The sequence below is a fragment of the Paenibacillus sp. CF095 genome (assembly GCF_900101225.1).
Classification (GTDB): Bacteria; Bacillota; Bacilli; order Paenibacillales; family Paenibacillaceae; genus Paenibacillus.
The window spans coordinates 115,344-346,029 of sequence record NZ_FMZN01000004.1; the positions used below are offsets into that span (position 1 = coordinate 115,344).

211 protein-coding genes, 1 pseudogene, 1 riboswitch and 1 other annotated feature are annotated in these 230,686 nt (G+C 46.7%); of the genes and pseudogenes, 54 read left to right on the forward strand and 158 right to left on the reverse strand.

Annotated features, from left to right (window positions below):
* Positions 1 to 28: 28 nt before the first annotated feature.
* The 21 genes from BLS69_RS25020 to modA all read right to left on the reverse strand — a co-directional run bounded on the left by BLS69_RS25020 (position 29) and on the right by modA (position 17,349).
* Positions 29 to 559 (reverse strand): GNAT family N-acetyltransferase, encoded by a 531-nt coding sequence (locus tag BLS69_RS25020; RefSeq protein WP_091037712.1) that lies wholly within the window; start codon positions 557 to 559, stop codon positions 29 to 31.
* Positions 560 to 808: 249 nt separating this feature from the next.
* Positions 809 to 1,525 (reverse strand): glycosyltransferase, encoded by a 717-nt coding sequence (locus BLS69_RS25025; protein ID WP_091037715.1) that lies wholly within the window; start codon positions 1,523 to 1,525, stop codon positions 809 to 811.
* 96 nt (positions 1,526 to 1,621) lie between these two features.
* A complete protein-coding gene (locus BLS69_RS25030; protein ID WP_036605844.1) occupies positions 1,622 to 2,338 on the reverse strand; it encodes a glycosyltransferase in 717 nt (238 codons plus the stop codon).
* A complete protein-coding gene (locus BLS69_RS25035) occupies positions 2,335 to 3,276 on the reverse strand; it encodes an NAD-dependent epimerase/dehydratase family protein (protein ID WP_091037717.1) in 942 nt (313 codons plus the stop codon). Before BLS69_RS25035 ends, BLS69_RS25030 begins: the two co-directional genes overlap by 4 nt.
* Positions 3,258 to 4,085: a dTDP-4-dehydrorhamnose reductase family protein gene (locus BLS69_RS25040; RefSeq protein WP_036605842.1), complete on the reverse strand. Its 828-nt coding sequence runs from the start codon at positions 4,083 to 4,085 to the stop codon at positions 3,258 to 3,260. Before BLS69_RS25040 ends, BLS69_RS25035 begins: the two co-directional genes overlap by 19 nt.
* The gene (locus tag BLS69_RS25045) at positions 4,082 to 5,068 is read right to left on the reverse strand and encodes a polysaccharide biosynthesis protein (protein ID WP_017692517.1); all 987 of its coding nucleotides are present in this window, start codon (positions 5,066 to 5,068) and stop codon (positions 4,082 to 4,084) included. The genes BLS69_RS25040 and BLS69_RS25045 overlap by 4 nt, the downstream gene beginning before the upstream one ends.
* Positions 5,061 to 6,152 carry a non-hydrolyzing UDP-N-acetylglucosamine 2-epimerase gene (wecB, locus tag BLS69_RS25050; RefSeq protein WP_091037994.1) on the reverse strand — a complete coding sequence of 364 codons (1,092 nt, stop codon included), beginning with the start codon at positions 6,150 to 6,152 and terminating at the stop codon, positions 5,061 to 5,063. The genes BLS69_RS25045 and wecB overlap by 8 nt, the downstream gene beginning before the upstream one ends.
* A 14-nt stretch (positions 6,153 to 6,166) precedes the next feature.
* Complete coding sequence (locus BLS69_RS25055; protein WP_143023629.1) at positions 6,167 to 7,792, reverse strand: glycosyltransferase family 4 protein; 1,626 nt, start codon at positions 7,790 to 7,792, stop codon at positions 6,167 to 6,169.
* Between the two features lie 66 nt (positions 7,793 to 7,858).
* Positions 7,859 to 8,998, reverse strand: a complete 1,140-nt coding sequence (locus BLS69_RS25060; protein ID WP_091020900.1) for a CgeB family protein — start codon at positions 8,996 to 8,998, stop codon at positions 7,859 to 7,861.
* A 60-nt stretch (positions 8,999 to 9,058) separates the two neighbouring features.
* Positions 9,059 to 10,153 (reverse strand): CgeB family protein, encoded by a 1,095-nt coding sequence (locus BLS69_RS25065; protein WP_091020899.1) that lies wholly within the window; start codon positions 10,151 to 10,153, stop codon positions 9,059 to 9,061.
* A gap of 252 nt (positions 10,154 to 10,405) precedes the next feature.
* Positions 10,406 to 10,747 (reverse strand): FliH/SctL family protein, encoded by a 342-nt coding sequence (locus BLS69_RS25070; RefSeq protein ID WP_051446920.1) that lies wholly within the window; start codon positions 10,745 to 10,747, stop codon positions 10,406 to 10,408.
* A gap of 1 nt (position 10,748) precedes the next feature.
* Positions 10,749 to 11,048: a hypothetical protein gene (locus BLS69_RS25075; RefSeq protein WP_017692511.1), complete on the reverse strand. Its 300-nt coding sequence runs from the start codon at positions 11,046 to 11,048 to the stop codon at positions 10,749 to 10,751.
* The gene (locus BLS69_RS25080; RefSeq protein ID WP_017692510.1) at positions 11,045 to 11,386 is read right to left on the reverse strand and encodes an alpha-helical endospore appendage domain-containing protein; all 342 of its coding nucleotides are present in this window, start codon (positions 11,384 to 11,386) and stop codon (positions 11,045 to 11,047) included. Before BLS69_RS25080 ends, BLS69_RS25075 begins: the two co-directional genes overlap by 4 nt.
* Positions 11,387 to 11,409: 23 nt before the next feature.
* The gene (locus tag BLS69_RS25085) at positions 11,410 to 11,697 is read right to left on the reverse strand and encodes a hypothetical protein (RefSeq protein ID WP_017692509.1); all 288 of its coding nucleotides are present in this window, start codon (positions 11,695 to 11,697) and stop codon (positions 11,410 to 11,412) included.
* A gap of 121 nt (positions 11,698 to 11,818) precedes the next feature.
* Positions 11,819 to 12,571, reverse strand: a complete 753-nt coding sequence (locus BLS69_RS25090; RefSeq protein WP_091037721.1) for an amino acid ABC transporter ATP-binding protein — start codon at positions 12,569 to 12,571, stop codon at positions 11,819 to 11,821.
* Positions 12,568 to 13,278 carry an amino acid ABC transporter permease gene (locus tag BLS69_RS25095; protein ID WP_091037724.1) on the reverse strand — a complete coding sequence of 237 codons (711 nt, stop codon included), beginning with the start codon at positions 13,276 to 13,278 and terminating at the stop codon, positions 12,568 to 12,570. The genes BLS69_RS25090 and BLS69_RS25095 overlap by 4 nt, the downstream gene beginning before the upstream one ends.
* A gap of 4 nt (positions 13,279 to 13,282) precedes the next feature.
* The gene (locus BLS69_RS25100) at positions 13,283 to 14,026 is read right to left on the reverse strand and encodes an amino acid ABC transporter permease (protein ID WP_091037728.1); all 744 of its coding nucleotides are present in this window, start codon (positions 14,024 to 14,026) and stop codon (positions 13,283 to 13,285) included.
* Between the two features lie 23 nt (positions 14,027 to 14,049).
* Entirely contained in the window at positions 14,050 to 14,871 is an 822-nt protein-coding gene (locus tag BLS69_RS25105; RefSeq protein WP_371129101.1) for a transporter substrate-binding domain-containing protein, read from the reverse strand.
* A 316-nt stretch (positions 14,872 to 15,187) separates the two neighbouring features.
* A complete protein-coding gene (locus tag BLS69_RS25110; RefSeq protein WP_017692504.1) occupies positions 15,188 to 15,520 on the reverse strand; it encodes a hypothetical protein in 333 nt (110 codons plus the stop codon).
* A 273-nt stretch (positions 15,521 to 15,793) separates the two neighbouring features.
* Entirely contained in the window at positions 15,794 to 16,480 is a 687-nt protein-coding gene (gene modB / locus BLS69_RS25115; protein WP_176873015.1) for a molybdate ABC transporter permease subunit, read from the reverse strand.
* Positions 16,477 to 17,349: a molybdate ABC transporter substrate-binding protein gene (gene modA / locus BLS69_RS25120; RefSeq protein ID WP_091037732.1), complete on the reverse strand. Its 873-nt coding sequence runs from the start codon at positions 17,347 to 17,349 to the stop codon at positions 16,477 to 16,479. The genes modB and modA overlap by 4 nt, the downstream gene beginning before the upstream one ends.
* 237 nt (positions 17,350 to 17,586) lie before the next feature.
* Between modA and BLS69_RS25125 the strand changes: the two genes are divergently transcribed.
* On the forward strand, positions 17,587 to 18,630 hold the full coding sequence (locus tag BLS69_RS25125) for a substrate-binding domain-containing protein (RefSeq protein WP_091037735.1): 1,044 nt from the start codon (positions 17,587 to 17,589) through the stop codon (positions 18,628 to 18,630).
* 131 nt (positions 18,631 to 18,761) lie between these two features.
* Here BLS69_RS25125 and BLS69_RS25130 read toward each other — a convergent pair whose 3' ends face one another.
* Positions 18,762 to 20,834 carry a beta-galactosidase gene (locus BLS69_RS25130; RefSeq protein WP_091037738.1) on the reverse strand — a complete coding sequence of 691 codons (2,073 nt, stop codon included), beginning with the start codon at positions 20,832 to 20,834 and terminating at the stop codon, positions 18,762 to 18,764.
* Positions 20,835 to 21,009: 175 nt separating this feature from the next.
* Here BLS69_RS25130 and BLS69_RS25135 point away from each other — a divergent pair, with 175 nt between their 5' ends.
* Entirely contained in the window at positions 21,010 to 21,867 is an 858-nt protein-coding gene (locus BLS69_RS25135) for a helix-turn-helix transcriptional regulator (RefSeq protein WP_256332425.1), read from the forward strand.
* A 74-nt stretch (positions 21,868 to 21,941) separates the two neighbouring features.
* On the opposite strand, the gene BLS69_RS25140 is transcribed toward BLS69_RS25135, so the two are convergent.
* The 30 genes from BLS69_RS25140 to BLS69_RS25290 form a co-directional block, all read right to left on the reverse strand.
* Complete coding sequence (locus tag BLS69_RS25140) at positions 21,942 to 22,175, reverse strand: helix-turn-helix domain-containing protein (protein WP_076211193.1); 234 nt, start codon at positions 22,173 to 22,175, stop codon at positions 21,942 to 21,944.
* 9 nt (positions 22,176 to 22,184) lie between these two features.
* Complete coding sequence (locus tag BLS69_RS25145) at positions 22,185 to 22,661, reverse strand: DUF2975 domain-containing protein (RefSeq protein WP_091037744.1); 477 nt, start codon at positions 22,659 to 22,661, stop codon at positions 22,185 to 22,187.
* Between the two features lie 208 nt (positions 22,662 to 22,869).
* Complete coding sequence (locus BLS69_RS25155; RefSeq protein ID WP_165980400.1) at positions 22,870 to 23,205, reverse strand: DUF3024 domain-containing protein; 336 nt, start codon at positions 23,203 to 23,205, stop codon at positions 22,870 to 22,872.
* Positions 23,206 to 23,249: 44 nt separating this feature from the next.
* On the reverse strand, positions 23,250 to 23,519 hold the full coding sequence (gene rpsN, locus BLS69_RS25160) for a 30S ribosomal protein S14 (protein ID WP_091037752.1): 270 nt from the start codon (positions 23,517 to 23,519) through the stop codon (positions 23,250 to 23,252).
* 311 nt (positions 23,520 to 23,830) lie between these two features.
* A complete protein-coding gene (locus BLS69_RS25165; RefSeq protein WP_091037758.1) occupies positions 23,831 to 25,027 on the reverse strand; it encodes a GTP-binding protein in 1,197 nt (398 codons plus the stop codon).
* A 513-nt stretch (positions 25,028 to 25,540) separates the two neighbouring features.
* A complete protein-coding gene (locus BLS69_RS25170; RefSeq protein ID WP_371129098.1) occupies positions 25,541 to 26,773 on the reverse strand; it encodes a staphylopine family metallophore export MFS transporter CntE in 1,233 nt (410 codons plus the stop codon).
* A 29-nt stretch (positions 26,774 to 26,802) separates the two neighbouring features.
* Entirely contained in the window at positions 26,803 to 27,996 is a 1,194-nt protein-coding gene (locus BLS69_RS25175; protein WP_091037763.1) for a staphylopine family metallophore export MFS transporter CntE, read from the reverse strand.
* Positions 27,997 to 28,009: 13 nt separating this feature from the next.
* Positions 28,010 to 28,762: an ABC transporter ATP-binding protein gene (locus BLS69_RS25180; protein WP_091037766.1), complete on the reverse strand. Its 753-nt coding sequence runs from the start codon at positions 28,760 to 28,762 to the stop codon at positions 28,010 to 28,012.
* Entirely contained in the window at positions 28,763 to 29,572 is an 810-nt protein-coding gene (locus BLS69_RS25185; RefSeq protein ID WP_091037768.1) for a staphylopine uptake ABC transporter ATP-binding protein CntD, read from the reverse strand.
* A complete protein-coding gene (gene opp1C, locus BLS69_RS25190; RefSeq protein ID WP_091037770.1) occupies positions 29,553 to 30,449 on the reverse strand; it encodes a staphylopine uptake ABC transporter permease subunit CntC in 897 nt (298 codons plus the stop codon). Before opp1C ends, BLS69_RS25185 begins: the two co-directional genes overlap by 20 nt.
* Positions 30,449 to 31,381, reverse strand: a complete 933-nt coding sequence (gene opp1B / locus BLS69_RS25195) for a nickel/cobalt ABC transporter permease (RefSeq protein WP_091037772.1) — start codon at positions 31,379 to 31,381, stop codon at positions 30,449 to 30,451. Before opp1B ends, opp1C begins: the two co-directional genes overlap by 1 nt.
* A gap of 13 nt (positions 31,382 to 31,394) precedes the next feature.
* The gene (gene nikA / locus BLS69_RS25200) at positions 31,395 to 33,026 is read right to left on the reverse strand and encodes a staphylopine-dependent metal ABC transporter substrate-binding lipoprotein (RefSeq protein WP_091037774.1); all 1,632 of its coding nucleotides are present in this window, start codon (positions 33,024 to 33,026) and stop codon (positions 31,395 to 31,397) included.
* Positions 33,027 to 33,308: 282 nt separating this feature from the next.
* Positions 33,309 to 34,595, reverse strand: a complete 1,287-nt coding sequence (locus BLS69_RS25205; protein ID WP_091037776.1) for an opine metallophore biosynthesis dehydrogenase — start codon at positions 34,593 to 34,595, stop codon at positions 33,309 to 33,311.
* 56 nt (positions 34,596 to 34,651) lie between these two features.
* Positions 34,652 to 35,446, reverse strand: a complete 795-nt coding sequence (locus BLS69_RS25210; protein ID WP_091037778.1) for a class I SAM-dependent methyltransferase — start codon at positions 35,444 to 35,446, stop codon at positions 34,652 to 34,654.
* A gap of 41 nt (positions 35,447 to 35,487) precedes the next feature.
* Entirely contained in the window at positions 35,488 to 36,348 is an 861-nt protein-coding gene (locus BLS69_RS25215) for a histidine racemase CntK family protein (RefSeq protein WP_091037780.1), read from the reverse strand.
* A 329-nt stretch (positions 36,349 to 36,677) separates the two neighbouring features.
* Positions 36,678 to 37,904: an amidohydrolase gene (locus BLS69_RS25220; protein WP_256332426.1), complete on the reverse strand. Its 1,227-nt coding sequence runs from the start codon at positions 37,902 to 37,904 to the stop codon at positions 36,678 to 36,680.
* 50 nt (positions 37,905 to 37,954) lie between these two features.
* Entirely contained in the window at positions 37,955 to 39,016 is a 1,062-nt protein-coding gene (locus BLS69_RS25225) for an LLM class flavin-dependent oxidoreductase (protein WP_091037781.1), read from the reverse strand.
* Between the two features lie 54 nt (positions 39,017 to 39,070).
* Positions 39,071 to 39,943: a LysR family transcriptional regulator gene (locus BLS69_RS25230; RefSeq protein ID WP_017692495.1), complete on the reverse strand. Its 873-nt coding sequence runs from the start codon at positions 39,941 to 39,943 to the stop codon at positions 39,071 to 39,073.
* A 69-nt stretch (positions 39,944 to 40,012) separates the two neighbouring features.
* Positions 40,013 to 40,561 carry an NADPH-dependent FMN reductase gene (gene ssuE / locus BLS69_RS25235; RefSeq protein ID WP_091037783.1) on the reverse strand — a complete coding sequence of 183 codons (549 nt, stop codon included), beginning with the start codon at positions 40,559 to 40,561 and terminating at the stop codon, positions 40,013 to 40,015.
* A gap of 25 nt (positions 40,562 to 40,586) precedes the next feature.
* Positions 40,587 to 41,504: an ABC transporter permease gene (locus BLS69_RS25240; protein WP_091037784.1), complete on the reverse strand. Its 918-nt coding sequence runs from the start codon at positions 41,502 to 41,504 to the stop codon at positions 40,587 to 40,589.
* A 60-nt stretch (positions 41,505 to 41,564) separates the two neighbouring features.
* The gene (locus BLS69_RS25245) at positions 41,565 to 42,497 is read right to left on the reverse strand and encodes an ABC transporter permease (RefSeq protein WP_091037785.1); all 933 of its coding nucleotides are present in this window, start codon (positions 42,495 to 42,497) and stop codon (positions 41,565 to 41,567) included.
* A gap of 41 nt (positions 42,498 to 42,538) precedes the next feature.
* Entirely contained in the window at positions 42,539 to 44,182 is a 1,644-nt protein-coding gene (locus tag BLS69_RS25250; RefSeq protein WP_091037786.1) for an ABC transporter substrate-binding protein, read from the reverse strand.
* 170 nt (positions 44,183 to 44,352) lie between these two features.
* Entirely contained in the window at positions 44,353 to 45,696 is a 1,344-nt protein-coding gene (locus BLS69_RS25255) for an LLM class flavin-dependent oxidoreductase (protein ID WP_091037788.1), read from the reverse strand.
* 322 nt (positions 45,697 to 46,018) lie between these two features.
* Positions 46,019 to 46,297, reverse strand: a complete 279-nt coding sequence (locus BLS69_RS25260; RefSeq protein ID WP_091037789.1) for a glutaredoxin family protein — start codon at positions 46,295 to 46,297, stop codon at positions 46,019 to 46,021.
* Between the two features lie 352 nt (positions 46,298 to 46,649).
* The gene (locus tag BLS69_RS25265; protein ID WP_256332428.1) at positions 46,650 to 48,377 is read right to left on the reverse strand and encodes a glycosyltransferase family 2 protein; all 1,728 of its coding nucleotides are present in this window, start codon (positions 48,375 to 48,377) and stop codon (positions 46,650 to 46,652) included.
* 66 nt (positions 48,378 to 48,443) lie between these two features.
* Complete coding sequence (locus BLS69_RS25270) at positions 48,444 to 49,283, reverse strand: GT-D fold domain-containing protein (RefSeq protein ID WP_256332429.1); 840 nt, start codon at positions 49,281 to 49,283, stop codon at positions 48,444 to 48,446.
* A gap of 707 nt (positions 49,284 to 49,990) precedes the next feature.
* Positions 49,991 to 50,722: a sugar phosphate nucleotidyltransferase gene (locus BLS69_RS25275; RefSeq protein WP_036605812.1), complete on the reverse strand. Its 732-nt coding sequence runs from the start codon at positions 50,720 to 50,722 to the stop codon at positions 49,991 to 49,993.
* On the reverse strand, positions 50,719 to 51,492 hold the full coding sequence (locus BLS69_RS25280; protein ID WP_091037791.1) for a glycosyltransferase family 2 protein: 774 nt from the start codon (positions 51,490 to 51,492) through the stop codon (positions 50,719 to 50,721). The genes BLS69_RS25275 and BLS69_RS25280 overlap by 4 nt, the downstream gene beginning before the upstream one ends.
* Positions 51,492 to 52,604: a glycosyltransferase family 2 protein gene (locus BLS69_RS25285; RefSeq protein ID WP_176873017.1), complete on the reverse strand. Its 1,113-nt coding sequence runs from the start codon at positions 52,602 to 52,604 to the stop codon at positions 51,492 to 51,494. The genes BLS69_RS25280 and BLS69_RS25285 overlap by 1 nt, the downstream gene beginning before the upstream one ends.
* 41 nt (positions 52,605 to 52,645) lie before the next feature.
* A complete protein-coding gene (locus BLS69_RS25290) occupies positions 52,646 to 53,602 on the reverse strand; it encodes a glycosyltransferase family 2 protein (RefSeq protein WP_091037795.1) in 957 nt (318 codons plus the stop codon).
* A gap of 405 nt (positions 53,603 to 54,007) precedes the next feature.
* Here BLS69_RS25290 and BLS69_RS31975 point away from each other — a divergent pair, with 405 nt between their 5' ends.
* Together BLS69_RS31975 and BLS69_RS25295 are read left to right on the forward strand one after the other, a co-directional pair.
* Positions 54,008 to 54,325, forward strand: a complete 318-nt coding sequence (locus BLS69_RS31975) for a hypothetical protein (RefSeq protein ID WP_143023630.1) — start codon at positions 54,008 to 54,010, stop codon at positions 54,323 to 54,325.
* A 45-nt stretch (positions 54,326 to 54,370) separates the two neighbouring features.
* Positions 54,371 to 55,936, forward strand: a complete 1,566-nt coding sequence (locus BLS69_RS25295) for a M4 family metallopeptidase (RefSeq protein ID WP_091037797.1) — start codon at positions 54,371 to 54,373, stop codon at positions 55,934 to 55,936.
* A gap of 172 nt (positions 55,937 to 56,108) precedes the next feature.
* Here BLS69_RS25295 and BLS69_RS25300 read toward each other — a convergent pair whose 3' ends face one another.
* Positions 56,109 to 61,322, reverse strand: coding sequence for a WIAG-tail domain (locus BLS69_RS25300; protein WP_091037799.1), 5,214 nt, complete (start codon positions 61,320 to 61,322; stop codon positions 56,109 to 56,111).
* A gap of 515 nt (positions 61,323 to 61,837) precedes the next feature.
* Between BLS69_RS25300 and BLS69_RS25310 the strand changes: the two genes are divergently transcribed.
* Complete coding sequence (locus BLS69_RS25310; RefSeq protein WP_091037803.1) at positions 61,838 to 62,968, forward strand: YheC/YheD family endospore coat-associated protein; 1,131 nt, start codon at positions 61,838 to 61,840, stop codon at positions 62,966 to 62,968.
* Positions 62,969 to 63,053: 85 nt separating this feature from the next.
* Positions 63,054 to 63,845 (forward strand): archaetidylserine decarboxylase, encoded by a 792-nt coding sequence (gene asd, locus BLS69_RS25315; RefSeq protein ID WP_047841263.1) that lies wholly within the window; start codon positions 63,054 to 63,056, stop codon positions 63,843 to 63,845.
* A 347-nt stretch (positions 63,846 to 64,192) separates the two neighbouring features.
* Here asd and BLS69_RS25320 read toward each other — a convergent pair whose 3' ends face one another.
* Both BLS69_RS25320 and BLS69_RS25325 read right to left on the reverse strand, forming a co-directional pair.
* Positions 64,193 to 64,978, reverse strand: coding sequence for a helix-turn-helix domain-containing protein (locus BLS69_RS25320; protein WP_091037805.1), 786 nt, complete (start codon positions 64,976 to 64,978; stop codon positions 64,193 to 64,195).
* A 178-nt stretch (positions 64,979 to 65,156) separates the two neighbouring features.
* Complete coding sequence (locus BLS69_RS25325) at positions 65,157 to 66,617, reverse strand: MocR-like pyridoxine biosynthesis transcription factor PdxR (RefSeq protein WP_371129099.1); 1,461 nt, start codon at positions 66,615 to 66,617, stop codon at positions 65,157 to 65,159.
* 154 nt (positions 66,618 to 66,771) lie between these two features.
* On the opposite strand from BLS69_RS25325, the gene BLS69_RS25330 reads away from it, so the two are divergent.
* The 3 genes from BLS69_RS25330 (at position 66,772) to BLS69_RS32420 (ending at position 69,209) form a co-directional block, all read left to right on the forward strand.
* On the forward strand, positions 66,772 to 67,389 hold the full coding sequence (locus tag BLS69_RS25330) for a pyridoxamine 5'-phosphate oxidase family protein (protein WP_091037808.1): 618 nt from the start codon (positions 66,772 to 66,774) through the stop codon (positions 67,387 to 67,389).
* Between the two features lie 178 nt (positions 67,390 to 67,567).
* Positions 67,568 to 68,866, forward strand: a complete 1,299-nt coding sequence (locus BLS69_RS25335) for an aminotransferase class I/II-fold pyridoxal phosphate-dependent enzyme (protein ID WP_091037809.1) — start codon at positions 67,568 to 67,570, stop codon at positions 68,864 to 68,866.
* 217 nt (positions 68,867 to 69,083) lie between these two features.
* The gene (locus BLS69_RS32420) at positions 69,084 to 69,209 is read left to right on the forward strand and encodes a YjcZ family sporulation protein (RefSeq protein WP_206759599.1); all 126 of its coding nucleotides are present in this window, start codon (positions 69,084 to 69,086) and stop codon (positions 69,207 to 69,209) included.
* Between the two features lie 166 nt (positions 69,210 to 69,375).
* Here BLS69_RS32420 and BLS69_RS25340 read toward each other — a convergent pair whose 3' ends face one another.
* The 5 genes from BLS69_RS25340 to BLS69_RS25360 form a co-directional block, all read right to left on the reverse strand.
* Positions 69,376 to 70,593, reverse strand: a complete 1,218-nt coding sequence (locus BLS69_RS25340) for an ABC transporter permease (protein ID WP_091037811.1) — start codon at positions 70,591 to 70,593, stop codon at positions 69,376 to 69,378.
* Positions 70,594 to 70,595: 2 nt separating this feature from the next.
* Positions 70,596 to 71,348, reverse strand: a complete 753-nt coding sequence (locus tag BLS69_RS25345) for an ABC transporter ATP-binding protein (RefSeq protein ID WP_091037813.1) — start codon at positions 71,346 to 71,348, stop codon at positions 70,596 to 70,598.
* A 27-nt stretch (positions 71,349 to 71,375) separates the two neighbouring features.
* Complete coding sequence (locus BLS69_RS25350; RefSeq protein WP_091037815.1) at positions 71,376 to 72,749, reverse strand: DEAD/DEAH box helicase; 1,374 nt, start codon at positions 72,747 to 72,749, stop codon at positions 71,376 to 71,378.
* 212 nt (positions 72,750 to 72,961) lie between these two features.
* Positions 72,962 to 73,735 carry an SDR family NAD(P)-dependent oxidoreductase gene (locus BLS69_RS25355; RefSeq protein WP_017692466.1) on the reverse strand — a complete coding sequence of 258 codons (774 nt, stop codon included), beginning with the start codon at positions 73,733 to 73,735 and terminating at the stop codon, positions 72,962 to 72,964.
* 56 nt (positions 73,736 to 73,791) lie between these two features.
* Positions 73,792 to 74,250 (reverse strand): chemotaxis protein CheX, encoded by a 459-nt coding sequence (locus BLS69_RS25360; protein ID WP_036605799.1) that lies wholly within the window; start codon positions 74,248 to 74,250, stop codon positions 73,792 to 73,794.
* A 456-nt stretch (positions 74,251 to 74,706) separates the two neighbouring features.
* Here BLS69_RS25360 and BLS69_RS25365 point away from each other — a divergent pair, with 456 nt between their 5' ends.
* Together BLS69_RS25365 and BLS69_RS25370 are read left to right on the forward strand one after the other, a co-directional pair.
* A complete protein-coding gene (locus BLS69_RS25365; RefSeq protein WP_036605798.1) occupies positions 74,707 to 75,609 on the forward strand; it encodes a LysR family transcriptional regulator in 903 nt (300 codons plus the stop codon).
* 30 nt (positions 75,610 to 75,639) lie between these two features.
* Positions 75,640 to 76,449, forward strand: a complete 810-nt coding sequence (locus tag BLS69_RS25370) for a histidinol-phosphatase (protein ID WP_091020855.1) — start codon at positions 75,640 to 75,642, stop codon at positions 76,447 to 76,449.
* A gap of 485 nt (positions 76,450 to 76,934) precedes the next feature.
* Here BLS69_RS25370 and BLS69_RS25375 read toward each other — a convergent pair whose 3' ends face one another.
* The 6 genes from BLS69_RS25375 to BLS69_RS25400 all read right to left on the reverse strand — a co-directional run bounded on the left by BLS69_RS25375 (position 76,935) and on the right by BLS69_RS25400 (position 83,493).
* On the reverse strand, positions 76,935 to 77,567 hold the full coding sequence (locus tag BLS69_RS25375; RefSeq protein WP_091037817.1) for a GNAT family N-acetyltransferase: 633 nt from the start codon (positions 77,565 to 77,567) through the stop codon (positions 76,935 to 76,937).
* Positions 77,568 to 77,736: 169 nt separating this feature from the next.
* On the reverse strand, positions 77,737 to 78,468 hold the full coding sequence (locus tag BLS69_RS25380; protein WP_091037819.1) for a metallophosphoesterase family protein: 732 nt from the start codon (positions 78,466 to 78,468) through the stop codon (positions 77,737 to 77,739).
* Positions 78,469 to 78,525: 57 nt separating this feature from the next.
* Positions 78,526 to 79,500 carry a metallophosphoesterase gene (locus BLS69_RS25385; RefSeq protein ID WP_091037821.1) on the reverse strand — a complete coding sequence of 325 codons (975 nt, stop codon included), beginning with the start codon at positions 79,498 to 79,500 and terminating at the stop codon, positions 78,526 to 78,528.
* A 175-nt stretch (positions 79,501 to 79,675) separates the two neighbouring features.
* Complete coding sequence (gene sdhB, locus BLS69_RS25390; RefSeq protein WP_036605794.1) at positions 79,676 to 80,440, reverse strand: succinate dehydrogenase iron-sulfur subunit; 765 nt, start codon at positions 80,438 to 80,440, stop codon at positions 79,676 to 79,678.
* A 598-nt stretch (positions 80,441 to 81,038) separates the two neighbouring features.
* Positions 81,039 to 82,781 carry a succinate dehydrogenase flavoprotein subunit gene (gene sdhA, locus BLS69_RS25395; RefSeq protein ID WP_036673387.1) on the reverse strand — a complete coding sequence of 581 codons (1,743 nt, stop codon included), beginning with the start codon at positions 82,779 to 82,781 and terminating at the stop codon, positions 81,039 to 81,041.
* Positions 82,782 to 82,824: 43 nt separating this feature from the next.
* Positions 82,825 to 83,493: a succinate dehydrogenase cytochrome b558 subunit gene (locus BLS69_RS25400; RefSeq protein WP_091037822.1), complete on the reverse strand. Its 669-nt coding sequence runs from the start codon at positions 83,491 to 83,493 to the stop codon at positions 82,825 to 82,827.
* Between the two features lie 295 nt (positions 83,494 to 83,788).
* On the opposite strand from BLS69_RS25400, the gene BLS69_RS25405 reads away from it, so the two are divergent.
* Complete coding sequence (locus tag BLS69_RS25405; protein ID WP_091037825.1) at positions 83,789 to 84,712, forward strand: LysR family transcriptional regulator; 924 nt, start codon at positions 83,789 to 83,791, stop codon at positions 84,710 to 84,712.
* A gap of 61 nt (positions 84,713 to 84,773) precedes the next feature.
* Here the strand turns inward: BLS69_RS25405 and BLS69_RS25410 are convergent, their stop codons facing one another.
* Both BLS69_RS25410 and BLS69_RS25415 read right to left on the reverse strand, forming a co-directional pair.
* On the reverse strand, positions 84,774 to 85,445 hold the full coding sequence (locus tag BLS69_RS25410; protein WP_091020848.1) for a potassium channel family protein: 672 nt from the start codon (positions 85,443 to 85,445) through the stop codon (positions 84,774 to 84,776).
* Between the two features lie 54 nt (positions 85,446 to 85,499).
* Positions 85,500 to 86,819, reverse strand: a complete 1,320-nt coding sequence (locus BLS69_RS25415; RefSeq protein WP_371129102.1) for a TrkH family potassium uptake protein — start codon at positions 86,817 to 86,819, stop codon at positions 85,500 to 85,502.
* 521 nt (positions 86,820 to 87,340) lie between these two features.
* Between BLS69_RS25415 and BLS69_RS25420 the strand changes: the two genes are divergently transcribed.
* Positions 87,341 to 89,038 carry a CPBP family intramembrane glutamic endopeptidase gene (locus BLS69_RS25420; protein WP_091037829.1) on the forward strand — a complete coding sequence of 566 codons (1,698 nt, stop codon included), beginning with the start codon at positions 87,341 to 87,343 and terminating at the stop codon, positions 89,036 to 89,038.
* Here BLS69_RS25420 and uvrC read toward each other — a convergent pair.
* Positions 89,007 to 91,094, reverse strand: coding sequence for an excinuclease ABC subunit UvrC (uvrC, locus tag BLS69_RS25425; RefSeq protein WP_091037830.1), 2,088 nt, complete (start codon positions 91,092 to 91,094; stop codon positions 89,007 to 89,009). The genes BLS69_RS25420 and uvrC overlap by 32 nt on opposite strands.
* Positions 91,095 to 91,399: 305 nt before the next feature.
* Positions 91,400 to 91,717 (reverse strand): thioredoxin, encoded by a 318-nt coding sequence (gene trxA, locus BLS69_RS25430; RefSeq protein WP_017692451.1) that lies wholly within the window; start codon positions 91,715 to 91,717, stop codon positions 91,400 to 91,402.
* Between the two features lie 263 nt (positions 91,718 to 91,980).
* On the opposite strand from trxA, the gene BLS69_RS25435 reads away from it, so the two are divergent.
* Positions 91,981 to 92,136: a YqzM family protein gene (locus BLS69_RS25435; RefSeq protein WP_091037832.1), complete on the forward strand. Its 156-nt coding sequence runs from the start codon at positions 91,981 to 91,983 to the stop codon at positions 92,134 to 92,136.
* A 128-nt stretch (positions 92,137 to 92,264) separates the two neighbouring features.
* Here the strand turns inward: BLS69_RS25435 and dnaI are convergent, their stop codons facing one another.
* The 11 genes from dnaI to BLS69_RS25490 form a co-directional block, all read right to left on the reverse strand.
* The gene (dnaI, locus tag BLS69_RS25440) at positions 92,265 to 93,215 is read right to left on the reverse strand and encodes a primosomal protein DnaI (protein ID WP_091037835.1); all 951 of its coding nucleotides are present in this window, start codon (positions 93,213 to 93,215) and stop codon (positions 92,265 to 92,267) included.
* A gap of 262 nt (positions 93,216 to 93,477) precedes the next feature.
* A complete protein-coding gene (locus tag BLS69_RS25445) occupies positions 93,478 to 96,261 on the reverse strand; it encodes an alpha-mannosidase (protein ID WP_091037836.1) in 2,784 nt (927 codons plus the stop codon).
* Entirely contained in the window at positions 96,258 to 99,437 is a 3,180-nt protein-coding gene (locus BLS69_RS25450) for a beta-galactosidase (RefSeq protein ID WP_091037838.1), read from the reverse strand. The genes BLS69_RS25445 and BLS69_RS25450 overlap by 4 nt, the downstream gene beginning before the upstream one ends.
* Positions 99,434 to 100,753 carry a glycoside hydrolase family 125 protein gene (locus BLS69_RS25455; RefSeq protein WP_074096344.1) on the reverse strand — a complete coding sequence of 440 codons (1,320 nt, stop codon included), beginning with the start codon at positions 100,751 to 100,753 and terminating at the stop codon, positions 99,434 to 99,436. The genes BLS69_RS25450 and BLS69_RS25455 overlap by 4 nt, the downstream gene beginning before the upstream one ends.
* Positions 100,754 to 101,048: 295 nt before the next feature.
* Complete coding sequence (locus tag BLS69_RS25460) at positions 101,049 to 104,255, reverse strand: alpha-mannosidase (protein ID WP_091037840.1); 3,207 nt, start codon at positions 104,253 to 104,255, stop codon at positions 101,049 to 101,051.
* Between the two features lie 4 nt (positions 104,256 to 104,259).
* The gene (locus tag BLS69_RS25465) at positions 104,260 to 106,614 is read right to left on the reverse strand and encodes a glycoside hydrolase family 3 N-terminal domain-containing protein (RefSeq protein WP_091037841.1); all 2,355 of its coding nucleotides are present in this window, start codon (positions 106,612 to 106,614) and stop codon (positions 104,260 to 104,262) included.
* Between the two features lie 36 nt (positions 106,615 to 106,650).
* Positions 106,651 to 107,571, reverse strand: coding sequence for a carbohydrate ABC transporter permease (locus tag BLS69_RS25470; RefSeq protein ID WP_091037844.1), 921 nt, complete (start codon positions 107,569 to 107,571; stop codon positions 106,651 to 106,653).
* 24 nt (positions 107,572 to 107,595) lie between these two features.
* Positions 107,596 to 108,525 carry an ABC transporter permease gene (locus BLS69_RS25475; protein ID WP_091037846.1) on the reverse strand — a complete coding sequence of 310 codons (930 nt, stop codon included), beginning with the start codon at positions 108,523 to 108,525 and terminating at the stop codon, positions 107,596 to 107,598.
* A gap of 77 nt (positions 108,526 to 108,602) precedes the next feature.
* Entirely contained in the window at positions 108,603 to 110,075 is a 1,473-nt protein-coding gene (locus BLS69_RS25480; RefSeq protein WP_036673370.1) for an ABC transporter substrate-binding protein, read from the reverse strand.
* A gap of 281 nt (positions 110,076 to 110,356) precedes the next feature.
* Positions 110,357 to 111,871, reverse strand: a complete 1,515-nt coding sequence (locus BLS69_RS25485; RefSeq protein WP_091037848.1) for a response regulator transcription factor — start codon at positions 111,869 to 111,871, stop codon at positions 110,357 to 110,359.
* A 1-nt stretch (position 111,872) separates the two neighbouring features.
* Entirely contained in the window at positions 111,873 to 113,702 is a 1,830-nt protein-coding gene (locus BLS69_RS25490) for a sensor histidine kinase (protein ID WP_091037849.1), read from the reverse strand.
* A gap of 438 nt (positions 113,703 to 114,140) precedes the next feature.
* Between BLS69_RS25490 and BLS69_RS25495 the strand changes: the two genes are divergently transcribed.
* Positions 114,141 to 116,957, forward strand: coding sequence for an endo-beta-N-acetylglucosaminidase (locus BLS69_RS25495; RefSeq protein WP_091037851.1), 2,817 nt, complete (start codon positions 114,141 to 114,143; stop codon positions 116,955 to 116,957).
* Positions 116,958 to 117,100: 143 nt separating this feature from the next.
* On the opposite strand, the gene BLS69_RS25500 is transcribed toward BLS69_RS25495, so the two are convergent.
* On the reverse strand, positions 117,101 to 118,678 hold the full coding sequence (locus BLS69_RS25500) for a class I adenylate-forming enzyme family protein (RefSeq protein ID WP_176873019.1): 1,578 nt from the start codon (positions 118,676 to 118,678) through the stop codon (positions 117,101 to 117,103).
* Between the two features lie 292 nt (positions 118,679 to 118,970).
* On the opposite strand from BLS69_RS25500, the gene BLS69_RS25505 reads away from it, so the two are divergent.
* On the forward strand, positions 118,971 to 119,456 hold the full coding sequence (locus BLS69_RS25505) for a hypothetical protein (RefSeq protein ID WP_091037854.1): 486 nt from the start codon (positions 118,971 to 118,973) through the stop codon (positions 119,454 to 119,456).
* Between the two features lie 579 nt (positions 119,457 to 120,035).
* Entirely contained in the window at positions 120,036 to 121,682 is a 1,647-nt protein-coding gene (locus BLS69_RS25510) for an RNA polymerase sigma factor (RefSeq protein ID WP_176873021.1), read from the forward strand.
* Positions 121,683 to 122,089: 407 nt separating this feature from the next.
* Here BLS69_RS25510 and BLS69_RS25515 read toward each other — a convergent pair whose 3' ends face one another.
* The 3 genes from BLS69_RS25515 to BLS69_RS25525 all read right to left on the reverse strand — a co-directional run bounded on the left by BLS69_RS25515 (position 122,090) and on the right by BLS69_RS25525 (position 125,061).
* Positions 122,090 to 122,578: an NUDIX hydrolase gene (locus BLS69_RS25515; RefSeq protein ID WP_091037857.1), complete on the reverse strand. Its 489-nt coding sequence runs from the start codon at positions 122,576 to 122,578 to the stop codon at positions 122,090 to 122,092.
* Positions 122,579 to 122,998: 420 nt separating this feature from the next.
* Complete coding sequence (locus BLS69_RS25520) at positions 122,999 to 123,664, reverse strand: type 1 glutamine amidotransferase family protein (RefSeq protein ID WP_091037858.1); 666 nt, start codon at positions 123,662 to 123,664, stop codon at positions 122,999 to 123,001.
* A gap of 173 nt (positions 123,665 to 123,837) precedes the next feature.
* The gene (locus tag BLS69_RS25525) at positions 123,838 to 125,061 is read right to left on the reverse strand and encodes an RNA polymerase sigma factor (protein ID WP_091037860.1); all 1,224 of its coding nucleotides are present in this window, start codon (positions 125,059 to 125,061) and stop codon (positions 123,838 to 123,840) included.
* Between the two features lie 262 nt (positions 125,062 to 125,323).
* Between BLS69_RS25525 and BLS69_RS25530 the strand changes: the two genes are divergently transcribed.
* The 3 genes from BLS69_RS25530 to BLS69_RS25540 all read left to right on the forward strand — a co-directional run bounded on the left by BLS69_RS25530 (position 125,324) and on the right by BLS69_RS25540 (position 128,323).
* Positions 125,324 to 126,130, forward strand: a complete 807-nt coding sequence (locus BLS69_RS25530) for a hypothetical protein (RefSeq protein ID WP_091037861.1) — start codon at positions 125,324 to 125,326, stop codon at positions 126,128 to 126,130.
* Between the two features lie 227 nt (positions 126,131 to 126,357).
* Complete coding sequence (locus tag BLS69_RS25535; protein WP_176873023.1) at positions 126,358 to 127,746, forward strand: N-acetylmuramoyl-L-alanine amidase family protein; 1,389 nt, start codon at positions 126,358 to 126,360, stop codon at positions 127,744 to 127,746.
* A gap of 31 nt (positions 127,747 to 127,777) precedes the next feature.
* The gene (locus BLS69_RS25540; protein WP_091037863.1) at positions 127,778 to 128,323 is read left to right on the forward strand and encodes a GerMN domain-containing protein; all 546 of its coding nucleotides are present in this window, start codon (positions 127,778 to 127,780) and stop codon (positions 128,321 to 128,323) included.
* Positions 128,324 to 128,475: 152 nt separating this feature from the next.
* Here the strand turns inward: BLS69_RS25540 and BLS69_RS25545 are convergent, their stop codons facing one another.
* Positions 128,476 to 130,011 carry a replication initiation and membrane attachment family protein gene (locus tag BLS69_RS25545; protein WP_091037865.1) on the reverse strand — a complete coding sequence of 512 codons (1,536 nt, stop codon included), beginning with the start codon at positions 130,009 to 130,011 and terminating at the stop codon, positions 128,476 to 128,478.
* A gap of 384 nt (positions 130,012 to 130,395) precedes the next feature.
* Positions 130,396 to 130,689 (reverse strand): YuiB family protein, encoded by a 294-nt coding sequence (locus BLS69_RS25550; RefSeq protein ID WP_091037866.1) that lies wholly within the window; start codon positions 130,687 to 130,689, stop codon positions 130,396 to 130,398.
* 228 nt (positions 130,690 to 130,917) lie between these two features.
* Here BLS69_RS25550 and hemQ point away from each other — a divergent pair, with 228 nt between their 5' ends.
* Positions 130,918 to 131,664, forward strand: coding sequence for a hydrogen peroxide-dependent heme synthase (gene hemQ, locus BLS69_RS25555; RefSeq protein ID WP_062837936.1), 747 nt, complete (start codon positions 130,918 to 130,920; stop codon positions 131,662 to 131,664).
* Positions 131,665 to 131,967: 303 nt separating this feature from the next.
* Here the strand turns inward: hemQ and BLS69_RS25560 are convergent, their stop codons facing one another.
* Together BLS69_RS25560 and BLS69_RS25565 are read right to left on the reverse strand one after the other, a co-directional pair.
* Positions 131,968 to 132,219 carry a hypothetical protein gene (locus BLS69_RS25560; RefSeq protein WP_091037868.1) on the reverse strand — a complete coding sequence of 84 codons (252 nt, stop codon included), beginning with the start codon at positions 132,217 to 132,219 and terminating at the stop codon, positions 131,968 to 131,970.
* Positions 132,216 to 133,409, reverse strand: coding sequence for an NAD(P)/FAD-dependent oxidoreductase (locus tag BLS69_RS25565; RefSeq protein ID WP_036605766.1), 1,194 nt, complete (start codon positions 133,407 to 133,409; stop codon positions 132,216 to 132,218). The genes BLS69_RS25560 and BLS69_RS25565 overlap by 4 nt, the downstream gene beginning before the upstream one ends.
* A 654-nt stretch (positions 133,410 to 134,063) precedes the next feature.
* On the opposite strand from BLS69_RS25565, the gene BLS69_RS25575 reads away from it, so the two are divergent.
* On the forward strand, positions 134,064 to 135,038 hold the full coding sequence (locus tag BLS69_RS25575) for an NAD(P)/FAD-dependent oxidoreductase (RefSeq protein ID WP_210437008.1): 975 nt from the start codon (positions 134,064 to 134,066) through the stop codon (positions 135,036 to 135,038).
* A 76-nt stretch (positions 135,039 to 135,114) separates the two neighbouring features.
* Positions 135,115 to 135,366, forward strand: coding sequence for a hypothetical protein (locus BLS69_RS31980; protein WP_074096361.1), 252 nt, complete (start codon positions 135,115 to 135,117; stop codon positions 135,364 to 135,366).
* A 21-nt stretch (positions 135,367 to 135,387) separates the two neighbouring features.
* On the opposite strand, the gene BLS69_RS25580 is transcribed toward BLS69_RS31980, so the two are convergent.
* Together BLS69_RS25580 and BLS69_RS25585 are read right to left on the reverse strand one after the other, a co-directional pair.
* Positions 135,388 to 135,531, reverse strand: coding sequence for a sporulation histidine kinase inhibitor Sda (locus tag BLS69_RS25580; RefSeq protein ID WP_017692430.1), 144 nt, complete (start codon positions 135,529 to 135,531; stop codon positions 135,388 to 135,390).
* A 355-nt stretch (positions 135,532 to 135,886) separates the two neighbouring features.
* On the reverse strand, positions 135,887 to 136,546 hold the full coding sequence (locus BLS69_RS25585; protein ID WP_091037871.1) for a YheC/YheD family protein: 660 nt from the start codon (positions 136,544 to 136,546) through the stop codon (positions 135,887 to 135,889).
* 238 nt (positions 136,547 to 136,784) lie between these two features.
* Here BLS69_RS25585 and BLS69_RS25590 point away from each other — a divergent pair, with 238 nt between their 5' ends.
* Both BLS69_RS25590 and BLS69_RS25595 read left to right on the forward strand, forming a co-directional pair.
* Complete coding sequence (locus tag BLS69_RS25590) at positions 136,785 to 137,039, forward strand: hypothetical protein (protein WP_017692428.1); 255 nt, start codon at positions 136,785 to 136,787, stop codon at positions 137,037 to 137,039.
* Between the two features lie 26 nt (positions 137,040 to 137,065).
* The gene (locus BLS69_RS25595) at positions 137,066 to 138,595 is read left to right on the forward strand and encodes a Ppx/GppA phosphatase family protein (RefSeq protein WP_091037872.1); all 1,530 of its coding nucleotides are present in this window, start codon (positions 137,066 to 137,068) and stop codon (positions 138,593 to 138,595) included.
* On the opposite strand, the gene ppk1 is transcribed toward BLS69_RS25595, so the two are convergent.
* Positions 138,555 to 140,636 carry a polyphosphate kinase 1 gene (gene ppk1, locus BLS69_RS25600; protein ID WP_091037874.1) on the reverse strand — a complete coding sequence of 694 codons (2,082 nt, stop codon included), beginning with the start codon at positions 140,634 to 140,636 and terminating at the stop codon, positions 138,555 to 138,557. The two genes, BLS69_RS25595 and ppk1, sit on opposite strands and share 41 nt — an antisense overlap.
* A gap of 248 nt (positions 140,637 to 140,884) precedes the next feature.
* On the opposite strand from ppk1, the gene BLS69_RS25605 reads away from it, so the two are divergent.
* From BLS69_RS25605 to BLS69_RS25615, 3 genes are all read left to right on the forward strand, one after another.
* Positions 140,885 to 141,112 carry a hypothetical protein gene (locus BLS69_RS25605; protein WP_017692425.1) on the forward strand — a complete coding sequence of 76 codons (228 nt, stop codon included), beginning with the start codon at positions 140,885 to 140,887 and terminating at the stop codon, positions 141,110 to 141,112.
* Between the two features lie 347 nt (positions 141,113 to 141,459).
* A complete protein-coding gene (locus tag BLS69_RS25610; protein WP_091037877.1) occupies positions 141,460 to 142,509 on the forward strand; it encodes a glycoside hydrolase family 53 protein in 1,050 nt (349 codons plus the stop codon).
* A 648-nt stretch (positions 142,510 to 143,157) separates the two neighbouring features.
* Positions 143,158 to 143,613 (forward strand): hypothetical protein, encoded by a 456-nt coding sequence (locus BLS69_RS25615; protein ID WP_091037879.1) that lies wholly within the window; start codon positions 143,158 to 143,160, stop codon positions 143,611 to 143,613.
* Positions 143,614 to 144,146: 533 nt separating this feature from the next.
* Here BLS69_RS25615 and rarD read toward each other — a convergent pair.
* The 6 genes from rarD to BLS69_RS25650 form a co-directional block, all read right to left on the reverse strand.
* Positions 144,147 to 145,025 (reverse strand): EamA family transporter RarD, encoded by an 879-nt coding sequence (gene rarD / locus BLS69_RS25625; protein WP_091037882.1) that lies wholly within the window; start codon positions 145,023 to 145,025, stop codon positions 144,147 to 144,149.
* Between the two features lie 132 nt (positions 145,026 to 145,157).
* A complete protein-coding gene (locus tag BLS69_RS25630; RefSeq protein WP_091037884.1) occupies positions 145,158 to 145,745 on the reverse strand; it encodes a hypothetical protein in 588 nt (195 codons plus the stop codon).
* 166 nt (positions 145,746 to 145,911) lie between these two features.
* Positions 145,912 to 146,457 carry a 2'-5' RNA ligase family protein gene (locus BLS69_RS25635; RefSeq protein ID WP_091037886.1) on the reverse strand — a complete coding sequence of 182 codons (546 nt, stop codon included), beginning with the start codon at positions 146,455 to 146,457 and terminating at the stop codon, positions 145,912 to 145,914.
* A gap of 137 nt (positions 146,458 to 146,594) precedes the next feature.
* Complete coding sequence (locus BLS69_RS25640; RefSeq protein ID WP_143023631.1) at positions 146,595 to 146,990, reverse strand: hypothetical protein; 396 nt, start codon at positions 146,988 to 146,990, stop codon at positions 146,595 to 146,597.
* Positions 146,991 to 147,244: 254 nt separating this feature from the next.
* On the reverse strand, positions 147,245 to 147,886 hold the full coding sequence (locus BLS69_RS25645; RefSeq protein ID WP_091037890.1) for an NAD(P)-dependent oxidoreductase: 642 nt from the start codon (positions 147,884 to 147,886) through the stop codon (positions 147,245 to 147,247).
* A gap of 224 nt (positions 147,887 to 148,110) precedes the next feature.
* Positions 148,111 to 148,467 carry a HesB/IscA family protein gene (locus BLS69_RS25650; RefSeq protein WP_062837974.1) on the reverse strand — a complete coding sequence of 119 codons (357 nt, stop codon included), beginning with the start codon at positions 148,465 to 148,467 and terminating at the stop codon, positions 148,111 to 148,113.
* Positions 148,468 to 149,098: 631 nt separating this feature from the next.
* On the opposite strand from BLS69_RS25650, the gene mqnE reads away from it, so the two are divergent.
* Positions 149,099 to 150,205, forward strand: a complete 1,107-nt coding sequence (gene mqnE, locus BLS69_RS25655) for an aminofutalosine synthase MqnE (RefSeq protein WP_091037892.1) — start codon at positions 149,099 to 149,101, stop codon at positions 150,203 to 150,205.
* A 234-nt stretch (positions 150,206 to 150,439) separates the two neighbouring features.
* Positions 150,440 to 151,501 (forward strand): NAD(P)/FAD-dependent oxidoreductase, encoded by a 1,062-nt coding sequence (locus BLS69_RS25660; protein WP_036673332.1) that lies wholly within the window; start codon positions 150,440 to 150,442, stop codon positions 151,499 to 151,501.
* Here the strand turns inward: BLS69_RS25660 and BLS69_RS25665 are convergent.
* A complete protein-coding gene (locus tag BLS69_RS25665; RefSeq protein WP_036605750.1) occupies positions 151,498 to 151,752 on the reverse strand; it encodes a YuzB family protein in 255 nt (84 codons plus the stop codon). The genes BLS69_RS25660 and BLS69_RS25665 overlap by 4 nt on opposite strands.
* 80 nt (positions 151,753 to 151,832) lie before the next feature.
* Between BLS69_RS25665 and BLS69_RS25670 the strand changes: the two genes are divergently transcribed.
* The gene (locus BLS69_RS25670) at positions 151,833 to 152,078 is read left to right on the forward strand and encodes a NifU family protein (protein ID WP_053783253.1); all 246 of its coding nucleotides are present in this window, start codon (positions 151,833 to 151,835) and stop codon (positions 152,076 to 152,078) included.
* A gap of 139 nt (positions 152,079 to 152,217) precedes the next feature.
* Here the strand turns inward: BLS69_RS25670 and BLS69_RS25675 are convergent, their stop codons facing one another.
* The gene (locus BLS69_RS25675; protein ID WP_017692411.1) at positions 152,218 to 152,997 is read right to left on the reverse strand and encodes an SDR family oxidoreductase; all 780 of its coding nucleotides are present in this window, start codon (positions 152,995 to 152,997) and stop codon (positions 152,218 to 152,220) included.
* A 231-nt stretch (positions 152,998 to 153,228) separates the two neighbouring features.
* Between BLS69_RS25675 and BLS69_RS33035 the strand changes: the two are divergent.
* Positions 153,229 to 153,468, forward strand: a pseudogene (locus BLS69_RS33035) (DUF2167 domain-containing protein); the annotation flags it as partial.
* Positions 153,469 to 153,585: 117 nt separating this feature from the next.
* On the opposite strand, the gene BLS69_RS25680 reads toward BLS69_RS33035, so the two are convergent.
* The 6 genes from BLS69_RS25680 to BLS69_RS25705 all read right to left on the reverse strand — a co-directional run bounded on the left by BLS69_RS25680 (position 153,586) and on the right by BLS69_RS25705 (position 159,085).
* The gene (locus BLS69_RS25680) at positions 153,586 to 154,425 is read right to left on the reverse strand and encodes a MetQ/NlpA family ABC transporter substrate-binding protein (protein ID WP_091037894.1); all 840 of its coding nucleotides are present in this window, start codon (positions 154,423 to 154,425) and stop codon (positions 153,586 to 153,588) included.
* Positions 154,426 to 154,500: 75 nt separating this feature from the next.
* Positions 154,501 to 155,160: a methionine ABC transporter permease gene (locus tag BLS69_RS25685; protein ID WP_036673326.1), complete on the reverse strand. Its 660-nt coding sequence runs from the start codon at positions 155,158 to 155,160 to the stop codon at positions 154,501 to 154,503.
* On the reverse strand, positions 155,161 to 156,195 hold the full coding sequence (locus BLS69_RS25690; protein WP_091037896.1) for a methionine ABC transporter ATP-binding protein: 1,035 nt from the start codon (positions 156,193 to 156,195) through the stop codon (positions 155,161 to 155,163).
* 126 nt (positions 156,196 to 156,321) lie between these two features.
* Positions 156,322 to 156,462, reverse strand: a riboswitch (SAM riboswitch).
* Between the two features lie 129 nt (positions 156,463 to 156,591).
* Positions 156,592 to 157,308, reverse strand: a complete 717-nt coding sequence (locus tag BLS69_RS25695; RefSeq protein WP_091037898.1) for a Cthe_2314 family HEPN domain-containing protein — start codon at positions 157,306 to 157,308, stop codon at positions 156,592 to 156,594.
* A 195-nt stretch (positions 157,309 to 157,503) separates the two neighbouring features.
* A complete protein-coding gene (locus BLS69_RS25700; RefSeq protein WP_091037900.1) occupies positions 157,504 to 158,442 on the reverse strand; it encodes a COX15/CtaA family protein in 939 nt (312 codons plus the stop codon).
* Positions 158,443 to 158,740: 298 nt separating this feature from the next.
* Complete coding sequence (locus BLS69_RS25705) at positions 158,741 to 159,085, reverse strand: thioredoxin family protein (protein WP_017692403.1); 345 nt, start codon at positions 159,083 to 159,085, stop codon at positions 158,741 to 158,743.
* A gap of 142 nt (positions 159,086 to 159,227) precedes the next feature.
* Between BLS69_RS25705 and BLS69_RS25710 the strand changes: the two genes are divergently transcribed.
* A complete protein-coding gene (locus tag BLS69_RS25710; protein ID WP_091037901.1) occupies positions 159,228 to 160,514 on the forward strand; it encodes a DUF2515 family protein in 1,287 nt (428 codons plus the stop codon).
* 199 nt (positions 160,515 to 160,713) lie between these two features.
* On the opposite strand, the gene BLS69_RS25715 is transcribed toward BLS69_RS25710, so the two are convergent.
* The 5 genes from BLS69_RS25715 to BLS69_RS32320 form a co-directional block, all read right to left on the reverse strand.
* Complete coding sequence (locus BLS69_RS25715) at positions 160,714 to 162,342, reverse strand: putative polysaccharide biosynthesis protein (protein ID WP_076319823.1); 1,629 nt, start codon at positions 162,340 to 162,342, stop codon at positions 160,714 to 160,716.
* Between the two features lie 61 nt (positions 162,343 to 162,403).
* A complete protein-coding gene (locus BLS69_RS25720; protein ID WP_047841365.1) occupies positions 162,404 to 162,844 on the reverse strand; it encodes a DUF456 domain-containing protein in 441 nt (146 codons plus the stop codon).
* Between the two features lie 54 nt (positions 162,845 to 162,898).
* Positions 162,899 to 163,648, reverse strand: coding sequence for a Cof-type HAD-IIB family hydrolase (locus BLS69_RS25725; protein ID WP_091037903.1), 750 nt, complete (start codon positions 163,646 to 163,648; stop codon positions 162,899 to 162,901).
* 686 nt (positions 163,649 to 164,334) lie between these two features.
* Positions 164,335 to 164,598: a hypothetical protein gene (locus BLS69_RS32315; protein ID WP_176873025.1), complete on the reverse strand. Its 264-nt coding sequence runs from the start codon at positions 164,596 to 164,598 to the stop codon at positions 164,335 to 164,337.
* Positions 164,583 to 164,759, reverse strand: coding sequence for a hypothetical protein (locus BLS69_RS32320; protein ID WP_176873028.1), 177 nt, complete (start codon positions 164,757 to 164,759; stop codon positions 164,583 to 164,585). The genes BLS69_RS32315 and BLS69_RS32320 overlap by 16 nt, the downstream gene beginning before the upstream one ends.
* Before the next feature lie 501 nt (positions 164,760 to 165,260).
* Here BLS69_RS32320 and BLS69_RS25735 point away from each other — a divergent pair.
* A complete protein-coding gene (locus tag BLS69_RS25735; protein ID WP_091037905.1) occupies positions 165,261 to 166,394 on the forward strand; it encodes an SMP-30/gluconolactonase/LRE family protein in 1,134 nt (377 codons plus the stop codon).
* A gap of 150 nt (positions 166,395 to 166,544) precedes the next feature.
* On the opposite strand, the gene BLS69_RS25740 is transcribed toward BLS69_RS25735, so the two are convergent.
* From BLS69_RS25740 to BLS69_RS25775, 8 genes are all read right to left on the reverse strand, one after another.
* Positions 166,545 to 167,417, reverse strand: coding sequence for a metal ABC transporter permease (locus BLS69_RS25740; RefSeq protein ID WP_047841304.1), 873 nt, complete (start codon positions 167,415 to 167,417; stop codon positions 166,545 to 166,547).
* Positions 167,417 to 168,376 (reverse strand): metal ABC transporter permease, encoded by a 960-nt coding sequence (locus BLS69_RS25745; RefSeq protein WP_091037906.1) that lies wholly within the window; start codon positions 168,374 to 168,376, stop codon positions 167,417 to 167,419. The genes BLS69_RS25740 and BLS69_RS25745 overlap by 1 nt, the downstream gene beginning before the upstream one ends.
* A gap of 3 nt (positions 168,377 to 168,379) precedes the next feature.
* Positions 168,380 to 169,201, reverse strand: coding sequence for a metal ABC transporter ATP-binding protein (locus tag BLS69_RS25750; RefSeq protein WP_244898219.1), 822 nt, complete (start codon positions 169,199 to 169,201; stop codon positions 168,380 to 168,382).
* 31 nt (positions 169,202 to 169,232) lie between these two features.
* On the reverse strand, positions 169,233 to 170,177 hold the full coding sequence (locus BLS69_RS25755) for a metal ABC transporter solute-binding protein, Zn/Mn family (protein WP_091037908.1): 945 nt from the start codon (positions 170,175 to 170,177) through the stop codon (positions 169,233 to 169,235).
* A gap of 237 nt (positions 170,178 to 170,414) precedes the next feature.
* Positions 170,415 to 172,364 carry a peptidoglycan D,D-transpeptidase FtsI family protein gene (locus BLS69_RS25760; protein ID WP_176873030.1) on the reverse strand — a complete coding sequence of 650 codons (1,950 nt, stop codon included), beginning with the start codon at positions 172,362 to 172,364 and terminating at the stop codon, positions 170,415 to 170,417.
* A 396-nt stretch (positions 172,365 to 172,760) separates the two neighbouring features.
* Positions 172,761 to 174,797, reverse strand: coding sequence for a peptidoglycan D,D-transpeptidase FtsI family protein (locus BLS69_RS25765; protein WP_091037911.1), 2,037 nt, complete (start codon positions 174,795 to 174,797; stop codon positions 172,761 to 172,763).
* Between the two features lie 105 nt (positions 174,798 to 174,902).
* Positions 174,903 to 176,048, reverse strand: coding sequence for a transglutaminase domain-containing protein (locus tag BLS69_RS25770; protein ID WP_091037912.1), 1,146 nt, complete (start codon positions 176,046 to 176,048; stop codon positions 174,903 to 174,905).
* 18 nt (positions 176,049 to 176,066) lie between these two features.
* Positions 176,067 to 176,549, reverse strand: a complete 483-nt coding sequence (locus BLS69_RS25775; RefSeq protein WP_174806458.1) for an ATPase — start codon at positions 176,547 to 176,549, stop codon at positions 176,067 to 176,069.
* A 190-nt stretch (positions 176,550 to 176,739) separates the two neighbouring features.
* On the opposite strand from BLS69_RS25775, the gene BLS69_RS25780 reads away from it, so the two are divergent.
* Entirely contained in the window at positions 176,740 to 177,915 is a 1,176-nt protein-coding gene (locus BLS69_RS25780; protein ID WP_091037914.1) for an MFS transporter, read from the forward strand.
* 521 nt (positions 177,916 to 178,436) lie between these two features.
* Entirely contained in the window at positions 178,437 to 178,784 is a 348-nt protein-coding gene (locus tag BLS69_RS25785) for a toprim domain-containing protein (RefSeq protein ID WP_062837991.1), read from the forward strand.
* Between the two features lie 75 nt (positions 178,785 to 178,859).
* Here BLS69_RS25785 and BLS69_RS25790 read toward each other — a convergent pair whose 3' ends face one another.
* Complete coding sequence (locus BLS69_RS25790) at positions 178,860 to 179,471, reverse strand: SCO family protein (RefSeq protein ID WP_091037915.1); 612 nt, start codon at positions 179,469 to 179,471, stop codon at positions 178,860 to 178,862.
* A gap of 436 nt (positions 179,472 to 179,907) precedes the next feature.
* Here BLS69_RS25790 and BLS69_RS25795 point away from each other — a divergent pair, with 436 nt between their 5' ends.
* Positions 179,908 to 180,888, forward strand: a complete 981-nt coding sequence (locus BLS69_RS25795) for a metal-dependent hydrolase (protein WP_036605731.1) — start codon at positions 179,908 to 179,910, stop codon at positions 180,886 to 180,888.
* 116 nt (positions 180,889 to 181,004) lie between these two features.
* Here the strand turns inward: BLS69_RS25795 and BLS69_RS25800 are convergent, their stop codons facing one another.
* Positions 181,005 to 181,223 (reverse strand): alpha/beta-type small acid-soluble spore protein, encoded by a 219-nt coding sequence (locus tag BLS69_RS25800; protein ID WP_017692386.1) that lies wholly within the window; start codon positions 181,221 to 181,223, stop codon positions 181,005 to 181,007.
* Between the two features lie 120 nt (positions 181,224 to 181,343).
* Between BLS69_RS25800 and BLS69_RS25805 the strand changes: the two genes are divergently transcribed.
* Positions 181,344 to 181,544, forward strand: coding sequence for a hypothetical protein (locus tag BLS69_RS25805; RefSeq protein ID WP_017692385.1), 201 nt, complete (start codon positions 181,344 to 181,346; stop codon positions 181,542 to 181,544).
* A 115-nt stretch (positions 181,545 to 181,659) separates the two neighbouring features.
* Here BLS69_RS25805 and trpS read toward each other — a convergent pair whose 3' ends face one another.
* On the reverse strand, positions 181,660 to 182,652 hold the full coding sequence (gene trpS, locus BLS69_RS25810; RefSeq protein ID WP_036605729.1) for a tryptophan--tRNA ligase: 993 nt from the start codon (positions 182,650 to 182,652) through the stop codon (positions 181,660 to 181,662).
* Positions 182,653 to 182,727: 75 nt separating this feature from the next.
* Positions 182,728 to 182,994 (reverse strand) — a binding site (T-box leader).
* Between the two features lie 245 nt (positions 182,995 to 183,239).
* Between trpS and BLS69_RS25815 the strand changes: the two genes are divergently transcribed.
* Positions 183,240 to 184,214, forward strand: a complete 975-nt coding sequence (locus tag BLS69_RS25815) for an aldose 1-epimerase (RefSeq protein ID WP_036673298.1) — start codon at positions 183,240 to 183,242, stop codon at positions 184,212 to 184,214.
* A 204-nt stretch (positions 184,215 to 184,418) separates the two neighbouring features.
* Positions 184,419 to 184,652 (forward strand): alpha/beta-type small acid-soluble spore protein, encoded by a 234-nt coding sequence (locus tag BLS69_RS25820; protein ID WP_047841310.1) that lies wholly within the window; start codon positions 184,419 to 184,421, stop codon positions 184,650 to 184,652.
* Between the two features lie 85 nt (positions 184,653 to 184,737).
* Here the strand turns inward: BLS69_RS25820 and BLS69_RS25825 are convergent, their stop codons facing one another.
* Entirely contained in the window at positions 184,738 to 185,148 is a 411-nt protein-coding gene (locus BLS69_RS25825; RefSeq protein WP_091037917.1) for an O-methyltransferase, read from the reverse strand.
* A 275-nt stretch (positions 185,149 to 185,423) separates the two neighbouring features.
* Positions 185,424 to 187,223: a M3 family oligoendopeptidase gene (locus tag BLS69_RS25830; RefSeq protein WP_091037919.1), complete on the reverse strand. Its 1,800-nt coding sequence runs from the start codon at positions 187,221 to 187,223 to the stop codon at positions 185,424 to 185,426.
* Positions 187,224 to 187,562: 339 nt separating this feature from the next.
* Here BLS69_RS25830 and BLS69_RS25835 point away from each other — a divergent pair, with 339 nt between their 5' ends.
* Positions 187,563 to 187,733: a YycC family protein gene (locus BLS69_RS25835; protein ID WP_091037920.1), complete on the forward strand. Its 171-nt coding sequence runs from the start codon at positions 187,563 to 187,565 to the stop codon at positions 187,731 to 187,733.
* Positions 187,730 to 187,963, forward strand: coding sequence for a hypothetical protein (locus BLS69_RS25840; RefSeq protein ID WP_091037922.1), 234 nt, complete (start codon positions 187,730 to 187,732; stop codon positions 187,961 to 187,963). Before BLS69_RS25835 ends, BLS69_RS25840 begins: the two co-directional genes overlap by 4 nt.
* 12 nt (positions 187,964 to 187,975) lie before the next feature.
* On the opposite strand, the gene BLS69_RS25845 is transcribed toward BLS69_RS25840, so the two are convergent.
* The 3 genes from BLS69_RS25845 to BLS69_RS32325 all read right to left on the reverse strand — a co-directional run bounded on the left by BLS69_RS25845 (position 187,976) and on the right by BLS69_RS32325 (position 189,537).
* A complete protein-coding gene (locus tag BLS69_RS25845) occupies positions 187,976 to 188,707 on the reverse strand; it encodes a DUF2225 domain-containing protein (RefSeq protein ID WP_091037923.1) in 732 nt (243 codons plus the stop codon).
* A gap of 43 nt (positions 188,708 to 188,750) precedes the next feature.
* Positions 188,751 to 189,128: a globin domain-containing protein gene (locus BLS69_RS25850; RefSeq protein ID WP_036605723.1), complete on the reverse strand. Its 378-nt coding sequence runs from the start codon at positions 189,126 to 189,128 to the stop codon at positions 188,751 to 188,753.
* Between the two features lie 244 nt (positions 189,129 to 189,372).
* A complete protein-coding gene (locus tag BLS69_RS32325) occupies positions 189,373 to 189,537 on the reverse strand; it encodes a hypothetical protein (protein ID WP_155984997.1) in 165 nt (54 codons plus the stop codon).
* A gap of 153 nt (positions 189,538 to 189,690) precedes the next feature.
* Between BLS69_RS32325 and ylbJ the strand changes: the two genes are divergently transcribed.
* Both ylbJ and BLS69_RS25860 read left to right on the forward strand, forming a co-directional pair.
* Entirely contained in the window at positions 189,691 to 190,947 is a 1,257-nt protein-coding gene (gene ylbJ / locus BLS69_RS25855) for a sporulation integral membrane protein YlbJ (protein ID WP_091037925.1), read from the forward strand.
* Positions 190,948 to 191,047: 100 nt separating this feature from the next.
* Positions 191,048 to 191,851, forward strand: coding sequence for an NAD kinase (locus BLS69_RS25860; RefSeq protein WP_036673293.1), 804 nt, complete (start codon positions 191,048 to 191,050; stop codon positions 191,849 to 191,851).
* A 28-nt stretch (positions 191,852 to 191,879) separates the two neighbouring features.
* Here the strand turns inward: BLS69_RS25860 and BLS69_RS25865 are convergent, their stop codons facing one another.
* Positions 191,880 to 192,299 (reverse strand): YutD family protein, encoded by a 420-nt coding sequence (locus tag BLS69_RS25865; RefSeq protein WP_249912809.1) that lies wholly within the window; start codon positions 192,297 to 192,299, stop codon positions 191,880 to 191,882.
* 14 nt (positions 192,300 to 192,313) lie between these two features.
* Entirely contained in the window at positions 192,314 to 193,213 is a 900-nt protein-coding gene (gene lipA / locus BLS69_RS25870; protein ID WP_017692371.1) for a lipoyl synthase, read from the reverse strand.
* A 240-nt stretch (positions 193,214 to 193,453) separates the two neighbouring features.
* On the opposite strand from lipA, the gene BLS69_RS25875 reads away from it, so the two are divergent.
* Positions 193,454 to 194,524 (forward strand): M23 family metallopeptidase, encoded by a 1,071-nt coding sequence (locus BLS69_RS25875; RefSeq protein ID WP_091037927.1) that lies wholly within the window; start codon positions 193,454 to 193,456, stop codon positions 194,522 to 194,524.
* Positions 194,525 to 194,701: 177 nt separating this feature from the next.
* Here BLS69_RS25875 and yunB read toward each other — a convergent pair whose 3' ends face one another.
* The 4 genes from yunB to zwf (BLS69_RS25895) all read right to left on the reverse strand — a co-directional run bounded on the left by yunB (position 194,702) and on the right by zwf (BLS69_RS25895) (position 199,481).
* The gene (gene yunB, locus BLS69_RS25880) at positions 194,702 to 195,580 is read right to left on the reverse strand and encodes a sporulation protein YunB (protein WP_091037929.1); all 879 of its coding nucleotides are present in this window, start codon (positions 195,578 to 195,580) and stop codon (positions 194,702 to 194,704) included.
* A 272-nt stretch (positions 195,581 to 195,852) separates the two neighbouring features.
* Entirely contained in the window at positions 195,853 to 196,497 is a 645-nt protein-coding gene (fsa, locus tag BLS69_RS25885; RefSeq protein WP_036605718.1) for a fructose-6-phosphate aldolase, read from the reverse strand.
* An 86-nt stretch (positions 196,498 to 196,583) separates the two neighbouring features.
* Positions 196,584 to 197,477 (reverse strand): phosphogluconate dehydrogenase (NAD(+)-dependent, decarboxylating), encoded by an 894-nt coding sequence (gene gnd / locus BLS69_RS25890; RefSeq protein ID WP_062838007.1) that lies wholly within the window; start codon positions 197,475 to 197,477, stop codon positions 196,584 to 196,586.
* A gap of 549 nt (positions 197,478 to 198,026) precedes the next feature.
* Positions 198,027 to 199,481, reverse strand: coding sequence for a glucose-6-phosphate dehydrogenase (zwf, locus tag BLS69_RS25895; RefSeq protein WP_091037931.1), 1,455 nt, complete (start codon positions 199,479 to 199,481; stop codon positions 198,027 to 198,029).
* A 415-nt stretch (positions 199,482 to 199,896) separates the two neighbouring features.
* On the opposite strand from zwf (BLS69_RS25895), the gene BLS69_RS25900 reads away from it, so the two are divergent.
* Positions 199,897 to 200,217 carry a winged helix-turn-helix transcriptional regulator gene (locus BLS69_RS25900; RefSeq protein WP_036605715.1) on the forward strand — a complete coding sequence of 107 codons (321 nt, stop codon included), beginning with the start codon at positions 199,897 to 199,899 and terminating at the stop codon, positions 200,215 to 200,217.
* A 131-nt stretch (positions 200,218 to 200,348) separates the two neighbouring features.
* Here BLS69_RS25900 and BLS69_RS33040 read toward each other — a convergent pair whose 3' ends face one another.
* From BLS69_RS33040 to BLS69_RS25905, 3 genes are all read right to left on the reverse strand, one after another.
* Entirely contained in the window at positions 200,349 to 200,564 is a 216-nt protein-coding gene (locus tag BLS69_RS33040) for an AraC family transcriptional regulator (protein ID WP_240768332.1), read from the reverse strand.
* On the reverse strand, positions 200,539 to 200,706 hold the full coding sequence (locus BLS69_RS31990; RefSeq protein ID WP_143023632.1) for an AraC family transcriptional regulator: 168 nt from the start codon (positions 200,704 to 200,706) through the stop codon (positions 200,539 to 200,541). Before BLS69_RS31990 ends, BLS69_RS33040 begins: the two co-directional genes overlap by 26 nt.
* 242 nt (positions 200,707 to 200,948) lie before the next feature.
* On the reverse strand, positions 200,949 to 202,106 hold the full coding sequence (locus BLS69_RS25905) for a Gfo/Idh/MocA family protein (RefSeq protein ID WP_091037933.1): 1,158 nt from the start codon (positions 202,104 to 202,106) through the stop codon (positions 200,949 to 200,951).
* A 108-nt stretch (positions 202,107 to 202,214) separates the two neighbouring features.
* Between BLS69_RS25905 and BLS69_RS25910 the strand changes: the two genes are divergently transcribed.
* The gene (locus BLS69_RS25910) at positions 202,215 to 203,090 is read left to right on the forward strand and encodes an AraC family transcriptional regulator (protein WP_176873032.1); all 876 of its coding nucleotides are present in this window, start codon (positions 202,215 to 202,217) and stop codon (positions 203,088 to 203,090) included.
* Positions 203,091 to 203,164: 74 nt separating this feature from the next.
* Here the strand turns inward: BLS69_RS25910 and BLS69_RS25915 are convergent, their stop codons facing one another.
* Together BLS69_RS25915 and BLS69_RS25920 are read right to left on the reverse strand one after the other, a co-directional pair.
* A complete protein-coding gene (locus BLS69_RS25915; protein WP_091037936.1) occupies positions 203,165 to 203,917 on the reverse strand; it encodes a DUF3600 domain-containing protein in 753 nt (250 codons plus the stop codon).
* The gene (locus BLS69_RS25920) at positions 203,904 to 204,491 is read right to left on the reverse strand and encodes a sigma-70 family RNA polymerase sigma factor (protein WP_091037938.1); all 588 of its coding nucleotides are present in this window, start codon (positions 204,489 to 204,491) and stop codon (positions 203,904 to 203,906) included. Before BLS69_RS25920 ends, BLS69_RS25915 begins: the two co-directional genes overlap by 14 nt.
* A gap of 865 nt (positions 204,492 to 205,356) precedes the next feature.
* On the opposite strand from BLS69_RS25920, the gene BLS69_RS25925 reads away from it, so the two are divergent.
* The 5 genes from BLS69_RS25925 (at position 205,357) to BLS69_RS25945 (ending at position 208,969) form a co-directional block, all read left to right on the forward strand.
* On the forward strand, positions 205,357 to 205,860 hold the full coding sequence (locus BLS69_RS25925; protein ID WP_091037940.1) for a DedA family protein: 504 nt from the start codon (positions 205,357 to 205,359) through the stop codon (positions 205,858 to 205,860).
* A 45-nt stretch (positions 205,861 to 205,905) separates the two neighbouring features.
* Positions 205,906 to 206,472 carry a class I SAM-dependent methyltransferase gene (locus BLS69_RS25930; RefSeq protein WP_091037942.1) on the forward strand — a complete coding sequence of 189 codons (567 nt, stop codon included), beginning with the start codon at positions 205,906 to 205,908 and terminating at the stop codon, positions 206,470 to 206,472.
* 89 nt (positions 206,473 to 206,561) lie between these two features.
* On the forward strand, positions 206,562 to 207,242 hold the full coding sequence (locus BLS69_RS25935) for a response regulator transcription factor (RefSeq protein WP_091037953.1): 681 nt from the start codon (positions 206,562 to 206,564) through the stop codon (positions 207,240 to 207,242).
* A 49-nt stretch (positions 207,243 to 207,291) separates the two neighbouring features.
* Positions 207,292 to 208,335, forward strand: a complete 1,044-nt coding sequence (locus BLS69_RS25940) for a sensor histidine kinase (RefSeq protein WP_091038002.1) — start codon at positions 207,292 to 207,294, stop codon at positions 208,333 to 208,335.
* A gap of 34 nt (positions 208,336 to 208,369) precedes the next feature.
* A complete protein-coding gene (locus BLS69_RS25945) occupies positions 208,370 to 208,969 on the forward strand; it encodes a class I SAM-dependent methyltransferase (RefSeq protein ID WP_091037955.1) in 600 nt (199 codons plus the stop codon).
* A gap of 18 nt (positions 208,970 to 208,987) precedes the next feature.
* Here BLS69_RS25945 and BLS69_RS25950 read toward each other — a convergent pair whose 3' ends face one another.
* The 8 genes from BLS69_RS25950 to BLS69_RS25985 form a co-directional block, all read right to left on the reverse strand.
* Positions 208,988 to 209,770, reverse strand: a complete 783-nt coding sequence (locus tag BLS69_RS25950) for an SDR family NAD(P)-dependent oxidoreductase (protein WP_091037956.1) — start codon at positions 209,768 to 209,770, stop codon at positions 208,988 to 208,990.
* An 88-nt stretch (positions 209,771 to 209,858) separates the two neighbouring features.
* Positions 209,859 to 210,437, reverse strand: a complete 579-nt coding sequence (locus BLS69_RS25955; RefSeq protein WP_091037958.1) for a TetR/AcrR family transcriptional regulator — start codon at positions 210,435 to 210,437, stop codon at positions 209,859 to 209,861.
* Between the two features lie 61 nt (positions 210,438 to 210,498).
* Positions 210,499 to 211,497, reverse strand: a complete 999-nt coding sequence (locus BLS69_RS25960; protein WP_091037959.1) for an NADP-dependent oxidoreductase — start codon at positions 211,495 to 211,497, stop codon at positions 210,499 to 210,501.
* 177 nt (positions 211,498 to 211,674) lie between these two features.
* The gene (locus tag BLS69_RS25965) at positions 211,675 to 212,760 is read right to left on the reverse strand and encodes an alkene reductase (protein ID WP_091037961.1); all 1,086 of its coding nucleotides are present in this window, start codon (positions 212,758 to 212,760) and stop codon (positions 211,675 to 211,677) included.
* 60 nt (positions 212,761 to 212,820) lie between these two features.
* The gene (locus BLS69_RS25970) at positions 212,821 to 213,579 is read right to left on the reverse strand and encodes an SDR family NAD(P)-dependent oxidoreductase (protein ID WP_091038004.1); all 759 of its coding nucleotides are present in this window, start codon (positions 213,577 to 213,579) and stop codon (positions 212,821 to 212,823) included.
* A gap of 309 nt (positions 213,580 to 213,888) precedes the next feature.
* Positions 213,889 to 214,392, reverse strand: a complete 504-nt coding sequence (locus BLS69_RS25975; RefSeq protein ID WP_091037963.1) for an SMI1/KNR4 family protein — start codon at positions 214,390 to 214,392, stop codon at positions 213,889 to 213,891.
* Positions 214,393 to 214,612: 220 nt separating this feature from the next.
* A complete protein-coding gene (locus BLS69_RS25980) occupies positions 214,613 to 215,404 on the reverse strand; it encodes a TrmH family RNA methyltransferase (RefSeq protein WP_091038005.1) in 792 nt (263 codons plus the stop codon).
* A 26-nt stretch (positions 215,405 to 215,430) separates the two neighbouring features.
* On the reverse strand, positions 215,431 to 216,132 hold the full coding sequence (locus tag BLS69_RS25985) for a potassium channel family protein (RefSeq protein ID WP_076211287.1): 702 nt from the start codon (positions 216,130 to 216,132) through the stop codon (positions 215,431 to 215,433).
* A 128-nt stretch (positions 216,133 to 216,260) separates the two neighbouring features.
* On the opposite strand from BLS69_RS25985, the gene sspI reads away from it, so the two are divergent.
* Positions 216,261 to 216,494, forward strand: a complete 234-nt coding sequence (gene sspI, locus BLS69_RS25990; protein ID WP_091037964.1) for a small acid-soluble spore protein SspI — start codon at positions 216,261 to 216,263, stop codon at positions 216,492 to 216,494.
* Positions 216,495 to 216,723: 229 nt separating this feature from the next.
* On the opposite strand, the gene BLS69_RS25995 is transcribed toward sspI, so the two are convergent.
* The 12 genes from BLS69_RS25995 to BLS69_RS26050 all read right to left on the reverse strand — a co-directional run bounded on the left by BLS69_RS25995 (position 216,724) and on the right by BLS69_RS26050 (position 227,427).
* Complete coding sequence (locus BLS69_RS25995; protein ID WP_091037965.1) at positions 216,724 to 218,307, reverse strand: peptide chain release factor 3; 1,584 nt, start codon at positions 218,305 to 218,307, stop codon at positions 216,724 to 216,726.
* A gap of 352 nt (positions 218,308 to 218,659) precedes the next feature.
* Positions 218,660 to 219,058, reverse strand: a complete 399-nt coding sequence (locus tag BLS69_RS26000; protein ID WP_024634146.1) for a DoxX family protein — start codon at positions 219,056 to 219,058, stop codon at positions 218,660 to 218,662.
* 356 nt (positions 219,059 to 219,414) lie between these two features.
* On the reverse strand, positions 219,415 to 220,965 hold the full coding sequence (zwf, locus tag BLS69_RS26005) for a glucose-6-phosphate dehydrogenase (RefSeq protein WP_091037967.1): 1,551 nt from the start codon (positions 220,963 to 220,965) through the stop codon (positions 219,415 to 219,417).
* A gap of 215 nt (positions 220,966 to 221,180) precedes the next feature.
* Positions 221,181 to 221,933 (reverse strand): YwmB family TATA-box binding protein, encoded by a 753-nt coding sequence (locus BLS69_RS26010; protein ID WP_091037968.1) that lies wholly within the window; start codon positions 221,931 to 221,933, stop codon positions 221,181 to 221,183.
* Positions 221,934 to 222,382: 449 nt separating this feature from the next.
* A complete protein-coding gene (locus tag BLS69_RS26015) occupies positions 222,383 to 223,051 on the reverse strand; it encodes a response regulator transcription factor (protein ID WP_091020933.1) in 669 nt (222 codons plus the stop codon).
* Complete coding sequence (locus BLS69_RS26020) at positions 222,993 to 224,108, reverse strand: sensor histidine kinase (RefSeq protein WP_091037970.1); 1,116 nt, start codon at positions 224,106 to 224,108, stop codon at positions 222,993 to 222,995. The genes BLS69_RS26015 and BLS69_RS26020 overlap by 59 nt, the downstream gene beginning before the upstream one ends.
* A gap of 31 nt (positions 224,109 to 224,139) precedes the next feature.
* Positions 224,140 to 224,787 carry a cell wall-active antibiotics response protein LiaF gene (gene liaF, locus BLS69_RS26025; RefSeq protein ID WP_091037972.1) on the reverse strand — a complete coding sequence of 216 codons (648 nt, stop codon included), beginning with the start codon at positions 224,785 to 224,787 and terminating at the stop codon, positions 224,140 to 224,142.
* A gap of 150 nt (positions 224,788 to 224,937) precedes the next feature.
* Positions 224,938 to 225,645, reverse strand: coding sequence for a PspA/IM30 family protein (locus BLS69_RS26030; protein ID WP_091037974.1), 708 nt, complete (start codon positions 225,643 to 225,645; stop codon positions 224,938 to 224,940).
* Between the two features lies 1 nt (position 225,646).
* Positions 225,647 to 226,156 carry a PspC domain-containing protein gene (locus tag BLS69_RS26035; protein WP_091037976.1) on the reverse strand — a complete coding sequence of 170 codons (510 nt, stop codon included), beginning with the start codon at positions 226,154 to 226,156 and terminating at the stop codon, positions 225,647 to 225,649.
* Between the two features lie 17 nt (positions 226,157 to 226,173).
* Positions 226,174 to 226,407 carry a PspC domain-containing protein gene (locus BLS69_RS26040; protein WP_017692313.1) on the reverse strand — a complete coding sequence of 78 codons (234 nt, stop codon included), beginning with the start codon at positions 226,405 to 226,407 and terminating at the stop codon, positions 226,174 to 226,176.
* 4 nt (positions 226,408 to 226,411) lie between these two features.
* Positions 226,412 to 227,083, reverse strand: coding sequence for a PspA/IM30 family protein (locus BLS69_RS26045; RefSeq protein ID WP_091037978.1), 672 nt, complete (start codon positions 227,081 to 227,083; stop codon positions 226,412 to 226,414).
* Between the two features lie 35 nt (positions 227,084 to 227,118).
* Positions 227,119 to 227,427, reverse strand: a complete 309-nt coding sequence (locus BLS69_RS26050) for a LiaF transmembrane domain-containing protein (protein ID WP_017692311.1) — start codon at positions 227,425 to 227,427, stop codon at positions 227,119 to 227,121.
* 545 nt (positions 227,428 to 227,972) lie between these two features.
* Between BLS69_RS26050 and BLS69_RS26055 the strand changes: the two genes are divergently transcribed.
* On the forward strand, positions 227,973 to 230,363 hold the full coding sequence (locus tag BLS69_RS26055; protein ID WP_091037979.1) for a helix-turn-helix domain-containing protein: 2,391 nt from the start codon (positions 227,973 to 227,975) through the stop codon (positions 230,361 to 230,363).
* The last annotated feature ends 323 nt before the right edge of the window (positions 230,364 to 230,686 follow it).

The following is a 230,686-nucleotide window of genomic DNA, read 5'->3' on the forward strand; positions in this document are numbered from 1 at the left end:
GACCGAGAACACGCTATTACAGATCTTATTAATCTGTCGCCAACTTGGAATACATATTCAGATCACTGAACGTTTCACCTACCCTCTCGTATGCTCTGAGGGTGCCTTCGTATGTGAAATTAAGCTTTTGTAATAGCTTGATAGAATTCACATTATCGGGGTCAACCTTTGCTTCAATTCGATTCAGCTTCATAGTCGAGAATGCGTGAACTAACAAAGAAGAGATCGCTTCCGTAGCATAACCTTTCCCCCAGTGTGATCTGGCAATGTCATATCCAATTTCTGCTTTAAGATTGTCAAAATCCAGTGAATTATAACCACATGAACCTATGATTTCGTTGGACTCTTGCGCAAAGATAGAGAACCGAATGGCCTTATTTTCCTGAGAAAGATCATTCAGAAGATTAATCATGGCTATAGCTTGATTTTCATCTGTAAAATGAGTGATATTCATAAATCTAGTCACATCTGGGTCAGACCAAATTTTAAACAAGCTGGCCGAATCCGCTACGTCCATTTTTCGCAAATATAACCGTTCTGTGTGTAACTCTGTAATCAATACTCTTACCTCCATTAGTTTATTAATACTTGGGTTTAAGATATTGATATCTGCGCATAGTCCAGTCCCTTCCGTGTATGAATCATTTCATTATACAGTGACTTCAGCAATCGTTCACCCTTTCTGTCCACGAATCTGTCCATAGAGCAAAAAAAGAGCTTCCACTTATAACACTTAAAAAGTGCTTCATAAGGGTGCTCTCCTGTCCATTTAACATCTGTTCCATTCAGCCATCATTGCCAAATCCATCTACTTCCAGTACCCGCCAACCTGAAGCAAATTGAGTAAAATAGGTCTATGCTTCTCTTGAACTTTTTCCATCTCGGCAACCAGTGCCTTGAAGTGACGTTTGGTTCCCATTGACTCATGCAATCGGTAGCACATCAGAGGTTCATTGTAGTAGAACAGCTCATACATTGGAAACAGCCTCATCCACATCTCATAGTCATGGGTGTAGCGAAAATCAGTATCGAACAGTCCAAACCGCTCAAATGCTTCCATCTCTAACATGACAGTACAGCCGTTGATCGGACAACCTTCCAGCAGTACCTGCAACATCTCCAGACGACTTCCCACTTCCGGATGCACCGTATCCAACCATTCACTCTTCTCATTCACATAATGGTAGGCACCATGGCAGAATGAAGCCTTGACCTCTCGCATAAACTTCAGTTGTTTCTCCACCCGATCCAGCAGCATCACATCATCCGAGCTGAGCCAGACAAAGTAATCCCCTGTTGCATGTTTGATGCCCTCATTCAATGCTGTCGCGGTTCCACCGTTTTCTTTGTGAATATAGCGGATGGAATCCATGAATGGTTGTAGCTTCTCCACGTACTCGGTTGACCCATCATCCACCACGATGACTTCAATATGTTGATACGTCTGGTGAATGGCACTGTGAACAGCCTGCTCGATATAAGCACAATTGTAAAAAGGAATGACGATCGATACTTTTGGCTCCATTCGGGCCTTCCCCTCCTTTTACTGTCTTAGGTAAAATGCTGCGCAAAGAGGGCGTTAATCAGCCATCTTTTGGCTTTCATAACTGCCCTCCCTACGCTACCCGCCAAGCGTCGCTATTCGCTGCAACAGCGGTTCCCGATATCTGGACCATACCATGGATGCCTCTCTGCCGATGACATCCGCATGACGTACCGATCCCATTCCACCATGCCAACGATAGGCAGTAAGCGGTTCATTCAGGTATGGGAACCGATGACCGTTCAGTACAATACGCATCCAGAGATCCAGATCATGGGTGTAGGGAAGAAGTTCATCGAACAGCCCCACTCCGCTAAAGAGATCCTTGCGGATCATGACCGTGCAGCCATTCACCGGATTGCCGTTAACAAACCGTCGTAGTAAATCCATATCCGACATCGGTTCAGGCCCACCATGCATTCTGGTAACTGCCGAATGCTCGTTGATATAGTGAAAGTTGGTATGTGAGACGAGCACATTCTCACGCTGCATAAACTCCAGCTGATAACGAATTTTATCCGGGTACAGATAATCATCCGAACTTAGCCAGGCTACATAATCACCAGAGGCATGACGGATGCCATGATTAAGTGCCGAAGCCGTCCCGCCATTGCTTTTGCCAAGCACATTAATATAAGGAAGATAGGGTTGAAGCAACTCTGCATGCCGGGTTGAACCGTCATTCACAACAACGATTTCCACATCGGGATACGTCTGGTTCAGCGCACTCTGAATCGCCTGAGGCACATAAGGGCAGTTGTAGAATGGAATGACAATGGATACTCTCGGATTCAACTTGTCGTCCTCCCTTGCTGGACACGAACATCACTCAGGATATCCTGAAGCGATGAGGCAAATGGAATCATCGGCTGCCAGCCAAGCTTGCGCAGCAGTGATAATTCCTCCTGTTTTCCCGAACCATCCGGACCAGAAGATGCCCCATCCCAGCGAACAGGGACTTCCGCTTCTGTCATGGACAACAGCAGATCTGCAATTTCACCAAGACTGCGCTCGACTCCAGACACCACCGGGTATACTGTACCGCTGGACCCGTGTACCAGGAGGGTCGCATATGCTCTGACGGCATCCCGCACATCCAGAAAGTCACGGGTATTGTCCCGTCCGGACAGACGGAATGCCTCGGTTTTGCCCGCCTGCTCACAGGCAACAACATGGCGTGCAAGCAGTGAACAGATGCCTGTGGAAGGACCCGCACCAATCAGATTGCCTGGCTCCGCCAGCATGATCTGTTGTCCAAAGAGCGACATCCACGACAACGACACCATCTCTTCCAGCGCTTTACTGAGGCTGTATGGATGCGGAGGCCGGGGAATCCGGCCAGGTTCCGGCGTATATTTTAACCGCGATCCTACAATAACGGTTCGTGCTGTCGGACAACTACGAAGCGCATCCAGCAAATACAGCACGGCCATCACATTGGTCTCCAGGACCAGTAGCGGATCAGACCACGAATCAGGCACTGAATTTTTGCCAGCGAGATGCAGCACATAGTCGGGCTGCACCTCGCCGATCAGATGACGTACTTGCTGTTTATCGTTCAGATCACAGACATGGACTTGTGCATCTTTACCAAATGAATACACATCCGGCCTCCGGACTACCGCTGCAACCACTGCACCCGCTTCCCGAAAATAAGATACGGCATGTCGCCCGGTAAAACCGGAGGCGCCTGTAATCAGTACGTTCTTGCCTCTCAGCTCTGCTCCATCCATAATGCCAACTCCTTCAGCATTGTAGAATAATCCGGCAGGTCTGTCTTCACATCCTCGCGAGTGGACACCAGCGTACGGTCCTGCACTACACTGTCATCACGCACAATCGTCACATCCTGCTTATCCCAGGTCTGCTTGAACAATACAAGCAGGTCATGCTTGCTGACAGGTGCCGGATGAGCTAGGTGGATCAGACCACTAACCGATGAGGCCAGGTAATGGTCTACCCATTTGGCCAGCTCAAGTGTGGTCACACCGTTCCAGAATACGCGGGTATACCCCCCGACTTCACCTGTGCTGGACATAAACCATTGCATCAGACCAATGCCGCCCTGGCGAATCTCGGGTCCAATGATGGACGTACGGATCGTCAGATGACCTTCATCCTGAACTTCGCCTAGGGCTTTGGTGATGGCGTAAGCTGAAGTCCCATCCGTAACATCATCTTCCCGGTATGCTCCCCGTTCCCCGCTGAACACACAGTCCGTGCTGATATGAATCAGGCGTGCACCAATCGTATCTGCAACCCGCCGCAGACGATGTGGCAGGAAACCGTTAATATGATATGCAGTAATTTTGTCCTCATCTGCGAAGTTGTTCAACACACCTACAGCATTAATAATCACATCCGGGTGCACAGCTTCTACCAATCGATCAACCATGAAGCTGTCGTTCACATCCAGGAGCAGACCATTGGGGTCCGTTACATCCCGAGATGTGTAGAAGACGCTGTGTACACCTTGACGGCGGAAATAGTCGACCAAAATATGGCCGGCCATTCCGTTTCCACCAAGTATCAGCAGTTTCATGACAAGAATCCTCCGCGTTTCAGAATTTCACGAATCTCCTCTTTGGTCATGAGTTGGTGTTCAGAACTGAAACTGTTAAAGGAGACCGGGGGACAATTGGTATAATGTTCACGCAGACCCGGTATACCCAGGGTAGGAAGAATGACCAGGTACTGCTCATCGTAGACAACGGTGGTCATGCTCTCGAATTCACTCATCAATATTTCATGGATTTTCTCCCCTGGACGAATGCCACGTTCCACAATGCTCACATTCTCCACACCGGAATCCTCAATCAGCACTTCTGCGAGATCAACGATTTTGCAGGTAGGCATCGTCATGACAAAGATCTCTCCGCCGACACTTTCCACCGAAGCTTTGAACAGCAAGGTAATTGCATCCTTCAGCGTAAGAAAGAATCGAGTCATACTCATATCCGTGATGGAGACCTGCCCTTTCTGGCGGATCTGATTCTTGAACAGATGTACCACACTTCCGTTTGTTCCCAGTACATTCCCACCCCGTACCGTAACAAACTTGGTATCGCTGTGTAACAAGTTTGCATATACAATTAATTTCTCGCCGATCGCTTTTGTCATGCCATAGAAGTTGGACGGATTGGCAGCCTTGTCAGTCGAGATATAGATTACTTTTTCCACCTTGTTCTCAATAGCAGCCTCAATTACGTTTTGTGTACCAATCACATTGGTTTTGAGTGCTTCGTACGGTTGGTCTTCACACACCGGAACATGCTTGAGCGCTGCCAGATGAAATACATAGTCTACATGCTGGCAAGCCGCCGTCAAGGCATCCTTGTCACGAATATCTCCAATCCGGAAATGAAGACGCGGGTCTTCAAATTCACGACTCATAGCCACTTGGCTGGACTCGTTCCGGGAATATACAATAATTTCTTTGGGCTGCTGGGGCAGTAGTTGAGCCACAAGTTCATAACCCCATGATCCCGTACCGCCAGTCACGAGTATACGCTTATTTTCAAACATGCATTTTCCCTCCAAGCAGAAATTTAACCACTTTACTGGATACATCTGTGGCTTTGTAACCTTGCGGGCAATCCCAGTCGCTAGACATCTTTGTCATGACTCTCACGCAATCAGCGATGCGCGCGGCATCCAGACCGGAGACTACATTGCTGCCGCAATCGACCGTTTCCGGTCGCTCGGTAGTTCGACGCATCGTTACGGTCGGCACGCCCATAATGCAACACTCCTCCTGCACGGTACCGCTATCCGTAAGTGCACAGCGTGCATGACGTTCAAGCATTACAAAGTCGAAGAATCCAAACGGTTCGTGAAACTCCACCAGCGGGTTCATCTCCAGTTGCAGATGCTCCGCAATCCGGATCGCGGTACGCGGATGAATACTGCAGATCACACGCAACCCGTGTTCCTCTGCGACCTGGTTCAGTCCTTTCATAATCTCCAGCAAATGAGGGGCATGATCCACATTCTCGGCTCGATGGGCAGTAACCAAGAAGTATTGCCCGGATTTCAGCTTGAGCTTTTTGAGTATTTTGCTCGAACTTACTTGCGCGTCGTAGTGCTGCATGACTTCATAGATGGGATTGCCCGTTAGCACGATGCGCCTGCTTGGTACCCCTTCGCTGACCAAATGTTTCTTGCTCTGTTCCGTGTAAGGCATATTAACGGTGGAGATGGCATCAATAACCTTACGATTTTTCTCTTCAGGCACATCCAGGTCGAAGCAACGATTGCCTGCTTCCATATGAATAACAGGAACACCCATGCGCTCAGCCAATATTGCACATAATGCGCTATTGGTATCGCCAAGCAGCAGCAATTTATCGGGCTTCTCCTGCAGTATCAGATCTTCCATCTGCGTAAACATCGAGGATAGCTGTCGTCCCAGAGAGGCCGCTTCATCCTGAAGAACGTAATCCGGTGCGCGCAGGCCCATTTCCTTGAAAAAGAGACCGCTGAGACTTTCCGTGAAGTTCTGTCCCGTGTGCACCAGAATATGTTTGGACGCGTACTGGTCCAGCTTGGAGATGATCAGGCTGAGCCGTATGATCTCAGGTCTCGTACCCAGCACCGTCATGATCTTCATCGTAATCCCTGCCTTCATCTTGTATTGGAACCCTTGCGCCCTGCTCGGCTACGTCCTGCCTTGGCAGATTTGCGTCTGCGACTAGCCGATTTCCCCATATGTGGACGCGGTCCCTTCGTTGTACGGGTTCTCCCCTTACGTCTGCCAGTTCCGGAAGTACGTTTCAGCCCCTCACGGTCTCGGCGAGAATGAGGTGCAAGTGGCTTGCGACGACGTTTCCGCGTTTTGCCCCTCTGTTGAATCGGCTTTGCAGCTGTGCCAGTACCTGAGGCAACAGGAGCATCGTGACCCAATGCGATTGGAGGTAATGAGGAATGTGGCAACGCCTGTATGACGGTCAGTGGGAATAACAGTGCCCGAACCGTAGTCGGCTCCAGAACCAGTACAGTGCGTAGTCCTCCCTCCCCATGGGTATACACAGGTCCATTCGGAGGTTGGATATAAGCAAACCATCCGGGAAAACGCAATAACCACTGTGTCACCATCGTATGCAGTTTCGTTCGGTAGGTTTCAACGCCGTAGAGCCTTTCCGCTTCTGTCCGATTGCGCCACCCCGTATTGGAGGCCAGCTCTGCATCATTCAGCAAGGTTGTTGCCAAAGTGACAAGCGCTTCGGTATCGCCCGGCGGGGCCAAAAATGTATCACTGCCTACGGATTCCATTAATTCCTTCAGTCCACCCTGGGCAAAAGCGATGACCGGTTTGGCAAAATAGAGCCCCTCCAGTGCGGTCATGCCAAATCCTTCCTTGACCATGCTTGGGATGACCAGGATATCCATCGCGGTATACGCTAGAGATACGTTCTCTTCAAATGTGGTGAAGGTAAACCGGCGTGAATACCCGGATTTTCTCACCCGTGATACACACTCGTCGTAATACTTTTTATCCGATGGTGCCCCGATGATCCAGAAGCGACAGCGCGAATGCGTTTCACAGATCCTCAAGGCCATATCCACAAAAGGTTTCAACCCTTTGGCATCATATATAAATGAAGAAATATAACCGATACAGGTCTGGGATGATTTGAAACCGAGCTCCTTACGCTTGCGTTCACGCAGATGAACCCAGCGGTCCGGTGCGGGTAGCGCGGGTTCCCAAGTTGGGGAAATGATGGTCACTTTGTCACCCATGCCGGCTTCTTGAAATGGGGCTACCGCTGTCTCGGATATACCGATAATCCAATCCGCGTAACGCCCAATCATCTGGATCGCCTCGGTTGTATGTTCATTCGTATGAATGATCTCGGTAATCTTCCAGATGACCGGAATCTGAAGGGACTTTGCCGCTACAGCCGGCATCACATTAACGCAGGTGTTCGTTAACACCATATCGGGAGCAGTCTCCCGTATGAGGGAGACCGCTTCCTGATACGCTGGTGTATGGCGAAGATGCTCCGCATCATCTGCAATGCCCAGGTAAGGTGTGTACACACCGTGAAGCATCGGCAGAGTGCATATTTTGACCTGAATGCCGAATCTCCGCGCAAGCCCCGCAAGCTTCCCCTCCTGAGGGACTACGAGCACACATTCAAAGATCGCACCGATCTCTCTCATAAAATGAAGCAGCAGCTTCTCGGCGCCTGTAATGCTGCGAGTATTGCACACATGTGAAAATAACATCATCTTTGGTTTCGTTGCCATGGCCGCACGGACCCTGTACACGGGTATCCGATACAGGGTACTGTGCACACCTCCTCCCGGCCAGAATTAAGGGAATATGATAGTTAACATTTCATTAATTCTTTTGCCATACGTGTGGTCTTTCAGTGTACGTTCGAGTCCACGAAGTGCAATCTCACGGCGTTCCTTTTCATGAGTAAGATAATATTCCACTTTGTCGAGTAACTCCTGTGGCGAGGAATATGTCTCAATCTCCACACCCGGTTTGTAGAAACGCGCAATGTCATCCCGGGCGTCGGTCAGCTGCAGCGTCGTGGACGCGGCAATTTCAAACGTTCTCGGGTTCGGTGAGGCTGGAGGGATTTTGAGGTGATTATTATTGACGGAATCATCTTCGTGGGATCGGTGCAGGTTGATGACAATTTTGGTGCCATTGTACACATCATTGGTCTCCGGCGGACTCATCCAGCGCCCGAGCTCAATCTTCTCGCCATAGGCAGTATAGTCAGGCAGACGGTCCCACCAGATTCCGTTAAATACCGTATTGTGTGACATCAACTGAGGCATGATTGGATTGAAGAAGTATACCCGGTTCCAGTAGGCCGAGCCGATAAAGCTGACATCCCGTTTTAACGGAGAAGGAGTTGTAATCGGAAAGTAATGATTAGTGAATGCGGCAAAAGGGAGGTAGTGAACTGACGCGCAGCCGATTTGTCGATATAGATCGATACAGTTCAGTTCCAACGTGAAGACATGGTCAAAATGTGTCACAATATCCAGCGTCATATCTGTATAGTACGGGTCATCCGTGAGCCAGATCGCCGTCTGAATGCCCGCTTGGCGAATCGCATCGATATGTTCGATGGGGATATCCATTCCATCCAGCACAAGCACAAGATCAGGACGCGTCTGCAGCGCAATTTCAGATACCGGTTGACGCGGATCAGAGAGGGTTACTTGAGCTACCATACCCTGTAGCGTGGCCATAATGGCCTCATCCAACGGGGAGTAAGGGAAGCCTTTACCCGAGGATACATATAGCACGTGAAGCTGTCGGAAAGGCAACGGTTCCTGTGCGCAATTCACAATATAGTTGGCCCGACCGCGCAGATATCCTTCTTCCTTACCTGCGTCATATCCGGCATGTTGCCCATTTTTGCGTGCTTGATCAGCCAGGCTCAGTACGGGTGCATGAACCTTTTTGGTTTTACGGTGTTTGAGAGACATACCGCCACTCCTTTATTTTTTGGGATAGGGTTCTCGTTGGTGCTGCACTTCAGATGGGAATTACAAATGTTCCAGCAACTGACCGATGCGGCGAGTGAATGTGTGCTGGTTCATCGTGGTGAGAAGTCCCCGCCACGCCATCGCCTGTCGTTCTTCTTCATGCTTCAGATAATAGTGGATCTTGCGCTGAAGTTCTGCTGCGTTGGTGAACGTCTCGATGTCATATCCCGGCTTATAATAACGGGGTAAATCTGCACGTGCATCCGTAATCTGCATTGTGCCGCAGGCGCTGATCTCATACGTGCGTGGATTAATCGAGTGACCTTCAAGATGATGTGTGTTGCGATTGTCTTCCCCATTCTCGCAAGTCCGGTGAATGTTAATGACAATCTTGGCGCCATTGTAATAATCCACTGTCTCTCCAGGAGCGATCCATCCTTCGTGGATGAAACGGCCTAGTACATCAAAGCGTGCCAACCGATTCCACTGGCTACCCGCAATGAATACCTTTTTGTCCGCCAGAAAAGGGGCCAGCTCGTCGAACAAAGCAATCCGGTTCCAGAATCCGGTACCGATAAAACAAATGTCGTGTTGATGCTGCGGTGCCGCGCGCCGCGGTTGAAACATGCCTGGATTCACCGCGAGTGGCATATAGATGACCTGGTTCGCTCCATGTGCCAGGTAGAAGGGCACCGCGGCCTCTTCATGCGTGAACACGACATCATAGTGCTGGCAAAGGGACGTTGTATCTTCGGTGAAGTACGGATCATCCACAAACCACACGGCAGTTCGGATACCGAGTGCACGTATGCCATTCACCTGCTCCACATGATCTGCGGGAAATACATGCAGACCATTCATGACGAGCACAACATCGGGCCGATGCTGACTGGCTTCCTGCAACATCGCTGCTGGCGATCCAACAACGCATTCACGTACAGATTGCTGCAGAGCCAAGGTGACACCTTCATCGATGGCATCGAATCCTTGCGGGATATATAACACTTTCATATCCCGCAGGGTCGGTTCAAACATCTGCACCCGCTCCATCATGGCTTGACAGCCGCCAAATCTGCGGCCTTCTGCATATCCGCCGCGGTAAGCCGTTTCCGCTTCGGTCAGCGGACGGTGCTTTCGTTTTGCCACATTCTTCACCCTGTCTTCCTTCAGGAGATCTCACTTCCAGACTCTCCCCGAGATTGGTCTTCCCTCTAAAGGATATGCCTCGGGGTCAGATGCATCATGGACGGGTGTCCTGCAAGGCGCAAAATTGGCGCTTGCCCTCCACATCCGCCTGTACGGGCATGTCCGCTTTTGCGGCGATGCAAATAGCCCGGAGGGATCTGTCCCCCCGGGCTAACTGTTATACAGATATCATTCCATGCAGGAATAATCCTGTCTACTCGGTTACTGTGCTTTGTACGCCAGCTGATGTCCGTCCTCGAATCCCTTGGCGAAACCCGCGTTGAATCCCTCGTTGTACGCCTCGTTGTATCCCTGGCTGTACGCACCGTCCGGGTTCGGATCGGTAGGGGTAGCCGGGACGACTGGTTGTACGGGCTTTGGACTCCGGTGCCGCCGTACCGCACGTTTCTTTTTTTTGAGCCACGCACTGCGTCCTTTAAGTGGGCGTTTGTGAAGAACACGTTTGGCTCTGAGCGCACGCAGTTTGCGAATTTTGCGCAGACGGGCTCCACGGATTAACAAAGCTCTTTTGGTTCTCAGTCGTATTTTCTTCTTCTTTAACATGTCAACATTCCTCCTGTATGTCCCGAACGATACGAATTGCACACCCGGGGTCTTTGAGCCACGGCAAGCCAGGCTCCCCATGCTGGATTCGGGCCAGCCTGATTCCCGTAACCATACGAGACATTTCTGCCTGATAGCGACTCAGCAAACGAATGTTCTCGGCCAGACTGCGGGCGGATACTTCCGAATGAGCGGTTACACTGGCTACACTGTCCAGAATGCGTGCCAGCGCCTGCTGACTGTGTGCAATGGATTCAATGAGCGCCAGTTTGGCTTCCTGCTCACGCCGCATCAGACTCATTTTCCCATGTCTCCCAGATCCATGCCGCCAAACATGCCACCGTCCATACCGCCGCCATCTTCGCTATCGTTCTGCACCATCACCGCTTTGAGATTGTTGCACAGTCCGGTCTCCATCCGGGTTAATCCTTCCAGCAATTCCACTAGCTGATCATGCATTTTAAGCGGCTCGCCTACCTGATCCCCATGCGTCAGAAAGGTATCCCCATTCAAATGATTCAGCGTCCAGTTCCGTACCTTCTCGGCCTCAATCGCTTTTGCCTCCAGAATCAGGGCAATATTCCACTGCATTTTGGCTGCTGCGTCCAGCATCAGAATGAGGCTCTGTTCTCTACTCATGTTCCTTCACCCGCCTTCCGGGCTTATTCTTCTTCTTGAACCGCGATCTCCCGCATGACTTGGGTCAGCGTTTCGGCTACAGCCTCTTCCAGATCTGCAAGGCCCCCCAAGTAAGAGATAATGCTTTTGTTGATTTGCCCAGAGCTATCCAGCAGACCGTCAACGCCATCCAACTCCGGTTCGATATCTGGCAAATGATTGATGATTTCAGACATGCGTACAGCGACTTGGCGTTTGGCATCCAGCACACGTGCGATCTGCTGGTGAGAGTGTGCAATATGTGTGATGATTTCATCGATTTTGCTCTGCATGGTCCTCCTCCTTACCGTCACGGCCTGCTTCACCCATAGAAAAACCCGGCCTATCAGCATTTGCCTGTTACAGCATATGCCGGGCCGGGATCGTCAGTTACTACAGCTTGCGCCTATATCGTCAGATGACATAACTCCAGTCGGAAGAATATCGACTGAGGAATTGGCGAGTACGTTCCTGCTTGGGACGTACAAACACCTCCTCCGGGGTTCCTTCCTCCACAACGGAACCTCCATCCATGAAAACAACCCGATTTGCCACCTCACGGGCAAACCCCATTTCATGGGTGACTACAATCATGGTGATCCCCTCCTGAGCAATGGAGCGGATGACAGACAACACCTCACCCACAAGCTCGGGGTCCAGCGCTGATGTCGGTTCATCAAACAAAATCACTTCGGGATTCAGTGCCAGTGCTCTGGCGATGCCCACCCGTTGCTGTTGTCCACCTGACAACATACTTGGATACTCATTGATTTTGGCAGACAGTCCGACTTGTTCAAGCACGCGCAAGGCACGCGTGCGGGCATCGGCTTTGGACATTTTCTGGGCAATAATTAATCCCTCGGTGACGTTATCCAGCACTGTTTTGTGTTTGAACAGATTATAATGCTGGAACACCATCGCCGTTTTTCGTCTCAACTGCACAATGTCATGTTTGCGTGCATACTTGCAATCGACGCTTAATCCACTGATCTGAACCTCGCCCTCATCGGCACGTTCCAGAAAATTGACGCAGCGCAGCAGCGTTGTTTTACCTGATCCGCTCGGTCCAAGGATCGCTACGACATCGCCCTGTTCCACGGTCAGATCAATTCCCTTCAATACTTCCTGCTTGCCAAAAGTTTTGTGTATGTTTGTTAGTGTAATCATGACACGCCTCCTTTGCTGTACACGGCAACCCGACGCTCAAGCAGAGCAGTGATCCGCTCGGCAATGATGGTCAGCCCCCAGTAGATAAACGCTGCGGCGATAAAGGCCTCCAGAAACTTCAGACTGACGGATGCCACAACATCCGCTTTACCGAGTATGTCCATCTGAGACACGGTAAAAGCGAGTGTTGATCCATGCAGGAACCCAACAAACATACTGCACAGGTTAGGCAATACAGCCCCGATCGCTTGAGGGATGATGATACGCCTTAAAGCCTGGAATGTGCTCATGCCTACAGCGTGAGCCGCCTCCATCTGGCCGATATCCACAGCAAGAATGCCTGAACGGATAATCTCGGACATATAAGCGCCCGCAGTGAGCGAGAAAGCAATCAGTACAAATACGAGAATTGGAATCGACGAAGATTGAAAAGCCCAACCGTAACGTTCCGCTAGCTTATCGATAATCATCGGAATGCCGTAATAGATGAGGAATAGATGCATCAGCATCGGTGTTCCACGCAGGAACGAAACGTAGAAGTCAGCAATACGGTGAATCCACCGCACACGATAGATACGGATCAGAGCTGTAGCCAGACCCATTCCGAAGCCTGCAATCAACGGAACAATCGTAATGACAAGTGTCAGTGGCAATGCCTTCAGGATTTGAAAAAAAGATGTATAGATAAACTGGAGATCAATCGACATATGCTCACCCCGCTATTCGTTTCAGGCGTTCGGCTCGAATTGCCGGTTTGCGTACAACTCTCTTGCGTTCATGACGCTGGAGTCTGCGTTCTGCAAAGGCGAATCCTTTTTCAAGCACAAGGACAATGACATAATAGACCACAGACAGACTGATATACACCTCAAGTGCGTGCGATGTAGCCGAAATTAACGTCTGCCCTCTGCCCACCATATCCATGACACCAATGGAGAAGGCCAAAGAAGTATCCTTCAATGAACCGATTAACGTATTGGCCATGTTCGGAAAAGCAACAATCAGTGCCTGTGGAACAACAATCCGCCGAAAAGACTGGAATGTGGTCATACCTGCAGCATAGGCTGCTTCCGTCTGGCCTTTATCCACACTGCGCACCGCTCCGCGAAAGATCTCGGCAAAGGATGCCGCATCACTAAGCGCATAGGTCACAATGACAAATAACAACGGGTCGGTTCTCGACAGGTCGATGCCAATGGGTTTGAGCAGCTCGGGAAGTCCGTAATACACCAGGAACAATTTGATCAGGATCGGTGTGCCCCGCATGAATGAGACGTACAGGGTAGCCAACTGGCTTAGTACCGGAATCCGATACAGCCGGGGAACGGCCAGAAGCACGCCGCCCACCAGTCCGAGCACGATGGAACCACCCAGTACAATCAGTGTTATATGCAAATATCGTAGCAGTTCCGGGATGAAATCCAGAACCAATGACAGATCAAATGATTTTCCCATTACCGCCGCACACCTTTCTCAGACTACTCTTCAACCGTATAGTCAGCTCCAAGCCACTCTGTGCTCAGTTTGCCTAACGTTCCATCTTCTTTGATTGCTTTGAGCGCTTCGTCCACTTTGCTTTTGAGTTCCTGCTCATCTTTGTTCAGAATGAAGTACACTTTGGAGTTGGAGAGGGCATCGCCTACCGTTTTCAACTGAGCATCAACCGCCTTATTCTGATAATCAATGGCAAACTGCGTGCTGATGGTGGCATCCACTCGGCCTGTTTTGATCTGAGTAATGGTATCCTCACCCGCTCCGGAATAAACGATATCAATCCCGTTGCCGTTCGCTGCATTCCATTTCTCAGCAAGTACAGCCGCATTACTTGTAGCACCAACAATCAGTTTTTTCCCTTTGAGATCCTCAATCGATTTTACTTCCTCATTTTTCTGACTTACGACAATTTTATTTGGAAAAATATTATAGGCTTCATCATTAAACAGGAACTTGGCCTGTCTCTCATCATTCACTTCCATCTGGTGAGCGATCAGGTCAATTTTTTTCGTTTCCAGACTCAGCAACAGGTTTTTGAAATCCATGGTGCTGAATTCGAATTCATACTCAGGCAAACGTTTGTCGATCTCCCGGATCAGTTCCACATCATAACCTGTTAACTTGCCATTCTCATCAATGAAGCAGACATTTGGGAACTGTGTACCTGTTCCTACAATGATCTTTTTCACTTTGGTGTCGCCTGCTGCCGAAGCAGATTCTGAATCATTACTTGCAGTTCCTGTGCTGCATCCAGCCAGTACCGCCAGCATTGTAATGAACAGCAGTGCTGTCCGGAATTTTTGAATCCCCCGTTTTTTAACCATTCCCAATCTCCTCCACAGGCTGTTATCACAGCGAATATGATGTGTACTCCCATTCCTCCACCCTATTAACAAACCATTCTTACTTGTATAGTCGGAATTAGGTTGAACAAAGAATATCATTACAAGTCATCTTAGGGCAATAACTAAACTAATAGGACATCCTGATATGGTTATAGGATTTCTCTATAGTACAAGAAAAAGCCATCCCCAATATCGATTGGTGGATGACTTCTTCTTGTATGACTCTCACTGATTATACCATTTTGGCGGTGCATCACTTGGTGTATACACTACTCATCTATCTGCGACTCGCCCATTTAATTTTACGTGCAACTTCCACTCGCTGTAATTGTAAGAGACCGATCCGTTCCTCGAACTTCTTGCGTTCGTCCATGGAATGAGCGGCATGAATCTGGTGGCACAGACCTGTCAGTTTGCTGTTGATGTAATCAAACCGTGTCCATAATTCCTCTTCAGGTGTGCGTTGCTGCTCCGTCGCCGTCTGAAATATTTTGAGTTGGCGGATAAGGGATTGTTGCCATTCCTGATCCTGAATTTGGATGGCAAAATGCAAAAGATCCAGATAGTCATCGATTTGCAACGAAACGCCGCAATCAGATTTAGTGTTCATCGTCGTCTCTCCTTATTTCAGTACTTGGCTGGAATCCATTACTTCTATCTTACAGGAACAAGACCACTGAAAGCGAGTACTGAACGATTAAATTTTGGGAAAATTTTTATTTTTTTATGTTAAAACAGCTTTACATTTCCATTAAGACCAATTTGGCAGGATATTGATATTGGTACATATGAAATTGGTAATAAAAACCCGCGTTAAGGAAAAAAGTTCTTTCCTCAAAACGAGTTTTTCATCATTTTATATATAATATTAACACATATCAAATTAGTCATTTTTTCCATCTCGCTGCTGTCTGGTCATCAGTAACATGATAAACGAGATGATGATAATGGAAATAGTCCATGTCCAGGCCATGGTCTGATTGCCCGAATCCACAGCGACATAGATTGCCGTGGGTACCGTTTGTGTTTTGCCCGGAATATTCCCTGCAATCATCAGTGTGGCTCCGAATTCCCCGAGTGCGCGGGCAAAGCCCAGGATGAAGGCGGTCATCAATGCTCTGCCTGCGAGCGGCAGGGAGATGTAACGAAAAACCTGCCACTCATCCGCCCCAATCGAACGACCCGCATCCTCCAGATCCCGATCCACACCACTGAATCCCGATTTCATCGTCTGATACACAAGTGGAAAAGCAACCACCACCGAAGCAATCACCGCAGCCCACCAGGTGAAAATAACCGGAGTGGAGAATATGGCTTCAATCCATTGTCCAAACAGACTTTTACGCCCCAGTATGACAAGTAACAGAAATCCAACCACCGTTGGGGGAAGGACTAGCGGCAGCATAAATGCCGTTTCCAGCAGGATCTTTCCCCGAAATGAAGAACGTGACATCTTCCAGGCTATCGCAATTCCGAGCACAGTGGCCACCACGCTGGATAACAGCGCAACCTGAAGTGACAAGCGCACCGGTGACCAGAATACGGACCAATCTATGGCATTCACATTCATTCCGGAATTGTGAATCCGTATTTCGCAAAGATATCGAGCACTTCAGGGGTTTGTAAATACGCATAAAATTGTTCGGCCTCTGTACGGTGTTTGGTTCCTTCAATAATGCCTATTGGATAATTGGCGGGTGTGTAACTGTTCTTGTCCACCTCAAACGCAATTTTCACCTGATCCGAAGTAAGAGCATCCGTTTTATATACAAATCCTGCATCAGCGTTACCTGTCTCTACATATTGAAGAACCTGTCTAACGTCTTTCCCCTGCACAAGTTTGCTTTCCAGTTCATCCCACAGCTTGGCATTGGTCAGAGCTTCCTTGGCATAGGTTCCCGCAGGAACACTTTCCGGAATCCCAATGGCTACCGTCTTGATGGAGTCGCTGGTGAGATCCGTTTCACTGGTTACTGTGTGGGTCCCATCTGCTGGCAATATGGCCACCAGTGAATTCTGTAGCAAATTCTTCTGATCGCCCGATGCAATCAGGTTTTCATCCACTAGCGCATTCATATTTTTTGTTGCCGCCGATACAAAAACATCAGCCGGGGCACCCTGTTCAATCTGCTGTTGCAAGGCACCCGAGGCGCCAAAGTTAAAATTAAGTTCTATATAAGGATTAGCTAGCTCATAATTGGTTTCAATCTCTTTCATCGCATCGGTCAGACTGGCCGCCGCAGAGATTGTCAGATCTACCGTTTCCTGCGGATCAGTATTTCCTGCTGACGAACTTTCACCTGATGCCGCTGGCGTTGAGGTCGTTTGTTCTGCACCCGTGGATGTATCCGTAGTGCCCGTGCTTGCGCCACAACCAGCCATTACAAGAGCCAGTCCCAGTGACATACTTCCCAACACATATCCGATTCTCTTTCTCATTCATTTCTCCCCCAACATTATCTTTGGTTATAACTAGTTATAATTGATTATATCTAATTATACACAAGACAAAAAAAATGGGAAGGTGATTAAGATCACATTTGATTTTTGTTATCTGTCCTATGCGTTTATTGCGTGTTCTCAGGTTTATGGCATCCCTCAATTAATGATATAGTACAAGAAACATTCATAACAAAACCATAATTGCTCTATACCTTTGAAGGAGGATCTTCACTTATGACGGAGGAGCAATCCTACACTACCGAAGAAATATCCAAGCTGCTCAAAATATCGAAACTGACGGTCTATGACCTGATCAAAAAGGGAGATCTCGTCGCATACCGTGTGGGTAAACAAATGCGAATTGATGCAACCGATCTGGAGGCATATAAACGTCGCTCCAAACAACTTCAGTCCTCAGGTCAGCGTATCCCGACTCCTCATCAGACCTCGGCATCAGGAACTCATCCAGGTCAGGGTGATTTTCAGGGAACTTCCTTACAATTGACTACACCTGTAGGGTCTGCGCATGCGATTACTCCAGCGAGTTCTGCTCATGCAATGACTGCTGTACCACGGCATCTGGTCATAACAGGTCAGGATGTCAGTCTGGATATCCTAATGCGCCATATGGAAAAACAAACTCGGGACATTCGTCCGCTACGCTCGTTCATGGGTAGTCTGGATGGGCTTATCTCGATGTATCGCGGTGAGTCCGATCTGGTCAGCACCCATCTGCTCGACGGAGATACCGGTGAGTATAATCTGCCGTATATTCGCAAAATTCTGACGGGACGATCTTATGTTGTGGTGAACCTGCTATCACGACCTGCCGGACTGTATGTACAGCGTGGTAATCCGCAGAACTTGCAGAATTGGACCGATCTGAGCAAGCCTGAACTGAGACTAGCTAATCGGGAGATAGGTTCTGGTGCGCGAGTATTGCTGGATGAGCAACTTCGGCTGCATGGAATTCCTGCTGCAGGTCTGATCGGATATGAAACCGAGGAAACCAGTCACATGGGCGTGGCTGCCAAAGTCAGTTCAGGTGAAGCTGATGTCGGAGTTGGCATTGAGAAAGCTGCGCGACTTGTGGGAAAGGTTGATTTTGTCCCGCTCACTCAGGAACGTTATGACCTGGTCATGCTGAGGAAGCAAGGTAATGAAGCCTGGACAGAATCTGTCCTGCAAATTCTCCAATCGCCGGAGTTCAGGCAGGAACTGCAATCATTCGAGGGATATGATGTATCCCGGACAGGTGAAATTTTGTACGAAGCATAGTTATACGAAATAAGTTCATGCTAAACATATGTTACATATCACATATGCATGTACAAAACGCCTTGCAATGGCTGCAAGGCGTTTTTGGTGTTTCTTTCTATATATAACGCATATATGGATGAATGGATTGCTTAATGTGGCAAATCGATCTCAAAAATGAACACACCATACGCGGACATGTTGATTTCATTCTGCATTGTTGTGCCCGATAGTAACTCTTTTGCTTGCTTCTTAAGCTTAATGGGTACTTGTTGATCCGAGTAGTTGAGTAAAAATAAATAAGCTTTATCCTTCCCGGAACGGATACCAAGCTCAACTTCGGACGGTACCTCTACCAGGTCATCCACAGGTGAAGATAGCCCTATTTCATCCAGGAGAGCATCTACGACCGGTTCATTGTAAGCCGCTCCATAATACCATACTTGTCCCTGACCTACTGCACGTTTGCTCAATGCAGGACTACCTGCATAATATTCGGATGCATACTCGGCTACGACCTGTACGTCAGGATGCTCCACATGAAGAACTTCGTTAAATCCGGCCGTTGACGTTCCCTCCTGAAGTCGCTCACTCGCCCCTTTCCATTGCAGCTCAGCTGCGGAAATGGTTCCTTTGATTAAGGTAAAGTCCTCTACGGTTACACCACACAACTCAGCGACAGCCCCAGGGAACGGTCTCATATAACAATGCCCCTTGAGATCCTTATATCCGGTGCGAGCACCGAAAAACAGAGTGCCTCCTTGACTGACATAGGCTTGGAGAAGTTCTGCTGTCTCGTCTGTCATGATGGCCGGGTGAGCATAGATGATCACCTTATATTCGGATAACTCTTCCAGTGTTGTCGTTGGTTGCAGTGTAACCATGTCCGTCGGAATATGACGATACTGGAGCTGCTTATACCAGGAGCGTACACTCTGTTGCTGAAGCGGACCGTGCCACTCGTCCAACTCCCCGTCCCAGATATTATCGTAATCCTGCAGGATGGCAACATCGGCTTGATATGTAGTGCCCGCAATAACACGCCCGATCTTGGCAAACTCTTCCCCTACTTGTGCAACCTCGCGTACCCTTCTGTTGGGCTGATTATGGTAATCATTGATGCCATGCCAGTACATCTCGGTGCCAAATGTTGCCGTCCGCCAGCGGAAGTAGACGAGCAGATCTGTTCCATGAAGAACAGATTGATACGACCATAATCGGATCTGTCCCGGTCTTGGCGTACCCATGCCTATACTGTCGACCCAGCCTCCTGGCCCAGACTGTTGTTCCATGACGCAGAAGTTCGGTGACATATTGCGCACGTTCGACAGTTTCATGCTCCAGGCCCGATCTTGTAATGAGTTATCGTCTGTCCCTGGGAAGATCGTGGCAAACTGCGGATACGAATCATAGGAGAAGAAATCCAACAGGTCTTCTGTCATTTCATGATTATCCAAGTGTCCAAACGTACCGTTCGTTGTGATCCAATGTTTCGGATCCAGTTCCCGAATGATCTCCACCTGAAGTTTGGCAAATGAAATGGTATTTGCTGAGATGAATCTCTTTTCATCTAATGCCAGGTGAGGATTTGGCGATTGGCTGACCATATTTCGGGTAAGGTGAACTTGCTCCCAGTCGGTATAGGTCTGACTCCAGAAAACGGTTCCCCAAGCCTGGTTCAGGTTCTCCAACGATTCATAACGATTCTTAAGCCATTCACGGAAGGCGACATGGTCAGCCTCAGCATAGAAAACATCCATATGACAATTGAATTCGTTATCGATCTGCCATCCAATGAGAGCAGGATGATCTTTATAGGCAATCACCATATTACGCACGATTTTCTCACATTGCTGTCTGTAGATTGGGCTGCTGTAGTTGGTATGGCGTCGCATACCGTGTTGATACAATACCCCGTCCTTATTTGCGTTTAATACTTCAGGATATTTGGATGTTAACCATGCTGGTGGAGTTGCAGTAGGTGTTCCCAAAATAACGCTTAAACCGTATTGATGCGCCAGATCCAGTGCCTTCTGGAAAAAACTAAAATCGAACTGACCTTCTTCCGGTTCAAAGATGGACCATGCAAATTCAGCCATCCGAATAACTGTGATATTCATCTCTTTCATTCTACGGAAATCGTCCTCCCACAACGCTTCCGACCAGTGCTCAGGGTAATAACAGACCCCCATTTTTAATTCATCCAATTGGATTGATTTTGCCACCTTTAATTGCCCCCTTAACCTGCCATATTGCCTCCATTCTATTGGAACCTTCACATATAATAAATGACAAGATTATGCGACTTATAATAAAATATTGTCATTGTCCAATATTCAAATAACAGTGGGCTGAATCTATTTCAGTTCACTACATAAAAATATTGCGTTTAAATGGAGGATGCACGTGAAAGAACACATCTTTCTCCCCAAGCCGGTTTTCCCCAGACATGTATGTTTTCCCGATTTTATTGGAGGGTACAGTGATTTTCCGAAGCATCATGTGAATCGGGAATATCGAACGAAAGATATCAACTTAGATCAATGCTACAATTTGCACCTTGTCCTGGACGGTAAAGGATTCCTGGACACGGGAACGACTCGTTATGAGCTAACACGAGGTCAGGGATTCCTCTATGGCCCCGGTCTCAGACAAACCTACTACTCAGATTTGGATGATCCTTGGAGTATTCGTTGGATTCACTTCTACGGTATTCGTCTCGAAGAGCTGTTAAATGGAAAAGGTGTTGACGAGCCCTGGCTGTTTCAATGTTCCAACTTTCCAGTGGTTACCGCGCTCATGGATCGAATACTGGAGCTCGGAAGAGGCTATCAGGTGGAGGACGAGCACAGTGTGGCAGCTGCTCTATATGAACTTCTGACCCGATTGCAATCCGCAGCGAGCCAAATCAATGTTTCGTTAAATCACACTTCCGAGCGAATTCGTGAAGCAGGGAATTATATTCGTTCCCATAGTAACGAGCACATTACACTAGACCACGCTGCCGGGATTGCCGGATACAGTACAACATACTTTAGCCGAAAGTTCAGTCAGACGTTTGGAATCTCTTTCCCGGAATTCCTCTTGGAATCCAGGCTACTACATGCGAAACAACTGCTCGCGACAACCAACCTTTCCATTAAACAAATTACACTAGAAACGGGGTTCTCTCAGTCAAGCTACTTCATCCGATGTTTTAAAACCCAGGAAAACGTAACACCCATGCAATTTCGAATAATGCACAATCATTCGTTATAGTCAGATGTTCCTTGAACAAGCTGACGCAAAAGAAGACTCTGCATACAACATGCAGAGTCTTCTTCGGTCATTTTTCACAAATGCTCATTTGTATCTTCGTCCTCGTCAGCTTTATATTCCAATATATCTCCAGGCTGACAATCCAGTGCTTTACAGATGGCATCCAGAGTGGATAAACGGATCGCTTTTGCTTTTCCTGTTTTTAATATGGAAATATTGGCGATCGTGATCTCAACTCTCTCTGCAAGCTCGGTAACCGTCATTTTCCGCTTTGCCAACATCACATCAATATTGATTATAATGGCCATATATTCACCTCAGACCACTAGGTCATTTTCTGATTTGATATCAATCGCTTCCTGTAACAATCTTTGGAGCACAGCGGAAAACACTGCGATGACCAATGAAGCAAAAATAGGAACCATCCCCATAAGAATGAGGCCTGGGGCATCATCTTTCTCTGCTACAACATACACAAATGGCAACATCACAAAATAGAGACTACTGATTACAATAGCACAATATTTTATTGTTTTTAAGGATTTCACTGACATTAGAGAGAACGCTTCATTTTTGTCGATGTAGCTCAGCAGACGGAATGCTTGGTACAGTGCAACAATAAACGGAATAACTGACACATACATAATAATCACTATGGGGTATAGTGCACCTGCATAATTCGGATTCACCGGATTGTTTGCTAACCAGGGTATACCGAATATACATAAGGCAAGAACGGGAACACCAATAAGCAACACAGCTAATTTTAAAAATATGGTTGTACCTCGCTTCACAAAAAGCACCTCACTTGTTTTAAGTGATATGAATTTATCATAATATTTATCGTTTTACAATAAATTTTTATTGTTAAACAGATTTTATTTATTCTTTTGCCCATTAAGAAAGGAAGATCAAAAGATCGCATCTCTCTTTGCTTCAGTGATTCTTGGACACAAAAAAAGCCCAAAGATAGCCACTGAATGTGGTTATCTTTGAACTCGCTCATGTACGCCAGAACAGTCCAGCTTCATCCCGTTCCACCTGCTCGAGCACATTCTCAAAATCGGAACAAGGTGTAATATCATCTACCGGATTCCAGCTGCTCTGTTCATCTCTGGCATACACTTTCCACTGATTTTCTTCCCAGTAAAATCGGGCAATATGCATCTTATCCCATTGATACCGTTCCTCGGCGGGTCTTTCTTCGGTCAGGATCAATTCATTGTCATTCATCTCATATGTCAACTTCACCATCGTACGCAGTGGCGCAGGTACCTTCTCGTGAATATATCCGTTCATTACGGACTCAATTCTCCGTAACGTAAACAAGTCCAGCATGAAGATGCACATCCTTTCAGCAAAATACGCAACCCTTGATCATTTTACCAGCTGGATTTAGTTACACCAGGAATCTGACCTTGATGAGCCAATTCACGGAACTTAATTCGAGATACCTTGAATTTGCGTAGATAACCCCGCGGGCGACCCGTCACTTCACAACGGTTCTTCAAACGAGTCGGAGATGCATTCCGCGGCAATTTCTGCAATGCCTCGTAATCCCCTTTTTCCTTCAGTTCCCGGCGCAGGTCCGCATATTTTGCCACGATCGCCTGACGTTGCTGCTCACGTACCACTTTTGATTTTTTAGCCATGAATTACAGCTCCTTTATCCATCGAATTTATGTTTATGACAGAACAACCTTCCGATCGCTGTTATCCCCAGATTTTTTTGATTCCTATTATAAAGGGTAAATCCGGGGATAGCGTATGCTTCCGATGTAGCTTTCTTGCAGAAAGCTTGTAGGCGAAGTGTATGCTTTCGAAGTAGCTTTCCTGCAGAAAGCTTGTAGCTCCGCTTCTTCAGGTCCTTTCTGTCCTCTCCGTTTTGTGTAAATGTTTATTTCAATTTATATAGATGTTCTTATATAGCGTTACTCCAAATACAGCACACGCATCTTCCGACTTATACGGCTTCCACAGGCCATGGCAGGGGATTGTCAAAATGACCCCAGTCGCCCAGCATTTCTTCGTCACTGAGTAGACACTGATCTAGCTCATCTTCAATACTGGCACGTTCCATGTCGATCCCAATCATGACAAGCTCTGTCTGCCGATCTCCCCACTGGGCATCCCATTTCTCCAGAACATCTGGCTCGTTACGCAAAATCTCTTGCTTGTCCGCTTCCGGCAACGCCGCAACCCAATGTCCCGCAGGACCAAATTGAATGGATGGTCCCGCCTGACTCAGGCTTGCCGCAACATCCCCTTCGGCCGCGAGCCATACCAAACCTTTGGCACGTACCACTTCTTCCGGCCAGTAACTCATGAATTCAGCCAGACGGGAAGGATGGAACGGCTTTCTGCGGCGATATACAAAGGAACCAATGCCATATTCCTCGGTTTCCGGTGTATGCGACTCCTTCTCCAGCTCCTGAATCCATCCAGCGGACATGCTCACCTTCTCAAAATCAAAGCGGTCTGTGTTCAGAATCTCAGACGGATTCACCTGTCCGTTCTCAGTCCGAATGATCTTGGCGTTAGGCTGTAACTTGCGGATGACCCCTTCGAGCTTGTTCAGCTCGGTGTCATCGACCAGATCACATTTGTTCAGCAGCAGCACATCACAGGTTTCAATCTGATCAATCAACAAGTCTACAACGTCACGGGTGTCCTCATCTCCGGTCGCCTGGTTACGATCCAGAAGACTCTGTCCTGATCCAAAATCATGCCAGAATCGATTGGCATCCACCACCGTTACCAGACAATCCAATCGGGCCAGACGAGTCAGATCAATACCCGACTCCTCATCGGCGTATGTAAAGGTCTGTGCAACGGGAACAGGTTCACTGATTCCGGTGGATTCGATCAAAATATAGTCATACTTGCCTTCGTTCACCAGCTTCTCAATCTCTTGCATCAGATCATCCCGCAAGGTGCAACAGATACAGCCGTTGGACAACTCCACCAACTTCTCTTCAGTTCGAGACAAGGTTGCCTCCCCCTTAACCAGCGCAGCATCAATATTGACCTCGCTCATGTCGTTAACGATCACGGCAACCTTTAGCCCTTGTCTGTTGTTCAACACATGATTCAAAACCGTCGTTTTCCCTGAACCGAGGTAACCACTCAGTACGGTTACCGGAACTTGCTTTTGTGTCATAGAAATCTACTCCTTATATGTGCAGTCTGTGTAATCCAGACTTTATTAGTAATTATTACGATTAACAACAATGACTATAATCCTGTTGGACGGTCGTTGTCAAACTATTTTTGATTCAACCTGCAAAAAAAGGTTGATGACCGCCCCTTACACTTTCGCATCCTGATGATACGTTTTGGCAAGAAGTGAGTCATAAACCTCCTCTGTAAATATTCGCACTACATGCGGGATAGGCTAGACAGCGGAACTATCAATATAAATTAGAAGTACGCCTGTACCGGGACATATTCAACAAAACTATATAGATTGAACTGAACATTTACACGAAACGGAGAGGACAGAAAAAACCTGAAGAAGCGGAGCTACAAGCTTTCTGCAAGAAAGCTACATCGGAAGCATACGCTATCCCCGGATTTAACCTTATAAAAAGGAATCAAAAAAATCTGGGGATAACAGCGATCGGAAGGTTGTTCTGTCATCGGAGTGATCCGTGTAAATGTTCTTTAGTTCAATTTATATAGTCACCACAGATCTGGCCTTATTGCCCGCTTCCATCCGTTGCCTGAACACCAACACCAGTACCATCGCTGCAATAGACAGCAACGTGCAGATCATAAACATGGTCGAATACGAACTCACCTGTACAATGAATCCCATCGCCAGTCCTCCCAGAGAGAATCCAAGGTCATACGAGGACATGAAAATCCCCATGAGTACATATCTGGAATCGGCAGGCAGCACAAAAGACAGATATGTGGTTAATGTCGGGTACAACAGTGCCAAGGCAAAACCGCTGAACACCGCGGAGAGATACACCAATGGCCCGATGATCTCCATCAGACTGAGCAACTGGGTTCCCAGTGCAGCACACAACATTAAGCCTGCCATCAGCCAGGTATTCCAGCTACCATCGGACGGAATTTTTTTACGTAAAATAAACCTGCACAGGATCACAACCAATCCCTGAATCGTCAGAAATACGCCTGCACTCGCCATTCCGGTGGATACCATATACAGGGGAAGGAAGGTCGCTGTTGCTCCAAAAACGCAGGACGCAAACAACATCACCACACTGCTAATCAGCAGTGGCGTGCTACGCCAGATGCCGCCGAATGAACGAAACATATCACCCAAGGTATACGATTTGTTCTGCACGGTGCTTCGCGGCAGATCCACATTATATCCAATCAGAAGTGGCAGCGCCGCCAGTCCGATCATCAGCAGCGTAAACGCTAGATCACTGGCATTTTCCCAGATTTGTATGGCGAGGATCGGAATGACCAGAGAAGGAACCATCGTAAACAGGGTGTACATGGACAGCCCTTGTGCCCGGTCTTTGTCCTCCAGCTTTTCCACAATGCCTGCCTGCATCGTCATGGAGAAAAAGGCCGTAGCCACCCCTTGCAGGGCTCGCAACCACAGATACGTCTCCACACCAAAAACAACAAACAGCAGCAACGTCCCGGCATGTAAAAGTAATAGCCATTGCATCACACGAAGCGGCCCATGCTTGCCCAGCAGCTGTGCTGCAAAAGGTCTCAAGAGCATACAGGTGAACATGTATGCCCCCATCATCAGACCAATCTCAGCCTGATTCAATCCGGCGGCCTCGCTTCGCAAAGGCAGAATAATCGTCAAAGCAGAATTCGCCGCAAAAAATAAAAAGGCCAGCATATAAAACCGGATAAAGGAAAAGGATACCGGATTTAATTTTCCATTGGATGTTGCCGTCATTGAAGACTTCAAACGTTCGTCACCACTTTCTCTTCTGGCAGTCAACTCACAGATGTACCTGTAACGGGTCTCCGCCGTTCATAGGCAAAAACGATCATTACCGCTCCTAGGATAGCACACATCATGTACATAAATGAATAGGAAGAGAAGTCAGCGACGGGTCCCATAATCACACCACCCAGAGAAATACCCAGATCCGCCATCGCGATAAATAAACCGATCAGAACGTTTCGATTCAGCTTAGGCAACACAAAAGATAAATAGGTCGTGAGTGTCGGATACAGGATCGCCTGACCGATTCCCATAAATACAGCGCCCACATAGAAAAAGACCACTCCGCCTGTCACGGCAAAACTGACACATTGCGCAGCTACGGCGAGCAGACACATGGTGCCCATCATGAAAGGAGAATGCCAACTGCCATCGGAAGGAATCCTTTTTCGAAGCATAATTCGAGCCAGCACCACCGTTCCTGCCTGAAGCATCAGATATACGCCGGCATTCCCGTTTGGTACTTGGCTCGCATACAGCGGAATAAACGTTGTAATCGCGCCAAATACAACCGAGGCAGCGAGCATTAACACACTACAGCGAAATAAATACGGATTCTTCACCAACTGCCCAAAGGATTCCCACATGCTCACATTCTGCTCCGATGGATTCTCAGCAGGTTTCTCCTTGTTTGGTTCCATTTTGGCGGTATATCCGAAGACGCCCGTACAGACGGCAATGCCGATCAGAACCACTGTAAAATAATCCATGCCTCCCGCCTGCCATATCCCCAATGCGAGCACAGGCCCCAAAATCCCTGGTATGTAACTGAACAGCGAATAATACGAAATGCCCTGTGACCGATCTTTCTCCGGAAGGGCATCAATAATGCCAATCTGCAAAGCCATAGAAAAGAACGCTGTCGATACCCCCTGCAAAATACGAGCAACCAAATAACCGCTGAGTCCCGTAAAGGTATATAAAATCAGCGCAAATCCATTGATAATCAGAATCAGACGTAATATTTTGATTGGTCCGTGCTTTTGAATAATCCGACCTGCCCATGGTCTGAAGAACATCGTTGTGAACATATAAGCGCCCATGATCAGTCCAATCGTTGTACCGCTCGCACCCAAGGACTCCCCTTGTAATGGGATGATCACGTTAAGAATGGCATTGGCACTGAAATATAGAAGAACCAATATGTACAAGCGTAGAAAAGGCCAAGACATCGCTCCACTCACAATGGGGCTCCTCCTAAAATGGTATTAAATGCTTCAATAATCGCTTCGCATAATCGGACTGTACGTCCTTAAGTTGCTTGGTCGGAACGATTTCTACAACCTGTCCCTCTCTGAAAATGATTACCCTGTCACAGATATAAGCTGCCGCCTGTATATCATGCGTGATAAAAACATAGCTCAGCTTGTAGATTTCTTTCAGCTCTTTCAACAATTGCAACACCTGAATCTGAACAGATACGTCCAGTGAGCTGATCGCTTCATCAAACACAATGCATTTAGGGGCGGTGGAGATGGCCCTGGCAATGCACACTCTCTGAGCCTCCCCGCCCGATAGTTCATGCGGATATTTGGATCTATAGGAAGGGTCCAGTCCAACTTGGCTCAGCAACAGATCCACCTTCTCTGAATTACCCTGATCCTTTCGCAGCTTTTGCTGTGCTTGCATCGGTTCCATAATGGCAGCTTCCACGGTAAGAAATGGATTGATGGAGGATGTATAATTTTGAAAAACGGCGCTGATGTTACCCATCCGTACACGTCGATCCTGTACGTCTTTACCATCGAGCGAGATCGTTCCACGATCCGGGCGTTCAATGCCCAGAATCAGACGGCCCAACGTAGATTTACCGCTTCCGCTTTCACCGATGATACCGAGACACTCGCCCTGCTGGCATTCAAAGGTAACCTGTTTCAAAACTTGTTGTTTGTGCTTGGAGAACAGTCCGCCTTGGTTATATGATTTTTCGATACCTTCCACCTTTAGCATCTATGAGTCCCCCTGCATCAACGCCTTAAAATGATTGCTTAGCTCCAGCCGGGTAGAGACCAGATACTGCGTATAGGCATGCTTCGGCTCTGTCAAAACAGAATGCATGCTGCCACGCTCAACGATCTTGCCGTCTTTCATAACCATCACGTCATCTGCAATCTTCTGGACGACGCCGAGATCATGGGAGATGAACATCATGGAACAGCCCATGCGTTCACGTAATTGAATCAATTGCTCCACCACTTCATATTGAGAGATCGTATCCAGTGCCGTTGTCGGCTCATCCGCAATAATCAGATCGGGCTCAAGCACCAACGCCAGTGCAATCATGATTCGTTGCAGCATCCCACCAGACAGTTGATATGGATATTGATTCAGAATCTCGCGTGGGTTTCTGAGCATGACGCTTTCCATGGCATGGATGATTTTCTGTTCAATCACGCGGGTGTTCCAGCCAAAATGCTGCTGAAGCGTCTCCCGGATATGCACACCAATGACACAGGAAGGATCAAATGCACTCATGCCATTCTGCAAAATCATACACAGATGCTTGCCCCGCTTACGCCGCATCTCCGGTTCCGAAAGCTGGTTCAGGTCTTCGCCCTGAAATAACATTGTGCCCGATTGGCGAATCCATGGCTTGTTCAGTCGCATGATAGCCCTGCACGTAACGGACTTCCCACTACCACTTTCCCCCACGATGGCCATACAGCTTCCCTGTTTGACTTCAAATGAACTGTCATGAATAATCACTTTGCCTGTATTGCTGTCCCATACTTTCAAATGTTTAACCTCGACTATATTCATAAGCGGCCTTTCTCACCTCACTTTCGTAAGACTTGTCAGACTTACCTTGAGAGGTCATCAATTTGGGGTCCAAAGCCACTTGAAGCGCATCCGATAAAAAATTAAAGGCAGACACCACCACCACAATGGCCATGCCTGGTGCCAACATCAATTCAGGTCTGGAGAACATGACTTCCCTCGCCTCATTGAGCATCATGCCCCACTCCGCATGCGGAGCCTGGATTCCAAGCCCCAGAAAGGAAAGGCCGGAGATCTGCAACATCATCGAACACATGGAACCGCTGGCAATGACAGCAATATCGGCAAATGTAACCGGAACAATATGTTTGGTTATAATTCTCAGATTAGGCGTGCCGGAGGCTTTAGCGAATTTTACATAATCCATATCAGAGAATTGCATCACAGATGTTCGAATAACGCGGGCAAACCAGGCCCATTTCATCCACACAAAGGCAATCAAAATATTCTCCAGTCCTGCACCCAGAATGCCAACCACCGCCAGTGTCATTACGTATCCGGGGAAAGAAAGCATAATGTCACAGACTCTCATGATCCACGCATCCACTTTCCCCTTGAAGTAACCTGCGATGAATCCAACAATGGCCCCGATCAGAACAGAAAGGCTCAGCGCAACCAGAACCCATAACACACTTGGACGGATGCCATAGATAAGCCGAGATAATACACATCTACCCAGATGATCATTGCCTAATAGATAATCCCAGGATGAGGAGGCATACCGAAGCTTCATGTTCACTTGTCCAGGATCATGCGGCGCAATAAGCGGAGCCAGTACGCCCGCCATAATCGTGACCATAATCACTACCAAAGAGGTCATCGCAAGCTTGTCTTTGCTCAGATTTTTCAGTATTCGCATCAGAATTCCTTTCTCAACCGGGGATTCATCGTCGCATTAATGATGTCGGATAACGTATTAAACAAGACAAAGGTTACAGCCAACATCAGAACATACGCCTGAATAATCGGAAAATCCCTGCTTAAAATGGATTTTACACTGAGCCTTCCGAGCCCCGGCCAGGCAAATACATTTTCAATGACCACCGTACTGCCTAGCACGATCGGGATCGCCATGCAAAAGATGGACACAGCCACCTGTAATGAATTTCTCAGAATATGCAGGGTTACTTTCTTTTCGCTCAGACCGCTTGCCCTTGCATATAATACATAGTCCTCATTCATATTGCTCAGCATGGAACTTCGAACCGTTCGGAAATAAATGCCTGTATAACTGACCGTGATCACAATCACCGGAAGAATGTAGCTTCGATATGAGTCCATACCACTGGTAGGTAGCAGATCCAGCTTGACGGAAAAATACCAGATCATCATGGCTGCAAGCCAGTAGGATGGCATGGCGGTAAGGAAAAATGATACGCCTCTGACCGATCGATCCAGCAACTTGCCTTCTCTCATGGCACAGATCACACCCAGCAGAATGGACAGCGCAATAATGAATACCGATGAGACAAGCGTTAACTTCAATGTGTTCATAAAAGCCGGCCCCATCAATGACCATACGGGTTCACCAGATACATAAGAATTGCCAAAGTCCAACTGCACAACAGCCATAATCCAGTTCACATACTGGATCATGAACGGCTGATCGAACCCCAATGCCTTGTTGGTCTGGGCAATTAATTCCTCTGTGATCTGCGGAACTTCCTGTGCCTGTAACACAACAACCGCCGGGTCCAAGGGAGATAGATTAATCAGAACAAACGTTATAAATGAAATGATAATCAGTAAAGGGATGGTTAACAGAATCCTTTTGACGATATAACTTCCCATATCCATCTCCGCTCTATTTAAAATTCATTTTTTCAAAAGGTAGTTCATATTGAGTCTGTTTGAATGAGATTCCATCGAGATTCTCGGGAGCGACAACGGTGACACGTCCGTTGGTAATCGGAATGAACAACGCTTCATCATGGACGATCTTCATAATGTCGGCATAGAGGGATTGGCGTGAAGCCTCATCCGTGGAAACCATGACCGCATCGATTTTCTTGTACAATTCATCTGCTTTGGCAATTCCGCTTGTCGTATGCTTGTATGCCGAATCGGACGTAAATGCCGCAATGGTACTTTGTGGATCATAGGCCAGTCCCCAGGTTTGATTAAAGAGCAAGTCATATTCCCCGGTGGCTCTCCGATTCGCAATGGACGTGGATTCTTCGCCCACAATCTCAAGCTGAACACCCAATTCTTTCATCGAATACTGGATCAATTCAGCCTGTATTTTCTGTGAAGACGAGTTGCTGTCATAGTATAATTTCATGGCTAAAGGCTGACCGTTCTTCGTTCTCACCTCTTTACCATCCGCCAATGTCCAGCCAGCTTGGTCCAAAAGATTTTTAGTCATTTCCGGATCATACTCCCGTTTCTTCAGGTCTACCTTGGCGTAATTGACATTGGCTGAAAATAGCGTGTCCGCTACAGTCTGCGTTCCGTTGAAAATATCCTTACTGATCGTTTCGCGATCAATGGCAACCCATAGCGCTTCTCGCACTGCCGTTTCCTGAACCGGACTATTCTCGCGACTGCTATTGGCTACGATCATATTCGTATTCATCGCTTCACTTCGAACCACTTGATAACCACCGGATTCAGCCAATTGATCCATGGCTTCGACATCGATACTATCTGCTCCCCGGTCATCGGTGAACACAAAGTTGATCTCTCCCTTTTGCAATGCCAGGAATGTTGTTTCACCTGCCGGAAGGACCTTGGACGTGATCTTCTTGATTGAAGGTGCACCACCCCAATAGTCTTCATTGGCTTCAAACGTGGCATTCTCTTCGACTTTATGAGCAGTAAGCTTGTAAGGTCCTGTACCGTGGAAACCACTTACTCCGTCTTTGGTTCCGCCATCCTTGAAATCCTTGGGTGATATGAAGACGTAAGGTCTTGTCATGGACAATTCCACCAGTGCCGGATAATAGGCTTCCGATAGCGTCAGCTCCACCGTGTGCTCATCTAAAACTTTTACACTTGTGATTTTGGTAGACAGCTTGATCCAGGCATGTTTTTCGGCATTCGCCTGTACTGCATCGATATTTTTTTTAACTGCCTCTGCGTTGAACGGCTCTCCATCATGGAATTTCACATCTTGTCGCAGATGAAAAGTATACCTCTTGCCATCCTCGGAAATATCCCATGATTCCGCCAGCAATGGCTTGATTCCGTCAGGTGTGTTTTCCACCAGAGACTCATATACCATCCCTTGTGCAGGCATGGAGCCTGTGTACAGATGGGGGTTCATATCATTAATATCTTTGGCTGAAGCATAGATGAGCTCCGTTTGCACCTGACTATTGGCGGACTCCGTTTGGGCGCCATCTTTCTCTTTTGGGCTCTGCTGTCCGCATCCGACGAGCAGCGCAATGGCAGATACCAGCAATAATAACCATTTAAAAGTACTACCTTTATTCACAACATTTCCTCCTGATGATGAAATTACAAGCAGACCTCGTAGGTTACATCGGGCAACTCCGATTGCAGTACCATCTTCCGATCACTGTTATCCCCAGATTTTTTTGATCTCTTTTCCAAAGAGAAAATCCGGGGATAGCATATGCTTCCGAAGTAGCTTTCTTTCAGAAAGCTTTTAGGCGACCGCTTCGCTTCTTCAGATTGGTTCTGCACTCTTCGTTATGATGTAAACATCAGGTTCAACTTGATTAATTTGAGATGTAATTAACCCAATTACTCAAAGTCAAAGGCCGGTGCAGATCATGCGGATATCCTCGTCAAAGGATTGGATGACAAAGGCATCGGACAAGCGTTGATTCGGGTGTGCGTCAGCTACTTCCTGAATTTTTGCCTCATATCTGGCGATAAATTGATCAATGGTTGGACAGCTCACATCGAGATGTCTGGCAATGCCCTGGATGATTTTAATGCGGTAGTAATCTTCCTTGGGCATACGGGGGATGTCCAGTTCCCCTTCGCGGTTCATGAACGTTTGACGGAATGGGACTGCTGAAAAGTCGAAATATTTCCCTTCCGAATCGGGTTCCGAGAATGGATCAATCAATAATGAAGTGTACCGTATGTATAATAAATACTCTTGATGAATGACCTGCAGCTGATTGAAATTCTCGATATCCTGGCGTGATATACTCTCTAATCGAACCGGATAGTTGTCATCCGTCATGAATTGAAGCAGGTTCACTCCCTGAATATCAAGTCGGTCCGTAATATTCATAATCTCCTGCCACTGTGCCCGCATTTCCCGTATCAAAACTTGTGTAATCGGACCTTCAGGATACATCTTGTATACGTATTTCTGAGTATCTGGAGCTCCAAAGATGGCTTCTAATGAGAAGTCATTCATGAACAAGGGTGGATGCACGTACAACGAGATATTTCTCGTTTCCGCCTCCAGTGGAGATCGCATCACTTCCAGCGCAATACCCAAACGTTCATAAACTTGGCGTAACATACTGACCTGTTCAGACGGGTAACGAGTGGAACCGATATAGACCTTTTTCTTCACCCCTGTAGTAATCACATGATTGGACGGATGTTCGTGCATCCAACGGGTATCTCCAAGGTAGGTAGAGAAACTGATCACTTCCGGCGTTGCATTCCGCTCTCTCATATAATGGGTCACGAGTCGATTCGACCCAAACGTTGGAGAAATCAAAATGATACATTTCAGTTGTTTGATGAATTCATTTTTCATTTTTTCCAATACATCGATATAAGCATCGGTGGTAACCGCCAAAATGAGTGTATCCCATTCCCCCTCGATGGTGTCATATCCCTTGAACACATGATCAACGAAACACTCACCTGCGAGCGATTGATGTTTCTCATTTTGAATGCTGACCTGAATACGTTGATTGCTCTGTTCGAGGGCTGAGAATACGGACGCTGAACGAACCGATTGTCTCCCCGCAATGCCTATTAAGCAGTTGAGATGATCTTTGAGCGTTACCGCAAGCTGAATGGATGCAGGCCCGGTTCCAAGTAACAGAATTCGCTGAAGATTGCTCATATAAGCCTCCTTAATTCAAAGTTCAATCTGTAATCCATTTGGACGCACTTGCATACCTATGCTTTCTGGTACAACGCAATATCGAACACATCATCCGGGCGCAGGATGGTATCCACCAGCTTCCATTTGCTGCTGTCCGTCGCTCTCATCGGATAATTGAACAACGACTTCAATTGATCACCGTATCTCATGGCTACAACCACCTGTGCATTCGTCAGGGCATGCAGTTGATCAAGCAGCTCATATTTAGGGGCCACCGTAGAGCTGAAAATGATATGGGTTGCTTCCCTGGTATAATCCAGATTCTCCAGCAAGGTTGACTCCAAACGAATCTTCAAACCCGTGCCCAGTGTCTCCACCACTTTTCGCCCGAGTGTAATGGACTCTTCATCAATATCGATCCCGACAACCTGTGCACCTGTTCGCTTGGCGATGAGTAATGGTGTCATTGGGAATGAACCTGAGCCTACCAACAACACTCTGGAATCGGAGGTGACATGGAAGCTGCCGAATTCTTTATCGATACACTCTTCTATGTTTTTGAAGTAATCGGCAATCTGCACATCCCCGTTCTCTAACTTTAATGCACGATATTTCTCCATGATCGCCACACACTGGGCGGATTTATTTCTTAACTGCCACACAAGCGAATCAAGCTCTTCCAGCTCGGAATGCTCCAACTGTTCCCAGGCTGCCTTATTCTCCTGATCGGTCACAAAGCGGGAGTAGTCATTGATCACAGCTTCCAGCTCCGAACTATGCTGAATCGTATGATCATACTTGCTCGCGAGCTTATCAAATTTCTCTGCAAATTCACTCAAACATGTCTGAAAATGAACCAATGTGATCATTTCTTTTCCCCCAATACGTTGTCTCGATCATGTCATGTACCTCATGCGTTTATAACGCTCCATTCTGCTGGAGCATCTATGTAGGCTTTGCCCTGTGCCACGATGCCTACCGATCCCTCAATCGTAATGCTCCCAAGTTCTGCGCCATTCCACTCAGCTATCACTTTGATCGCACCACCGGGTTGCTTGATATACTGTGTAATCTCCCTCTGCTGGCTCCATGCAAGATAGGCTCCCACAGAGGCCGTACCCGAACCGCATCCTCTCTCCCACATCAGACTATCCAGCTCTGGAACATAGATGAGTGGGGCCATTTCTTCCAAGTGTGATTGATATAACAAGATACCGATCAGCTTATCTCCCAGGGTTAGTCCCAGTAACCTTGCAAGGGTCTGTGCCCTCTTTTTCATCGTATCGTCGAAGTCATCCACTTCAATCACGATATGGATGAACTCAGCGTACCGGATGATCACCATATCGAGCTCGATGCCTTCATATCGGATTGTTCGTTGTTCAATCTGCTTCGGAACCGGCATGGTTACCTGGCAGTTGTATTCGTTCTGCTGCTTCTTCACATGGCACATGATCAATTGATCGGTTCCGGAAACCTCCAGCATGATATCCATAGACTCCTGTTGTACCAGTACTGCTTCATATGCGAGGTGTGCTGCAAGTGCCATGCAGGCATTGCCACAGAACTCTCCTCCGGCCATTTCCAGACGGGCCACAGCTTCCGGTCTCCTCGTTGGTTCAATGAATCCCACTTGTTCAGCGTAAACGTTATCATACGACATTAGACGAGTTGCAATATGATTGTATTTCTCTGCTGCATGATCCGTTTTAACCAGAATCGTCATGTTTTGAGTGGGACTGAACTTGATAAAATCGATCTCCTGTTTCATCGAAGCGACTACTCCTGTTCTTCTTTTTTTATCTAATAGTAATTATTACGATTAAAGGTCGAGAAAAATATAGCACATCCTTTTGGGGAGCGTCAACAAATATTTCCATTAAAAAAAATAAAATTTAACAATACCTTTAGCTGCCCTTCCTGTAAGAAAACCCAAACAGAGCTGACGCTTTTGCGCCAACCCTAGCCATAACTACACCATATATTAAGATTCAACGACTCGTCGTCCCGAGACCGCTCTTATCAAAAAAATACGAAAAACGGTTGCCGTCGAACGGAACCGTTTCGATCTGGATATGACCCAGAGATTAACAATACTCATCACTCTTGATGTGCTTGCACATTGTGCAGTGCTTTCTCAGCCAGTGCAGCCAGAAGATGTGCTCCGAGCGGCAGTGCCTGTTCATCCACATCAAAGCCAGGGTGATGCCACTCGTGCGGGCCAGAGGTGCCCAGGAAGAGAAACAGGCCGGGAGCTTCTTTTTGATAAAAAGAGAAGTCCTCACCTGCTGGAGAAGGTAGCGGTCTAACACTATTCAATCCAATCTCACTTGCAACTTGCTCCGCCGCAGATACGAGAGACTCATCGTTGACCACGGCAGGTGGTCCCTGAATCCAGCGAACCGTAGCACGTGTGCCATAGGCTGCCGCAACACCCGCTACCACCTGATTGAAACGCTCGCGAATCCGTGCACGCACTTTCTCATCAAAGGTACGCACTGTGCCGTCGAGTATCGCTTCATCCGGAATAACGTTCCAGGCTGTGCCGCTGTGGAGCTTGGTGACGCTGATTACAGCACTCTCTTGTGCTCCCACATTGCGACTCACAATGGCCTGTAATGCCGTAACAATATGTGCGGCAACCACGATTGGATCAATGCCGGCTTCAGGCACGGCTGCATGGGTCCCTACGCCTTCCACTTTGACAACAAAACCGTCTGCTGCTGCCATCAATGCGCCTTCCCGAATGCCCACCGTACCTACCTGGAGATCAGGCTTGTTATGTAATCCAAATACCGCCCGAACATCGGACAATGCGCCGCTCTGGATCACTTGCCGAGCACCCGTTGCTTTTTCCTCCGAAGGCTGGAATATCAACCGTACTTTTCCCGGCAAACTGGACTCGCGCTGTTTCAGTAATCGTGCAGCACCAATCAGAATTGCCGTGTGTGCGTCATGTCCGCAAGCGTGCATCTTTCCATCTACCTGGGAGGCAAATTCCAGCTTAGTCTCTTCCTGAATGGGCAGCGCATCAATATCTGCTCTTAGGGCAACAACAGGTCCGTCCCCTTGGCCTACTTCAGCGACAAGCCCTGTCCTCAGCGCATATTCGTCTGCAATACGGACGCCTTCCTCTTCCAGCCAACTGCGAATGGCTGCTGTCGTCTCCTTTTCCTCGCCGGACAATTCCGGGTTGCGATGCAGATGTCGCCGAATGGTGATTAAACGTTCCGCAAATTCTTCCGCCCGTTCACCGTGAAGTTCATGCTCGGGGCCCTGTACTTGTTGCTCAGCCTGTTGTTTAGGCTGTTCCAGATCACTTTTCATCACATGGCCTCCCATTCATATATATTCACTGCTATATTAACTGCCTACTTCTATCCGATTGCAGCTTCCTGTTCCTTGGATTCCAGTGCAAATTCACTGAGTCCCTGCTCTGCCAGAATCTCACGCAACAATTCGAATGAACGAATTCGCTTGGCAAAGTCCCGTGTAGCTGTAGTCACAATGAACTCTTCCACGGCAAAATCCTGCTGGAACTTCAATAGTGCCTGACCTACGGTTTCTTTTGTACCCCGGGTCACACTTGGCTCCAGAATTTCGATCCGATAGGTTTCGTTTGATTGACGTCCGAATTCTTCCGCCTGCTCCACAGAACCAACGGTCAGCACCTTTCCACTCTCCAGATGAATCTTCACCAGCATATGCTCACTCGCAAGTCCTTCTGCTTCTTCCTCACTCTCGGCCACAATTAACGATATGGCTAATGCAGCGTAAGGCTCCCGTCCCTGGGAACGATCAAATTGTTCACGATATACACGGATCGCTTGAAGCGCTACCTCTATATTACTGTTAATGAACAGTGAAAAGACATATGGGAGTCCCAGTTCCGCAGCCATGCTTGCACTATCAACACTGGCTCCAAGTACGTACAGTTCCGCTGGAATGTCCGACACAGGCGAAGCGCTGAGACCTGCAAGTGGATGTGATGGATCTTCAAGCGGCTCATTGTGGATGTATCGTTTCACCTGAACAATTTTCTCTTGCAGAGATGCAGCTTCCTGAATACCTTCCTGTAACGCCTGTGTTGAACGGGGTAATCCACCTGGTGCACGACCGATTCCCAGGTCAACTCTTCCGGGTCCGAGCGCTGCGAGGATATTGAAATTCTCGGCGACTTTGTATGGACTATAATGCTGGAGCATTACTCCGCCAGACCCCAGCCGAATCCGCTTTGTATGCGCAAGCAAGTGGGAGATGAGTACCTCCGGGGAGGAACCTGCAACATGCCCGGAATCATGGTGCTCCGATACCCAGAACCGATGGAATCCAAGCTGCTCTGCCCGCTGTGCCAGCTCAATTGTATGCCGAAAAGCATCCACTGCCGTTTCCCCTTCATAGATAGGGGTCTGATCCAAAATGCCAACACGAATACTCATATCCTTCTCCTCCTTGATTGTGCTGAACCGCTGTTCTTGAATCTTACAAACAATCTATAACTGCCGCAGCAGTTCCCCGAAGGGCTCTGCCAATGGCGAATATTCTTCCTTTAACGTGACAACGCTGATCTGCAACGATACACCTGCTACCTCATGTACCTGAATGGGGAACAGCTCCTGATTCTGCACTTCCTTCTTCACCGTGAGTCCCGGGAGAAAGGCAATACCTGCCCCTTGCATAACCAGCTTCTTAGCCGTCTCCGAATTATCGACATGATATGTAATATTCGGCGGATGTTCCAGCGAGTCGAAAGCCCGGTGAATGCGAAGCCAGTCCAGTGAACCACATTCAAAAAAGACCAGTTGCTCATTCCGGATGGCTTCCATGCTGACATGCCCGCTCTCAATGAATGGATGCCCTTTGTACACATAGAGCTGGATCGGATCTTCATAAAAAGCAACCGTACGGATCGCAGGATGCATGACCTTGCGCACAAAAGCAAGATCGATCTCTTGACCAAGCAGTTTGGCAATCAGCTGATCCGTCGTTGCTGTCGTCAATTTGATGTTAATTTCGGGGTAAGCTTCCTTGATCTTGGGTAGAAAATCGGGAATAACATAGTTAGATACCGATACTGTACTACCGAGCCGAAGCGCATCCGGTGTTGATCGCCGTTGCTGAATCTTCTGCTTGCCCTTCTGAATCACTTGCAGCACTTGCTGCGCATATGGCAGGAATTTCCGACCTTCCTCTGTCAGCACGATTTGCTTGCCAAGCCGATCAAACAACTTACAGCCCAGCTCCCTTTCCAGTGACTGAATGCGAGCTGTGACCGAAGGTTGGGACAAGAAGAGTACTTCGGCAGCCTTATTGAAGCTTCCATAATGATTGATATATACAAATGCTTCAATATTCTCGATATTCATGAGCGCCTCCGTATCCACGTCCGCAGACGTTTGATCTTATATTGATTTATCCAATACATTTACTTGGTTTTATGATATCGTAATCCCATCCTTTTCCAGTGTCAATATCAATTCATCCAGCGAGCGATCCAGACGTGTAGTAATATCCGCCGAAAGCACAAATTTCCCATCATCCAATCGTTCGATTCCCTGATCCACAGCATACACGCCACCCAAGATATGTCTTCCACCAAGGGCTGCCAGTACAGGCTTCAATGCATAATCAATGGCGAGCAGATGAGCAATGGACCCACCAATAACGAGTGGAAGTGTCAACTTACACCGTAACCCTTCTTGTGGAATCAGATCCAGGAATAGCTTGAGCACTCCCGAGTAAGATGCCTTATATACCGGCGTAGCCACAATAACTGCATCCGCCGCTTCCACGACAGCAAGTGCATCACGAATGAATGAGCTGTCAAACCGGGCTAGCACCAGATCCTCAGCGGGCAGATCCACAACATGAATGACTTCAACGGTGATGCCTGCCTCCGTTAATTTCTGGCTGCTGTAATCCGTCAGACCTGTCAAACGCGAACGTTTGGAAGGTGATCCGGCAATAATGACAACATGTGACATAAAGTATTCCTCCTTGGGGTAGCGGTCAGGCCGCTCCTTTTACTTTGGGGTCCAGCCGATCGCGAATATCGTCTCCAATCAGATTAACCGCCAGTACAAACAAAGTGATCGCCAGACCCGGGAACGTACAGATCCACCAGGCAACCGTCAGATAACCTCTTCCTTGTGAGAGCAATGCGCCCCAATCCGGTATTTCCTTCAACACCCCAAGTCCCAGAAAACTGAGTCCGGAGCCCGTTAGAATTGATGTCCCTACGCCCAGCGTAGCCATGACCAGCAAGGGTGACAACGAATGTGGCAGTACATGTTTCCAGAAAATACGTGTATTGGAACCGCCCAGTGAACGTGTCGCTGTAATGAAAGGCAGACCTTTAACTGATATGACCTGCCCACGCATCACCCGTGCGTAGCCCGGAATGGAGGAAACCGCAACAGCCAGTGCAATATTCATCAGTCCTGGCCCGAGAGCAGCTGCAACAGATAATGCAAGCAGTACGCCGGGTACAGCCATCAGAATATCAACAGCCCGCATGGTGATGGTATCAACAATACCTCCGGCATAACCGGAGATAATACCAAGAGCACTGCCAACAATCCCGCCTACAAGTACCGAGGCGAATCCAATGAGCAATGAATCTCTGCTCCCATGCACAACCACGCTGAAGATATCCCTGCCAAAATAGTCCGTCCCGAACAGGTGCGCAGCAGAGGGAGCCTGCAGGATGGCATCCGTCATCATCTGAGTTGGATCATAGGGCGCAATCCAGCCTGGCACAATCGCACATGCCACGGTAAATACCACCACCAGTAATGCTGCATAAAAGAATAATCGGGATACCGCGAATGAAACGCGATAACGCCAAGGGCGGCGATTCCACAGACGGATACGTCCTACACTGCCCGCCCATGCTTTTTTGTCACCAGCCAAAGGTTTCATGCTCATGAGCACCAACTCCTCCTTTCATACTCCGCGTCAGGACACTTCTGACTGTTCCATCCAATATCATGTGCGGACTGCACGCCGAACCCGAGGATCAATGTACGAATACGAGATATCCACCAGCAAGTTCAAGACGACATAGATAATTGAGGTAAAAAAGACGACACCTTGCACCACTGGCAGATCCTTGGCCATTAGCGCATCTGCAATAATTCGGCCGATTCCTTGTCTGGAGAAAACGGTCTCCACCACCACGGTTCCAGCAAGCAGATCACCGATCAGCATGCCGATTACGGTTACGGCAGGGATCAGTGCATTACGCAGCGCATGGCCATACATGATGGCGCGCTCCGAAATTCCTTTGGCCCGTAAAGCCACGATAAATGGTTCATTGATCACTTCCAGCATGCTGTTCCGCACCATTCGTACGATAAACCCGGCACCAACGAGACCCAGCGTTGCTGCCGGAAGAACCAGTGAGCTGAATCCGTCGGAACCCATCGCAGGGAACCAGCCAAGCTGTACTGAAAATAACAGGATAAGCAGTATCCCCGTCCAGAAGGTTGGCATGGAGATACCGAACAGTCCAACGAGCCTGGCGACGAAATCAATCACGCCATTGCGATGGATCGCAGACAGTACACCAAGTGTAATTCCAATCGTGATGGCAATGATTGAACTGAGTGCGGTCAAAGCCAGTGTCGCTGGAAAATGTTCCAGTATTTTTGGCAAAACCGGATCCGAATTGATCATCGATTTACCGAAATCCCCACGCAGCATATCACCAAAATAGTTCGCAAACTGGATGTAAAACGGCTGATCCAGTCCAAGCTGAACCCGCAGATTCTCGATCATCTCCGGGGTAGCCGAGGACGGGTCCAGCATGAGTAGAACTGGATCACCCGGCAGGAGATACATGATGCAGTACACCAGCACCGAAGCTCCGAAAATAACCAGAAGCGATGTTGCGAGTCGTGACAGTATCGTTTGAACCATACCGGGATATCTCCTTCCTGAATCTGGATTGGTCGTTCCTGTTAGGGCTGAATGCGAACGTCGTTAAAGAGTGGATACCCCAGTGAATCAAACTTGATGCCTTCGACCTTTTTGGATGCTGCGACGGTGTACGGGAATACATAGATCGGCAGAATTACCGCTTGCTCAATCAGATATTGTTGAATCTGATTGTAGATCTCGACACGGTTATCCGCGTCACTCTCCACGGCTCCCTGCTCTAACAGTTCATCGATCTTCGGATCAGACAAACCGGATAAGGTCGGACGCTGGCCCTCTGCGCTCGTATGATAGAAAGCGTACAAGGCATTTGGATCAGAATTGACCTGACTGTTGCCATAGAGATCATAATCCCAGTTCTGATAGATAACCGTTGCCACGTCTTTTGTAATTTCTACTTCAACAGCGATACCAACCTGTTTCAACTGCTGCTGGATAATGGCGGCAATGTCATTACGTTTCTCGCGATTGGGCGAACCATCGACATAACGCAGGGTCAACTTCTGGCCGTCTTTTGCACGAATACCGTCAGCGCCTTTCACCCAGCCTTGTTCGTCCAGCAGCTGATTAGCTTTGTTGATGTCCGGATTGATGCTTCCTTCCAGCGATGCATCATAACCCAGGATTCCAGGAGACAGTGCAGACCACGCTCGTTCGTAGTTGCCCAGATACAATGTTTTGACAATCGATTCCACATCTACAGCGGATTGTACTGCCTGCCTTACTTTCACATCATCCCAAGGCGCTTTGCGCAGATTAAAGAAGAGTGTGTACGGCAGTCCAACCGTATTGGCCTGTAACAATTGCTGGTTCGGATCGTTTTTTAATGCAGCGATATTCTGCGGTGGAACCGTCTCGGCAGCGAGTACCTGATTACTCTGTACACTTCCGATGCGCGTCGCTTCTTCCGGTACAATCTTGAATGTGATCGTATCCACATGGGGCGCGGCTTTATTTTCAACCGTCTCAGGTCCCCAGTTGTAATCCTTGTTTTTGGCAACGACGATATCCGCATTTTCATCCCATTTCACAAAGGTATACGGACCTGTTCCCACCGGATTTTTACCCAGCTGGTCACCATATTTTTGAGCAGCTGTTGGGGATACGATCCCCAGAAGCGCCTGGCTTAAGTTGCCGAGAAAGGCTTGCGATGGTGATTCCAGATTTACCTTGATGGTATATTCATCAATGACTTCGGAGGAGCTATACGGTCTAATCAGGGCCAGAGAATTGGCAGCTTTGGTGGCCGGATCAATCACCCGGTCCAGATTGTATTTCACGGCTTCCGCATTAAAAGGTGTACCATCATGGAACTTCACGCCTTCACGCAGCTTGAACGTATAACTCTTGCCGTCCTCGGATACGCTCCATTCCGTGGCGAGCCAAGGTTTGACGGAACCATCAGGCAGCTGCACGACCAGATTGTCGTAGATCGTTCGGATGGCGCGTACTGTTACGGCAAGCCCACTGCGATGAGGGTCTAGTGTGTCCGGTGAAGTCGCGAGTGCAAAAGTCAGGTTGCCTCCTTCAGCTTGCCCGGCCTGCCCCCCGCCTGATGCTTGTGCCGTACTGTTCGTGCTGCCTCCCGCCGCTCCGCAACCGGATAATACCATCACCAATACTGCTGCCAATGCCATATATTTCATCCATGAGATAGACCTGTTCATATCGCTTCCCCCTCTGTGTATACAGGTGTCATTAAATTGATGTTTATACCAATACTCTATATATCCTATGAGTTAAGTTGGTTTTAAGATAGTGTGAATCGTAGTAATTGCTTTTTTTACGGTTGGAGAAAACAGCAGACAAAATCAGATACTCGTTCGCTCCCTATCCGTCATGCCAAATCAGATACAACTTGCTTCTTCGCAGCCGTATAACGGTTAACCGGAATCTGTACCCCAAGATTCCCCCGCAATGTATCGTGTTCATAGTCCGAACGATACAGACCGCGTTCTTGCAGAATTGGAACAACCAGTTCCACAAAATCAGACAATCCACTTGGCAGCTCAGAAGCAATAATGAAACCATCTGCTGCTTCCGTCTCAAACCATTCCTGAATCTTGTCAGCGACCTGCTCTGGTGTGCCCAGGAATTTGCTGCGTGGTGTTGCTGCCCGCAGAGCCACTTCACGCAAGGTCAATCCCTGCTCTTTGGCATCCTTCTTGATCTTGTCGGTTCCACTGCGGAAACTGTTGCTTCCAATGCCATTCAGCTCCGGGAACGGTTCATCCAGCGGATATTGGGAGAAATCATGGTGTTCGAAGAAACGTCCCAGATAATCCAGCGCTTTATCAATGGTAACCAAGCTCGCAATCTCCTGATATTTCTGTTCCGCTTCCTCTTCGGTCTGTCCAACAATGGGATTGATGCCTGGCAGAATAACAATATCCTGTGCAGAACGTCCATAGGAGGCCGCCCGTGTTTTGACATCCTTATAGAATGCCTGTGCATCTTCAATCGTATCGTGTCCGGTAAAGACAGCATCCGCTTCTTGCGCCGCCAGCGTTTTGCCATCTTCCGATGAACCTGCCTGGAAAATCACCGGCTGTCCTTGCCGTGAACGGGCAATATTGAGCGGCCCTTGTACGGAGAAAAACTCTCCTTCATGATTAAGCGTGTGCAGCTTGGATGGATCGAAGAATACGCCGCTCTCTTTGTCTCTTACAAAGGCATCATCTTCCCAAGAGTCCCACAACCCTTTGGTTACCTGTAAATATTCTGCGGCAATGCGATAACGTTCCGGATGCGAAGGGTGACTGCTCTTACTATAGTTCTTCGCTGTACCTTCCAGCGGAGAAGTCACAACGTTCCAGCCTGCACGGCCATCGCTGATCTGATCGAGGGAACCGAACTGTCTGGCTACGGTGAACGGATCACTATAGGATGTTGAGAGGGTACCCACCAGTCCAATGCGTGAAGTAACGGCAGCCAAAGCGGAGAGGATACTGATTGGTTCGAAGCGATTCAGGAAATGCGGAATGGATTTCTCGGTAATATACAGACCGTCTGCGATAAAGACCAGATCGAACTTGCCTTCCTCCGCTTTCAGTGCCTGACGTTTGTAAAATCCAAAGTTAACGCTGGCATCCGACAGAACCTCCGGGTGTCTCCATGTGGTGTTGCTTCCTCCAACCCCATGAATAATGGCTCCAAATTTCAAACTGCGTTTCGCTGTCATATGCACTCCGCCTTCCTTGGATTAGAATCTTCAAAAGAATGATCAAGGGCCAACTGAACTGATTACGTATGCGAAATAACTTAAAAGTTAACTATTCCTATGAGTTTGGTTTGTTTTAATTTCACAAATCTTATCACTGCCCCGTAAAAGGGTCAACAGCGTGACTAATAGATTTTTTCTATATGAACATTGAAGATGTAAATAAGACCATTTACATCCCAAGTGAGCCATAACTTATGAACGTTCCAGCTGCTGTACAAATGCGATCTTGCATCATGCAACAGCCGGAACGGCTTGCTTCAAAGGTATATATTAACTCCCGTTAGACTGCTGTCGCTTCGTCCGTTCGTGCCAGAAGTTCCGCCAGCTTCTCCAGATCAGGTTCCAGCAAGGCTTCAAATTTGCCGTCCCCTCCCACTTCAATAACGGGTACATGCCGAATGCCATATTTTGCTTCAAGCACATCACGCAACACGTCATTTCCCTGCACTTCAATGTTCTCAAAAGGCTGGTTTCGCTCTGTCAGAAATGCTTTCACTTCCCCGCAGAAATGACAGCCTGTTTTGCTCCACAGCACGACTTTTTTGGTTGATGATGACATCGACATACCTCCTGATTGGTTTTAAGATCAAGGTCTGGGTGATTAACTATGAACGCCCTAGACCTTCAATTCCCATCTGATAAATAAGAATTATGGCTCTAAATGTACTCCTGCGCCCTTCCTGCGTCAATGGATCTGCTAATAGAATAAACCTATAACCAAATAGAAAGATTAAATTATAAATTTGAAAGATGGCTTATTTTACAGGAATGAATCGCTCTGCTTCAGTAGTCTAGCTAACAACTCATATGTAATATTCGGATGCGGAATGAATCAGAGCGATTACACAGGGTACCGCTACATTTTCCATTCCGCATCATACTGCTAATCTGGATAAACAGATCGCCTGACATTACAGATCTGGGTTCAAGAGCTGAGGTGGGGCAATAATGGGCCATCCTTCTTCCATCGAATCCAGTTGGTCTGCAGACACGCTGACAATATGCCCAGAATGTACACCCCAACGTTCTGCCGCATAGACCGAAACAAATCGTCTCCGCTTGTCTCCGCTGATCTGATATCGAATCTCGGGTGCATCCACTGCGGCAACAATACTTCCTTCTGCCCAGCCATTGTGAGAACCATGAACCGCTGTCGTATGCACCTGTTGTGATTCCCTCGGCCATCCTTGCACGTCCCCCGCTGATATCAGTGCTTCTCCGGCAGGAATGGCGAGCAGGTCCGGCTTGGCAACCTGAACAGGTGATATTCCACGCGGTACAGGGATGTTCAGCTTACGTCGCCGACCGCCGGTTAAAGTATAGACATCACCTTTGGCATCGGACAGGAACGAACCTTCCGGGTAGAAGTCATAACTGTGTCTGAACTGTAATGCTGGATCTTGGCTACCCTGCGTTGAGATTCGCTGACGCGGATCCATTGGGTTTGTGTCACCATCCTCTTGTTGACCGGATGGGGTACCAGAGGTTTGTTGTCTAGCCAAGCGGGAGGTTTCGGCAACCAGCGCATGGGGATCTCCCCACTTTTGGCTATAAAACTGCTCGTTATCCTTATTCACTACAGCAAAGTCTTGCTCACCCAAGGCTTTCATACTGACACTTCCGAAGTGGTGGATAAAGGCATCCCCGGCTACCGCAAGCTGGTATCCTGCCAGCTTCACCCGGATGATCCAGTCATCATCTTCGAAATTGCCCACCGCGTACCCTTCGTCCAGATAACCTACCCGTTCCAGCAGCTCCCGTGAGAACAACCAGCAGAACCCGACCAGGCGATCGGTTATTCGATGTTTGTCTGCATCCGGACGATTATGTGTGGCTGCAAAAGACCACATCTCTTCTACCTCACGGTACGGAACCTGAATCTGCTGATCCCCGCCAATATAGTTGGTCACCGGACCCACCACACCAATCTTCGGATCACTGGCAAGACAAGTCATCATGTTATCCAGCCAGCCTGGAGTAACGAGCGTATCGTTGTTCAGCACGATGATATGTCGACCTCTCGCCATCATCAGCCCATGATTGACACCTCCGGCAAACCCCCGGTTCTTATCCAGGGCAGCCACCCTCACCATGCCGCCTTTGCGGAGCATGGCCTCGGCAGTTCCATCCTTGGAGGCATTATCCACGACAATGATTTCGAAAGGGGCAGGGGTATGCTTTTCGATACTGGACACACATTTCAGCACATACTCCCGCTGATTGTACGTGGGGATAATAATGCTAACTCCTTCAAAAACAAGACCAAACGAGCTCTGTCCCTGGCGGACACCTTCGTTGTATCCTCTGGTATACCCCTGTTTGTAGAGCCTCGCGCCTTTGGCTGTGCGCCTGCTTTTGCCTTTACGTCTGGATTTCCGCATTGAGCGACGACCTGCTGCATGCAGGACTGCCATATCAGATCGCGAGACATCGTGCTGTGTGGCACGGCGTGCCGCTTTTTTTTCATTGCTTATGCTGCCATTCCGGTTGTTTTCACTGCGGCTGTTGTCACTGCGAGTGCTGATATTTGGAATGATGTTCAGATGACTGTGACCCTTTCGACGGACGACGTTTCGAGCCTTAACCTTGTTGCTGCGGCTATGACGTTCTTCCCCGCGCTGTTGATCGGGTGTGCTCATGTTGCTCCCTCCATTTCCACTTGTCCGTGAGGCCAACACGCACATAACCAGCCCCCGGACGGTCCACTAGAGTTGAAGCTCTCCTGTTACCAGTTTGTCGGCCAAATGTCCAAAATCCAGAGCGACCTTGCCGAGTTCACCTGCAATTCGCCGACACAGAATGACCGCCGGAATTCCCGCCGCCACCAACGCGATATCAAAAGCATGTTCTGCGGTTTGTTGCATCACCCTCGGTATATCCATAACTCCTGCTACAGAACCAATGATGCCTGTGACATGAATCCCTCGGTTATGCAGCAGTGCCGCAAGCTCTGGTGCCTGGCTGCCTATGAGCAGAACCCGCCGTCCTTGCAGCAAGGGCAACACCAGGCCGGACTGATGCAGACTGTAATTGATCGTGGAACTGGTCAATTTCAGCCGGGACCAGTCGATCCCGAAGTGGCGCAATACCGGGAATAACAGCCCCTGGAATGTCGGCGCCCGCGAGATCGGCACGCCAACCCAGTCGGCGGCCTGTATGGCTTCCGCAAGCATCGCGCGGATGTCGGGGGTTGAGCATGGCACCCCTGCATAGGGCAGAAACGGTGCCAGCTCCTGCACTTCCTGGCCTGGCAGCACCGTATCGGCTGCCAGCGTGAGCAGTTCGCCATCTCCGAGGCGAACGACAGACAAGGGGCGCTGCGCATCCAGCGCCGCCGTGATGTGTCCAGCCATCTCATGCGGGCTGGACAGCCGGGTCAGGCTGGGCGCGTATTGGCGGAATCCCGCCGCGATCAGATCTGCCGCCGCCACGGCAGGCAGAATGTGATCCGGCGGGATGTGCTGCGCCACCAGCGCCTCCCCGCCGGCGAATACGCCGTCGCGGTAGCCCTCGGCGTAGCCGCCGGGCACGGCCTCCGCCTGCACTGCGTGCTCCGCGGGCGGAGGCGGCAAACCCTTCGCGCTGCCCGCATTCGCGCCGGCAGCGCCTCCCCGCCCTGCGGGGGCGACACCCTTCGGGTGTGTCGCCTGGCGCGGGGCGGGGCCAGCACCGCTGGCAGGCATCGCCTGTGGCGTGCTGGCTTGCGGTGCTGGCATGGGCGCACGGCGCATCGCCGTGCGCTGCTTGGCGCGGGCAGCGGCACGCCGGCCCCGCGCTGATGCAGGCCTGCGCCCAGCAGTGGCCTGGCGCAGACCGGCTTTGCCTTTGCCGGTGCGGCTGGCTTTTGCCGCTTTGCTCGCGCTCGCAGAGCCAGCTTTGCCTGCTCTGCCAACAACACTGCCTGTGCTGCTCGCTTTCCTTGCACGGACCTTATGCGATGCGCCGGCAGATGTACCCGCTTTGGTCAGGGTACTACGTTTCCCTGACTTCACACCTCTGACTCCAGCAGACCCTGTATCTGCTGCTGCCGGAGTGCCACTGCCCATAAATACGGCCGGGTGGATGCCCCGGGGTTTACCTGACACGGTGGCCCTAGCAGCCCCGTTGCGTGTCACTACTCTCACGCCATTCCCTCCTTTGGCATGCACGAGGATTGTCGCTGCGCAAAGCGCCGGAGCATCCTTCCAGCTCCGGCGCAGAGTGTTCTGCTCCCATGGGGCACCGCACAGCGGCAGCATCAGTCGCATATATTTTAGGGCAATTGTCCTTTCATACGGACAGCTGCTTCCTGAAGGGATTCAAATGTACCTGCATCACTCCAGTATTTCTGCAAAATGTCGTATTCAAGCCCTCCAGCAGATGCGTAGTGATTATTCACATCCGTAATTTCAAGTTCTCCGCGCGCAGACGGCGCAATGTTGCGAATCAGGTTAAATACATGATCGTCATACATGTATATGCCCGTCACACAATAAGAGGTTTTCGGCTGGCTTGGCTTCTCCTCAATGTACGAGATTCGCTCTGGATGCTTTGGATCAAAAACAGGCACCCCGTAACGTCGTGCATCATCCACCTCTTTGAGCAGAACTCGCGCTGTACCAGCAGGCTGCTGCATGTAACGGTCCACATAAGGCTTCAGATCATCGCTGAAGAGATTATCACCGAGAAGCACTACAAATTTTTCGCCAGGAAGAATAAAGGAAGTTGCCAGGTCCAATGCTTCTGCAATCCCGCCTGCCTTTTCCTGAATGCGATAAGTCAACTTCACCCCATGATCCGCTCCGCCACCAAGATACTCTGTGTATAAGCCGGCGGAATGTTTGTTGATCACAATCAATAGTTCATCAATGCCTGCCTGGCGGAGCCTGTCGATGCCATACATAATCATCGGATGTTTACCGACTGGAAGCAGATGTTTGTTAATGAGCCGGGTCAGCGGATACAGTCTAGTTCCTGTTCCGCCGGCAAGAATTACACCTTTCATTCCACGTTCCCTCCTTCATCGGATATGTCCATATATTCAAGCGGATCGACATGCCATTTGTTCATAAAAATCGAACGATTACGCTCAAGCAGCTGTTTCCACGCTACCGGATCTGTCTTCTGGAAGCTGGCACTTCCCTGATGATGCACGAGAACATCTCCACATACCAGCAGGCGATATCCCTGCAATCTTGCTCTATAACAATAATCGTCATCCTCATAGTGTCCCGGAGAATATGCCTCGTCAAGCAGTCCAACCGATTCCACGACATCTCGTTTCATCAGCATGCACAGACCAACGATCCGGCGTACTTCCCTCCACCTTGAAGAATCCGCAATATTATTGGAATTGGCCAACTCCTGAAAATGTTCCATATCCCGAAACTGCAGTTCAATCTGCTGGATGCCGCTTGCATAATTCGTAACAGGACCCGTGATCCCAATACTTGCGTCACTGTACAGAGCCGTTCGCAGGTTCTCCAACCAACGGGGCGTGACCGTAACATCATTGTTCAACAGCAACAGCTCATCCCCGCAAGCTGCACGAAGTCCAGCGTTACACGCTGCCGGAAACCCCCGATTGTCCGGGAACCTTACAAATCGAATTCGCTCCAGCGCACAATATTCAGCCGTTCCATCCGTCGAACCGTTATCTACCACGATAATTTCATATGACGCAGGATCGCCCGAGTATTGACGTATGGCATCGATGCAGGGCCTGATCAGATCCAGACCATTGTAAGTTGGGATAATCATACTCGTCAGTGTCATTAGGCGTTCCTCCTGTAAGCCACTTCTACGCGGGAGAGTGTATGTGCCTGGGCTGGATTCCAACCTGTACCCAGCAATGTAGCCAGTGCCTCCAGATGATCTCCGATGATCAATTTGGCGACATCATTCCCACTTCCCGTGTTACCAGGACGCAACCGATTGGAACGAATAACATCCACCTGACTTGGTGCCGAGACGTTCATTCCATGCTGAATAGCTAGACTTTGTGCCTTAGGTGGAACGGCCAGTGATGCTGGCTTCACGGTCTGAATCATACGACGAGATAATGCATGAGGCACGGCTGTCATGGAATTGGAACCAAGATCTGCCCTGCCTAATGTTCGGTTCAGATATGCTTTGATCCGGCTCACCTCATCCTGCCCGGCAAACGCAGGAAGCAAAGACGTCAGATTATTCAACGCCACATCCTGTCCCTGATCAACCGCGAACAGAAAGGGTGCAAGTTGTTCAGCCGAGACGACCATATCTCCATCCACAAAAAGTACCGTCTCCGCATCCGTCATCTTGGCTCCAAGTGCCCGGCCCACATCATGTCCTGCCCGATCCGGTTCATAGATTACTGTAAGTCCCGGCTGCCTTAGTACCTGCTTCAAACTGTCATCTGTCGTTCCATTCAGTACCACAATAATATCCGTCAGAGGCAACCGCTTTAGTTGCAATAACACCTGCCCCAGTGTGTGTTCCTCATTACAGGCACAGACAACGGCAGCAGCCGAATGACGAAGAGGTAGCGGCACGATCTGGAATGAATGTCCCGAGGCCTGAGTATAACCCTGCATAAATGCCTTACCTGCCTTCAGAGCTAGCTCGAAGTTGTTTAGCTCCCCAACGTTCGCCGCGTGTGCATTCCACACGAGACGTGCGTGTTTTTCTGATACTGTGTTGTTTGCCTTTGCCTCGCTTCCTGCAACTTGCCCCACTTTCCACATCAAGTGCAGATCTACTTGGCCAGACTTTACTCGGCTTCTTCTTGTTTTTTGAATATCTACATGTTTCTTGTTCCTAAGACGCTTGTTCATTACTGTTCTTCCTGCTGTCGTTTGTCTATTTGCTGTCCGCCTGCGGCGGACAACCCCTGAACGTCCCTTCATTTCCTCACCTCCAGCATGCTGCATCATCCGATGCGACATGCTTACCTCGCCAAGTTGCGAACACGTTTCAGATCGGTATAACCTCCGCGAGGACCGAGCGTATCCGTAATCCACTTAATCGCTGCCATATGATCATTGAGTACCACTTGACTTAGCGGATCAGCTCCGCTTCGCTTTTTGATTCGTACTGCATTCATTCTACCCACAGGTACGTGATGAACAGCGCGTACCCGAAGTCCGCCGATCACTGCCTTGGCTTGTGCGAGTGGCGGAACTTCCAGTGAGGATATCCCTATGACCTCAAGTCCTTTTCGGCTTATTGCATGTGGAATAGCTGTCATAGATGCCCCCCGGAGATCGGATCTTGCGAGTATGCTGTTCAACATGTGTTTGGCCTCCACTACCGGATGAACGGGATGATGAGTGACCGGCCCATGGTAGTCGTTAAGCGCCACATCCGTTCCCTTCAGCACAGCCTTCACGTAAGGTGCGAGGTGCTCTGCGGGAATTGCGATATCGGCATCAGTAAATAACAATACCTGACCGCGCGCCTCCGCTGCGCCTACTTTTCGTCCTCCATCATGCCCCAGCGCTTCTGCATACGTGAGCACTCGTGCTCCAGCCCGTTTGGCTGCTTTAGCCGTACCATCTGTTGAACCATTCACAACGACAAGCACTTCAGCATCACGGCATATCCGCAGCGCTTCACGTACAACTGCACCAATCTTTTTCTCCTCATTCATAGCAGGGATAATGACCGAGAGTATCGGTCGCTGAGAAACATCCCTGTGTGAAGGAGCATCACTCATGCCATTTTCCGCTCCATTCTCTACTCTATCCTCAGCCTGTGACATCAGCTGTTTGGATGGAATAACGAACGTATAGGCCTTTGTACCCTTTTTGTGTCCAGACTTCCATCTTCGTTTCTTCAGCACTGTTTTTCTTCGTGTCACATTGGATCGGGTTGCATAACGTGCTGTGGTACGGGTTTTGCGCAACAGTTTCACCTCCCGCATTCGATCATCGGCATGCCAAGGGAGTACACGTTATTCTATGTATTCGTGGAGCAGTGGAAACGGCGTTTGTCCTTGCACTAAGCAGGTTCTCTCTGTGATCACGAGGGTACAGGCCTTGCTTTTAGACAAAATACGTCAAAATATGTGAAAAACGCTACCTCTCCCCTACTTCAGACACAATTTTAGCAAAAATCTAAATTTGTATCTTTTCCAAAGTTTTACATTGTGATAATATACGTTCCAAGCAGTTTTATTTACAAAAATAACCTTGTGGTGAACATAAGTTCCCATATATTTTTTAAATCAATTTATTGACCTTAGGTTGATTAGATTATGACCTCATTCGCAGAACCTGTAAGCAGATACATTTTACTCTTGAGAGGAGTGATGCCGTTCAGAACACACTGCCTTTGTCATTTACGCAAACCCGGATTGAACACCCCAGTTTTCCGTGAACGTATCTTCTACCTGCGCAATTGGACAACCCCCGGCTTTCTGAAAGAGGAACACAATAGACGATTAAACCTTCGGGCTGAACTGAATAAACGGTTATCCTTTTCGTTTGGTGTCGTGCTTAACACTTCCCGAGCTAAGGCCAAGCCAATTTTGTTCCAATCGTTTCTTGTCTCATTCCACGCTTCAGGTTCAGCCCCACGCTCCGCGCTGCCCAAGTTGCAGACGGAATTCCAACCGAGACTGGCATGAACATTTTCCAACCAAAAAATAAGTTTAAGAATGGGAGAGTTTACTATGAAATTCGCTAAAGTTATGCCAACAATTCTTGGAGGAGCTCTTTTGCTCGCTTCCGTATCCTCTGCTACTGCAGCTCCAGTGTCTGATCAATCCATTCCACTTCAGGCCCCTTATGCCTCTGAGGAGGGTATTCCATTGAACAGTGGAACAGATGACACCATCTTTAATTATCTTGGACAGCAGGAACAATTCCTGAATTCCGATGTGAAATCCCAGCTCAAAATTGTCAAAAGAAACACAGATACATCTGGTGTAAGACACTTCCGCCTGAAACAGTATATTAAAGGTATCCCGGTTTATGGTGCAGAACAGACGGTCCACCTGGACAAAACCGGAGCCGTGAGCTCCGCACTTGGCGATCTTCCACCGATTGAAGAACAGGCCATTCCGAATGATGGTGTAGCCGAGATCAGCGGAGAAGACGCGATCCGTATTGCAACCGAAGAAGCAACCTCCCGGATTGGAGAGCTTGGTGCCGCGGAAATCACACCTCAAGCTGAATTGAACATCTATCATCATGAAGAAGATGGTCAGACGTATCTGGTTTACATTACGGAAGTAAACGTACTGGAACCAGCCCCTCTACGGACCAAATATTTCATTAACGCAGTGGATGGCAGTATCGTATCCCAGTTTGACCTCATTAACTTCGCCACCGGAACAGGTACAGGTGTGCTTGGAGATACCAAAACCCTGACAACCACCCAATCCGGCAGCACCTTCCAACTGAAAGACACCACTCGCGGCAATGGCATCCAAACGTACACGGCGAACAATGGCTCCTCACTGCCTGGTAGCTTGCTCACAGATTCGGATAATGTATGGACCGATCGTGCAGGTGTAGATGCTCACGCTCATGCGGCTGCTACGTATGATTTCTACAAAAACAAATTCAACCGTAACGGTATTAATGGTAACGGATTGTTGATCAGATCAACCGTGCACTACGGCTCCAATTACAATAACGCCTTCTGGAACGGGGCACAGATTGTCTTTGGTGACGGAGATGGAACGACGTTCCGATCCCTGTCTGGTGATCTGGATGTTGTGGGCCATGAATTGACACATGGTGTTATTGAATATACAGCCAATCTGGAATATCGCAATGAACCAGGTGCACTCAACGAAGCCTTTGCCGATATTTTCGGTAATACGATCCAAAACAAAAACTGGCTGCTCGGTGATGATATCTACACACCTAACATTCCAGGAGATGCGCTGCGCTCCCTCTCCAACCCTACATTGTATGGTCAACCTGACAAATACAGCGATCGCTACACAGGCACACAGGACAACGGCGGTGTTCATATCAACAGCGGTATCATCAACAAAGCCTATTACCTTGCTGCTCAAGGCGGAACACATAATGGTGTGACTGTTACCGGAATCGGCCGGGATAAAGCGATTCAAATTTTCTACAGCACACTGGTGAACTACCTGACACCAACGTCCAAATTTGCCGCTGCCAAAACAGCTACCATCCAAGCAGCCAAAGATCTGTACGGAGCGAATTCTGCTGAAGCTACTGCCATTACCAAAGCGTATCAAGCTGTAGGCCTGTAAAATCTTATTTTATTGTGGTTGAACTTATAATGTACTCATCCTAATGGTAACAAAACGTTCAGACACCCCTCACCGTCCGAACGGATTAAGCTTATATCAACCAAAAGCGGTGTCCCGGACAACTCTGGACACCGCTTTTGTCATTTTTGTATTACAGATACAACAACCGGCACTATTCTTGCGAAGGTCCCGCAGCAATCCATGACAACAACCCGTACGTATGCTTGCAATCTGCCGTACGTGACACCTCAAGTACCGCTTCGTCCTCACTCTGCGAGAGCAGGGAGATTTGGAATCCCCGATCATTGCTCATGCCCACAATCACATAATGTTCTGAAGCAAATGATTCTTCAAAAACAACCGTTACCTCTGTGCTTACTTCACTCTCTGGCAGTACAAAAGCTTCCATTCCGAATTGTTGCACAACCGGTTGTTTACTTACGCTGCGAACGGGCTGGAAGGCCAGATGGTTGGCCTGAACTGCCCCCGATTGCAACTGGCTGCTGCCCACGGCATCATCACACAGATGCTCCTGTGTAATCGATTGTTTACTTAACATAAGCTCCGTAATTTCAGCGATCTCCTGTGACCGTTCAAGCTGTGGTTGCTGAGCCTGATCTGCCTGATCCGCCTGATCTGTCTGCTCTGTCGTGAACAAAGCTGCCGGTGGTTCGCCAAGCTGATCTGTTTGGGATATCAGCTCTTGTTGTTGCTCCAGACCAGCACTCGGTAATGCCTCGACGATTACCTGCTGTGATTGCTGTACACCTTCATTTTCTGGTTGAAGCAATCCCTCTTGTCTTTTGATAGCTGCCAGTTGCTCCAGCGTTTCTCCACTGAACTGACGAATCGCATTCCATATCTCTTCGCTCAAATGCGCTGGACCTACAATCCCCGCATTCAAGTGATTAGAGGTAATACTCTGCTCACTCAGTTTGCTGCCGTTCACGCTGCCATCGGCCAATTTGGCACTTGTGACAGACCCATTTTGCAGATGAACCCCGCTTACTGCTTCCTCTTCCAGATGAGTTGTGCGAATACTGCGTTCTTGAATATGATCAGCATGTATGGTTCCATCCTGAATATGACGAGTTTGCACACTTTTGTCTGCTATGTGGACAGCCGATACCGCACCTTCAAGCAATTTATTACCGTTTACACTGCCGTCAGCCATTTTGGCACTTGTTATGGAACCATTGTGCAGGTGAATCGCACTTACCGATTCCGCTTTGAGGTGGGAGATCCCAATGCTTCGCTCTTGAATATGGTCAGCATGTATGGCTTTCTCTTGGATATGACGGGATTGCACACTTCCATTGGCAATATGGATATCCGACACCGCATCTTCAAGCAGTTTGTCGCTGCTCACACTGCCATCCGCCAGTTTGGCACTCGTTACGGACCCATCTTGCAGATGAATCTCACTTATTGCTTCCTCCTCCAGATGGGACGTACCAATGCTATGCTCCTGAATATGATCAGCAAGGATCGCTCCTGCCTGGATATGGCGAGTTTGCACACTTTCCGATGCGATATGGCTCCCCAATACAGCATCTTCGAGCAATTTGCTGCCGCTAATGCTACCATCAGCCAATTTGGCACTTGTGACGGACCCATTTTGCAGATGAACCGCACTTACTGCTTCCTCTTCCAGATGGGCTGTGCCGATGCTTCGCTCCTGAATATGATCAGCTTGAATGGCTCCTGCCTGAATATGCCCGGATTGCACACTTTCCGATGCGATATGAATCCCGGATACCGTACCTTCGAGTAACTTGCTGCCAGTTATACTACCATCCGCCAGTTTGGCACTCGTTACAGATCCATTTTGCAGGTGAATCGCACTTACTGCTTCCTCCTCCAGATGGGTTGTGCCGATGCTCCGCTCCTGAATATGGTCAGCATGAATGGCTCCTGCCTGAATCTTACTGGATTGTACACTATCGTCTGCAATGTGGATCTCTGATACTGCTCCTTCAAGCAACTTGCTGCCGGTTACACTGCCGTCGGCCAACTTGGTACTTGTTACAGATCCATTTTGCAGATGAATGGCAGTTACTGCTTCCTGTTCCAAGTGAAGCATGCCAATACTGTGCTCCTGAATATGGTCAGCAAGGATTACTCCTGCCTGGATATGGCGGGATTGCACACTTTCAGAGGCGATATGGATTCCTGACACCGCATCTTCGATCAACTTACTGCCGGTTACACTGCCGTCGGCCAGTTTGGCACTGATGACAGACCCATTTTGCAGGTGAATCGCACTTACTGCTTCCTCCTCCAGATGGGTTGTGCCGATGCTCCGCTCCTGAATATGGTCAGCATGAATGGCCCCTGCCTGAATATGCCCGGTTTGCACACTTTCGGACGCAATATGAGCACCCGATACGGTTCCTTCAAGCAATTTGCTGCCGTTTATACTGCCATCCGCCAGTTTGGCACTTGTTACAGATCCATTTTGCAAATGAATCGCACTTACAGACTCCTCATCCAGATGAACTGAGCCAATACTGCACTCTTGAATATGATCAGCAAGGATTGCTCCTTCTTGGATATGACGGGTTTGCACACTTTCATTGGCAATGTGATTAGCCGATACGCTTCCTGCGGCTAATTTGCTGCCATCCACACTACCCGTTGCTAGTTTGGAGCGTGTTACAGATTCATCCTGCAAAATAATCGTACTTACCGCTTCTTCTTCCAGATGAGATGTTCCGATGCTGCGTTCATGGATATGATGAGGAAGAATCTCACCATCTTGAATATGACGGGAATGCACAGCTCCTTGCTGCAGGTGAACAGCACTTGTCGACTCTGCCTGAAGATGCAAACCACTGATCAAACCTGGCTGAAGGTGAGCTGCTGTAATGGATAAAGGTGCCAGATGGTCTGTTTCGACAGATCCGGGTGCCAAGTGATGCGATGTGACCACCTGTTCAGCAATATGCTCCTCATGAATGATGTCTGGCTTCAGATGCTGTGAGCTCACTACTTGAGTCCCCAAATGATCAGATTTCACGCTGCCTTCAGCCAGATGGACGGATTGTACAGCGGATGGCTGCAAGTGCTCGCTACCTACAGCAGCCTGTTGCAGTTCTGTTCCGGATACCGAGTCTGCTGTCAAATGGTCCGCACTTATGGAGCCATGCCGAAGTTTGTTGCCGGTAATACTGCCATTAGCAAATAATTCCGGTGAGCGTATCTCTTCCGACAAATGTTCCAGTGAAACGGAATGCTGCTTCAGGTGATACCCACGAATGGTTCCTGCTGGAATATGTTTGGCGTTAATACTCTCTGCCATAATCTTGGAAGAAGTCACGCTACCGTCTGCCAGTTTAGCCGACGTGACAGCAAAATCCGCCAGTTTATCTGTGGCAACACTTTCTGGTGAGAGCTTGGGGGAAGTAACCGCATGATCTGTTAGATGAGGCGGAAAAATGGACCCGCCAGCCAGCTGGGCTGAAGTTACACTATCAAGAGCCAATTTGTCAGTTGTGACCGCGGCCCGTGCAATCGCATCCGTTTCAACACTGCCCGGCTGGAGATGAGGTACACCTACGGCATGTTCTGTCAGATGTTCTGATTTCACTGCATAAGGTCTCAGGGCCTCGGAACCCACGCTGCCTGGAGCCAGATGTGTACCTGTGACTCCACCACTCGCAAGATGCGAGGATATAACACTTCCCGGGGCAAGCGCTCTGCTACTTACCGATGCCGTTCCAAGCTTTTCTGTTGTCACACTTCCATCCGCGAGTTTAACGTCTGTAACGGCAGCATCCTGCAATTCATACGTACCCACGGCCGACTCTGCAAGATGCCGCTCACACACCACGTCGTCTGCGAGAGCATCTCCAGACACACTTCCGGCAGATAGATGAGTTGCCTCGATGCTTCCACTTGCAATGTGAATGGAGTGAATTGCGGAATTGTCCACATGTACCGGTGTGATTCCCCGATTCGCAATGTGTTCCGCACGAATGGACCCCTTGGCAAGATGTTTACCTTGTACGGCTTCATCCGCAATTTTGGAAGAAATGACGCTCTGATCAGAGATCTTGGATGCCGTAATAGACTGCTCCAGCAATTTTGCTGTTCCCACAGACTGGTCTGCCAGTTTGCTGCTGGTTACTGCACCTTCCGTCAAATGCTCATTGCCCACTTCTCCATTGCCAATCTGCTCCTTGCCAACGGAATGAGCACGAATCTGACTTGATCCGATTGAACCGTCCAGTAGATGTCTTCCAGTTAATGAACCCTCAGCTAAATGTCTTGTTTGTATGGATCCATCCTCTATCTGGTCACTTCCAATACTGCCATTTAATAGTTGTGAACGACCGACAGACCCTTCTGCCAGATGTGTCTGTTTAACAGCACCTGCCTGAATATGGTGAGACTCGATGGAGTGTTCTTCGATTTTGCTGCCTGTGACAGCAGCTTCCCGAATTTTGGATGTAGTCACTGCATCGTCAGCCAGTTTGGAGGTATTCACAGCTCCTCCCGTGAGATGCCTTGTATCCACGCCGCTAATCGCGATCTTGTCTCCAGTTACGGCATGATTCTTGATTAATTCTTCCGTTACCAGCATGCGGCTGAGATGTCTTGTGCTGATGGAACCGTCGGCAATTTTGGCCGAATCGATGACCTGGTTGCCAAGCTTCTGAGAAGTAATACTGCCATCTCTGATTTTCTCACCGGCAATAGAAGCATTTCGTATTTTATTACCAGACACAGAGCCGTCAATCAGGTGCTCCTCAGATACAGACGCTTCCGCTAGTTTCGCCGAAACAATGGCCCCGTCTGCAATGTGAATGCTGGTCACCGCATAATCCTGCAATGCTTCACTGCCGACCGCATCCGGTTTCAGCTTGGAAGCATCCACAGAGAAAGGAGCCAACTTGCTCTCCGTAACAGCAAATTCACTCAAGTCGTCCGTGTAGATGTAGTGTCCGGTATGACCCGGCATCTGGTTTTGGTTCAAGATTTGCAGCCGATCCTTGCTTGTTATCTCCTGCTTGTTGATGTCCTGCTCTTCTTCCAGAGCAACCGGAGCCACGCTGCTAACCTGAATCTGCTTTTCCGAGCTATCTTGTGTCTCAACTTCCTTGCGATCAGACTCTACGGGTTCCGACTTGATTTTGGCTTCGATCTCTAGCTCTTCCAGCTCGTTTGTTGAAGCAGGTAGCTCCGTTGATTCGAATAGGAATTCTTCCGACTCCTGAACAGCTCTCGAATCCCTTTTATTCGTATTCAAGCGTTCTTCCCTATTCACAGTGAAACCTGAGTTCATCTTATCTGCCCGGCGATCAGTCAGTTCCAATTCCTTAAATTTCGGGCTCACATGCCGCAGTTTCGGCGTCGGGACCTTCTTTTTGCCATTTTTACTCATGCAGCTTGCTCCTTCCTCTAACGTTCGTCTCCGGCATCATATGCTTCCATATGGGCATCTGCCACTTCATTTATGACTTTTGCGGATTCCAGAGCACGAATGTACAGGCGTCAAGACAGGAACGTTCGATGATCTCCGTGGAAATAGGCGTGTCAGGGCTGCAGAGGAAAGGCGGCTGTCCACGCCCCCGTCCCAGTCATGTCATAGGATATTATGTCTAGGTCGTGTCTGAAAACTCGCTGAAGTGCATCTTTCACCGTCTTTTCGCCCCCTGCTGCGTCACTTTCCCTTAACGTGCCCCGGCATGCCTGCAGAAAACTTCCTTGCTTGGAACGAAAATTCGGCAAAACCTGCTTCCTTCGGAGTCTTAGACACGCCCTGAGCAAGCACTAGTGCTTGGCGATGCATCTTATACACCGGTCTGCGTTATCGCGATGTCTGAGCCATGCGGTGACAGGCCGGCATTCCATGAATGGACGATCCATGGTCGCGATAACATCGAAGGAGGAACGGTCATGCTCCAAGAAACGATCGGCATTATGTTCGATTCACGCATGTACCGGGGGATACCGGCCGGAAGGACCGGTCAGGAATCACTCGCGAATTATGAACAGGCAGCGGCCAGTTATGGATTAACCCCCTGCTTTTTGAGGCTGGAAGATATCGATTCGGATCAAAAAACATGTCTTGCCTATGTTAAAAAAGAAGGCAGATATGTTCGTGAGCGCATGCCACTGCCCTCCGTCATTCATAACCGATCACTCCAGCTTCGCCGGACGGAACAGCATCAGATTACCAAGCTCATGTTGCAGGGTATCCAGGTATTCAACGTTCGCAACCGGTATCGTAAAGATCACATTCATGACATGCTTCATCAGGACCTCGCCTTGCGAGAACACCTACCCCATGCAGTTAAAGCTACGCCAGAGTCTCTGGCCTATATGATGGAACAATATGATGACCTCGTCATCAAACCATGCAGCGGCAGCATCGGTCATGGTATTATGCGAGTCTTTGAGCGAGATGGACAGTGGAAACTAACCTGTGAGACGAAGGCTGCACGCAAAGGGTGGGCTACCTTCCGGTTGAGCAAAGGACAGCTTCCTTCCGCCACCCTAAGGCGGATCTTTCGCCATGCCTACCTCATTGAAGAGCGTATCCCACTGGTACGTTATGAGGGCAGGCCGGTAGATTTGCGGGTATCTGTACAACGTGGCAGCGACGGTCTTTGGGGAATAACAGGCATGTTTGCCAAAGCGGCTCCTGCCCATACATTTGTCAGCAATATCGCCCAGGGCGGTAAAGTCATGAAGCTCGCAGAGGCCCTTGGATTAGGAGAATCTGGCTTCGACCTGGCTCGACTGGAATACAGAATCGGACTCGTTGCACTTCGAATTGCCCAGAACCTGGCGGCCAGTCTGCCACATCTGGCTGATCTGGGCCTTGATCTCGGGATAACGCGCAGCGGTCAGATCTATTTTATTGAATGCAATGGACGGGATCAGCGTTACGGATTTCGCAAGGCGGGAATGTCGGAACACTGGAAGACAACGTACAGCAAACCGATGGCTTATGGGCGTCTGCTGCTGGAACAAAATTCGATGATACCGAGACAACCGCAGACATACGATAGGAGACTATATTGATTTCGTGTGCATTCTGTGTCAATATTATGCAGAACGGCCGGTCTTGCCGGCCTTGAAGTTCGCATTAACCCTAAGGGGGATATTCATGGCAAAAACGCTGTTGCGATTAATGACCGAGCTTTCTTCGCGCAAATGGATCTCCCGGACTGTGGGAGCCTTTTCCAAAAGCCGGGGAAGTAAGGCATTTATCCCTTATTTTGTCCGGACCTACGACATCCCTGTTCAGGAGGCCGAGAAAGACTGGAAGGAATACCGTTCACTGAACGATTTCTTTACCCGCAAATTAAAGCCGGGCATGCGCCCGTTGGAACTTTCAGAGCATGCACTGATCAGCCCGGTAGATGCCAAGATTACGGCAGCCGGTCCAATATCTGCAGGGACACTCCTGAATGTTAAGGGACAAAATTATACACTTGCTGAATTATTAAACCATTCTCCCCATCTGGAGAAGTACAAGCACGGGTACGGGTTCGTCCTCTATCTCAGCCCTCGCGACTATCACCGCATTCATGCACCTGTCAGCGGCCGCAAAATAGAGAGCGAACACATCAAGGGCAAAGTTTATCCCGTGAATGACTTTGGCCTGACCCATATGAGATCCGTGCTTAGTCGAAATGAACGACTCATTACGTATATCGCACACGATTACGGTGAAGTGGCGGTTGTCAAAGTAGGTGCGATGAACGTGAGTAGCATACAGTATGCTGATACGGACACAAGTACCTGGGCACAGGGCGATGATCTGGCCTATTTTGAATTCGGTTCCACCGTTGTTCTGCTGACGCAGAGCGGCACATTCGAACCAAACCCGGGCTTACAGCCAGGCGATTCGGTCAAAATGGGCGCATTGCTTGGTCGTTTGAAACCGAAGAACTAATGAGTCCATACGCAAATAAAGAGGATGGCGCAGCACCTGTAACCAGGTATTGCGCCATCCTCTTTATGCTTTCATATTCATCCATGTATACATGCAATACGAAGCTTCGCTCCGTCGTTATTGGTCTGCTGAGTTCTCCTCAAAACCACACATCTTGCAAGTCCTCTGCCGGTTTGAAGCGACGCAGACGGTTCCGGAAAATATTGCATCCCTTCGTAGAGCATCCCCGGTTGCGGACCCGACGTTTTCCGTTCATCACAAGTTCCCCCTTTTGGTCATCTGGAATGCTAGATAATTACCCTTGCGTTCCAGACTTGAAACGGTTTCTTGTTTTTCTCATCAGAATTTTAACGAATCTCGGACGGGCTTTTGCCGGTATATTGCTTGAACTGACGACTGAAGAAGAAAATATCCCGGTAACCCAGAGCATCCGCCACTTCGGTCACATTCATGCCGGTATGCACCAGCAGATGTTCCGCCCGTTCAATACGCATGCGGATAATATAAGATTGCACCGATGATCCCACCAGTTCCTTGAACTTGATCGAGAAGTATCGGGGCGATAAGCCAGCCCGCGCAGCCAGATCTTCCACCCGATGCGTAATCCCCGGATGCTGACGCACATAATTGGCGACCTCCTGGATGACATCAGACAACTGATTGCTTACCTTTTTCTCCACAGGTTCTTCCGTATCGGCGCGCAGCAAATGAATCATCAATTGCTTCAGAATCAATCGGCTCTCTTCATCACGTCCGTACACATCCGATAAGAACAGTCTTACATAACGTGCCAGCAAATGCTCAAACTCCACCGTTTCCTGTACCTCGCGATAGGACTGGGGAACATCATCAACAGGCACGTCCACATCAAAGTGAATATACGTAAGTACCAACGGTTTTTGCTTATTATGTGTTGCAGTAGGATGATCTCCTGGCCTGAACAGAAAACAACTACCCTTGCCAACTTCATACGACTGGTCATTCAGTACAAGCGTTCCTTCACCACTCCATACATAAAATAAATCATAGTTTTGCATCGGTTTTTCCCGTTTCTGCCACTTCCAGCCCGGTTCACAGACAATTTTGGCGACAGCGGGCAAAATAACAAATGATGACGGCGATGCCTGCAGCATGTCGCCACTCCCCCTTGATAGTTAATCTCTCTGCATATGGCATCATGCTGATCTGAATCTCACTTCTTCAATCAAGGCCATATGTATTTCAGCATCTTGCATGGTTCAATACAACTTGCTCATATATGATCTCTGCTCCTACAGGAGCGAAATGTCTTATCCCATTATACAGCGGAATTCACCGAAACGAAAATGTGCACTTCTCCCAGGCTAGCCGCATTCGCCGGATTCCCTCTGTCATCTCTTCTTTCTCCAGATGTGCAAAAGCAAAACAGGCCGCCGGATGACCTGAAGTCAGCCGATATCGCTCTGCATCACGGAACAATATGCCATCCTCCTCGGCAAGCTTTTTAAATCGCTGATAACTGTCCACATCGCCATTCCAGGTAGCATAGATATGCAGTCCTGCATCACCAAGTTGCATCGTGAATGCTTCAGGCAACTGTAGTTCCATCTCTCGCACAAAAAAATCATGCCGTTCCCCGTATAACCGGGTTAACCGTCGTAAGTGCCTCAGGTAACCTCCTCGGGTCATAAACTTCGCCAGTGCGCGCTGCTCCAGCAGTGCGGGAGGTACCGGTTCATACAACGCCTTGGCGGCAAGGAGAGGTTCTACCAGACCAGGTGGCAGTACGGCATAGCCAAGTCGGAACGAAACAACCATCGTTTGTGAGAATGAACCAACGTAGATGACGCGCTGTTCACGATCAAGCACTTTGAGGGGTTCAATTGGTCTTCCGCCCCATCGGAATTCACTGTCATAATCATCTTCAATAATGACCGCATTACGCTTTGAGGCCCACGCAAGCAAGGCACGTCTTCTGTCCAACCCCAGCACGGCCCCTGTTGGAAACTGCCGGGTAGGGGTGACAAATAACGTCTGTGCCTCCCAAGGCTGAGGAATAATGCCTGCAGCATCCACCTCTGCCGGGATGATATGCCCACCACAGGACTTGACGGCATGGGCGATACCCGGATACCCCGGATTCTCTAATACAACTGCTGTATTCTCCGTTATCAGCAATTGAGATAGCAGGGTGATGCCTTGCATTGAACCACTGAACAATACAATCTGAGAGGGTTCAGCCTGGATACCACGTGTCCATCTGAGATGGGAGGCGATGGCCTCACGCAGCTCCGGATCACCGGCTACACCGCTCGATTCTCGCCAACCACTGCGATGAACCGCAGCGAGTGCACTCTTCCACTCCCCTAACGGGAAATGTTCTGCAGGCATGCGCTGCATTTGAAAATTAATGACGGACGGCTTCGTTGAATACATCTGAGTCCGCAGGACTTCATGTTGCGTATTCAACCGCTGTACTCGTTCGCCCCAGGCAGACAACTTGAGAACGGCTTCCTGTTTTTTATTTTCCTGAGTGGATAATGTTTCGGTTACAAATGTACCTCTTCCCCGATGTGCATGGACATAACCATCTGCAAGCAGCATGTCGTATACCTGAGCTACCGAACCACGTGACATCTCATATTGCCTTGCCAACTCACGGGTGGAAGGAAGCCGCGTGCCTCCTACCAATGTGCCTGCATGAATGGCATCACGTAACGCATGGTACAGTGCCTCATACTTGTATCGATGCTGAAGTTCATAGGTATCCATGGGCAGCCACAATTCCATCATGCACCTCTCTTCATTTTTCTTCATTATGTGATCCCTGACGAATTGGCCTACTAAAGTGAATGTAAATTGGATCTATTTCATTGTCAATGTATGAACTATTGTTATCCATAAGATATGGCGTTCTATTATACATTTCAATGATGGGGGAATACACATGAGACGGAAAGAATTCACAGTAGATGAAGAACAGGAGATTACCGCATTTCTGGATCAGTGCTCCTTCGGGTTTCTGGGAACGGTCAGTCCGGACGGACAACCACGGGTTACACCGCTGAATTTCGTATATATGGACGGTTGCTTTTATTTCCACGGCAGTCTGGCTGGTGAGAAGATGAAACAGATCAAGCAGGATTCGTCGGTCAGTTTCACAGTAGCTGAAGAGTTCTCCCTGATTCCATCCTACTTCAGTGATCCTGAGCTTGCTTGTCCGGCGACTTCTTTCTTCAAAAGTGTCATGGCCTTCGGTGAGGCTGAACCGGTTAAAGATCTGGACATCAAAGGTAAGGTACTGCAACGATTTATGGAGAAACTCCAGCCGCAAGGCGGATATGTACCCATTGACGCTACTGACTCGCGTTACACAGGAAACCTCAAAGCTGTAGCCGTAGTCCGAATTATTCCTGAACGGATTAGTGCCAAATTTAAATTTGGACAAAACCTCTCCAGTGAACGATTTGATCATATCAGTGGTCAGTTAGAACAGCGCAATGAAGGAAGAGATACTGAAACTGCTGAAATGATGCGGAAATACTGTCCTTTTCATCAGCAATAAGTTTCATTTCTTGAGGATTACTCCAAGGTTGAATTCAACGATAACCCACCCAAAAACCTTCTGCAACAACGCGGTAAAGCGATATAACTGTCATATTGCGTAATTTCCGTGACGGGGGCATGTCAAGGTGATATAATGTTAGGCAGTTGAATCACAAAGACTTGGAAGGATGAAAAGAATGAATCCACTGGCTGAACAGTTGAACGAAAGTATTCAGACAGGCAGCAGTCACGTCTACTCCATGCTGTCACAGCTTGGCAAAGAAATTTATTTTCCTAAAGAGGGGATCTTGAGTCAATCTGCTGAAGCAGCAAGCTTGGCCAAGACCCATAATGCCACGATTGGTATCGCCCTGGAGGGTGGTGTGCCGATGCATCTTCAGGTTATTCAGGAGAAGCTGTCTGCATTCCAGCCAAAGGATCTGTATCCTTACGCTCCACCTGCAGGCAAACCTGAATTGCGGACCGTCTGGAGAGACAAGATGCTGAAGGAAACGCCTTCCCTGAAAGGCAAAACGTTTGGCAATCCAATTGTAACCAATGCATTAACCCATGGACTAAGTATCGTAGCCGACCTGTTCGCCGATGAAGGGGACGCTGTCATATATCCAGATAAAAACTGGGAAAATTACGAGCTGACCTTCGGAATTCGTCGTCATGGCCAGTTGGTTCATTATCCCCTGTTCGATGATCAGTTGAACTTCAACAGTGATGGTCTGCTTCAGGCTTTGCTTGATCAAAAGGACAAAGGTAAAGCGATCGTGCTGCTCAACTTCCCGAATAACCCTACAGGTTATACGCCTGGAGCCGAAGAAGCAGATGCAATTGTGAACACGATTCGTCAGGCAGCTGAAGCCGGCGTTAACGTGGTTGCTGTAACAGATGATGCCTACTTCGGACTGTTCTTCGAAGATTCCATTCATGAATCCCTGTTTGGCAAACTTGCCAACATTCATCCACGTGTGTTGACTGTAAAAGTGGATGGTGCAACCAAGGAGGAGTTCGTATGGGGCTTCCGCGTTGGATTCATTACGTATGCCCATGAAGATGCAGCCGTTCTGCACGCATTGGAACAAAAAACACTCGGTATTATCCGGGCAACGATCTCCAGTGGCCCGCATCCTTCCCAGACTTTTGTACTGGATGCGCTCAAAGCACCGGAGTTTGAAGCACAGAAACAGGAGAAGTTCGAGATTATGAAAGGCCGCGCCAATAAGGTAAAAGCCATTCTCGATAGCGGCAAGTATGGAGATGCATGGGACTATTATCCGTTCAACTCCGGTTACTTCATGTGCCTGAAGCTAAAAGAAGTTGGCGCTGAAGAACTTCGAAGCCATTTGCTGCACAAATATGGTGTGGGTACAATCGCGCTGGGTGAATCGGATCTGCGAATCGCCTTCTCCTGTATTGAAGAATCCGGATTGGAAGATCTGTATGAAACCATCTATCGTGGAGTTCAGGATCTGCGGACGACTTAGTTAACACAGACCTGTACCCTGAATGATATAAGAACCCTTTGTATAACGGCGACGCTTCATGTCTCTGGATATACGAAGGGTTCTTTTGTGTTTTATCAGCCCAAAAGCGTCAATTTCTGGCTTTACCGGGCATCGGCCCAATCAGCCTACCCCCAAGGCACATAATATACGATGTACGCAAGGGCGTGCCAAACAACCACTTGAAAGGGGAATGACCATGTCTGGAGTTGAAGATACAAGAGGCGGTTATGGATGCGGCGGTTACGGAGGATTTACTAACACAGGTGCCATTCTCGTTCTGTTCATCTTGCTCGTGATTATCACTAAATCGTTCCTCTGTTAGTACCAATACACACTTGCGCGAGAACCAAGTGATCTGATTACAGCAGTAAGAAGGGTATTCCGGGACACAGCCCGGAATACCCTTCTTTGTTAACTTAAGTAGAAGTCACCCTCCACCTCGAACCACCATCTTGGCTGGCGAGAGGTACGAAGGTACGGTCTCTTGTTTACTCGTCTTCTTCTTCCTTCAACCACTTGTTACCTTGCGAACGCCGCATGATCACAATCACCAGTATACCCAAAATAAGTGCTACTCCGGTGACAGTCAGTCCGCTTGCTCCGGCAGCCAGCATAGGCAACCACATGAGCAACGCAGCCAGTGCATGTAGATGGAATATGAATCCCAACACCTGAGAGCGACGACTCTCACCCGAGATCGGATAGATCATAATCCAGAACGACTCACTATGACTGCGACGCAGCGCACCTAACTGAACACCTGCAAGCAACAGGAAGAACAGATACACACCTACACCAAAGTAGCTGCCTGCTGTCCACCAGGATAGTAACATGCCCAATACAACTAGGCGTAACACGATTGAGAACACTTCGGTTCGAATAAACGTTTTGGTAATCAGATATCGGTAAGCTTTCCCTGCATTCCAAGGAAGACCGCTCCCCCATTTGCTAAGCCAGCGACGCGAACTTACTTTCTGTCCGGATGAAGGTACATCCACAAACCAGCCAAGCGTCCGCATAACCCTGCCAGCCTGACCCTGCTCCACCTGAATCAGTCTTTCCCACGCTACCCGATGTTTCACTGGTATACGCAAGGCGACGATGTAGACGACAGCCAGCAACAACAGGAACCATATGCTCCGCTGCGGTGGCTGCCATAGCCATGCGCCAACCGCCAGCACTGCCAGAGCCCAACGCAAGAGACGATATCCTCTTGCTGCCCCGACCTGTACCATTCTTAGCTCTTGCCATGCTCCATAACTGGACAACCCTTTCCACAGCAGCAGGAATACAATGAACCAGCCAAATGGCCGTGCATCCAGATCTGCTCTAACATAGAGAGGCCACAATGTAACAAACACAAGTAACAGGCCCAGACTTTTATAGATAATGCCCCGGGCAAAGCTGTTCTTCAAATATTCCTGCATCCGGTATTCCTGTGGTCGCAGGAACACGATATCTGCCGGAAGCAGATATGTACGATAACTGCTAAACAGCACCAGTGGTGCCAGCAGCAACAATGCAATCCAGCGAATCGGAAATTCCGCCGGAATGTTCTGGACAAACGATGTATACCAGGCGGAGAACGCAATGACGAGAAATAAAAAAACCATAGCTACACCGCTCTGGATTACATATCCCAGATAAGGAAGAATTCCGTTCCAGAATCCTGTGCGTCTTTGCTTCCATAGCAGCTTGAGATCCATGCTCAATCCCTGCCTTGTACGAGGGAATAGAACATGTGCTCCAGCGTGGCATCCGATTCCCCGAATTGGGAGCGCAGTTCATTCAGCGTCCCTTGAGCAATAACCTGCCCACGGTGCAGAACGATAAAACGGTCACAGTAATTTTCAATCGTGGACAGAATGTGTGAACTGAGCAGGATGGATGATCCCGAAGCTTTCATCTCCAGCATAAAATCAAGCAAAGAGCGAATACCCAGCGGGTCCAGTCCCAGGAAAGGCTCATCAATGATGTACAGTGGTGGTCCTGCCACAAAAGCACACATGATCATGACCTTTTGTCTCATCCCCTTGGACAGGTGAGTCGACAGACTTGTACTTTTCTCATTCATACGGAACAGTTCCAGCAGTTTCTCCGTACGTTGTTTGAAATCAGACTCCGACACATTGTACGCTCTTGCCGTAAACTCCAGATGCTCCATCACCGTCATCTCATCATAAAGTTCGGGTGATTCCGGTACAAATGCCATGGCCGATTGGTAGATCTGCGCATCCTCGTCCCGCTTCTTGCCCATCACTCGTACTTCGCCCTGTTGAGGTGTCATCAAGCCGAGGATATGTTTCATGGTTGTACTTTTGCCAGCACCGTTTAAGCCGATTAGTCCGACCATCTCTCCACGTCCGACTTCCAGATCGATGCCGTGAAGGACCGGCCGTTTGGCACTATAGCCTCCGCTTAAACCGCTGATTTGCAGAACAGGCGTTTGAACATTTTCCATCTATCCCTGCACCCCTTTCGTCAGATTCTATTCTTCGGAGCGTGGCGTTTTGTCTTTACTCCACTTGGGTGCTCCCTTGTTTTTACGATCCTGATCGCGCTCCGTGCGGCCAGTATTGCCAGTTGGTTTGTTACCCGCTGGACGCGAATTGGAGATTGTAGCCCGGGTACCGCCATTGCGGCTGCCCTGACCTAGTTTGCGATCTCTGGATTGTCCTGGTTTTCTGGAGAACGAATGTCCCTCAGGCCGCGTGTCCGGACGCGGATCAGCCTCCAGTACTTTACCACCAAAGAGTACACGTTCTGACAGTTCGATTCCGAGTTCGCGTGCGAATTTACGCATAATAAAGATCTGTGTTTCATCCACAATGGACAAAACGATCCCCGAGCGTCCCATCCGGCCTGTACGACCTGCACGGTGAACATAGTGCTCCGAGTCAAAGGCAGGGTCATAGTTAATGACCATTGGCAAGCCTTCGATATCCAGTCCTCTGGCAGCGACTTCGCTGGCAATCAGCAACTGAAGTTTGCCATTACGGAAGGCAGACAATACGTTACTGCGGGTCACTTTGTCAGCATCCCCATACAGCGCAGCAGCGGACAAGCCCAAATGATTCATTTTTGCTTCAACTTCACCAATATCTTCGGTTGCATTCACAAATACGATCGCCCGATCCGGATTGTACTGTCTGACCAGACGACGCAGCATGTCAATTTTGTTCCGGTTTTCTTCTACAAAATAATAATGCTCCAGGCCCGCAGCCGTAGCTCGATCCGGTTCAATTCCGATCTGAACAGGCTCTTTCATCTCACGCTTCGCGAGTCCGGCCGTATTCTCATCAATTGTTGCTGACAGGAAGATCAACTGACGATCCCGCAATGCGCTCTTGAGTACAAAGTTCACGTCACTTACGCCGCCAAGTTGGAACACTTGGTCCGCTTCATCGATAACAATTGTAGAGACGTTGTGCATTTTCAGTTTTTTGAGTGTAATCAATTCTTTCAGTCGTCCCGGTGTACCCACAACCAATTGTGGATGCTCACGCAGCTTCTCGATCTGACGTTTAGCCGCTGCGCCACCAATCAGACCTAATACGCCGATCTTGCGTTCTTCCCCGTAGCGCTGTGCCTCACGTACAATCTGCATCGCCAGCTCTTGTGTAGGTGCAATAATGAGTTTCTGCGTACCTTTGATATCCATTTTGATGGATTGTAACAGTGGCAGCAGATATGCCAGCGTTTTTCCTGTTCCCGTCTGGGATTTGGATACGACATCTCGACCTTCCAAAATAACCGGGATCGTCTGAGCCTGTACAGGTGAGGGTTCGTTTATGCCATGTTTCGCCAAAACGGCCTCCAGATCCTGTTCCACGCCAATTGAAGCAAATGTTTGATTCGTCATGTATGTCCATCCTTTTAATTTTATTCATTTTGATGCTAGCCCTGCTTGTACTTACTAAAACCGAAGCCTGTCATCACATTACCTTTCATTATATGCGAAAAAAGCCCGTGTACCAAATCTTATTCCAGAATTGTATGTATACACGCCAAAAAAAAGAAAAGCCCCTCGGCGGAGCCTTTCTTTCATTCCGTATATGATGCCTCGTATCACATTTACTTCTGATTCATTACACCGTGCGACAATCGATCTGCAAGACGAGGAAATAGCTGGTACAACCATATGCCAGCAGAAGCAAGTCTTGGCAGATTCACTTCTTCCTTGCGCTTTTTCATCGCCCGAATCATATGACCCGCAACGTCTTCCGGTTTCAACATCATCCAACGTACATTATTCACATAATTGCCAGATGGGTCAGCCCGATGGAAAAATGGTGTATCAATCGGACCAGGATTAATCGTTGTCACCATGACGCCAGTCTTGCGAAGCTCTTGACGCAGCGCATTACTAAATCCGAGTACAGCATGTTTTGTAGCTGTATAGGAAGCGGATTTGGCTGTACCGATTTTGCCAGCCATGGAGGCCACGTTCACAATCTGACCTTTGCCCCGTTCCAACATTTGTGGAAGCACTGCTTTGGTGCAGCGGACAATGCCCATGTAATTAACGTCCATCATCTCATCGAATTCCTGTACAGACATCTCTGTCATCGCTGCGAATTTCCCGTAACCTGCGTTGTTCAGCAAAATGTCAATTCGTCCGTATTTATGCAATATCGCCTCCACAGCTGCCTGAACCTGCTCACTATCCGTAACATCTAGCGTGAGTAATTCATGCGGCCCTTTCAGCGAGGCACCAATCTCTTCCAGCTTGTCCCGTGAACGGGCAGCCAGAATCGGGATGGCTCCTTCTTCTATCAGCATCTGCGCACACAGCGCACCGATACCACTCGATGCACCTGTGATAAACACTACCTGATCTTTCAGCATCCGTGATGTCCTCCCGTATTGAACACATATTGCCTCTTGAGGCGTATGGCTCTATTCTACGAGATCATGACCTGAATATCCATCTCACCAATGCCGTCCATCAGCAAAGGAATGCTAAGTGCTTTCGTTGCACTAAATGTAGTCAGATGTTCGGACTTCATCACTTGTGGAGGTGTAATATCAACCACAACACCCTGGTTTGACAGGATGGTGCTGGCATTACCACTGATCATATTACCCAGTTCCGAAATCGCACTTTTACTCATTTCATCCATTTCTGTAATGACAAAACCACCCATCATCGCAGATACAATTTTCAATGCAACTTGTTCATTGATTCCAAATACAATGTTTCCGCTAAGTTGTCCGGTCATTCCGATCACGATCCAGACATGGTCTGCAATGTACTCTACATTTTTCACGCCAAGACTCCCGGTGGAAGGCGAAACCTGGATGAGCTGTTCAAATACGTTCCGTGCCGATTCCAGGAAAGGATTAATCACTTCCGCTTTCACTGTCTATGTCCCCCTCACACTGGGTTATTGGTCACACACCAAAAGTCCCATATTCATTAAATTTATTATACTTTATCACGTACAAGAATTCATTAAGAATTCGTTAAACCATGTGTACTATAATTTATCGTCATCCGTGGGGCAAATGTTTATAGCTGATTCTAGCGAATAAACAGAGCTTTTTACTTCTTTTGAAGAAAGCTTTTCGTTCATCGTGCGTGGCAAAAGGCATTTAGGACTTTATTACTGCTTCTCACAACTGTTAAAAAAATCAAATTCTTTTATTCGCGTTTTTTTCACAGTCTCTTGAACTACTTTTGATCCTTACAATTGCCTTCATTGCTCTGCTGTCCTGAATCACCTATAATTTAAGATAACGGAACAATAACCAGTTACGGGATTTCATCGCACCAAACACTACATAATCAAGATACTTTGCCTGCAAGGAGGTCACCTATGAACATAAGCCAACTGGAGACACTAATTACCATTTCCAAAACGATGAGCTTCCGCAAAGCGGGAGAACTTCTGAACCTGACCCAGCCTGCCGTCTCGGCCCAGATCAAAAGTCTGGAGGACGAATTCAGCACCGTTCTTGTGGATCGGAATCAACCCGTTACCCTGACAGACCGTGGACAGGTATTTCTGGAGCACGCTGAACGGATGCTCGATATCGTTGATGAGTTGAAACAAAAATTGTCCGATCTCGATGAAACGCCTCAGGGACGTATCGTGTTAGGCACAACAACTTCCATTGCTATTCAGATCTTGCCAAGGGTGTTATCCTATTTCCAAGATCAATTCCCGCTGATCAAAACCAGTATCCAATCCCTTCCGTCATCACAGATCTATACCCAGGTCGAAAATGGTCTGGTTGATATTGGTATCGGTTATCTCACGGAGCGTAATCCCAACCTGAATACATCTGTACTGTACTATGACACATTTGAACTCGTGGTATCTCCTTCCCATCCGCTGGCAAAGAAAAAACATGCTGCAGTCGATGTGCTCCGGAGTACACCATTGATTCTGCTATCCCCTGATACAGTAGGCCGACGGTTTACAGAAACCATCTTCAAGAAACATAATATTGAACCTAATATAGTAATGGAGTTGTCGAGCAGCGAAGAAGTGAAACGGATGGTCGAGATTGATCTCGGGGCAGCTGTCATTTCCAAACAATCTGTTGCGCATGAGTTGCGTCAAGGTACATTGCGAATGATACCCTTAAGTGAGCTGGAGGTCAGTCACCCTGTTGGTGTCATCTATAAGTCCAGTCGATACCTTAACTCAGCAATGCAGCAATTCATAAGTGACCTCAAAGGTATGCCGGAAACCCAATTCATCAGTTCAGAATGACAATGAGCCATGAGAAAGGAAGGATTCCATATGAAATTTGATCTTCATACACATCATTTTCGTTGTGGTCACGCAGACGGCAACATCCGCGATTATATAGAGGCGGGTATTAAAGCAGGACTTCAGGCCATCGGTATCTCGGATCATACGCCATATTTTGGAAGTGAGCTTGAGCAGGCATTTCCACGGATCGCAATGGGCAAGTCTGAATTACAGCATTATGTGGAAGAAGTCCTTGCTCTGAAAGAAGAGTACGCTGGTAAAATCGATGTGCTGCTCGGCATTGAATCCGACTACTTCCCTGCTTATGCAGAATTGTACCGTACCACACTGGGACAGTATCCTTTTGACTATATTATTGGTTCGGTTCATCATACCGAGGATGTGAGTATCTTCAACAAAACCCGGTGGAATGGACTGAGCAATGCTCGCAAAGTTGAAGTGAAAGAGAGTTATTATTCATTAATCCGGGAATCGGCTCGCAGCGGTATGTTCCAGATTCTTGGACACATTGATGCGATGAAAGGAAATTATCCACCTTTCTCCGAAATTATCGCTGATCAGGCCATTGATGAAACTTTGCAGGTCATTGCAGAATCCAACGTAGCGATTGAAATTAACACATCTGGCAAAACCAAACTCAGCGGTGGCTGGTATCCCTCGGATGCCATTCTGGAACGCGCCCATCATTATGGAGTGAAGGTGACATTTGGATCGGACGCTCATAAACCGCAGCGGGTGGCAGACGAGTTGGATGACGTTCGTACACGTCTCAAGGAGATCGGATTCACCGACTGGGTATACTTCAAGCAGAAACAGATGCAGGTTGTACCACTGTAAAAAATATCAGACCACATAGTAACCCCCACAGCGCGCTTGTTCACGTTGTGGGGGTTTAGGTTTAATTCTAAATTAAAAATATTATATAAGTTAAACTACATATTTACACGATAACGGAGAGGACAGAAATAACCAGAAGAAACGAAGCGGTCGCCTAAAAGCTTTCTGAAAGAAAGCTACATCGGAAGCATACGCTATCAACGGATTTTCCCTTTTCAAAAGGGAATCAAAAAATCTGGGGATAACAGCGATCAGAAGGTTATTCTGTCATCGGAGTGGCCAGTGTAAATCCCCCACAGTTAACTTATATGGACAAAAAAAATGAACCCGCTCGCGCGGGTCCCAACAGCATTATCTATTATCAAAAAGGGGGTCATGAGATAAGTTTACCCCCTGTCTGTTAGAGTTCAATTGCAGCTATATTTCAATTGTGTAACAAATGATTGAAGTTCGATTCATTCACGTTTGACTACTCTTACTCTATGTCATTGCGGCTTGTCAGATACCAGGGTTTGCAGGTATTTTTCCTGAAGAGGGCGGGCGTATTGTTCCCGGTACATACTGTACACTTTAACATCCATCAGGGATTCTGATTCCTCGTCATCCTCATCATGCAGTCCGAAGGAGGGAAGACTCCGCTCATAGGACATCCCTATTTTGCTTAACACCCGTTGTGAAGATACATTGGCCTCATAACACCGTGCCTCCACCCTCCACAAATGAAGATCGTCAAATCCAAACTGCAACAGTCGCTGTACCGCCTCGGTAGCCACACCCCTGCCCCAACAGGACCTGTTCAGGATGTAACCAATCTGTGCGGTACCATTCTGATCATTCCAGTGCTGGAATGAGGTGATCCCAATCACTTGTTCCTTGCCTCTCCAGCAGATCCCATAATGTAACGAATCCAGCTTGGCGCTGCTGCTCCGTATCTGGTTCAATAACCGTCTCGCCCTGATTGGCGTGGGCTGGCTTCCCCTATTCACATATCTTATGACTTGAGGATCGGAAAAAAGTTCCGATAATGTGCTGTAATCACTTTGACGTAATGATCGCAGGACAAGACGCTCTGTCCACAAAGCCGGCAGACCTTGAACCAGCATTTTTCGGGTAAGCATGACAATCGCTCCTTTTGCCTAAACGGGCTCTAGTCCGGTAAGACAAGCATGCTCTGATGATGATCCGGCGTAATACCATTTGAACTGATCCACGAACTTTAGTATTCGCATTTTAGTATTAATATATTGCATCATCCCAATTCCTGACGCTATAGAGCCCAGATGCTGACTACTCCTGCAGCCCGCGATAGATACCCGTACGAATCTCACGGATATAGAAATCCAATGCAGGAACATTCGCCGACTGTGCAACCTGCACTTCTCGCTCAATATCATAAGGTACCCGCACAAATTGAACATTGAACGGGGTATTGTTATCGTTGCTGTCTTCACCCTCCAGAATACAGTAGGAAGCCTGGGGAAGATCGAGTGGATTACCAACACTGCCTGCATTAAACAGTAACTTGCCGTTCATATACTGCAAGTATGCGTTATGCACATCCCCATAACCTACAACATCTGCAACACCTTGCTCAGGCTCATCAGCCGGAGGATCAAACATTGCCAACCTCTTTTCTATCGCGTCCCACGGCTGTACACGATGGTATACACTTTGAGGTGAAGCATGGACCAGACGGATGGTGCGACCGCTCAGTTGAAATTGATGGCTGAAGGGTAGGCCCGCCAAGTACGCCAATCGTTCCTCACCCAGCCGTTCTGCTTGCCACGTGAAATTCTCGTTGTCTTGGTTAACCGCAACCAGTTCATCCCAATTGCCACGGATAACAAGTTCGCACGTTGCTCTCACCTGATCCACAACCTTTACCGGTTCTGGCCCCTTGCCCACGAGGTCACCAAGACAAAAGATTCGCACCACGCCACGACTTCGGATATCTTCTAACACTGCTTCCCAGGCAGTCATGTTGCCATGAATGTCGGATACAATCGCAATTCTTTCCATCTGGATAACCTCCATTCATGTTGAATCCTTTATGTTTTATATTCATCTTATATTCTTTTATGTGGTTGATCCTTTAAGCTCAAAAACCGTTAATTCTGGTCTGCACAGAAAACGAATGGGCAGTTGAGTCATGCCAAAACCACGATTCACATACACAGGCATCTGTGTCTGGGTGGTGTAATATACCCCCTGGACATCCGTGTAATACAACCCTTGAACATACTTGTGTGAACCTCGTGGAGTTGTCAGTGCCCCGATCCAGGGAAAACGTACCTGTCCACCATGGCTATGACCGGAAAGTTGTAATCCGAAACCATAGGGAGTGGCAATGTCGGCATAATCCGGTTCATGCATAAGTAACAATTTCCACACATCATGATCCAATCCCTTGATGGCTTGGGCAGGATCAGGCCTGCCTGTAAGTGCGTCATCCAGGCCAGCTATGGCCAGACGTTCGCCCCCTTGTTCAATCACCACATGTTCGTTCCGTAACAAAGTGAATCCGGCTTCACGGAACATGGTTGTCACTTCATTCTGCTGTCCGCCCCGATAATCATGATTCCCCAAAACGGCAAATTTGCCATACTTCGCTTGCATGGAGGCGAGTACCGGAATACATTCACGCATCGGCTCTGCTTCCCTCTCGACGATGTCTCCGGTAAAACAAATCAAGTCCGGTTGCTGCTCCTCAATCGTTGCTGCCAGCTTCTTCAGCTCTTTCACCCCGGTATGAAAACCAAGATGGGCATCGCTGAACTGAACGACACGCAAGCCGTCAAATGCCTTTGGAAACTTCGGAAGTTTCAGCTCCACTTGCTTGATCTCCAGACGACGCGGCTCCCAAAGCCAGGCATAACCTCCTGTGAGCAAACTGGCACCCGCTGTCATCAAAACCATGCGCAATAAGAAACTTCGGCGAGAGGGATCATGATCCTTTTCTTCTCCAGGAAACACAGACTCTTCTGCACCTGGTGCTTTGTGCGAGCGCTGGGACGGCGAGTTGTTGCTGCCCTGACGCGGTGTCTCTGCCATATCTCCCCCTCCTTCTACGCTCTTAATCCATCCCCTTAGTATATCATATTCTGCATGGGTAGCCCGGTTCCTCTGCTTCATTACAAAAAGAAGCCGGGATCTCCGGCATGTTGCTGCACGGGATCACGACTTCTTCTAAGTTGCAGATTACACTTCTGCACATGTTATGACGAGATTATACACCCAACCAGCGTTTGAACATATGCTTGGTCGTTTGTTTGTTCATTTCGGCAATGGAGGTTGTCAGTGGAATGCCTTTTGGACAGGATTGCACGCAGTTCTGTGAGTTACCACAGCCCTCAATGCCTCCATCTTCCATCAACGCTTCCAGACGATCGTCGGCGTTCATCTCCCCTGTCGGGTGAGCGTTGAACAAGCGCACTTGAGACAGTGCTGCTGGACCGATAAAGTCTGTTTTCTCATTGACGTTCGGGCATGCTTCCAAACATACACCACAAGTCATGCATTTGGACAGCTCATATGCCCACTGACGCTTCTTCTCAGGCATCCGTGGACCTGGACCAAGGTCATAGGTACCATCGATCGGAATCCATGCTTTTACGCGTTTCAGGGCGCTAAACATCCGGCTACGGTCGATGACCAAGTCACGAACTACCGGGAATGTCTTCATCGGTTCGATACGAACGGGCTGTTCGAGCTTGTCGATCAGGGCTGCACATGCTTGACGTGGCTTGCCGTTGATGACCATGGAGCAGGCACCACAGACTTCTTCGAGACAGTTGGAATCCCAGCACACGGGAGCAATGGATTTGCCATCTGTATTGACGGGGTTCCGCTGAATCTCCATCAGGGCGCTGATCACATTCATGTTGGGACGGTACGGAAGCTCAAATTCTTCGTTGTACGAAGATGACTCCGGGCTATCCTGACGGGTGATGATAAACTTGACGGTTTTGTTGGCTGTAGCTTGTTCCGCCATATCGTTGTCCCCTCCTCTGTTGACGATGATTGTATTGCTGATGCGCAAAATGCTTTGGTGCACTGGAGACGCTTCGTCAGCGGAATGCCCCTCTGATCGCTGTTATCCCCGGATTTTTTTGATCAACCCTTCCCAGGGTTAAAATCCGGTGATAAAGGCGAGCGCTTCGCTTCTTCTGGGCATTTCCGCTTCCTCCGCTACGTCGTGCACGCAGGGTCACTTTGCTGGAAACTGCACTCCATTCATGCTGGATGGGCAGTATTGAAGTGCTGAAGCATCGCTAAGCGCTTTGCTTCTTCTGGACATTGCTGTTTCCTCCGCTACGTCGTGCACGCAGGGTCACTTTGCTGGAAACTGCACTCCAATTCATTCTGGATTGCGGTAATTTTAGATATGCAAGCTTTGCCAATGCGTTGCTTGCTTATGAACAGGTATTTTGGCTTCCTCTGCTGCTTTGTGCACACAGAGTACCTTTGCTGAGAACCTTCACTCCATCACGTTGATGGCAGTAACTTTGAAGAAGCTTTGCTTCTCCAAAGTTCTCCTGCCTCTCCCTTCAGGTGTCTAACTATTCATTACATGAATAGTGTGGTACTTCTTAATCCTTGGAGTAATCCCGGATACGTGGTGGGATCAGGGATACGTCTACTGGCTCGTACGAGATTTTCGGGCCTTCTTTCGACCAGCTCGCGATAGTCGTTTTCAGGAACTCTTCGTCATTACGTTCCGTGAATTCCGGTTTGTAATGCGCGCCGCGGCTTTCGTTACGCAGCAGTGCGCCCAGTGTCATTGCTTCTGCCAATTCAATCATGTTCCACAGTTGGCGAGTGAAAGCTGCGCTAGGGTTGTTCCAACCGGAGCTGTCGTACATGTTGATTTTGCCATAACGTTCTTTCAATTCCTTGATCTTGCCAATCGTGGCTTCAAGCTTGTCGTTGTAGCGCACAACCGTCATGTTGGCGGTCATCCACTCGCCAAGCTCTTTATGAATGACATAGGCATTTTCCGTGCCCTGCATTTTCAAGATGCCTTCGTATTTATCGCTTTGTTGTTTGGTGTGTTTCTCAAATACGGAAGATGGGATATCAGCGGATGATTTTTTAAGTCCTTTGATATATTCAGCCGCTTTTGGTCCAGCCACCATACCACCATAGATCGCAGATACCAATGAGTTTGCACCCAGACGGTTCGCACCATGGTATTGATATTCACATTCACCAGCTGCGAACAGCCCCGGAATGTTAGTCATTTGGTTATAATCTACCCACATACCGCCCATGGAATAATGGACTGCCGGGAAGATTTTCATTGGGATTTTACGCGGGTCATCGCCCATGAACTTCTCATAGATCTCAATGATTCCGCCCAGTTTAACGTCCAGTTCCTTCGGATCTTTGTGCGACAAATCGAGATAAACCATGTTCTCGCCGTTCACACCCAGACCCATATCTACGCAGACGCTGAAGATTTCACGAGTCGCGATATCACGTGGAACAAGGTTACCGTAAGATGGATACTTTTCTTCAAGGAAGTACCAAGGTTTTCCATCTTTGTACGTCCAGATCCGTCCACCTTCACCACGCGCGGATTCAGACATGAGACGCAGCTTGTCATCCCCTGGAATGGCTGTTGGGTGAATCTGAATGAACTCCCCGTTGGCGTAATTTACACCTTGCTGATACACCGCACTTGCCGCTGTACCTGTGTTAATTACAGAGTTGGTCGTTTTACCGAAAATGATCCCTGGACCACCGCTCGCCAGAATAACCGCTTCTGCCGGGAAGGTCTGTACCTTCATCGTTTTCAGATCCTGAGCTACGATCCCGCGACATACGCCTTCATCATCCAAAACCGCCTGCAGGAATTCCCAGTTCTCATATTTCGTAACCAGGCCCGCTGCTTCCCAGCGACGTACCTGTTCGTCTAATGCATAGAGCAATTGTTGTCCTGTTGTTGCTCCAGCAAACGCCGTACGGTGATGCTTCGTTCCCCCGAAACGACGGAAATCAAGCAAACCTTCCGGTGTCCGGTTGAACATGACGCCCATACGGTCCATCAGGTGAATGATGCCAGGTGCTGCTTCGCACATCGCTTTAACAGGAGGTTGGTTCGCGAGGAAGTCACCGCCGTATACCGTATCGTCAAAGTGTACCCATGGGGAGTCACCCTCACCCTTGGTATTCACCGCTCCGTTGATGCCGCCTTGTGCACATACAGAGTGGGATCGTTTAACAGGAACCAGTGAAAATAAATGAACATGGACTCCGGCTTCAGCCGATTTGATCGCCGCCATCAATCCCGCGAGACCGCCGCCCACAATAATTACATTCGTTGATGCCATTGCTGTTCACTCCCTTATAAGTCAGCATTTATACGCTAAATGCTTAAATTAGAACTGTTTTTACTACATCAACCATCGAAGTTACTGCTTGGAAATCCATGCTCCGGAAAGCGAACAACGAAGCAATAAACATAATGGAAATAATACCAAACAAACTCATGCACACATAAGAGGACACACGCTGCGCACGCGGACCCACGGTAATCCCCCAGCTAACAAGAAACGACCACAGACCGTTGGCAAAGTGATAGGATGCCGCAACCACACTGATCAGATATAGAATAAATGTTACCGGGTTCATCACGATCTCATGAATGACACCACCAAGTTCTTCGTGGGTGACTGTACCCAACGCAACCTGTACCCGAGTCTCCCATACATGCCAGATTACGAATACAAACGTAATGACACCACTGACCCGCTGCAACGTGTAACGCCAGTTGCGCTCATTGCCATAACGACCCACGTTAGGCTTGGCCTGATAAGCAATATACAGACCATATACACCGTGATAGAACAACGGTAACCAGATGAGGAGCGTTTCCAAAACAATAACCAGTGGCAGACTGTTCAAGAATGCAACAGCACCGTCAAAAGCCTCTTTGCCGCCTTCAACTGCCGAGAAGTTCGTCACCAAATGCTCAACAAAAAACAAACTGAGCGGAATGACGCCAAGCAAGGAGTGCAGCTTTCTGGAGTAAAACCCTTTCATAAAATGTCGATCCCCTTTCGCTAAATACAACGTTTTCATAAATGATTTCACTTATCATGACACGAATCCTTTTCCATGAAAAGGTTCGACAAATTGTTCCGTTTTCCCCAGGTGTGAACAACTTGTGTCACGATTCATGTTACTCCTTTTTTTCTTATAAGGGAATTGCAATATAATTATTAAATGTTATACCCTATAGGTATAAGCAGTGAAACATTGGGTTTACAGGCTATACAACATGGAAAACGATTAAGCAAGGGCAAGAATCACACTCATGGAAAAGAGGTTATTGTTCATGTTTGAGGAGTTAAATGCATTTGCAGCGGTCGTGGAGCAGTCCAGCCTGAACCGTGCATCCAAGTTACTGAACTTGTCCCAACCCGCACTCTCACGAAAAATTGCCAAATTGGAGGATGAACTTGGGGTTGCCCTATTTCACCGCCGTGGCAAACGGCTGGAGTTAACCAGTGTGGGCCAGTTCGCCTATACCTTCGCGGTAGAACAGAAGCAGCAGCAGCAGAAGTTCCTCACCATGCTTGCCCAGTATAAAGACGAAGAACAAAGCACCATTACACTCGGAGCCAGTCTGACGACGCTTCAAACTACATTACCACCTCTCGTCAATGCCTTTATGGAGAAACATCCAAATGCCGAACTGAAACTGTTGACGGGTAAAACACATGAGATTGTCTCGTTTGTGCGTGACAAAAAAGCCGATGTGGGCATTGTCGCCTCCTCCATCAGCGAAGTGGGGCTTAACTGTGTGCCGCTCTTTGACGATCACCTGGAGCTGGTTGTGCCGCTCACACACCCCCTGTCCGGTAAGGAAGCCGGGATGGAGCATTTGCAGGATCTGCCGATGATCACGTTCTCCAAAGGCACCTGGTACCGCAAATTAACGGACGACCTCTTCCAGCGCTGTGCCGTGATGCCGGATATTCGCATGGAAATTGACTCCTTTGAAGCGATTATCCGACTTCTGCCTTCCGCCAAAGCTGCTGCTCTATTGCCCAAGTCCTATCTTCGTCCACAATTGCTCGCGGACAATGATCTTGTTTCTGTTCATTTGCCTCAACTACAGCAGACCCGCAGAACAACCTGCATGATCTATGGGGAAAAAGAGGACCTCAGCGAGACCTCCAGACAATGGGTCAAGGAGACGGCTGCGCTCTTTACAGCAAAGGCGCCATTGCCCTCAAGGAGGACTACGACGCCTTAGCTTTGATCTGAATCAGCCAGGCTCTAACGCCTGGCCTCCCATATTTAACTCATCTTAATTATCAGCTCTCTTGGCTGATAACCTCTTCTTCAAATCGGTCGATATCAGCATTATTACCAATAATGACCATGATATCCCCCATCTGAAGCGAGTCCAGTGCTGTCGGAGCAATAATGACCCCGGCTTCTTTCTGTAACGCCACAATGCTGCAACCAAAACGTACACGTGCATTCAGGGTCGAAAGGGTTTTGTTGTGCAGACAGGCGGGAACCTTCATCTCGACAATACTGTAATCATTGGATAATTCAATGTAATCCAGCAAATTCGGGGTAACCAGCTGATGGGCAACCCGAATGCCCATATCCCGCTCAGGATAAACGACACGATCAATCCCCAGTTTATCCAATGCTCGTCCGTGAAGGACGGATATGGCCTTGGCCACGACCGTCTTGACGCCCAGCTCTTTTAACAGAATCGCGGTGAGAATGCTCGTCTGAATATCATCCCCGATGGCTACGATACCACAATCAAAATTGCGAATACCCAGAGAGCGCAACACTTCCTCATCTGTGGCATCAGCTACAACGGCATGGGTGACCAATTCACTCATGTCTTCGACGACTTCTTCATTTTTATCGATCCCGAGCACCTCGTAGCCGAGTTCCATTAATTCCTGTGCCAGACTGGAGCCAAACCGCCCAAGCCCAATCACCGCAAACTGCTGTGTTTTCATTGTTCTTCACGAACCCCTTATCCAAATCATTTTCATAACTCACTAAAAATTGATTTATCCAATAATCATTTTGCCTTCCGGATACCTGTATAACTCTTTACCCTTTTTCTGCCCAAGTGCATACGCTAATGTGATCGGTCCAAGCCTTCCTGCAAACATCGTAAAACAGATCAGGAGCTTGCCCAATGTAGTCAACTTCAGCGTTAGTCCAAGCGATAATCCCACGGTACCAAAGGCTGATGTCGTTTCAAATAAGATCATCATAAAACTGGCGTCTTCTGTGGTACTCAGTGCCATCGTTACAGCTATGATGAACAAGAGCGCCAGCAATGTAATAGTAAGCGCCTTGAAAATCCGTTCCTGTACGAGCCGGTAGCGGAAAAATACGATATCTTCACGTCCACGCATCATGGCGATGACCGCGCCAGCCATAATCATAAATGTCGTTGTTTTGATCCCGCCTCCCGTAGAACCTGGCGAAGCACCAATGAACATCAGAATGATCATAAAGAACTGTGTTGCCTGTCTCAGCCCGGCAATATCTACCGTATTGGCTCCTGCCGTTCGCGGCGTAACGGACTGGAAGAATGAACCGAGAATTTTGCCACCCCAGTTCAGGCCACCCAGTGTCCGCGGATTGCTAAATTCAAATACGAAAATGACAAGTGCACCAAAAACAATCAACAATCCAGTCATTAACAGTACAACTTTGGAGTGCAAAGACAGCTTCCGCGTTTTGCGGTAATCCACCAGGTCTGACAACACCACAAAACCGATACCGCCAGAGACAATCAGGAACATCGCTGTAAAATTAACCAATGGGTCATACACATAACCGGTCAGACTGCGGAAATCGCCAAACATATCAAAGCCCGCATTGTTGAACATGGAGATCGCATGCCAATAGCCATAATAAATCGCCTGTCCGACTGGCATGTCGAACGACCAGCGGATGGCAAACAGTGTGCCACATATGCCTTCGATAATGAGTGAGTAGATCACAACTTTACGAATCAGCCGGACGATTCCCTCCATCGTGCTCTGGTTCATCGCTTCCTGTAGAATCAACCGCTCTCTAAGCGAAATCCGCCGTTTGAACGCAATGGCAACCAATGTGGACATTGTCATGAAGCCCAGTCCGCCAATCTGAATCAGAATTGCAATTACAACCTGACCCAGCACCGAGAAATGAGTCCCTGTATCAACGACAACCAAACCAGTGACACAAACAGCCGAAGTTGCTGTAAAGAGCGCATCAATAAATGCAAGACTGTCTCCGTTACGGCTGGATGCCGGAAGCATTAATAGCAGTGTGCCTACCAATATGATGCCAGCAAACCCTAACACAAGAATACGGGGTGGCGATAATCGCATCCATTGAACATTCAGTTTCACTTGAGTATCTTCCACCTCTTCTAAAATGAAAATAACTCCACACCCGTGGAGCCTTCTTCATTTGAAATGCTGTTGCCAAACGTTAAACAAGTATGATTCAGATTAAAACGACATATATAATGAAGTTGGAATATATTCTATTCGTTCCCTTGTTGGGCGAAAGACATGCGAATCATTGCACATTTGCTTCAAAATTATAAGCGCTGCGACGTTTGTAGACAAAACGTTTTTTGTGTAAATAGCATCGAATTCAGCCAAAAAGGGAAGAACTCAGATATAGCGACGGATAGATCAGATTCTTTCGGTGCTTTTCATTCATTTTCAAGGATTTACACCTGTTTTCGTTACATCATTGGCATTCGGTGCTTGGCCTGTGCTATGTTAACTTTAATATCCATATTAGTGCGTGTTCAAAAAGGACGGTTTTCAGTACCAAGAAGATGGGATGAAGCTAGAAACTTTTTGAACTACCTCTATCAATAAAGGAGGAACACCATTACATGAATCCCTTAGGGCAGCCTTTGCAACTCAAGGCTAACTTCAAGCGGCTAGGGTTGCTTGCTGCGATTGGCCTGATTCTATTTTTTGTATTTCAGATCTTTCCAGCTACCTCATCACAAACGACAGAAATTTCGTCCACGTCCTTCATAACCAAGGAGCAGGCGACACAATCCGCACGATCATTCGCAGCTTCTGTGAATGACTATTCACTGCCAAATGATGATGAAAAAACTCTGGTAACCTACCAGACACATTCCGATATCTACGGGTATATGGCTAAAACCAAACAACTTGATACCTATAACCAGAAATGGGAAACAAGCTATCCTTACGATGTATTCCGCGTTCGTTTGCCTGATCAACACAAAGGCGGTTATCTTAATGTTGACGTACATATGAAAACAGGAAAAGTAGTCGGCTTCAAACGGGAACTGCCTTCCTCCCTCTATACTGCCATTGAGGCGGAGCAAAGCACGGGGAAAGCGACCACATCACAAGTGCTTGCCGAAGGTAATATGTCCCTGGATGAGAAAGAACGGCTGGCGGCTGGCGTTCTGACTGAATTCGGTTATGAAATGCCAACACTTCAATTGGATACTCGCGATGGTGAAGCGGGTCTGAAATATACAGATTCTGCAAAAGCCATCGGAGACTCCAAGCTTGAACTGAATTTTACGTTTGAAGAGGGTGCGGTACGATCGTTCGATCCTGGCTTCTCGGTCCCGGAATCCCATACTGACTATGTGAAAGATCAAACACGTCAGGCCAATTGGATGACCTATGGCGGCTATGCATTCCTGACCTTTGTACTGGGCGTGCTGGCAATCATCTATAGCATCCTGACCCGAGCACATACGTCTTTCAAACGCGGGATCATTCTCTCGCTGGTGTATTTCGCAGCTTCGGTAATTGGTACGCTGAACATGATTCCACTCTTTCAGGCACAAGGGCTCTCCAATTTCATGTTAGCATTCCTGATGTTAATGCAGGCAGGTATTACACTGGTCATGAGTGCAACCATCTATCTGTCCCTCGTTGCCGGTGACGGCATGTGGCGTAAAATAGGTCTGAACCCATGGCCTCGTGCCAAAGAACCCGGATATGGAAAATATGTACTTCACAGTATGTATGCTGGTTACCTGTGGGCATTCATTCTACTGGGTGTGCAATCCATCCTGTTCTTCATTCTGGAGCGAAGCATCGGCACATGGTCAACGACGTCAGCAGATCAATCTACATTTAATATGACCTATGCCTGGCTCTTCCCGATCATGGCCTGGATGGCCGGTATTGGTGAAGAAACTGTCTATCGACTGTTCGGCATTCGCATGATGCAAAAGATTGTGCGTAACACGTTTATTGCCTGTCTGATCCCAACCATCATTTGGGCACTTGGACACACTTTGTATCCGATCTATCCAGTAATCACCCGTCCCATTGAGCTGATGGTGATTGGATTGCTGTTCAGTCTGATCATGCTGCGTCACGGCTTTATTGCCGTTGTATTCGCCCATGTGATCTTCGACAGCTTGCTGATGGGACTCAGCTTGGTCTTTATGGGCGATGCCCTGAATATGGCTGCTGGACTCTTCTGGATTGTACTCCCGGCCATCGTTGGATATGTGGTCTACAAATTCAATCCAAAACAAAAAGAGAAGCCGTATGTTACGACTCCTCATCACGAAGTGCTGCAATAATCTGATTTGCCAGTTTGTCACCAATAGATAGAGGCCGGAAGTCTTCGACGCTGGCCTCTTTTATTTTGCGCAAAGAGCCAAAATGCTTCAACAGCAGCTTACGCCGCTTCTCTCCAATACCCGGAATGGCATCCAAACGTGATGTCACCATCGATTTGCCACGCTGTTCCCGGTGGAACGAGATCGCAAAACGGTGGACCTCTTCCTGTATCCGCTGCAACAGGTAGAATTCCTGACTATCCCGAGGCAGGGAGATGACTTCCGGTGGATTACCGATCATCAACTGTGAAGTCTTATGCTTCGCATCCTTCACCAGACCACATACCGGAATAAACAGCCCCAGCTCATTTTCCAAAATATCGACCGCAGCCGAGATCTGTCCTTTACCACCATCGACCACAATCAGGTCAGGCTGGGTCAGGTTTTCTTTTAATACCCGCTCGTAACGGCGACGGATGACTTCTCGCATGGTTTCATAATCATCGGGTCCTTCAACCGAACGGACCTTGTACTTCCGATATTCCTTCTTATCCGGTTTACCATCCGTAAATACAATCATGGCAGATACCGGGTTCGTACCCTGGATGTTCGAGTTATCAAACGCTTCAATACGGTGAAGCTGATCCAGTCCAATAAAACGTCCCAGTCCTTCAGCAGCTTTGGATGTCCGTTCTTCATTTCGCTCAATCAGGCGGAACTTCTCTTCCAGTGCTACACGTGCATTATCCACAGCCATGGTGATCATCTGGCGTTTCAATCCACGTTGCGGGATGAGCACTTTGATCTCCAACCACTCCTGTAAAGCAGCAGCAACCTGAGTTGGGTCTTCCAGTCCAGCTGGAAGCTTTTCAGTTGAATCAGTTGTATCCATTATTGGAGCATCCTCTTGCATACTGTCAGGTTGTTCACCTTCTGCCTCAGTGGAACCTCCGTAAGCTGCACGAGTCTCAGCAACCAGTGGCTGGGAAGCGTTACTATGCTCCACTTGTCCCGTCTGCTCAAACTCAACCGTAACTGCGGCAGGTACCGATCCATCAGCATCAGAACCCGTATCCAAATTGTCGTTATCCGTTGCAAGATCCTTGGGCATTTCCGGCAACAAAATCTCTTGTGGCAATGCCGGATTATCACTGTAGTACTGTGTTACGTAAGACATGAAATCACTGTACGCCTCACCGTAAAACGGGAAGGTTGATACATGACGTTCAATCATTTTACCCTGACGCATATATAGAATCTGGACACACATCCAGCCTTTATCAATGGCAAAACCAAATACATCACGGTCTCTGGCATCGGCCATCGTAATTTTCTGTTTTTCCATCATCGCATCGATGGCGATTACCTGGTCGCGCAGTTCCTTGGCACGTTCAAAATAAAGATCCTCCGCAGCCTCTTGCATCTTACGCTGCAAATCCTTTTTGATCTCTTCGTGACCACCGCTCAGAAATGAACCAATCTCTTGGGAAATCTGGTCGTACTGCTCCTTCTCCACTTCCTTCACACAAGGGGCAAGACACTGTCCCATGTGATAGTACAGGCACACTTCTTTGGGCATTACACCACATTTGCGCAGTGGATACATGCGGTCGAGCAGTTTTTTTGTTTGATGTGCCGCATATGAGTTCGGATAAGGTCCGAAATATTTGGCTTTATCTTTCAGCACACGCCGGGTTACTTCCAACCGGGGGTGCTTTTCATTGGTAATTTTAAGATACGGGAATGTCTTGTCATCTTTGAGCAACACGTTATAACGCGGCATATGTTTCTTGATCAAGTTACATTCCAGAATGAGTGCTTCCATGTTACTGCCCGTCACAATATATTCGAAATCACGGATTTCGGACACCAGACGCTGGGTCTTTCCGTTATGACTGCCGATAAAATAAGAGCGTACGCGGTTCTTCAGCACTTTGGCCTTACCTACATAGATAATCGTACCTTCACTGTTCTTCATCAGGTAACATCCAGACATGTCTGGCAGCAAAGCGAGCTTGTGGCGAATCTGCTCCAATGCCTTTTCCTGATCCTGCAAATCATTCATGAATTGATCCATAATTCGGTGAATCCTCCTTCCCGAAAAAACTGAAATCCTCACCTTACATGAGTGACTCCGATGACAGAATGATCTTTCGATCGCTGTTATCCCCAGATTTTTTCGATTCCCTTTTTTAAAAGGGAAAATCCGGTGATAAAGGCGAACGCTTCGCTTCTACAGTTCATTTCTGTCTTCTTCGTTAAACATGTAAATTTCCAGTTTCATTTTATAAAAAATATATACTTTATATTGTCCTATATAAAGGTATTCGACGCAAAACGCCCCCGGCATGTAAACCGGAGGCGTATGTGTAAGCCTGTAAATTATTGGTGTTTTGCGATAATTCCTTTGAGCGCATCTTTCGAGTTCAGACCAACCACTTTATCTACCGGTTGACCGTCTTTGAAGAAGATCAAAGTTGGAATGCTCATTACGCCAAAGCGGGAAGCAGATTCCGGATTTTCATCCACGTTAACTTTAGCAATTTTCACTGCATCGCCAACTTCTGTGGACAGCTCTTCCAGGATTGGAGCGAGCATTTTACAAGGACCACACCAAGGCGCCCAGAAATCAACAAGAACCGTTCCTTCGCCTTCTACTTCAGCGTTGAAGGATTGATCGGATACGTTAACAATAGCCATGAAATTGTCCTCCTTATATATACTTACGGTTTATTTTAACCTGTAACGTCGTGAACGACACTTCCAGTATAACACAGGTACGTCAAACTTGTGAATTGAACGCTGCAATGTTCATCTTCCCAACATCAAATCTTCACAATTACAGGATGTGGCATACCAACTTCAAAATCTTTACAAACGCTTTCTTTTCCAAGTATACTAAAATTACTCCGGGTTTCAGCCCCCATACGGGCAAGCTGTATTCCCCATAAGGAGGCAATAACATGGATGCAAATGTGCGGATCAGCGACCCGCGTGAACATGTGAACGAGGAACCCCGCAACGATCTGTTTGATCTGATCGTGGGTGTTGCCGGCATGGCCGGCCTGATGACAGTGATCTTTTTCGGTATGGTTATCTTCAAATTCATCACCGAATAGGATACTCACAGGTCTCACGCAGGACCAGAAAAGCCCGGTTTTCGCGACAATGCGAAAGCCAGGCTTTTTTTGGGACTACTTATTGCTTAAAAAGTATAATTTGTAGATCAGACCCATAAACTAACCGATTAACGTTTGCCGCGCTGATTCTCACCCCGAACGGAGATGACATCCACGAATGGACGAATCCGGTCCATGAGACGCTGGCCTTTATTCGATTCCTCGCCGTCCCGATTGGTGAAGCTCAGATGTTTTTCAAGCCCATCCAGATTGTAATTGGACGTATAGAAGGTTGGTTTGCGATTCATCCGATAGTTCAGAATGGACCCCATCACATGATCCCGAACCCAAGGGTTCAGATTCTCTGCCCCGATATCATCAAAGATGAGCAGATCACAACTTTTCAAAATATCCGTCATTTCCTTCAGCTTCTGCCCTTCACTGATCATGGATTTCAGATCCTCCACAAAGTCAGGCATATAGATAATGACACCCGTGTGGCCTGCAACCGCCAGTTCATGCAGCAGATAACACATCAGGAACGTCTTGCCTGTCCCGAAAGTTCCTTCCAGAAACAGTCCTTGCGGAGATAATCCATTCTCCTTGGTCTCCCTAATATAACGAAGCACCTGATTCACTGCTGGAGCACGCATCCGATCCTTGCCCATAATCTCCACATCGTTGTATCCGGCACTGAGCGCACGCTCGTCCACATAGAAACTACGAATACGTTGCTTAATGATATGTTCATTTTGCCGGGCGATATGTTTGGAACAAGGCGCTTTTATATCTATGATTTCGGGTTTACCGTTAAAATGTTCTACTTCCAGTTTGCAAAAGTGGCCCTGAAAATCGTTAGGACAGTTGTCGAGTCCCGGACAATTCGCACAGTTCTTAGAGTCTTTGGCGTACTGAAACAGCTTGCTCAGATCGGTCATGAGCTGTGCATCTTGCAGTTCAGGATGACCTGCGCGGAATTCGCGTACGTACGGGTTTTCCATCAAATCCGCCGCAATCCGCCGCGATTGCTCACGAAAGGCAGGGTTCAGCTGCTGAAGCAGTCCTCCCAAGGATTCCATGGCTTCAAGCCCCCTTAATGTTTCAATATAGAATGAACAATGAAGTGTACCTGCGACCATCTTGATGGCATAGGTACTTTCGATCATTAGCAATTCTACTGTTCATTCTATAGAAAAACAACCAATAACTCAACAGATACATCTGGTAAATAGCGTAACCCTTCCGCCAACGACGTAGTGCCTAGTTTATAGTACACTTGCAGTCCTGTACCTTTTAGTGTGTGTTCAAAAGTCTGTTTTTCAACTCTTTAAACAACTTTTATCAGCGGCGCAAGCCGACAGTAACGATCTCGCATGAACCTGTCTGTATGTTCCATTCCTTGTTGGCAAATGATAATGTCGATGCCTCTTCTATGCTCCGGGCATGAAGCCTTTCGCCCTCTTCCTCCAGGATGTTGCTTTTGTATGCCGTTTCGAATGGCTGTGGATTCGCTTGTGATGCAGCAAGATTCAACGTGGCAGAGTCAGTGGTCATATTGAACCAGCGTAGCATGACATCGCCGGAATCTTCATTCACCTTGAGTGAGGAAAACGCCAAGCCGTCCCCTTGCCATGCAAACGGTGTGTTACTAGGTGTCAGATAACCCGGGTGTACTTCAGTCTGTGCCAGCGTCCAAGGAACCTGGAACTGATACGCCTCGATATATGCACCTGACGCTGCACCATTTCCATCATGCGGAATGATCTCGATTTTAAACGTATGTTCACCAAGGCATTGTGCTTCAGGTGTCGGGAACAAGCCCCAGTCTCCAAGTTCGCCCACAGCACGAAGCAGCGTTACGGCGATGGTATTGCGGCCATCCTGAAGGACTTCATATTCATTCAGGCCCAGATTGGCAACGACCAATCCTGCGTTTTGTTCACTTACATCTACAAAACTCTGTTGATGCTGTGTATTGCTTGGATTTTGCCACTCCGGTGCAGGCGTGTTATCACGTGTTGCAATTTCGAACATGGAATCCACATGATGAACAGCAGATACAAGATCCGTTGGGAAAAGAGCACGCACCCGATGATCCTTCGCCTGATTGTTGAAGGTTGTTTCCATTTGTACTCCTTTTCCATTACGACTGAGGGATACAACCGTGCGAATCTGGAGCGGAACCATTTTAGTTGAACGCTGGGCTTTGCGATGTGGATAATAAATCAGTTCTCGCTGTTCCTGATCCAGCATCTCATCCGCCGACTCCGGTATTTCCCAATGATGAATCACTTCGAACGAGGCCAAATATGATGTATCCTCAAGGATTCGAATCTCAGCCTGAAGTGCTTCAGTTGTCCGAGCCACTTCGTTCTCTGGCTGCTTGAACATGTATTCATTGCCGATATCACCCGCATTTTCGTACACGCCAAGGTCCTTGTAAGTCCGGCCTGTCCGTTTATCCGTGAGGGTGAATGAACCATTGTCTGCAATCGTGACAATCAAATGTTGATTTTCCATGCCACGTTCACCACGCAACAGCGTAGTCGTTTTCGACGGAGTACCACGCTTAGCATCATCCGCAAAGTTGATTAATGCATAGGTTTTCAGGCCAAATGCAGCTACATTTTCTGTTTCAAAACGAATACGTACTCGCCGACAGCTATACGGCTGACGGAAGCGATCATCTGGCAGATCATAGCCAAATTGCAGACCCAGATCCTCCACCGTACATGGAATGTGGTTACCATCTTCATCTACAAGTATGCGATCTGACAGTTCAACGGCTTTCATCTGTGCCGCCATCTCTTCCAATGTATATCCATCCCGGAAATACAACCGAGCCGCATCCAGTTCCATCTGAACTACACCGCTTCGTTCCCAACCCGTTGTATTAAACACCACAACAGGCCGAGCCCCCTCACCGTAACGCTCAAATATGGAGGTATCCACGGCTGTAGCAATCTGGCTGGTGCTCTCTTCAATTAGAGCCTCTGCTACATGACGGCTCTTATCAAACCGTGTCACCATCTCGCGGTGCACCTCATCCACACTGCATCCACAGATGCTGTCATGCGGATGATTTTGCATCAGCGTTTTCCAGGCATACGTCAGTTGATCATGTGGATAGGCATGTCCAAGCAGATAGGCGTAGGATGCCAGGGGTTCAGCCACTTTTTCCAACATGGTCTGGCCTAGCTGGTTCATCTGTTTCAGATACACACGAGCCGAGGCGGTGTTCACCAGAGTTCCCCAGCCATCGGTACGCTGGCTGCGCAGTTCGCCTTTGACCGTGGACAGTTCATGTTCAGACGATGCTCTCAAAGCTTCCAGATAATCTGGAAAATTCGAGTGAATGAACTCGATATCCGGATATAATTGTTCAGCCATGCGAATCGCTTCTGGCAGGTCTCGCTGAATCGGCTGGTGATCACATCCGTTCATGTACAACAGCTCATTCGTTGATGCATATTTCTCAGCGTCTGCCAGTTTGGTTTCCCAGAACTTACGAGCCGAAGCCTCATCTACAGGAACTTCATTCCCGTTGGAATACCAGTTTGCGAACAATACGCCGAGCACTTTCGATCCGTCTGGCCCTTCCCACAGCAGCTCCGAGAAGCTTGATTCATATCCGGCATCCGATACCGTATTATTGAACCCCGTAGGCTTGACGCCACGTCCAAAGAACACATTATCAATGCCCGATTGCTGCATCAGCTGCGGAGTCTGCCCGACCAATCCAAATGTATCGGGAAAATAACCAATTTTCGAAGGTATGCCGTAACGTTTGGCGTCCTTATGTCCAACCTGCATGTTGCGCACATTGGCTTCTCCGCTCGTCAGAAACGCATCCTGCAAGATGTACCATGGTCCAATCACAATCCGTCCATTGCGGATATGCTTCTCCAGTCGTTCCTTCTGCTCAGGGCGAACCTGAAGATAGTCATCGATGATAATTGTTTGTCCATCCAAATAAAAGCTTTTGTAGTCTGATCCTTCATCCAGCTGATCTAACAGTGAATCGACGAGCTGAATAAGTCGCATATGATGCTTCTCATACGGCAAGTACCATTCCCGATCCCAGTGGGTATGCGAAATAATATGTGCTCTCTTTTTCTTGGTCATCGTGTGATCCCACCTCTTTCCACTTGTTGTACAATCTCAACCTCATCAGGGCGATACACCGCAGTCAGGTTTCCAGAAGCATCCGTGGCAAACAGCACCGAACGATTTTTCTCCAATTGGAACGAGTACGATACACCTGTACGTTGATCTCTCACTTGAACTTCATGGTTAAAGGCAAACTCCGATACAAATACATACAGATTCCCTTTTGGAAAACTCAGCTTCCGGCCATAGATCCCTGCGATATCCCCACCGGATATCCATTCCAACTCCTGTTCGACGCCCGAAATTTCAGTCGCATAACGGTACAATGCAGCAAGTGGTTCATCCCGTCCGTTTAACTCCACCGGCAGTGGTGTCCAGATTAATTTCCCTTTACCCAAAGGCAACACGGTTATTTCATCTGGTATACCATTATCCCCATGAAGCAACGTCTCCTTCGCCACCTCGGCGATCCGACGCCGTCCATAGGTCACCCGGTGATTCACGCCATTAATATTCAGCAGTTCTTCCCGCTGCACGTTACCCAGACTGCGTTTGCCTACGATATGATCTGCCCGGTCACTTGCCTTCCAGTACGCATCCAGCCCCAGTGGTCCAGTAATAAGCAGGCTCGTGCCTTCCTTCTCTGCAAACGTGAGCAATTGATGCAGTGCGTCGCTGTCCATATTATGCGGACTCGGCACGATAATCAGTTTTGGTGGCTGCTGCTCCAACGCTTCCAGATGATATTCAGATAACGCACGGAACGGTAGTTTCAGATCATAGGACATCACTCGAGTAAGCTTTGTTGTGGCATCATAGGCCAGGGCACGGTTAGAGAAGTCATTGGAATACGGGAACACCACCGCAATATCCTCCAGCTCCCGGTCTTCAAAGAGATCACGAATGCCATGCATGAATCGGCCAAAATCATAAGACACATCCGCCTCTGGTTTCTCCGTACCATCTGCACGCAGGGCTCCAATATGAGATTCATTGGCGTTATCCATATAGAAGTTGGTGTTCCAGATCCATTGCACCGCTCCAGCGCCACCTGTCGAGAAAGCATAGGCATACTTGCGTTCAAGAATGCCACGAAGCTCTTCTTCGGTACGTTTGGCTCGTCCATCCGGGGTTTCCACATACATGGTGCCCGTCTCCTGAATGAGATTGGGTTTATGAGGCGTTTTGGCGAAAATGCCGTCCCAGATCAGATCATCGTTCAACCACCAGGAATGCACCGTTGTGTAGTCCACTTCACGTTCATAGAAGAAAGGTGAAGGACGCTGCGCACCAAGGGCTTCATCCTGCCCCACGGTAACCAGATGATTCGGTACCAGATCCTTGATCGTACCTACAAGCTCTCTAGCCCAACCATTGTGCATCTCCATAGAGAAGAGACAGTAATCAAGCCAGCGTGTTCCTTTTTTGGCCTTGTGCATGTCCTGTACATCAAAATTAATCTCTTCCGCCTCCGGGATGACCGCGGCTGCAAAGTTCGGAAGCTGCTTCGGTGACATATTCCATGCCTCCTGCAACGCTTCAATCGTCTGATGACGCTGCTCAAGCCAAACGATATAAGCCTGCTGTTCATACGAATCCCTCGCCGAGCGTGGACCAGCTGAGAAGATACGCACCGGATCAAACATGGATGGCTCGTTAATCAGATCCCAGTCCACATGTGTTGTATGCGTGTGACGACTGACAATGCTTCGGATGAAACGTTTCTGAGCCTCGACACTCTGCGGGTCCAGATACGGATTCGTGCCTTCCCATGTCTCCGGTGTAAAGGAGAAGAAGGTGAACGTGACCTGCAAGCCGTGACGTTTTGCCGTTAAAATAAATGCATCAATGGCACGAAGCACATCCTCTGCCATATGTCCGTCTACCTGCATCATGTTGCGATAGGCGGTCCAGATTCCGGTCCGAATCCAGTTGATGCCGGCTTTTGCCATCTGAGCCATGTCCCGATCCCAGACATCCGCATTCGGTAGAAAGAGAAATTTCCGTGCCACATCGGAGGTCATGTAGGTCATGCCTACAACAGGGAGAGGACGTCCGTCTTTTACAAAATAGTCCCTGCTGCGGGTAATCACTTCCCCTTCTGCCAGCAATGCTGCATCCTGTCCCCAGAAGCCTTGACGCAAGGTTCGAACTTCTCCGTCAGGTGCCTGCGCGTGGCATACGATCCGATACAGCCCACTTTCAATGGAAACCGGGAGAAGTATGCGTTCGAAACGCTGCTCACCGGAAAGTTCCATCTCCAGTTGATGGCTCCATACCTTCTCCGTCGTTCCACTTATGCGATCCTCATGCTCGACCGTTATGTCGAATGTCCACAGCTCAGACGCTGTACGCCTGCTGCCTGCACGCTGTAAAATCTGGCCTTGAAGTGTAAGTACAGCCCGTTCATCTGGCTCATACGAAGCATAATTTGTTTTCAGGGATAACTCCGTTACACCTTGCGCACAGAATTGCGCCCACTTCACAATCTCGTCAGCGCCATCCTGCGTCCAGAATGAGGTGGTCAGCGGCAGATGCACAAACATCCAGCGTGAACCAACAAAAGTCCCGCGGGAGTTTTCCCACAGAACGACCGGAGCGGCGATGCTACGTCCATCCTTGCTCATGCCACGAAGTAACGGATAAATCTGCGTACTCATGGGGCCGGATGAACCCATCTGGTGGGGCAGATCACTTGTTTTGGTTGTATGTGGAACCAGATTCCATGTATCTGGCTTCTCGAACAGCCCCTCTTTCCCAGTGAGAAGCGGGATCTGTTCAGATGACGTGTAGGATTGCACATTGGCAGCAGATACGTTCAACGCCTCATGAATATAGAGTTCCTGATGATACGCGGTCTGCTCGGACTCTACAACCCATGCCCCATTCTCATATCGAACTGGACGTTTAAAGGGTGCGCCCCCCACACTGATCAAGCTTCCGCCCTGATGCAAGTAAGCTGCAATCTCCGTCCAGGCGGATTTTGGGAAATAAGGTGCATGCAGATTCACTAGACATCCTTCACCAGCCGTGGCCTTCAAAATCTCTGCAAGTTCATCGGCGTTTACAACGGTGATCTCTTCTACTGCTTTCCATGTATTCAGAGCCTCATGAGTTGGAGAAGCACCTTCCATTGGAAACGCAGGATCAGCGAAGATAATCAGCTTTTTATCATTAGGTTGGATACTCATAACAGGCCATCCTTCATGGATTTATAGACCAACTGGGAGAACAGGCTGTTGGACCATGCAAACCATTTTCTTGTAAAAATCGTTGGATCATCGGCGTGGAAGCCTTCATGCATATAACCTGTATCTGCATCTGTCGCTTCGAGCATGCGAATAATCTCCAGTTTCTCCTCGGCAGACTGCGCAGTCAGACCTTGCATGGACAATCCCATATGCCAGATGTAATCTGGTGGTGTGTGCGGGCTACCGATCCCTTTGGCAACCTTGCCCTCATAATAGAACGGGTTCTCTTTGCTCAGAGCGAAGCGGCGCGTATTCTGGTAGATCGGATCATCCGCTGTGACGTAACCCAGATATGGAATGGACATGAGTCCCGGTGTACCCGCATCGTCCATGAGACAGTGGTTGCCATAACCGTCCGTCTCGTATGCATAGATCGGTCCAAATTCCGGATGACGATAAATCCCGTACAGCTGAATACCGTGATCCACGTCCTGCTCCAGATCCTTCAATTCCTGCAAAAGTTCCATATCACGGAACACCCACTCGGCAAACTCCTGCATTTGGCGCAGAGCTACAACCGCGAACATGTTGCCAGGGATATTGTAGTGGAAATCACACGCATCATCACTGGAACGGAAACCGGACCAGATCATACCCGTGTAGTTGACTGGCATACCTTTTCCGTGATTGCGCAGGGAATCTGTTGGAATACCGTTATTGCGAGTAAAGCGATATGGAGATTGTTCCATGTGATGCTGTTCGACTTTGAACAGGTCCACGATTTTACGCATCGCTGCTTTGAAGCTTGAATCAAAAATGTCGGTCAGCTCGGTTTCCTTCCAATATAAATAGGCCAGGCGTACAACAAAACATAATGAGTCAATCTCAAATTTGCGTTCCCACACCCAAGGTGACATCTCGGTTTCGTCCGTGGTGTTCCAGTGCCAGTCGTTGGCCGTCTCATTGAAGGCATTGGCATATGGATCGATGTGAACATATTGGATATGACGTTTGATCAGCCCGCCAATAATGCGTTGCAGGTCCTCGTCTTCTTTTGCAAACGGAATGTAATGTACCACCTGCTCCACGGAATCACGCAGCCAGGAAGCCGGAATATCTCCCGTGATGACAAAAGTCGTACCGTCCTCCATCAACTTGGTTGTTGTTTCGATGGTGTTGGGGAAGCAGTTTTTGAATAATTGAAGCAGTTTTGGTCGGTGAGCCAGTTTCTGTTCTGCTTCTTCGAGTACAGCCTGAATGGATTGTGGCAAAGCAACAGGTGGCATTGGTATTTTGGGTAATCTGAACTGTTCCATGGATGAGTGCAACTCCTTAAACAAATTGAATGGTGTAGCTATACAGGATCAAGCTGAGAACATTCACACTAGACCACTACGATGACAGAATAACCTTCCGATCGCTGTTATCCCCAGATTTTTTTGTTTCCCTTTTCTAAAGGGTAAAATCTGGGGATAGCGTATGCTTCCGATGTAGCTTTCTTTCAGAAAGCTTTGAGGCGAACGCTTCGCTTCTTCGAATTCTTTCTGTCCTCTCCGTTATCGTGTAAATGTTTAGTTGAACATGTATAGCTCAAAAATATTTCAAAAAGGTTTACCGCAGTAGCACGGTTTGTATTTGGTAAGGTTTAAAAGATAGTGTAATCTGGCCATGGGTATGGGCCAGTGGTTGGATCGGTTCTTCAAGTGCGTTGGAGTGATAGGCTTGCTCAAACGCATGTGGCCATTGCAATGTGATGTTTTCGCGTTTGCCTGATGATTCATAGAAACGAAGGACTGTTCCGCGCCCATCCTCTGCCATTTTGACCGTATCGAGAATGACATGATTACTATTAAAATTAATCCATGCTCCGGTTGCTGGACGTACAGGTGCCGCATTTGCAGTTGCATCTGTGGTTGAACCGACTTCAGTCCCTCCGCTTTGCTGTACCTGCTCTATCTGCTGCTCTTGTTGTATCTGACCCTTTTGCTGCTCTTGTTGCACCTGCTGTACTGTCACCTCATGATTCAGCTCGGCGGCCTGACGTACGGTGTGTGCAGTTCGCCAGTCTCCGTCGTGTGGGTACAGGGAATAGGTGAATTCATGTTCTCCCAGATCGGCGGTGCGATCAGGCCATTTTGGTGCTCGCAGCAAGGACAAACGAATGGTGCTTCCTTGCACGTCGTACCCATATTTGCAATCATTGAGCAGGCTCACGCCGTATCCATATTCGGATACATCCGCGAAGCGATGTCCACAGACTTCATACTGGGCTTGCTCCCAGCTTGTGTTGCGATGTGTTGGACGTTCCAGTGCGCCAAATGGAATCTCGAATGTGGCCTTGGAAGTCACCACATCAATCGGGAAACCAACTTTCAGAAGTTTGTGATTCTCGTTCCAGTTCACCTGTGTCTGGAAATCAATTCGCCGTGAGTCATGATAAAAGACGATATCTTGTGTAATCACCGATTGATGAAGCTTCCAGTGGAAACGCAGGATATCCTTCGTTGTACCCGCCAGCACCAGCTTTTTCTCCAACAGTTCCACTTCGCCAGCAATCTGTTCTTCATAACGACTGTCGATATCCCATGCATCCCAGAGCGTTGGACGATCGTGGAAGAAGTGAAGTTGATTGCCCCGTTCACCCGGCTTCAACATCTCACGCTCTGCGGTTTTATCCCACAGGCGGATGATCTCCCCACGTTTGTTGAACTGCACATGATAAAAGGCCGTATCCCATGTATCATTAAAGGTTGGTTGTGTGGCAAGGTTCTTCATTTCCCGTACATTCGTTTCCCTTGTATTTTCCGGTACCAGCCAAATCGTTTTATATCCAAACGCCGGAATGTCTGTCACGAGAATAGACATACTGCCATCTTCCCGATCCATCCGCAGGCGCTGACCTTTTTCATCGATGCCGTAGCGATCCAAGCCATCCTGCACAGCCAATTGAACGACTGCACTTCGTTTCCAGCCCAAGCTGTTGAATACAACATAGGCTACTGAACCTTCTGGCCCCTCTGTGTTGATACCCGTTGTTAATGCTGAAACGCCTTGATCCAGTCCGGTTCTGCCCAATTCAAAAACCTGTACATATTCCTCATTCGAAGTCACGTAGGATTCCGTAATCGCCGATCCCGGTATAATATCGTGGAATTGATTCAGCAAAATTAATTTCCAGCCGTCATGCAGTGCTGAACGCACTTGAACTTCGGTATTCGCCTCCATATCTGGCAGAGCGAGTGTATTCCACAGCTCAGCTTCTCGATATAGAACCTCCGCTTTCCGGTTGTTGCGCTTATTGCGCGCATGTGTCGTGTAGGTTCCCCGGTGTAACTCCAGATACAGATCGCCATGCCACTTCGGCAGTACAGGTTGCTCCTTTTCAATTCCGGCAAAGAAAGCTCCAGCTGTGCTATATCGACTGGCGGGCTGACCTACCATTAGGTCTGCGCGATCCACATACTCCAGCATCTCGCGTGTTACGCCACCGCCTCCATCTCCGTGTCCGTACAGAAGCATGTGCTCCGGATGCGCGGCTTTCTCACGGTAGGACTGCCAGTGATCATGAATGTCCTTCGGCAACGTATGCTCGTTAACACCATGATTGAGGTAAGACAGGATCGGTGTGCCGTCAATACCCACCCAGTGGAAGAGATCGTACGGAAACACATTTGTGTCATTCCATCCGAGCTTTGTTGTCATGAAATACTCCACATTGCCATGCTTCAAAATCTGCGGCAGTGAGGCACAGTACCCGAATGTATCCGGCAACCACTCAATCTGTGACGTCTTGCCAAACTCCTCCATATAGAAACGCTGACCATACAACATCTGGCGTATCAGGGACTCTCCGCTCGGGATGTTCAGATCCGGCTCAACCCACATGCCGCCAACCAGTTCCCAACGTCCTTCTGCGATCCGTTGCTTCACTCGTGCATACAACTCAGGATCATGCTCTTTCAGAAATGCATATAATAAGGGCTGACTCTGGGAATAGACATAGTCGGGATATTCATTCATAAGTGCATCCACGGTGGAGAAGGTACGGCTCGTTTTGCGAACCGTCTCACGTACAGGCCACAGCCAGGCAATATCAATATGGGATTGTCCCACCATATGCTCCAGACCTTCTGCGTTGCCGCCAATCTCACGCACATGATGCTTCAGATTATTCTCAATCTGACGAATACCCTCTCCCTGCTCAATCTCTTCTGCAGACATGCCTACAAATTGATCCATCGCACGATACACCAGTTCTAACAGGCGAACCCGCCGAAAGTCACTTTCCGGTAGCAACACAGCCGAATCACGTACAATAATGACGGTATACATCAGACTACGAACCGCTTCATTGGGTCTCACCAGCAAGCTCGTAATTGATGTGATCGGTGGCTGAATAACCGCCTGTTGATTCAACGGGTCTACAGGTTCAGGTACCGGATCAAACATCTCAATCTCAAGTTCCGGAGCGTTTCCGACTTTGGACGGATCAAGCGTGACGTAGGTATGATTGCGGTCAAGGCCCTGATAAGAGTGCCCATTTACCCGAAGCAAACCTTCTCCGCCTGTTTCAAATACAAGCCCATAAGGTGCTTGCTGCCATGTAGCAGGGATCTCCAGACGTGTTCTAAAAAAATAAGTCGTTCCCTGTTTGCTCGGAAAACGATCAAAATCTTGGCCTTCCGGGTACTCACCCTGATCCTCATACTGTCCTGGCACATTATAATAAGCGCGGGTAATGCCCCAGCTGCGCAGCTGCAATTGCTCCAGCCACTGATGTTCGGACAACTCGCGAATAAATCGTCTGATACGTTCCAAAATCTTACGCCTCCCTTACGGTCAGTTCGGCCATTTGCGTATCGTTTACGCTGCTGCCGATATGAATATGGAATTTTCCCGGTTCAACAACAGGCTTCAAGTCACGACCAATATACTGTAACTGCTCGGCTCCGATTTGGAATTCCACGGTCTGTGTCTCTCCAGGCTCCAGGTTCACTTTTGCAAAACCCTTCAGTTCCTTGGCGGGACGAGTCAGTGAGCTGACCACGTCAGCAATGTACATCTGTACAACTTCTGCACCTGCATAACGGCCGGTGTTGGTCACATTCACCGATACCGTAACTGAATCATCAGCTGTCATGGACTCAGCACTCAGCTGCGGTTCACTGTACTCAAATGTGGTATAGCTAAGTCCGTATCCAAATGCATAACGTGGCTCCAGATCCTCTTCGAGGTAACGCTTGCCTCGGGAACGTTTGCCGTTATAATAGATCGGTAATTGGCCGACATGCTTCGGAATGGAGATCGTCAATTTGCCTGACGGATTCACATCACCGAATAAAATATCTGCAATGGCATGCCCTCCCTCTTGACCCGGATACCACGCCTCCAGAATTGCATGTGCATGTTCATCCACCCAAGGTTCAGTGATGGGACGACCGTTAATGTAAACAACGACAAGTTTCTTGCCGAGCTTGTGAATCTCCTGAATGAGTTCCAACTGTACTCCGGCAAGACCCAACGTCATCCTGTCGATCCCTTCGCCGCACTCCATATCATTCCAGGAGTTATCCGATACATTGGAAGCACCCGTCTTAAGATCAATCGTTCCTTCTCCAAAGTCACGTGCACTGGAACCGCCAACCACCATAATGACCGTATCCGCTTGACTGGCAACTTCGATCGCACGCTCGAATCCTTCTTTCGAATCACCTTTGATCCGGCAGCCTGGTACATATAACACCTCATCCATACTACTGTCACCACTCAAAGGACCAACAGAACTCTTCTCCGTTTGCCCTTCCACATGATTAGCCAGCTTACTGCGAATCCCATCCAGTACCGTCGCCACTTTCGACTTCGGTTGCGGAGACGTGTAATCACCCAGTTGATTGTAGGCCTGATCCGCATTGGGACCAATGACGGCAATCCGACCCACATTTGCTATCGATAGAGGTAGCGTTTCAGCCTCATTTTTGAGAAGTACAACGCCTTCCGCAGCCAACTGTCGTGCCAGCTGAACATGCGCTTCACTGCCAATGACTTCTGCTGCACGATCGGCATCCACGTAAGGCTGATCGAATAAGCCCAGTCTGAACTTCAACGCCAGCACGCGAGAGACTGCCTGATCCAGAACCTGCACATCAAGCTTGCCTTCTGTTAACGCCTGCACCAGATATTGCCCAAACATCTCACCGGACATCTCCATATCGATGCCTGCTTCAATCGCCTGTATGGAAGCTTCCATTCCATCTGCTGCGACATCATGCCCACTTGCCAGCATGTTGATCGCACCACAATCCGTAATGACCAGACCGTCAAAGCCCCAATCCTTACGCAAAACATCTTCCAGCAGTTCCGTATTCACGGTGCAAGGCGTGCCATCAATTTCGTTATACGCCGGCATGATCGACGCCGCGCCAGCTTCCACCGCTTTGCGGAATGGATACAGATCCACTTCCAGCAGTTCACGCCAGCCCATATGTACAGGCCCTGCATTACGTCCACCTTCGGAGCTGCCGTAACCAACAAAATGTTTCAGCGTTGCCGCCACTGTATCTCCACGGTCCAGACTTTCACCCTGAAGCCCTTCCACGGAAGCAACTGCCAGTTCTCCAATGAGAAACGGATCTTCACCGAAACATTCCTCGGTACGTCCCCAGCGCGGATCACGCACAACATCCAGTACCGGAGAATAGGTGACCGCACCACCTTGAGCACGTGTCTCCCTTGCTACTGCCTGGCACATCTCCCGATACAGATCCACATTCCAGGTGCTCCCCAGTAAAAGGGGGACAGGATAGACCGTTCCGTCAATGGCCATATGACCATGCGAGCACTCTTCCCCAATCAGGATGGGAATCCCCAGTCTGGAATGCTCTACCGCATAACGTTGAATCAGATTAACCGCCTCAGCGCCTTCTCTGGCGGATAGTCCATTTTCCAGCGTAACGCCAGTCCACGGATCTGCCCGAAGCGCACCGTAAAGGGAGCCGATGCCCCCATTTTCCACTTGCTGCTTAAAGGATTCATTTAACGTAATGTTCCCTTGATCATTCGTATAGGTCTGCCAGCCAAATGGCTGCGTAAGTTGGCCTACCTTTTCTTCCGTAGTCATCAGGCTAAGCAGGTGTTGTACCCGTTCCTCTACGGATTTGCTTTGGTCCTTGTAAGTCATCAATCTGCATCTCTCCAATCCTATAACGTGATCCGGTTATTCTTTGACCGCGCCCACCGTCAGACCCTGTACGAAATAACGCTGGAAGAACGGATAAGCGAATATAATCGGCAACGTAGCAAGCACAACCATCGCCATTCGGGACGTATCCTGCGGAATGGACTGCATGGCTGCCAGACTCATCGAACTGTTAGCAGAGTTCTGCTGGATAAACTGGATACTCGACTCAATCCGCATTAACATGGATTGCAGCGGTACCAGATTCGGATTATCGATGTATAATAGCGCATTGAACCAATCATTCCAGTAACCGAGTGTACTGAACAACCCGATGGTTGCAAGTCCCGGCAAGGAGAGTGGAATCACGATTTTCATAAAGGTATAGAACTCACCGGCGCCATCAATTTTGGCCGATTCAATGACTGCATCCGGCACACTAGTGGAGTAGAATGTACGCAGGATCATAATATAGAAGGCATTCATCGCCAGCGGCAGAATCAGTGCCCATAACGTATCTTTCAACCCAAGCAGCTGGGATACGACCATATAAGTTGGAATCATCCCGCCGTTGAATAACATGGTCAGAATCGCAAAGATGGAGAAAAATCTCCGGTATCTGAAGCTCTTGCGTGAAATCGCATACGCATACAGCGACATGAGAATCAGACTGATGATGGTACCGAGTACCGTCACCAGAATGGTCACTCCATACGCCCGCAGCAGCGTGTCCCCACTCTGCCAGACAAACTGATATGCCGCGAGACTCCATTCTGCCGGAATCAGACGATACCCATCACGGGCCAGTGCTTTCTCGTCCGTAAACGAGATAATGACTACAAATACAAAAGGAAATACACAGATCAGAGCGAATAGACCGGCGATGATGTTCATGATCACGTTCCAGCCGCTGGATACGTGGTGGAAGTCGCGTTTTTTAACGAGCCTTGCTTGAGCCATATTGGTTCACTCCTTTCCCTTGTCCTAGAATAGGCTGCTGTCTTTATCGATTTTGCGGACCACATAGTTGGAGATAATAACAAGCACAAAACCCACCACGGATTGATACAATCCGGCAGCTGTACTCATCCCAATCTCACCACTAGTTTTCAAACCACGATATACATACGTATCAATAACATTTGTCACGGAATAAAGCGTACCCGAATCCCTTGGCACCTGATAGAACAGTCCAAAGTCGGCATAGAAAATGCGGCCTACGGCCAGCAAGGTCATAATCGTGATGATGGGCGACAACAACGGAATCGTAATATTGCGAATCTGCTGCCATTTGCTTGCTCCATCAATCATGGCTGCTTCATACAGTGATTTATCAATCCCCAGTATGGAAGCCAGATAGACAACGCTGCTATAACCGATGGTTTTCCATAACGCTACGAATACCAGAATATACGGCCAATATTTCGCCTCGGAGTACCACTGAATTGGTTCCATCCCAAACCAGCCGATAATCTGATTCAACATCCCGCGGTCCATGCTCAAGAAGCTGAATGCGAAGTAACCAACAATAACCCAGGATAGAAAATACGGCAGAAACATACCAGTTTGATACAGTTTGGCGAGTCGTTTATTCACTAGTTCCGAGAGCAGGATTGCCAATGCCACAGCAAATACCAGTCCCAGGAAGATAATGGCGATGTTATAAAAGAGGGTGTTGCGTGTAATGAGCCATGCGTCACTTGTGCTGAACAGGAATTTGAAATTGTCCCAGCCAACCCATTCACTCTTCATCAGACTTGCCCAGAACCCTTCACGGCTGAATCGATATTCTTTGAAAGCAGCCACTGTGCCCACAAGTGGCAAGTAGGAGAAGAAGAAGAACCAGATGGCGCCTGGCAGCACCATGAGCAGCATGACTCGGTTTCTAATCAGGTTTTTCAAAAATGTAGTCATTGTGGAGATCCTCCTTCAGGCTTGAATGAAAAAGGACCGGACGCGATAAGCAGCCGCCCGATCCTTACGATGTACTGTTACTTGTTTTCCGCTCTCCAGGCATCCAGCTGGCTTTGGGCTTCAGCCATTACTTTCTCCAGTCCGGCTTGATTGAACTTCTCAATCACTTGATCCAGATTGGCTGCCGGGTCCAGTGTACCTGTCATCAGTGCTGCCCAATATTGCTCTTTCACGTTCTGTACCGCCGTTAGTTCGGCAGATACATTGCTTGCATCAAAGTTAAAGCTGAGGATCGGGGAATTGACACCTTCAGCGTTGAACTTCTTGAACTCATCCCATTTGTTATCCGGGTCATTGCTGTTCAGATAGAGCAGCATGTTGTTCCCAAGGGAGTATGAAGGCATATCGTAGTTTTTCGATTCAGGCAGATTTTCCATATGCGTGTCATCCACTTTTTTGTAGTGTGTGCCCTCGATACCGGAATCCACCATATTACGCAGCACAGGATCTGTATTCAGCAGGTTCAGGAACTCCATCGCTTTCTCCGGATATTCCGAGTTGGCAGAGATCGCCATAATGGAGCCTTGTACAGATGTATTCGTTATAATTGCTTCACTTGCAGGTGTTGAAACAACTTGATAACCGTAACTTGCAGACCATTGATTGTCCGCGAGCGGTTGAGTCTGTGCACGATCCAGGAACCAGTTGCCCGATGTTGTCAGGTCGTTCGTGGAACCTGTTGTTGCCGCTTCTGCCGATACATAACCGGCTTTGTAGTACTTGTGCATCGTGGTTAGTGCTTCTTTCATTTCAGGCGTTTCCAGTATGTTTACAAGCTTATAGTCTGTTGTATCCAGCTTGATTGCCATTGGCAGATTCTGAATGACATAATCATATGGCACGTAAGGAACGTAGTTTTTATCCATGGCAAATGGTGTTACACTCGCCTCGTTTTCCTTGATCGTTTTCAGTAAAGGCTCCAGACTGTCTAACGTACGAACGCCAGAGATGTCCAGCTTGTATTTATCAACCAGCATTTGGTTAAAGCGCCATACCTCTTGTTGAGGCAGCTCTTTGTTGGCTGGAATTCCGTAATTGTGTCCGTCTACCTTGGAACCGCTGAGGAATGCAGGATCAATGGTCTTGGTAAGATCCTGACCGTATTCAGCAAGCAGGTCATCCAGTTCAAGGAATGCACCTTTTCTGGCATTTTGTACATAATCAAATCCACCAGAAGAAGTGAACAGAATGTCCATTGGCTCACCGGATGCTACGTTAACCTGCATCTTCTGCGGGTAGTCACCCCAGTCAACCATCTTCATTGTTACCGTGGCATTAATTTTCTCTTTGGTATACTTGCTCACTTCTTCCATCACTTTGTTGACGTCTTTCTGAGGGGTACCGATGGTATACCAGATCAACTCTACCGCGTCATCTCCAGCTCCCCCAGATTCCGAAGCATCTTTGCTTCCTCCACAGGCACTAAGAACAAGTGTAACGGCCATTAACAATGCAAGAACGAGTGAGAAGCGTTTTCTTTGTTTACTCATTTCTTTGATCCTCCCTTTTCGTGTTCCCTTAGGCTCTACTTACTAACTGCTTTAACCTTATCGAATGAAAGCATTTACAAAAAGAAGATAAACTTAAGTTTTCGAGGTACAAATTAAAGAGAAATCATCCTTGGACAACTATTTTGTACCTGTTTAATTAAATCGCTTACATGAAAGAGACATGCCGGGTAACGTATGCCATGATTTTCATCCATGCCATTCCTGTTCCCGATATGTCTCTTGGCTCTCTGTCCGCATAGTTGGATCTACCCGTCACCGAATTAACCAAACACCTTGAAATCAGTCGGTGAAATTCCTACATATTTGCGGAACTGTTTATAAAAATACCCTGTCTCCCAATACCCCACATTTCGGGCGATCTCATGTACCTTCAGATTGGAATTGCGTAGTTGCTCCTTCGCACGTTCAATCCGGTATTTGTTGATATATTCGGCAAACGTCTCCCCGGTCTCCTTATGAAACAATTGTCCCAAATACACCGGATGCAGATGATAGTGGGCACCCAGCAGCTTCAGTGAAAGCTCTTCTGCGTAGTGTTTGTCGATATGCTGAAGCACTTGGTTTACAATCGGATTCTTCAGATCCTGCAATAGGGATTGGATCGTCTGCGACCCAACCTGCTGAAGCGCCCGCACGAGTTCATCAAAAGTACCACTGTCCAGTACAAGTTGAAGCCCTTGTTGGTATATGGCAGACTCATCCGAGTGTTTGATGCTCTCCAGTTCCATTTTGAAGCGAATCACAACTTCCAGTGCGGTATTCTGTAACTCCCCAGGCGTAAGCCCATCGCGATGCTGTTCAAAATCCATACGAATCCGGTCGGCAAGTTGTTCTGTATTGCGGGACAGAATGAGTTTGGCGTATTCCCTCCAATCAATGAAAAAGGTCGCTGTTGAACTTCCGCACCTTTCCAGTATGCCATGGTCGATGACTTTAAGGTCGGGATAGATCATCACATACTGGAGTGCTTTTTTGGCCTCGGCATAACTGGTCGGCGCATGGTACAGCCCTTTCATCATTCTGCCTGCTCCAATGCGCACCGCCGGATGGGTTACGGTTATCTCATCAGATAATGCCTGCAGGCCATCCATCAACTTCTGTTCCTCGTCACTCGTACCCTGAATATTGGCAATAATGACGATGTCTCCATCGATATCATGAAATACGTTCAGATGGCGTCTGTCTCTAAGCATCTCTTCTACACGTTCAAACATGCCGGGTACTTGCCCTTTGTCACGCAGAATGGCCACAGCAACGTCCGGTGCATCCAGCGAAAGGTTCATAAACTGGGCACGTTCTTCAAATTCGGTAGCTGCAATCTGTCCCGTAAGCCATCGATGAAGAATGTTATCTTTCAGAATCTGGATGCCATACGCATCATCGGCTTGAGGTGATACCGTATGATCCAGCTTGGACGCGGTGTTGCTCAGCGTGGATTCCAGTTCCTCCACATTAATCGGTTTGAGCAGATAATTTTCGATCCCCAGCTGCATACCTTCCTTCAGATATTCGAACTCATTGAAACCACTCAGTATAATGACCTTAATCTCAGGTTGTACACGCCTTGCTTCCCGAATCAGATCGAGACCATTCATGAGTGGCATGGATATATCTGTGATCAGAATGTCCACAGGCTGAGAAGAGAGCGCTTGTAAAGCTGCTTGCCCATTACCTGCATGGCTCACAATTTCCATATCAAATGAAGACCAATCCACAATATCGTATAAGCCTTCAATGATGAATGGCTCATCGTCCACAATAAACACCTTGTACATGTTAAACACCTGTCCCTTCTGTATGTGGATAACGCACCCTGATCCGTGTTCCTTCTCCGAGGGTGCTCTCTATGGTGATACCGAACTCTGGCCCATACAGGAAGCGCAATCGACTATGGACACTGCGCAGCCCGAACATCTGACCAGACTCTTCAGGACGTTCCAGTTCTTCAAGGATTTCCGTCAGGCGTGCTGGATCAATGCCTTTGCCATTATCTCTGACTTCCACTTGCACCACATCATCTGTTTCTTCCACAACAATTGATAATCGGTTATCCGAACGTTCTGTCTGAATGCCATGTACGACATAATTCTCAATGATGGGTTGCAGCGAAAGTTTCACCACAGGGTGTTGATAATAAGCAGCATCGATCTGGATCGTATATATGAAAATATCCTTGTAGCGGATTCGGAATAACTCCAGATACAAGCGACAAGCTTCCATCTCATCCTTCAGCGTATAATTTTTCTTCTGCTGTACCAGGCTCTTGAACAATACGGATAAACTATAGATCATCTCGCCAACATCTCTCGCCCCCTGGGATATCGCCCTCATCCGAATCACTTCAAGCGTATTGTAGAGAAAATGCGGGTTGATGCGCGCCTGTAATGCGACCAGCTCGGTCTCCTTCTGTTTGATCTCGGCTTTGTAGACTCGTTCAATATACAGATTCAGCTCATCCAGCATGTCGTTGAAGCTATGGGAGATCTGCCCCAGTTCATCATCTCGCGGATCGTCGATGCGAGCCGTCAAGTTGCCGTATTTCACTTTCTGCGTAAAGCGGATAATTCGACGAGTTCGTTTGGCAAAGTTAATAATGAAAAACGCCGGAACCAGCACAGCAAATAAAATACACACAATACTGATCGAGATGATGGTATTGCGAATGCCCGCATAGGTTTCAGCCATCTCTTCTACCGGAACGGTGCCAATGACCACATAACCCTGATCCGCGGAGACAAACTTGTTCACATACATGTTCTGCTCCTTTTTCATCGAATCCATATCCGTCTGATCAAACAGGGAATCGGCCACATTCACGTAGGGATACTTCTTCCCGTAATAATGATTGTTGGAGTCAAATAACACTGTCCCTTTCGCCGATAACACCACGATTTCTCCCTTGAGATTACTCTCGTAGTTATCCAGCGCGTTACCGATTCCCTCCGAGTCAAAGAAGACAAGAAACTGGCCCAGATTCCGAAGAGTCTGTGTATTGTTAATCGGTACGCGAATGGAGTAGAGCGCAGGGTCCCATTGATTAATCTCTTTGCGAATCCAGTAATTGGGTGCACTGATATTGGGCGTTTCCATCGCCATCACGTCCGGAATATAGGAATGAGCCACATTGGCGTCCAGCTTGCGGAACTGCTTGTGTTGATTAAAGGTAGACAGATCCTGCTGCTCAGCGCTATACAACATGAGTTGGTTAATCTGCGAATTACGATCCATAATGTTCTGAAAATGTTTCAACACATCGGCCGAATAGTCATCCTGATTAGCATAATATCCATTGGTCATGTGCTGAACATATTCAGCGTACGAATGATTCATCAGATAAGTAATGTTGGCGGACAGTGCCTCATTCTGATGCATATCCCTCACCATATTCTGTACCGATTCATACTGCTGATGAATGTATCGATCCACATGTTCCATCGCCGCTTTCTGGATCGCCAGTTCCCGGCGAATCGTGGAGTCGGACACTGACAGGAAGATGATATAAGACAATGTAATGATCGTGACAATGGATATCATCGAGAAAATCAGGAGCATTTTCATAAACATATTATTTTTAAAGAAATTATTGTAAACGCTAACAATTTTCAAGTCGCATGTTCCCTCCGATGCTGTATTCCTGACTATATAAGTAGAACTAAAGATTATTAACACTGACACTACGATGACAGAATAACCTTCCAATCGCTGTTATCCCCAGATTTCTTTGATTCTCTTCTCCCAAGGGAAAATCCGGTGATAGCGTATGCTTCCGATGCAGCTTTCTTTCAGAAAGCTTTTAGGCGAACGCTTCGCTTTTCCAGTTTTTTCTGTCCTCTCCTTTTTCGTGTAAATGATTAGTTTAACTATATAGAATTATATCATCAGGCTTCTGACATTAACTTGTCACCTGGAACTTTTCTTTAGTTTGTACTAGCGATTCTTTAATTTCACCCTATTTAAAAACGCTTTCATCCACTATCGTTAACCATAAGTTTAGCTTTGTGTAAAAGAATACCTTACATTCATTCCACTTGAAGGAGGAACAGCATGACACGCAAACTCAAAGCAAAAGGCATCATTCCCAAGGTAACCGCCATGGTCCTTACTACGGCTCTGCTTGGACAAGTTGTTGCATCATCCGTTTATGCCGGAGACACGCTCCCTTACACCGGTGAAAGTGCCAAAGGGGTGAATCAGCCCTATCAACACGGGTACACCTCGGCCCAGATTCTGAACTGGACACCGGAAAGTGATATCCATGGTGACCTGCTTCGTGCCCATGTTCCCTTGCAGCCCCGTAATGAAGCGTTCGCTGCCACACAGGCATATCCTGAGCTCAGCCCGGACACCCAACTGTTCACAATGAGTGGTGATTACGGCAATGCATTCTTCGATAGCACACCTTATACCAATGAATTCAGCCAGTATCTGTTTAATTATTGGCAATATACAGACTACTACAGCTATTGGCACGGCATGGCCTCTGCGGGAGTACCTGAGGAGCTGTATGACCCGAGTAAAGAGTGGACGGAGAAATACTTTGAGTTTGGTATCTTGAACATTCCGAATCCGGCCTACACCAATGCAGCCCATAAGAATGGCGTTAAGTCCATTGCTAACATCTTTTTCTCGGACAATGACCGTGGGCCTCAAACCTATAAACAAATGCTGATCCAGGATGAAAACGGTAATTTCCCTGTGGCCGAGAAACTGGCCGAGATGGCAGAATACTACAACTACGATGGATATTTCTTCAATCAGGAAGAGGTTGCCCGGGGTGTAGCCCCTGAGGATATCGCTTCCTACAAGAAATTCATGAAATATCTAAGAGATAAAGGCCTGTACGTTCAGTGGTATGATTCCACCATCAATACAACAGGCAAAATTCAATACCAGAACCAATTCAATGGGCTTAACAGCCCCTTTGTACAAGATTCCGTTCTCGGCAGAGTCTCGGATTCCATCTTCCTGAACTATGTATGGAACCACAAGATGCTCCGCGATTCCCGTGATCATGCCCTTAGCTTGGGACTGGATCCACTGGAAACCGTATTTGCTGGTGTCGAAGGTGGACATGACAAATTCGGCCGCTGGAAGCAGTCCTACGACCTGCGTCATAACCTGGATGAGAACGGTCAGCCCATGAATAGTATCGCGACATTGGGTGCCGATTTCACCCACAACGCCCTGGATGAAGAGATGGGCGATGGCAGTACCAATCATCGAGCTGAGGATGAGTACCAATGGATGACCTTTGTACGTGATCGTGCGTGGTGGTCTGGTCCAAATCAGGACCCTACGGATGCACGTCGTAATGCGTCTGCCGATCTGTCCGATGTGTATGCTTCCGGTGCAAATTGGGATGGAATCGCTGCATATCTTACCGAACGTTCCGTCATCAACGGCTCTAATTTTGCGACCAGCTTCAATACGGGCCACGGTCTGAAATATTATGAAGACGGCGCTGTCTCGAACGATAAAGAATGGTCAAATATCAACATTCAGGATATCCCTGTCACTTGGCAATGGTGGATGGATAGCGAAGGCGACAAGCTCAGTGTTGATTTTGACTACGGTCCATCTTATGAGAAAGGCGCAAGGTACAACTATGACTCCATTGGCGCGTTCAATGGCGGTAGCTCTCTCGTGGTGAACGGTACACTGAACTCGGAGAACTTCCTGCGTCTGTACAAAACCGACCTGTCCGTCAACGGACAATCCAAACTGGAGCTCACGTATAACAAACCGTCAACTAGCGATGCTTCTTCCCTGCATGTTGGGCTGATCTTCGAGGATGATCCATCCAACGTGGTCAATGTGGAAGTGCCTCAGTCAGGCCAGCATACTACAGGTTGGAAGACAACTTCGCTGGATTTGAGCGCCTATCAAGGAAAAACCATTGCCGCTATGGGATTATCCTTTGACCCGAATGGCGAGGCAATAGAGAATTACCAGATGAATATTGGCGGGGTCCGCATTTCCGACGGTTCAGCGGCTGTACCGGATGCACCTACCGGATTCCATATTCCCAAAGCACTGACCGACACCAATGAATTGGTTGTCGCATGGGACATGAAGGACTATTCAGAGGTCAAACAATACAATTTATATGAAAATGGCGCCTATGTTGGCGGCGTGTATGATTCTACTTTTTATATCAAATCGCTAAAACAGCCTTCTGGTGAACTGTCCATACGTGCTGTTGGTGCAGATGGTACCGAAAGTGAAGCAACCGTCCTGCCCTACGATCTGAATGCAGCCGTTCAGGATATTGATGTGAAATTCAAAAAGAATGGCGATGCCATCGTAAGCTGGAAAAACCCGAAGAAAGCGAAAGATACGGGCAAAGATAAGAATATGGATAAGGACAAGGATAAAAATAAAGACAAAGGAAAAGGCAACGAGTCTATTCAACTCACACTACAAACCGAATATACAAAAGAACCCTTTACCAAGTCACTTCAGGTCAAAAAAGGAAAACAATCTGCCGTCCTGACCGGACTTCCGATCAACGGTGAACATTATGTGCTGAACATCGCCATTGGCGGGCAGAACCCGGTTACCCATACCGGACAGCTCGCAGATCTTCAGATTACACCATACGCCAAGGAAAAGGTTACGGTAAAAGATGGAAAATATACACTTGCCCTGCCCGATCTGGAAGACTGGTACAAGATCTATGTATATGAAAATGGGGTGCCACGCGAGTTCGGAGTCACTTACGTTTCGCAGAAATTCCCGTATATCATTCGGGGAAGAACAAAGCTGAGTGAACTGACCTTCACACCAGCGTCCAGCAGCAGCTCTTTGAAACTGGTCATTGAGGATTATGCGGGTAATCAGGCCACTACGATTTTGAGGTAACACTACAAGGTATTTTCGCGCCCTCCTGCATACCAGTTGAGATAAAAACGTACAGCCCTTCACTTCCGAAAGGAAGTTGAAGGGCTGTTCTTGTTGATCTAACAATAAATATTCTGCCCAACAGCTATTAAACAGCATTCCCGTTAGCCTAATTCTTCGGATGAAATTGAGGATAGCTGCTTGCGCAACCGCTTTTTGTCTATTTTATCCACAGCTGTTCTAGGCAAGGCATCAACAATGAACAGTTGAGTAGGCCATTTGTACGGAGCAAGGCGTGGCTCACAGAACGCCCGCACCTGTGTCAGATCTAAACTTTCACCGTCCCGTAACACTATGAAAGTGACGAGTTCCTCGCCTTCTTCGGCAAGAGGATGTCCGATTACGGCCGCCTCGCTTACCGCCTCATGAGTCACAATAACATGCTCCACTTCGGCACAAAACACATTGGAACCGCCCACAATAACCATATCCTTCAAGCGATCAAACACATAAAGATAACCTTCGACATCCAGACAACCGACATCCCCAGTTCGAATCCAGCCATCGGGCATGGTCTCGGCAGTAGCCTCCAACTGGCGCCAATACCCCAGCATGGTCTGTGCACCTCGAACAACGATTTCTCCAGCCTCCCCCGTCATTATCTCACATCCGTCCGTATCTAATATCCGAACTTCGAAGGCCTGCTCACCCTGGGCAGCCAGATCAGCAGGACGACCTACAGATCGAAGGCGATGAGGATCCTCCATATGCTGAGCAGGAAAAAGGCGGCTTATGGACATTCCACATTCCGCTTGTGAGTAGTTATTCACAATGATAACTTCAGGAAATTTCGATACGACCTCCTGTAGTGTAACCGGGGAAATGATGGACCCTCCGCAGCCAATAAGCGATAGACTCTTCAAGTTTCTACCTCCTACGGATGCCTCGCGGGTAAGATCACGAAGCAGTTGGCCTACTGTGCTGAGTTGTTTAATCTGATCACGTTCAACGGCTTCCATAATGCGGTGTACATCCGCTGGGTATTCGTCTAGAAATACAAGACAGCCTCCGGCAGCCATGGTCGCCCACAGCTGGAACTGACCCACCAGATGGGATAAGTTGAGCACTAAAACACGACGCTTGAGATCATGACCGAAGCCTGCAGAAGGCGTAAGTTGATTCCAAGCAGCCATTCCGCGATGCGAATGCATGACCCCTTTTGGCCGACCAGTTGTCCCACCCGTATAAATCAGGACTGCCGTATCGTCTACACTTCGTTTGAAATGGTCTTTTGGAGAGAACGCGGGTTCCTGCTGTAAAAGAGCAGCGAGCGAACTGCTCTTCGTCCCTTCTACGTCTGTCGTGAACAATTTTGGATAATACCCAAGAAGCTTTACCGTGGCAATAGCTGCGTCAGCATGTTGGTCATCATGAATAACCATATGTGGTTCTGCATCCTGAAATATCGCAGCGAGTTCAGGCACTGTTAGCAAAGGAGACGGCACGAGTGGTATAGCACCGATTCCAACTGCTGCATAAAACGCAACGACGAGTTGGGGATCTGGATCACCTAAAAGGGCAAATCGATCGCCCGCCCGGAGACCTTCAACATACAGGGCATGACCTAGTCTTTCAACTAAACCGTAAAGCTCCCCATAACTCATCGTTTGGCCATGTCGCATTAACGCAGGTTCCTCAGGGTACAGACTTGCTGCAATCGGCAATCGTTCGGATAGAAGCAAGCAATTACCCCCAATATTTAAATTTCCATTTTTTCCGTTAAGAAAACTATGGAATAAAAAGAGAGTAGCATATATCTGGAATAATAAGTATTCATTATCCCCTATTAAAACCATAAATTCTTCTAATATTACAGTTCCGCCAACAGACGATCCTGCCATTTACCCTACTTGCTAACTTAATTAGGTAGCCCTAATTGGGCTGCTTTGTAAACTGAAATACAACATTTCTTTTATCATTACGTTTATTTAGGTAACGAGTACCAAGGAGGGGTTTGTCATAAAAGTAAAGACAATGTATTTTATTCTCAGTGTTGTAGCGTTATTTTTAATATCAGCTTGCGCAGGTGGTGTTACTGGCTCTAGTCAGCAGAATGAACTAGGTGAACCATATCGTATGGCGTTGGAGGAGTTAATTTCAACAGATACGGCTCTTAATGGAAACATGGAGTATATCTCATTGGATTTTGATAAAGGAATTCCATTAAAGGATTCTGATAAGAAAAGCATTGAGGATTACCTTCACAGCAAATATAACGTAAAAATTTATAGCCTAACCTATGAAGAATTGATTGAAGAAGGACTGTCTGAACAGTCTGAAAACACGCTAAAAGGGATTTTACTGAAAATTGAAAAGCAGGAGAAGCAATCAGATAATAACATTGCCATAGAGGTCAGTAAGTATCGTGCCAATGAGGGGTCGCTCTCTGCAAAAATAACATTAACCTATGAGGAAGGTAAATGGAAAGTTGCTACCCATACTCCTACAAGGGAAAGTTAAAGGATATAATTTTTTTCCAGTGAGAGTGCTAGGAAAAGTTTATTATGACAATTATGGAAGTAGCCCTTTTGGGCTTTTTTTTGCCCGTATTTTCTGGAGTACATCCCCCCCCTAAAGGTATACCAATAAGGATTGTTAGCATTTTTGCAACGATCCCTATTGTCATCCGTTAGTTTAATGAAACTCAATTATGCATTTGAATAATTAATCGAGACCACTCCTGGTAAACTACGGAACGAAGGAGTACCCCAAGTCCCCGAAGAAGAACTTTGGCTCGTGCTCCTAGTTTGTATCCTCCCATAGTTGAACCGAAAAGAAGTATCTTTATATACTAAAAGTGAGGCCTTTACATCTAAAGTAATCTTCAACTTGTTTAATTCTTTTCCAATATACTTAACAAAAAATTCATAACGTCTTTTTAACTATTCAAATAATCTACTCATGATGTTTGTAATAATTATACATATATGAGCGATCCGGTAGGACGTCCAATTTTTTTTTGAAATAATCCCAACCTTTATTTCGCCTGGCACACTATATAATTGTCAGGAATTACAGATGCAACTATGGAGGCAAAAAATGGACTCAATTGGTAAAAACGGAAAAGAAGCGGCGGAAGCGATTCGGAGCTATGTCAAACCGATTTTCGGTTTTGCGTTAAACCGGGTCAAGCAGCGGGCCGAGGCGGAGGATCTGGCTCAGGAGATTATGCTGCAGTTGTTGAAATCCTTCTCTGGGGTGCGGGACATTAGAAGCCTTGACGCTTACGTCTGGACGGTTGCCCGATACACTTGGGTGAATTGGTTGAAAAAGCGTGCGCACGCTCCCCAAGCGATTGAAATCAACGGCATGTCCGAACTGTCTGCCGCCCCTTCCCGGGAGCCGCTTGACCGGCTGCTGGTAACCGAAGCTTACCGCGAACTGCGCCGAGAAGTCGCGTTTCTATCCGACATCCATCGCCGGATCGTGGTCATGCATTACTACGACGAGCTTAAAATCGGCGATATCGCGATTGCTCTGAACATTCCTGTCAACACGGTGAAGTGGCATTTGAGCGAGGCTAAAAAGAAGTTACGGAAAGGGATGAAACGTATGCGTGCAACAGGAACTTTAAGTGTCAATCCGGTCAGCATGGGGGAAATGGGCCATTCCGGTTCGGCCGGCAGTCTGGGCGAAACCAACGATTTTCTTGGACGCGCCTTGGCGCAAAATATCGTTTACGCGGCTTATCACAAGGCGCGTACCGTACATCAAATCGCGGAGGAGCTAGGAATGCCGCCGTCTTTACTGGAAGGCGAAGTCCGGCACCTGGCCGATTACAATTTTCTCACCCAAACCTCTCCCGGCAAATATCAAAGCAATACCATCGTCTGGGACCTCTTCGAGTTGGCTGTAGCCGGTCATCAATTTTGGCAAGATTGCGCCGCCGAAGTGGCCGATGTTCATTTCGACGCGTTAATGGAAGTTCGCCAGCAAGTCGAGGATAGCGGAGTGTACGTTCCGGACGGCGACTATAACTTCCTGCTCTGGACCTTGCTGCCCAAGAACGTCGAGGAGCAATCATGGCGGAGCATGCCGGCGGGCGAAAACTTCGATGCGGTCGCACCAATGCGAAAGGACGGAGGTCAGTATATTGCCTATGCGGCGTTAAACCAGAGCCACAGTTCCGATCCGGGTTTTGATTTGAGTAGTTACGTCACCTTCGGTCCGTCGCTCCGCTACGTCGAAGACACTCCCTTATACTTGTGGCAATTTAATACGTACTGGAGCGACCGCCAGATGGATTGGCGTTTCTTGGAATACCGGAATGTCGAGATTTGTCATGCGTTCCAACAAGGGGAGCTGCCCGACAACGAAGAGAACGCCGAGCAATATTCGTTCCTGCTGGAGAAGGGGTACATCCGCAAGACGGAAGAGGGGTACAAGTTCAATGCGGTTTGGATCGACTCTCCGCAAACGTTGGATCGGTTGAACAAGGCAATGCCTGATTTGTCCGCTCTGTACGCGCCTGCTGTCGGCAAGCTCTACGATAAAATGCTCAACCTGTTCCTGCAAAATCAGCCGAAGCATTTGGAGCCGCAGCTTGCTTATATGGTGAGAGGCAACACCGGCGGAGGCCGGCTGGTCGCTTATATTTTGAAGCATTTGATCGATAACGGGAAGTTGAAACCGCCGTTGCCGCACCAGCAGAAGACGATTTCAACCTGGATGGGGCCGGTCAAGTAAGTCGGTTCGGAAATGTATACGAAGACTGGCCGTTCCCGGACGGTGGCCATTTTTACACAAAACTCTGTCTTTCCACTCTGTCTGTCCAACGAAGTGATTAGGACATCGCTATTTCACCACGGCCCCTCCTGAACGTATGAAAATGATTAAAAACTCCCCATGACGCATGTGCGCCATGGGGAGTTTTTAATCGCAATCGTATCTGCAAGATCTCCCCTTTACCTTACGATTTTTATCTTTCTTGTTTGCAACCAACCGTGAGAGGCCAGATGCTCCACATACTCAGCAGATCTATTCAGCAAAACTGCCCGTTAGTTGAGTAAAAGCAGCCAATCACAATGATCAGCTGCTTTCTTGTTGTTATTGAGCTAACGTTTCCCGATAGCTTCATGAACTATCCTTAACGACTATAATGCTCTTTGAAAATTAAGACTACATTCGTGCGTTGTCGTAGTAACGTAATCCATAAAATTCACAGAACCGTTAAAGTTCAAATAAGCTTCATAACGTAAACGGATTGCAGGTAAAGTAATGAAATCTAGAACATTTTCCTTTGGAACCCACTTGCAATCGCTCGTTTCATCAGAAGTAGTTAGTTCTCCGCCAACAACTCTGCACACGAAATCAAACATGACCTTCGTAGGGACATCAGTCACACCGTCATACCACTTATGGACAGCTGTATTAGATATAACATTAACTAAATGACTCACAGTCGCATCGATGCCACTTTCTTCTTTAATTTCACGCAGCACGCCATCAATTAGGTTTTCTCCAACTTCGGTTATCCCACCAGGATACACCCAACCATCATCATGGGCTTTTACTAAAAGAATATTTCCATTTCCATCTTCTACAATTCCGCCTGCAGAAACGATATGTGTCGGGAACGTCATTTTACAACCTCCAAAAAGATAAATTTGTATATTAATTCCACATAAACATTTATTTACCTTATTTTGTTAATATATTAAATATTCTGTCTACATAATCGAACTATCCTGCCCGTTAGCTTAATGAGGAGCTCATCATCCTAGTATAATTTTCGTGTTCTCTACCGTCCCCAAAGCTATACCAATAAGAATCGTTAGCATTTTTGCAACGATCCCTATTGTCAGTCCGCTAGTTGAAATAAGCAACTGATCACTTCGATACCCTGCCGACTATAAGTCCTAGGGATATTAGATTGCATCTGTTTACCAACAGTATTCCAATCATAGAAAGGAGACCTGAGATGATTCGCCTGTTAGCCTTGATTTTATACATTTTATACATCAAAGGGATTACTTATGTAAGGTCAAAGCCACTCACCCTAATTAGAGCGTCTCAACCAACTTCTGAATCTTTGAGTGGGAAATTAAATATACAGGACCCATTGTTTCTATGTTGCCGTCCTTTACACGTATAGCGCTCTCCTGTTCTGCCGCATAAACATCAATCTCTTCAGACAAGGGGAACAGGTAGCCTTGAACAAACGTGGCGTAGTCGCGTTGAGAATGAGATTCATAGGCAAAATGATCAAAGCCAATACCATCATAAATAGTACTTGTTTCCAGTTCATCAGTGTTATTCAAGCTTAACCATTTTGCTGCCATGTTTAACGCACCGGCGCTGGCCCCCAGGATAACGGCATTGCTATTCTTAATCGCATTCGATAGTTCATAATCCAACAAAAAATCGTTCTGCAGAACAGGATATCCACCACATAAAAAAATGACAGAAGCGTTTCGAATGAATCGCTGAGCATCTTCTTTCTGCATACGGTAATCAATGAAATGATATTCATCAAAAATAATGTTAGCCTGATTCAACCAGGTCCATTCAGAAATATCATCCATGTTAATTTGCTCATCTGTATAACCAGACGGGTCAGCACTAATCATAACAAGCGATTTTCTGTCTTGTATATCCTCTTGCAAACAATGGACCAGCTTCTCAGGAAAAAAATGATTAAACCAACTGAAATAGTAGTGAGTTTTCAAACTTAATTACCTCCATATGTATTATTTACATTCATCCATAGGATTCATAGACAACCTCTTTTTATATGTATTATACAAAATAACCCAATTTATTGATAGTACATTTAACTTAGATATAACCACGTAAAAAAAAGCCCGGTTTATCCCCCGGGCAACATACACTTTTGTCTGGGTTACTTACTTATAAACTCTACCATCTTCTGATGCAATTCCTGCTCGGAACATTGAAAGATACCATTAAAATCCTGAGGGTTACGGATCAATGTGTTTAACTGGTCTATTCCATATTGTTGAACAACAAACTCCACAAATAGGAACGAAAACTGAAAACCCTTCATCGTTTCGAATTCCCAATTATCATTATCTAATTGTTCGAACGTTGGGATCTCTAAATTGTGAATAGCCTCTTCTGTTGTACCATCAATAAAGTCCTGAGTCATCAGCTTGGCTTCATATCCACCAATTCCTTGCCTTATCCATTTCGGAGCCTTCGGATTAATTTCACTTATTAGCCACATGGTGAACAAGTGAACCGTACCTTTAAGAATCGATTGATAGGTATGCTCCGGTCCTGGATTTAATGGAGATACAATTTTGAGAATACTCCCTTCATAGGTACCCATGAACCAATTCGGAGCATCTGCTTCTCCGACCGCTTGGTGAAACGATGGCATATCAGGATATACTTCAATCGTTACTTTTCGCGATGGATGATAATTGTACTTTAGCGAGATTCGTTCAATATGATCACTTAGTTCATTGAACAAATCATGGTGTACTTTATTGGGCTGATTATTCAATCCCTCGTTTTCACCCTTATTAACAATTGAAATCAAATCTTGAATAGACATGATCGTAACGCCTCCCCATTCTTTCAGTTCCTTTTTAAGTTTTTCCAAAGCTCTGTAGAGTCTGTTCTTTACTGCACTTTCACGCATCCCTACGATCTTAGAAATTTCAAGCAGTGTGCAGTCCACAAAAAAGCGTAATGCAATGATTTCCTGGTCGGTTTCATTTAACTTTTTCAGCGCAATTCCGATATCAATTCGAAAATCAACATACTTCGTAAATTCAAGGGAGATCGACTGTGATTCATATCCTGTAAAATCAAACGGCGTTTCTTTTTTTCGCGATAACCTTCGATATTCGTTTTTCACTGTATTCTGAGCAATCTTGAATATCCACGTGAATAAATTTGATTTGCCTTGAAATTGGTGAAGATTCTCGACTGCTTTTAAAAACACCTGTTGAGTCAAATCATCTGCAACCATCGGATTCAATTTCAGGGAAAAGTACTTGCAAATTCTTTGACGATACAACTCATAAGTGTTTTCAAAGTCAGTGATACTTTCCTGTTTATCCGGATAAACAGGTTTTGTGTCATGAGCTCCTGACATGGTAAGAACCTCCTCTTGATTTACAATGAATTAGACACCAGAGAGAGTCAGAAGGCCACATAAATATAAAATAAATATGTATTCAACTTTTTAGGCTTGTTACTTACAGGACCAATGGCTAATCACCCTTTTTGAAATCTGTCTTCAAATCATCTCTATGATTTCATATCTTTACAAATTAACAATGATAAGCAAAGATTGGAGTAGTTCTGGAGGGAATCACATCATGTAAACGCCTTCCCAAAATGAAGGAGAGATAATAATGAAATACACCAATGTTTTATTATCAAGCGTAATTGTCTTAAGCCTGGGCACGTTATCAACTGCATCAGCTTCGTTCCATACTCTTGATAAGTCAGTAGCTCCAATTGCTGCTAAATCAACTTCTGTGAACTCCTCGACATACCAGAGTATACCTAGGTTTGAAAAAACGATAGGCTCAAATAAAATTGTCTGGAAAGGTGACAACATCACGATAACCGCGAACACCTTAAAGCTAGATGCTGCTGCAGATTTTGAGCAAAACATTATTGACACCATTGTAGTTACTCATGGTAAAGAAAAGCACACCTTACAAACGGGAGATTTTGAAGTTAAATTATTGAATATCACTAGTGTTGCTGAATCTCCATCGAATGGATGGATTGCTATTCGAGCAGAAAAAAGTGCCGGCAGCAATCTTATTCTTGTGAACTTTAAAACAGGAAAGTACACGATTGTAAACGTACGTCTTGAAAAAGCAGGTAAACAAGATGTCGAAACCATTTCATCCTATAATTGGTCACCAAAAGAAGACATCATTGCATTTTCTTATGGAAATACGGAGAAAAGCACTCTAGCAATCTACGATACTAAGAGTGACCGCTTTATTTATCTCCCTCGGGCAACCAACTATATTAGCACCAGTTTAATTTTATGGCATAAGAACGGAAAAAATATAGATTACATCAGTGAGTATCCTTCAGATCAATGGATTCTTTTTAGATACAATACAGCCAGCAGCAAAGTTAAACCTGTAAAAAAAATTAGCCGGAAAGAATTTCAACAGTGGTTAAAATTAGATAAATAAAATGATTATTCAACTCTCCTTCCTTTATCCCCTACTGACTGACAACAGTTCTCTCGTCCATGTTTTGTATTAAACAAATTTTCTTTACGACTTTCATGTGGTTTGTAGCGTTCATATTAGTGAGCAGAATATTCTAGTAAATTTGGGTTTTCATAAAAGAAACAGGAGGTGATTGGTTTTTCCCCGTTAGAAGTCTGGTACTACGCAAATTAAAACCGAGGTGTAAAATGAAAAAATCTATAATCCTGTTACTTTTCAGTGCACTGCTACTCATGCTAATTCCCATGCACACCCATGCAGCTACGAATCAAACTAAAATTATTTTAGATGGCCAGGAGCTGGTTTTACCCAATGATGTTGAAGTTGTCAATGTAAGAAACAATATTATGATTCCTATTCGAGTAGTCGCTGAGAATTTAAAATTTAACGTGAAATGGGATCAAAAGACACAAAATGTAACTATCGAACAAGCTTCCAATGCCATTTCTTTGACCGTTGGGAAGGATCAAGCTACAGTCCAAAACAACAACGTCAAACTTAATATCGCTCCACAAATGATCAAGAATACGGTTGTTGTTCCTCTACGTTTTGTTAGTGAAGAGATGGGTCTGAGAGTGGGCTGGAATAACAAAAACAAGATTGTTACACTAACCAGCAATAATGTATCGCAACCAACTTCCCCCTCTAACGGGAATGATACAGCCACTAACCTTGTTCATGATATAACTTATGCCAATAATCAACTCGTCGTCTCATTAGACCGTGAAGTTGCTCCAGTCATATCTACACTAAAAAATCCTGACCGGATTATCGTAGATTTCCCATCCACCAACTTCGGAAATATGGGACAAGTCCCCTCTGGAGGATCCATGGGAAGGTTGGATGTTAACGAATTTCCAAATATTACTGAGATACGTTATTCTCTTTTTAAAAATGATCCGCCTCAGGTTCGAATCGTAATCGAATTAAACAATATAAGTTCGGTGAATTACAAACAACAGACAATCGCCGGTAAATTTATCCTTGATCTAAGTATGACAAATGAACCTGCACCTGCCACTCCTGTTAACAGCGGCAAAAAAATAGTCGTTATTGATCCGGGACATGGAGGAAGTGATCCAGGTACAATAAGTTTTACCAAAAAACATGAGAAGCATTTTGCCCTTGCTTTAGGCCTAAAAGTGCAGGCTCTTTTAGAAAAGGAACCCGACATAGAATTAATTATGACTCGGGAAACGGATATCTACCCTACACGACCGGAACGTGTCAAACTTGCCAACGATCTTAATGCAGATGTGTTTGTATCTATACACGGTAACAGTGTAACCGCTGCTCCTCAGATATCGGGAACTGAAACGTATTATTACCAACGCGAGAGTAGTAAAGCACTGGCGACCCTCATTCATAAAAACCTGATCAATGCCTTGAGATTTAATGATCGTGGCGTAAAGAACGGAAACTACCAGGTCATCCGAGAAACCACGATGCCTGCGGTTCTTCTAGAAATCGGATTCTTAAGTAACCAGATTGAGGAGGAGGCCATGATGTCAGAAACCAATCTAAATAAAGCGGCACAAGCCATTGTGGATGGGATAAAAGAGTATTTGAAGTTATAGGGTAGTGAATAATTTAAGAGGATGTGCTTCTATGAAAAAAAGAATCTATTGGGCTATCACGATTTGTGCCATAAGCATACTAGCGGTAGGCTGTGCTACCAAACCTACTTCTCCTAGTCCAGTGCAGGGTTCCGATCCGGCAAGTACAACACCAGCGCCAATAACTAACCCGAGCGAAGAAAATGAAGAATCTCAAGAAATTGAGGTTTTTTATGCAGATGATCAACTATTACAAGTAGAGCAACGTAAGAAAGAAATTACATTCAAAGATGACTCCGAAAAATATAGTAAGACATATGCGGCCCTTCAAAGTAGCGATCAAACCGAACTTATTCCATTGTGGAGTAATATTGATCTACTTTCTGCTACTTTTGATCAAGGAAAATTAACGCTGGATGTGCATATTCCAGATGAAGCAAGATTAGGGTCTGGCGGCGAGCTTTTAGCGATCGATGCTTTGAAAGGAACTTTTTTTCAGTTTGATGAAGTAACCAGTATTGATTTGCTTGTTGACGGAAATGCCACTGACAGTTTAATGGGTCATGCAGAATTAGAGCATCCACTAACCCGTGAATAAATCCATAGAAAAAATATTCTCTGTTTGAAGTGTAGAAATGCCACAATATAAAAAGCATGATCTAAAAATAAAGATCCATTCGCAAAGTAATTAGGCGAATGGATCTTATTTTTTCGGTTAAAGTGGACTTGCACTTCTTCTATGTCAGGGAGTTAAGAAGTTCCTTTTTGCTTACTCGCCTGCATCTGCTGGGCAAATCTCATCATCTCTTCGAACTCTTCCTCAGATACGGCATCCCCATCGGTGCTTATGTCTTGTACAATCGGAATTTCGGGCTTAGCTTTGGTTCCTTTGCCGTATGTACGGGTACGGGTTCCAGCTGCACCAGCAGCCTGTTTGCCTTTGACCTTGGCCTGATCACGAATATATTGCACAGCTTTCTCATATGAGTTCACCTGTTTAAGCAACATGTTGGAGGCGATCGCCTCAACGAAGTTACGGTTAATTCGCTGCTCTCCGCCGGATACAAGTAATGCCATCAAATAATGAATCAATACATTGATGACTTCACCAGGCAACTTGTAGCTCAGATCAATTTTCTCAAATATATCGATCAGATTGTCCGGTACTGCGCCCGGGAAGAACGTCTGCAACAGACGCGTATACGGCTCATTACGAAGCATCATATTATATTGATGAATATCACACTTGGTCATAAATTGTGGAGGTACTTCGACGTAATATTCCATCTGTACTCCATGCTCAACAGGTGGTTCACCGGAGTCTTCTTTCCGCTCTGGCTCCTCCATATGCTGTCTCAGTGCTACGACCTTCGCGGCCTGTACGGTCTGTTGCTCATGACGCTTCTTCGTCTGTCTGAACTGCATACTTGCTTTATGCTGAAGATCATCCAGAATCAGCTGGCCCTGTGGACTGAAGATATCATCTTCATCCAGCAGACGGCATACATCCTGCACACTGAGGTTGAACTTGTTCACTACATAATTTACAATGCCCAGTTGTTCATGATCGAACCGCAGCTGTTCTACATGACGGCGATTGACCGACTCCCGCGGAAAACGCAAAATAATGTCAGCGTAGTTCAAACTGTTTTCTTCCGCTGCATCATTCGTGCCTGTCCGCTGGGCCGTAGTTGATACTTCCGACAATGCTTGCTCCAACTCGTAATCAATAACATGGGTATTCAATTCAAATATATCGTAAAAGGGAACGGAAATATTCTCTTTATTGGCTGCCGGATAAGGCGCGTCCCCATTTTCCACTGCCGAGAAACCGGAACGCAGGGAAAGCACGGCGAATTTGCCTATCTTGTCACGAAGCAGCAGTGTCAAATGCTGTGTCCGGAAAAACTCTGCCGGAGAGAGCGGCGGTTGCAGCTCATATTCGTAGATGTAGTCATCATTTTCCGGTATATATAGCCGTGAAGTCTGAAGTAGCCCCACCGCTTCAAGCTTGGACGCCTGTTCTACAAGATATTTACGCCCTTTCTCACTTGGCTCTAGCCCAAGCGTCATGAACAGTCTACGTTGCTGTTCAAGCGGCGAATAACCGACCTGTTCACCGGGAAGATGCTGAAACAACAGCCGATACAAGCCAACCGCAAAAGCACCTACCATGGGCTGATATGCTCCTGTAAGCATACGGTCATCCAGGGCGCTAAGTCCAAACTCCCTGTATACGCAGTAGCGATGATGTTCAGTATAATGGTGCAGATTCTTCATGCGCATAGCCTGATCTCCTTTTCCCAAATGTATGTTTATCTATTCTATCATAAATGTCTGATCCTCAAATGTTCAAAAACAGGTAAAAAGACGGCCTGTTCTCGCTCCGTTTCGTCCTAGGTCGACATCATTCACGTTTTCGCCGAATTCAGCAAATTTCTAAAATAAAAATGTCGAGAGCCGCTAGAATACTATAAAAGCTGTAGCCGCAGAATACAAGGGAATATCTAAAGAGAATGTTCTCCAGATGTATATGAAGTACACATGTACAATAATCCTTCTAATATAAATAAACAGCAAAAAAGCCTTCCCTTTGTACTCGTAAGCGTTTACGACAAAGACAAGACTTTCACGCGATTACAGTGGCATGTGTTACCTCGTTCCAACAATCTAAAACATTCTGTACCCACCCAAACGTAACTTCTGGATCGTCCAGCCACTGATTATCGCACCAGCCAGTCCAGCGATGCCCGTCATATAGTCTACAAGCTGGAAAGAACCCAGATGTGACATTAGAGATGACGAATGATCCCATAGAGAGTACACGACGACAGGCAATATCACAATGATGAACAGATAGGAAGGAAACCAGGTGGTCTTCATCAGCATGTTCAGAATGAAACCGATACCAAACATCATAACGAAAAATAATACCATCAATACCAACACAGGTATAAATTGCATCGGGCGACATTCACCTCTTCTTTCACACATTCAGGTTTCACTTCTGGATAGTAGTTAGTGTACCGCAAAAAATGTGGCGAAGCAACGAACTTTCTGGACAAATTTCCCTATATTTATACTCTGTTCATTTGCCCTTCTGCTTCATGTTGGGATACAATGTAAACGATAAAGCAATCACCCGTCCCTTATAGGGATTTGGAAATATACCTTGCAGGAGGAACACAACCAATGAACGAAGCCGCATCAACACTGGAGGGCTGGTATGCCCTGCATGATTTTCGCTCGATTAACTGGGCCGCCTGGAAAGCAGCAGATGATGAAGAACGCGCTGTAGCACTGGACGAGCTTCAGGAATTTTGGAAAGAATGGAAAGAAGTCGAGGATTCATCCAAAGGAAGTACCGTTGTATATACGGTTGTAGGTCAAAAAGCAGACCTCGTCATGATGCACCTGCGTGAAACGCTGGAAGATCTGAAGGCTGTTGAAAACGCGTTTAACAAAACGATGTTTGCTCAATACACAACGAAGTCGTATTCCTACGTTAGTGTAGTGGAACTGAGCAACTACCTTGGCAAAGAAGGCGAAGACCCGATGCAGAATCCGGAGATTATCGCCCGCCTGAAACCTGTTCTGCCACAACGGCAATACATCTGCTTCTATCCGATGAACAAAAAACGTGAGCTGAATGACAACTGGTACATGCTGTCCATGGACGAGCGTCGCACCATGATGCGCAGTCACGGCATGATTGGTCGTAGCTATGCTGGTAAAGTGAAACAGATTATTACCGGCTCTGTCGGTTTCGACGATTGGGAATGGGGCGTTACGCTGTTTGCGGATGATGCACTTCAGTTCAAAAAACTTGTCTATGAGATGCGTTTCGATGAAGTTAGCGCCCGTTATGGCGAATTCGGTTCGTTCTATGTGGGAAGTCTGTTGAACGAAGGAACACTGGAAGACATGCTTAAGCTGTAAAAATAGCACAACGCACAATAAAGCACCGCGACATCTCCTTTTAAGGATATTGTCAGCGGTGCTTTATTATCTATCAATATTCTACTACCTCAAGCTTGATTTAGATCTATATTGTTTGAACTATTTATTTACACAAAAACGGAAAGGACAGAAAAAACCTGAAAAAGCGAAGCGTTCGCCTTTATCACCGGATTTTCCCTTTAACAAAAGGGAATCAAAAAAATCTGGGGATAACAGCGATTGAAAGGTTATTCTGTCATTGAAGTGTATGTGTAAACATCTTTAGTTCAACTTATATCGTCTCTAATCTTGCTCCTCATCTACCGCTTTCAGCGATTCGAGGAACTCGGCTGTGGCCCGATCACGGTCACGCCCCTTCTCTTTAAGCCGCTCAATCGCAGGCATAATGAGAATATCCACTTCTTTCTGCACAATGTAGGCCAGATCATATTGATCCTGTTCCTCGAGATAACCACCGACCTGCATCAGGGCGTTGTATCGATCCAGCTCTTCACGTGTTAATAGTCCCCGGACCTGAACACTACAATGTCTCATCCAAAAAACCGCCCTTTCTTCAGGACTAGCGGAATACCACCAATGATGAACAGATAACGCAGATCAACCAGCTTCTTCAACTGAGCCGCTTTCCAGCCCTTGTATTTCTTGCCGCCTACAACAGCAATGGCTTCACCTTTACCCAATGAAGCAACCGTTCCTTTGCTCGTAAATACAAAAGGTTGCGGCTGTTTCTTGCGAATGGATGCCACGACGTTCTTGGCGCAGTTCACACCCTGCTGCATCGCAATCTGGGCTGTTGGCGGATAAGGCCGTCCTTCCGCGTTGAACACAAGTGAATTATCACCAATGACATAAACATGTTCATGCCCCGGAGCACGCAAGTAGTCATCTACTTTCACACGTCCTCGCATCACTTCAAGACCTGCCTGTTCAAGCAGTGAGTTACCGCGAATACCGCCGGTCCATACAACTGTAGCAGCATCGAGCTTTTCACCCTCACCCACAATAACCCCGTCCGGGAGACATTGCTTGATTGGAACACCAATTTTGAAAGTAACGCCCTTCTTCTTGAGCACATTCATCGCATGTTCTACCAATTCCGGGTCAAATCCAGGCAAGGCCGAAGGCGCCGCCTCTACATTATAGATGTGCACATGTTTCGGATTCACGTCGAACTCCTTGCACAGCTGTGGAATACGATCTGCAAGTTCAGCTACGAATTCTACACCACTGAAACCCGCTCCACCTACGACAAACCGAATACGATTTCGTTTGTTATCGTTTTTGTACATCGCAAATTGATATTCGATGTGTTCTCGAATCAGTCTGACCGAGTTAATGCTGCGGATTGTCATCGCGTGATCGAGCATACCCGGAATCCCGAAGGTCTCGGGTTCTCCGCCTAGTCCAATAATTAGATAATCATAGGATAACGTGCCATCCTCCAGAATAATCTTCCGATCCTGCAGACGAATCTCCTTCACGGAAGACTTGACCAGATCAATCTTGAACTCATCAATCAGCTTCGAAATGGGTACTCTTGCATGCTCAATGGTATCCGTGCCGGCTGCCGGCATATGTAGATGTGTAGTAATATAATGATAATCATGCCGGTTCACCAATGTGACGTCGGCCTCGTTATAGTTCAATTCCTTCTGCAGCCGCTGGGCTGTCAGAATCCCGCCATAGCCCGCGCCGAGGATGACGATTTTGGGAATACTGCTCATGTCTATACCCCTTCCGGTTTCACTTGCATCAGCCCGATCTTGGGTGAGATGCAAAATGCACATACTTACAAATATTGATGAGGTCTTGCCCATTATGACGACAAATGTTAACTTCGCGAATTTATTTAAACGTTTGCATCAATTTCATAACTCACTAAAAATGGATTTTATGAAACTAGATATCGACATATTGAACTTTTTTGATCTATATCTAGACTTGATTGAAGCAACTAAAGGGTTTATGAAATTGATACGTTTGCACGCAAGTTATCGTTTCAAGTTGTGAAATTAACCACAAGATTCTACAAAACACGGGATCTGTCTTCATATTACATATTGACTCTAAATTAGACAAAAAAACACATAGTACAGGTCAAGGATATCTGTATTTCAAGTAAAGATCAAGGTTTTTTTTGTTATTTTTCATAACCTTTCATTTCCAATTTCATCCTATTCTCATCTGATCTTCATCAATTATTCTCTGATTCGTGACACCGCTAACTTTGCAACCCTGAGTACACCGTTTATAATAGGAAAGACAGTTCAGCACCAATGCCAGTTACGATACGTAGCCTGCACATTCTTTCTGTTAACTACCTATTAAAATATGAAAGGTGTTGTTGATTCTTGACTGCACAAAATTCCAGTCATGATATGACTGATTTACTTATTATTGGTGGAGGCCCTGCGGGTCTGTTCGCCGCGTTTTATGGTGGGATGCGTCAGGCATCCGTTACACTGGTTGAAAGTATGCCACAGCTTGGTGGACAGCTTGCCGCTCTTTACCCGGAGAAATACATCTATGATGTAGCCGGATTTCCTAAAGTAACGGCTCAAGAACTGGTGAATAACCTGGTTGAGCAAATGAGCCATTTTAACCCGAACATCCGCCTTGAAGAAAAGGTTGTATCGGTGGAGAAAAAGGATGAACAACATTTCGTCGTGAAGACGGATGAGAATGAATATCATGCCAAAGCCGTCATTATTACAGCTGGCGTAGGTGCATTCGAACCACGTCGCCTGGAGCTTGAAGGTGCTGCCAAGTTCGAGAAGAGCAACCTGCACTACTTCATCAGTGATCTGAATGCCTTCGCTGGCAAAAAAGTACTGATCAGTGGCGGCGGTGACTCCGCGGTAGACTGGGCACTCATGCTGGAGCCTATCGCTGAGCAAGTGACGCTGATCCATCGCCGGGACAAGTTCCGTGCACATGAGCACAGTGTCGAAAACCTGATGAATTCCAAGGTGAACGTTGTTACACCGACCGAAATCACGGAACTTCATGGGGATGACACCATTACCAAGGTAACCCTTTCCCATGTGAAAACCAAAGAAACTCAGGAAATCGAAGTAGATGACGTGATCGTTAACTTCGGATTTGTCTCTTCTCTCGGACCGATTGCCGAGTGGGGTATCGAAATTGACAGCAACTCCATCGTTGTTGATTCCCGCATGGAAACATCTATTCCAGGAATCTTCGCTGCCGGAGATATCACAACCTACCCAGGTAAACTGAAGCTGATCGCTGTCGGATTCGGCGAAGCTCCAACAGCCGTTAACAATGCGAAGGTATACTTCGATCCAGATGCCAAGTTGTCCCCAGGACACAGTAGTAACATGAAACGCTAGTTTTGCGGAAATAACATATATTGATACAAAAAAGGGTATCTTACTCCTGAGTGAATCCATATCAGGAGGGATACCCTTGTCTTATATATGCCCGCTGTGTAACGGTCTGGTTGTACCGGAGCAGGCTTGCCCCCACTGCCTTCAGGGACTGTTAGAATGCGGCAAATTGGATGATTACACCGGACCATACAGCCCCTACGTATTCCAACCTTCCTCTGACACGGCAGACGAAGTCGAAAACGTTTGCAATCATGTGATGTACTGTCACCATTGTCAGACGAGCACGCCATGGCCTGTCTCACTATGGGACTTGTCCGGAAACCTGTAACATTGCCTGCAATGAGGATCTCTAGTGAAGAATGGCAGATACGTCGGTACCCAGTTTGCGCTTATGGATTTCTGCCAACAGCAGTGCGATGAAATCTCGTTCGAGATTCAACTCAATCGCTTTATGGTAGGAATCCAACAACATCTCATCGGATAACATAGCCATTTCCCGCCACAACCTTTCCTTTTTTTTCCTCAAAACTATCATATCAGAGATTCATATAGAGAACAAGCGTTCTTGTTATCCACAACGTTATGTGGAAATCCTGTGCATAGTTTGTTGATAAATGGAAAAAATACAGAGTAATCAACGTGTATAGTGTGGACAATATTTATGCACAGGAAGTTTGTACTACTGTCAGAACGTTTATCAGCGTATTTTTTTTGGAATAAATTCATAGTTTCAAGACTTGTTGCGAGTAAATTACCCAGTAATGTAAAATTTCAAACGGTTTTCATACCGTTTTCTTCTATATATTATCGGTTTTTCTTGAATTTTCTTGAGTTTTCCCATTCATTTTCTATTGAGGTCTGGTATTCACTTCCAAAATCCAGATCTTGCCTGAATAATCCAGTCCATAATCAAATCCAAGCTGACCTACACCAGGGAACTGACTTTCCATAATGTACGTACATGTCAGTGTAAGGGAGCGCATCTCCCGGCGTTTGTGCCGACCGGATATATGTGGCAGGGATAAACCAAGAGCTCGCCTTCCTGATAACATGGTGCCACCCTTGCTCAGATTCGTCACACAGAGTCCGGGACGAGCGAGTCGTCCTACTAAAGAACGGAATACCCAGCCTCGTTCGGTTTTGACAACTTTGACTCTGTAATCAACAGGTCTCCCTTGAATTGTTGCCAGATGAATACCTTGCTGGATCAAGTACTTGCGTCTAGCTTTTACACGCACCAGAGAGCGATACATCTGGCTGAAACTGGCGAAAGAACGGGTCGTTTTCATATGGGTGTATCGATAAGCCCCACCGCTCGCCGATACCCGAATGACACCGTAACCACCGCCTCCTACAATAGGTTTGACATACACCATTCCATAACGACTGAGCATTTGCAGCAGATTACCCGAGTTGAATGCCTTGGTCTGTGGGATATGGACAGCCGCTACCGGGTATTTCATCAGAGCCGCTGTCTTCCGCCATTTGCTTGCAAGTTGTCTCGACATGGGTTGATCTCCTTCCTTGAAACAATAGTCCTTCCTTATACATACTCAACAGAAGCCTTGCTTTCTTGGATGTCTGTCCACGGCAAAGGCCCCTTTTCCATGTAACCTGTCCCAGGGGTGATGGCGGAAACAGGAACAAGCGCCCGGTTTGCTTTTCAAACAAGTCAATCTGTCGTATGCTACTAAGGAATGGCTTGGAAGGGCTTAAATATGAGGATCTAAGGAGCGTTCAGAACAAATGGAAGCATTTTTCAAATCACTTTATGGCGTAGCCTATTTTGCAATGTCGATCGTTCTGGTAGCTGTTACGGTACTTCTTTTTGTCACAGGTATTCGACTGTTTATGCAAAAGCGTAATCGCGGCTTTGCCGTGAGTTGTCTTATATTTGCCTGTTTCATCGTCTTTATCATTGTTGTTATGTTAACTACGCCCTTCTCTGCCACACCGCCAGGTTCACCGGAAGCCATGGCTGCCCTTCTTCACTTCGGGTAGTTGAACCTCTGTAGAAGGAGATGCTTATGACACGTACTAATGAAACCTTAGGAATTATTGATATCGGCTCGAACTCCATTCGTCTAGTTATCTATGAACTGGATCAGGACGCAGCCTATCGCATCATTCATGAAGACAAATACGCCGCTCGTCTGAGCAGCGTTGTTGAGTCCGATGGAACCATTTTGCGCCATTCTCTGGATAAAGCCATTACCATCTTGCGTCAATTCAAAGCGACCTGTGAAGCGTATCAGACCAAGCTGATTCGCGCAGCAGCTACAGCAGCTATTCGTAATGCAAGCAATGTCCTGGAGATTATTGAATGGCTGGAGACAGAGACGGGGCTTACCATTGAATGTGTATCGGGAGATCGGGAAGCCTATTATGGGTTCCTTGGTGTTACTCAATCCATTGATCTGGCAGACGGTTATGTCGTGGATATTGGAGGCGGCAGCACAGAGATCACAGTCTTTCGGGATCGGAAGAGGTTACATAGCATCTCCCTCCCCATTGGTGCAGTGAATTCACATGCCCGTTACGGGGGCGAAGATCAGTGGACCGAGGAAAATGCACATGCATTATGCAACGAAGTCATTGAGGCTCTCCGTGGACAGGATTGGATTCGTGAGCATCCTGGTCTGCCACTCATCGGACTTGGGGGTACAATGCGTACACTCGCCAAAGTGGAACAGAAGCGTACCCAGTATTCTCTGCCTGTCACACATCATTATGAGATCAGTGAGGAAGCGATGGAGAACATTGCTCGCTCCTTGCCACATCTCACCTCAGCACAGCGCAAAAAGGTACCTGGGCTCGCCAAAGATCGCGCAGACATCATTGTGCCCGGCGTACTGATCCTTCGAACTGTATTCCAGTTAATACAGGGAGATCGTTATGTGGTTAGTGGTGCGGGTCTACGAGACGGATTATTACGAGATTACATGGCTGGAGGTCAGCCGGTCGTTCCGGACGCGCTGAAGGACAGTATCCGCAACTTTATCCACTTTGGTCCGCCTATTCCAGAGAAACGTCTGCAACGGATTCATCAGGATACGGTTACCCTGTATACTGCATTACAAGGTACCCCTCCTGATCAAGCAGATGCCCGAATCCTGTATGCATCCTCCATGCTGCACATGGCAGGTAAACAGATTAACTATTTCCGTTATACACAGCACTCGGCCTATTGGATCATGAATGCAAGTATCTATGGACTTTCTCATCGGGAGACCATTCTAAGTGCCAGTGCAGCTGATTATCATCCCAAAAAAAGAACGCCCCAGCTGCTGAATAAGCACCGGGACATTCTGAAAAACTCGGATGAGCGGCATGCTCATCGTATTGGCTCTCTGCTGCGCGTAGCGGAAGCCATCAATCGATCCGAAAGCATCGCTGCGATTGAAGCAACAAAAGAAAACGACTCGCTGCAGGTGCAATTCACCTGTACAGCTGAGCCGTTACTGGAACTTGATGGCCTGGAAGAGGCCGTCAAGGATCTGAAGGAAGCCTGGGGAGTTACGTTAACGCACTCCATTCAGCAGGCTTCCAAGGGATAATACCCATGGCCTCCGTCTGACTTCTCAGCGGGGGCTTTTCATTTTTTACAAATACATAATTGCCACCAGGCATAAGCTCTCTGGCTTTGACATTATCCATAAGGGACAGATTAAGAATATCAACCAGCATCTTCTTCAGCTCTGGATCAAATACGGGACACATCAGTTCAATTCTTCGATTCAGGTTACGTGTCATCCAGTCTGCACTGGAGATGAATACGTCCGGGTTGCCGCTATTCTCAAAATAAAACAACCGTGAATGCTCCAGAAAACGATCCACAATGCTAATGACCCGAATATTCTCACTCAGCCCCTCTACCCCCGGACGCAGGCAGCATACGCCTCGCACAATCAGGTCGATCTGCACGCCGGCTTGAGAAGCCTCGTACAACTCATCAATCATATCCTGATGGGATAAGGAGTTGATCTTGGCAATGATTCTGGAAGGTTTGCCTTTCAGCGCATGCTCCGTTTCTCGACGAATCAGGGCGAACAGTTCATCCTTCATACCATCCGGAGCTACGCGGAATGCCTGCAATGCCTTCGGACCGGAATATCCGGTAATCTCATTGAACAACTCGGATGCGTCTTCCCCAATAATCGGATTGGAGGTGAACAGCCCCACGTCCGTATACACTTTGGCTGTACTCTCATTATAGTTACCGGTTCCTACATGAACATAACGTCTCAGCCCCTGCTGTTCCCTGCGTACGACAAGAATGATTTTGGCATGGGTCTTCAGTCCAACCAGTCCATAAACCACGTGACAACCGGCCTTCTCCAGCTTACGAGCCCAAGCAATGTTACGCTCTTCATCAAATCGGGCTTTCAGTTCCACCACCACCGTGACCTGCTTACCACTCTCAGCCGCAAGTGCAAGTGCCGGAATAAGGCGTGAGTCGCCATTAACCCGATATAATGTCATCTTGATGGCCAGGACTCTTGGATCTTCGGAAGCCTCCAATATAAAATCAGTGACTGGTTCAAACGATTCATACGGATGATGCACCAGTACATCGCGTTTGCGCAGCAGCTCAAAATGACTTTCTCTTGGCAGAAACTCCGGTGGATAGACCGGCTTCACCGGACTGTATTTCAGATGTGAAAAACTTTCCAGACTGTCCACGAATCCCGCCAGAAAACTCAGATCAAGTGGTCCATCAATTTCATATACCGGGTCCTGAATATCAAATTCATCCTGCAATTCCAATAAGGCATCCGGACGAAAATCCTTACAGACTTCCAGTCGTACAGGAGCCCCGCGGCGTCTGCGTCGCAATTCTTTTTCAATGGCCTCAAGCAGATCTTCCGCTTCTTCTTCATTAATAAACAGATCCGCATTGCGGGTCACTCGGAATTCCTGTGCAGCAAGCGAGATATATCCGCTGAAGAGCGTATGGATATGATGTTTGATAAGATCTTCAATCAGTATGAATGTTTTCTTTTTGCTATTCGCCCGAATGGGAGCTTGAACTACTCGCGGCAGATTGGAAGGCACCTGAACAATAGCCATAAACGGCTCGCCCTCTTGCTCCCCTTCCTTCTGAAGCATCACGGACAGATAGACAGACTTGTTGTGTACCAGCGGGAACGGACGGCTCTGGTCAATCGCCATCGGTGTGAGTACCGGAAAAATAATTTCATGAAAGTATTGGTCCATTGCGCGCTGCTGTGTCACATTAAGATCTGTATATTCCTGAATGTTCACGCCTTTTTTGGCTAGTAGACGAATGAGTTCACGATACGTTTTATACTGTTCGGCGACCATGGTCCCGGTTCGTTTGATCAATCTGCGGTACAATCCCGAAGGCGTGTATCCTGTAAAATCTTTTTGCGTGAATCCGGCCTTGATCTTCTCTTTTGTCTCTGCCACCCTTACACTGACGAACTCGTCCAGATTACTAGCGACAATGCCGAGAAATCTCATGCGTTCCAGCAGAGGCGTTGTTGGATCCTGGGCCTCCTGAAGTACGCGCCGATTAAATTCAACCCAACTCAAATCACGATTAACGTAGTTGCCTGTTTTGACGTCTCTATGCATGTATGGCCTCCGAATGTGTTGCATATCTATTCTTGGTTAGAAGTTCTCATATAATTGTACTATTCGTAATCAACATCAAGCGTCAGCGCAGTGTAAACGCTACGTAAAATTTATGTAAATGATACCTCATGGCCGCAACTTTTTCCATCCCTTTACAAAGGTCAATAGACAGAGTAAAGTGAAGTACAGTGTGATTTGGTCCGGTTGCTTGTTCTCATTCCAAATATATTTGATTAAAGGAGTATATAATGAAATCCAACAAACCTAGAACGTTACAAAAAAATATAGAATTTTTCACGGCTGCACTATCCCAATGTATGGTAAGCGCATGGCAGGAAGACCCGGCTGGCGTCTATTGCGAGGTCGGTTGTGGCATTGTGGAGCGGATCAGTGAAGACAGTGTGCGCATCCGAAACAATGACGGAACAAAGAGCCATTATGCACGAGATATCACGATGTTCCAGACTGAAAAATAATTTTGCGTAAAAACGTAAAAAAGACTAGCTTTCCGAAACCAGGTGTTGTATACTCTTGCCACAAGGAAAGGAGGTGCGTCAACATTTCTAATCACATGTTGAACGTGTCCCTTACCCGATCCACTAGCTCAAATTAAAAGAGTCTGGTGGAGGCGCGGGATACGGATCAATGTTTCAAAAAGCGCCACGGGTAGAAAAGCCGTCTTCGGACGGCTTTTTGTTTTCTCATTTTCTGTAGAGAGGTTGAGAAAACACCCAAAATATTGGAAATGGACCCTTTAGTAGAGCAAACCAAGATGGCTATAATTAGGATGCAACTCAACCTAAATCCGAGGAGGCATCTTGTAATGTTCAAAAATGTAAGGGGTTTCAAGACATCCATCATGTTGGCTTTTGTTTTGTTATTCACCTCCATCATGTTGCCCGCAGGTCAGCATGCCAGCGCAGCACCAAGTTTCGCCAAAGGAGCTGACATCAGTTGGGTTCCCGGAATGGAAGCCCAAGGTTACAAATGGAAAGATAAAAACGGGGTACAGCGTGACATCATTGATATTTTGAAAAACGACTATCAAATCAACTCCGTTCGCATTCGGGTCTTTGTTAATCCTTCGAATGATTATGGGAACGGTTACATGAATAAGGATCGTGCGGCTACACTCGTACAACGTGCCAAGAATGCTGGCATGAGTGTAATGCTTACCCTGCACTACAGCGATTCCTGGGCAGACCCTGGTCAACAAACCAAACCTGCTGCCTGGAAAAACTATACGTTCCAACAGCTCATGGATGCGGTATGGAACCACACTCGTGAAGTTATGACAGCGATGCAAAGCAAAGGTGTTACCCCTGACTGGGTACAGATCGGTAATGAAACAAGCAACGGCATGTTATGGGAAGATGGTAAAGCATCCACCAACATGAAAAACTATGCGTGGCTGGTGAATACAGGCCATAACGCAGTGAAATCCCTGAGCAGCGGTACCAAAACCATTGTGCATCTGGCAGGTGGGGATGATAACGCCCTCTATGTATGGAATATTGGTGGTCTGATTAATAACGGAGCTAACTTTGACATGATCGCCATGTCCCTCTATCCTTCAGCTTCCGGCTGGAACACCGCTGTTACAAATACGGTAAACAACGCCAAGGATATGATCAACCGTTATGGTAAAGAGATCATCATCTCCGAAATTGGCATGGACAATAACCAGGCTGCAGCTGGAAAAAGTTTTGTTGCTGCGATGAAAAACCAAATTCGTAATCTGCCAAATGGCAAAGGTAAAGGTGTATTCTACTGGGAGCCTCAGGCTACACCAGGATACAACGGCGGCTACGGCAAAGGCGCATGGCAATCCAATATGATGCCAACGGCTGTCATGGAAGGATTTATTGACTAGAACACGGAGAGGTTAGAAGTTTGGATGGGAGCAGTGGTGGGCGTTCCGGTGGCGGATCGTTCTTATGATCGCTGTTATCCCCAGATTTTCATGAATTCCCCTGATAAGGGGAAAATCCGGGGATAAAGGCGACCGCTCCGCTTCTTCAGAATCGATTCCGCCCCCTCCACTACGTTGCTGCTCTAAGAAGCACTTCTAAAACCGTGGGTAGGCAAATGGATTAGGTAGCAAGGTAAAACAAGGGCTTGAGGCGCTGTTCCCGGTGGGATTAGCGCCTTTTGGCGATGAAGTGCGTTGAGGGGGCCGCGTGGTGGGCGTTCCGGGGTCGGATCGTTCTTATGATCGCTGTTATCCCCAGATTTTTATGAATTCCCCTGATAAGGGGAAAATCCCGGGATAGCCTATGCTTCCGATGTAACTTTCTTGCAGAAAGCTTTCAGGCGAACGCTCCGCTTCTTCAGAATCGATTCCGCCCCCTCCACTACGTTGCTGCTCCTTGAGACACTTCTAAAGCGTGTCGCGATCAATCGAGGAGGGGTGCACCACTCGGGCTGTAGACTGATGTTCTTTTGGCTTATATATGAATATAATAAGTTTATTGAGATATAACACATAGAATCAACTTTTTATTGGAGAGGAGGCATAAGGATGATTTTTTTAAAAGGGCTAGGTCAGTTAGCTGGGGAAGTTACCGGGAAAGTACTCGGCGGCAGCGTGAGGGTTGTTGGTGAAATCGCGGGAAGCCCCTTTATCAAAGAAGTCGGAAACGGCGTAGAGAAAGCTACGATTAATACAGGCAAAACCGTGGGACAACTGGCTAGCGGGACATATGATCTTGCCAGTGGTGCAATTCGAAAAGATGATACCGCCATAGACGCGGGGCTTGCCGATATTGGAGGTGCTGTAACCACTACTGCAAAAGGTGTAGCGATATCAGTCAAGTATGTATATAAGAGCGGTAAAGATGTTGTTGTGGGCATGCAAGAGGAAGATAAGGACAGAGTCAAGCTTGGTGCCAAGAATCTTTTAGCTGCTGCTGCGGTAACAACACTCGCTGTCGGTGTCATTGATGCAGTTGATGGGGCTGAAGGTGTGGATACGTAGGAATTTGGATTAGAACACCAATAACACAATAACTGAAGAAACACAGCCTAGTAGGGCAACAAAAATATGGAGACAACTAAATGAGATTTTTTCAAGTAAAATCCGTTGTCTCTTCTGAATAAAACACGAGTAGATGAACACCGTTATCACAACGGGCAGATATAAATGAAGATCGGGGCCATCCGTGCTCGGGAGCAATTTATTAATAAGCCCACCTATCGTCTCGTTGACGAGCATAACCCCGTATATAACACCAATTATCGCTGAAATAGAAAACTGAAATAATGTCTGAACTACATCATTCTTTGTAAAGAACAGAACACGTTTACGGTACAGGTCATTGACCATCATATATCTGTTGCCTCCTCATTTTCTTATTACTATTTTTGATTAGTACTCCTGTATTTTACCACAAGGTTGATCCAGCTTCCTTTCTGGTTTTGGTCGAGTTTCGTTCCCCTCAAACAAATAGTTGCCCTGTCCACCAAATCGGCAGACAGGGCAACTATGACGATACCAGAATACCTCTAAATTCAGCTTACCTTAGCTAGTCTCGTAGCACGCATTGATGCGGCAGCGTATACGATAAGCGCTGTCCAGATCAGCGCGAAACCAACGAGCAGAACTGGTGAGACCGTTTCCTTGAACACAAACACACTCAGGATCAGCATGATTGTCGGCCCAATATACTGTACAAAGCCGAGTGTGGACAACGACATTCGAGCAGCCGCCCGTGCAAAGAACAGCAGTGGGAATGCCGTCACCACACCGGAAAGCAGCAGTTCGAAGAACATCGGCGCAGGTAGCGTCCATGCCGTTGCTTTTCCTACAACGGCCAAGTAGATCCAGTAGCCAAGTGCGACGGGCAGAACTACAGCTGTCTCTGAAAATAAGCCCACAGAGGCATCTTGCTTGATCTTCTTCTTCGCAAGACCGTACAAGCCAAATGACACGGCCAGCGAGATCGCAACCCATGGGAAACGTCCGTAGTCGATAGCGATGATAAGCACCGCGACACCAGCGATGGCAATCGCGAGCCATTGTCCACGGTTTGGCTTTTCATGAAGGAAGACAACCGCCAGCAACACATTCAGCAAAGGGTTCAAATAATAGCCCAGACTTGTCTCAACGACATGACCATTGTTAACTGCCCAGATGAAGATAAGCCAATTAATAGCAATTAGCAGCCCACTCGCGGTAAGGGACAGCAGGGTCGAACGACTGGTCAGAATACGCTTCATGTCACCCCAACGACGTTGGACGGCAACGAAAATCCCCATAAAGACAAATGACCAGACTACCCGATGCGATAAAATCTCGCCTGCCGGTACATTTTCAAACAACTTCCAATACAGCGGGAGAACCCCCCACATGATATACGCAATGATCGCGTTGATTAACCCATTATTCATAGCTTTTTCCCCTCTTACTTACTCTAATGTCTCAACGGATTATACGCCTCGATCCTTGTTTAAGTAAAGGGGCCATAGGTCATGCTGGACTTTTCTTTGAGCAAAAACTTCGAGTTAGTATAAACTACTAGTTCATTCCCGATCTATAAATCTTGCTTCCCCACCAAATAGTTTATCTGCAACTAAATCTCCATCTTTACTAAAGGCTCTTATTGTCCACGTATCCTCAGAGTACTCATCTAATACAAACAGAACATAATTATCAGTAACCTCTTTCAAATGGTAGCCATCAAGATTTGCTTTGACATTCTCAAGAGATAATTCATAGTTTTCCAAGGGCATAACACTCTCCATGTGATTTCCAAGGGCAACATATTTGATATTTGATTCCCTAGCTGTTTTTACCGCGACTACAAAATAGTTTGAATCACCAATCCCAGCAGCTGTAAATGGTTTGCCCTCCTCAATCCAATAACCATCTGTACTTATACCATAACGATATAGAACCCTGAACTCCTTCTTTAATCCAGCAATCCCAAAAGTCTTATCTTGGTTGTCTTCAAACAACACTGCTTTCCCAAAATCATTAATTTCTTCAGATCGCACAATTTTGACATCACCTGGTATTACATTTATTTCTTTGAAACGTAATCCATCCAGTGACCCAAATAAAAAAATCCCCAGTATCAATAAGCTTACAATAAGTTTTATCTTTTTCATTAACTGTCCCCCTGGGCACAACGATAACGCAACTTCTCAGCGCAAATAGATTGAATTACGAGAAAGGAGATAACGAAAGCATTATATCAGAGAACCAACCATGGTTCACTCAAACTTGATCATCTACTCAACCCTCTACATCAACCTAATGCTCCTGTTATTTGAATCACTTCACTCTTTCAGTTCCCAATTGAATGTCTTCAAATGGTACGTATTTGTTTAGTTCAACTTCTTTATATACGCGTACATAATTGACATCAAAGGTTGGAAAAGGAGCCAATTCCTTAATTGTTAAGAGCTTCATTTCTTCAATGTCACTCTCGTTCAAACCCCAATAGGTTTGCCCCAAGGTTAAATGAGGATGATATTTATCCATTTCAAAGTAACGGTCTAAAAGTTCTTGTGATGGAGAAATCACTTTTACCAAATTTCGATGTAACTTGATGACATTGCTCGTTTCAACACTAAGAAATGTAACAACACTTCCGAACGATCCCGGTTCTGATAATGATAATTGAAAACTTGGCATTAAAGAGCATGTCTGTCTCACACTTTCTAACCAATGAAGATCAACGGTAAGACCACCCTGCGCTTTTACAGTGATATGAGGCTCGACTACATCATTAAGACGATTACTGGACCAACGATCACGAAATGCCACAATTTTTTCTTTATAATCGTCTGGAGGGGTAATTCCAATGAAGTATTTCATATTACCTTCACGTCCTTTAGCAAACTAAATAAGCTTAAAATCAAAAAGCAGCCGACCCTTTTGATCAACTGCCCGAATGGTGGTCATTTCATTAAAGTTTCAAGATAGCGTCATATTTGATCCTAATTTGGTAACTTTCACTTTCCTCCAACATGAAACACACCAATTACGGTTTCACCATCCTTGTCATACAGTGGAATATCCCATCCGTCTGGTGGTCTGCTGTTCTGTATCGCAATAGCTTCTTCAGGTGTTTTTGGTTGCTCGCCATCCATGTCTTTTTTCAGCAGATATCCTTCTGTACCATCCACACCAGTAGCCAGGATTAAATCAGGTTCCGTTTCTGGAGAAGTCGCATATATGGCAGAGCCATATGTTTGTCCATTCTTATTTTTCGGATAAAGAGAAGTGATGTGAATTTGATTCAGCGCATTTTTAACGTTTGTATATTGGGACAACCCTGAACCACTCGATACACTAATCATAAAAACCGCAAAGATCAATAATATAACTCCTTTAGAATACATCTTCACAACTGTTAACTCCCTTGTACATTTGAACTCGCAGAAATTCCAATGAAGAGAAGATGGTTTTCACATAATCACATTTCCTTCCCATCTTTAGAATAATATAACATAGATTCAAAGGAGTAGTTGGAAGTTGAGCGATAATCCTCTAAACTGTCTAACGTTATTGCAGATCATCCCTCTTCGATAACATAAAAAACGGACACCAATCTGTGGAGATCAGCGTCCGTTTGTATGTTCCATATTATAATTTAAAAGTGTTACTTCACTTCACCAACAACGGTAAAGCGCTCGTTTTTGTGTTGTGGATTCTCGATCTCATCAACCAAAGCAATCGCATAGTCTGCATAGCTGATGTAGCTGTTGCCTTCGCTATTCACAAGAATAACGTCGTTGCCTGCTTGATATTTGCCGGTGCGTACACCTTCTGGATTAAAGAAACCAGCCGGGCTCAGGAATGTCCATTGAATACCAGAGGATGCTTGCAGATCCTGCAAGTTTTGACCCTGGTTCGTTGCAGTTGCTTTGTATGCATCAGGGAATCCTGGGGATTCAAAGAGACGCAATGTCTTGGACTCGTCAGTGAACAGGCTTCCTGCTCCACCCACAACGATCAGACGAGTGTTTGGTGCATCTTTCAGGATGTTGATCAACGCTTGTCCTACTTCCACATGCAGGTTTTCTTTACCCGCTGGAGCACCAAATGCATTTACAACCACATCGAATGCTTTAAGATCTTCAGCTGTAAGATCGAATACATCTTTCTCCAGCGTATTCAAGCTTTTATCTTCCAATTTGGATGCATTACGAACGATTGCCGTTACTTTATGACCTCTGTCTGCGGCTTCTTTCAAAATTACACTTCCTGCTTTGCCTGTTGCACCAATGATTGCAATGTTCATCATGATCTCTCCTTTAAATTATCGATATTGTTTATGTTTGAACTTTATATTGTAACTATAGTTGTTACAACTAAGTTTGTCAACCATGCACAATCAGTACACGCAAAAAAGCCCCTGATATCATGCCCGTGCAAAACGGATACAATTCAGAGGCTATCTATTAAAGGGATTGCAAACTGCTTATTTCAAAACAGAATTGGGAAACCGCTGTACAACTCAGTTTCTTAACAATCCTTATCAGGCACACCCGCATCTTCCTTCGTACGGAAAGAAGATCCACAACCACAAGTGGCTACTGCGTTCGGATTATGGATGGTGAACCCACCCGTCATACCGGACTCTTCAAAATCAATTTCAAGTCCATTCAGATATTTCAGGTTTTCCTTCTCGACTACAACCTTCATGTTCTGAATATCCATATACAGGTCCTCATCGGACTCTTTATCGTCAAAGCCCATGGCGTACGAAAATCCGGTGCAACCGCCCGGTGCTACGCCAAGACGCAGGAACATACCAGGTGTCTCTTGCTGTGCAAGCATCTCTTTCAATCTGTCAGCAGCCGTTTCGCTGATGTTAATCATGCCAGGTCACTCTCCTTTTTCATATAAAATCATGTTCAAAAAGGGCGCTTTTCAGTACCAAGAAGATGGGATGAAGATAGAAATGGAGTAGCGGAGCGTAGGCAAAACTACGTGAGCAACGGACATTTCGGCTGAATCCCATATTCGACGCTGAGATGCCGCTAGGCATCCTTCGTAATCAAAAGCGTACTTTTGAACAACCTTTCATTAACTCTTCTTCAAATTATACTCCACCCCGTCAAGGGTCTCAAGTCATGTTTGCCTCTTTCCGCGTTCCCCCTGAACTCCTTTTTCTTCCCAGTGTATTGAACCCCCGCGATACGAGGTTTATAATGAATAGGTGGTCGCACTGAAATGTCGATATTTTGTCATGACTTATTCAGACGATGGTCATAATTGGAGTTGTAATTTTTTTCACATTTCGAGACTGCAACGCAGTCCCCAATGCATATATGAGTCAACAGACTCCATTTTTTGAAAAAATTTAGCTTTCATATGCAGCACACGCTGCACCGGGTAAATAAGAGTTAGTCCTTATAAGGAAGCGGCAGATGACCGCATCTTTGCTATGTAGTTCTGTATACAGATCCTACACACAACTCAAATCCGGTTAAGAACAGGAGGAAACAGTATGTCTACATTGGTAACACCGTTCACAGACAAAAGAATGGCTGAAATCGTTGAGAAAGTGCAGAACGGCGTAAGGCTGAGCGTAGAAGACGGCGTATATCTGTATGAAACAGATGATCTGCTGACTTTGGGCCAGTTGGCCAATGAGGCCAACTTGCGGAAAAATGGCAAGAAAGTATATTTCATCGAAAACATGAGTCTTTATTTTACGAACGTATGCGAAGCCCGCTGCGCTTTTTGTAATTTCCGTAAAGACCAGGGTGAAGAAGGCTCTTATACATTATCCGGTCAGGAAATGATCGATTATGTGGAACAGCATATTCATCCGGGCGTACGTGAGTTCCATATCGTAGGCGGACATAACAACCATGTTCCTTTTCAGTATTATGTCGATTCCCTGCGTGCTTTAAACGAGAAATATCCAGATGTTACACTGAAAGCTTACACGGCAGCCGAGATTGATTTCTTCACCCGGATTAGCGGACTCAGTATCAGGGAAGTTCTGCAAGAGCTGCAAAAAGCAGGTCTGAAAACATTGACTGGTGGCGGCGCTGAGATTCTCTCGGATGAATATCGCAAAAAAATGCGTGTAGACAAAGCCAACGTGGATCGTTATCTTGAGGTGCACCGTACAGCTCATGATCTCGGCATGCGTACACATACTACGATGTTGTATGGATCGATCGAATCCTATGAGGACCGCGTCAACCATATGGTGCAGATCCGTGAATTGCAAGATGAGACCAACGGATTCATGGTCTTTATCCCGCTTTCCATGCAGCCAAAAAGTAAAAACGCGAGCATTATGCGTCGTAACTCGGCTTATGAGGATCTCAAAACAATTGCGATCAGCCGTCTGATGCTGGATAACATCGATCATATCAAAGCATACTTCATTAACATCGGTCCACAGCTAGCTCAAGTTGCCCTTGGATTTGGTGCTTCAGATGCACACGGCACGATCGTTCGCGAACGGATTAGTCATGCGGCAGGTGCACTCACACCTGAAGGCCTTACACGTAAAGAGCTCATATGGCTCATTAAAGGTGCAGGACGTATTCCGGTAGAACGTGATACGTTCTACAATGAAATTCAAGTGTACGAATAGGACATAACTCCATCCACAACCAATATTGCACCAGCACCACTCCAGAACGAAGCTTTCATTATAGGGAGACGTTTGAATTCGAGTGGTGCAAACTGCTGAATAATATCTTCAATTTTCAACGTCTACTTTTTAATTATTCAAATCATAACAAAAGGAGCAGCTATGTTATTGCATAGCTGCTCCACAGTTTACAGCCCCATTTCAGTGGGACTGATGCAGAAAGGAAGCCGAGTCATGAAAAATTTCGTCATTCTTGGAGGCGGCTATGGCGGCCTCACAATCATCAAGGAACTTCTGGAGGGTAAAATTCCATCCGATACACAAATTATTTTGGTGGACCGTAGCCCCTTTCAGGGATTAAAGACAGAATATTACGCACTCGCAGCAGGAACCGTATCTGATTATGACCTGCGTATCCAATTTCCAGTGAGCGATAAAGTCACTTACCGTTATGGAGAAGTTACTTCGATTGACCTGGAACAGCGTCAGATTGAATTTGAAGGCCAAGACCCGCTCGTGTACGACAAGCTTGTCATCGGACTTGGTTGTACAGACCGTTTCCACAACACGCCTGGCGCCGAAGACTACAGCTGTACCATTCAGAGCTTTAGCAAAACACGCGAGACCTACCTGCGCCTTAATGAGGTCAAAGCCTATGGCAATGTGCATATCGTAGGCGGAGGATTAAGTGGTGTCGAGATGGCAGCTGAACTTCGTGAGAGCAGACCCGATCTAAACATCAGCATTTTGGATCGTGGTGAACGTGTATTATCCGCTTTCCCACAACGTCTGTCTGTGTATGTGCATGAATGGTTCAACGAACATCAGGTAGAGACACGCGGGCATATCGCCATTTCACGTGTTGAACCGAACGCCATCTATAACCGGGATGAACAGATCCTAACCGATGCTGTCGTGTGGACTGCAGGCATTCAGCCCGTAAAAGTGGTACAGGATCTGGACGTAACCAAAGACCCTCAAGGACGTGTCGTCCTGAATGAATACTACCAAATCCCGGAATATACCGATGTGTATGTCGTTGGTGACTGTGCCAGTGTCCCTTATGCACCTAGCGGTCAAGCTGCGGAAGTGCAGGGTGAGCAGATCGCCCATATTCAGCATGCCCTCTGGAAAGGCGAAAAGCCCAATCCACATCCACTCAAGCTTCGTGGCACACTCGGCGCACTCGGCAAGAAGTCTGGGTTTGGGCTGATGGGCAAAACGTCCATGATGGGACGTGTACCTCGTATTTTGAAAAGTGGTGTGCTCTGGATGTCCAAGCGCCATCTCGGTTAGTCGAGATCGAGCTCGTCCCAGACATCGGCTTCGGCAATTTTGGCCAAAATGGCGTTATATAGATCTTCCACTTTGTCCGTGATGACAACTTCGCCATTCACCAGTGCAAATGGAGTCATAGAACATTGGCCGCAGTTGGTTAGGCAGCCGTATTCAATCACGTCATAGTCTGGATTTTCTTCCAGTTGATCCATGACTTCATCTGTGCCAAAATGCATATTATTGGCACAAAATTCAATAATCGGTCTCATTTAAGTTCACCTGCTTTGTTTGACCATTTTAATTTGTGGCCATTTGTAATATAATATAGGAAGGAAAGGAGTTGAACAATATGAGCGAAAACGCACAAAGCACCATGTATGATGAGGTATCTGATGTGCTTGATAAACTTCGTCCGTTCCTGCAGCGCGATGGCGGTGACGTGGAACTGGTCGACGTGGAGGACGGCATCATTAAGCTGAAACTGGTCGGTGCCTGCGGCAGTTGCCCAAGCTCCACCATTACCTTAAAAGCCGGGATTGAACGTGCCCTTCTCGAAGAAGTTGAGGGTGTACAAGAAGTCGTACAAGTATTCTAATCAATCCTTCACGAAATAAACCTCAAGAGCCTTTCGCTTCGCATGAAGCGGAGGGCTCTTTTTTTTGTGTGCATATGCAGAGAGTCCATTTCATCTGTCCCTTTGACCCGTTTCCACGTACAATCCTTCAATTCACCTTTTAAGTATCCTCGCGCTGTATGGTTGGACGAATCGGATCAAGTCCTCCAGATACATCCATAATGTTACCTGTTATAAAATCGGAATGATCAAGGCACAGATACGTAATCACTCGTGCAATATCTTCACCGCTGCCTGGTCGCCCTCTTGGCGTTTCCTCGTCGGTGATGCCTGCCATTTCATCAATCGTTTTCTCTTTGTTCGCACCACGAATGTCACCTGGACATACCATGTTAACCGTAATTCCATACGGGGCTTCTTCAACCGCGAGTGTCTTTGTAAAAGATACCAGACCCACCTTGGCAGCTGCATATACGGCGCGATGAGGCCAAGATCTCGCTTCTCCAGCATGACTGAAGCCAAAATGGATAATGCGTCCCCATTGCTTGCGTCTCATCTCTGGCAATACACGCTGATCCAGTAACATCGGTCCCAACAGATTTCCCTGCACAAGCATCTGGACCTCAGCTTCAGAATAATCCGCAAATAATCGTCGTTCACGGACAAATGGACCTGCGTTATTCACCAAAATATCAATGCTGCCCAGGTTGCCTTCCACCTGCTCAACCAATGAAGAGATATCTTCCACCTTGGATATATCAGCCTGGATGGCAATGCACCGCACACCCTTGGCTATAATCTGAGCCTTTAAAGCCTCAGCTTCTGTTCTGCTGTGTACATAGTTGAGGGCAATATGACACCCTTGATCTGCCAGACTGAGGGCCGTCATTTTACCAAGACCTTTGGCACTTCCCGTTATGAGGGCAATCTTTCCCTTCACGTTCATCCCCCTCTTCAAAGAGCAGTCACTATCCAGTATAAAAGATTTATCGTCCTCCTACAACTCGCTTATCCACAAGGGATTATCCACCTTTAATTCCAAATATATTTTGATTGAAATCGGAAGCCTAACCAGCAATAGTGAATTCGGCTCGTGGTATGTTGTGTTTGAGTACGTGAAGACAGGTCATATCCATGATGACGATCAAAATTTGAGTGCACTGTCCTTAATCAACTTAGCAGCAATGCAGGATATACCTACGAAGAGTACAATGCTTCGACTGACAAAACATCCACCATAGGGCTCAACAGTCTTCTGATGGGCGTGATCGGGTACACGGCTTCCCAGAAATTCAGTGCTCTTCTTTTGCTCAAAAAAGGATTGGCCTTGATCCTGGTTGTCGTTCTCGGGCTAATCGGTTGGATCAGATACAAAATCAAAAGCTTAAATGGAGAAGAAGAAAAACTCTGACTTATGTTGATCCCCACCTCAGCACAGATTAGTAATATAAAATAAGCCGTATATCTCTTCTGGAGAGATATACGGCTTATTTTATATAGCTTCACATCATGTCATGCATATCGTGAATTATTCAGTTGCAGGTTCAACTGCACCTTTATAACGTTCTTTGATGAATGCTTTCACTTCTTCGGAGTGCAAGGCAGCAGCCAGTTTCTGAATTGCATCTGCATCCTTGTTGTCCTCACGGGAAACGAGGATGTTTGCGTATGGGTTACCTTGCAGATCTTCGATCAACAAAGCATCATTCGCTGGATTTAGGTTTGCTTCAAGGGCATAGTTGGCGTTGATGAATACCAGATCCGCTTCATCCAATTGACGAGGCATCATGGCTGCATCAAGCTCGATGATATCCAGATTTTTCGGATTTGCTGTGATATCTTGAATCGTAGAAGTAATATTTGTGTTGTCTTTCAGCGTAATGATACCTTCCTTCGCGAGCAACAACAGAGCACGTCCACCATTGGATGGGTCATTTGGAATTGCTACTTTTGCGCCGTCAGCCAATTCATCCAAAGACTTAATCTTTTTGGAGTATCCACCAAAAGGTTCAACATGAACAGGTGTTACAGAAACGAGGTTGAATCCACGTTCTTTATTCTCTGTGTCCAGATAAGGTTGGTGCTGGAAGAAGTTTGCATCCAATTTTTTATCAGCAAGTTGCTGGTTGGGTTGTACATAGTCATTAAACGTAACAACTTGCAAACGAATACCTTGTGCTTCCAGTTCAGGCTTGATGCTTTCCAGGATCTCTGCGTGTGGTGTAGGTGAAGCTCCAACTTTCAATTCAACTGTGCGTGGTGCGCCTGCTGAATTGTCTGCGCCGCTATCGGCGTCCTTATTGTTCCCGCAAGCTGCAAGAACCGCAATCAGCATAAGGCTAAGTAGAGCGAAAGACCATTTTTTCATGTGTAAAACCCCTTCTCTAATCATTTTTTTCATGTGGCGTCCGCATAAATGCATATCCATCATGTTATCTATGTGTTATTTCCTGGTGAAAAATGTAACCAAGCGATCCCCAGCCATCTGGAGAATTTGCACAAGAATGATCATCGACACTACAGATATAATCATGATTTCATTTTGATAACGGAAGTATCCATAGTTAATTGCCAGTGTTCCAAGACCTCCACCACCAACCATGCCCGCCATCGCCGTATAAGAGACAAGCGTAACGATCGTGATTGTTATACCAGCAAGCAGACCAGGCAGTGCCTCAGGCAGTAACACCCGTCTTACAATCTGTCCGGTTGATGCACCCATCGACTGCGCCGCTTCAATGACACCCCGATCAACTTCTCGCAACGTCGTCTCCACCAAGCGAGCAAAGTAAGGAGCTGCTGAAATAACTAAAGGTGGTATAACACCTAACACTCCTGTAGCTGTACCGACGAGTATACGAGTGAATGGAATAAGAGCAACAATCAATATGATAAATGGGACTGAGCGCAAAATATTAACAATCAGAGATAGTATCGTGTACACTGCCCGTGACTTGATCGAAGCAGATCTAGCCGTCATGAACAGCAGAACTCCGAGCGGTAAACCTAAGATAACGGTAAACAAGCCTGATACACCCAAAATTTGCAGTGTCTCAATGGAGGCTTTACCAACCTCTTCCCAGCGAACTGTTGAAAAATCCATCTAACGAAGCACCTCCACATCAAGTCCCTCTGCGGTCAATTCTGATATCGTCCGATCAATCGCAATTGAATCACCCTCGAACCGAACGGTCAGCTGTCCATAAGGCACCTGTTTAATCGTAGAGATTGTACCCTGCAGGATGGCAAAATCCACACCCGTCTTACGTACCGTCCTGGACAAAATCGCTTCATACGTTTTGTTACCCAGAAAGGATATCTTCACAAGTTTGGAAGCAACACCTGCCTGCAATTCAACGCCTGAATTCGCCAGAGCGGTCTCTTCGAGAGCAAGTCCAGCTTCATGGTCACGCATCATGAAGTCCCGCGTAATGGCATGCTGCGGCTTCAGGAACACTTCTGTTACAGGTCCTTGTTCCACAATGCCGCCTTGATGAATGACAGCCACTTTGTCACAGATGTTCTGAATGACATGCATCTCATGTGTAATCAGAACAATCGTAAGGTTGTACTTTTCGTTAATGTCGAGCAATAACTTCAGGATTGAATTTGTCGTCTGCGGATCAAGTGCCGAAGTGGCCTCATCACAGAGAAGTACATTTGGGTCACTTGCAAGTGCTCTCGCAATCCCTACACGTTGTTTCTGTCCACCCGATAATTGAGCCGGATATTTGCTGCTATGGTGTTCCAGACCAACCAGTGCGAGCATTTCCTTCACTTTGCGATCAATGGCATCTTTGGGTGTATTCACAAGTTTTAGTGGAAAAGCTACATTGTCATATACCGTTGCCGAGGATAACAGATTAAAGTGTTGGAAAATCATCCCGATCTTGCGTCTCTGTTGCTGCAATTCGGTTTTGCTCAGTTCAGTCAGGTTTATTCCGTCAACCCATACTTCACCCTCCGTAGGGCGCTCCAGCAAATTAATACAGCGAATCAATGTACTTTTGCCCGCTCCAGAATGGCCAATCACTCCGTAGATTTCGCCCTTTTGGATGCTCAAATTCAGCTCAGATAACGCTGTTGTAGATTTTGCCCCTTTGCCGTACGTTTTTGTTAAACCTTTTAATTCAATCAATCGCACTTGCCCCTTTCCAACCACCTACATGTATCTTTACCCGATCTAAAGGAAAACTCCCCTTAAAGTACAAAAAAAGAGCCCTTTGCAGATACAAAGAGGGCTCTTCACGTGAAAGAATATACCTTCTCATCTGCCAAAATCGTGTCTTGCACCATTTTGTAGGAATTAGCACCTAACATCTATAACGAATGATACAAGATCATGTCGTTACAAATCGGTTGCCGGGCTTCATCGGGCCTGTCCCTCCGCCGCTCTCGATAAGAAATATGTTATTGTAGGATTTTATAAGTTCATGTAGTTTATGCTTTATAATGTGAACGTAACTTCCGAAATATCAGTTCTATCCGTGTAACATTCGATTGAAACTCAGTATATTCCAAGTATTCCGATTTGTCAAAGGGAATTATTTCTTTTCCATATATTATTGATATAACTATAAGAGGCTGTTAACGTTTCACAGACCATATCGACGCCTTGACGCATTTCCTGCACATGCTGATTCAGATCCTCCAACTTCACTTTACCTTGCAAGGTCTGGTGTAACTGCCACAGGTCATCGTGCATTTCGGAGTTCATGTAGTGAATTTCCATATTACGACGTTTGCGCAGCTTGCTCATCGGCTCACGATAAGAGTCCTTGATCTGAATCAATCGCAACGCAAGATCATGATGCTCCCTCGCATAATCGAACTGCCTCAACACAGTAAAATAGGAAAAATGCGCTTTGGTATTTGACGTATTCAGTTGGAATATTTCATTTAAGACGGTGCCGACTTTATCCAGAATGGCAAAGCAGCGGATAAAGCCATCTTTGTAGAAATACACATACCGAGCATACTCGGCTTTTTCAGTCGGCGTCATATCATCCGTTGAACCTGCAACGACCCTTTTGCGAAAATGAGCAGCAGCGAAACAGCTTTGCTCCAGTTCATCCAGTGAGGAGATGAGTCCCTGAGTCCACACATACAGCTTCCGATAGTCATGCGTGGGATCATGGTCCACATGCATTTGTCGTTGAAATAGCTCAAGCGTATGCGCCATTGCGTCCATCGCTGCCTTCAATTTACCTTCGTTTATACGTGGCTTTTCCCCCAACAACGTTCGCAGCATATCTAACCTCCTCTTTTCCAAATCAACAAGAATTCATCACCTTAACACATCATCCAATCCGTGTAATTGCTGCTTGCCATAGGTTGCCCTGATCCCCCTGACATCAAACAAAGTCCACCTGTCCAATGATGTACATCACTGGATGGTGGACTTTCATATTTAGCCCAAGTACCTTTGAAAAAGTGAATCTATATCTTAGAAACGATTAACCGGGCGATACAGCTTGTACACCAGGAAACTCATATACGTTAAGACTCCGAACAATATGGCGATATCCAGCATATGAGCAAGAGCTACGAACATGTATACTTCCGGACGGTTCATTGTCACCATCATGAAAATACCAATGACTACTTGCATCAGAATAAGAACAACGGATACCACACCCAGAGTACGCATTTCCTTATTGTCCGGATGATTACGGTAAGCGAAGTGACCCAGGATTGCAATAACAATCACGAGCGACGCAGCTGCTGCACGGTGAGCAAAAGCAACCGCTACCCCACCCGAAAGCTCAGGAATAATCTGCCCGTTACAGAGCGGAAATCCGGAACATCCGCCGGCAGAATCCGTGTGACTCACAAATGCACCCGTGTATACCACGAGATATGTGTAAATGGTGGAGAACCAGACCAGATTCCTGAATTTTTTACTAACCCGAGGGTATTTATTCAGTCGCTCCAATCCGCCATCTTTTGCCTCTTGCCTGATGCCCAGCGCCATCATTAGAGAACTGGCAAAAGCAATCAGTGCAAAGCCAAAATGCAGTGCCATGACTGCTGAAGATTGGGAGAAGACAACGGCAAAAGCCCCCATGATTCCCTGGACGATAACAAATACCAGAGTTAAGAAAGAAAACAATTGCAGGTCACGGCGTGACTTGCCAAACCGCAGAAAAGCAACAAACGAGGCAATGGACAACAGTCCAGCCAGTGCACTTACAGCGCGATGGGAATATTCAATAAGTGAAGCCACAGTATGCGCCGGAACGAGTTTTCCGTTACATAAAGGCCATTCCGTTCCGCAGCCAAGGCCAGATTCCGTTTTGGTTACGATGCCTCCACCAAAAGTGGCCAGAAACATGACAAGACAGGTTAATACGGTTAACCATTTAAACAAAGTTAAGTGTTTCAATTTTTTCTCACCCGCTGTTGGTTTAAGATGGCGGAGAATATTCTCCGCTTGTTTCGGTACTTTGACACTTATTTCACAACTAAATTCATTATACCGGATAAAATGTTCATTGACGTCGCGCTTTGTGACAAAATGTTAACGTCTGCTGAAATAATGACCCACAGGTCATTGGAGTTATGTACAGAAACGTCTCTTGCATAGAACATGCCGAACATACAAACGCCATTTCCCTATTTCAAGAGAAATGGCGTTCTTTTAGTATACCCTTTTACAACATGAACCTGTCATACTTTTATTATCATTTATGGATCGTGTTGTACACTTCGACTGCGCGATCCAAGAACTGCTCAATCTCTTCTCTCGACTTGCGCAGCTTGTTCACATACCGTACGAGTTCGCGGCCATCTGTATACGCCACAAAGCTCGGAATGCCAAGAATATTCTGCTCTTCACTAACCGTTCCAACCTGATCTACGTCAACCTCAATCAAGGTCAGTTCACGTGCATATTTCTCTTCAACCTCAGGCATAAACGGATCGATGTATTTGCAGTCACCACACCAGTCTGCCTTGAATACGGCAATTGTCAAACGTGGGGATTGGATGGCTACATCAAAAGCCGGTTTGGAAGTAATCTGTTCCATTCGGTTCATCTCCCTTTCTGTACCTTGTCTTACCCTAAGTGAAGCAAATTGGCGAGTGGAAGTCAAATAATCAGCGCATACTTAGAATAAACCACATGGTCTGTGAATTTAAACCCAGAACATCATGAAAGGATGTCACATCATGACTTCCACCAGAACCGATTCTTCCAGCGAACAACATCACGGGTCCCTCCTGCAGATGGTCCGTTCTATTCCGGGTGCTGCCCGGGAAATCTGGCGTGGCAAACAGGCTGCATGGCAAGCTTCTGCACAGCTTCGTCACCCATTGCGTGACATCGAGTGGGATACAGATACGGCAGCTGCCTTACAGTCTGAGGTGGAGCGTTTGTTACCTGCCAGCAACAAATCTTTTGCACGCACGGACCAGGTTCAAAGCGCACTCGTCTGCGAAGAAGATTGCATCATTCTGGAAGAGATTAAGACACTGACTCAGGAGCATAATCGGAGTAATATTACTCGCACGGCAGCCTACCTGGAATGTTATGAGCAATATCCCGAACTGCATTGGGCACTGTTGGCCCATATGGTCTCTCGCAACGGTGGATATCACATGACAGATCTTCAGAGTGACTTGATGCATAATCTACAGAATGAGAGCGATCGCGAGCATATGTACCGGCTGCTGGAGCGGTGTAATGCACTCATTTTCCAGGATGCATATCCCCAGCTTCAGCTGTATATGAACAGTCGCCGGATCGGACGAAGCTGTTTCCATCTCTTGTCGCACTTTCACGTATCGGCGTTTATGACGCCATTTTGGGAACGCTTTTGGCTGGAACGGTGCAGTTCACTGCTTAGTGTGGCATTAATTATTAATGAGCAGAACTATATCGAGAGCCGGGTGGTGCAGCATCCTTATTTTCAAAAAGAAATACTCTCAAAACCCGCATTCCATCTGCATAATTTGGCGGGTCTGAATCATATCGTCTTCCCTCTTGGACGGGGAGCAGGACTCGCAGGACGCGTCATTGAACATTTTGGCAAGCTGGATGAGCGAATCATGTTTGGCAAAGGGCTATATGCCCTGTTGTTTGGCGTGGAGCAAGTACACACACAAGTGTTGGAGTTTGCACGTTCGGTTCCCCATCGTGGCTCGCGTGCCGAATATTGGCCTGGGCTGTTTACCAATCGTGAAGACGAGGTGGGCGATCATACATTATACGCTCAGGCGTTACTGGATGAGGAATGGCTTCCAGAAGGGCAACGATTATATAGTCCGGAACTGCTCGCCGTATGGGGAGACACGCCGTATGAACCGATCACCAGACATGACTGGCTTCAGACTCGGGATTGTCTCGGTTATCTGACGGCACCGCGTCGGCCATGGCTGTTTGAGATGAGTCACGAACACCGGTATGGCATGCTGAAAACAGCACTGGCTCATGATGCTAAAGCCATCACACACTAATGCTGAAGATCATATAGAGCAGACAAAGACGGATGATGTGATACCCGATGTACCGCTAATCCTCGCTTGCTGGGCTAATGTCGAGTTCAGTCGCTCAGCTCGCCTTAGCTAAACAAAAAGCCCTGTCCGCTTAACACCAGACAGAGCTTGTATCCTATTTTCACAAAATATTGGAGCATGGATGATGCTTTTTGCATTTTTAACCTCTTTGCCCAGCTCCACGTTGAAGACGCATAAGTGGACGAAGAATTTTTTGCAGAATACGGGGGTAACTGCCCAGCTCGTCCTTGCGCAGTACACGCAGCACAACCATGAGAACCAGATACACCACCACAACAAGCACGCCAACCACAAGGCAGGTAAACAAGAAAGATACACGCGCTGGCAGGAACAGTCCAAAGATCGTATTCCCAATCCAGTTCGTTGCAAATCCTACACCTGCTGCAAGCAAGACCGTAATGATAAACCCTTTCCAACGATCTCCCATGATGGAGAAATCAACGATTTTGCGAAGGACCCGCAGATTCAGGTATGTGATAACCAGGAAACAAAGGGCCGTTGCTATAATGATGCCGTAAATGCCAAAGATCGGCGCCAGAATCAGACTTGCGATCAGTTTGATCACAACACCTGCTGCGACACTGATCATCGTAATCCGCGGTTTCCCTACCCCGAGTAAAATGGAGTTAGTGGTCATCATCGTAATCTGAAAAATTGTACCAAATGTTAGCAAAGCAATGATCGGCGTTCCATCCAGATTGGTAAACAGCAATCCGTTGACCGAATACGCTGCCGCACAAAGCGCAATGACAATTGGCATACCTGTCAGAATCGAAATGCGCAACGCAAGTGTAACCTGACTCTTCAGATGAGCTTCATCCTTGCGGGCAAATGCTGCCGATATGACAGGCACCAATGATTGACTTAGAGCGATAGCCAGAATCGGAGGAATACCCGCAATACTTTGGGCCTTCGCACCAAGGATCGCAAGTACGCCAGTCGCTTCTTCGAGTCCGATCTGGCCACTAAGCAGTGGTACCACAAGGGATGAATCGATGAAGTTAATGGCTGGAACCGCAAGTGAAGACAGCACAATTGGAATAGACAGCTTGAAGATATCACTGTAGATACCTCGCATCGGTAACTGCTCTGCACGCTCGTAATTTAATTGGGCCGCACGGTCGCTACGACGCAGCTTCAAGGTGAAGTACAGCATGACACCAAAGGCACCAACACTTCCTAATACCCCACCAAATGAGGCACCCGCAGCAATCGTCTGGTCATCATAATTCCATTGCAGCATGACATAAGCCACGATAATGGCTGTACCTACACGAGCGAACTGTTCCACGATTTGTGAAATACCGCCTGCTGTCATGTTGCCGCGTCCCTGGAAATATCCACGCATCATCGCAATGGCCGGGAACAGTAGCAAGGCTGGAGCCAAGGCGCGAATGGCGCTGACTGACTCCGGTACTTTGGAGACATACGTAGCATAATAAGGTGCTGCGAACCACAACAAAGCAGACATGACTACACCGGCAACAGCGGCAAAGATAAGGGCTGCACGGTAGATCTGTTGGGCTTCACTCGCGCGTCCGAGCGCATAGCGTTCCGATACCATTTTACTCAGAGTACTCGGTATGCCCGCCGTTGCTACAGTTAACAGCATTAAATATACCGTATTGGAGATGGTAAACGATGCATTACCGATATCGCCGAGGATATGCTCCAGCGGCACCCGTTGAACCAATCCGAGTACTCTTGCGATCAGCGCAGCGGCCGCCAGAATGAGCGTACCCCTAATGAATGTTTCTTTCTTAGACAAACGAATTCCCCTTCTTTCCTCCACACCGGACGTGCATCCCGTTGAAGCTAATCCTGAACGTTTAGGCGAATCTTACCACCCAGATAATAAAGAGAACAATCATGACGATTTGCAAAATAATTTTCATCACAGTACTCGTAAATAGCCCCACGACGGAACCAAATCCAACTTTCGACGCTTTGGAAGGTGAAGATCCTCCGATCAGTTCCCCGATAAAAGCACCGATAAATGGTCCCAATACCAGTCCGAATGCCGGAATGACAAATGGGCCAATGATAACACCAATGGTACTCAGCGTGGTCGATAACTTGGAGCCACCGAACTTCTTCACGCCCCATGCACTGACGACATAATCAGCCACAAACAACACAACAACAATCAGAATCTGAATGATCCAGAACCACACACCAAACGGATCAAAGCTGAAGAACCAGCCGTAGACCAGAAACGCGAAGAAAATCGCTACAGCACCAGGCAGTATGGGATATACCGTTCCAGCCATCCCCACTGCAAACAGCAGCACAATTAAAATCCAGGCAATGGTTGCGAGCAAAGGTTACTCCCCCTTCAAAATATGTTCACGGATCACTTCGACGATGCCGTCTTCATTGTTACTCGCTACGATCAGATCAGCCGCTTCCTTCACCTGCTCTTGCGCATTACCCATCGCTACACCAAGACCTACCGCCTCAATGACAGCCAGATCATTCAAACTGTCTCCGACAGCAACAACTTCGGTCATCTCTATGCCCAGCAGCTTGCAGACTTCCGCTACACCACTTGCTTTGGATACCCCAGCAGGGTTGATCTCAATATTAACCGGTGAGGAATTCGTCATTTGCAGACCACCCATTTGTTGCAGTTCCATCATGATCTGGTGACGCACTTCATCCACTTCGGTATTGAAGCCGAATTTTAACCATTCCAGACCTTCAATATTGTCCGTCCAACGGTCACGGTTGAACAGCTCTTCCACGGAGTATGCCCAGTACCAGCTGTTATATTTCTCACCGATCTCCTGCATTTGGCGAATCAATGCCGGGTCCATCAGATGACGCATATGCAGATCATGCGGGGCTTTCCAGACCTCACTACCGTTAACGGTAACCATTGGTGTCTCCAGTCCAAGCTGGACCGCATAAGGCATTGCGTGGAATACGGCTCTTCCCGTGGAAAGGCACACATGCACACCCCGACGAATGGCAATTTGAATCCACTTGGCGGTCTCCTGTGTAATTTCATGATTATCGTTAAGTAATGTTCCATCCATATCCAATGCAAGCAATTTGTATTTCAGTTCACTCATACAGTAGTTCCTCCTAGGTTGTCTCTCTCCAAATTGAACTCATGGATATCCGTTCAGGCACTAAGCGGGCAGAATACCTTTCGAGTCGTATTATCTTTGTTTTAGAATTACCTTTTTCTTTAGTGTATTGAGATTATACGAGGTAACCGTTACGTGTACGGATCGTCTTCCGATCGCTGTTGTCTCCGTAATTTCTAGATTCTCTCTTCTTAAAGGTTAGAAATTCGGAGACAAAGGCGAACGCTATCGCTTCTTCAGATCGATTCCGCCCCCTTCACTACATCACCTTTGTATTAAGAGCTCATAACACCTACCATCAAGAAGGAAATTCATAAACAAATTTCCCTTCTCTAGATCCTTTCTGCCCTCTACGTTCCACAATGGTTCTCCAGTTCAACTTAAAGGTTCTCTTTATCTAATTATAAACATTCTCTCACAACAAGATCGCCCGGCATCTGTAAAAACGGACGCTCCGGACGTCACAGCTAACGACATTTTACCACAGATCATCTGTATGCAACAAAATAACCCGCTCAGGATTACACTTCGAAGTTATTACATTTTATGTAATGTATAATTTCCTAAATAAAAAAACGATCCACCTGCTACAGGATGCATCGCTTTTAGCTTAACCTTTTTCACTCTGCCTGTTTTCCCAGCCTAACCCGTAGCCAAGATTTAATCCATTATCCCCTGTCCACTCCTCTGTCTGGCTTGAATACCGCAAACAAGGATTGGGACATCAAATTCATGGTTTGTTTATATACGTTATGGGCTGCTTTTACATCACCAAGGAACCCGCCCATATGCAGGTGGATTACACCGTGCAGCGATGCCCATATAGTACTGACAAGAGTTTCGGTCACTTTCTGGCCCGAAATCTGTCCTTGCTTCTGGGCAGTGCTAATTAGAATCAGCAAGCGGTATATGGCAGTCATCGTTCCCTGCATACTTTCTGCATCCGGCTTGAACTCGGCAAAAGCCCCCCGAACATCAGCTTATAGTAGCTGGTATAATCCTGCGCAAACTGCCAGAAGGCTTCCCCCAAATCCATTAAATACTGCAAGAAGTCAGAGGACGGCGGCACTTCTTCCAAACGCTTGGCGAGCAATTTGCAGCCCTCCAGATACAACTGCTGGGCCAGACCCTCTTTATTGACAAACAAACTATAAATGATCTGCGGGCATTTTCCGACTTCTAAATACAGGCATTCTAACCATTTGCAGAAAAGTTGTCAATGAAGGTCATTATGATAAAAAAAGAATTTGACACAATCGTTTCCTTTTGGTTACTATGATTCTTATAAGAAACAGTGTTACCAAAAGTGGTCTCATGCTCATTTTTTTTAAATTTTCATTATTTTTTTGGAGTTAAGGTAACATTGTTTCCTTAAAAAAACAACGTATTATAATTGATGCTCTTTGGGTGGAAGAATCGTAACCGTGGCGTGCAATTTCTCATTCTGTGCCAGCTCGACGGAGATAACTCTCTCAACGTGAGTGGTACAGGGGGAGAACGCCTCTGTCGGTGCGAAGGACACGCCAGAACATGTAGTGGCAGTTAACTGCACGCTATGACAAAGGACAACAGAAACACTATTAGGAGGATTAATATGTCAACAGAACAAAAACAACGCAAACGATCCACTGGCCAACAAATTCGTAGATGGAGCCTGACCCTGCTAGGGGTAATTGTGCTGGGAATCGTTGTATTCCTGCTAATGCCCGCCCCGGTAGAACCCGCTGTTTGGTCTGCACCTGCTGCTCCTTCTTTTGAGAAGGAGGGTCCCTGGAAAGAGAACAACAAACTTAGCTCCGCTGAATTGGTTACTGACCGCGCGAAGTTCCCGGAATTTATCACTTTTGATAAAGAAGGGCGGCTGTATGCGGGTGACTCCGACGGCAAAATCTACAGAGTAACCTTTGACGTCGAGGACAAGGCACAGCCAGCAGAGGTATTCGCTGATACCCACGGAACACCTAACGGCCTGAAATTTGATGCTACAGGGAATTTGATTGTGGCGGATATTCAGAAAGGGCTGCTGTCCATTGACCCGAACGGAGATGTCGAAGTACTAACCACTGAAGTAGATGGAGGGCCGATCTACCTGGCAAATGAGCTGGACATCGCCCAAGACGGATCGATTTATTTCTCCGATACCTCTAACTATGGCAAAGTCATGTTCAAAGAAATTGCAGAGAATAAACCGCATGGACGATTATTGAAATATGATCCGGTGACCAAGCAGACGACCGTTCTGCTTGAGGATTTATATTTTGCCAATGGGGTCGTATTGTCTGCCGAAGAAGATTTCGTGCTTGTAGCCGAATCATATCATTATCAGTTGACCCGGTACTGGCTGAAGGGGCCCAAACAAGGTACCTCTGATATTTTTGCAGAGAATCTGGCTGGGTTTCCGGACAATATCACACGTGACGCTCAGGGACACTTCTGGGTAGGGGTGTTCACAACCCGTCTGCCTTTTGCCGATTACATGCATAGTCATCCTTGGTTAGCGGCAACAATGTCCAAAGTTCCACAGTCCTTGTTAAATGGAGCCAGTGCCCCGGTGAAACACGGACTTGTCGCAGAATATGGACCAGAAGGAGAACTTGTGAATAGCTGGCATGATCCTGAAGGAACATTGTATGGCATTACCACGGCCGTAAGCCAAGGGAAATATTTATATCTCGGAACCGCAACAGGAGGAAGCCAAGGGGTTCATCGGGTGCTTTTGAAACCGTAAGGATTGTTATATTCATCTACCTCATAGACACCCTTTAGGCATCCCAATAGCAGCTCACTCCAGCAGGAGGGGCTGCTATTGAATTTTTCATCGTTTACAGTCCAATCAAAAAAGCCGCCTGCAAAGCAGGCGGCTGACAATCTCTATGAATTAACGTGCCGCGAATTTGCGACGAGCGTAACGGAATACGATGCCGTGTTTCGGTGACAGCAGCAGTGCAAGAACAAACAAAATTCCAGCAACAGCTACCATGCAGCCCGCAATGGAAGCATCCAGGGCGTATGCCATGATGTAACCTCCAACCGAAGATGCTGCTCCGATCAGGACGGCGTAAAGAATCATTTTGCCCAGACGATCTGTGAGCAGATAAGCCGTTGCCGCAGGTACAATCAGCATGCCCACCACGAGAATCGAACCAACACTTTCAAATGAAGCTACGGATGTCATGGAAACGAGTCCCATGAGCAGATAGTGGAACAGTACCACTGGAATGCCGCAGGCCGCAGCCAGCGCCGGATCGAAGGCACATAGCTTGAACTGTTTGTAGAACAGCCCAATGACGACGAGGATGACTAGCAAAGTGATACCCAGCATCCAGACCGCCCTCGGCCCGACATCCGTACCTCCAAGGGTTAGCGTATCCCACTGTACATAAGCGATCTCACCGAACAAGACACAGTCCAAATCCAGATCAATATGCTGGGCGTTCAGACTAATCAGAATGACACCTACTGCGAAGAGTGCTGTGAACACAATTCCGATCGAGGCATCAGACGAGAGTCCACCCGCCTGCAAACTCTGTATGAAGAACACCGTCAGTAGTCCAAACACCGTTGCGCCGAGCAGCATCCACAATGAATCTCTGGAACCGCTCCACAGGAAAGCAATTGCAATACCGGGGAGAACCGCATGGCTGATCGCATCACCGACCAGGGCCATTCGTCGCAGAATTAGAAAACAACCGAGGATGGCGCAGGCAGAAGATACCAATACGGCCGTCAAAATAATCCAAAACGTTGCCATTACATCTCCCCCCGTTCCTGCTGATTTCGCTGTGTGGCAAGAGTCTGAAGTGTTGCCCGCTCTTCACGCATATACGCGGATTTTGCCTGAATACTGCGCAACCGTCGAGCTAATAATCCACGACGCGGAGCTAGCAAGGCTGATCCGGCAAACAACACCGTAGCCGCAAGAACGGTTACAGGCCCTGTCGGCAGATTAGGTACAAGCGTGCTGAAGATGGTTCCTGTTGCCCCGCTCAATGCACCAAATATGCCTGCCAACACCACCATCAGTGCGAGTGAGTCGGTCCAGCAACGTGCTGCTGCTGCTGGGGTTACCAGCAAGGCCGCAACAAGCACGACACCAACGGCTTGTATTCCGGCCACCACCGCGATTACCGTTAAGAGCAGGATGAGCTGCTCCAACATCGCAACTGGCAGTCCCATACCACGTGCAAATCCCGGGTCAAAACTCACCAGTTTAAATTCCTTGAACCAGGCCAGACAGGCAATCAGTAATACGAGACATACGCCTCCCATGACATACACATCCGTCATGACCATGGATGCCGCCTGCCCAAACAAATATTTATCGAGTCCGCTTTGGCTTCCGCTCGCCCCATGCTGGATGCGCGTCAGCATCACTACACCAATCCCGAAAAATACGGTCAGCACAATTCCCATCGCCGCATCCTGCTTGATTCGGGAGTAGCGCGTAATCCACGAGATTCCGAAGGTAGCGACAATGCCAGCCACCAGAGCACCGAACAGGAATAATCCGACGGACTTCGTTTCCGTCAACATAAATGCAATACAGATCCCAGGCAGAGCAGCATGAGCAAGGGTGTCCCCCATCAGGCTCTGTTTACGAAGAAAGGTGAAGGAGCCAATAATTCCGCTACTGAATCCCAACAACAGACAGCCAAGCAATATCCAACGTGTATTCGGGTCAGATAAGATGGCAACGATCCAGTTCCACATGCACTACACCTGGCCTTTCTCCGTCCGGCTTCCGATCATCGCAATCCGGCCTCCGTACGTCTCTTGCAGTGTATCCGGTACAAATACTTCACTTGTCGGCCCACCTGCCACCAATCGTCCATTGAGCAGCAGCACATGGTCGAAATATTCCTCGACTGTCGCCAGATCATGGTGAACAACCAGTACCGTCTTGCCTTGTTTCTTCAACTGTTCCAAAAGCGAAATGATCGCTTTCTCTGTGGTGGCATCGACACCTGCAAATGGCTCATCCATGAAATACAGATCTGCGTCTTGTACGAGTGCCCGCGCCAGAAAGACACGCTGCTGCTGTCCACCGGACAGCTGACTGATCTGGCGGTACATGTAATCGCCCATGCCGACTTGCTCCAGGCAGTGTGCAGCCAGGTCCCGCTCCTTTTTCCCCGGACGACGGAACCAGCCCAAATGACCATACCGTCCCATCATCACCACATCAAGCGCATGCGTAGGGAAATCCCAGTCTACCGATTCCCGTTGGGGCACATAACCGATGCGGCGACGTTGTTCCCTGTACGATTGTCCGAAGATCCGAACCTCTCCATGCATCTTTGGTACCAGTCCCAGAACGGCTTTGATCAGTGTTGATTTCCCTGCGCCATTTGGGCCAAGAATACCGATGAGCTGTCCTTCCGGAATATCGAAGGATACGCTGCTAAGCACCGGCTTTTTGTGATACGCAACAGCCAGATCCCTCACACTAAGAGGAGCTGATGTTGGCTGCGTTCCCTGCAAGTGACTATTATTAAGTTTCGTAGGAGTTTGTTCCAATAAAGTTGTATCTTCCATAATCCTGTAACTCCTCTCTTCATGTGATTCATTATTTCAGGGCTTCTACAATCGTCTCAACATTGTGGCGAATCATACCGATGTATGTGCCTTCTTCCGTTCCCTCAGCCCCCATGGCATCCGAGAACAGTTCTCCACCAATGCTGACCGTATGTCCTTTTTGAGCTGCTCCGGCAATGATGGCTTCCATCGCTTTTGCAGGCACACTCGATTCAACAAATACTGCTTTGATATGGTTATCTACGAGATAATCCCGCAGTTCGCTAACATCTTTTGCCCCATATTCGGCTGCTGTACTGATGCCCTGAAGCCCCATCACTTTCATGCCATAAGCCTGACCAAAATATCCAAATGCATCATGCGCCGTAACCAATACCCTGCTTGCTTCCGGAATCTCCAGAATCTTCTCACGTACCTCGGCATCCAGTGCTTCGAGCTTCGCCAGATACGCCTCTGCCTGAGCTTTGTATTCTTCCGCATGGTCCGGGTCCGCCTCCACGAGCGTATCGCGTACGGCTTCTGCCGCATGCATCCAGTGGCTGACGTTAAACCAGACGTGTGGGTCATATTCGGTGCCGCCTGTATCTTTGCCTGAGTGTAACTCCTCAACTGGAATAGTCTCTGTAACGGCAGTAACCAGTTTGCTTGAGGACATTTTCTCCAAAATATCTGTCATTTTGCCTTCAAGATGCAGTCCATTATAGAAAATGACTTTGGCTTGTTCCAGCTTGCGAATATCACCTTGGGATGCCTTGTACAAGTGGGGGTCAACTCCCGGGCCCATTAGCCCGGTAACATCAACATATGCCCCGCCTACCTCACGTGCTACGTCAGCGATCATTCCCGTTGTAGCGGTTACTTGAAGCTTGCCACCACTGCTCGTCTCTGCATCACTGGAACATGCCGTAAGTACAACAACCAGAACCAGAGCCGCTAGCGTAATGAACCCCCTCTGAATACTCCTCATTTTCACCATTAACAATTCAACCGTCCCCTTTCCCTCTCCTAAAATACTTGTCTACATCTAATTTTGTTGTGCAAGGTATTAAATTTTAATCAAGACTAATAATGTTTCCCTTGTGCAAATTTTATCCGAAGCCAAAAAAAAAGGCAAGGGATTATTTCCCCTGCCTGTCCAAATTCATATATTGTTCACTTCATTAACCTATTAGATGTGATGTAAAAGCGCTACATCTGCCGCATTTCTTTTACATTACTCGTTGTCTTTTCCTTCGTCTTTCTTACCTTTTGGCGTTCCATCGAGACCATACACTTCATCGTATGCATCGAAGATTTTCCGTGCAATCGGCGAGGCACTGACTGACCCGAACCCACCTTCCGGTACAACAACAGCTACAGCAAGCTTCGGATTATCTCGTGGTGCAAAGGCAATAAATACACCATTCTCTTTTTTGTTCGGTCCTGTCCCCTGCTCTGATGTTCCTGTTTTCCGTGCATAATCGTATGGGAACCCGTCAAATGAGCTTACTTTGGTAACCATTCCTTTGTGCACTTCATTCCAGTGCGCATCGGCAAAATCAACTTCATTAAGCACCTTAGGTTTGATCTCTTTCACCACATTGCCATCCGCGTCACGAATTTCCTTCACCAGATGTGGTTCCATCCGTTTGCCCTTATTCGCAAGCATGGTCGTGTATTGGGCAAGTTGCATGGTGGTGTACTTGGCTTGCTGTCCAAACGAGGCAAACGCCAAACGTGTTAGAGCTGATTCGTCTTTATTATTATATTCTAGCCTACCCAGAAATTCATTAGGCAGATCTACACCAGTGGACACACCCAAGCCAAATTCCTTCATGTGTTTGTCCCAGATATCAATTCCTTTATCCGAGCCATATTTGCTTAACAAACGTTTACCCACCATGTCGATCATAAACGCATTTGAGGATTTCTCAATCGCTCTTCTCGCCGTAATAGAACCATTATAAGCAGAATGTGAGTTCTTCACTTGTCGTCCGTCTTTCCCCAAGATAGCATATCCCTGATCGTGATAGGTCTGTCCTGCTGTAAATAATCCCTCTTTCAATCCAATCAGGACACTTAACGGCTTGATTACTGATCCAAGAAGTATAACAGATTCCGCCCGACTAGGCTTGGCATCATTCGGTGGGAACGACTCGGTGGTTCCGTTCCGGAATACATATTTGATTTTGTCATAATCCCAATCGTTCGGATCATAATCCGGCATACTTGCCATAGCCACCACATTCCCCGTATCCACTTCCATGGCTACTGCGTATCCGGTAATTGCCTTAGGGAGTCTTCGCAATTCGTCCGTTATTGCTTCTTGTGCGGCCATCTGAATTTCCTTGTTAATGGTGGAAACCAGACTGTAGCCTTTCTCTGGTGGCGTCTGTAACATCGTTCCATCTGGAAGATTGCGTGCGTCAATATCAATGGACTGATATCCGCTTCGTCCACGAAGTGCTTCCTGATATTGAAGCTCCAGCCCATCGAAGCCAACCTTCTCTTCTTCATGGTACACAAGCCCAGGATCACGCTGGGTACTTGCCCCCTCGCGGATGGCCTTATATTTGGTAATGGAATCTGGTGCTCGCTTGAACTCTCTTGTGTAACCCACAACCTGAACCGCTACGCCATCCGGGTCATATTTTCTTATGTTTTCTTCCAACACCATAACGCCTGGATATTCTGCTTTTTTCTCCATGAAAAAAGCAATTTCTTTAGTCGATAGATCCGACTTCACAAGCCTCGGCACATACCCGAACGTTTTCTGGTAATCCAGATCCAAGCGTTTAATGATCTCTTCCGCATCCGGCTGCTCTTTATCCCCGGGATTAAACTGCTTAAACACAGCCGCCAGATCATGAGCCAGTTCCTCTGCTTCCTGTCTACGTTCATCATTCCGATAATCCTCATACAACAACACATAGAGGGACTGCACAGGTTCCGAGTAAGCAAGCGCAATTTCTCCCGTAGCATCATAGATGGGACCACGAACAGGTGCGAGCGGAATATCCTTGGTATTACGACTCGTTTCCATATACGTCAGTTCAGGACCCTCCACAAACTGTACAAAGGCCAACCTGAAAATAAGGATACTGAATATGACAAATGCCGCGAAAAAAAACAGATTCAGCCTTGCCGTGGAAGGCTTGTTGACGGGTGTATCTTCCTCAGTCATGGGTTTCTTCCTCAATCGGTTAAACATGTTTTAAGCCTCTCCCGTTCCTTTATAAAAATAAAATATTTAATCCGTCTTGTGAACGTGTTGAATCCGATATTTAATCCTTTCTCATACAAGTCTACCAAAGGTTAGCTGTCAAGTCTTTCAATATTTGGTTACATTTTCGTAAACAGAACCGTTACACTACCCAATCTACCGATTCCAATGTAAACACTGACATATCAACGTTATCCATTTCTCCAGATCGCGTTTCCCCTTCCCTTATATAAACGTGGTACAGCTCATATGGTTACATATTAATGCAACTAATTAGTCCACCCTTACGATCCATTCTCCACGTAAAAACAAAAAAGAGGACCCACGAAGGGTCCCCTCTGTAACCAATGCCTCACATCACTGTGTGCCTGATTCCGATTCTGAATCTTTATTTTTGTCTTTTTTCGGTACACCGTCGAGACCGAATTCCTCGTCATAGGCATCGAAGATCGCACGTGCAACCGGAGCCGCACTGCTCGATCCAAAGCCCCCTTCGGGGATAACCACAGCGACAGCAAGCTTTGGATTATTACGTGGTGCATAGGCGATAAATACACCGTTATCCACCAGTTTACCGCCTACTACCTGTGTCGATGTTCCTGTTTTTCTGGCAAAGTCATAAGGGAATCCGCTAAATGCAGATACCTCGGTTGCCATGCCTCGTTGTACTTCATTCCAGTAGGCATCGTTAAACTCCACCGTGCTGAGTACCTTCGGTTTTACTTTCTCGACCACGTTGCCTTCCGAATCCCGGAACTCTCTAACCAGTTGTGGCTCCATCCGCTTTCCTTTGTTCGCCAGCATTGTCGTGTACTGTGCTAACTGCATGGTTGTGTATTTTCCCTGCTGTCCAAAGGAACCATACACGAGACGAGTCAACGAGCTTTCCGTGTCGTTCATGTAATCCCGTATGCCCAGGAATTCATTCGGCAGATCAACCCCTGTAGATACCCCAAGGCCAAACTGCTTCATGTATTCATCCCATTTGTCAATTCCGGTCGCACCGTATTTTGAGTACATCTTCTTCCCAATCTCATCAATCATGAATACGTTCGAGGAATGACGAATCGCATCACGAGGATACATTGCACCATACACATGCCCTGATGAGTTCTGCACTCTGCGATTGTCCCCACCAAAGGTCGTTGAACCTCTATCCGAATAAACCGTATTGGTAGTGAAGAAACCTTCTTTCAAACCGATCAAGACACTAAGCGGTTTGATGGTGGAACCGAGTAACACGATCGATTCAGCTCGCTTTTTAGAGTCATCCGGAGGGAATGAACGAATCGTACCATTTTGATACACATATTTGATATCATCATACTGATCATTTGTGATACTGCCTGTTCTCCAGATGTTGGTATCATAATCTGGCATACTGGCAGCAGATACGATTTTCCCCGTATCCACTTCCATCGCAACCGCAAATCCGGTCTTGGCATTGGGATGCAATCGACCGGAAACCTGATTTCGATGAAGCCAACTCAACTGATCCAGAATGGCCTGTTCTGTTTTCACCTGGACGTTCTTGTTAATGCTGGAAATCAGGTCGTAACCTTTCTGCGGCGGTGTAGAACCTGCTACACCTTCAGGCAAATTACGCAAATCAACATCAACGGATGTATATCCGCTTTTGCCGCGGAGAGCATCCTGATATTGCAGTTCCAGTCCATCAAAGCCTACAAATTCATTTTCCGTATACACCAGGCCCGGATCCGTTTGCGTTTTATTGGCCTCGTCCACCTCTTTGTATTTGTCCAAGGACTTCGAACTTCTGAACTTCTTCAGATAACCGATTGTCTGAACCGCTACCGTATCCGGATCGTAGAATCGTACACTCTCCTCGACGATCTGAATACCTTTGAACTCATCCTTATGTTGCAGGAAATAAGCGACTTCTCCCTCGGACAGATCACTCTTGATCAGACGCGGCATAAAACCGTTCGCTTTGCGGGAGTTCAAGTCCATCTCTTCAATAATTTTCTCCACTGTAAGTGACTCTGAATCCTTCAGCTTGTACTGTTCAAATACATCATGCAACCGGGTTGCAATATCCTGCACTTCCCCTATGTTAGGACTCGGTTTCCCATCAACATCCCCATAGTTTTTATACAGTGTCAAATAGAGAGACTGAATGGGCTTGGAATAAGCCAGCTTCACTTCACCTGTAGAATCATAGATCGTGCCTCTCACAGGAGGAAGCGGTACATCCTTGGTAATGTTACTTGCTTCTTCCTGACTAAGTTCAGGGCCCTCCACAAATTGCAAAAAGGCCAAGCGTACAATAATAACGCTAAAAATAACAAAGGAAGCGAAGAAAAATACGTTCATTCGGTAACTGAAGCGCCGTTTGTCTGTAAGTTCATCCTTCTCATTGGAATGCTTTTTCATCCATCCTACCTCTTTCATGACTTGATGCATACCACTCAAACTGATTCTTCGCGGCATGATAACCTGGCAACGTCGTCATATTCCGGACCCATGTCCATTGTAATGTTAAGCTGACTGATCCTTTAGATGGGTGTCGGCAAAATTCGGAGGATTAAACCAGTCTCCACTGATCGCCCATGTCGGGTCAAGCGGAACCCAGCTCTCGGAATCACTCAAATACACCTCATTCCACGCATGCGGACCGTACCCTCCCTGGCCGTTATAACCAAGTCCTGTAACAACTTTGACTTCAAGTCCTTGTGAACGGGCCATCACGGCATAGAGACGGGCATAATCAATACATACGCCTTTGCGTGTATCAAATGTATTCTGTGGATTCTGTTCATGCCATATGCCCTTTTGCTCATAGTCATCCACTTTACCATAGTCATACTGAATACGTGAACCTACCCAGTCGTATAGTGCTCTTGCTTTGGCTTCATCTGTCGATTGGCCTTTAACAATCTCACTCGCTGCAGATTCAATGTCCGTCGGAATATTGTGGTCGATAACTTCATATTTGCGTTGCAGGATGCCGCCCAGTTCCTTCTGCACAGCCTGCGTAAATACGGGAAGCTTGTCCTTGATAAACGTTCCAGACAACGGTTCGATAACCGATTTGGCCCCTTGCATATAGATCGGAGACGCCTCCACATATCGGCTGAACATACTCCCGGGATAAAGACTGACAATCATGAACAAGACTGCAATAACAATCATTCCGCGGACGGAGCCTATGATCGTGCCAATTAATGCACCCGTCAACCGACTAAACATACCTTTAGGCGCACTTTCCTCGGCTGACCCCTGCCTGCTGCTAAAAATAAATGAAGAGAGAAACCCGAGAATCAGTCGGATGAGTCCATAGCTTAATACAAATAATACAGCGAACCGCATTAGTGGAAAATCTGCAATCGCCGTAACCATCGTATAATACATCTGTTCCCACCGGTTCAACTCACGATTAGGCATGGCAGAAGCATACTCAGTCAGCCACTGCTGTACATATGGTGCAAGCCACAATGTTAAACCGATCGACAACAGAATACCAATGACCGCCATAATGCCATCCATCAGGAACCCAAAGAGTCTGCCTGCTGAACGCGAAGCCCCTCTGGACCAACCCTGCAATAATGAAGCAGCCACAATCAGCAACAGCATAATCGTGATGCCATTCAATTCCTTCAGGCTGTCCAGCCAATTCTGCAGCACGTACCGATTCCCCCTTTACTACGATGCTGGTGCTGTTTTGTTCTCCTGTGCCTGTTCGACAAACGTACGTATGGTTTCATTGTCGAGTTTCCATTCGCCAAGTGAAATTCCGCGGAAGGTCACATCAACTTTATCTGATTGAGTTCTTCCCTTAATTTCCACATTGGGACTTGTGATGGTGAACGCTCCATCCTGTCCTTTGACGTATTTCGCTTTGGAAGCTTCCTTAAGCATCATGCTGGTTGCTTCCTTCTTCAACGTGTCCATCGTACTGGATTGTACGTCTGTCACTGTCTGTTTGATCTGATCAATGGAGATGCCGCTGTATATCAGTAGAGCCGCAATAATGATGATGGCAATCGCCCATTTCAATACGGTTTTGACCACATTCAGAACAAAGAACAATATGATCAATGCAACCACGATCACCAGCCAGTTCTGCATCACAAACTCTTTGATTACTTCTATGTTCATGACTACACCTTCCGTATTAGAATTCATTCGTAACACTCCCGAATATTATACATGATTTCCGAAGCTGCTGTCAGCTAAGCCCTCTCCCTTAAAAATAAACGGTCTAAGTTCGTCCCGCCGGGCGTACAAGTAGTACCATGAGGTTCTGCCGGGCGAACGGGGAACACGTTCAAGACCTGTAGTTTGAACATGCATCGCTTAACAAGGAGGGGCTTATGTGAAAACGGCCATCTGGCTATACCTGTTTTTGTTCCTTGCCGTATTTGATTTGCACGCCCAGTATCCCATTCTGACCCCTTTTGCCATCTCGCTGGGAGCCGCCCCTACTTTCATTGGCTGGATGATGGGCATTTATTCCTTAACGCATCTTCCTGGCAATCTGATTGCTGGAACACAAATCGATAAACATGGCAGTCGCCGCTACATTGTATTCAGTCTGCTCGGAGCAGGATTGATCCTGCTCCTACAAGCCTATGTCCAGACACCATGGCAACTGCTGGCGCTGCGTTCCATCAGCGGTTTTGTACTGGCCTTCCTGTCTCCTGCATGTCTCGCCCTGCTTGCACAGTTATCCAGCGATCCGGTGAAACAGGGGAAGTATATGTCGGGTCACGGGGTAGTGCATACCCTCGCGTCTGTGGTATCGCCAGCAGCCGGTGCGATCATTGTGGGTTCCATGGGATTCTCTGCTACATTCTCAGGTTTGGGTTATTTGCTTATTCTCACAGGTGTCATTGCTTTCATGACGATGCCCCGTGGCATCATCAAGCAGCATGAGAGAGTAACTGAACCTGCCAAACCTGACGTTTCACCAGCAGATGCCACAAGTGCATTCCTGCCGGTGTCCTGGCGATACTTTGCCTTGCCGCTGGTGATTGCCTGTGCTCAAGGGATTCTCTTCTTCGAGTTGCCCCTTCGAGGAGGAGGGCATTCGTCCATCATGTCTACCGGCCTGTTATTTTCCGTAATCAGTATCGGAGCTCTCTTCACACTGAGCATGTTATTTCTCAACCGGTATTCCCCCAAACTGCGTCTGGTTGCGGGTGTGCTGTTAATGTCCTTGTGTTTTTTTGTAATGGCCGCCATTCCGCAAATCCCGTTGTCTACCGTATTATTTGTACTCGGGATGTCCAAAGGCATTATCTTTCCAGCTATGGCTACCCTATTTATCCGTCTGAGCGGAGGAAGCAGATTAGGCCGCATATTCTCGCTGCAATCCATCGCCACTTCCATAGGCTCTTTCATCGGCCCCATCACAGCCGGGCAACTTCGTGTTGGGTTATCACCCTATTTCATCGCGTTTCTTTTGTTAATGATTGGTATGCTACTGCTTCCATACTATACAAGCAGAGGTGAAGCTTCCCTTGCCGATCCCAAAACTATATTAAACTAAATTCCGATCAGTCTCTGTCTCCTTACCGTTATGGCATCAATTAGGCCAGTATTTTCATTAGCTTTGCATCATTCCCCCATTTACAGCTAAACTATATAAAATGGACTAACGTTTTACACACGAACGGAGCGGCCTAGGGATCATCAGCGCTGTCTTTAAGATTTCATTTTTTTCTTGAATACCGTCATCGGGTATGGATGATCATTGGAAGTAGTGAAGGGGACGGAATCGATTTTGAAGAAGCGATAGCGTTCGCCTTTGTCTCCATATTTCAACCTATAAAAAATTAATCAGAAATTTGGAGACAACAGCGATCGAAGGAACGATCCGTAACCGTAACGGCCACTCCTGATCAGAAATTAAACCCTGAGGTACGTGAAAAGAATTTAGAAATCAGAGGCGCTCCTATCCGCGTGGTGAACAGTGTAAAGAAAGGAGTCCATTTTATATAATCAGTCGATTTTCGCTGCAACATTTCCCGGGGAATGTCGACATAAGCTCTCGAACAAGAGGTGAATATCATGCCTATTCATGTCATTGTGGAAGGTAAGAATGACCGAAGCAAACTGAAACGTCTGGTTGGACCCGAAATCAACATTCTATGTACGTTTGGAACACTTAATTCCCTCAAGTTGGAGACCCTGCGCAAGCAAGTCGGTTATGATGAAGTCTTTTTATTTATGGATAATGACAGTTCCGGCAAAAAAATTAGAGGTGTACTTCGGGATGCTTTCCCGGATGCAGTACAGATGTATACACGACGAGGATATGCGGGTGTGGAAGGAACACCTGATGAGTATATCATTGCCCAGCTGGAAAAGGCCGGGTTAGAGACATACATCCAATACCCTGAACATCCTTCCTTTTAAAATGAAACACCAAAAGGCTGCCTTTGGGTTGATATCCAACCTGAAGGCAGCCTTTACAGTATGATGATCAGATGATTATTCGTTGATCAGATTGCGAATATCCTCGGCAATGACAGCTGGCACAACGTCCTCTGTATTAAATGCGTTATATACCTTGCGCAACTGGTTATTCTCATCCACCAACCCGATCATGTTCATATGGGCAAAATCGTCCTTATTCTCCCCTTCGATCAGGATCTGGAATGAATCCCTGGCGAACTGTTTGGTTTTGTCCATATCCCCTCGCAAGAAGTACCATCCGGAATAATCCGCGTGGAAGCGGTCCGCAAACGTCTTAATCTTCTCTCTTGTATCGACTTTCGGGTCGAATGAAATAGAGACAAATGAGACATCTTTACCGAAGGTGTCGTCCTCTTTCAACAGATCCTGCACCTGAGATAACGTAAAGGTCGTAATAGGGCAGACATCCGGACAACTGGTGAAATAAAAGTAGAACAATCGGACTTTCCCTTGAGTATCCTCCAGTGATACCGTACTGCCATCTACATTTTCCATAGAAAAGGATTGGATTTCACGAATCTCGGGTAATTTTTCCTTACTGGCAAATACGGTGCCCCACATCAGATACACAGCCATTATCAGTGCGAGCCCGAGCAGCATCCATGTCCATTTGTACTTTTTCAGCATCTTCCTCGTCCCTTCTGTATCTCCTCTTATGAATACGCATACATATGTGAACCTAAAATCACGTTTGTTTCGCTTCATCCATCTACTGTGACATATGTATTCAAAGAAACCTACTTTTTATGAGATTCTATATTATTGTAACGGTTTAAAGGAACAATGCCCATAAATTATTTTAGCGTTATATATCATTCGAATAGTATCGTACGTTCTCTGGCGATTTTTCTCACTGTATCCGATATAAAGTTTATCATAGGAACTGCCAAAATAGTTTGACAAACTACGTACATTTATTGGGTATGTCACAGGTAATTGTCATAACTTTGAAATTAGGGATGTTTTGCATCCTGACAGACGGATATTATACACTATATATGGGTATCACCTAGATAGAGAAGTAATATGCCTTAGAACGATACACCACACAAAGGAGACGTTTATGGATACCTCTACACATTTTGTCATGGGGATTGGTCTAGCCGGTCTGGCTTATGTCGATCCTGTTGTCGCGGCTAGTCCCATGCTTGCAGCTGCGGTAATGGTTGGCACGATCGCCGGTTCTCAGGCCCCAGACATCGATACTGCGTTACGTCTCAAAAGCAATTCGCTTTACATTCGGAATCATCGGGGCTTGTCACACTCTCTGCCATTTCTCCTGTTATGGGTTTTGCTCATCACCGGCGTCATTGCATTGATATTCCCTGGTGTCCCTATTGGACACGTTGCCACGTGGACCGCTGTGGCCGTAGGCTTTCACGTATTCACCGATCTGTTCAACACCTATGGAACCCAAGCCGCCCGGCCTTTTACGGAACGCTGGATCGCCTGGAACATCATTCATATTTTTGATCCGTTTCTATTCACTACACATGTCATAGCTATCCTGTTATGGGCCTTTGATCTGATCGCCCCTGCACCACTCTTCGTTACGTTGTATAGTTTGACCGGTTTATATTATATATGGCGAACGATTGCTCGTGCACAAGCAGTCAGAAAAGTAAGACGTCTCGACAACAGCCCAGAGCAGGCAAGATACATCGTCATTCCAACGATATCCTGGAACCGCTGGCATGTGGTTAAACGAGTTGAGGACGGCAGTTATGTGATCGGTAAAATGGATGGTTCTAACCTGGTATGGAGTCTGCACGCCTCGTCTTCTACTCATGCGGCCGTTGCTGCTTCACGCAAATCACCGGAAGTCAGTGCCTTCCTCTATTTCACCTCCTATGCGGTGGCAGAGGTTGAAGAACTGCCTGCCGGTTACAAGGTCCGCTGGGCAGATGTACGTTATCGACACCGGAAACAATATCCATTTGTCGCTGTAATTGTGATGGATCGGAATTTTGAAACGATTGATACGTATGTAGGCTGGTTAAGCGATGAGAAAATGGATAAAAAACTTTTATCTGCACGCCCTTGACGAAGTGAGCATGGCAAGGCACAATCAGACATAGGAACTGATACGCGAGAAAGCCCGGAGCGTTTCCGCTCCGGGCTTTCTGTTTATCCTGTTTTGTTGCTGTTGGTTAAAATAAATTATTTGCCAGACCCAGCCAGAGACTGCTCAGCGATTTGTACCAGACGTTTGGTGATATATCCACCCAAAGATCCTGTTTCACGGGAAGTGTAGTTACCATAGTAACCGTCTTGTGGGATAGTTACACCCAGTTCCTGTGCAGCCTCGATTTTCAATTGTTGCAGTGCTGAATTTGCCTGAGGTACCACCAAGTTGTTAGAACGAGATCCTTGAGCCATATTTATAATCTCCCTTCAATCTGTGTCTGTAATGTAATTGCAAGCTTGCAAGATTATTATGGCTCGTAGGCTACAGGTTATACGGAGTTTTACTAAATTTGTAGATGGAGGTTTTTCCCAATGAGTAAAGGCTTATCCTTATGGTTCGCATTCTCTTCGATTATCTTGTTAACGGTTTCAGCAATTATGATCTCCTACTCCGGTTGGTTTGCTGCACTACTGTTTGTCCTGTCCATTGCCAACATTGGCTGGGGATTTGTGATTCGCGCCAAAAAAGAACGTCAGGAAGTTCGCTCGGCTGCTTCAGAGCCCACTTCTTGAGCAGGTCATTTGATAGTTCAATAATGAACGCACAAATAAAGAGGAGTCCTTCAATAGGACTCCTCTTTATTTATGTTAACTATTCATTGCATGAAATGAAGATCTTTGTTCAGGACTACTGTTTACGTCTCGGAACAAATCCCATACGTTCTTTCACCGCATCCAACGTTTGAGCAGCAACTTCTTCTGCACGACGGGCTGACGTATCCAGAACATCCGCCAATTCGCCAGACTCACGAATCTCATTATATCGTTGTTGTAGCGGTTCAATCACAGATACAACCACTTCAGCCAATTCCTTTTTGAATGGACCGTACATCTTGCCTTCATAACGCTCAGCTACTTCCTTAAGCGTCATACCTGCACATTCAGCATAGATACTCATCAGATTGCTGACTTCCGGTTTGTTAGCCGGATCATATACGACTTCACGTCCCGAATCTGTAGTGGCACGGCTGATTTTTTTGCGAATCACATCCGGCGGATCCAGCAGGGCAATATAGCTGCCAGCATTAGGGTTACTTTTGCTCATCTTCGAAGAGGCATCGTCAAGTGACATCACCCGTGCACCTACCTGTGGGATATACGGATCTGGAATGGTAAAGTACTCCCCATAACGGTGGTTAAAGCGTCCTGCCAGATCACGTGTCAGTTCCAGATGCTGCTTCTGATCCTCACCTACTGGTACAAGGTCAGCATTGTATAACAAAATATCCGCCGCCATTAATGATGGATACACGAACAGTCCGGCACCAACGGAATCTTTACCGGATGATTTATCCTTAAACTGAGTCATGCGTTCAAGCTCACCCATGGAGGTCAGCGTTGTCATCAACCAGCCCAATTCAGCGTGCTGCGGTACATGGGATTGCAGAAATACGTTAGATTTCGACGGATCAATACCTGCTGCAATAAACAGTGCAGCTACCGCTTCCGACTGTTCACGTAATGCTGCTGGCTCCTGAGCCACGGTGATGGCATGAAGATCCACCACCATGAAATGACATTGATAGTCATGCTGGAGTTTTACAAAATTTTTGATGGCACCAATATAGTTGCCCAATGTGAGCTTACCGCTTGGCTGAATACCTGAAAGTACTGTTTTCATTGCACATAACGCCTCCCTGATTGTATATAAAAAAACTCCTGCCATTCTCTGCGAACGCAAAAAGGCCCCACATCCGCAAGGGACGTGAGACCGTGGTGCCACCCTTATTCGCTTTTCTTCGACTGCTCTGACCCTGAATCAAGTCAAGCCGAAGAAATGCCTTCATTGTTCCGTAACGTGGATTATACGGCAGACTCTAGTGGGGCAAGCCCATCTCTGGCTTAACCTGTTCAAACCTACACTCAAGGGTCCATTCGGTAAAGAGCTCACACCGGTTCACATCAACCACCGGCTTTCTGAAGAGGATTCTCTTGGCCTACTTATCCCTGTCATCGATTTCTTGTCATTCAATTCTAATAAATGCTTTCAGAGTTCCATCTTAATGCGCACAGGCGCGAATGTCAAAATGAGTTGAACTTTTTTACCCGAGACATCAAAATCTGTTATGATGGAATTGCTTATCCTGTTGCCTGCTTCACACGAAATAGCGCAGGAAATAGCTGGCATGTACACAACGACACGCCTGCAGCAGTAGCTTCATCACAACTGCTTGCAGACAGATTTCAAGTGGGAAAAGGAGCATCGATATGAAACAAGTGACCAAAGGCCAATGGAATGGTTACGACACGTATATCCTACATAGCCGTGAATTGGAAATCACCCTGCTGCCGCGTCTTGGAAATAATATTATTTCTATTCGCGATTTAGTGCAGGACAGAGATGTCGTCCGCCGTCCGGATGAAGACGATCTTGCCTTTTATCTGCAGAAGCCGTACCATTTTGGCGTTCCTCTCCTGATTCCACCAGGGCGCATTCATCGTGGACAATTCGAATATGAAGGCGTTCGTTACCAGTTCGATCAGAACACGGCGAATGACAACCATATTCACGGTCTCCACCGTACCCAATCCTGGTGTGTCAGTGACATTGAGGAAGATGAAGACGGCTGTGCAATTACGACTGAATTACTGACCGAAAATGAAGAGCATTGGATGGCTCAATTCCCGATTCCCCTGAAACTTGAGATGACGTTCAGTCTGCAAAACGCTGTATTTAGCCAGCGTCTGCGAGTCACCAATCTGAGCTCGACACCTGCTCCTTTTGGGATGGGATATCATACATGGTTTTTGTTAGACGGCAAACCTGCCGACTGGACACTGCAACTGCCTGTTTCCGGAATATACGGACAGAATGAAGAACAATTACCGACAGGTGAACTGGAGTCCCTGGGCGAATGGTCTGCTCTTAACGAAGGCATCAATTTGCAGGGACGTAACTGGGATACCCTGTTGAAAGCTACCGAAGGTGAACCGGCTACGGCTTACTTACGCAGGCAAGATGGATATACATTGAAATATTCAGCAGATGAAGCATTTTTCAAACATTGGGTTCTCTTTACCAAAGGTGAATCCGATCAGTTCTTGTGCATTGAACCGTACACTTGGCTCCCGGATGCACCTAATTTGGCTTTATCGGATGAACAAACCGGGTTGATTCGCTTGGAACCGGAACAGCCTGTTGAGTTATTTACACGTATTGAGGTTATACCTCCTACAGACTAAACGAGCTGATCATCCTCTATTTTGCTTTTACGCTATCACCATATATTTGGATATCCAAATACAACTTGCCGACCCGCATTGGGTCGGCTTTTTTATGTGTCCTGTGCACTGATATTTATCCATATTTTTCCTTACGCCATATCATGTATATTTCCTTATTCTCTAACCATACTAACATCACCAACCCATAAGGAGGTGACACATATGTACGGAAGTCAAAACCAAGGTAGCGGTAGCCGCTCCAATAACCTGGTCGTTCCCCAAGCAACAGCAGCATTGCAACAATTAAAAATTGAAGCTGCTCAAGAGCTGGGTGTAACTATTCCACAAGATGGTTACTACGGTAACTATACTTCCCGTGAGACAGGTTCTCTGGGTGGATACATCACTAAACGTCTGGTGCAAATCGCTGAGCAGCAATTATCGGGTCGTTCGTAAGCTCGTAATTATTGCTTGAGCCTAAGCAGAATCCAAAAGTAAAAGCGGCCTTCTTCGGAAGTGCCGCTTTCTCTTGTGCAACTAATTAGGAGGTCGACTCCATATCTGAATCCTTGTATGTATTGGTTCTAGGGTAACGAATCATCAGGCTTGCCATATTGTAATTAGACTCCATTGTTGCATCTACCAAAATCATACCTTGTCTTACTGTGAAGTCGTATGATATCTCGCCATGCGTCCAATTGCGTTTGAATTTCAACGTCTCCAGTGCCATTGCCCGGAAAGAAGTTCTCTGGGTTTTGTTTAGCCCCCCTTCCTCCACATCCATCTGCCCATCTCGTCCAGCTATCGGATTATGTCGAATACCGAATTTCCCAATTACGTTGTTTCGTATTTGCACAAAAACTACCCCTGAATCTAACCCTGATAACTCATGATCAAGTTCTTTGAATACCAGATCCAACTGTCTCGCTAATGAAAGCTCATCAATTTTCATATTAACACTCTCCTTATATGCTTATAGTCCTATACATCAAGGACTTACGACTCATTATATGGCATCATATGTGCTCATTCAACAAACAAAGTCAAAGTTGGGTATTTCTAACTATTATTTGCACAATTAATTGCCATTCCACTCCCTTAAACTGAGCTTTTTCACTCAATTACGACAAAATCTTCGAGAATCGAAAATGAGGACTCAGTACAAAAAGAGGCTGCAATCCCGTGTCTGTTAACAGGGGATTGCAGCCTCTTTCATATATATTCAACCTATTTTTCGGTCGCCGTCATCTGTAGAAACTGCTCAATATCGGCAATAACCAAGTCCGCAGCATTTTGCCAGAATTCCGGTTGTGTCAGGTCTGTACCCAGATGTTTCTGGGCAAGTTCTTCGACCGTCATACGCCCTGTATCCCGCAACAAATCATCATATTTATCTGCAAATGCTGTACCTTCCTGCTGCGCTCTTGCATAGATTCCCGCACTAAACATATAACCAAACGTGTATGGGAAATTATAGAATGGCACACCAGTCAGATAGAAATGCAGTTTGGATGCCCAGAAATGAGGATGATCTGATGCAAGTACACCGCAGAATGCTTCCTGCTGCGCCTCCACCATTAATTTGGATAATTCATCCGCGTTGACCAGGCCTTTTTTGCGTTGTTCATAGAAACGATTCTCAAACAGGAACCGGGCATGGATGTTCATAAAGAAAGCCACACTTCGCTGTATCTTGTCTTCCAGCAAAGCTAGCTTCTCTTGCTCATCTGTTGCCGCCTGCACCAGGGCATCTGCTACAATCAGTTCAGCAAACGTGGATGCTGTCTCAGCCACATTCATCGCATAACGTTGATTCAATGCAGGCAACTCTTCCATAATGTGTTGATGATAACCATGACCAAGTTCATGCGCAAGAGTCGACACATTAGATGGTGTCCCGGAGAAGGTCATGAAAATTCGGGTTGCTTTGCTAAGTGGCAAAGACGTACAGAATCCGCCTGGACGCTTGCCAGGACGGTCTTCTGCTTCGATCCAGCGTTTCTCAAAAGCCATCTCTGCAAACGAGGAAAGTTTAGGACTGAACTTGGCAAACTGTTCAACAATATTGATGGCTGCCTCATCATAAGTGATTTTGCCACTCGATTTACCTACAGGTGCATCTACGTCGCTCCAGCTGAGCTTGTCTACCCCCAGCAGTTCTGCCTTGCGCTCCAGATATTGAACAAGCGCAGGTTTGGCACCATTAATCACATCCCACATCGTATCCAGTGTCTGACGTGACATCCGGTTGATAGCCAGAGGTTCTTTGAGGATATCATCCCAGCCACGTTTCTCATATAACTTCAGACGGAATCCCGCGAGGTGATTCAGCGTGTCAGCGCAGAAATCTTCAACATCGGTCCAAGCCTGCTCCCAGTTTGCGAATACCGTCTCACGTACATTCCGATCACTATCGCTCAGCTTGTTGGCAGCCTGTCCTGCGGAGAGCATCACCGTTTCCCCATCTTGCTCAAATGGAATGTTCACCTTGCTGACGATCGTGTTGTAGAATTTGCCCCAACCATGGTAACCATCTACACCAAGATCCAGAGCAAGACCTTCCAGTTCAGGCGACAGCTTCTCACGAGCCAGCGTGCGACTCTCGTTCAGTACAAATGCCAGCGGCTGAATATCTTCCCGAGCAATCCAAGCGTCCCACACCGAATCTGATGTCTGACTGAGTGTATTATCGAACTTCGATTTACTGCCGTTCAGCATCGCACCAAGGGAACTGATGGCGCCTTGAAGCTGCGTTGCCTTTTTGTCCTTCTGGTTTTGCGATGAGAGGCAGGATACAAACGCAGAACCTTCCGATACGCGCATATAACAGCTTTGCAGCAGTTCCAAAATCGGATCAAATGCAGCCGTCTCTTCTAATGAAGTCGGTGCAAGTGTTTCGTTCAACAGATGTTGCAGTTTACGTACATCCTCTTCCAGTTCAATCAGATACGCAGCAAATGTCTCGGAGGAAGAACCTCCACTAAAAATGGACTCCAGATCCCATACGGGGTGTAATGGCGTTTTCATTTAATAAGGCACCTCTCTCTATAAATTGGATGGTTAGGATTGAATTAAAAATTGGTTTTCTGTGTGCTGTATCTCTATACTAGAGAAATAGCTACAGAGGTTGTTCAAAAAGTCCACTTTTGATTACGAATCATGCCTAACGGCATCATCAGCATCGAATATGAAATTCAGCCGAAATAAGCGGATGCTTACGAAGGTTGTTTCCTTTGGAAACAATGTAGTTGCTCACGTAGTTTGCCTACGCTCCGCTACTCCATTTCTAGCTTCATTCCATCTTCTCGGTACTGAAAACCAGACTTTTTGAACATGTATTTATAGTAACTTTCAGGAGGTAAACGTATGAAACCTTTACAAGTATCGGCTGATACAGCCGTCAAATTAGCAGAATCCCTGGGCGTACCTTTGGAGCACCTGATGCACATGCCCCAACATATCCTGATGCAGAAGATTGCGGAACTCGCCAAACAAGAATCCTCCAAACCTTCCGCACCAGAAGGCGAACAAGAATGATTCCATTTGAGAACAGCTGGCCTTACGATATTGTGATGGGAGACATCTATGTACAGCAATGTCCCTACTGTCATGCAAGCAACGTGCTGCTCCCCCTCAAACCAAAAGAGCTTGTGCTCATTCGCGAAGGCAAAAAGAAATTACTGGTCTTTCCCTGCTGTAATACAAGCATGACCGTGATCGACAACGACAGTGACTATTTGTTATCCAACCGTCCTGTCCGTAACTAATGCAAGATCAACTTAGAGGGGGCTGCGCTTCGCAGCCTCTTTGTCTGTTTCCAGCATCTCTTCAGGGAGTTCCAACTTACTTGAAATCATCTGCTCACGCAGCACAGCCCACTGTTCCCTTGAAGCACGAATCATGGCCGCATCAGTGATCCGCTTGTCATGAATGACCTTGCTGAACCATTGCACTGCTTCATTAAACCGTCCTACCCTACGGTTCAATTCCCCGAGCAAATACAACAGTTTGGCTTCATTGCCACCCGTTCCTTCACGTTCGAACACCTTCACATAGGCTTCAAGGCTAAATTCAAGAAAACGATGTTCCTGTGCATGGTCTTCCATATAACGATACAACCAAGCTATATGATGCAACAGACCAGCGACGACACGATCTTTCTCCTGGATAACCTGTGCGCATAACAAAGCAAGCTTGTACGTAGCCAGCGCCTGGTCCAGTGTCCGTGCTCCGCTATAATCACGTTTTACCCAGCGATTACCGACCTGTTCCTTAAAAGCCTTGCGCTGAGCATCATTCAAATGCTCCGTTGCGTTCTCCGTGGAGGCAAACCCGCACTGCGGACAGATTCGAACCACATAAAAATCTGGATTCTCCAGCTTGTAGTACGCACAAAAATCCGAATCCGTCCGGTAGGGCCTTTTCAAACTCGGTCTTACCCGAGAGGTTTCATACTCGGTTTCGCAATAATGACAGGTCACCTTCACCTTATATAGCGGCTCTAATTCCAATCTCTTCCATCCCTCTCCCGTACGCTTATAATCATATTCGGAACTACGGTGTATTCACAAAATGATGTGCAGGCCCAGATAAACGCTGCAGGATAAATGAATGCAAGGGCTCCTCCACACCGATCTGTGTTAAGGCTTGGTCCATACACGCAAGCCACGCCTCAGCCCGTTCAACCGTCACTTCAAAATGCATATGACGGGCACGCATCATCGGGTGTCCAAACGCCTCGGAAAACAGCCCTGGTCCTCCAAAAAACTGAGACAAAAACATATACTGCTTGTCGATGACCGGCTGAATATCTTCCGGGAAAAGCGGAGCCAGCTGCTCATTCTGCTGAACGATCGGATAGAAAGCCTCGACCAGTGCGCGAACACCTTTCTCACCGCCAAGATTGTCATAAATACTCAAACTGGGATTCATTCGTCTGATTCCCCTTTCTGATGTCGAATTTTGCCATATATTACACGTTCCGTGAACATTGTGAAAACAGTAACAATATCCAGGCCCCAAAAGCCTTTATCTCCATTCTATCAAAAAAAACCAAAAAGTCCTATATAACATGAAATCATCAGCACATGTAACCTGCCATCTGTATATAGGACTTCTTCAAAACATAACACAAAAAAAAGCGCCAACCGCATAGGTAGGCGCACTAGATATTCCATTAATAACTCCGCCAGTCCTCTTCCTCAGAGCGTACCAGCGAGGCACGTATCACATATACAAAAGCACAGACCAGGATTCCGGTGACAAGACTCATGATCATCACTCCATCCGAATTGAATTCCACCTTGGAGACAATTAGGTGACGTTCAGGCGTTTTTCTCATTTTAGCATACATCACTCAAAAACACAGCCACTTTTGCAAGCGCTTTCTACGTATAATTTTGTACTGTTTGTCCACTTTTTTTCATATATTGATGGCAATAGACATCACAGACTTCCGCACACCGACCATTCCAAAAATAAAGGAGAAGAATTCATGGCTGCTTCACAACGACTCACCCATGTCCTGGTCACACTCGCTCTCCTGATCCTTTGTGTGTTAATGGTCTTGTATCCAGCGGAAACCTGGCATGCAGGTGTACGCGGACTGTCCATCTGGTGGGACGTATTGTTTCCCTCCCTTTTTCCTTTTTTGGTGCTGTCCGAGCTGCTGCTCGGCTTTGGCATTGTTCACTTTCTAGGTACCTTACTGAATCCACTGATGCGTCCATTGTTTCGTGTTCCCGGAAGCGGTGGTTTTGTATTTGCCGTAAGCTGTGCATCCGGTTATCCTACAGGGGCAAAACTGACCGCTCAGTTATGGGAACAAAAGCTGGTTACCCGGGAAGAAGGAGAACGGCTCGTTGCCTTCACGACATCATCCGATCCGATCTTTATGATTGGAGCCGTATCGGTTGGGTTCTTCCATAATGTCGCCATCGCTCCAGTATTGGTTGCGAGCCATTACGCTGCAGCTTTTCTGGTGGGTATGCTCATGCGTTTTCACGGGGGTACAGCAAAAGGCTCACAGCCAGACATCTCTTCTGCATCTCCATCGGAGGAGACACCTCGAAACAGACTGGTACGGGCCATCTATGCGATGCATGAAGCCAGAAAGGCTGACGGACGGGAATTCGGTGAACTGCTGCGCCAGGCAGTCTCCTCATCCCTTCGCCTTATTATTATCGTAGGAGGGCTGGTTGTATTCTTCTCGGTCATGATGGAGCTGCTTGTACAGACCGGTTGGCTTGGCGGATTATACGGGATAACCGAGCAATTGTTACGACATAGCGGACTGCCTCCATCCTTATCTCCTAGCTTGGTCGGTGGGCTGTTTGAAGTAACGCTGGGGAACAAAGAGGCTGGGAGTGCCGGGGCATCCATCCCACTCGTCTATAAAGTAGCAGCAGCAGCCTTTGTTCTCTCCTGGGGTGGATTATCCGTCCATGCACAGATTATGAGTGTTCTTAGCAACACACCCATGAGATACGGTCCATTTCTATTTGCCAGAGCGATTCATGCGCTAATCGCACCTGTGCTGGTCCTGCTGTTATGGACACCCATGATGGGGCGTTCCTCTTCACCCGTTCTCATGGAGCCCGGTTTCATCCCATCGTTATCAACATATACACCGGACTGGGGACTGATCTTTTTGTCCGGAATGATTGTTTTTGTAAGCCTCATCGTGTTGTTGTTATTCCTTGCGATATTAAGTTCCATTCTCAAGCCTAGACGACATGCCAAAAATAAGTGAACGATTCATCTATATTTAACGGAATATGCGCCCAAACGTTGTGTTCTTTCGCGGAATTGATTATCATCGGTAGTATAATGACCACAAAGGAGCTTTCATCTTGAGATACTATGTTCAAGACCGCGGAGACCAGTTATCGATTGATCTCAGTCAGCAGTTTCATGCGCTGGCGAAGGAAGAAGGGTTCAAGCTGGATGCAGAATCGCCGGAGATTGTTATCTCCATCGGGGGCGATGGTACGATGCTACAGGCATTTCACAATTTCATCGACCGCATTCCGGATATTGCTTTTGTTGGGGTTCATACAGGCCATCTCGGCTTTTACGCCGATTGGAAGAAGGAAGAATTACGCGAGTTAGTCAGGCTGATGAGTGGCAAAGGAGATCCGGAACGTCTCAAACCACGCATTGTACAATACCCGCTATTGGAGCTTGAGATTCGGAAAAAGTCAGGGAATTCCTCTTACATCGCCCTTAATGAATTTACGTTAAAAGGTGTAGACGGTACCGTCGTGGCCCAGGTCGATATTAACGATGTGACATTTGAGATGTTCCGTGGGGATGGCATCTGTGTATCCACGCCATCAGGCAGCACCGCATACAACAAGGCCCTTGGCGGTGCCATGGTTCATCCAACCATCGAGGCCATTCAGATTGCGGAGATTGCATCGATTAATAACCGGGTCTATCGGACACTTGGTTCACCGGTTATTTTGCCCAAGCATCATCATTGTGATATTTTCTCCCGCAAGGATCAGCGGTTATTGATGACCATTGATCATGTGAATGTGATGGTGGAGGATCTGATCTCCGTCCGTTGTCAGGTATCCAGTCACAAGGTCAGTTTCGCGCGTTTCCGCCCTTATCCATTCTGGAACCGGGTTCGCACGGCATTTCTTGACTAAAATAAACACACCAAAAAAGCGGTCCTTCTCAGGAACCGCTTTTTGCTTTGGCTTGAGGCTGATCTTTGCTCTTCTGAAGCACAAAGTACGCACAGCCAAAGTTACAATATTCATTGATATAATCCACCATACTGGCGATCGTGGAATCCTTTGTCGCTTTCGGATGGTTATCACGGTAAAAACCTTTTAACCTTAACTGGCTATAACCCCAGTCTCCGATAATATAATCATAACGCTCCAGCACTTCACTGTAACGATCACGGAAAACCTCTGGATTCCAGCCTTCTTTGTGGTTCTGGACGATTTCATAATTTTTGCCGCCGATCTGTACAATGACCGGTTCTTTGGGCTTTTCTTCAACTGACTCAACAACCGATTCTTGAACCGGCTCCTGGATCTGTTCCTGAAGTTTGTCCTGAATCTGTTCTGTGTTTTTTTCTTCTTCCAATCCGGTATCCTCCATCACGCGTGTGTTGCCGCCTGTTCAGCATGTTTGGTAGCCGATTTCACCTGTTCATGCGCATGGTAGGAGCTGCGTACCATCGGGCCAGATTCGACGTGGCTGAACCCACGTTTTAATCCTTCCTGTTTTAATGCAGCAAACTCCTCTGGCGGATAATACTTTTCAACATACAGATGTTTCTCCGATGGCTGCAAATATTGACCAATCGTCATAATATCACAGTTCACCGCACGAAGATCATCCATTGTTGATAAAATTTCATTATATTCCTCACCTACACCAAGCATAATGCTTGATTTCGTTGGGATGTTAGGTTGCATTTCTTTGGCACGAGCAAGCAATTCCAGTGAACGTTTATATTTTGCCTTGGCACGCACTTTGTCTGACAACCGCTCAACCGTCTCGATATTGTGATTCAGGATGTCCGGTTTGGCATCCATTACAATCTGCAAAGATTCCCGATCGCCCAGAAAGTCTGGAATGAGTACTTCAACGCTGCACAATGGCAACCGCCGTCGCACGGCCTTTACCGTCTCTGCAAAGATCGTAGCTCCCCCGTCTTTCAGATCGTCACGGGCTACACTTGTAATTACGCAGTGTTGCAGATTCATCTGCTCTGCTGCTTCAGCCACACGTTCTGGTTCCTGCAAATCAAGCTCCGTTGGCAAGCCTGTATTCACCGCGCAAAAACGGCATGCCCTTGTGCAAATATCGCCCAAAATCATAAAAGTGGCCGTTCGATTGGCCCAGCATTCATAAATATTCGGACACCGCGCTTCCTCACATACCGTATGCAGCGTTTTGGAACGCATCATCGTTTTCATTTCCTGATAGTTATCGCCGGTTGTCAATTTGATCCGAATCCAATCCGGCTTCGGTTCTTTAACACGTTTAGCCAATGCATAAACCTTCTTTCTACTGAAGTTAGGCTGTTGCTCGGAACATATTATACCATGAAAGCGCTGGAAAAACCCCCATTTGTCACATCTTGTGCATTCATGCCCGATATGGACAAGTTGTATAATTCGATTCCCCCCAAGAGCTTACATGGATAAAATGAGAACTTTTGAAGAACGCTAACCTTTAGCTTGGTTCATCGGGTACCTTGTATCATTCTAATGGAAAGGGGCTGCTTCCCAGTGCAACAACGCTTGACCTTCAGGCACACGTACCGCTTTTGGATCAAAACATTACTTGCAGTTACTCTGCTTCTCCCATTCTTGCCTGTTGAAGTTTACAGTGAACCCGCCCAGGCCACTCCCAAACCACAGGCTGCCGAGTTAAAACCCGCAGAAATTTTCACTGCACGTCGCCATTTATATGAAACCATCGGTCAGATGACCCAGATTCCCTGGTACAGGCTTGCTGCCATTGATCAGTATGAACGAACGATTACTCGCGCGCATCCAAAGGATCGCAAACATCCGGAGCGGCTTACGGGTATCTTCATGACCCCTCCGGCCTGGAGAGGATGGCTAAATCCCGATGAGACGGATCAACATCCGGAATCCATTCTTTTTTTCAAAGGATATGGACGTGATGGTTCAGGAGACGGTATAGCAGATGCCAACAATGATCAGGATGTGCTGTACAGCATGGCTTCTGTTATTCAAGGTTACGGGAACAAGCAAGAGGACTTCAACATTGCCTTGTGGGAATATTATCACAATTCCCGTGCTGTGCAACGGATACAGCAATTCGCGAAGTTATATGAGCATTTTGACAATCTGGATCTATTCGGACATGCCTTTCCAGTCCCGCTTGGAACCAACTACTCCTATCGCAGTACCTGGGGGACAAAAAGAAGCTGGGGTGGTTATCGCATTCATGAGGGAACAGATATTTTTGCTCCGCATGGCCTGCCTGTGCGCAGTACCTGTTACGGGGTCGTGGAAATCAAAGGCTGGAATCCGTTTGGCGGCTGGCGCATCGGAATTCGGGATTTGAACAACCATTATCACTATTACGCCCACCTCTCGGGTTTTGACAAAAGTGCACGCATTGGTGAAGTTGTGATCCCTGGTCAGGTTGTAGGTTGGGTTGGCAGTTCAGGTTACGGGAAACCTGGGACACAGGGCAAATTCCCTCCACATCTGCACTATGGGATCTACCGGGACAGCGGACTGCACGAATGGTCGTTCGATCCTTATCCACAGCTGAAACATTGGGAACAGGATGAACGCAAACAAAAGAGCAAGAAAAGTAAGTGAGACGAGGATATGCTCTGTACGTGGAAGCAATTTGCAGTACACCACATGTCTTGACCCAAACCTGTAAATTGGCGGGATTAAGTCGATTCTCTTCGGCTCAGAGTACGATAAGTATTGGAAAAAGGGACCTCTTAGATAGAGGTCCCTTTTTCGCTTTGCTTTAGATATTTGTGTGTATCATGGGTGCGCGTCCTTATTGAGCTGAAATCCCCCATTCACATCAGGCAGATCATCCGGCTCAATTTCAAGTTCATTCCCTTGCAAAGGGTTTGACGGCGTCTGTTGCTGGTTCTGGCTAGGGGGATTCGTAGTTACTCCATTATCGCTTGATACACCCGTATGACCTGATGGCAGCGCAATAGCTGGGGCATTACTGCCGTTACTGCCCACTGGCTTGCCCTGATTATCGTAATAATACATTGGCACATCCCCGACAACCAGCAGGTAGGAAATCGGGATCTCCGTATCGACCGTTTCGGGCTCCATGTCAAATGGCACCACGACCGCGACCTCAGCAATGATGTGAATGTACACTTCCACCAAAATCATGTTAATACCCGCATTCTGCTGACGGGTGTTCAGGTCCACTTTGACAGCGCCCTGGGGCTCTATACGAACCGGTATACTCGGGCCAAATGAAGCCAGCACCGGACTGCCGAGCGCCTGCCCCAGCGGGATTTTTTCTTTTAACATGTGTACATTCTGCAGCGTGGATTGCACGATATTCATCGTACTTGCGGTGATTCGCATATGCTCATTGTAGTTCAGCATAAAACCGGACACTTTTCCGGCGGTATCCGTCTTCCAATCAATCAGTCCTTCGTTGGTTTTGCCATCTGCAACCTGTGCTGTAATTGCCTTGTTGATCGCTTCAGTTGCAATCTGCTTCACTCTGATCTTGGCCAAGTGCATGATGGGGGGCTTCATTTTCTTATCTACATAAGCAAAGCCCTGCATCAAACAAAACGCGGTGACCAATAAAATGATTAACCACATTTTGCGTTTGCCGCTTGGCGGCTTACGGCGTCTCCGGCTTCGCCATTTTCTTCTCATCATCGAAGTGTCCCTCCCCTACGGGATGAGCTATAGGCTATATGTTAACCTTATGCACCGTTGTCCCGAAAAAGAAGGACAGTACGTGGACACTGGATAGAAAGTAACAACCACATTAAAGGGACAAGTACTCCTCGTACTCCTCATTGGCTAAACTAACAGGAAATCGGAAACTACATAAACAGAGATAAAAAAACCTTTCACCCGCAGATTACTCTGCAAGGCGAAAGGTTTTACGTTCAGACCAACCAAAGATTCAGGCCATGTCTATCCTTTTATTTCGGAACAGATTCCCAGTCTTTCAGGAAACGTTCAATTCCGCTGTCCGTCAGTGGGTGTTTCCAAAGTGTCGGCAGAAGCGAACCCGGAATGGTGGCAATATGCGCACCGGAAAGGGCTGCATCCTCTACATGTTTGATATTGCGAATGCTTGCTGCGATAATCTCGGAAGGCAGATCATACATGTCCAGAATAAGACGCAGATCACGAATCAATTTCATACCATCCACCGCAATATCATCCAAGCGACCAACGAATGGACTGATGTAGGTTGCACCGGCTTTCGCCGCCATCAGGCCCTGTGCTGCGGAGAAAATCAGCGTGACATTGGTTTTGATCCCTTTTTGCGTCAACTCATGACAAGCGTACAGCCCATCTTCGGTCATCGGCAATTTAATGACTACATTTGGTGCCCATTCTGCAATTTCATAAGCTTCCTTCAACATATCCTCGGCTTTGAGACCGATGACTTCAGCACTGACCGGGCCTTTAACAACGCCACAGATCTCCTGAATGACTTCTTTAAATACGCGACCTTCTTTGGCAATCAAAGACGGGTTAGTCGTGACTCCATCCACCAGACCCAGACGTTCGATCCGTTTGATTTCTTCCACATTCCCTGTATCCAAGAAAAATTTCATGATATGTTACCTCCACTTGATGAATTCGTAAACACGATATAAGTCATTACCCGATTCTCATCATATGTTAACAGTTATATATAAAATTAATTTTTCTCTACAGCGTGACCGCCAAATTCATTACGCAATGCTGCTACCACTTTACCTGTGAATGTGTCTGTCTCCAGGGAACGGTAACGCATCAGCAAGGACAACGCGATAACCGGTGTAGCGGTTTGAAGGTCAAATGCCGTTTCTACCGTCCAACGTCCTTCACCGGAAGAGTGCATTACGCCTTTAATCTCATCGAGGTTTGCATCTTTGGAGAAGGCACGTTCTGTCAGCTCCATCAACCAAGAGCGGATAACGGAACCGTTGTTCCATACGCGAGCCACTTGTTCGAAGTCGAAATCAAATCCACTTTTCTCCAATACGTCAAAACCTTCACCGATGGATGCCATCATACCGTACTCGATACCATTGTGAACCATTTTGAGGAAGTGACCGCTGCCCGCTTTACCAGCATACAGGTAGCCATTCTCCACGGAAGTATCTTTGAATGCCGGTTCAACGATGGCCCAAGCTTCCGGGTCTCCACCGATCATATAACATGCTCCATTACGTGCGCCTTCCATACCGCCAGATGTACCTGCATCCATGTAGTGAATGCCTTTAGTTTTCATCTCTTCGTAGCGACGGATGGATTCTTTGTAGTGGGAGTTACCCGCTTCAATAATGATGTCGCCTTTGGACAACAATGGGCTAACTTCAGCCAGCACAGCGTCTACCACGTTGTGGGGAACCATGATCCACAATACACGTGGGGATTCGAGCGAAGCCACCATCTCTGCGTAAGAAGATACGCCTTCAGCGCCGTATTCTTTCATTTCATTTACTGCTTCAGCGTTCAGGTCAAAAGCAACCACTTCGTGTTTGTGATCAATCAGGTTTCTACCCAGGTTCAATCCCATTTTTCCTAATCCGACAAGTCCAAGTTTCATTTCAAAATCCTCCTGTTATGAACAATGTTTAAATTTCATGTGCGCTCAAAATTAAAAATAAGTGCTTAACGTTTGGCGAAGGTAACCGTTCCGGTCACGAATCGTTCTTTTGATCGCTGTTATCCCCAGATTTTTTTTGAATCTCCTATATAGGAAAAATCCGGGGATAAAGGCGAACGCTTTGCTTCTACAGAATCGATTTCGTCCCCTACACTACATTCGCAGCGTTCAAGCCAACCCATTTTCAAAACTGAACAGCTAATCTATATTCAAAAATTTTCACGGCCTTCCGGCAAACATAACCGGAAGGACTTATGCAAAATTGGAACGGTATAAACGGTATAATTCGTAAGTTACTTTGTTATATCAGCAATTTGCTTCCATCCAACTCGCTTCTGAGTAAAGCTCTAGGGGAATAAAACATTTCGTTCTATATCCTGTTGACTTGGAAGAAGCATTTGGATTGTGCAAAATGTTCATGGGTGAGCAGAACGGATTGTACTGTTGTTTTTACTATTGTGTTCTCTTATGCTCGCTTTTTCGTTTCACTTACCACCAACGGTAACCGTCTGCTGCTGTCAGGCGATCTGCTGACTCTGGTCCATGCGAACCTGCACTGTACGTATCCAGTGGCACGCTGCCAGCTTCGAATGCTTCCTGAATCGGTTGCACCCATTGCCATGCCAGCTCCACTTCGTTCCAGTGAGCAAAGAAGGTGGAATCTCCACGCATCGCATCAAAGATCAGATTCTCGTATGCTTCAGGGATATTACGTTTACCGGAGTTGAAGGTCATACGCATTGGTTCCACTTCACCATGGTTCAATGGATTCTTCGCATTTAATTGAAGGGAAATACTTTCTCCCGGACCAATTTCAATCGTAAGCAGGTTAGGTTCCGTTGTATTCTCGGATTCATGCCCCGTTTTGAGTGGAGACTTGAATTCAACAACGATTCTGGTGGATTTCTCAGCCAGGCGTTTACCTGTACGGATATAAAATGGAACCTCGCTCCAGAACGGATCATCGATCCAAAGTCTTGCGGCAACATAGGTCTCGTTCTGAGATCCGGCTGGGATGCCAGGCTCGTCCAAATATCCAACAACCGATGTCCCTTGCAGGTCACCTGCTGCATATTGCGCACGAACAACTTCAGAAGCGATATTTTCTTTTGTCAACGGACGAAGTGCTTCAGCAATTTTTTGTTTTTTGAATTGAATTTCTTCCGGTGTGCAACGTTTTGGCAAATGCAAACCAATCATCATCAGCAACTGAAGCATATGGTTCTGGAACATGTCACGAAGGGCACCGCTTTGGTCGTAATACGCGGCACGTTCTTCAACACCCACCGTCTCACTTGCCGTGATTTGTACATTGGCAATATAACGGTTAGACCACAACGCCTGAATTACCGGATTTGCATAGGTGAGCGTCTCAATATTTTGAACCATCGGTTTACCAAGGAAATGGTCAATGCGATAGATCTCTTCTTCCGCAAAGGTATTGCTCAGTTTTTCGTTCAGATCACGAGCCGATTGCAGATCGTGTCCGAATGGTTTTTCGATAATCAGTTTCTTCCAGCCTTTGGTGTTACCCAGGCCACTTTCTTGAATGTTTAATGCGATTGGCTCAAAGAATTCCGGTGCCACCGACATGTAGAACATGCGGTTTTCGGGAATGTTAAGCTCTTGTTCACGCTGTTGAACCAACTCCAACAGTTTGGTGTAATCTTCAAGCTTCGTATTATTTAAAGAACAATAACGGAAAGCTCCAATGAAATCACGAACCTGAGATGCTTCTTCTGGCGTCTGACGTGAGAATTCGTGCAGTGACTTTTCAACATTGGCCTGGAAGTCCATATCCGACAATTCACGTCGTCCCAATCCGATAACGGAGAAAGATTTCGGCATTTTCTGATCCATGTACAAGTTATATAATGCAGGGTAAATCTTGCGTTTGGCTAAATCGCCTGTTGCCCCGAACAGGACAAATGTCATTGCATCCATTGGAGTGCCTCCTGTGATCTGTGCAGTATAGTATATGATGTTGCAAAATGTTCAAATCCAAGCATGACAAAAGACGGAATAAGTGGGTGTGTTCCCCGCCTTGCCTCCGTTTATATAGCGCACCTGAATTCAACCATGGAACATTCCTTCTCTCCACAACCTGTTTATAGGTTATAAATTGTAACCATTTGAATTAACGTTACCCATATTACACCTGTCGTCACAATTCGTCAACAATCGTGTCGAACCTGTGAACTCCAGTGTTTATAGGGTTTTTATTTGATGATAACGCTTTATGTGGTAAGATTAAGAACAATTGGTATGTGACATTTTACACATATGGCCTGTGGACAAGTAGGTTACAATAAGTATACTAATGATATTACAAGCAATACTAAATCAAAGGAGTACAATCATGAGCGATGATGAGAATGCCAAGCAAATATGTACAAAAGTGGAACAATCTTATCAGATCATTGGCCGAAAATGGGTAGCCCTCATTATCCATGCGTTGATGGAGGAACCCAAACGCTTCAGTGAGATTCACGCTTATATCCCTGACTTGAGCAAACGTGTGTTAAATGAGCGAATGAAGGAATTGGAGGAAGAAGGACTTGTGGTTCGCCATGTGGTCACGGAACGTCCAGTTCGAACTGAATATATGTTGTCACGAAAAGGCACGGAACTGGGGAGAGCATTAAGCGCCGTGGAACGTTGGGCTGATAAGTGGCTGTAACAACTTGAGGAATCCTTAAGGTTTATTTAGCTTGAAGGTTACCGATGTGCAATCCCGGAGGTGGAGTATCGCATTTAGCAACTGGCTAGTGCAATCCACAGCCGGGATTTATTTACTTCAAACGGTAAATACTAATTGTATATATTGAGACGTAATAACGCTACTTTTTGCAAACCAAATGAATGCTTACTTATCTGTTCAAATTGTTGCCGATACTGCAGCAGGGTCATCTCCGCAGATTTGCGAAATAACTGGATGAAATACGATCCACTTGAAAACCCTGCATGTCTGCCATTCTCGTCCACCGAAAGTGTTGTTGTCTCAAGGAGCGAGTAGGCATACTGCACATTCAAGCTTTGACGTATTCCGTAATGCTGCTACCTGTGTCTTGATGAAAATGCGGTAAGCATACGATTTGGACAGATGAACATCTGCCGCCATCTGGTCCAATCTGATCTCATATTTGAAATGCTCTTCAATCCATTGCATCCTCTTCTCCAAGTTTCTCAAATGACGTGAATCCGCTAACTGCGAAAGCGTTTCATTTGCGCTCTCTTTTTATTGATCCAATCCATGACTATGGAGATTATTATCTTGAAGCGATTGCGAGTTAAATGGATGGGAAAACCGGGTGTATTAATTTTTTATCGTGAGGTAGGTGTAATGGATCTAGTACAAAAAAAAGATGCCCATTCTCACTTATGTGAGGAGCATCTTTTTCACGTAAAATACTACGAATTCAACTTGCTCCCAAGCGTAATACTCGAATCCTCAAAGTTCTCCACCGTCGTCTTCTTTTCATAAAAGTGTACGGCATGTTGCATAATTCCTTCTCTTGTGTAAAACGCGTCTTCCGCCCCAAGTGGAAAAACAACCTTTTCTCCCGTACTTGCCGACTTATAGATACCCACAATCAGTTCAAGTGTATTCCGGCCACTTTCTCCATCTACCAGAAGGGGTGATCTTGTCTCAATAGCGTTTAACACATTCTCAACTTGCCCAGCGTGACCGACATGAACAACATCCGGTAATTCGTCAGCCAGCTTCTGAATCTGCTGTTCCAGCTCTTGATTGGATTCTGGAAATCCGTTACTCCGTACGGTAGAAGCAACCACTTTCCAAGGTGCAGATACTCGGGCTTCTTTCCCCTGAAAAATTAACTGCTGCTCCTCTCCGTGATGTACGACGGAACTGGTAATCATGCCAAGCGCCCCTTCCTGGAAGCGAAGCATCGCCATGGATATATCCTCAACTTCGGCATTATCATGTGCCGTATTAGCCATCATGGCCTGCAATTCCACTGGAGGTCCCATCATCCAAAGCATGGCATCAATATGATGCACTGCATGATTGAGGGTGCAGCCTCCGCCTTCTTTTTCCCATGTCCCGCGCCACCACAGATCATAATAATTGTGACCCCGCCACCAGAAAGAATCAACCTGCACATGTACGATGGGGCCCATCCGTTTACTGTCTAGCACACCTTTCAGTTTCATCATCGGTGTTGTAAACCGATTCTGTGCTACTACAGATAGTAACTTGCCACTTTTTTGCGCTGCTCTCAACATCAGATCCGCTTCCTCCAGGGAAGAGGCCATCGGTTTTTCGACCAACACATGCGCACTTGCTTGCATGAAATCACACGCAATTGAAGCATGTGTATACGGCGGCGTACAGACTGATACCAGATCAATGTTTTGGGCAAGTAACTCTGTGTAATCCGTGACGGCTTGTGCACCTTCCAGACCATATTCATTAATTCGCTTCTGTGCTTTTTCAACGTACATATCGACCACAGCAACAATCTGACATCGCTCTGGGAATGCCAAATATGCTGAGATATGTGCCCCACTAATTGCACCTGCTCCGATAATCGCTACTTTTAACATCGTTGCATACCTCCCTTATTCCCTTCACAATACACAATAATAAAGCGCTTTTATGCGTTCATCTTGTGCTAAAATAAAACTATCTTGCGCATGATAAGGGAGGCATTCATGATGTCTATCATCCTGGGAGAACAATTTAATCTGGCCTGTCGTCGGACATCCAACACTACGTTTCGCGAAGTGTTCCATGCTCATTCGCAGCTGGAGATAACCTATATTCACGAAGGATATGGGCAGTTGATAACCGAAGGTCAGGTTTTCTCCCTTGAACCCGGTATGCTCATGATTTTTCGACCTTTTCAATTGCACCACATCCAGATTCAGGTATCCAGACAGCAGCCTTTCATTCGAAATGTACTCATGGTTGAACTTGATCTACTGAAGGCACATTGGCCCCAATTTATTGTTACTCACGACTTCATACAGGATCTGCTGGAAGAGCAATCCCCCATTCAGCCCATCCGACTTGCTGCCACATCCCCACTCGTTCAACGAATGGAACAATATGCAGATACGTATCCAGGTCTGCTTCCTCATGAAATAGAGGAGGATACACGCCTCTTTTTATTGGATCTGCTCGCACAACTTCGCTATCTGTGGCAGGACGGGCAGCAACACCGCTCCCAAGATGTACTCTCGTCCAGTGCAAACGTTCTTCACCCTCATGCCGAAGCCATCATGCAATGGATTGAGGAGCATTACCAAGAGCCTTTTCGTTTGGAGCATATCGCAGATACACTTCATCTGTCCCCCTATCATCTATCTCATGTATTCAAAAAAGCGACTGGCACCACGATTGTTGCTTATGCTCAAGCTACCCGCATTCGTCATGCCTGTGTGCTGCTCACCCGTTCCTCGCTCACCGTTCCCGAAATCGGTCACCGTGTCGGTATGACCAGCCCCTCCTACTTTTGCAAAGTATTCCGTACTGCCACAGGTTCTACACCACATCAATATCGGCTGAAGGTGCAGGGGAGGAAGTAACATGTCGGAACATAAAGAAAGAAGGAAAGAATTCACTTCTCCACTTCTTCTCGTACAAACCGTTTTTACTTCCTTCACCGCACATCAAGCCCCAACTTCTCCAAATACGGAATAAGTCGCTCTCTTAATTGCATCAAATCATCCTTCTGTTCCACTGACAAGCGCTCATCATGAATGCTTCCATCCTTGTCCACCACCATCACTTCATACGCCTTCATTTGTTCATACACAGATTTGAACTCGGTAAACTCCTCCTTAGATAACATCGCCTCCGCCCGCGCCAACTGCTCCGTCCAGAATTGTTGATGATCATTCATAGGATCCTTTTGTGAAGCAGTGCTCACAGCTTCCAGCTTTTCAAAAAACGGTTTCAGCTTAGCTGCAAGAAGGTTATATCGTTCCTGCTCCACTGTACTCCACTGCTCTGGATGCATATTGCCTTGAGAATCGGCATGCTTCACGGCCATTTGTCCCATTTGCTTCAGCAAGTCCATATATTGAACAAATTCTTCTTCGCTGAAGTGGGCCTTGGCCGTCTGCAGCTTCGCTTCCAACCTCATATAATCCTCAGCTGTTCCCCCCATAGCTGTGATGTTTTCCTGTGAACCATATATTCCGTCTGCGAGATAGGTGTATCCTGCGTAGGCTCCGGTGGGAACAATTAGTACAACAGCCAATAGCCCAGTGACCAGCCATTTTTTTCGATTTTTTCTGATGTGTGAATCATTTCGAATACTAGCCATCACTTTATGTTTAATTCTCGCAGGAACGGACCAGTCTATGGTCTCTTCCCGATAGGCTGATCGCAACTGTTCATCGAGTTTCATGCAGATTCTCCACCTTTCCCCGCAATCTCGGATTCATCTTCTCTTTCTGTCTCAACTTCGCCAGCGCCGCATGTATACGCGATTTTACGGTTCCAAGCGGAATCTCCAATATGTCAGCAATCTCCTCTTGCGTGTATTCATTCAAATAATGAAGGGTGACCACCTGCTGCAGCTTGTACGGCAAACGGCGCACCTGTTCCAGCAGAGGACGATTAGCCAGTTTGTTGATCAGATCAGTGGAAAAATCATATTCTAGTCCCACGTCAGATTTTTCGATCCGCTTGCCAAACCGAAACTGCATCAATCTTTTGCGTCGATAACTCTGGACCTGCCGCATCGTAACACCCATTAACCAGGGACGAAAAGCACGCTCCGCATCATATCGCGCTAATGATCGATACGCCTGAATGTAAATCTCCTGTACCACATCCTCCGCGTCAGACTTGTCCTTGATGAGAAATCGCACAGTTTGATATACCCCCTTCACTGTTTTCTCATATAAATCTCCATATGCTTCTTCATGCCCCGCACGTATTAACGTTACAAGTTTTATGTACTCATCATGCTCACTCATTATCCATCCCCTTCCTCCTTACACTATATATTGGCATGCCAGTATTATTTCGTTCGATTTATTTATTGAATGAGTAGGTATGGCTGAATCTGATACAAAAAGGTCCTCTGGTTGTTTATCATGATATAATATACCTAATTTTGATATAACTGGAGGTTTTTCGTCTGAGTTATAAGATTCCCTTTGGTCTTTTGATATTATCTATTTCGATCATCGGATTTGTAATCGCCAGAAGCAACCTTGAGGCCTACGCTACGGTATATAGACTTATTGGGATCTTGGTTATCTTATCTTCTTACTTCTTTTTCTTGCGAGAGCGGATATAAGGGAGTAACTTAGCAGGGGTGGTCACTACTGTAATGAAACTTTTCAGCAAATTGTACTCAGAATATCTCCTGATTCCACGACCTTTACGTTTACTGTTTCTATGGGGATGGATTGTTTTGTTTTTTGTTGCTGGTATAAAATTCAACTGGTTCTATTTCCTACAATAATCTGATTTCAAAAAATCCTTGCTTATCGGACATAAAAAAGAGCTGAGTCGTCATTATGACGTCTCGGCTCTTCTTTGATGCTCATCCTCTTCCTTGCAGATAAAGATATAGATAATCAACTCGAGCTCACTTATAAGTTCCTTTTCGAGACAAGCTTTATTTGATATTCAGAAATTCATATCACTTGATCACCGCTCCTGAGTATGTCCACCTATTCAAGTCTTGCCAGTACGTTGGCAAGGCTTTTTTCTCTTTAACGTAGTTGTGTGGCTTTGCTTATGTATTCTTTAGATTTTCTTCAGATTTATGCTCATTAATTCCTTAGTTTTTTTCATTAAGATTGCTATATCAACAAGAGAGGAGGCAAAACAATGATCAGTAATACGATCTTAGAGCTACTTCATCAGTATGGATATCTGATTTTTTATTTTGCCTTCTCATTGGGGCCTTTCGGGATTCCAATTCCAAATGAAATCACGATTATCAGCGGTGCCATTCTGAGCCACACAGGAGTTATCAATTCATGGATCACATACTTCTGTATTTTATCAGGACTATTAACGGCCATTACCTTTGCTTATTTTGCAGGGAAGTTATTTGGAACCAAGATAAAACACAGATTTCAACATCATAAACACTTTGTCAAAGCTGAACTGATTCTGAATAAGAGTGGCAATTGGGCGATGTGCATCGGTTTGTTCATTCCAATCGTGCGATATGTTCTCCCTTTGGTCATTGGGCTGAGCGGCGTGCAGTATAGAAAATTTGCTCTCATCTCCTATTCCAGTGCCTTGTTATGGACCATAACGTATTTTACAGCGGGAATCTACTTCGGCGGTCCCATTCTTTCTACGCTGCAATTATTACATCTCTAACTGGTTTTGATAACAGACCATCACATATACGGAGGAACCACAATCATGAATTCCAATGAATCCATTTTATTTCTGAAAAGCTTTCTTCAAAGCCCTAAACATGTTGGCAGCATCATACCCAGTTCCCGGTTTCTCGCCAGCAAAATGGTGAAGCAAGCCTCTTGGCTAGAGGCCAAAGCAGTCGCTGAACTCGGATCGGGTACAGGTGCTGTCACTCGTTATATTCTACAAGAGGTGCAGGGTTCAACGAAGGTGTTGTTGTTTGAGATGAACGAAACGATGAGGAATACTCTTAAGACGGCATACCCGGAGTTCTCCTGTTATCCAGACGCCGCTCGATTAGTGGAATCCATGAAGCAAGAGGGCGTTCAGCAACTGGATTACATTTTTAGCGGATTGCCCTTCTTCAACTTTGAGCCTGAATTAAGAAATACGTTGGTAGACCAGATCCATAAGGCACTCAAACCTGGAGGGTTATTCATCGCCTTTCAATATTCACTTCAAATGAAAAAAACATTATCGGAGCACTTTATCATCGAAAAAATAGAATTAGTGCCTTTGAATATCCCACCTGCGTTCGTTTATGTCTGTCGCAAAAAGGAAACAATTTAAACATCTTAGGCTATCGTTTACACTGATATTATCCTCTTTATAAGAAACATAAATTAATTTAAAACAGGTCATAAAAGGAGTGTTGAATTGTGAATACCGTTCTCGTGGTTGATGATGAACCCGATATCCGGGATGTCATTCATGTCTATTTACGTAACGAAGGATATCAGGTCATTGAAGCAGCCAATGGTGAGGAAGCGCTAAATATTATCAAAACAACATCGGTCCAACTCGTAATACTGGATGTCATGATGCCCATCATGGACGGAATCAAAGCCTGCTTCAAAATAAGAGAAATATCATCCACTCCGATTATTATGTTATCCGCCAAGGAAGAAGACATAGATAAAATCACAGGCCTGACTACCGGGGCTGATGATTACATGGTCAAACCGTTTAATCCGCTAGAATTGCTGGCTCGCGTTAAAGCTCAGTTACGACGTCAAACACTGATCGGGAAACCAGAATCTAATTCACTTATTTTGATCAAGGACCTTGTCATTGATACAAGTAAACATTCCGTGAAGCTCAAAGAAAATGATATTTCGCTTACACCACTGGAGTTTTCCATTCTGGTGTTGCTTGCCAGCCATCCTGGACAAGTATTTAGCTCCGAGAAGATTTACGAAACCGTATGGAAAGAACCTTACGGGTATTCCGATAATACGGTGATGGTTCATATTCGTAACCTGCGAGAAAAGCTGGAAGTGAATCCACGGGAACCTCAGTATATTAAAACGGTATGGGGAGTGGGTTATAAAATTGATTAAACGATTACCACAGTTTAAAAAAAAGATACAGATTAACATCCTATATCGAATGTTGATCAGTTTATTGATTTCGTTTGTTGGTTCTGTGGGTGTAAATAATATGTTGATAATAGGTGCCGCAAAAATTAGTGAAAAATTTAATTGGCCTTCACTTCTCTACATCTTTCCTTATGTTCTAACACCAATTTTCATCGTAATTTTCACGTTAATTTTTTTGTTTTCCACACGAAAAATTGTGAGAGATCTCATTACATTAGAGCAAGGGCTTCAAATCATATCCGAAGGAAATCTGAATTACAGGGTGCCCGTTGATCGAGAAGATGAACTTGGGCGAGTCGCTTCCAATATTAATCACATGACAGAACAGTTAAAGCAACAGATTGCCAAAGAACGTGAATTGGAGCAATCCAAGATGGATATGATCACTGGCATCTCACATGACCTGCGTACACCGCTTACTAGCATAATTGGATATATTGAGCTACTAAGAACAGAATCCTTTCAAGACAAAGCAGAGTATGACCGCTTCATTCAAAACACCTATAACAAAGCAACGCATTTGAAGAAGTTACTTGATGATTTATTTGAATACACACGTCTTAACGAAGTAAACACCCAATTGGATTTGAAAAATGTTGACCTCTGTCAGCTATTGGACCAATTGTTGTTTGAATTCGAACCTTTAGCTCAGGAGCATGGGATTCTTATTGAAAAAACACTCGGTAATGCTCCAATCATGGCCTGCGTGGATAGTGATAAGATCGCTCGAGCCATCGACAATCTCCTCATGAATGCACTAAAGTATTCCTTTAAACCGGGCACGATTTATGTCCGAATGAGGGTGCAGCATAATCACGTTACCATTGAAGTAGAGAATAAAGGCATACCACTAACGATAGAACAAAAAAACAGACTGTTTGATCGCTTTTATAAGGTGGATTATTCGAGGAATAGCGAAGGTATTCAATCAGGATCTGGTCTGGGACTTTCTATTGCGAGAAACATTGCGGATTTACATCAGGGGACTTTAACACTAAAACATACGCGTAACGTATTTATATTCCAACTAAACTTGCCTTCCAACATCAAGTGAACCATCAATGAATTCAACCATGGAGGATACCGCGATGAAAACATCCGAACCACTTCTTTTCCTGCAAGGATTTCTGAGGAACCCCAAACGAGTAGGCAGTCTCCTGCCCAGTTCCAAATTTCTAGCCCGTAAAATCGTCCATTCTGTACGATGGGATGAGGTTAGAACCATTGCTGAGCTGGGGCCAGGAACAGGTGCCGTCACACGTCTCATGAGAGCACATTTACCGAAATCTGCAACCGTGTTTTTATTTGAAAGAGACCCCAAGATGAGAAGTAATCTGAAGAAAACATATCCTGAATTCATGTTCCATTCAAATGCCTCCTATCTGTTGAAAAGGATCAATCAAGAACATATCCATCAGTTGGATAGCATCATTTGCGGACTGCCATTTTTTAATTTTTCCAGAGAAATGAGACAAAACATCCTGTCACAGATTCATACAGCGCTCCGACCTGGAGGCACCTTAGTTTTGTACCAGTACTCACTTCATATGAAGAAACAATTAGCTGAATTATTTGAGATGGAGAAAATTCAATTTGTGCCTTTCAGCTTCCCTCCTGTTTTTGTGTATGTTTGTCGTAAAAGAAAAGATGAAGAACAACGTGAAGCGATCGACTTGAGGAAGACTTGATTTATCCTCTTTATATGTTTAATGTCCTGTCTTGTCTTGTGAGGATCTAATCATTCGAGTCATCATCTTACGCGGCAACAACCGCGGCATAAACGCGATGAATCGGTTTCGAGCACCAGGCATAATTAACGTCTTGCCACGTAAGAAGCCTTGATACCCTTCTTCAGCGACCTGTCCTGCTTCCATGATCGGGCCCTGCAACATCTTCGAGACACCCATACCCGAACGATCAACAAACCCGGTGGATGTCAGGCCTGGGCACAGTGCCGTCACCGTAACGCCAGTTCCGCTTACTTCATTCTCCAAAGCCTCGGTGAACGAAAGCACGTATGCCTGTGTTGCATAATATACCGACATCATCGGTCCAGGGAAAAATCCTACCAACGAGGCCACATTCATCACACCGCCGTGCCCACGTTGGATCATATCCGGCAAGAATAACTTTGTCATGATGGTTAAAGCCTTGATATTCACGTCAATCATATTAACTTCTTGTTCCATATCCGTTTCCATAAACGTCCCGAACAGACCGAAACCTGCATTGTTGACAAGATAGTCAACAACAATTCCCTTTTCCTTCAGCTCATGATAAATCTCCTGTGGTACCCCAGGTGCTGCTACATCTTTGGCAATAACCGTCGCCTGAATGCCATACTTTTTCTGATACTCCTGAGCTAGATCCTGTATTTTACCCTCACTTCGTGCCACCAGCACAATATGATGTCCACCTTTGGCAAACCGATCTGCTAACTCTTTACCAATCCCACCCGATACCCCTGTGATTAGAACTGTCTTTTTCATATCGTTACCTGCCTCTCTTTTCTATAAAATATGTTTCATCTGGAACACTCATATTAGAACGAACATTCTTTTAATGTAAAAAAATAGACTACGTTAGTATGAAATCTGTGGATAGCATCGCTATACGAAGAAGTTTTTCCTTGGTCATCGAAGTCTTGGCCATCCCCCTTAACCCAATGCTAACGTTATGCAGATATTCCGCCAATACCTCGGCGTTGTACTCCGTTGTGAATTCACCTTCTTGCTGTCCCCACACAATAATGTCCTTGATTAGTTTCTCCGTATTTGCAAACATCTCCGTCGATCGGTGGTTCATGTCTTTATCGCGTGCCGCCAATTCTACCGTCGAATTAACAATAAAGCAGCCTGATGCTGGAGATTCCTCTCCATGAATTAAAGAAAGAAATATAAACTGAAGTGCTTCCGTTGCCGTTTGAGAACGCTTTACGCCTGCTGCAAGGGCTGAGCTGATTTTGTGATCATACAGATCTACTGTCTTTAGAAATAAGGTGTGTTTGTCACCAAATGTGTCATACAAACTTTTACGATGAATTCCCATATGATTAACCAGATCCGTCATAGATGTCTTCTCATAGCCTTGTTCCCAAAAAAGTCTCATCGCTTTATCCAGTACAACAGACTCTTCGAACTCTTTGCTTCTCGCCATTGGCTTCCCTCCTGTTCAGAAAACGAACATTGAATAGCATGAGCATCATCTTAACGAGCCTTTAAAAGGTAACAATGACTTTGCCCTGGGAGTGACCCGTGGATACTTTAATCAATGCCTTTTCAATGTCATCAAACGTATACGTAGAATCAATCGAAGGTTTAATGTCTTCTTTTTCTACAAGAGCTGTGATTTCTTGCAATTGAACTCCACTGGAGTGCACAAATAAAAAACGATATTCATTTTGATTCTTACGCGCTAAAGAATCCAGGCGTGCACCTACGAGACCAAACAATGCTTTTTTCCACAACGGGAATTGACTGTCCACTGCAAAGCGATAATTGGGTCCTGCCTTCAAAGAGACTAATTTCCCCTGTGGTTTCAAAATGCTCAGTTCAGCTTTGATCTCGTCCGCACCCAAGGTGTCGATCACATAATCGATATCGGACAGAATATCAGCATACTGCTCGGTCTTATAATCAATGAATTGATCTGCTCCAATGGATAAACTACGTGCTCTGCCCCTCTCACTACCACTTGTAATAACCGTTAATCCCATGGACTTGGCAATCGGGATGGCCATCGCACCGAATCCACCAGTTCCGCCAGGTATAAACAACTTTTTATTCGGTTCAGCTCGGAGTACATCATGCAATGCTTGATACGCGGTCAAGGCAGTAAGGGGTACCGCAGCAGCTTCGATAAAAGACAGATTTTCAGGCATTATGGATAAGGCATCCTCATGCACAGCGGCGTATTCAGCAAAAGCACCAATTTTATTCAGTGGCAACCTGGTATAAACCTTATCACCCACTTTAAATTTCAAAACATCATCACCAACGGCTTCGATGACACCCGATAATTCATTCCCTAAAGTTAGAGGTAACTTATAGTCGGCAATCATCCGAACACTGCCATTCATATTCAAGATATCCAGCGGATTTACACCTGCAGCTTTCACTTTGACAAGGACCTCACGGCTATGAATCTGAGGTATCTCAATATTATTGATTTCCACTTGGATTTTTTTGGAGTATTTCTTTATTTGAGCTGCTCTCATCATTTATCCTCTTCCTTTGCTTGTAGACTATAAAAGTTGAACTCAAGATTATTTACACTGACACTACGATGACAGAACAACCTTCCATTCGCTGTTATCGTGTAAAATGATTAGTTCAACTTATGTTAGGAACATGGCGCGCAATGTTCAGTTGTACGCCATGCTCCATGGTATGTGCTAGTGCTGCCCCTCTTGTGACTGTAATTCTTCCAACGTGGGATAATCTGTGTAGCCTTTACTTCCCAATCCAAAGAATGTTGTCGGATCTGCTTCATTCAGTGGCGCACTTTGTTGAAGTCGTTCCACCAAATCTGGATTAGCTAAGGACCATACACCTACAGGTACCACATCAGCGAGACCACGATCTATATCGACACTGAGATCATCCAACGTTCTTCCAGCCCGATTGACCAACAATGGATTTTGCCAGATCGAACGAATGTCTTGGAGTAGGTTCTCATCTCCAAGATGCATAACATGAAGGTAAGCCAAATCCAATTGAGCTAATTCTTTTACAAGGTAGCGATACAGATCAGGACCTTGTTCGCCATCTTGAATTCCACCCAGCGGTGTCCCTGGTGAGATACGGAAGCCTGTTCGTTCTGCCCCTATTTCCTCCACGATGGCTTTGGTTACTTCAATCGCAAAACGAGCACGATTTTCAATAGATCCGCCATACTCATCTGTGCGTGTATTCGAATTTTCTCCTAAAAATTGATTGATCAAGTATCCGTTGGCCCCATGAATCTCAACGCCATCCGCCCCTGCTTCAATCGCTGCGGCTGCTGCTTTTCGGAAATCGGCAATGGTCGTTTGAATATCCTCCTGACTCAATTCACGGGGAACGGGGATATCCTGCATCCCTGTAGCCGTAAACATTTCTACACCCGGTGCGATTGCTGATGGAGCAACCGGTTGACGATGATGCGGGGTATTGTCCGGATGTGACATGCGACCCGCATGCATTAATTGGATGTAAACATATCCGCCAGCTTCATGCACCGCATCCGTTACCTTTTTCCATCCTTCAATATGCTTATCGGTGTAGATGCCAGGTGACCACAAGTATCCCTGTCCATCATCGGAAGGTTGTGTTCCTTCCGTAATCAGAAGTCCCATCGTTGCACGCTGAGCATAATAAAGTGCCGCCAACTCTCCAGGTGTACCATCTTCTTGTGCTCGACTGCGTGTCATAGGTGCCATCGCTAGTCGATGAGGCAATTCCATGTTGCCAATCTTTGTTTTACTCCATATCTTTTCCAATTGGATGTACTCCTCTTCTTATTTGAGATTTTGTAGATGTATCCTCTAGATTCTGCTGTATTAATTCAATTCTGAAATCACCGGGTAGATTGCACCTGTCAGTTGGAACTCATAGTTCTGGTCTACAATTCCTACGACCACTTCATTGTGATCATACAGATCAATCATGAAGCCAGCCATTTCTTTAGCTGTATGGTATTTGGGCATATTCGCTTTGTAATCAAATCCTTCAGCATCTATTGATTTTTGTACAAATTCTGTTTCCGTGATCGCTGGTGCCAGGATCTTCGCTTTTAGTTTTGCACCTTTCAGTTCCAGTTCTTTGGCAAGACCTTCTGTGAAGGCACTAACGTAGTATTTTGATGCAGAATAAGCAACACTGCCTACAGCAATGGCATATCCGAGTGCGGATGAGACGTTAATCAATTGAGTGCCTTCCACATTCCCATAATCTCGCACATACAGTGTAGATAGAATGGTCAAAGATTCGATGTTAACACGCAACATGGTCTCCACTTTATCCAAATTCTGTTCAGCAATGAACGAGCCTTCTCCAAGCCCTGCATTATTGATCCAAGTCTCAATTTCATATTCCTTCAAATCGTTATATAGCGTGTACGCCTCTGCGGTAACAGACAAGTCGCTTGTATGAACGATAACATTTACTTTAGGGTCGATACCCTGAATAGTCGATTTAAGGTCTTCCAGCTTATCCAATCTTCTAGCTACCAAGATCAAGTTTTTACCCCGTGCTGCAAATGCCAATGCTGTTTCATATCCAATTCCTGAACTTGCTCCTGTAATCACTGTGTATTTCATCATATTCTCTCCCTCATATTCTTTAGATTAGTGTAATTCCGGTTTTTAGAACGATCGTTCTTTAATGTGTAAAAAAAACAGTTAGATCTAACTTGCTGTTAGCATATCATTTCTAGAACGAACAGTAAAGAATTATTTTATATATATAAAATAAGCTTGGAACATACTTAAATGTGAATAAATCACGCTATATAAACTATTTTTATATCATAAGTTAAGAATTCCTATACGTTTCATAAGTTCTTTCATTGAATAATCTAATATCAGGCCGCTGACCACAAGTATAACCATCAACCTTTCCTAGCTAGGCTAATCTGAATTCGACATCATCCATGCCAGAAATTCTCCAAACGAATCGGATACCTTTTCAACCTCTTCAAATTCAGGTTCACATCCACGGACAATAGCTCCACTGTCGGTTGTTAAGTCAATGGCATAGAAGGAATACCCATCTTCCAGAGACATTACGATCGGTAAGTGACGATCCCACCAAGCCGTTATCTCTGACTGCCAAATAGAATCACCCTCTGCTGCCTCCAAACTAAGCATTTCAAATTCATTCCATTGGAATGCGGTCTCCGTGCTATTGTTGAACTCACCCTCACAAATAAACCAGGTTTGCTCATCCGGTGCAACGCATTTTTCAACTACATTTATAAATTCTAAATATTCATCTGGAAGTCCTTTGTATCTTGAAGTAATGCTGCTGTTTAAAAGTGACTGCGAACCGGATTTTCTCATTATATCCCAGCCCTTTTCCCCAGCCCAAGTCATAAATTCCCTAAAGAGAGTGTTTCCTTTTCCATTATTCATTTCCAAAATGAACACCTGCCCATCAGCTTAAGAAATAGAAACTATATCACCTATTCGGGATTTGAATGGAAAATCCCTGCTGTGGTGCTTCAAAGAGAAAGACAAAAAGACTGGAAACATGGCCCGAGAAAAGCGGCAACCAGGTTCCAGCCTTTGGTGGTTGGGGGAAAGTTAATTTTAGTTAGGGACAGTTAATTTTAAATTGGACAGGAATTATTAGTTAGTTAAACATCCGCTGTCTCATCGCCTCAAATAACAGAATCGTTGCCGCCATTGCGGCGTTAAGCGACTCTGCCTGCCCCTGCATCGGGATCGTAATCGCATCATCTACCAAACGTGCCGTAGCATCCGAGATGCCTTTGCCTTCGTTACCAATGACAAGCCATACCGACTGCGTAAAATCATAACTATAACATGAATGCTCTGCCTGCAAAGAAGTACTTACCAGCTTCACGCCCGCGGCCTTCGCTTCGGGAAGCAAGGATTCCAACTGGCCCTCCACAATGGGCAGATGAAACAATGACCCCATCGTCGAGCGAATCGTCTTCGGGTTATATACATCAGCACAGCCAGCACCAAGTACAACCCCCGCTGCTCCAGCTGCGTCCGCACTACGGATGATCGTCCCCACATTACCCGGGTCTTGCACTCCGTCCAGCACCACAACAAGCCCACGAGCTCCGGTCATTAGGCTTTCCAGTGGTTCACTGCCTTTACGCACAATTGCGAATACAGGCTGTGGTGTCATCGTATCCGTACATTTGGCGATAACCGCAGGAGATACACTAACCCACTCTACACGCTGTAGCGGGTTCTCAAGCCCGGCGAGTTCGCTAGGTACGCCTTGCTCTCCATCGTAGACGATGCACTCCAGATCCGCTCCGACCCGCAATGCTTCCTGTACCAGATGAATGCCCTCAATAATATATTTATGTTGACGGGTACGATGCTTTTTCTCCAGCAGCTGTGCCCATTCTTTTACACGTGTATTTTGCGGTGATACAATATCCATCTTTCCATCCTTCCCATCTGCATCCATCACTTCGGATACGCAAGCTCCATTTTCGTCAAATGATCCTTGTGACCTACAATGATCAGCACATCTCCAGCTTCGATCCGATCCTCCGCGTAAGGCGAGATGTTCATCGAATTCCCACTGCGAATCGCCATCACGTTACAACCAAAACGTGCACGGATGTTTAATTCCATCAGGTTTTTACCGATCATTTGCTCAGAAGCTCTCATCTCCAGAATGCTGTAATCCTCAGACAACTCAATATAATCGAGTATATTCGGCGAGGTCAGATGATGGGCTACACGTAGTCCCATATCCCGCTCAGGATAGATCACCTTGTCTGCCCCAATCTTCTGCAGCACCTTACCATGAAGCTCATTTTGAGCTTTTACGATCAGCACTGGTACACCCATATCTTTCAATATCAAGGTTGTCAGAATACTCGCCTGTATATCTTCACCAATTGCCACAACGACAACATCGAAATTCCGTATGCCCAGCGCTCGCAGCGCTTCTTCATCTGTTGAATCTGCCGATACCGCATGGGTCACCACATTGGACATTTCCTGGGTCCGCTGCTCGTCCGCATCAATTGCCAGCACGTCAAATCCCATACCACTCAGTGCATTGGCAACACTTGATCCGAACCGTCCCATGCCAATTACGGCATACTGTTTCTTGGCCATTAGGGTCTTAACCTCCCGCTGCACTTCAGCATGACGCATCATTACGGATACCCATGCTAACGTAAATAATCCTTCGTAGTATACCACAAAGCCCGATAAACTTGAATGCGCTCGCGCTTCCCAGGGAACAGTATTAGAGCAGCCGAATATACGAGGAGGGAATTGCGATGCCCATTACATTAAGCCTGCGTGAAGCGATTGTTCATAAAGTTCATGACAAGAGTGATGATCAGCTCCGGGAGATGATTGAAGGTTCAGTAGATGGACCGGAAGCTGCATTACCTGGACTTGGCGCCATTTTCGAGATGATCTGGAAGAACACAGAACCTGCCAAGCAGGAAGAACTCATTCGAATCGCGCAGGAGCATCTGCACACCATTCCCGTTCAACCGCTTCGCTAATCGAAGCATTGGAGGGTAAGGTAACCATCACACCGTTTGTTCTGTCTGCAAAAGAAAGCTTTCCCTTATTCGGCTGGATCATACCCGCCTCTCAGTAAGGTGTATAGCAATAGATCCCTCCGCCAATTGGCGGAGGGATCTTATTTTTAACAAGCTCTATCTCATCACATGAACTTGTCACGTTTAACTAACACATTAACTGATTACCACAGAATACGTGGACCGTCACTTAAGGTGCAGTCTCCAAGAATTTAGCAGTAGGATTTTTATCCATAGCCGTTCTCATGGCATACTCATTTTCGAAGAGCACCACATAATTCCCTTTTTTGTCTTTTACAAGCGCAGAGTTAATCCGGAATTTGCTTGGGTCCAGATTCTCGTCCACAATCCAGCGAGCGAACTGATAAGGCATACGCTGCAATTGCACGTCTACCCCATATTCACCTTTCATCCGGTATTCAAATACCTCAAACTGTAGTTGACCAATTACGCCGAGGATTGTCTCGTCGAAACTTGCCGTCTGGAACACCTGAATGGTTCCTTCCTCCGTCAACTGGTCAATTCCTTTTTGGTACTGTTTATGTTTCAACGCATTTTTAACGGTAACTTTAGCGAAAATCTCTGGCGAGAACGTTGGCAACTCTTCAAAGATAACCTCGCTGCCTTGGCTCAGTGAATCGCCAATCCGGAAGATACCCGGATCGAACAAACCGATAATATCGCCGGCATACGCCTCTTCCACAATATCCCGATCTTGTGCCAGGAATTGCTGTGGCTGTGACAGCTTGATCTCTTTACCCACACGAGTATGCTTCACACTCATTCCACGTTGGAACTTGCCTGATACAATACGCAGGAACGCAATACGATCCCGGTGTGCCGGGTTCATGTTCGCTTGAATCTTGAATACATAACCGCTGAATTTCTCATTCGTTGGCTGAATCTCTCCTGCCGTACTGCGGCGTGGTTCAGGCTTCGGTGCCAGTTCCAGGAAATTCTCCAAGAAGGTCTGCACGCCGAAATTGTTAATCGCACTACCGAAGAAAATAGGGGTCAATTCGCCGCGTTGAACCTTCTCCATATCAAACGGATCTCCCGCAACGTCCAAAAGCTCCAGATCCTGAATTAACTGATCATGCAGATATTCTCCTGCCATCTCACGGATAATTGGATCTGTATAACCGTTTACTTTCTGAACTTTAATTGTCGAGTGATCGTCCCCTTGGAACAATTCCACCTGATTTTTCATCCGGTCATAGACACCGCACAGCTCGCGACCTGTACCAATAGGCCAGTTCATCGGAACCGAACGAATGCCCAGTACATTTTCAAGTTCTTCCATCAGGTCAAATGGGCTTTTACCCTCACGGTCGAGTTTGTTGATAAATGTAAAGATTGGAATCCCACGCTTCGCACATACCTGGAACAACTTGATCGTTTGTGCCTCGACACCTTTTGCCACGTCGATCAACATTACCGCGCTATCGGCAGCCGTCAGTGTACGATACGTATCTTCACTGAAGTCCTGGTGACCCGGTGTATCCAGAATGTTAACGCGATGGTTCAGGTAATCAAATTGCATTACGGAAGAGGTAACCGAGATCCCCCGTTGTTTCTCAATTTCCATCCAGTCACTTGTTGCGTGTTTGCTGGCTTTCCGAGCTTTTACCGTTCCCGCAAGGCGAATCGCGCCCCCGAACAGCAACAGTTTCTCGGTTAATGTAGTTTTACCCGCATCCGGGTGAGAGATAATGGCAAACGTCCGGCGTTTGTCCACTTCCTGTTGAAGAATATCATTTGCAGCTTTGCTCATAGGTTTAATCCCTTTCGTCCGTTCATTCACGTTAATCCGGCATGGCCGGTCCATCATTCAATCTTTATGCAATCCGGCGAGGCCGGTTGATTGTACACGAGTTTTTACGTACTAGGTATTTACTCACTAGATTAATTTTACACATTTACAATGGAGTTCATCCTCCTCAAATCTGTGCTTTCATGTATACCGTGAACTGCTTCTTAACCCAACTCTCCTATTGTACCATAATCTGTACCGAAAATAACCGATTACTACCGCAGATTCTTCTCTTTTCACTTGCAAAAAAAAAAGCACCCTTCAGCCATTTCCATGGCATCCAGGCACTCCTCATTCATTTTATTTATCGGGTTTAGAAAATCAATGCATCCAGCGCGTATTGTCCGCCACCTGTCAAGGCCAGCGCTACACCAATCACCAGAATCGCGAGATTATATTCGAATCCGTTCTGTGTGGACCAGTATCCGTTCGCACCATGGACTTTCACAATCGCGATGACCATCGTCAATGCAATCAGAATGCCACCTACCGGTGTGAGCAGACCCAGAGCCAGCAGCAATCCGCCACCAAATTCCGCGAGTCCAGCCAGCAGCGCCACCAATGCACCGGGCTTCATGCCCATCGACTCAAACCAGCCGCCTGTACCCTTGATCCCGTAACCTCCGAACCAACCAAACAGCTTTTGAGCCCCGTGCGCCATGAACGACAATCCAATCACCAAACGAATCAACAACAACCCTACATCCAACATCATTTTCTTTTTCCTCCATTCAATATATACAAAATAGTATTCTTAGATTAAAGATATTATGCATATTTTTTTCATGATTCTCTGTGACGCAAACCCCTTCAACTGGTTTACATTTTATCTCATGAATGATAACTTATCCGAAACGTTTGCCCGGATGAAGTTTGTCATTTGCGTAACTCTTTAACTCATGTGTTGAGTATAAGTTATATACTTACTTTTTGTCAACAACTTAATTTAAATTACTTATTTCCTTATGATGGATACCTCCCTTTTACCCGCTAAAAAGCCCGGAGACACCGCAAAATTGCGAAGTCTCCAGGCTCAGTCATAGTGTTTATGTTGTTAATTCCCTTAACCTAACCGTTCACTTGCCAGATCACGCTGTCCTCGTCCTGACCATTCACCGGCCACCAGTGGAATCCGTCCTGCTCCAGCAGCTTATCTGTCGCTTCTGGTCCCCAAGTTCCAGCAGGGTACGTATGAAGCTCTCCTTGATTCTGCCCCCAGGCTGCTGCGATCCGATCCACAAAGGACCAGGCTGTTGCCACTTCATCCCAACGGGTGAAGTACGTAGAATCACCCTCTGCTGCATCGTGCAGCAGACGTTCATACGCTTCAGGCGAGTTAATTCCAATCATGCAGCTCTGACAGAAATCCATTGCAAGTGGCTGAATTTCGGAATCAGAGCCTGGTTTCTTGGCATTAATTTTGATATATATGCCTTCCATCGGATTCACCCGAATGACTAGCAGATTTGGTTCCAATTTGTACTTTTTCCCAAGGTACACGTTGTTTGGCATTGACTTGAACTCAACTACGATCTCGGTTGTTTTCACCGGAAGACGCTTGCCTGTCCGAATGTAGAATGGAACACCCGCCCAGCGGAAATTATCCACGAATACACGTGCTGCAAAATAAGTTTCCGTATTCGACTGTGGATCAACCTTGTCTTCCTGGCGATACCCCGGAAGCTGCTTGCCACGGTACTCCCCTTCGGCATACTGTCCCCTCACAACGTTGTTGCTCACTTCCTCATCCGAAGTAAAGGCTCGCAATGAGCGCAATACCTTCACCTTCTCATCCCGAATGTCCTCCGGAAATAGGCGACTCGGCGGTTCCATCGCAATCATCGTCAGCATCTGAAGCATATGATTCTGCCCCATGTCACGCAGTGCGCCAGAGTGATCATAATAACCACCACGTTCTTCCACGCCTACCGTCTCACCAAGCGTAATCTGAACGTTGGCAATATGTTTGTTATTCCACAGCGGTTCAAAAAAAGCATTTCCGAAGCGGATCACTTCGATATTTTGCACCATTTCCTTGCCCAAATAATGATCAATCCGATAGATTTCCTCTTCACGGAATACCTCACGAATCTGCTCATTCAGATGTTCGGCCGATTGCAGATCATAACCAAATGGTTTTTCGATCACCAAACGGTTCCACCCCTGACTTTCCAACATACCGCCGTCCCGCAAACTGTACGAGACACTGCCAAACAGCTCAGGTGCCAATGCCAGATAGAACAGCCGATTCCCCGGCGTTTTAAACTTCGATTCCAGATGCTCCGTCTGCGCACGCAGCTCTTTGAATCCTTCCACATTATTGATATCCAGTGCTTTGTATTCAAAATGATCGACAAAAGCGTTCCACTCATCAGGTTCCCCCGCTGGATAACGGCAGAACTCTTTAATGGATTCATAGATGTCTTCCCGGAATTCTTCTGGGGACCTCGGACGACGTGCTACGCCAATAACCGCAAAGTCTTCGGCAAGCTTGCCTTCACGGTAAAGACTGTAGATGGCCGGAAACAGCTTCCGGCGGGCCAAATCACCCGTTGCTCCAAAAATGAAAAATACTGCGCCTGGTGTCTGTACTTCATCTTGCGATTGTTTTTCAACCATGGGCTCCTCTTTCTTCCGGGAAGATAACCTTCATGCTCTCCCCGAGCTATGTAATGGTGTTATATATGCACGACATACAACTGTCAATTACCAGCAAGTTCCTTCTTGGATGTGATGCCATTTTAGCATATCAACTGAATGGATGCACTATTTCAAACTCATTTTTCTGATAAAGATTCTCAATATTGGGTCCTAATTCATGAAAAATTCATCCCTTAATATTCAATCGTAATCACCGGAAACCCCACTGTAATTCGATTGTCGACCTCGTCTCCAACCTGGTGAACTGCGAGTTGCATATTCAACATGTGCGAGCCACTCTTGATCGATAGGGGCAGCTCAGCCGCCTCATAAGAGACACTTGCGCTGGCTACATCCGTATAACGTTCAACGGAGGCGATATCCACATTTTTGGACAGGTCTTTCTCGATGAGTGCTAACTGCTGACTCGCATCACCTTCAATAGTAGTAGCTGCCGTACCTTGCACAGATATATTCCAGTTTGCCTTCATCCCTGAGTCTACAAGCAGTTGATCCACCTGTTCATGTACTGTAATTAATGCCTTCCGATCCGTGCGTGCATCCGCTGAAATTTGTACGATGGCGTAGTAACCGTTATCTCCTGTCTCGACGACATTGACCAACAGGCCTGCTTCTCCACCAGTAGCCTCAACTGGTACTACTTCACTGCGATACACATCATGGCCCGTCTGGCTTCCCCGTACTGGTTGTTCCAGTCCCAAGTGACTGGCCAGTAATGCTGCTTGTGCTTGTGCATCTCCCCGGCCTTCTCCTTGCCATTTAATCACCAGACGATCAACATTATCAATCACGCTGTCAGCTGTATAGATTAGCTGTTCCAGTTGAGCAGCTTTGGATTCGTTCTTCTCTGCATATACCTGTGTCACACCGATAAGAATAATGATTGCTATTGCCAAGATACCTGCTGTCATCCAACGATTTAACATTTGAATCCCCCACTTCTTTCTTGCATTCTATGAATCTATCAACAGCATGCCCCTTTCCCGCATTAGCTATACTTCTTCTTCACACAGCAAAAAAAGCCCCACCCGCCACATGCATGGCAGATCAGAGCTTTCCATTCATCCTTATAGAGGTTGTTCAAAAAGTCCGCTTTTGATTACGAAGGGTGCCTAGCGGCATCATCAACATCGAATATGGAATTCAGCCGAAATAAGTAGAGGCTTACGAAGAATGTTTCCTTTGGAAACATTGCGGTTGCTCACGTAGCTCGATCTACGCTCCGCTACTGCATTTCTAGCTTTATCCCATCTTCTTGGTACTGAAAATCGATCTTTTTGAACACACACTTATATATAAATCATCTCTTATCTATAACTTCCGCACATTAATGCACGGTTCTTTGGCTTGATTATGATATTGCATATGATCCTGCTTACTCTGCAAGTCCGTTTTTATAAGCATAGATCGCAGCCTGTGTGCGGTCGTCTACGCCCAATTTTGCCAGTAGGTTGGTAACATGGAATTTGACTGTCTTAATACCAATGATCAGATCATCAGCGATGTCCTGATTCGACTTGCCTTTAGCAAGTAACCGGAGCACATCCATTTCACGGTCCGTCAATTCATCGTGCAAAGGAGCTGCTGCCTGTGGCTGCCGGAAGCGATTCATCATTTTCGAAGCCACCTGTGACTCCAGAACGGATTGCCCGCGAGCTGCTGCGCGAATCGCATCTGCCACTTCATTGGCTCTTGATGTTTTCAACAAATAACTGAATGCGCCTGCTTCAATGACAGGGTACATTTTTTCATCATCCAGATAACTGGTCAATACGATGACTTTGCACTCTGGATACATTTTAAGTACCTGACGAGTAGCCTCAATGCCATCCATGCCTTCCATAACCAGGTCCATCAGAACCACATCGGGCTTATACTCCTGTGCAAGCCGAATGCCTTCCTCTCCACTACCAGCTTCACCAACAACCTCAATTCCATCTTCGGTATCCAGTACCGCTGCAAGACCAATACGTACCATCTCATGATCATCCACGAGCAATACTTTGATCGACGTTTCCGTCTCCGTTTCGACTTCCGGTTCCATTGACATGTTCTTCCTCGCTTTCATCGTTCATCAAAGGTATCGTAATCTCAATCCGCGTTCCCTTACCAGGCGCTGTTACAAATTGTATGGCCCCGCCAATCTCCGTAACACGTTCACGCATGTTAGCCAGACCGTAGGAAGCTTGTTTATTCTCATCCAGATCGAAGCCTTGCCCATCATCACGAATTAATACCCGGATCGCATCAGTACGGCGCTGGATCCGTATCTCCATTTTTTCCGCCTTTGCATGCCGTAACGTATTGGACATAGCCTCTTGAACGATTCGAAACAGATGATTCTCGATGCCTTTGATCAGATCAATGTCTTCGTCCATTTCGAGCACAATGTCCATGGGTACTTTTGTTTTCAGTTCCATCACCAGATCACGCAGACCTTGTTCGAGATGTTTACCCTCCAGATAGACTGGCCGCAGATGTAACAGTAACGCACGCATCTCGGACTGAGCTACCGAAGCCATCTCCTCAATCAAAGCCACCTGCCGCTGAGCACGTTCAAAATCCTTCTCCATCTTCCGTCCAACAGCCGTTGCTGTCATGGATATCGCGAACAATTGCTGCGATACCGCATCATGCAGTTCCCGTGCCAGCCGCTGCCGCTCTTCCACAATAGCCGTAATTCTGGATTGTTCAGCAAGCTGTGCATTATGAGTAGATAATCGCTGGAGCGAAGATACCTGATCTTCCCACTTTTTTCCGATTCGTCCGAGTTGCTCACTTAAACGACCCACATCATCATCGCCCAGATCAGGTACAGTGCGGGATAGAGAGCCCTTCTCCCACAGTAGAAGTGTTTCCCGCAGCAGTTCAAGCCGGCGTTTAACCCGATAACTCTGATAGAACCCAAAGACCGCTCCGATTCCAATCAGAAGTAGCAATAGAGCCAGACCCGATTGAATCAGATGACGCCAGCCTGCAAACGGAGCAAGATAACCATATGTATACAATACATACAAAATAACAGCAAGTACAATGAAAACCAGGAGGATCCCTTCACCCATACTTCGGGTTACCATGTCGGTATGTCGTTTTGTCTTCATCGGGGTCTCCTCCTTCTCTTCATCTATTTTACTACGGATTACTGATGCTTAGGTCGCCAACAATATAAGAAATGACAAATTTTGCTTTATGTTCACTGGATTCATATCCAGGTGTTCTCCATACTAATTTGTTCATCATGCCGCTATCTTGTTCTCCAAGAAGATTAATCCGGCCAAAAAGAACCGATGCTTCAATCTCCACACCATAATCTTCTGGTAGCGTCAGGCGAACATTACCCATAACTCCTTGCAGCAGCACAATCGTTTGTTTCTCCTCCGGAATCGAGAGAGACAGATCCGCGTTAACCTCACCTATGGCATGCCACAGACTCATACTACGTAACGTCCAGGATGATTGATCCCAGTAATACCGAGCCATGAAATTCTGTTTCTTCATAACGCCTTCGTCCAGTTGAATCTTTTTGTTTTTTGAATAAAAGTAAGCTAAAGAAGCCAGTACAATCAAAAATACAATCATTAAATTATCCAGCAATAACAGTGCCGCACCAATGCCAAGATACCGATGACCTTTGCGGGTATCCCCTTTGCGGACTTGAAGCATTCCAACCGTTAACAGAATCAGTGCGGCAGCGGTCAGCAAGTTAATATTCTGATTCAATAACATCATTATGCCAATGATCATAATGACAACTGCAAGCCATTTACTCTTTTGATTCATCCCCGCCGCACCTCCTCTGTAAGTTAATCTCTCTTTATTCAACGGAAAAGCCATACCAGGCAATGAAGTCCTGTATGGCTTAACTTTTGTTCTACCAACCGTACATTATACACGATTTATAGAATATCATATTGTCCACTAAGCGAACAGTTATTCTTTTGAAGTTCCGTTCGCTTCATTCTTGGAACCATTGCCCATTTTGTTTTTGAGGGCTTGTAATTGCTGATCCACTTTGAATTGTTTTTCCACATCTACAGGATTTGTGTAAGTGGATGATGTGTTGCGATAAGGTGCACGAGCTATGTCAGCTTCAGCTTCCAGCTGCATGATTTTCTCTTCCATGCGGTGGAATCCAAGTGATGCGCCGCCACTTTCGATCGAATGCAAACTGTTGATGGAAGACATTTGTTTTTTGGCTTTTGCCATTTGTGCACGGGATACGAGTTCATTACGTTTGTTACGCATTTTGTAGAACTCATCTTTCATATCATGCAACTGTTGCAACAGATCTTTTGCTTGTGCTTCGGACTGTGCGTGCAGTTCGCTGTACTCCGTAATTTTTTGATCAAAGTAGATTTTCTCTTCCAACAATTTGCGTGCCACTTCTTCCTGACCGTTAGACAGAGCAGCTTCTGCTTGGGACTCACGTTGTACCGAAGTACGCTCCGCTTCATCCAAACGTTGTTTCATGCGACGCTCATTTGCCATTTGTTTGGCAACAGTTACCTCTGCCTCATGAATCTCAGCCTCCATATCACGCAAGTACTGGTTCAACATTACAATCGGGTCCTCTACTTTATCCAACATATCATTTACCGATGCTTTCGTCATATCCTTAATCCGTTTAAATACTCCCATTTTACTTTTCTCCCTTCTCGTAACGAGATAATTTTTGGCGAAGCTCTTCAACTTCTTTTTTCAGTGCTTTTTTCTCGATATCTTTCATCATGGAATCAAGTTCACTTTCTTGTGGTGCACCTGCTCCGTAGGCGTTGTTGTCATAAGAACGCGGACCAGATTGAGGTCTGCTGTTGTATCCAGGGCCGGGACCGAAGTTACCAGGACCTTGTTGGTTGTGATTATTTTGAAAAGGACCTCTTGGTGGCTGGTGATCATAGTTGTTGTATCCTCTGCCAGGACCAGGACCTGGGCCCGGACCGTAGCCATATGGATCATAAGGCGGATACGGCTCTTTTGGTACCACCAGTGCTGCAATAAAGTATATTAACAACGACGTGCCGCCAGTTACGAAGATACTGATAACAAAGATGATACGCAGCAGGGTGGAATCCATTCCGATGGTTTCGGAAATTCCGCCGCACAAGCCGGTTAACATCCGGTCACGCGTTGAGCGGTATAATTTGCTCATGTGCTTGCTCCTTTCGTTTACTTGTATCCTCTTACGTTGGAATCATAAGCATATGGATCAACGTGGTTGGATTCCTTTGGTACCACCAATGCAGCGATGAAGTAGATCAACAATGATGTACCTCCCGTAGCGAAAATACTGATGAAGAAGATGATACGTAGCAGCGTGGTACTCAATCCGAGATTTTCAGAAATGCCGCCGATCAAACCTGTTAGCATTCGATTACGCGCCGAGCGGTATAATTTACTCATGTGACTACTCCTTTCTGTCATTGTTCAATTTCTGTCTTAAGCGTTCCAGTTCCTTATCCAGCGTAGAGGATGACATGCTGCCAGTCACTCCTGAACCATCTTGACTCATCCGCCGGATATCGCGGAGACTTTGTGCTTCATATTCGAGATCAGAGACTTGGTCATCCAGTCGGTTAAACATACGGGGTACATTCTGACCGTTGTGATTGCCTCTCTGGTTCATACGTTGTTGTAACTGAATCGTCTGCATACGAGCGTAGTAATATTGACGTTTGCTGTATACATTCTGATATTCAACCTTCAGCTGGTCGATCTGTTCATCCAGCTCCTGTAATGCCGCATAACTTTGTGCATACAATTCATTGTACTGTTCCATTTTTTCCTCGTGGAGGATTTTCTCCTGCAAGGCCAGCTTAGCGAGATGTTCTTCCCCTGCTTTCAGAGCCATGGAAGCCTGTTCTTCCCGTTTGTTCACCATACCTGCTGCCTGATCGGCTTGTTGTTTCATTTGTCTGGTATGGCTTGCATATTGATGACGAAGTTTCTCGGCTTCACCGATGTCTTGGCGGGTCGAGACCAGGAACTGATCAATCAGTTTGACTGGATCCTGACTTTGCTCCAAATGTTCGTTCAGATTGGCTACGGTAATATCCCGCATTCGACGAAATACACTCATTATGTTCTGTCCCTCCTTTTCATAATCGTGAAAACTTAGTACCGACCACGACGACTGCGGTTATTGCTTAGCATTGAGATACCAAAGATGATTAACCCGATCGCGATGATCGGTCCGATCAACCATGCCAGTTTACCCATCAGTGAGATGATACCGATGATGAGAACAATCCAGCCAAGCATCACATTCCCTCGTTTAACTCCGTAGTATCCCAGTGCAATCATCAGGACCGGAATCAGATAACCCATTAAGTGTCCAAGAAGTGGAGTTAACTTTCCGAAGAGGAGTAGTGCACCCAGCGCAATCAATACAATCGCCCAGCCATTTCCCTTATTCAATCTCATAATTGTTGTTCACCGCCCTTTCCATTCGTTCGTTTTAATGTGTTGAGTCATTTGTTCGTTTGTTTCTTGTTTTTTTGTTTCCGTGTTTCTTGTTTAACCTTATGTCCTTATTCTAGGGGATTCCGCGACTTTTCAAAACAGACCGTGGACGGTTTTTCATCCTAGACTCAGGTCGGGGATCTAGTTGGACCTTTGACTGTCCCTGTATAAGACCAACGTTCCACCTAAGCTGAATAACACTCCAGATACCTTCCATTACCCGTATTCAGGCTGCCCTTTAGCCGATATCGACCTGTAGAGAGAATGATGTCCATGTCTCTATTTACGTTCACACTGCAATTTCGTTTCTCATGATTCCGTGTTGGATAGTCAGTCCAAGCCGTTTCTGCAAGATCATCTATCAGCAATCCCTTATCTCTACTTCTATACCCTCTCATAAAATTACTTATTTATCCAAATAAACAAAATTTAGATTGTTCTATATGTAAGCGTTTACTAAAATAGAAAGTGTTACTATTTCTAATGTCAGGGGTGGAACTGAAACTGTGCGACCAATCAGCTATCTCCATAAAATGATCATCTTTGGAATCCTGTTAAGCACCCTGCCCATTTTGTTAACGGGAATTGCCGCATTTATCTATTCATCGAACCAAACTGAGCTGCATCGTACGCAGGCCAACAGACAGTTGCTGGAACAAATGCAATCCAACGTAGAGCACAAACTCGCTACAGTCAGTTATATGCTTGATCAGGCCGTTCGCTCTCCAGTAACCCTCCGTTCCCTGTCTGCTTCTTCTTCACTGGAAGGGAAAGGGCCTTTGCTTGCCGACAAACTGCAGAGTGAATTTAAGAATATGAGGTCATGGGAACCTATGCTGGATATTACCCTGGTGAATCAATCTCAGAATTGGCTTATTGATCATGCCGGATTATATCGTAATACGGATTTTCCGCTGGCTCTTCCCATGAAGGAATTGATATCGGATACGCTAACCTCTGGATGGCAGCTCTCCCCTTCATCGGTGTTCAGTAATGATGAGCGTTCACCCGGTACAGGCTGTATTTATCATATTGCCCTTGCGAGATCTATTCCGGATCTAAATACGTCTTCCGATGCTGCTCTGATTGCGGGAATTCCTGCATGCTCTTTGCAAAATACACTTGGAGAAGCCTTCTTAGGCAATGCTGCCTCAGGACTGATCATCTTGAATCGGGAACAACGTATTTTGGTCCATCCCGATCCTGTATACATTGGACAACCTTTGTCTGCCTTAGGATTACAGGATCGGGATACGGAAGACAACATAACCAAACTATCACCCATTACATTTTCAACAGGCTTTGAAAAACGGGAAGTCAAGATCGCAGATACACATTATTCCCTGACATATAGCCCTTCTACCTTAAAAGGATGGACATATGTTCTAATCTCACCTACCAATATTCTGACACAAGAATATATCGATATCGGCTTACACACCTTGTATATCAGTATCTTCTTACTTTTACTTTCATTATTACTCGCCTGGCTCGGCTCCAAGCGAATGCATGTCCCGATTCGTAAACTTTTAACCCAACTTGGTGACAACCATCTGTCCAAAGAAGGAAAAACATTAGCTCAGCAATCACCACCATTTTCTGATGAGTTCGAACAGATTAGAGCAGGAGTCTCACAATTATCTGCCTCTCGCTCCCAATTAGAGAACACACTTAATATGCATCTGTTGCAGATTCGCACTCATTTTATGATCAATCTGTTCCAGGGTAAGATCCCTGTTCATACTCTTCATGACACCTTGAATGAATATGGCTACACGCATCAGGTTCGGGAATGGCAACAAATTGCTGTTATTACATTACAGGCCGATCTCGTTAATCATACAAAATATAGAGCTAGTGATCGTGACCTCTTATTATTCGCTATTCAAAATATATTGGCGGAAACGGTTGTGCATAACCAACAATTGCTTCCCATTGTGCTGGAACATACGGTAGTCACGGTGATTGGGACCGTTGAACAGGATCAGTTTATTTTTTCACAGCAACTATATGTATTAACAGACCAGTTACAACAACAGATGGATAAGATTCTAACTCTTCAAGTCAGTATAGGATTCAGCCAGCCGCACAGCTCTATATATCACATCCCTCAAGCTTACACAGAAGCTATGGAAGCATTGAGGCATCGGATGAAGCTGGGAACAGGCATTATTTTTCAATATGAGAACATAGATCATTACGCTCCCACTTGGCCCATGACCTACCCGGAATCATTGGAATATTCATTGATCCAAGCTATTCAAAGTGCGGACGAAGTCCAGGCCTCTGCTCTTCTGCAACAACTGCTTGAAGTGATCTTTGGTATGGAGGTTACACCCGAGGAGTATGAGGTGGCTCTTACGAGGCTACTCACGCATATTTTGCAAATGACTCAGGAATCCGGCATACGACTCGGACAGATCTCCCAAGGTCGGGGCTCGATGTTTCATGAACTTCATGGTTTGCAGTACGCTGCTGAAGTTGAGGAATGGTTTAACCATCAAGTCATCTTGCCCATCATCCAGGTTTTTAAAGCAAGACAGTATGCCCAGTATCAACATATATCTGAGAAAATGATTGCCATGATTCATCAAGATTATGATAAGGATCTGACGCTTGAGGAATGTGCTGTTAAGCTTCACTACAATGCCAACTACTTAAGTAGTGTTTTCCGCAAAGAGACAGGCTGTGCATTTAGTGAATATCTGACCAAGTACCGATTTAATATCGCTAAAAAATGGCTTGACGAAAGTGATCTAACCGTTAAAGATATCGCAGCACGACTTCGGTACAACAATCCACAAAACTTTATCCGATCATTTCGTAAATGGGAAGGAATCACCCCCGGCCAGTATCGGGAGCGTAAGCAGAAAGCAGAAGTGTCGAACCGAAATTAGAAAAGGAGTACGATTGTAAGTCGTACTCCTTCGGCCAGCTTGGATACCTCTCCATATGGCTCCCCGAACAGGGCCAGGGCTCGGACCTGTGACAACTCGATTAACCGTTGATTGCTCACCAACTGAAATTTCAGGGAATATGCTTCAGAGATCATCTCTGAAAACGAGGTATGTGTTTTGTTTTTCGTTGTCTCGAACATCTCTAAATAAATGAGGGTCTGGTTCAAAGCGGTCGATGAATTAGTGGCTTCAAAAAAGAGGGAGCTTATAACCTGCACCCTTCACCTACAACTTCACTTCTGCAATCTTAACTTCATATGTTT

Bases quoted from the DNA above. Each gene is read 5' to 3' on its own strand.
- BLS69_RS25420 (WP_091037829.1), top strand. From the start codon at position 87,341: ATGAATCCCTTAGGGCAGCCTTTGCAACTCAAGGCTAACTTCAAGCGG.
- ssuE (WP_091037783.1), bottom strand. From the start codon at position 40,561: ATGTCACATGTTGTCATTATTGCCGGATCACCTTCCAAACGTTCGCGT.
- BLS69_RS25960 (WP_091037959.1), bottom strand. From the start codon at position 211,497: ATGAGAGCAGCTCAAATAAAGAAATACTCCAAAAAAATCCAAGTGGAA.
- BLS69_RS25165 (WP_091037758.1), bottom strand. From the start codon at position 25,027: ATGACACAAAAGCAAGTTCCGGTAACCGTACTGAGTGGTTACCTCGGT.
- BLS69_RS26045 (WP_091037978.1), bottom strand. From the start codon at position 227,083: ATGAGTGTATTTCGTCGAATGCGGGATATTACCGTAGCCAATCTGAAC.
- BLS69_RS25785 (WP_062837991.1), top strand. From the start codon at position 178,437: ATGCCTATTCATGTCATTGTGGAAGGTAAGAATGACCGAAGCAAACTG.
- BLS69_RS26030 (WP_091037974.1), bottom strand. From the start codon at position 225,645: ATGGGAGTATTTAAACGGATTAAGGATATGACGAAAGCATCGGTAAAT.
- BLS69_RS25045 (WP_017692517.1), bottom strand. From the start codon at position 5,068: ATGTTTGAAAATAAGCGTATACTCGTGACTGGCGGTACGGGATCATGG.
- BLS69_RS25605 (WP_017692425.1), top strand. From the start codon at position 140,885: ATGAAATCCAACAAACCTAGAACGTTACAAAAAAATATAGAATTTTTC.
- BLS69_RS25215 (WP_091037780.1), bottom strand. From the start codon at position 36,348: ATGAAACAGGAGATCGATTTTATCAAGTTCAGTCCCACTCAAAACATG.
- BLS69_RS25745 (WP_091037906.1), bottom strand. From the start codon at position 168,376: ATGTGGAACTGGATCGTTGCCATCTTATCTGACCCGAATACACGTTGG.
- BLS69_RS25250 (WP_091037786.1), bottom strand. From the start codon at position 44,182: ATGAACAGGTCTATCTCATGGATGAAATATATGGCATTGGCAGCAGTA.
- BLS69_RS25705 (WP_017692403.1), bottom strand. From the start codon at position 159,085: ATGGAACAGATTACTTCCAAACCGGCTTTTGATGTAGCCATCCAATCC.
- BLS69_RS25540 (WP_091037863.1), top strand. From the start codon at position 127,778: ATGAAAAAAAGAATCTATTGGGCTATCACGATTTGTGCCATAAGCATA.
- BLS69_RS25530 (WP_091037861.1), top strand. From the start codon at position 125,324: ATGAAATACACCAATGTTTTATTATCAAGCGTAATTGTCTTAAGCCTG.
- BLS69_RS25300 (WP_091037799.1), bottom strand. From the start codon at position 61,322: ATGAGTAAAAATGGCAAAAAGAAGGTCCCGACGCCGAAACTGCGGCAT.
- BLS69_RS25660 (WP_036673332.1), top strand. From the start codon at position 150,440: ATGAAAAATTTCGTCATTCTTGGAGGCGGCTATGGCGGCCTCACAATC.
- BLS69_RS25545 (WP_091037865.1), bottom strand. From the start codon at position 130,011: ATGCGCATGAAGAATCTGCACCATTATACTGAACATCATCGCTACTGC.
- BLS69_RS25900 (WP_036605715.1), top strand. From the start codon at position 199,897: ATGAGCGATGATGAGAATGCCAAGCAAATATGTACAAAAGTGGAACAA.
- BLS69_RS25535 (WP_176873023.1), top strand. From the start codon at position 126,358: ATGAAAAAATCTATAATCCTGTTACTTTTCAGTGCACTGCTACTCATG.
- BLS69_RS25095 (WP_091037724.1), bottom strand. From the start codon at position 13,278: ATGTCGATTGATCTCCAGTTTATCTATACATCTTTTTTTCAAATCCTG.
- BLS69_RS25840 (WP_091037922.1), top strand. From the start codon at position 187,730: ATGATTCCATTTGAGAACAGCTGGCCTTACGATATTGTGATGGGAGAC.
- BLS69_RS25765 (WP_091037911.1), bottom strand. From the start codon at position 174,797: ATGAAAAAGCATTCCAATGAGAAGGATGAACTTACAGACAAACGGCGC.
- BLS69_RS26010 (WP_091037968.1), bottom strand. From the start codon at position 221,933: ATGTTAAATCGTTGGATGACAGCAGGTATCTTGGCAATAGCAATCATT.
- BLS69_RS25725 (WP_091037903.1), bottom strand. From the start codon at position 163,648: ATGAGTGAACTGAAATACAAATTGCTTGCATTGGATATGGATGGAACA.
- BLS69_RS25830 (WP_091037919.1), bottom strand. From the start codon at position 187,223: ATGAAAACGCCATTACACCCCGTATGGGATCTGGAGTCCATTTTTAGT.
- modB (WP_176873015.1), bottom strand. From the start codon at position 16,480: ATGAATGTGAATGCCATAGATTGGTCCGTATTCTGGTCACCGGTGCGC.
- fsa (WP_036605718.1), bottom strand. From the start codon at position 196,497: ATGAAATTTTTCTTGGATACAGGGAATGTGGAAGAAATCAAACGGATC.
- trxA (WP_017692451.1), bottom strand. From the start codon at position 91,717: ATGGCTATTGTTAACGTATCCGATCAATCCTTCAACGCTGAAGTAGAA.
- BLS69_RS25635 (WP_091037886.1), bottom strand. From the start codon at position 146,457: ATGAAATACTTCATTGGAATTACCCCTCCAGACGATTATAAAGAAAAA.
- BLS69_RS26035 (WP_091037976.1), bottom strand. From the start codon at position 226,156: ATGAGCAAATTATACCGCTCAACGCGTGACCGGATGTTAACCGGCTTG.
- mqnE (WP_091037892.1), top strand. From the start codon at position 149,099: ATGTCTACATTGGTAACACCGTTCACAGACAAAAGAATGGCTGAAATC.
- BLS69_RS26000 (WP_024634146.1), bottom strand. From the start codon at position 219,058: ATGTTGGATGTAGGGTTGTTGTTGATTCGTTTGGTGATTGGATTGTCG.
- BLS69_RS25795 (WP_036605731.1), top strand. From the start codon at position 179,908: ATGGATACCTCTACACATTTTGTCATGGGGATTGGTCTAGCCGGTCTG.
- BLS69_RS25225 (WP_091037781.1), bottom strand. From the start codon at position 39,016: ATGAGTATTCGTGTTGGCATTTTGGATCAGACCCCTATCTATGAAGGG.
- BLS69_RS25100 (WP_091037728.1), bottom strand. From the start codon at position 14,026: ATGGGAAAATCATTTGATCTGTCATTGGTTCTGGATTTCATCCCGGAA.
- BLS69_RS25565 (WP_036605766.1), bottom strand. From the start codon at position 133,409: ATGAGCAGTATTCCCAAAATCGTCATCCTCGGCGCGGGCTATGGCGGG.
- BLS69_RS25060 (WP_091020900.1), bottom strand. From the start codon at position 8,998: ATGTCTCTCAAACACCGTAAAACCAAAAAGGTTCATGCACCCGTACTG.
- BLS69_RS25595 (WP_091037872.1), top strand. From the start codon at position 137,066: ATGACACGTACTAATGAAACCTTAGGAATTATTGATATCGGCTCGAAC.
- BLS69_RS25485 (WP_091037848.1), bottom strand. From the start codon at position 111,871: ATGTACAAGGTGTTTATTGTGGACGATGAGCCATTCATCATTGAAGGC.
- hemQ (WP_062837936.1), top strand. From the start codon at position 130,918: ATGAACGAAGCCGCATCAACACTGGAGGGCTGGTATGCCCTGCATGAT.
- BLS69_RS25955 (WP_091037958.1), bottom strand. From the start codon at position 210,437: ATGGCGAGAAGCAAAGAGTTCGAAGAGTCTGTTGTACTGGATAAAGCG.
- BLS69_RS25755 (WP_091037908.1), bottom strand. From the start codon at position 170,177: ATGGTGAAAATGAGGAGTATTCAGAGGGGGTTCATTACGCTAGCGGCT.
- BLS69_RS25665 (WP_036605750.1), bottom strand. From the start codon at position 151,752: ATGAGACCGATTATTGAATTTTGTGCCAATAATATGCATTTTGGCACA.
- BLS69_RS25370 (WP_091020855.1), top strand. From the start codon at position 75,640: ATGAAATTTGATCTTCATACACATCATTTTCGTTGTGGTCACGCAGAC.
- BLS69_RS25735 (WP_091037905.1), top strand. From the start codon at position 165,261: ATGTCAACAGAACAAAAACAACGCAAACGATCCACTGGCCAACAAATT.
- BLS69_RS25905 (WP_091037933.1), bottom strand. From the start codon at position 202,106: ATGTTAAAAGTAGCGATTATCGGAGCAGGTGCAATTAGTGGGGCACAT.
- BLS69_RS25205 (WP_091037776.1), bottom strand. From the start codon at position 34,595: ATGAGCAATCTTCAGCGAATTCTGTTACTTGGAACCGGGCCTGCATCC.
- BLS69_RS25695 (WP_091037898.1), bottom strand. From the start codon at position 157,308: ATGCTGCGAACGTTGTTGGGGGAAAAGCCACGTATAAACGAAGGTAAA.
- BLS69_RS25670 (WP_053783253.1), top strand. From the start codon at position 151,833: ATGAGCGAAAACGCACAAAGCACCATGTATGATGAGGTATCTGATGTG.
- BLS69_RS25180 (WP_091037766.1), bottom strand. From the start codon at position 28,762: ATGCTAAAGGTGGAAGGTATCGAAAAATCATATAACCAAGGCGGACTG.
- BLS69_RS25925 (WP_091037940.1), top strand. From the start codon at position 205,357: ATGATCAGTAATACGATCTTAGAGCTACTTCATCAGTATGGATATCTG.
- yunB (WP_091037929.1), bottom strand. From the start codon at position 195,580: ATGATGAGAAGAAAATGGCGAAGCCGGAGACGCCGTAAGCCGCCAAGC.
- BLS69_RS25450 (WP_091037838.1), bottom strand. From the start codon at position 99,437: ATGAGTATCCAACCTAATGATAAAAAGCTGATTATCTTCGCTGATCCT.
- BLS69_RS25825 (WP_091037917.1), bottom strand. From the start codon at position 185,148: ATGAAAATTGATGAGCTTTCATTAGCGAGACAGTTGGATCTGGTATTC.
- sspI (WP_091037964.1), top strand. From the start codon at position 216,261: ATGCCCATTACATTAAGCCTGCGTGAAGCGATTGTTCATAAAGTTCAT.
- BLS69_RS25560 (WP_091037868.1), bottom strand. From the start codon at position 132,219: ATGAGACATTGTAGTGTTCAGGTCCGGGGACTATTAACACGTGAAGAG.
- BLS69_RS25435 (WP_091037832.1), top strand. From the start codon at position 91,981: ATGGATGCAAATGTGCGGATCAGCGACCCGCGTGAACATGTGAACGAG.
- BLS69_RS25365 (WP_036605798.1), top strand. From the start codon at position 74,707: ATGAACATAAGCCAACTGGAGACACTAATTACCATTTCCAAAACGATG.
- BLS69_RS25340 (WP_091037811.1), bottom strand. From the start codon at position 70,593: ATGGATCTCAAGCTGCTATGGAAGCAAAGACGCACAGGATTCTGGAAC.
- BLS69_RS26020 (WP_091037970.1), bottom strand. From the start codon at position 224,108: ATGAAGACAAAACGACATACCGACATGGTAACCCGAAGTATGGGTGAA.
- BLS69_RS26015 (WP_091020933.1), bottom strand. From the start codon at position 223,051: ATGGAACCGGAAGTCGAAACGGAGACGGAAACGTCGATCAAAGTATTG.
- BLS69_RS25475 (WP_091037846.1), bottom strand. From the start codon at position 108,525: ATGACTACATTTTTGAAAAACCTGATTAGAAACCGAGTCATGCTGCTC.
- BLS69_RS25410 (WP_091020848.1), bottom strand. From the start codon at position 85,445: ATGAAAACACAGCAGTTTGCGGTGATTGGGCTTGGGCGGTTTGGCTCC.
- sdhB (WP_036605794.1), bottom strand. From the start codon at position 80,440: ATGGCGGAACAAGCTACAGCCAACAAAACCGTCAAGTTTATCATCACC.
- BLS69_RS25525 (WP_091037860.1), bottom strand. From the start codon at position 125,061: ATGTCAGGAGCTCATGACACAAAACCTGTTTATCCGGATAAACAGGAA.
- BLS69_RS25285 (WP_176873017.1), bottom strand. From the start codon at position 52,604: ATGAAGGGACGTTCAGGGGTTGTCCGCCGCAGGCGGACAGCAAATAGA.
- BLS69_RS25445 (WP_091037836.1), bottom strand. From the start codon at position 96,261: ATGACCAAGAAAAAGAGAGCACATATTATTTCGCATACCCACTGGGAT.
- BLS69_RS25280 (WP_091037791.1), bottom strand. From the start codon at position 51,492: ATGACACTGACGAGTATGATTATCCCAACTTACAATGGTCTGGATCTG.
- BLS69_RS25325 (WP_371129099.1), bottom strand. From the start codon at position 66,617: ATGATGGAATTGTGGCTGCCCATGGATACCTATGAACTTCAGCATCGA.
- BLS69_RS25815 (WP_036673298.1), top strand. From the start codon at position 183,240: ATGAAACAAGTGACCAAAGGCCAATGGAATGGTTACGACACGTATATC.
- BLS69_RS25515 (WP_091037857.1), bottom strand. From the start codon at position 122,578: ATGACGTTCCCGACACATATCGTTTCTGCAGGCGGAATTGTAGAAGAT.
- BLS69_RS25775 (WP_174806458.1), bottom strand. From the start codon at position 176,549: ATGAATTCTAATACGGAAGGTGTAGTCATGAACATAGAAGTAATCAAA.
- BLS69_RS25455 (WP_074096344.1), bottom strand. From the start codon at position 100,753: ATGGAACAGTTCAGATTACCCAAAATACCAATGCCACCTGTTGCTTTG.
- BLS69_RS25465 (WP_091037841.1), bottom strand. From the start codon at position 106,614: ATGACTTACAAGGACCAAAGCAAATCCGTAGAGGAACGGGTACAACAC.
- BLS69_RS25740 (WP_047841304.1), bottom strand. From the start codon at position 167,417: ATGGCAACGTTTTGGATTATTTTGACGGCCGTATTGGTATCTTCTGCC.
- rarD (WP_091037882.1), bottom strand. From the start codon at position 145,025: ATGAATAATGGGTTAATCAACGCGATCATTGCGTATATCATGTGGGGG.
- BLS69_RS25610 (WP_091037877.1), top strand. From the start codon at position 141,460: ATGTTCAAAAATGTAAGGGGTTTCAAGACATCCATCATGTTGGCTTTT.
- BLS69_RS25035 (WP_091037717.1), bottom strand. From the start codon at position 3,276: ATGGATGGAGCAGAGCTGAGAGGCAAGAACGTACTGATTACAGGCGCC.
- BLS69_RS25800 (WP_017692386.1), bottom strand. From the start codon at position 181,223: ATGGCTCAAGGATCTCGTTCTAACAACTTGGTGGTACCTCAGGCAAAT.
- BLS69_RS25760 (WP_176873030.1), bottom strand. From the start codon at position 172,364: ATGACTGAGGAAGATACACCCGTCAACAAGCCTTCCACGGCAAGGCTG.
- BLS69_RS25850 (WP_036605723.1), bottom strand. From the start codon at position 189,128: ATGAATCCCAGTTTGAGTATTTATGACAATCTTGGCGGTGAGAAAGGT.
- BLS69_RS25320 (WP_091037805.1), bottom strand. From the start codon at position 64,978: ATGCTGCAGGCATCGCCGTCATCATTTGTTATTTTGCCCGCTGTCGCC.
- BLS69_RS25025 (WP_091037715.1), bottom strand. From the start codon at position 1,525: ATGGAGCCAAAAGTATCGATCGTCATTCCTTTTTACAATTGTGCTTAT.
- BLS69_RS25355 (WP_017692466.1), bottom strand. From the start codon at position 73,735: ATGCTGAAAGATCAGGTAGTGTTTATCACAGGTGCATCGAGTGGTATC.
- BLS69_RS25980 (WP_091038005.1), bottom strand. From the start codon at position 215,404: ATGGATATTGTATCACCGCAAAATACACGTGTAAAAGAATGGGCACAG.
- sdhA (WP_036673387.1), bottom strand. From the start codon at position 82,781: ATGGCATCAACGAATGTAATTATTGTGGGCGGCGGTCTCGCGGGATTG.
- BLS69_RS25975 (WP_091037963.1), bottom strand. From the start codon at position 214,392: ATGAATAATGGAAAAGGAAACACTCTCTTTAGGGAATTTATGACTTGG.
- BLS69_RS25125 (WP_091037735.1), top strand. From the start codon at position 17,587: ATGACGGAGGAGCAATCCTACACTACCGAAGAAATATCCAAGCTGCTC.
- BLS69_RS25135 (WP_256332425.1), top strand. From the start codon at position 21,010: ATGCACGTGAAAGAACACATCTTTCTCCCCAAGCCGGTTTTCCCCAGA.
- BLS69_RS25985 (WP_076211287.1), bottom strand. From the start codon at position 216,132: ATGCGTCATGCTGAAGTGCAGCGGGAGGTTAAGACCCTAATGGCCAAG.
- BLS69_RS25090 (WP_091037721.1), bottom strand. From the start codon at position 12,571: ATGATTACACTAACAAACATACACAAAACTTTTGGCAAGCAGGAAGTA.
- BLS69_RS25385 (WP_091037821.1), bottom strand. From the start codon at position 79,500: ATGGCAGAGACACCGCGTCAGGGCAGCAACAACTCGCCGTCCCAGCGC.
- asd (WP_047841263.1), top strand. From the start codon at position 63,054: ATGGCAAAAACGCTGTTGCGATTAATGACCGAGCTTTCTTCGCGCAAA.
- dnaI (WP_091037835.1), bottom strand. From the start codon at position 93,215: ATGGAATCCTTGGGAGGACTGCTTCAGCAGCTGAACCCTGCCTTTCGT.
- liaF (WP_091037972.1), bottom strand. From the start codon at position 224,787: ATGAATCAAAAGAGTAAATGGCTTGCAGTTGTCATTATGATCATTGGC.
- BLS69_RS25615 (WP_091037879.1), top strand. From the start codon at position 143,158: ATGATTTTTTTAAAAGGGCTAGGTCAGTTAGCTGGGGAAGTTACCGGG.
- BLS69_RS25495 (WP_091037851.1), top strand. From the start codon at position 114,141: ATGACACGCAAACTCAAAGCAAAAGGCATCATTCCCAAGGTAACCGCC.
- BLS69_RS25650 (WP_062837974.1), bottom strand. From the start codon at position 148,467: ATGATTAACATCAGCGAAACGGCTGCTGACAGATTGAAAGAGATGCTT.
- opp1B (WP_091037772.1), bottom strand. From the start codon at position 31,381: ATGGGAAGTTATATCGTCAAAAGGATTCTGTTAACCATCCCTTTACTG.
- gnd (WP_062838007.1), bottom strand. From the start codon at position 197,477: ATGAAACTTGGACTTGTCGGATTAGGAAAAATGGGATTGAACCTGGGT.
- BLS69_RS25805 (WP_017692385.1), top strand. From the start codon at position 181,344: ATGAGTAAAGGCTTATCCTTATGGTTCGCATTCTCTTCGATTATCTTG.
- rpsN (WP_091037752.1), bottom strand. From the start codon at position 23,519: ATGGCTAAAAAATCAAAAGTGGTACGTGAGCAGCAACGTCAGGCGATC.
- BLS69_RS25085 (WP_017692509.1), bottom strand. From the start codon at position 11,697: ATGCAGAGCAAAATCGATGAAATCATCACACATATTGCACACTCTCAC.
- BLS69_RS25480 (WP_036673370.1), bottom strand. From the start codon at position 110,075: ATGAGTAAACAAAGAAAACGCTTCTCACTCGTTCTTGCATTGTTAATG.
- BLS69_RS25920 (WP_091037938.1), bottom strand. From the start codon at position 204,491: ATGAGTGAGCATGATGAGTACATAAAACTTGTAACGTTAATACGTGCG.
- BLS69_RS25680 (WP_091037894.1), bottom strand. From the start codon at position 154,425: ATGAAAAAATGGTCTTTCGCTCTACTTAGCCTTATGCTGATTGCGGTT.
- BLS69_RS25310 (WP_091037803.1), top strand. From the start codon at position 61,838: ATGCTCCAAGAAACGATCGGCATTATGTTCGATTCACGCATGTACCGG.
- BLS69_RS31990 (WP_143023632.1), bottom strand. From the start codon at position 200,706: ATGCAATGGATTGAAGAGCATTTCAAATATGAGATCAGATTGGACCAG.
- BLS69_RS25405 (WP_091037825.1), top strand. From the start codon at position 83,789: ATGTTTGAGGAGTTAAATGCATTTGCAGCGGTCGTGGAGCAGTCCAGC.
- BLS69_RS25255 (WP_091037788.1), bottom strand. From the start codon at position 45,696: ATGACAGCGAAACGCAGTTTGAAATTTGGAGCCATTATTCATGGGGTT.
- BLS69_RS25550 (WP_091037866.1), bottom strand. From the start codon at position 130,689: ATGCAATTTATACCTGTGTTGGTATTGATGGTATTATTTTTCGTTATG.
- BLS69_RS25210 (WP_091037778.1), bottom strand. From the start codon at position 35,446: ATGATCACATTGGTTCATTTTCAGACATGTTTGAGTGAATTTGCAGAG.
- zwf (WP_091037931.1), bottom strand. From the start codon at position 199,481: ATGGATGCAATGACATTTGTCCTGTTCGGGGCAACAGGCGATTTAGCC.
- BLS69_RS25075 (WP_017692511.1), bottom strand. From the start codon at position 11,048: ATGAGTCTGATGCGGCGTGAGCAGGAAGCCAAACTGGCGCTCATTGAA.
- BLS69_RS25505 (WP_091037854.1), top strand. From the start codon at position 118,971: ATGTATTTTATTCTCAGTGTTGTAGCGTTATTTTTAATATCAGCTTGC.
- BLS69_RS25260 (WP_091037789.1), bottom strand. From the start codon at position 46,297: ATGTCATCATCAACCAAAAAAGTCGTGCTGTGGAGCAAAACAGGCTGT.
- BLS69_RS25330 (WP_091037808.1), top strand. From the start codon at position 66,772: ATGAGACGGAAAGAATTCACAGTAGATGAAGAACAGGAGATTACCGCA.
- BLS69_RS25995 (WP_091037965.1), bottom strand. From the start codon at position 218,307: ATGAGCAAAGCTGCAAATGATATTCTTCAACAGGAAGTGGACAAACGC.
- BLS69_RS26050 (WP_017692311.1), bottom strand. From the start codon at position 227,427: ATGAGATTGAATAAGGGAAATGGCTGGGCGATTGTATTGATTGCGCTG.
- BLS69_RS25230 (WP_017692495.1), bottom strand. From the start codon at position 39,943: ATGAATATCGAGAATATTGAAGCATTTGTATATATCAATCATTATGGA.
- BLS69_RS25110 (WP_017692504.1), bottom strand. From the start codon at position 15,520: ATGAACACTAAATCTGATTGCGGCGTTTCGTTGCAAATCGATGACTAT.
- BLS69_RS25400 (WP_091037822.1), bottom strand. From the start codon at position 83,493: ATGAAAGGGTTTTACTCCAGAAAGCTGCACTCCTTGCTTGGCGTCATT.
- BLS69_RS25415 (WP_371129102.1), bottom strand. From the start codon at position 86,819: ATGCGATTATCGCCACCCCGTATTCTTGTGTTAGGGTTTGCTGGCATC.
- BLS69_RS25710 (WP_091037901.1), top strand. From the start codon at position 159,228: ATGACTTCCACCAGAACCGATTCTTCCAGCGAACAACATCACGGGTCC.
- BLS69_RS25470 (WP_091037844.1), bottom strand. From the start codon at position 107,571: ATGGCTCAAGCAAGGCTCGTTAAAAAACGCGACTTCCACCACGTATCC.
- BLS69_RS25140 (WP_076211193.1), bottom strand. From the start codon at position 22,175: ATGGCCATTATAATCAATATTGATGTGATGTTGGCAAAGCGGAAAATG.
- BLS69_RS25590 (WP_017692428.1), top strand. From the start codon at position 136,785: ATGGAAGCATTTTTCAAATCACTTTATGGCGTAGCCTATTTTGCAATG.
- BLS69_RS25750 (WP_244898219.1), bottom strand. From the start codon at position 169,201: ATGGAAGATACAACTTTATTGGAACAAACTCCTACGAAACTTAATAAT.
- BLS69_RS25915 (WP_091037936.1), bottom strand. From the start codon at position 203,917: ATGAAACTCGATGAACAGTTGCGATCAGCCTATCGGGAAGAGACCATA.
- BLS69_RS25335 (WP_091037809.1), top strand. From the start codon at position 67,568: ATGAATCCACTGGCTGAACAGTTGAACGAAAGTATTCAGACAGGCAGC.
- BLS69_RS25790 (WP_091037915.1), bottom strand. From the start codon at position 179,471: ATGCTGAAAAAGTACAAATGGACATGGATGCTGCTCGGGCTCGCACTG.
- wecB (WP_091037994.1), bottom strand. From the start codon at position 6,152: ATGAAGATCATGACGGTGCTGGGTACGAGACCTGAGATCATACGGCTC.
- BLS69_RS32420 (WP_206759599.1), top strand. From the start codon at position 69,084: ATGTCTGGAGTTGAAGATACAAGAGGCGGTTATGGATGCGGCGGTTAC.
- BLS69_RS25510 (WP_176873021.1), top strand. From the start codon at position 120,036: ATGGACTCAATTGGTAAAAACGGAAAAGAAGCGGCGGAAGCGATTCGG.
- BLS69_RS25185 (WP_091037768.1), bottom strand. From the start codon at position 29,572: ATGAATATAGTCGAGGTTAAACATTTGAAAGTATGGGACAGCAATACA.
- BLS69_RS25585 (WP_091037871.1), bottom strand. From the start codon at position 136,546: ATGTCGAGACAACTTGCAAGCAAATGGCGGAAGACAGCGGCTCTGATG.
- BLS69_RS25380 (WP_091037819.1), bottom strand. From the start codon at position 78,468: ATGGAAAGAATTGCGATTGTATCCGACATTCATGGCAACATGACTGCC.
- BLS69_RS25245 (WP_091037785.1), bottom strand. From the start codon at position 42,497: ATGGTTCAAACGATACTGTCACGACTCGCAACATCGCTTCTGGTTATT.
- BLS69_RS25685 (WP_036673326.1), bottom strand. From the start codon at position 155,160: ATGGATTTTTCAACAGTTCGCTGGGAAGAGGTTGGTAAAGCCTCCATT.
- BLS69_RS25080 (WP_017692510.1), bottom strand. From the start codon at position 11,386: ATGAGTAGAGAACAGAGCCTCATTCTGATGCTGGACGCAGCAGCCAAA.
- BLS69_RS25630 (WP_091037884.1), bottom strand. From the start codon at position 145,745: ATGAAAAAGATAAAACTTATTGTAAGCTTATTGATACTGGGGATTTTT.
- BLS69_RS25970 (WP_091038004.1), bottom strand. From the start codon at position 213,579: ATGAAATACACAGTGATTACAGGAGCAAGTTCAGGAATTGGATATGAA.
- zwf (WP_091037967.1), bottom strand. From the start codon at position 220,965: ATGGTTGAAAAACAATCGCAAGATGAAGTACAGACACCAGGCGCAGTA.
- BLS69_RS25940 (WP_091038002.1), top strand. From the start codon at position 207,292: ATGTTGATCAGTTTATTGATTTCGTTTGTTGGTTCTGTGGGTGTAAAT.
- trpS (WP_036605729.1), bottom strand. From the start codon at position 182,652: ATGAAAACAGTACTTTCAGGTATTCAGCCAAGCGGTAAGCTCACATTG.
- BLS69_RS25645 (WP_091037890.1), bottom strand. From the start codon at position 147,886: ATGAACATTGCAATCATTGGTGCAACAGGCAAAGCAGGAAGTGTAATT.
- ppk1 (WP_091037874.1), bottom strand. From the start codon at position 140,636: ATGCATAGAGACGTCAAAACAGGCAACTACGTTAATCGTGATTTGAGT.
- modA (WP_091037732.1), bottom strand. From the start codon at position 17,349: ATGAGAAAGAGAATCGGATATGTGTTGGGAAGTATGTCACTGGGACTG.
- BLS69_RS25720 (WP_047841365.1), bottom strand. From the start codon at position 162,844: ATGGCTGGAACGGTATATCCCATACTGCCTGGTGCTGTAGCGATTTTC.
- BLS69_RS25950 (WP_091037956.1), bottom strand. From the start codon at position 209,770: ATGAAAAAGACAGTTCTAATCACAGGGGTATCGGGTGGGATTGGTAAA.
- BLS69_RS31975 (WP_143023630.1), top strand. From the start codon at position 54,008: ATGCCGTTCAGAACACACTGCCTTTGTCATTTACGCAAACCCGGATTG.
- BLS69_RS25275 (WP_036605812.1), bottom strand. From the start codon at position 50,722: ATGAAAGGTGTAATTCTTGCCGGCGGAACAGGAACTAGACTGTATCCG.
- BLS69_RS25240 (WP_091037784.1), bottom strand. From the start codon at position 41,504: ATGAGCATGAAACCTTTGGCTGGTGACAAAAAAGCATGGGCGGGCAGT.
- BLS69_RS25345 (WP_091037813.1), bottom strand. From the start codon at position 71,348: ATGGAAAATGTTCAAACGCCTGTTCTGCAAATCAGCGGTTTAAGCGGA.
- BLS69_RS26040 (WP_017692313.1), bottom strand. From the start codon at position 226,407: ATGAGTAAATTATACCGCTCGGCGCGTAATCGAATGCTAACAGGTTTG.
- opp1C (WP_091037770.1), bottom strand. From the start codon at position 30,449: ATGCGAATACTGAAAAATCTGAGCAAAGACAAGCTTGCGATGACCTCT.
- BLS69_RS25835 (WP_091037920.1), top strand. From the start codon at position 187,563: ATGAAACCTTTACAAGTATCGGCTGATACAGCCGTCAAATTAGCAGAA.
- BLS69_RS25220 (WP_256332426.1), bottom strand. From the start codon at position 37,904: ATGAAAAGTGATCTGGAACAGCCTAAACAACAGGCTGAGCAACAAGTA.
- BLS69_RS25295 (WP_091037797.1), top strand. From the start codon at position 54,371: ATGAAATTCGCTAAAGTTATGCCAACAATTCTTGGAGGAGCTCTTTTG.
- BLS69_RS25070 (WP_051446920.1), bottom strand. From the start codon at position 10,747: ATGTTAAAGAAGAAGAAAATACGACTGAGAACCAAAAGAGCTTTGTTA.
- BLS69_RS25575 (WP_210437008.1), top strand. From the start codon at position 134,064: ATGACTGATTTACTTATTATTGGTGGAGGCCCTGCGGGTCTGTTCGCC.
- BLS69_RS25945 (WP_091037955.1), top strand. From the start codon at position 208,370: ATGAAAACATCCGAACCACTTCTTTTCCTGCAAGGATTTCTGAGGAAC.
- BLS69_RS25375 (WP_091037817.1), bottom strand. From the start codon at position 77,567: ATGCTTACCCGAAAAATGCTGGTTCAAGGTCTGCCGGCTTTGTGGACA.
- BLS69_RS25580 (WP_017692430.1), bottom strand. From the start codon at position 135,531: ATGGCTATGTTATCCGATGAGATGTTGTTGGATTCCTACCATAAAGCG.
- BLS69_RS32315 (WP_176873025.1), bottom strand. From the start codon at position 164,598: ATGCAGGGAACGATGACTGCCATATACCGCTTGCTGATTCTAATTAGC.
- BLS69_RS25155 (WP_165980400.1), bottom strand. From the start codon at position 23,205: ATGCTGGACTTGTTTACGTTACGGAGAATTGAGTCCGTAATGAACGGA.
- BLS69_RS25930 (WP_091037942.1), top strand. From the start codon at position 205,906: ATGAATTCCAATGAATCCATTTTATTTCTGAAAAGCTTTCTTCAAAGC.
- BLS69_RS32325 (WP_155984997.1), bottom strand. From the start codon at position 189,537: ATGAGAAAAACGCCTGAACGTCACCTAATTGTCTCCAAGGTGGAATTC.
- BLS69_RS25265 (WP_256332428.1), bottom strand. From the start codon at position 48,377: ATGAGCACACCCGATCAACAGCGCGGGGAAGAACGTCATAGCCGCAGC.
- ylbJ (WP_091037925.1), top strand. From the start codon at position 189,691: ATGGCTGCTTCACAACGACTCACCCATGTCCTGGTCACACTCGCTCTC.
- BLS69_RS25350 (WP_091037815.1), bottom strand. From the start codon at position 72,749: ATGACGAATCAAACATTTGCTTCAATTGGCGTGGAACAGGATCTGGAG.
- BLS69_RS25040 (WP_036605842.1), bottom strand. From the start codon at position 4,085: ATGAAACTGCTGATACTTGGTGGAAACGGAATGGCCGGCCATATTTTG.
- BLS69_RS25820 (WP_047841310.1), top strand. From the start codon at position 184,419: ATGTACGGAAGTCAAAACCAAGGTAGCGGTAGCCGCTCCAATAACCTG.
- BLS69_RS25910 (WP_176873032.1), top strand. From the start codon at position 202,215: ATGATGTCTATCATCCTGGGAGAACAATTTAATCTGGCCTGTCGTCGG.
- BLS69_RS25055 (WP_143023629.1), bottom strand. From the start codon at position 7,792: ATGGCAACGAAACCAAAGATGATGTTATTTTCACATGTGTGCAATACT.
- uvrC (WP_091037830.1), bottom strand. From the start codon at position 91,094: ATGGATCAATTCATGAATGATTTGCAGGATCAGGAAAAGGCATTGGAG.